At 66.0% G+C, this 230686-nt stretch carries 202 protein-coding genes, 7 tRNA genes and 5 pseudogenes (2 of these 214 only partly in view); 129 read left to right on the top strand and 85 right to left on the bottom strand.

The genetic code is table 11. The annotated features are described in order from the left end of the window. Positions 1-2497, top strand: partial view of a DUF3320 domain-containing protein gene (locus tag ICJ04_RS08055; protein ID WP_188326985.1) — the 3' portion only. The gene continues 3104 nt to the left of window position 1, outside the view; the window shows 2497 of its 5601 coding nt (coding positions 3105-5601); its start codon lies beyond the left edge, outside the window; its stop codon occupies positions 2495-2497. 344 nt (positions 2498-2841) lie between these two features. Here ICJ04_RS08055 and ICJ04_RS08060 read toward each other — a convergent pair whose 3' ends face one another. Then, positions 2842-3204, bottom strand: a complete 363-nt coding sequence (locus ICJ04_RS08060) for a hypothetical protein (RefSeq protein ID WP_188326986.1) — start codon at positions 3202-3204, stop codon at positions 2842-2844. 135 nt (positions 3205-3339) lie between these two features. Then, complete coding sequence (locus ICJ04_RS08065; RefSeq protein WP_188326987.1) at positions 3340-4578, bottom strand: MFS transporter; 1239 nt, start codon at positions 4576-4578, stop codon at positions 3340-3342. A gap of 106 nt (positions 4579-4684) precedes the next feature. On the opposite strand from ICJ04_RS08065, the gene ICJ04_RS08070 reads away from it, so the two are divergent. Then, positions 4685-5641, top strand: coding sequence for an AraC family transcriptional regulator (locus ICJ04_RS08070; protein ID WP_188326988.1), 957 nt, complete (start codon positions 4685-4687; stop codon positions 5639-5641). A 78-nt stretch (positions 5642-5719) separates the two neighbouring features. Here ICJ04_RS08070 and ICJ04_RS08075 read toward each other — a convergent pair whose 3' ends face one another. After that, positions 5720-6628, bottom strand: coding sequence for a LysR family transcriptional regulator (locus ICJ04_RS08075; protein ID WP_188326989.1), 909 nt, complete (start codon positions 6626-6628; stop codon positions 5720-5722). Positions 6629-6738: 110 nt separating this feature from the next. Here ICJ04_RS08075 and ICJ04_RS08080 point away from each other — a divergent pair, with 110 nt between their 5' ends. The 5 genes from ICJ04_RS08080 (at position 6739) to ICJ04_RS08100 (ending at position 11050) form a co-directional block, all read left to right on the top strand. Further along, positions 6739-7842, top strand: coding sequence for an alkene reductase (locus ICJ04_RS08080; protein ID WP_188326990.1), 1104 nt, complete (start codon positions 6739-6741; stop codon positions 7840-7842). 103 nt (positions 7843-7945) lie between these two features. After that, positions 7946-8851: a LysR substrate-binding domain-containing protein gene (locus ICJ04_RS08085; RefSeq protein ID WP_188326991.1), complete on the top strand. Its 906-nt coding sequence runs from the start codon at positions 7946-7948 to the stop codon at positions 8849-8851. Positions 8852-8952: 101 nt separating this feature from the next. Beyond that, a complete protein-coding gene (locus ICJ04_RS08090; protein ID WP_188326992.1) occupies positions 8953-10155 on the top strand; it encodes an MFS transporter in 1203 nt (400 codons plus the stop codon). Between the two features lie 34 nt (positions 10156-10189). After that, entirely contained in the window at positions 10190-10549 is a 360-nt protein-coding gene (locus tag ICJ04_RS08095) for a hypothetical protein (RefSeq protein WP_188326993.1), read from the top strand. Positions 10550-10648: 99 nt separating this feature from the next. After that, a complete protein-coding gene (locus ICJ04_RS08100) occupies positions 10649-11050 on the top strand; it encodes a tautomerase family protein (RefSeq protein ID WP_188326994.1) in 402 nt (133 codons plus the stop codon). Positions 11051-11155: 105 nt separating this feature from the next. Here ICJ04_RS08100 and ICJ04_RS08105 read toward each other — a convergent pair whose 3' ends face one another. Continuing rightward, positions 11156-12079 carry a LysR family transcriptional regulator gene (locus ICJ04_RS08105; protein WP_223203015.1) on the bottom strand — a complete coding sequence of 308 codons (924 nt, stop codon included), beginning with the start codon at positions 12077-12079 and terminating at the stop codon, positions 11156-11158. Between the two features lie 102 nt (positions 12080-12181). Here ICJ04_RS08105 and ICJ04_RS08110 point away from each other — a divergent pair, with 102 nt between their 5' ends. The 7 genes from ICJ04_RS08110 to ICJ04_RS08140 all read left to right on the top strand — a co-directional run bounded on the left by ICJ04_RS08110 (position 12182) and on the right by ICJ04_RS08140 (position 21047). Further along, positions 12182-13510 carry an MFS transporter gene (locus tag ICJ04_RS08110; RefSeq protein ID WP_275138273.1) on the top strand — a complete coding sequence of 443 codons (1329 nt, stop codon included), beginning with the start codon at positions 12182-12184 and terminating at the stop codon, positions 13508-13510. 9 nt (positions 13511-13519) lie between these two features. Continuing rightward, on the top strand, positions 13520-14146 hold the full coding sequence (locus tag ICJ04_RS08115; protein ID WP_188326996.1) for a TetR/AcrR family transcriptional regulator: 627 nt from the start codon (positions 13520-13522) through the stop codon (positions 14144-14146). Between the two features lie 65 nt (positions 14147-14211). Beyond that, positions 14212-15324, top strand: a complete 1113-nt coding sequence (locus tag ICJ04_RS08120) for an efflux RND transporter periplasmic adaptor subunit (RefSeq protein WP_188326997.1) — start codon at positions 14212-14214, stop codon at positions 15322-15324. Then, positions 15321-18386 carry an efflux RND transporter permease subunit gene (locus ICJ04_RS08125; RefSeq protein ID WP_188326998.1) on the top strand — a complete coding sequence of 1022 codons (3066 nt, stop codon included), beginning with the start codon at positions 15321-15323 and terminating at the stop codon, positions 18384-18386. Before ICJ04_RS08120 ends, ICJ04_RS08125 begins: the two co-directional genes overlap by 4 nt. 36 nt (positions 18387-18422) lie before the next feature. Then, positions 18423-19700, top strand: coding sequence for a beta-ketoacyl-ACP synthase II (fabF, locus tag ICJ04_RS08130; RefSeq protein ID WP_188326999.1), 1278 nt, complete (start codon positions 18423-18425; stop codon positions 19698-19700). A 38-nt stretch (positions 19701-19738) separates the two neighbouring features. After that, complete coding sequence (locus tag ICJ04_RS08135) at positions 19739-20302, top strand: TetR/AcrR family transcriptional regulator (protein ID WP_188327000.1); 564 nt, start codon at positions 19739-19741, stop codon at positions 20300-20302. 364 nt (positions 20303-20666) lie between these two features. Further along, positions 20667-21047 (top strand): hypothetical protein, encoded by a 381-nt coding sequence (locus ICJ04_RS08140; protein WP_188327001.1) that lies wholly within the window; start codon positions 20667-20669, stop codon positions 21045-21047. Between the two features lie 43 nt (positions 21048-21090). Here the strand turns inward: ICJ04_RS08140 and ICJ04_RS08145 are convergent, their stop codons facing one another. Continuing rightward, complete coding sequence (locus tag ICJ04_RS08145; protein ID WP_188327248.1) at positions 21091-21642, bottom strand: CPBP family intramembrane glutamic endopeptidase; 552 nt, start codon at positions 21640-21642, stop codon at positions 21091-21093. Positions 21643-22018: 376 nt separating this feature from the next. Here ICJ04_RS08145 and ICJ04_RS08150 point away from each other — a divergent pair, with 376 nt between their 5' ends. Both ICJ04_RS08150 and ICJ04_RS08155 read left to right on the top strand, forming a co-directional pair. Next, the gene (locus ICJ04_RS08150) at positions 22019-23467 is read left to right on the top strand and encodes a DUF4832 domain-containing protein (RefSeq protein ID WP_188327002.1); all 1449 of its coding nucleotides are present in this window, start codon (positions 22019-22021) and stop codon (positions 23465-23467) included. Positions 23468-23722: 255 nt separating this feature from the next. Next, positions 23723-25900, top strand: a complete 2178-nt coding sequence (locus tag ICJ04_RS08155; protein ID WP_223203016.1) for a TonB-dependent siderophore receptor — start codon at positions 23723-23725, stop codon at positions 25898-25900. An 81-nt stretch (positions 25901-25981) separates the two neighbouring features. Here ICJ04_RS08155 and ICJ04_RS08160 read toward each other — a convergent pair whose 3' ends face one another. Continuing rightward, entirely contained in the window at positions 25982-26476 is a 495-nt protein-coding gene (locus ICJ04_RS08160) for a DUF892 family protein (RefSeq protein WP_188327003.1), read from the bottom strand. 216 nt (positions 26477-26692) lie between these two features. On the opposite strand from ICJ04_RS08160, the gene ICJ04_RS08165 reads away from it, so the two are divergent. After that, on the top strand, positions 26693-27451 hold the full coding sequence (locus tag ICJ04_RS08165) for an OBAP family protein (RefSeq protein ID WP_188327004.1): 759 nt from the start codon (positions 26693-26695) through the stop codon (positions 27449-27451). 49 nt (positions 27452-27500) lie between these two features. On the opposite strand, the gene ICJ04_RS08170 is transcribed toward ICJ04_RS08165, so the two are convergent. Then, positions 27501-28565, bottom strand: coding sequence for an SDR family oxidoreductase (locus ICJ04_RS08170; RefSeq protein WP_188327250.1), 1065 nt, complete (start codon positions 28563-28565; stop codon positions 27501-27503). Between the two features lie 85 nt (positions 28566-28650). On the opposite strand from ICJ04_RS08170, the gene ICJ04_RS08175 reads away from it, so the two are divergent. After that, complete coding sequence (locus ICJ04_RS08175; protein ID WP_188327005.1) at positions 28651-29031, top strand: helix-turn-helix domain-containing protein; 381 nt, start codon at positions 28651-28653, stop codon at positions 29029-29031. A gap of 11 nt (positions 29032-29042) precedes the next feature. Here ICJ04_RS08175 and ICJ04_RS08180 read toward each other — a convergent pair whose 3' ends face one another. Beyond that, positions 29043-29837: an NYN domain-containing protein gene (locus tag ICJ04_RS08180; RefSeq protein ID WP_188327006.1), complete on the bottom strand. Its 795-nt coding sequence runs from the start codon at positions 29835-29837 to the stop codon at positions 29043-29045. Between the two features lie 473 nt (positions 29838-30310). On the opposite strand from ICJ04_RS08180, the gene ICJ04_RS08185 reads away from it, so the two are divergent. Further along, the gene (locus tag ICJ04_RS08185) at positions 30311-30535 is read left to right on the top strand and encodes a hypothetical protein (protein WP_188327007.1); all 225 of its coding nucleotides are present in this window, start codon (positions 30311-30313) and stop codon (positions 30533-30535) included. Positions 30536-30586: 51 nt separating this feature from the next. Here ICJ04_RS08185 and ICJ04_RS08190 read toward each other — a convergent pair whose 3' ends face one another. Continuing rightward, positions 30587-30847 (bottom strand): DUF3253 domain-containing protein, encoded by a 261-nt coding sequence (locus tag ICJ04_RS08190; protein WP_188327008.1) that lies wholly within the window; start codon positions 30845-30847, stop codon positions 30587-30589. A 156-nt stretch (positions 30848-31003) separates the two neighbouring features. On the opposite strand from ICJ04_RS08190, the gene ICJ04_RS08195 reads away from it, so the two are divergent. Both ICJ04_RS08195 and ICJ04_RS08200 read left to right on the top strand, forming a co-directional pair. Beyond that, positions 31004-32218, top strand: a complete 1215-nt coding sequence (locus ICJ04_RS08195; RefSeq protein WP_188327009.1) for an OmpA family protein — start codon at positions 31004-31006, stop codon at positions 32216-32218. A gap of 38 nt (positions 32219-32256) precedes the next feature. After that, a complete protein-coding gene (locus tag ICJ04_RS08200; protein WP_188327010.1) occupies positions 32257-32640 on the top strand; it encodes a DUF6180 family protein in 384 nt (127 codons plus the stop codon). On the opposite strand, the gene ICJ04_RS08205 is transcribed toward ICJ04_RS08200, so the two are convergent. Then, positions 32629-33291: an NAD-dependent epimerase/dehydratase family protein gene (locus tag ICJ04_RS08205; protein WP_188327011.1), complete on the bottom strand. Its 663-nt coding sequence runs from the start codon at positions 33289-33291 to the stop codon at positions 32629-32631. The genes ICJ04_RS08200 and ICJ04_RS08205 overlap by 12 nt on opposite strands. Positions 33292-33484: 193 nt before the next feature. Between ICJ04_RS08205 and ICJ04_RS08210 the strand changes: the two genes are divergently transcribed. The 16 genes and pseudogenes from ICJ04_RS08210 (at position 33485) to ICJ04_RS08295 (ending at position 50565) form a co-directional block, all read left to right on the top strand. After that, positions 33485-35161 carry a type IV secretory system conjugative DNA transfer family protein gene (locus ICJ04_RS08210; RefSeq protein WP_223203017.1) on the top strand — a complete coding sequence of 559 codons (1677 nt, stop codon included), beginning with the start codon at positions 33485-33487 and terminating at the stop codon, positions 35159-35161. Positions 35162-35569: 408 nt separating this feature from the next. After that, complete coding sequence (locus tag ICJ04_RS08215) at positions 35570-36040, top strand: toxin co-regulated pilus biosynthesis Q family protein (protein ID WP_223203053.1); 471 nt, start codon at positions 35570-35572, stop codon at positions 36038-36040. A gap of 84 nt (positions 36041-36124) precedes the next feature. Further along, complete coding sequence (locus ICJ04_RS08220; protein ID WP_188327013.1) at positions 36125-37210, top strand: type IV secretion system protein; 1086 nt, start codon at positions 36125-36127, stop codon at positions 37208-37210. Continuing rightward, complete coding sequence (locus tag ICJ04_RS08225; protein WP_188327014.1) at positions 37207-37983, top strand: TrbG/VirB9 family P-type conjugative transfer protein; 777 nt, start codon at positions 37207-37209, stop codon at positions 37981-37983. Before ICJ04_RS08220 ends, ICJ04_RS08225 begins: the two co-directional genes overlap by 4 nt. Next, positions 37980-39218, top strand: coding sequence for a TrbI/VirB10 family protein (locus tag ICJ04_RS08230; protein WP_188327015.1), 1239 nt, complete (start codon positions 37980-37982; stop codon positions 39216-39218). The genes ICJ04_RS08225 and ICJ04_RS08230 overlap by 4 nt, the downstream gene beginning before the upstream one ends. Positions 39219-39233: 15 nt before the next feature. Next, entirely contained in the window at positions 39234-40277 is a 1044-nt protein-coding gene (virB11, locus tag ICJ04_RS08235; RefSeq protein WP_188327016.1) for a P-type DNA transfer ATPase VirB11, read from the top strand. A gap of 55 nt (positions 40278-40332) precedes the next feature. Then, on the top strand, positions 40333-41283 hold the full coding sequence (locus ICJ04_RS08240) for a lytic transglycosylase domain-containing protein (RefSeq protein WP_188327017.1): 951 nt from the start codon (positions 40333-40335) through the stop codon (positions 41281-41283). Positions 41284-41356: 73 nt separating this feature from the next. Then, positions 41357-41743: a TrbC/VirB2 family protein gene (locus ICJ04_RS08245; RefSeq protein WP_188327018.1), complete on the top strand. Its 387-nt coding sequence runs from the start codon at positions 41357-41359 to the stop codon at positions 41741-41743. Further along, entirely contained in the window at positions 41736-42068 is a 333-nt protein-coding gene (locus ICJ04_RS08250; protein WP_188327019.1) for a VirB3 family type IV secretion system protein, read from the top strand. Before ICJ04_RS08245 ends, ICJ04_RS08250 begins: the two co-directional genes overlap by 8 nt. Before the next feature lie 45 nt (positions 42069-42113). Beyond that, positions 42114-44561, top strand: a complete 2448-nt coding sequence (locus ICJ04_RS08255; RefSeq protein ID WP_188327020.1) for a VirB4 family type IV secretion/conjugal transfer ATPase — start codon at positions 42114-42116, stop codon at positions 44559-44561. Positions 44562-44593: 32 nt separating this feature from the next. Beyond that, positions 44594-45364: a hypothetical protein gene (locus ICJ04_RS08260; protein ID WP_188327021.1), complete on the top strand. Its 771-nt coding sequence runs from the start codon at positions 44594-44596 to the stop codon at positions 45362-45364. A 77-nt stretch (positions 45365-45441) separates the two neighbouring features. Then, on the top strand, positions 45442-46584 hold the full coding sequence (locus ICJ04_RS08265; protein ID WP_188327022.1) for a type IV secretion system protein: 1143 nt from the start codon (positions 45442-45444) through the stop codon (positions 46582-46584). Between the two features lie 1607 nt (positions 46585-48191). After that, complete coding sequence (locus tag ICJ04_RS08280) at positions 48192-48572, top strand: DUF4189 domain-containing protein (RefSeq protein ID WP_223203055.1); 381 nt, start codon at positions 48192-48194, stop codon at positions 48570-48572. A gap of 246 nt (positions 48573-48818) precedes the next feature. Further along, a pseudogene (locus tag ICJ04_RS18295) lies at positions 48819-49151 on the top strand (type VI secretion protein); the annotation flags it as partial. After that, entirely contained in the window at positions 49151-49732 is a 582-nt protein-coding gene (locus ICJ04_RS08290) for a DUF4189 domain-containing protein (protein WP_188327025.1), read from the top strand. The pseudogene ICJ04_RS18295 and the gene ICJ04_RS08290, both read left to right, overlap by 1 nt. A gap of 332 nt (positions 49733-50064) precedes the next feature. Further along, positions 50065-50565 carry a DUF4189 domain-containing protein gene (locus ICJ04_RS08295; RefSeq protein WP_188327026.1) on the top strand — a complete coding sequence of 167 codons (501 nt, stop codon included), beginning with the start codon at positions 50065-50067 and terminating at the stop codon, positions 50563-50565. 57 nt (positions 50566-50622) lie between these two features. Here ICJ04_RS08295 and ICJ04_RS08300 read toward each other — a convergent pair whose 3' ends face one another. The 7 genes from ICJ04_RS08300 to ICJ04_RS08330 form a co-directional block, all read right to left on the bottom strand. Further along, positions 50623-51951, bottom strand: coding sequence for an XVIPCD domain-containing protein (locus ICJ04_RS08300; RefSeq protein WP_188327027.1), 1329 nt, complete (start codon positions 51949-51951; stop codon positions 50623-50625). Further along, on the bottom strand, positions 51948-52598 hold the full coding sequence (locus tag ICJ04_RS08305) for a hypothetical protein (protein ID WP_188327028.1): 651 nt from the start codon (positions 52596-52598) through the stop codon (positions 51948-51950). Before ICJ04_RS08305 ends, ICJ04_RS08300 begins: the two co-directional genes overlap by 4 nt. 58 nt (positions 52599-52656) lie before the next feature. Then, positions 52657-53244: a hypothetical protein gene (locus ICJ04_RS08310; protein WP_188327252.1), complete on the bottom strand. Its 588-nt coding sequence runs from the start codon at positions 53242-53244 to the stop codon at positions 52657-52659. Positions 53245-53320: 76 nt separating this feature from the next. Further along, positions 53321-54646, bottom strand: a complete 1326-nt coding sequence (locus tag ICJ04_RS08315; RefSeq protein WP_188327029.1) for an XVIPCD domain-containing protein — start codon at positions 54644-54646, stop codon at positions 53321-53323. Further along, positions 54643-55290, bottom strand: coding sequence for a hypothetical protein (locus ICJ04_RS08320; protein WP_197974676.1), 648 nt, complete (start codon positions 55288-55290; stop codon positions 54643-54645). Before ICJ04_RS08320 ends, ICJ04_RS08315 begins: the two co-directional genes overlap by 4 nt. Before the next feature lie 49 nt (positions 55291-55339). Further along, positions 55340-56662, bottom strand: coding sequence for an XVIPCD domain-containing protein (locus tag ICJ04_RS08325; protein WP_188327030.1), 1323 nt, complete (start codon positions 56660-56662; stop codon positions 55340-55342). Next, positions 56662-57312: a hypothetical protein gene (locus ICJ04_RS08330; RefSeq protein WP_188327031.1), complete on the bottom strand. Its 651-nt coding sequence runs from the start codon at positions 57310-57312 to the stop codon at positions 56662-56664. Before ICJ04_RS08330 ends, ICJ04_RS08325 begins: the two co-directional genes overlap by 1 nt. Before the next feature lie 391 nt (positions 57313-57703). On the opposite strand from ICJ04_RS08330, the gene ICJ04_RS08335 reads away from it, so the two are divergent. The 6 genes from ICJ04_RS08335 (at position 57704) to ICJ04_RS08360 (ending at position 62796) form a co-directional block, all read left to right on the top strand. After that, on the top strand, positions 57704-58831 hold the full coding sequence (locus ICJ04_RS08335; protein ID WP_223203018.1) for a DNA adenine methylase: 1128 nt from the start codon (positions 57704-57706) through the stop codon (positions 58829-58831). 152 nt (positions 58832-58983) lie between these two features. After that, the gene (gene mntR / locus ICJ04_RS08340) at positions 58984-59436 is read left to right on the top strand and encodes a manganese-binding transcriptional regulator MntR (protein ID WP_223203019.1); all 453 of its coding nucleotides are present in this window, start codon (positions 58984-58986) and stop codon (positions 59434-59436) included. Continuing rightward, positions 59433-59954, top strand: coding sequence for a tRNA adenosine(34) deaminase TadA (gene tadA / locus ICJ04_RS08345; RefSeq protein ID WP_188327033.1), 522 nt, complete (start codon positions 59433-59435; stop codon positions 59952-59954). The genes mntR and tadA overlap by 4 nt, the downstream gene beginning before the upstream one ends. Positions 59955-60023: 69 nt before the next feature. Further along, positions 60024-60593, top strand: a complete 570-nt coding sequence (gene orn, locus ICJ04_RS08350; RefSeq protein ID WP_188327034.1) for an oligoribonuclease — start codon at positions 60024-60026, stop codon at positions 60591-60593. 123 nt (positions 60594-60716) lie between these two features. Continuing rightward, positions 60717-61565 (top strand): EcsC family protein, encoded by an 849-nt coding sequence (locus tag ICJ04_RS08355; RefSeq protein ID WP_188327035.1) that lies wholly within the window; start codon positions 60717-60719, stop codon positions 61563-61565. Positions 61566-61881: 316 nt separating this feature from the next. Further along, the gene (locus tag ICJ04_RS08360; RefSeq protein WP_188327036.1) at positions 61882-62796 is read left to right on the top strand and encodes a transposase; all 915 of its coding nucleotides are present in this window, start codon (positions 61882-61884) and stop codon (positions 62794-62796) included. 230 nt (positions 62797-63026) lie between these two features. Here ICJ04_RS08360 and ppsA read toward each other — a convergent pair whose 3' ends face one another. Next, positions 63027-65405, bottom strand: a complete 2379-nt coding sequence (gene ppsA, locus ICJ04_RS08365) for a phosphoenolpyruvate synthase (RefSeq protein WP_188327037.1) — start codon at positions 65403-65405, stop codon at positions 63027-63029. A 145-nt stretch (positions 65406-65550) separates the two neighbouring features. Here ppsA and ICJ04_RS08370 point away from each other — a divergent pair, with 145 nt between their 5' ends. The 12 genes from ICJ04_RS08370 (at position 65551) to ICJ04_RS08425 (ending at position 77456) form a co-directional block, all read left to right on the top strand. Continuing rightward, entirely contained in the window at positions 65551-66372 is an 822-nt protein-coding gene (locus ICJ04_RS08370; RefSeq protein ID WP_188327038.1) for a pyruvate, water dikinase regulatory protein, read from the top strand. A 217-nt stretch (positions 66373-66589) separates the two neighbouring features. Continuing rightward, entirely contained in the window at positions 66590-67102 is a 513-nt protein-coding gene (locus tag ICJ04_RS08375; RefSeq protein WP_188327039.1) for a DUF1249 domain-containing protein, read from the top strand. Between the two features lie 41 nt (positions 67103-67143). Continuing rightward, positions 67144-67632, top strand: a complete 489-nt coding sequence (locus ICJ04_RS08380) for an 8-oxo-dGTP diphosphatase (RefSeq protein WP_188327040.1) — start codon at positions 67144-67146, stop codon at positions 67630-67632. 573 nt (positions 67633-68205) lie between these two features. Then, a complete protein-coding gene (locus tag ICJ04_RS08385) occupies positions 68206-68820 on the top strand; it encodes a CDP-alcohol phosphatidyltransferase family protein (protein ID WP_188327041.1) in 615 nt (204 codons plus the stop codon). Between the two features lie 13 nt (positions 68821-68833). After that, on the top strand, positions 68834-69931 hold the full coding sequence (gene phaE / locus ICJ04_RS08390; RefSeq protein ID WP_188327042.1) for a class III poly(R)-hydroxyalkanoic acid synthase subunit PhaE: 1098 nt from the start codon (positions 68834-68836) through the stop codon (positions 69929-69931). Next, positions 69928-70995, top strand: a complete 1068-nt coding sequence (phaC, locus tag ICJ04_RS08395; RefSeq protein ID WP_188327043.1) for a class III poly(R)-hydroxyalkanoic acid synthase subunit PhaC — start codon at positions 69928-69930, stop codon at positions 70993-70995. Before phaE ends, phaC begins: the two co-directional genes overlap by 4 nt. 117 nt (positions 70996-71112) lie before the next feature. Then, entirely contained in the window at positions 71113-71319 is a 207-nt protein-coding gene (locus ICJ04_RS08400) for a PspC domain-containing protein (protein ID WP_188327044.1), read from the top strand. Continuing rightward, entirely contained in the window at positions 71316-71774 is a 459-nt protein-coding gene (locus ICJ04_RS08405; RefSeq protein ID WP_188327045.1) for a hypothetical protein, read from the top strand. The genes ICJ04_RS08400 and ICJ04_RS08405 overlap by 4 nt, the downstream gene beginning before the upstream one ends. 216 nt (positions 71775-71990) lie before the next feature. Continuing rightward, positions 71991-72206 carry a hypothetical protein gene (locus tag ICJ04_RS08410; protein ID WP_188327046.1) on the top strand — a complete coding sequence of 72 codons (216 nt, stop codon included), beginning with the start codon at positions 71991-71993 and terminating at the stop codon, positions 72204-72206. Positions 72207-72362: 156 nt separating this feature from the next. Then, a complete protein-coding gene (locus tag ICJ04_RS08415; protein ID WP_188327047.1) occupies positions 72363-74753 on the top strand; it encodes a Tex family protein in 2391 nt (796 codons plus the stop codon). Between the two features lie 230 nt (positions 74754-74983). Further along, entirely contained in the window at positions 74984-77161 is a 2178-nt protein-coding gene (locus tag ICJ04_RS08420; protein ID WP_188327048.1) for a PAS domain S-box protein, read from the top strand. Between the two features lie 79 nt (positions 77162-77240). After that, positions 77241-77456: a hypothetical protein gene (locus tag ICJ04_RS08425; protein WP_188327049.1), complete on the top strand. Its 216-nt coding sequence runs from the start codon at positions 77241-77243 to the stop codon at positions 77454-77456. Between the two features lie 48 nt (positions 77457-77504). Here the strand turns inward: ICJ04_RS08425 and ICJ04_RS08430 are convergent. The 10 genes from ICJ04_RS08430 to ICJ04_RS08475 form a co-directional block, all read right to left on the bottom strand. Further along, positions 77505-77590, bottom strand: a tRNA-Leu gene (locus ICJ04_RS08430). Positions 77591-77645: 55 nt separating this feature from the next. Beyond that, positions 77646-78593 (bottom strand): SOS response-associated peptidase family protein, encoded by a 948-nt coding sequence (locus tag ICJ04_RS08435; RefSeq protein WP_188327050.1) that lies wholly within the window; start codon positions 78591-78593, stop codon positions 77646-77648. 57 nt (positions 78594-78650) lie between these two features. Further along, positions 78651-78726: transfer RNA gene (locus ICJ04_RS08440), tRNA-Glu, on the bottom strand. A gap of 49 nt (positions 78727-78775) precedes the next feature. Beyond that, a tRNA-Ala gene (locus ICJ04_RS08445) sits at positions 78776-78851 on the bottom strand. Between the two features lie 43 nt (positions 78852-78894). Further along, a tRNA-Glu gene (locus ICJ04_RS08450) sits at positions 78895-78970 on the bottom strand. A 49-nt stretch (positions 78971-79019) separates the two neighbouring features. After that, positions 79020-79095, bottom strand: a tRNA-Ala gene (locus tag ICJ04_RS08455). Positions 79096-79277: 182 nt separating this feature from the next. Continuing rightward, a tRNA-Glu gene (locus ICJ04_RS08460) sits at positions 79278-79353 on the bottom strand. Between the two features lie 52 nt (positions 79354-79405). Then, a tRNA-Ala gene (locus ICJ04_RS08465) sits at positions 79406-79481 on the bottom strand. 76 nt (positions 79482-79557) lie between these two features. After that, positions 79558-81888 carry a heavy metal translocating P-type ATPase gene (locus ICJ04_RS08470; RefSeq protein ID WP_188327051.1) on the bottom strand — a complete coding sequence of 777 codons (2331 nt, stop codon included), beginning with the start codon at positions 81886-81888 and terminating at the stop codon, positions 79558-79560. Continuing rightward, on the bottom strand, positions 81885-82283 hold the full coding sequence (locus ICJ04_RS08475) for a heavy metal-responsive transcriptional regulator (protein ID WP_188327052.1): 399 nt from the start codon (positions 82281-82283) through the stop codon (positions 81885-81887). Before ICJ04_RS08475 ends, ICJ04_RS08470 begins: the two co-directional genes overlap by 4 nt. Before the next feature lie 196 nt (positions 82284-82479). Between ICJ04_RS08475 and ICJ04_RS08480 the strand changes: the two genes are divergently transcribed. The 4 genes from ICJ04_RS08480 to ICJ04_RS08495 all read left to right on the top strand — a co-directional run bounded on the left by ICJ04_RS08480 (position 82480) and on the right by ICJ04_RS08495 (position 88474). Next, positions 82480-83535, top strand: a complete 1056-nt coding sequence (locus tag ICJ04_RS08480; protein ID WP_188327053.1) for a helix-turn-helix domain-containing protein — start codon at positions 82480-82482, stop codon at positions 83533-83535. Positions 83536-83632: 97 nt separating this feature from the next. Continuing rightward, complete coding sequence (locus ICJ04_RS08485) at positions 83633-84433, top strand: TlpA disulfide reductase family protein (protein ID WP_188327054.1); 801 nt, start codon at positions 83633-83635, stop codon at positions 84431-84433. A gap of 31 nt (positions 84434-84464) precedes the next feature. Further along, positions 84465-85298 carry a thiol:disulfide interchange protein DsbG gene (gene dsbG / locus ICJ04_RS08490; protein ID WP_188327055.1) on the top strand — a complete coding sequence of 278 codons (834 nt, stop codon included), beginning with the start codon at positions 84465-84467 and terminating at the stop codon, positions 85296-85298. Positions 85299-85690: 392 nt separating this feature from the next. Then, positions 85691-88474 carry a glycoside hydrolase family 3 C-terminal domain-containing protein gene (locus ICJ04_RS08495; RefSeq protein ID WP_188327056.1) on the top strand — a complete coding sequence of 928 codons (2784 nt, stop codon included), beginning with the start codon at positions 85691-85693 and terminating at the stop codon, positions 88472-88474. Between the two features lie 72 nt (positions 88475-88546). Here the strand turns inward: ICJ04_RS08495 and ICJ04_RS08500 are convergent, their stop codons facing one another. Next, a complete protein-coding gene (locus tag ICJ04_RS08500; protein ID WP_188327057.1) occupies positions 88547-89638 on the bottom strand; it encodes an alkene reductase in 1092 nt (363 codons plus the stop codon). A 186-nt stretch (positions 89639-89824) separates the two neighbouring features. Between ICJ04_RS08500 and ICJ04_RS08505 the strand changes: the two genes are divergently transcribed. The 3 genes from ICJ04_RS08505 (at position 89825) to lldD (ending at position 92461) form a co-directional block, all read left to right on the top strand. Beyond that, on the top strand, positions 89825-90583 hold the full coding sequence (locus tag ICJ04_RS08505) for an SDR family NAD(P)-dependent oxidoreductase (protein WP_188327058.1): 759 nt from the start codon (positions 89825-89827) through the stop codon (positions 90581-90583). 128 nt (positions 90584-90711) lie between these two features. Further along, the gene (locus ICJ04_RS08510) at positions 90712-91173 is read left to right on the top strand and encodes an MgtC/SapB family protein (RefSeq protein WP_188327059.1); all 462 of its coding nucleotides are present in this window, start codon (positions 90712-90714) and stop codon (positions 91171-91173) included. Between the two features lie 127 nt (positions 91174-91300). Then, a complete protein-coding gene (gene lldD / locus ICJ04_RS08515; RefSeq protein WP_188327060.1) occupies positions 91301-92461 on the top strand; it encodes an FMN-dependent L-lactate dehydrogenase LldD in 1161 nt (386 codons plus the stop codon). Here lldD and ICJ04_RS08520 read toward each other — a convergent pair. Next, positions 92458-93123, bottom strand: a complete 666-nt coding sequence (locus tag ICJ04_RS08520; protein WP_188327061.1) for a hypothetical protein — start codon at positions 93121-93123, stop codon at positions 92458-92460. The genes lldD and ICJ04_RS08520 overlap by 4 nt on opposite strands. A gap of 173 nt (positions 93124-93296) precedes the next feature. Here ICJ04_RS08520 and ICJ04_RS08525 point away from each other — a divergent pair, with 173 nt between their 5' ends. Further along, positions 93297-94472: an amidohydrolase family protein gene (locus ICJ04_RS08525; protein ID WP_188327062.1), complete on the top strand. Its 1176-nt coding sequence runs from the start codon at positions 93297-93299 to the stop codon at positions 94470-94472. A gap of 10 nt (positions 94473-94482) precedes the next feature. On the opposite strand, the gene ICJ04_RS08530 is transcribed toward ICJ04_RS08525, so the two are convergent. Next, a complete protein-coding gene (locus ICJ04_RS08530) occupies positions 94483-95355 on the bottom strand; it encodes a LysR substrate-binding domain-containing protein (RefSeq protein ID WP_223203020.1) in 873 nt (290 codons plus the stop codon). Positions 95356-95479: 124 nt separating this feature from the next. On the opposite strand from ICJ04_RS08530, the gene ICJ04_RS08535 reads away from it, so the two are divergent. Next, a complete protein-coding gene (locus ICJ04_RS08535; protein WP_188327064.1) occupies positions 95480-96934 on the top strand; it encodes an amidohydrolase family protein in 1455 nt (484 codons plus the stop codon). Between the two features lie 3 nt (positions 96935-96937). Here ICJ04_RS08535 and ICJ04_RS08540 read toward each other — a convergent pair whose 3' ends face one another. After that, on the bottom strand, positions 96938-97729 hold the full coding sequence (locus tag ICJ04_RS08540; protein WP_188327065.1) for a potassium channel family protein: 792 nt from the start codon (positions 97727-97729) through the stop codon (positions 96938-96940). A 172-nt stretch (positions 97730-97901) separates the two neighbouring features. Here ICJ04_RS08540 and ICJ04_RS08545 point away from each other — a divergent pair, with 172 nt between their 5' ends. The 3 genes from ICJ04_RS08545 (at position 97902) to ICJ04_RS08555 (ending at position 104672) form a co-directional block, all read left to right on the top strand. After that, positions 97902-98327: a hypothetical protein gene (locus ICJ04_RS08545; RefSeq protein WP_188327066.1), complete on the top strand. Its 426-nt coding sequence runs from the start codon at positions 97902-97904 to the stop codon at positions 98325-98327. Between the two features lie 167 nt (positions 98328-98494). After that, positions 98495-101200 carry an ATP-binding protein gene (locus ICJ04_RS08550; protein ID WP_188327067.1) on the top strand — a complete coding sequence of 902 codons (2706 nt, stop codon included), beginning with the start codon at positions 98495-98497 and terminating at the stop codon, positions 101198-101200. A gap of 34 nt (positions 101201-101234) precedes the next feature. Then, positions 101235-104672 (top strand): hybrid sensor histidine kinase/response regulator, encoded by a 3438-nt coding sequence (locus tag ICJ04_RS08555; protein ID WP_223203021.1) that lies wholly within the window; start codon positions 101235-101237, stop codon positions 104670-104672. 26 nt (positions 104673-104698) lie between these two features. Here ICJ04_RS08555 and ICJ04_RS08560 read toward each other — a convergent pair whose 3' ends face one another. After that, on the bottom strand, positions 104699-105352 hold the full coding sequence (locus ICJ04_RS08560) for a response regulator transcription factor (RefSeq protein ID WP_188327068.1): 654 nt from the start codon (positions 105350-105352) through the stop codon (positions 104699-104701). A 122-nt stretch (positions 105353-105474) separates the two neighbouring features. Between ICJ04_RS08560 and ICJ04_RS08565 the strand changes: the two genes are divergently transcribed. After that, on the top strand, positions 105475-106149 hold the full coding sequence (locus ICJ04_RS08565; RefSeq protein WP_188327069.1) for a response regulator transcription factor: 675 nt from the start codon (positions 105475-105477) through the stop codon (positions 106147-106149). A gap of 89 nt (positions 106150-106238) precedes the next feature. After that, entirely contained in the window at positions 106239-106439 is a 201-nt protein-coding gene (locus ICJ04_RS08570; RefSeq protein ID WP_188327070.1) for a hypothetical protein, read from the top strand. An 82-nt stretch (positions 106440-106521) separates the two neighbouring features. On the opposite strand, the gene ICJ04_RS08575 is transcribed toward ICJ04_RS08570, so the two are convergent. The 13 genes from ICJ04_RS08575 to ICJ04_RS08635 form a co-directional block, all read right to left on the bottom strand. Then, positions 106522-107217: a DUF2968 domain-containing protein gene (locus ICJ04_RS08575; RefSeq protein WP_188327071.1), complete on the bottom strand. Its 696-nt coding sequence runs from the start codon at positions 107215-107217 to the stop codon at positions 106522-106524. Between the two features lie 95 nt (positions 107218-107312). Further along, positions 107313-109454, bottom strand: a complete 2142-nt coding sequence (locus ICJ04_RS08580) for a TadG family pilus assembly protein (RefSeq protein WP_188327072.1) — start codon at positions 109452-109454, stop codon at positions 107313-107315. Between the two features lie 2 nt (positions 109455-109456). Continuing rightward, complete coding sequence (locus ICJ04_RS08585) at positions 109457-109876, bottom strand: DUF3613 domain-containing protein (protein ID WP_188327073.1); 420 nt, start codon at positions 109874-109876, stop codon at positions 109457-109459. Beyond that, on the bottom strand, positions 109873-110751 hold the full coding sequence (locus ICJ04_RS08590) for a tetratricopeptide repeat protein (protein WP_188327074.1): 879 nt from the start codon (positions 110749-110751) through the stop codon (positions 109873-109875). Before ICJ04_RS08590 ends, ICJ04_RS08585 begins: the two co-directional genes overlap by 4 nt. A gap of 5 nt (positions 110752-110756) precedes the next feature. Next, positions 110757-111683: a type II secretion system F family protein gene (locus tag ICJ04_RS08595; protein WP_188327075.1), complete on the bottom strand. Its 927-nt coding sequence runs from the start codon at positions 111681-111683 to the stop codon at positions 110757-110759. Positions 111684-111714: 31 nt separating this feature from the next. Continuing rightward, positions 111715-112686: a type II secretion system F family protein gene (locus ICJ04_RS08600; protein WP_188327076.1), complete on the bottom strand. Its 972-nt coding sequence runs from the start codon at positions 112684-112686 to the stop codon at positions 111715-111717. 2 nt (positions 112687-112688) lie between these two features. After that, complete coding sequence (locus ICJ04_RS08605) at positions 112689-114035, bottom strand: CpaF family protein (protein ID WP_188327077.1); 1347 nt, start codon at positions 114033-114035, stop codon at positions 112689-112691. Further along, positions 114020-115264, bottom strand: a complete 1245-nt coding sequence (locus ICJ04_RS08610) for a fimbrial protein (protein WP_188327078.1) — start codon at positions 115262-115264, stop codon at positions 114020-114022. The genes ICJ04_RS08605 and ICJ04_RS08610 overlap by 16 nt, the downstream gene beginning before the upstream one ends. Positions 115265-115287: 23 nt before the next feature. Further along, positions 115288-116622, bottom strand: coding sequence for a type II and III secretion system protein family protein (locus tag ICJ04_RS08615; RefSeq protein WP_188327079.1), 1335 nt, complete (start codon positions 116620-116622; stop codon positions 115288-115290). Positions 116623-116639: 17 nt separating this feature from the next. After that, entirely contained in the window at positions 116640-117674 is a 1035-nt protein-coding gene (gene cpaB / locus ICJ04_RS08620) for a Flp pilus assembly protein CpaB (protein ID WP_188327080.1), read from the bottom strand. 20 nt (positions 117675-117694) lie between these two features. Continuing rightward, a complete protein-coding gene (locus ICJ04_RS08625; protein WP_188327081.1) occupies positions 117695-118186 on the bottom strand; it encodes a TadE family protein in 492 nt (163 codons plus the stop codon). Next, on the bottom strand, positions 118183-118728 hold the full coding sequence (locus ICJ04_RS08630; RefSeq protein ID WP_188327082.1) for an A24 family peptidase: 546 nt from the start codon (positions 118726-118728) through the stop codon (positions 118183-118185). Before ICJ04_RS08630 ends, ICJ04_RS08625 begins: the two co-directional genes overlap by 4 nt. A gap of 79 nt (positions 118729-118807) precedes the next feature. Further along, a complete protein-coding gene (locus ICJ04_RS08635; RefSeq protein ID WP_188327083.1) occupies positions 118808-119011 on the bottom strand; it encodes a Flp family type IVb pilin in 204 nt (67 codons plus the stop codon). Between the two features lie 590 nt (positions 119012-119601). Between ICJ04_RS08635 and ICJ04_RS08640 the strand changes: the two genes are divergently transcribed. The 7 genes from ICJ04_RS08640 to ICJ04_RS18500 all read left to right on the top strand — a co-directional run bounded on the left by ICJ04_RS08640 (position 119602) and on the right by ICJ04_RS18500 (position 132787). Next, positions 119602-120582, top strand: a complete 981-nt coding sequence (locus ICJ04_RS08640) for a helix-turn-helix domain-containing protein (protein ID WP_188327084.1) — start codon at positions 119602-119604, stop codon at positions 120580-120582. Between the two features lie 185 nt (positions 120583-120767). Next, positions 120768-125384, top strand: coding sequence for a YadA-like family protein (locus tag ICJ04_RS08645; protein ID WP_188327085.1), 4617 nt, complete (start codon positions 120768-120770; stop codon positions 125382-125384). A gap of 64 nt (positions 125385-125448) precedes the next feature. Further along, on the top strand, positions 125449-126273 hold the full coding sequence (locus tag ICJ04_RS08650; RefSeq protein WP_188327086.1) for an OmpA family protein: 825 nt from the start codon (positions 125449-125451) through the stop codon (positions 126271-126273). Between the two features lie 135 nt (positions 126274-126408). Beyond that, positions 126409-126693, top strand: a complete 285-nt coding sequence (locus ICJ04_RS08655) for a hypothetical protein (protein ID WP_188327087.1) — start codon at positions 126409-126411, stop codon at positions 126691-126693. A 92-nt stretch (positions 126694-126785) separates the two neighbouring features. Continuing rightward, the gene (locus ICJ04_RS08660; protein ID WP_188327088.1) at positions 126786-127715 is read left to right on the top strand and encodes a M14 family metallocarboxypeptidase; all 930 of its coding nucleotides are present in this window, start codon (positions 126786-126788) and stop codon (positions 127713-127715) included. A gap of 143 nt (positions 127716-127858) precedes the next feature. Beyond that, positions 127859-129838, top strand: a complete 1980-nt coding sequence (gene betT, locus ICJ04_RS08665) for a choline BCCT transporter BetT (RefSeq protein WP_188327089.1) — start codon at positions 127859-127861, stop codon at positions 129836-129838. Between the two features lie 402 nt (positions 129839-130240). Then, positions 130241-132787, top strand: coding sequence for a methyl-accepting chemotaxis protein (locus tag ICJ04_RS18500; protein ID WP_275138277.1), 2547 nt, complete (start codon positions 130241-130243; stop codon positions 132785-132787). Between the two features lie 130 nt (positions 132788-132917). Here ICJ04_RS18500 and ICJ04_RS08675 read toward each other — a convergent pair whose 3' ends face one another. Beyond that, complete coding sequence (locus ICJ04_RS08675; RefSeq protein WP_188327090.1) at positions 132918-133895, bottom strand: zinc-binding dehydrogenase; 978 nt, start codon at positions 133893-133895, stop codon at positions 132918-132920. A gap of 413 nt (positions 133896-134308) precedes the next feature. Here ICJ04_RS08675 and ICJ04_RS08680 point away from each other — a divergent pair, with 413 nt between their 5' ends. The 4 genes and pseudogenes from ICJ04_RS08680 to ICJ04_RS08695 all read left to right on the top strand — a co-directional run bounded on the left by ICJ04_RS08680 (position 134309) and on the right by ICJ04_RS08695 (position 138618). Next, positions 134309-136687, top strand: coding sequence for a ribonucleoside-diphosphate reductase subunit alpha (locus ICJ04_RS08680; RefSeq protein ID WP_188327091.1), 2379 nt, complete (start codon positions 134309-134311; stop codon positions 136685-136687). A gap of 97 nt (positions 136688-136784) precedes the next feature. Continuing rightward, the gene (locus tag ICJ04_RS08685) at positions 136785-137825 is read left to right on the top strand and encodes a ribonucleotide-diphosphate reductase subunit beta (RefSeq protein ID WP_188327092.1); all 1041 of its coding nucleotides are present in this window, start codon (positions 136785-136787) and stop codon (positions 137823-137825) included. Further along, positions 137806-138302: pseudogene (locus ICJ04_RS08690) on the top strand (flavodoxin). Before ICJ04_RS08685 ends, ICJ04_RS08690 begins: the two are co-directional and overlap by 20 nt. Further along, on the top strand, positions 138289-138618 hold the full coding sequence (locus ICJ04_RS08695) for a thioredoxin family protein (protein WP_188327093.1): 330 nt from the start codon (positions 138289-138291) through the stop codon (positions 138616-138618). The pseudogene ICJ04_RS08690 and the gene ICJ04_RS08695 overlap by 14 nt, the downstream one beginning before the upstream one ends. 56 nt (positions 138619-138674) lie before the next feature. Here the strand turns inward: ICJ04_RS08695 and fabR are convergent, their stop codons facing one another. After that, positions 138675-139328, bottom strand: coding sequence for an HTH-type transcriptional repressor FabR (gene fabR, locus ICJ04_RS08700; RefSeq protein WP_188327094.1), 654 nt, complete (start codon positions 139326-139328; stop codon positions 138675-138677). 94 nt (positions 139329-139422) lie between these two features. On the opposite strand from fabR, the gene ICJ04_RS08705 reads away from it, so the two are divergent. The 14 genes from ICJ04_RS08705 (at position 139423) to ICJ04_RS08770 (ending at position 152614) form a co-directional block, all read left to right on the top strand. Then, positions 139423-140502, top strand: coding sequence for a ferredoxin reductase (locus ICJ04_RS08705; RefSeq protein WP_188327095.1), 1080 nt, complete (start codon positions 139423-139425; stop codon positions 140500-140502). Between the two features lie 12 nt (positions 140503-140514). Then, entirely contained in the window at positions 140515-141645 is a 1131-nt protein-coding gene (locus tag ICJ04_RS08710; RefSeq protein WP_188327096.1) for an acyl-CoA desaturase, read from the top strand. Positions 141646-141776: 131 nt separating this feature from the next. Continuing rightward, the gene (locus ICJ04_RS08715; protein WP_188327097.1) at positions 141777-142754 is read left to right on the top strand and encodes a glucokinase; all 978 of its coding nucleotides are present in this window, start codon (positions 141777-141779) and stop codon (positions 142752-142754) included. Positions 142755-142806: 52 nt separating this feature from the next. Then, entirely contained in the window at positions 142807-143811 is a 1005-nt protein-coding gene (locus ICJ04_RS08720) for a N(4)-(beta-N-acetylglucosaminyl)-L-asparaginase (protein ID WP_188327098.1), read from the top strand. Beyond that, positions 143808-144542: a copper homeostasis protein CutC gene (locus ICJ04_RS08725; protein ID WP_188327099.1), complete on the top strand. Its 735-nt coding sequence runs from the start codon at positions 143808-143810 to the stop codon at positions 144540-144542. Before ICJ04_RS08720 ends, ICJ04_RS08725 begins: the two co-directional genes overlap by 4 nt. A 212-nt stretch (positions 144543-144754) precedes the next feature. Next, positions 144755-145225, top strand: a complete 471-nt coding sequence (locus ICJ04_RS08730) for a DUF2975 domain-containing protein (RefSeq protein ID WP_188327257.1) — start codon at positions 144755-144757, stop codon at positions 145223-145225. Continuing rightward, positions 145225-145452 (top strand): helix-turn-helix transcriptional regulator, encoded by a 228-nt coding sequence (locus ICJ04_RS08735; RefSeq protein WP_188327100.1) that lies wholly within the window; start codon positions 145225-145227, stop codon positions 145450-145452. The genes ICJ04_RS08730 and ICJ04_RS08735 overlap by 1 nt, the downstream gene beginning before the upstream one ends. A gap of 44 nt (positions 145453-145496) precedes the next feature. After that, the gene (locus ICJ04_RS08740) at positions 145497-147041 is read left to right on the top strand and encodes a TerC family protein (RefSeq protein ID WP_188327101.1); all 1545 of its coding nucleotides are present in this window, start codon (positions 145497-145499) and stop codon (positions 147039-147041) included. Positions 147042-147209: 168 nt separating this feature from the next. Continuing rightward, the gene (locus ICJ04_RS08745; protein ID WP_188327102.1) at positions 147210-148070 is read left to right on the top strand and encodes an STAS domain-containing protein; all 861 of its coding nucleotides are present in this window, start codon (positions 147210-147212) and stop codon (positions 148068-148070) included. Between the two features lies 1 nt (position 148071). Further along, entirely contained in the window at positions 148072-148434 is a 363-nt protein-coding gene (locus tag ICJ04_RS08750) for an STAS domain-containing protein (protein ID WP_188327103.1), read from the top strand. Further along, a complete protein-coding gene (locus ICJ04_RS08755; protein WP_188327104.1) occupies positions 148431-148832 on the top strand; it encodes an ATP-binding protein in 402 nt (133 codons plus the stop codon). Before ICJ04_RS08750 ends, ICJ04_RS08755 begins: the two co-directional genes overlap by 4 nt. Then, positions 148823-149842 carry an ATP-binding protein gene (locus ICJ04_RS08760; RefSeq protein ID WP_188327105.1) on the top strand — a complete coding sequence of 340 codons (1020 nt, stop codon included), beginning with the start codon at positions 148823-148825 and terminating at the stop codon, positions 149840-149842. Before ICJ04_RS08755 ends, ICJ04_RS08760 begins: the two co-directional genes overlap by 10 nt. Continuing rightward, entirely contained in the window at positions 149839-150711 is an 873-nt protein-coding gene (locus tag ICJ04_RS08765) for a HAMP domain-containing sensor histidine kinase (RefSeq protein ID WP_188327106.1), read from the top strand. The genes ICJ04_RS08760 and ICJ04_RS08765 overlap by 4 nt, the downstream gene beginning before the upstream one ends. Further along, positions 150698-152614 (top strand): response regulator, encoded by a 1917-nt coding sequence (locus tag ICJ04_RS08770; RefSeq protein WP_223203022.1) that lies wholly within the window; start codon positions 150698-150700, stop codon positions 152612-152614. Before ICJ04_RS08765 ends, ICJ04_RS08770 begins: the two co-directional genes overlap by 14 nt. Positions 152615-152675: 61 nt before the next feature. Here ICJ04_RS08770 and ICJ04_RS08775 read toward each other — a convergent pair whose 3' ends face one another. The 9 genes from ICJ04_RS08775 to mdcA form a co-directional block, all read right to left on the bottom strand. Continuing rightward, the gene (locus ICJ04_RS08775) at positions 152676-153395 is read right to left on the bottom strand and encodes a GntR family transcriptional regulator (protein ID WP_188327107.1); all 720 of its coding nucleotides are present in this window, start codon (positions 153393-153395) and stop codon (positions 152676-152678) included. Positions 153396-153483: 88 nt separating this feature from the next. Then, entirely contained in the window at positions 153484-154830 is a 1347-nt protein-coding gene (locus tag ICJ04_RS08780) for an SLC13 family permease (RefSeq protein WP_188327108.1), read from the bottom strand. Positions 154831-154918: 88 nt separating this feature from the next. Then, complete coding sequence (gene mdcH, locus ICJ04_RS08785; RefSeq protein ID WP_188327109.1) at positions 154919-155836, bottom strand: malonate decarboxylase subunit epsilon; 918 nt, start codon at positions 155834-155836, stop codon at positions 154919-154921. Continuing rightward, positions 155833-156693 carry a triphosphoribosyl-dephospho-CoA synthase MdcB gene (gene mdcB / locus ICJ04_RS08790; protein ID WP_188327110.1) on the bottom strand — a complete coding sequence of 287 codons (861 nt, stop codon included), beginning with the start codon at positions 156691-156693 and terminating at the stop codon, positions 155833-155835. Before mdcB ends, mdcH begins: the two co-directional genes overlap by 4 nt. After that, the gene (gene mdcG, locus ICJ04_RS08795; protein WP_188327111.1) at positions 156690-157343 is read right to left on the bottom strand and encodes a malonate decarboxylase holo-[acyl-carrier-protein] synthase; all 654 of its coding nucleotides are present in this window, start codon (positions 157341-157343) and stop codon (positions 156690-156692) included. The genes mdcB and mdcG overlap by 4 nt, the downstream gene beginning before the upstream one ends. 3 nt (positions 157344-157346) lie before the next feature. Continuing rightward, positions 157347-158051 (bottom strand): biotin-independent malonate decarboxylase subunit gamma, encoded by a 705-nt coding sequence (gene mdcE, locus ICJ04_RS08800; protein WP_188327112.1) that lies wholly within the window; start codon positions 158049-158051, stop codon positions 157347-157349. Continuing rightward, positions 158048-158944 (bottom strand): biotin-independent malonate decarboxylase subunit beta, encoded by an 897-nt coding sequence (locus ICJ04_RS08805; protein WP_188327113.1) that lies wholly within the window; start codon positions 158942-158944, stop codon positions 158048-158050. Before ICJ04_RS08805 ends, mdcE begins: the two co-directional genes overlap by 4 nt. Then, positions 158941-159264: a malonate decarboxylase acyl carrier protein gene (gene mdcC, locus ICJ04_RS08810; protein ID WP_188327114.1), complete on the bottom strand. Its 324-nt coding sequence runs from the start codon at positions 159262-159264 to the stop codon at positions 158941-158943. The genes ICJ04_RS08805 and mdcC overlap by 4 nt, the downstream gene beginning before the upstream one ends. Positions 159265-159276: 12 nt before the next feature. Beyond that, entirely contained in the window at positions 159277-160920 is a 1644-nt protein-coding gene (gene mdcA / locus ICJ04_RS08815; RefSeq protein WP_188327115.1) for a malonate decarboxylase subunit alpha, read from the bottom strand. A gap of 162 nt (positions 160921-161082) precedes the next feature. On the opposite strand from mdcA, the gene ICJ04_RS08820 reads away from it, so the two are divergent. Next, positions 161083-161370, top strand: a complete 288-nt coding sequence (locus tag ICJ04_RS08820; RefSeq protein ID WP_192096201.1) for a DUF3817 domain-containing protein — start codon at positions 161083-161085, stop codon at positions 161368-161370. Positions 161371-161523: 153 nt separating this feature from the next. Here ICJ04_RS08820 and ICJ04_RS08825 read toward each other — a convergent pair whose 3' ends face one another. After that, positions 161524-162684, bottom strand: coding sequence for an MFS transporter (locus ICJ04_RS08825; RefSeq protein ID WP_188327117.1), 1161 nt, complete (start codon positions 162682-162684; stop codon positions 161524-161526). Positions 162685-162706: 22 nt separating this feature from the next. Continuing rightward, positions 162707-163492 carry a DeoR/GlpR family DNA-binding transcription regulator gene (locus ICJ04_RS08830; protein WP_188327118.1) on the bottom strand — a complete coding sequence of 262 codons (786 nt, stop codon included), beginning with the start codon at positions 163490-163492 and terminating at the stop codon, positions 162707-162709. Between the two features lie 321 nt (positions 163493-163813). Here ICJ04_RS08830 and moaA point away from each other — a divergent pair, with 321 nt between their 5' ends. The 16 genes from moaA (at position 163814) to glgX (ICJ04_RS08910) (ending at position 183144) form a co-directional block, all read left to right on the top strand. Further along, positions 163814-164833, top strand: coding sequence for a GTP 3',8-cyclase MoaA (gene moaA / locus ICJ04_RS08835; RefSeq protein WP_188327119.1), 1020 nt, complete (start codon positions 163814-163816; stop codon positions 164831-164833). An 8-nt stretch (positions 164834-164841) separates the two neighbouring features. Then, positions 164842-165840 carry a bifunctional molybdenum cofactor biosynthesis protein MoaC/MoaB gene (moaCB, locus tag ICJ04_RS08840; RefSeq protein ID WP_188327120.1) on the top strand — a complete coding sequence of 333 codons (999 nt, stop codon included), beginning with the start codon at positions 164842-164844 and terminating at the stop codon, positions 165838-165840. Beyond that, positions 165837-167108, top strand: a complete 1272-nt coding sequence (gene glp, locus ICJ04_RS08845) for a gephyrin-like molybdotransferase Glp (protein WP_188327121.1) — start codon at positions 165837-165839, stop codon at positions 167106-167108. The genes moaCB and glp overlap by 4 nt, the downstream gene beginning before the upstream one ends. Then, positions 167105-167365, top strand: a complete 261-nt coding sequence (locus ICJ04_RS08850; RefSeq protein WP_188327122.1) for a MoaD/ThiS family protein — start codon at positions 167105-167107, stop codon at positions 167363-167365. Before glp ends, ICJ04_RS08850 begins: the two co-directional genes overlap by 4 nt. Before the next feature lie 2 nt (positions 167366-167367). After that, positions 167368-167889, top strand: coding sequence for a molybdenum cofactor biosynthesis protein MoaE (locus tag ICJ04_RS08855; RefSeq protein WP_188327123.1), 522 nt, complete (start codon positions 167368-167370; stop codon positions 167887-167889). A 25-nt stretch (positions 167890-167914) separates the two neighbouring features. Next, complete coding sequence (gene modA / locus ICJ04_RS08860; protein ID WP_188327124.1) at positions 167915-168655, top strand: molybdate ABC transporter substrate-binding protein; 741 nt, start codon at positions 167915-167917, stop codon at positions 168653-168655. 3 nt (positions 168656-168658) lie between these two features. Then, positions 168659-169342, top strand: coding sequence for a molybdate ABC transporter permease subunit (modB, locus tag ICJ04_RS08865; RefSeq protein ID WP_188327259.1), 684 nt, complete (start codon positions 168659-168661; stop codon positions 169340-169342). Next, positions 169332-170000, top strand: coding sequence for an ATP-binding cassette domain-containing protein (locus tag ICJ04_RS08870; RefSeq protein WP_188327125.1), 669 nt, complete (start codon positions 169332-169334; stop codon positions 169998-170000). The genes modB and ICJ04_RS08870 overlap by 11 nt, the downstream gene beginning before the upstream one ends. A gap of 75 nt (positions 170001-170075) precedes the next feature. Beyond that, complete coding sequence (locus ICJ04_RS08875) at positions 170076-170558, top strand: YetF domain-containing protein (protein ID WP_188327126.1); 483 nt, start codon at positions 170076-170078, stop codon at positions 170556-170558. A 324-nt stretch (positions 170559-170882) separates the two neighbouring features. Further along, positions 170883-172424, top strand: coding sequence for a glycogen synthase GlgA (glgA, locus tag ICJ04_RS08880; RefSeq protein ID WP_188327127.1), 1542 nt, complete (start codon positions 170883-170885; stop codon positions 172422-172424). Continuing rightward, entirely contained in the window at positions 172421-174655 is a 2235-nt protein-coding gene (gene glgB, locus ICJ04_RS08885; RefSeq protein ID WP_188327128.1) for a 1,4-alpha-glucan branching protein GlgB, read from the top strand. Before glgA ends, glgB begins: the two co-directional genes overlap by 4 nt. Continuing rightward, positions 174652-176394: a malto-oligosyltrehalose trehalohydrolase gene (gene treZ, locus ICJ04_RS08890; protein ID WP_188327129.1), complete on the top strand. Its 1743-nt coding sequence runs from the start codon at positions 174652-174654 to the stop codon at positions 176392-176394. Before glgB ends, treZ begins: the two co-directional genes overlap by 4 nt. Then, positions 176391-178280 carry a 4-alpha-glucanotransferase gene (gene malQ, locus ICJ04_RS08895; RefSeq protein ID WP_188327130.1) on the top strand — a complete coding sequence of 630 codons (1890 nt, stop codon included), beginning with the start codon at positions 176391-176393 and terminating at the stop codon, positions 178278-178280. Before treZ ends, malQ begins: the two co-directional genes overlap by 4 nt. Then, the gene (treY, locus tag ICJ04_RS08900) at positions 178277-180844 is read left to right on the top strand and encodes a malto-oligosyltrehalose synthase (protein WP_188327131.1); all 2568 of its coding nucleotides are present in this window, start codon (positions 178277-178279) and stop codon (positions 180842-180844) included. The genes malQ and treY overlap by 4 nt, the downstream gene beginning before the upstream one ends. Further along, positions 180834-181052, top strand: a complete 219-nt coding sequence (locus ICJ04_RS08905) for a DUF2934 domain-containing protein (RefSeq protein WP_188327132.1) — start codon at positions 180834-180836, stop codon at positions 181050-181052. The genes treY and ICJ04_RS08905 overlap by 11 nt, the downstream gene beginning before the upstream one ends. Then, positions 181039-183144, top strand: coding sequence for a glycogen debranching protein GlgX (gene glgX, locus ICJ04_RS08910; protein WP_188327133.1), 2106 nt, complete (start codon positions 181039-181041; stop codon positions 183142-183144). Before ICJ04_RS08905 ends, glgX (ICJ04_RS08910) begins: the two co-directional genes overlap by 14 nt. 68 nt (positions 183145-183212) lie before the next feature. Here glgX (ICJ04_RS08910) and atpC read toward each other — a convergent pair whose 3' ends face one another. Next, positions 183213-183668 (bottom strand): ATP synthase F1 subunit epsilon, encoded by a 456-nt coding sequence (gene atpC, locus ICJ04_RS08915; protein ID WP_188327134.1) that lies wholly within the window; start codon positions 183666-183668, stop codon positions 183213-183215. Positions 183669-183817: 149 nt separating this feature from the next. On the opposite strand from atpC, the gene ICJ04_RS08920 reads away from it, so the two are divergent. Continuing rightward, a complete protein-coding gene (locus tag ICJ04_RS08920; RefSeq protein ID WP_223203023.1) occupies positions 183818-184273 on the top strand; it encodes a response regulator in 456 nt (151 codons plus the stop codon). Positions 184274-184280: 7 nt separating this feature from the next. Then, on the top strand, positions 184281-186275 hold the full coding sequence (locus ICJ04_RS08925; RefSeq protein ID WP_188327135.1) for an HWE histidine kinase domain-containing protein: 1995 nt from the start codon (positions 184281-184283) through the stop codon (positions 186273-186275). 414 nt (positions 186276-186689) lie between these two features. On the opposite strand, the gene proP is transcribed toward ICJ04_RS08925, so the two are convergent. Further along, positions 186690-188177: a glycine betaine/L-proline transporter ProP gene (gene proP / locus ICJ04_RS08930; protein ID WP_188327136.1), complete on the bottom strand. Its 1488-nt coding sequence runs from the start codon at positions 188175-188177 to the stop codon at positions 186690-186692. A 231-nt stretch (positions 188178-188408) separates the two neighbouring features. Between proP and ICJ04_RS08935 the strand changes: the two genes are divergently transcribed. The 4 genes from ICJ04_RS08935 (at position 188409) to ICJ04_RS08950 (ending at position 192401) form a co-directional block, all read left to right on the top strand. Beyond that, positions 188409-189101: a YjjG family noncanonical pyrimidine nucleotidase gene (locus ICJ04_RS08935; RefSeq protein ID WP_188327137.1), complete on the top strand. Its 693-nt coding sequence runs from the start codon at positions 188409-188411 to the stop codon at positions 189099-189101. Between the two features lie 105 nt (positions 189102-189206). Further along, positions 189207-189626 (top strand): host attachment family protein, encoded by a 420-nt coding sequence (locus ICJ04_RS08940; RefSeq protein WP_188327138.1) that lies wholly within the window; start codon positions 189207-189209, stop codon positions 189624-189626. A 4-nt stretch (positions 189627-189630) separates the two neighbouring features. Beyond that, complete coding sequence (locus ICJ04_RS08945; protein WP_188327139.1) at positions 189631-189957, top strand: thioredoxin family protein; 327 nt, start codon at positions 189631-189633, stop codon at positions 189955-189957. 86 nt (positions 189958-190043) lie between these two features. Next, the gene (locus ICJ04_RS08950; protein WP_188327140.1) at positions 190044-192401 is read left to right on the top strand and encodes a GH92 family glycosyl hydrolase; all 2358 of its coding nucleotides are present in this window, start codon (positions 190044-190046) and stop codon (positions 192399-192401) included. Between the two features lie 870 nt (positions 192402-193271). Here ICJ04_RS08950 and ICJ04_RS08955 read toward each other — a convergent pair. The 12 genes and pseudogenes from ICJ04_RS08955 to ICJ04_RS09005 form a co-directional block, all read right to left on the bottom strand. Further along, the gene (locus ICJ04_RS08955) at positions 193272-193886 is read right to left on the bottom strand and encodes a nucleotidyltransferase family protein (RefSeq protein ID WP_188323957.1); all 615 of its coding nucleotides are present in this window, start codon (positions 193884-193886) and stop codon (positions 193272-193274) included. After that, a complete protein-coding gene (locus ICJ04_RS08960; protein WP_223202828.1) occupies positions 193883-194884 on the bottom strand; it encodes an XdhC/CoxI family protein in 1002 nt (333 codons plus the stop codon). Before ICJ04_RS08960 ends, ICJ04_RS08955 begins: the two co-directional genes overlap by 4 nt. Next, a complete protein-coding gene (gene paoC / locus ICJ04_RS08965) occupies positions 194881-197079 on the bottom strand; it encodes an aldehyde oxidoreductase molybdenum-binding subunit PaoC (protein WP_188323958.1) in 2199 nt (732 codons plus the stop codon). The genes ICJ04_RS08960 and paoC overlap by 4 nt, the downstream gene beginning before the upstream one ends. A gap of 3 nt (positions 197080-197082) precedes the next feature. Beyond that, positions 197083-198033 carry a xanthine dehydrogenase family protein subunit M gene (locus tag ICJ04_RS08970; protein WP_188323959.1) on the bottom strand — a complete coding sequence of 317 codons (951 nt, stop codon included), beginning with the start codon at positions 198031-198033 and terminating at the stop codon, positions 197083-197085. After that, positions 198030-198674 carry an aldehyde dehydrogenase iron-sulfur subunit PaoA gene (paoA, locus tag ICJ04_RS08975; protein ID WP_188323960.1) on the bottom strand — a complete coding sequence of 215 codons (645 nt, stop codon included), beginning with the start codon at positions 198672-198674 and terminating at the stop codon, positions 198030-198032. The genes ICJ04_RS08970 and paoA overlap by 4 nt, the downstream gene beginning before the upstream one ends. A 117-nt stretch (positions 198675-198791) precedes the next feature. Next, on the bottom strand, positions 198792-199550 hold the full coding sequence (locus tag ICJ04_RS08980) for a hypothetical protein (RefSeq protein ID WP_223202829.1): 759 nt from the start codon (positions 199548-199550) through the stop codon (positions 198792-198794). Continuing rightward, positions 199547-199873 carry a hypothetical protein gene (locus tag ICJ04_RS18310; RefSeq protein ID WP_223202830.1) on the bottom strand — a complete coding sequence of 109 codons (327 nt, stop codon included), beginning with the start codon at positions 199871-199873 and terminating at the stop codon, positions 199547-199549. Before ICJ04_RS18310 ends, ICJ04_RS08980 begins: the two co-directional genes overlap by 4 nt. 155 nt (positions 199874-200028) lie before the next feature. Continuing rightward, positions 200029-200535: a M23 family metallopeptidase gene (locus tag ICJ04_RS08985; protein ID WP_188327262.1), complete on the bottom strand. Its 507-nt coding sequence runs from the start codon at positions 200533-200535 to the stop codon at positions 200029-200031. A gap of 352 nt (positions 200536-200887) precedes the next feature. Next, positions 200888-203286 (bottom strand): annotated as a pseudogene (locus ICJ04_RS08990) (PAS domain-containing protein). Beyond that, positions 203279-203752 carry a response regulator gene (locus tag ICJ04_RS08995; protein WP_188323961.1) on the bottom strand — a complete coding sequence of 158 codons (474 nt, stop codon included), beginning with the start codon at positions 203750-203752 and terminating at the stop codon, positions 203279-203281. Before ICJ04_RS08995 ends, ICJ04_RS08990 begins: the two are co-directional and overlap by 8 nt. Continuing rightward, a complete protein-coding gene (locus tag ICJ04_RS09000; protein ID WP_188323962.1) occupies positions 203749-205980 on the bottom strand; it encodes an ATP-binding protein in 2232 nt (743 codons plus the stop codon). The genes ICJ04_RS08995 and ICJ04_RS09000 overlap by 4 nt, the downstream gene beginning before the upstream one ends. Further along, positions 205977-206582, bottom strand: coding sequence for a biliverdin-producing heme oxygenase (locus ICJ04_RS09005; RefSeq protein ID WP_188323963.1), 606 nt, complete (start codon positions 206580-206582; stop codon positions 205977-205979). The genes ICJ04_RS09000 and ICJ04_RS09005 overlap by 4 nt, the downstream gene beginning before the upstream one ends. 243 nt (positions 206583-206825) lie before the next feature. Here ICJ04_RS09005 and ICJ04_RS09010 point away from each other — a divergent pair, with 243 nt between their 5' ends. Next, positions 206826-207917 carry an alpha/beta hydrolase gene (locus ICJ04_RS09010; protein ID WP_188323964.1) on the top strand — a complete coding sequence of 364 codons (1092 nt, stop codon included), beginning with the start codon at positions 206826-206828 and terminating at the stop codon, positions 207915-207917. Positions 207918-207941: 24 nt separating this feature from the next. On the opposite strand, the gene ICJ04_RS09015 is transcribed toward ICJ04_RS09010, so the two are convergent. Next, complete coding sequence (locus ICJ04_RS09015) at positions 207942-208370, bottom strand: YqaA family protein (RefSeq protein ID WP_188323965.1); 429 nt, start codon at positions 208368-208370, stop codon at positions 207942-207944. Between the two features lie 86 nt (positions 208371-208456). On the opposite strand from ICJ04_RS09015, the gene xth reads away from it, so the two are divergent. Beyond that, positions 208457-209260 carry an exodeoxyribonuclease III gene (xth, locus tag ICJ04_RS09020; protein ID WP_188323966.1) on the top strand — a complete coding sequence of 268 codons (804 nt, stop codon included), beginning with the start codon at positions 208457-208459 and terminating at the stop codon, positions 209258-209260. Here xth and ICJ04_RS09025 read toward each other — a convergent pair. Both ICJ04_RS09025 and ICJ04_RS09030 read right to left on the bottom strand, forming a co-directional pair. After that, entirely contained in the window at positions 209238-210683 is a 1446-nt protein-coding gene (locus tag ICJ04_RS09025; protein WP_223203058.1) for a UdgX family uracil-DNA binding protein, read from the bottom strand. The genes xth and ICJ04_RS09025 overlap by 23 nt on opposite strands. 2 nt (positions 210684-210685) lie before the next feature. After that, positions 210686-211963 carry a putative DNA modification/repair radical SAM protein gene (locus ICJ04_RS09030; protein WP_188323967.1) on the bottom strand — a complete coding sequence of 426 codons (1278 nt, stop codon included), beginning with the start codon at positions 211961-211963 and terminating at the stop codon, positions 210686-210688. Positions 211964-212123: 160 nt separating this feature from the next. Here ICJ04_RS09030 and cho point away from each other — a divergent pair. Further along, positions 212124-212983, top strand: a pseudogene (cho, locus tag ICJ04_RS09035) (excinuclease Cho). A gap of 60 nt (positions 212984-213043) precedes the next feature. Here the strand turns inward: cho and ICJ04_RS09040 are convergent. Further along, entirely contained in the window at positions 213044-213454 is a 411-nt protein-coding gene (locus ICJ04_RS09040) for a DUF350 domain-containing protein (protein ID WP_188323968.1), read from the bottom strand. 162 nt (positions 213455-213616) lie between these two features. Between ICJ04_RS09040 and glgX (ICJ04_RS09045) the strand changes: the two genes are divergently transcribed. Further along, complete coding sequence (glgX, locus tag ICJ04_RS09045) at positions 213617-215746, top strand: glycogen debranching protein GlgX (RefSeq protein ID WP_188323969.1); 2130 nt, start codon at positions 213617-213619, stop codon at positions 215744-215746. 99 nt (positions 215747-215845) lie between these two features. Here the strand turns inward: glgX (ICJ04_RS09045) and ICJ04_RS09050 are convergent, their stop codons facing one another. Next, positions 215846-216055 (bottom strand): DUF378 domain-containing protein, encoded by a 210-nt coding sequence (locus tag ICJ04_RS09050; protein WP_223202831.1) that lies wholly within the window; start codon positions 216053-216055, stop codon positions 215846-215848. Positions 216056-216279: 224 nt separating this feature from the next. Continuing rightward, the gene (locus ICJ04_RS09055; protein ID WP_188323970.1) at positions 216280-216774 is read right to left on the bottom strand and encodes a TspO/MBR family protein; all 495 of its coding nucleotides are present in this window, start codon (positions 216772-216774) and stop codon (positions 216280-216282) included. Between the two features lie 149 nt (positions 216775-216923). Between ICJ04_RS09055 and ICJ04_RS09060 the strand changes: the two genes are divergently transcribed. Both ICJ04_RS09060 and ICJ04_RS09065 read left to right on the top strand, forming a co-directional pair. Beyond that, positions 216924-217271, top strand: a complete 348-nt coding sequence (locus ICJ04_RS09060) for a hypothetical protein (protein ID WP_188323971.1) — start codon at positions 216924-216926, stop codon at positions 217269-217271. Between the two features lie 79 nt (positions 217272-217350). Then, entirely contained in the window at positions 217351-218403 is a 1053-nt protein-coding gene (locus ICJ04_RS09065; protein ID WP_188323972.1) for a nitronate monooxygenase, read from the top strand. A 1-nt stretch (position 218404) separates the two neighbouring features. Here the strand turns inward: ICJ04_RS09065 and ICJ04_RS09070 are convergent, their stop codons facing one another. Then, positions 218405-219091 (bottom strand): hypothetical protein, encoded by a 687-nt coding sequence (locus ICJ04_RS09070; RefSeq protein ID WP_188323973.1) that lies wholly within the window; start codon positions 219089-219091, stop codon positions 218405-218407. A gap of 415 nt (positions 219092-219506) precedes the next feature. On the opposite strand from ICJ04_RS09070, the gene ICJ04_RS09075 reads away from it, so the two are divergent. From ICJ04_RS09075 to ICJ04_RS09090, 4 genes are all read left to right on the top strand, one after another. Beyond that, positions 219507-219893, top strand: a complete 387-nt coding sequence (locus ICJ04_RS09075) for a response regulator (protein ID WP_188323974.1) — start codon at positions 219507-219509, stop codon at positions 219891-219893. 67 nt (positions 219894-219960) lie between these two features. Further along, positions 219961-220773, top strand: a complete 813-nt coding sequence (locus tag ICJ04_RS09080; protein WP_188323975.1) for a glucose 1-dehydrogenase — start codon at positions 219961-219963, stop codon at positions 220771-220773. A gap of 119 nt (positions 220774-220892) precedes the next feature. After that, complete coding sequence (locus ICJ04_RS09085) at positions 220893-221309, top strand: DUF2231 domain-containing protein (RefSeq protein WP_188323976.1); 417 nt, start codon at positions 220893-220895, stop codon at positions 221307-221309. Beyond that, entirely contained in the window at positions 221306-222604 is a 1299-nt protein-coding gene (locus ICJ04_RS09090) for a sorbosone dehydrogenase family protein (protein ID WP_188323977.1), read from the top strand. The genes ICJ04_RS09085 and ICJ04_RS09090 overlap by 4 nt, the downstream gene beginning before the upstream one ends. Before the next feature lie 86 nt (positions 222605-222690). Here ICJ04_RS09090 and ICJ04_RS09095 read toward each other — a convergent pair whose 3' ends face one another. The 3 genes and pseudogenes from ICJ04_RS09095 to ICJ04_RS09105 form a co-directional block, all read right to left on the bottom strand. Further along, the gene (locus ICJ04_RS09095; protein ID WP_223202832.1) at positions 222691-225489 is read right to left on the bottom strand and encodes a PAS domain-containing protein; all 2799 of its coding nucleotides are present in this window, start codon (positions 225487-225489) and stop codon (positions 222691-222693) included. 199 nt (positions 225490-225688) lie between these two features. Beyond that, positions 225689-226368 (bottom strand): annotated as a pseudogene (locus ICJ04_RS09100) (type 1 glutamine amidotransferase domain-containing protein). 102 nt (positions 226369-226470) lie between these two features. Beyond that, positions 226471-227079: a TetR/AcrR family transcriptional regulator gene (locus tag ICJ04_RS09105; protein WP_188323978.1), complete on the bottom strand. Its 609-nt coding sequence runs from the start codon at positions 227077-227079 to the stop codon at positions 226471-226473. Positions 227080-227288: 209 nt separating this feature from the next. Between ICJ04_RS09105 and ICJ04_RS09110 the strand changes: the two genes are divergently transcribed. Continuing rightward, entirely contained in the window at positions 227289-227783 is a 495-nt protein-coding gene (locus tag ICJ04_RS09110) for a hypothetical protein (protein ID WP_188323979.1), read from the top strand. Here ICJ04_RS09110 and ICJ04_RS09115 read toward each other — a convergent pair. Next, complete coding sequence (locus ICJ04_RS09115; protein ID WP_188323980.1) at positions 227762-229075, bottom strand: VCBS repeat-containing protein; 1314 nt, start codon at positions 229073-229075, stop codon at positions 227762-227764. The genes ICJ04_RS09110 and ICJ04_RS09115 overlap by 22 nt on opposite strands. A gap of 230 nt (positions 229076-229305) precedes the next feature. Between ICJ04_RS09115 and ICJ04_RS18505 the strand changes: the two genes are divergently transcribed. Beyond that, complete coding sequence (locus tag ICJ04_RS18505) at positions 229306-229440, top strand: hypothetical protein (protein WP_275137509.1); 135 nt, start codon at positions 229306-229308, stop codon at positions 229438-229440. 6 nt (positions 229441-229446) lie between these two features. Here the strand turns inward: ICJ04_RS18505 and ICJ04_RS09120 are convergent, their stop codons facing one another. Beyond that, positions 229447-230686, bottom strand: the 3' portion of a protein-coding gene (locus ICJ04_RS09120) for a carboxylesterase family protein (RefSeq protein WP_188323981.1). It continues 335 nt past the right edge of the window; the window shows 1240 of its 1575 coding nt (coding positions 336-1575); the start codon falls outside the window, past its right edge; it ends in the stop codon at positions 229447-229449.

Raw genomic sequence — 230686 nt, forward strand, 5'->3', positions numbered from 1 at the left:
GGAAGTCACAGATCTTCTGGTTGGCCTGCAGTTTGAAGGTAGCGACGAGATCACGCGCAATCCGAGCCACGCTCCTTTGGTAACGCTCAAAGCACAGCTGGCAAGCTGGCAAGCTGACCCCGAGGGCCTTAGGACTTGGGTGGCGTATCTGGCCATCGCCAACGAAGCCAAGCGCAAAGGACTCGGCGCGGTGGTGGATGCGCTTGCTGAGGGCAACCTCGCCGTTGCTGATGCTTTGGGCGTGTTTGAGCTGTCTTACTACGAGGCGGTGCTTCAAGCACTGGTGCAGCGCGATCGGGCCCTTGCAAGCTTTGACGGGCAGCGGCAATCGCAAGTGGTGGCAAGCTTCGCAAGCCTCGACCAAGAGCGCATGCAGCTCGCTCGCTACGAGGTCGTCAAAGCGCATCACAGCAAGATCCCGCGTCAAGGTGGCGCGACTGGGCCGACCGCCGTCTTGATTGGCGAGATGGCGAGAAAGAAGGGGCATCTGCCGATCCGCCAACTGATGCAACGGTGTGCCCCCGCGATCCAGGCGCTCAAACCCGTCTTCATGATGAGCCCGCTTTCGGTGGCGCAATTCTTGCCGGCAGGGGCGTTGGACTTTGACATGCTGGTCATCGACGAAGCGAGTCAGGTGCAGCCCATTGATGCGCTCGGTGCTATTGCACGCGCCAAGCAGTTGGTGATCGTCGGTGACGAGCGACAACTGCCGCCAACGCGCTTCTTTTCTAAGGCTCTTGGCGATGGCGGTGACCGGGATGACGACGAAGGTGGGGCGCAGGCGTCGGATGTTGAGAGCATCTTGGGACTTTGCCGTGCGCGAGGCTTGCCCGAGCGCATGCTTCGTTGGCACTACCGGAGCCGTCATCAGTCCCTGATCGCCGTTTCCAATCAGCAGTTCTATGAAGGCAAGCTCTTCATTGTTCCCAGTCCGTACACCAGCGAGGCGGGTGTTGGTTTGCGACTGAATCATCTGCCAGAGGCCATCTACGACCGGGGCAACACGCGCACCAATCCGAGAGAGGCCAAGGCCGTAGCGCTCGCGGTGCTGGCGCATGCCCAGAACACACCGCAGCTCACGCTTGGTGTGGCGACCTTCTCCACGGCACAGCGCCGTGCCATTCTCGACGAGCTGGAATTGCTCCGCCGCCAGCATCCGGAAACAGAAGGATTCTTCGCGGACCATCCGGCAGAGCCCTTCTTCGTGAAGAGCTTGGAGAACATCCAAGGTGACGAGCGCGATGTCATCTATATCTCGATCGGCTATGGCCGTGACGCTCAGCGTCACATGACGATGAATTTTGGCCCTGTGAGCAGCGACGGCGGCGAGCGCCGCTTGAACGTGCTCATCAGCCGCGCCAAGTCGCGCTGCGAAATATTTACCTCTATCACCGATGAGGATATCGACACCGATCGAGCCAAGGGCAAGGGTACCTTTGCCTTGAAGCTCTTTCTGAACTACGCCAGGACTGGTCGTCTTACGCTCACCGCGGAGGAGCGCGACGCCAAGCAAAGCGTGTTCGAGCAAGAGGTCGCCCAAGCTCTTCGCGCGCGGGGCTACGATCTTCACACCGATGTGGGCCTGGCTGGCTTCTTCATCGATATCGCGGTTGCCAATCCGGACGAGCCTGGGCGCTACATTTTAGCGATCGAGTGCGACGGACAATCGTATCGAGACGCAAGAAGTGCGCGTGATCGTGATCGCTTGCGTGAGAGTGTGCTCCGTGACAAGGGCTGGCAGGTTTACCGCGTTTGGAGTTCGGACTGGTTCCATCGTCCGGAGGCCGAGCTTGAAAGGCTTGTTGCGGCCATTGAACGCGTGAAGTCCGAGGCAGGCGCCCTCGAGTCCAAGACTAAGGGTTCGCACCGTGCGGTGCCTGTTGAGATCCTGACCGTTGATCGCGGTGAAGTAGCCGAGATGGGGCTCATCGAGGCGCAAAGTCCGCTTGACACTGAGCATTACATCGAGGCTTCCTTTGCCGTGCCAAGCAATCAGTTCGAATTGCATCTGGTTCCAACAGGGCAACTCGCGACCATTGTGCGGCAGATTGTTGAGGTGGAAAGCCCCATTCATCGCAGCGAGGTAGTCACGCGCGTCCGAATGCTTTGGGGCTTACAGCGTGCTGGCTCGCGCATTCAACAGGCGGTTGAAGAGGCAATTAGGTCGGTAGTGTCGCTGGGTTGGGTGCAGATAATCGACAAGGACTTCTTGGCCGTTCCGGGGAAAGAGGTCCGCGTCCGGGACCGCTCGATGGTCGAGTCATTAACGCTGCGCCGCCCGGAATTCCTGCCCCCTTCCGAAATCGACTCTGCTCTGATCAAGGTCGTGCGGGATAATTTGGGCGCGAAGGCTGAGGAGTTGGTAACGATGGTCTCGCGGCAGCTGGGCTACAAGAGCACAAGTCCACAACTTCGGCGGGTAATTCTTGATCGCTGTGAGGCCCTCGTCGGTGCGGGGCGACTGGTTTCGAAGGGTGATCTTTTAGTGGTGCCCTGATCGGCCGCTGGGGCATTTACCCTTAACGTTGATCCTGGGCGACTCTAAGGATGGTCTGAGCAGATCAACCGCATTCGTGAACTCGCGCGCCGAGCGGGTTCTGCGCGCTATCTGAGCAGCAGATCTTGTTGTAAGCGGGGTTCGGAGGGTGCTGATCGGCACTTCCAAAGCCCCACTTCCATCGAAATCCACCGCAGCAGTCGGTTGCTGGATGCGCTTGCTTCACAAATCCAGCATTGCGGGTGATCTCCTCATACTTTGCCTAGCCTGCCGGCCAGCGGCCGGCACTACGGTCGGATTTCGTGCAGATTTATTCATGCCTTCCCTAGCGAGAGCCACGAAGCTCAATCCCTACGATGCAGGCGGCGACGCAGCGCGCCCGCTGCCGCCGCGATAGCCAGAGCAGGCACGGCCAGCACCAGCGTGTATACCAGTCCGGCCAGCAACAGTGGGCCAAAGCCCGAGGCCACGACTACCACCGGCACCTGCAGCACCATTAACAACAATCCCCATAGCCACGCGCGCCGTGGAAAACAGGCGCCTAGAACCGCCGCAATGACGAGTGCAATGGGATAGACGACAGTCCAGTACGTGGGCGCGTCCCAAGGCTCGCCCGCCGGAGTGCGCCAGGCCACCAGCACCCAGAAAACCACCCCGACTGTCAGTGTTACGACGCTCGCTGCAAGCAAATTATTTTCTTTCCGCATTGTTGGTCTCCCGCACGAACACTCAGCATCTCACCTTCGCTATTGATGGTGTATGACCAGCACCCGCATCAGGCACGCAGCAGCCCGGCACGTTAACTTGCTATCGCATTTCGCGCAGCTCCACTCAGACCTTCCCTAGAGAAAGTGGCCACCAGGCGCCCCAGTGCCCTGGGCCTCAACCTTGACGCGTAGCGCGATAACAAAGCTTGCGACCAGCATGGTGATCGCCGCGACCACGAAGACCGTCGTAATGCCGCCCATGCCGAAGACGAGGCCGCCGAGTGCCGCCCCTGCCGCAATGGATGACTGCACAGCAGCGACCACCATCCCGCCGGCACTCTCTGCCTGGTCCGGAAGAGCGCGAGCGACCCAGCTCGACCAGGCTACCGGGACGCCGCCGAACGCCAAGCCCCACAGCAAGACAAGGAGGGTCAGCCCCGTGACGTTCACGGGGAGCAAGACCATGCCAAGCGCTGCAATGGCGACCAGCGCGGGCATCACGACGAGCGTGGCGCGCAGAGTTCGCTCCATCAACCAGCCCGCAAATAAAGTGCCGACAAAGTTGGCCACGCCGAACCCGAGCAGCATCAGTGCAATGCCATCAACATCGATCGCCGCCAAGGTTTCCAAGGCGGGACGGATGTAGGTGAACAGCGAATACTGACCTGTGTGTGCCAGCACGCAACCAGCCATGCCGATGGCAACCCCCGGCCGACGCAGCAGTGCCACCACTGACACCGCATGCGTGGTCGAGCGTGGGGCCATGCGTGGCAACGTGAACCACTGGAACAGCAGCGTCAGGCTGCCGACCCCAGCAGCCGCCCAGAAGGCGCTCCGCCAGCCAAACAAGCCGCCCAGGTAGCTGCCGAGCGGAACGGATACGACCGTGCCCACGGCAATGCCGCTGAAAATGATCGAGAGGGCGCGCGGCACCCGATCTGCTGGTACCAGGCGCATCGCCACGGCCGCTGCCATGCTCCAGAAGCCGCCCAGTGCGATGCCCAGAAGAACGCGCATCACCAGCAGGGTGACAAGGCTGTTCGACACCGCGACCAGCAAATTGGACAGGATCATCAGTACCGTGAAAGAGAGGAGGACACTCCGTCGGTCAAGCCGCTGGGTCAATCCAGGCACCAGCAGTCCGGCAAACAGAGCGACAACCGCCGTCACCGTTACCGCCTGTCCTGCGAGTGCTTCTGACACGCCCAGGTCCGTTGCCATGGGCGTGAGCAGGCTTGCGGGCAAGTATTCGGCCGTGAGAAGCCCAAAGACGCCCATGGCAAGCGAGAACACAGCGACCCATGCCGGCGGCGGCAGCTCTCCCGCTGGCTCTGCGGGCACCTCGCGTGCCGGTTCAACGACGACATTACTCATTGCATGGTTCTCGACGAAGCGTGGAATGCCGAGAGTCTAGGGATGAGATGCCGGATGATCTATGATCATATGACCTGAAGTTTTGATCGAAACACCGAGCCCCTCTATGAGCGAGCATGCTCCCGCGCCTGCGGACCTGATCAACCAGCTGCTGGGCGATATGCACCTGCACGGCGTTGAATATCGCCGTATCCAGACCGGCCCAGACTTTGGTTTGGGATTCGAGTTCAAGCCGGGTCACGCCTACTTTCACTACATTGCGGTGGGCAGCGCTGTGTTGCGTTGCGACGACGGGAGCGAGCATGTGTTGACTGCTGGGGACGCGGTGTTCATGCCGCGCGGCGAGGGTCATTCGCTGGTGTCCAGTCAAAAGCAGCGGGTAAGCCCCATCGACAGCTTTTCAGCAGCGCCCCTCAGCGATTCAGTGGCGGGGGTCGACACGTGTCCGAGCACGCATGCGGTGCCCAGTGCGGTGCTTTTCTACGGACGCATGGCGTTCGATCTTGGTGGCATGCAGGGGCTGAGCAAGTTGATGCCGAGCGTGATGCTTGCACGTTACAACGACGCTCAATTCGCTGGTCTTTTGCCGTTGATCGATTCGATGAAGCGCGAGGTGTGCTCAGGTCGGATCGGCTTTGCCGGCATGTTGGCGCGGCTGGCGGATGTGATTGCGGCCATGATCGTGCGGGGCTGGGTGGAGCGGGGGTGCGACGATGCGTCGGGGTTGGTTGCAGCATTGCGCGATCCCCGCTTGGCTCGGTCATTACTGGCGCTACATGAAAACCCGGGCCGGGACTGGACCGTAGACACCTTGGCGGCGGAGTCGCACGTGTCACGATCCGTCTTCGCCGAGCGCTTCCAGAGCACCATCGGCGTGCCGCCACTCCGATATGTCACGCAGATCCGGATGCATCTGGCGACACGATGGCTCTCGGTCAACAAGCTTCCGATCGAAGAGGTGGCACTTCGCTTGGGCTACACCTCGCAAGCGGCGTTCAGTCGAGCCTTCAAACGAGTGAACGGTCAATCGCCTGGCGCGAGCAAACGGAATCGGGTCGCCTGACGGCACGTTGCCATGTCCCAGCTGCGCCTACGCGACCACCGTTGCGGGCCCACGACAAATCGGCAAGACGCGCGGAGCTCAGTCAAACACCCCCGCAGCCGAAAGCCTGAGCAACTCATCCACGACGTACCGCACCTTGGGACGCAGGTTGCGTGTGCGAGGCCACAGCGCGTGAATCTCGATGTAGTGCTGCGCACAGTCCTCCAAGACCAGCTGCAGTGAGCCTGCCTCCAAATAGGGGCGGACCAGGGAAATGGGCATCTGACAGACGCCAAGACCGCCGACCGCAGCTGCGATGACCCCGTCGCCATCGCTCAGGTGGTGCGTCCCCCTCGGAACAAACCCAGGCTTCATATTCTCTGGGCCGACGCGCCACGGGACGGTTTGTCCATAGCGGAGTCCGACGATGCTGCGATGGGTGCGGAGGTCATCTATCGTTCGGGGCACCCCGAAGGTCTGGAGATAGGAAGGTGATGCGCAAAGCACCAACCGTTGGTGGCCAAGCTTGCGCGCAACCAGACTGGCTGAATGTTCGAGCGCTCCGAATCGAATCGTCAGATCGATGCCTTCTTCAACGGGATCGACCAGATGATCCGTGAACGTCAGCGTGTAGTGGAGGTCGGGATGCGCAGCACCGATGCGCAGCAATATCGGCAGGAGTACGTGGCGCCCGAACGAGGTCGGCATGTCGATGCGTAGCCGTCCTACAGGCAGGGATGACCTGGACGCCAAAGATGCCTCGGCGCTGGCGATTTCCTCCAACGCGGCAGAGCATGTGGCGAAATAGGATTCGCCGTCCGCCGTGAGGGCGATTCGCCGCGTCGTGCGATGGAAGAGGCGCACCCCCAGTCTGCTCTCCAGTCGCGCGATGGCCTTGCCCACGGCCGACCGCGATATCCCGAGCGTCTCGGCTGCCTCTGTGAACGTAGTCGACCGGGCGGCGGTCACGAAGGTCGTCAAACCTGTCAGGGATTCGACAGCAAGCATGCGGATCCTATTGGGGAATTGTGTTCCCTAATGAGGGGATAGTTGGCTCCTTTATGCCGCATCCTGTCAACCTTATCTTGGTAGTCACTACATCGTTCGAGACGTCCGTTATGACACCTAAGCTGTTTGCACCCTTCGACCTCGCTGGAACACCGCTGAGAAACCGCGTCGTGATGGCGCCGATGACTCGCGCCCGGAACCCTGGCTGCGTTGCCAACGCCTTGACCGCTGAATACTACGCACAGCGATCCAGTGCGGGCTTGATCATCAGCGAGGGAACGCCCGTGTCACCGGAAGGTCAGGGTTACATTGATGTCCCGGGGATGTGGTCCTCGGAACAGGTTGCCGGTTGGAAACGTGTGACCGACGCAGTGCATGCGGACCGGGGCAAAATCTTCGCCCAGCTGTGGCACGTAGGGCGCATGTCGCACTCCTCTCTGCAGCCCGGCGGTGCGGCTCCGGTCAGCGCAAGCAGCCGGCCGGTTGCTTCCAGCTCGAAGAGTTTTGCCTTCATCTACCGCGAAGACGGGTCGCGTGGGACGGCGGAGCCAAGTCAGGCGCGCCCACTCGAAACCGCAGAGGTGCAACGGGTTGTGAGCGACTTTGTCGAGGCGGCCCAGCGGGCGCGCGAGGCCGGCTTCGATGGGGTCGAGATCCACGCTGCCAACGGCTACCTGTTCGAGCAGTTCCTCAACCCGGTGACGAATGACCGGACGGATGCTTACGGTGGTTCGCTGCAGAATCGGGCGCGCCTGATCCTGGACACGGTCGATGCGATCGCCAGCCGGATCGGGTCGAGCAGGGTGGGTATCCGCCTGGCTCCGAATAATCGTCAGTTCGACATGCCGGAGTACGCGGAGAACGAGGCCAGTTATCTGTACCTCGCCAATGAGTTGGGCACCCGGGATCTCGCGTACGTCCACCTCAACAACAATTTCTCCCATGGCGAGTCAGCTCTCGACGAAGCGTTCCTGCGCACATTCAAGCGTGCTTATGGAGACGTCGTTATCTTGGCCGGTGGCATGACCCGCGAATCCTCGTTGAGGCTGGTCGAGGAGGGAGTAATCGATCTGGCAGCCTTCGGCCAGCCCTTCATTGCCAACCCCGACCTGGTCGAGCGCCTGGAGAGCGACCTTCCGCTCGCGCTGCCTGATCGCGCGACGTACTACGGCGGCGGCGCAGAGGGATACACCGACTACGCGCGGGCTACCTGACCTTTAGAGATGGATGATCGGCCCCGGAAGGGGCGATCATCCGCTCACTGATTTGCTATGTTGAACACGCCCGATCCAGGGAAACCAGAGGTGTGGCGCTTCAGTGATAGAGACCCGCCTGCTCCAACAGTTCGTTGCCGTCGCCGAAGAGCTCCATTTCAATCGGGCTGCCGAGCGGCTGCACATGGCGCAGCCCCCGCTGAGCCAGGCGATCCGCAAGCTTGAGAGCGCTGTCGGTGCACCTCTCTTCGTGCGCACCCATCGCAGTGTGGCGCTGACCCCGGCCGGTGCGGCATTTCTTGTCACGGCGCGCACCGCCCTGAGCGCTTTGGAGGAGGGGGTAGCGCAGACGCGACGGGTTGCGCAGGGGATTGAGGGCCACCTCACGCTGACTTTCATCAACATTGCGCCCTATACCCCTCTGTTACGAGCACTGCGCGGTTTTCGAAACGCCTGCCCGGGCGTTGCGTTCACCATGGTGGAGGCCACGACCCAGGAGCAGGTCATCGCGCTGGAACAGGGCAGGGCGGATATCGGATTCATGCGGACGCCAGGAACGTCTGTCCCGCACCTGCGCATGGCCACCGTGTCCAGCGAACCGATTTACGTGGCGCTACCCGCCGGCCATCGGCTGGAATCGGCCCCGACCATTGAGCTGGCGTCGCTCAAGGATGACGCGTTCGTCGCCTCACCGCGGACGCTCGGCAAGGGGTTCCATGACCAGCTCATCAGCCTTTGCCAGGCAGCAGGGTTCGTTCCCAACATCGTGCAGCACGGCCGACAGATGCAGACCCTGATCGCCTTGGTGGCCGCCGGGTTTGGTGTGGCACTGCTCCCCGCGTCCTTGGCGACGACTGCGCGGGAAGACGTAGTGTTCCGCCCACTCCAGGCGGACCCATCCGATGAAATGGCCCGCCTGGACCTGTTCATGGCGTGGAACGAAACCCGGGCATCCACACTCCGCGACCGACTGATACAGACGATCCTGCAGAGTCTGTCAGCGTCCTGACCTGACAAGACGCGCCGCGTCTTGCTGCGGTATGTAGAGCGTCCTTCACCAGCGCCACGCCAGCCACTACGCTTCGGCGGCATCGCTGTCGAGGAACTTCAATGCCTGCCGCCATCTATGTGTTTTCGCTGTGCGCATTCGCGTTCGGCCTTTCCGAGTTCGTTGTCGCTGGCCTGTTGACCACGCTTGCCGACGACCTTGACGCGCCGATCTCTCTGGTCGGCACGGCCATCGCCGCCTATGCACTGGGCGCCGCCATCGGTGCGCCTTTCCTCACTGCGCTGGTCGCCCACTGGCGGGACAGGAACATCCTGCTTCTGGCAACGGCGTTGCTTGGGGTGGGCAGCTTGATGATGAGCGCGTCACCCAATCTGGTGTTCCTGCTGGTTGTTCGCTTCGTGGTCGGCTTGGGCCACGGCGTCTTCATGGCGGTGGCCTCCGACGCAGCGACAAGGCTGGTGGATCCACGGCGGTCAGGCCGGGCGCTGTCGGTGGTGTGGATCGGATTGACGCTTGCATTGGCAATCGGTGTTCCCCTGGGCACCTACCTGGGAAGCCTGTGGAGTTGGCGACTGGTTTTCCTGGCTATCGGCGTGCTCAGTGTGGGGGGGATGCTTGGATTGGCACTGTCCATGCCACGCGGCGAGGTCGCGGTGGGCTCAACCGGCGGTGGCGCGTGGAAGGGCATTCAGGCTGTCGCCCATCCCCAGCTGCTGGTGACGGCCAGTATCGGCGCACTCGTCAGCATCGCCACCTTCGCGTTCTTTACGTTCGTTTCGCCCTACTTGCAGCAGGTAACCGCGGTGAATATGCAGTGGCTGAGCCTGGGGATGTTGTTGTTCGGCGTCTGTGCGATCGCAGGCAATCTGCTGGGCGGATTCCTTGCCGACGCGATGGACGTGGATCGCAGTATCCGATTTGCGTTGATCGCATTGGCGCTGAATCTGCTGGGGTTGTACGGCTTCGCACGCATGCCGGTCCCGATGATGATGCTGATCGGCACGCTGGGCATCTGTTTCTTTTCTATTGTGACCCTGCTGACCCTTCGACTGCTCCGGCTGGCGCAGCGCTTCATTCCTGCCTACAGTTCGGTGGCAGCGGGATTGAATATCGCTTCCTTCAATCTGGGGACCGCGCTGGGTGGTGCGCTGGGAGGCCTCACGATAAGCTTTGCGACCTTGGCTTACGTCCCGCTGACGGGCGCGTCGGCCGCGGTGCTGGCCCTCGTGGTGCTGTACCTGCAGAGGCGGTGGATGAGCGAGCCTTCAGAGGGCATGCCGCAACAAGCCGGGCAGGGTACTTGACTCAAACACTGGCACTGGAAAATAAGGGAATGGCATGAAGGTGCACTGGAATGACTGTGGCGAAGGGCCAACGTCTGATGCCCCCGTGGAGCTTGATCTCGCGCAGACGCAGTTGGTCTGGTCCGATGAAGTCCGAGGGGTGGAGGGTAACTTTCTCGGTATCACGGATGGTTCCGGAAACACAGTCCAGTTCTATTTTACCGAGGGCATTCCAGACGACGTTGAAGATGCGAGTCATCTCACTATCGTTCTTGTCGACTTTCCCGTCATCGAAGAGCGCGGCTCGTATTCAAAACAGGTCGCCATAGGTGAGGTCGCCGGCCTTATAGCAAAAGTGTTTGAGATGGGCGCGAGCTATCGGTCTTTCAGTGGCTTGCGCTTTGTCGAGTGGTAGATATCGAGGAAATGCGGGCCCCGCGGACGCGCGCATGACTGAACATCCCGGTCCGGTACACTTCAGTGAGCGCGTTCACCACCTTCGGAGAGTTCCGGTATGCCGTATCTCAGTTTTCATGTCTCTGCGGACGCATCGCAAGCCCAGTCAGACGACGTCGCTCGTGTCCTCACGGAGCTTACGGCGACCGTGCTCGGCAAGAAGCGCGAGCTCACTTCAGTCGAGATAAAGGCAACGTCGCCTGAAAGCTGGTACATCGGTGGCAAGCGTGTTGCGGGGCAGGACGTGGTGACGTTCTACCTGGACATCAAAGTAACCGAGGGGACCAACACCAAGAATGAAAAGTCCCAGTACGTCCGTCAGGTCTTTGATGCGGTGGCTGAAATCTTCGGCCCACTGGCACCTGCGAGTTACATCGTGATCCACGAAGTGCATGCAGACGCGTGGGGCTATGAGGGGAAGACGCAAGAGTACCGTTACATCTCTGGTGTCTCGCTCTAAGGCGCTTATCGGTGCATTTCAGGATTGCGTTGCGGCTGGCCTGACGGTGATGCCCTGGGATTAGGGCCGCATCCGAAAAAGTGAGCGATACAGCCGACTGACCACTCAAATTCCCCTGCTCTCCACATCCGGAAACACCCGCTCACAGAGAAAATCAACGAGTGCCCGGATCTTCGGCGAGGGATGCTTGCTCGCCGGCCACAGCACATGGAACACGCCGCTGCGCTGCACGTAGTCACTCAGGATCGGCGTGAGCCGGCCATCAGCCAACGGCTCGCGCACCGCGAAGTCCGGAAGGTAGGCAATCCCAAGCCCGCGCAGTGCAAAACAGACGCGCGTCTCGATGTTGTTGCAGATCATCGACGTGGGCAGCTGTAACTCTGGGTCACCTGATGCCTGCCCCAGTGCCCAGGTCTCCAGCTTGCCGCTGTTGGGAAAGCGGTAGTGCAGGCAGGTGTGTTGCCGTAGATCGTCTGGCGCCATCGGTGTCCCTCGACGCGTCAGATACGCCGGCGAGGCCACCAGTCGCATCTGGAAGGCGCCCAGCCGACGGGCCGACAGGCGTGAATCGGCCGGCTCGCCCGTGCGAACCACCGCGTCAAAGCCTTCTTCGATCACGTCGACCATCCGGTCGGTGAAGTCCAGATCGAGCTCGATCTCCGGGTATGCACGCATGAACTCGCCGAGCACCGGCAGCACCAGCGAGCTGACCAGCGGCAGGCTGATCCGCAGCCGTCCGCGCGGGGCGGCGCTGGCCTGCGACAGTTCCATTTCGGCTGCCTCGATCTCAGCCAGGATGCGGCGGCTGCGCTCCAGGAAGAGCGTGCCCTCGGCCGTCAACGTGACGCTGCGCGTGCTGCGGTGGAACAAGCGCACCCCCAGCTTCTCTTCCAGCCGCGCTACGCTCTTCCCCACCGCCGACGCCGATACGCCCAACAGCCGTCCCGCCGCGACGAAGCTCCGCGTTTCGGCGACCTGCACGAACACCACGAAGCCACTCAGGCTGTCCATGATTTCTTCACTGTCCATTGCGGACAAGGTGTTCCGCACATCGAGGAACTGTAGCCCAGTTTTTCTTTAATCGCCCGGTATCTATCGTCATGACCTGACCCACGAAACGAGTTCAATGCCATGGCGCGTCATCCAATTTCTCTGCGCGAACATCTCCGGCCTTCATCGCTGGCCCAGCGTGTCGAGCAGGCTGAGTTCCGTCCCATGTTGGCTGACGGCCGCCCCGCAACCCTGACGACGCAGAGGGGCTCTGCCGCCCAAGGGCGCCTGCCGCTGGCGTCGCTGCTGGCGCTGGCGATGGCGGCGTTCATTACCATCCTGACCGAAGCGCTGCCTGCTGGTCTGTTGCCGCAGATGGCGCACAGTCTGGCGGTGTCTGAAGCCTGGGTCGGGCAGACCGTCACCCTCTACGCCGTGGGTTCCCTGTTGGCGGCGATTCCACTGACGGCCTCGACGCAGGGCCTACGTCGCCGACCCCTGTTGTTGGCGGCCCTTGCGGGCTTTGTAGTGGCCAATACCGTGACGACATTTTCTGCCAGCTATGTCCTGACCATGGCGGCGCGTTTTGTGGCGGGCGTGTCGGCCGGACTGGTGTGGGCGCTGCTGGCCGGTTACGCCGCGCGCATGGTTCCGGCCCATCAGAAGGGCCGTGCGATTGCGGTTGCGATGGTCGGCACACCGTTGGCGCTGTCGCTGGGCGTGCCCGCCGGCACCTACATTGGCAATCTGGTCGGCTGGCGGATGTGCTTTGGCATCATGAGCGCGCTGGCGCTGGTGCTCATGGTGTGGGCGCGCATCAAACTGCCAGATTTTGCAGGCCAGCCCGCCGGCAGGGCGTCGTCGCTGCGACAGGTCTTCACGTTGCCCGGCGTGCGCCCGGTCCTGTTCGTCGTCCTGGCTTTCGTGTTGGCGCATAACGTTCTCTATACCTACATCGCGCCGTTTCTGGCGGCGGCGGGCATGGTGGAGCGGACAGACGTGGTGCTGCTGGTGTTCGGCCTCTCGTCGCTGCTGGGGATATGGATCATTGGCGTACTGATCGACCGTCGGCTGCGTGCACTGACGCTCGCCAGCATGGCGTTGTTCGGAATGGCCGCGTTGGCGCTCGGCGTGGCCGGTGATGCGCCCAAGGTCGTGTATGTGGCTGTGGCAGCCTGGGGCCTGGCGTTCGGTGGGTCGGCGACGCTGTTCCAGACAGCATTGGCCAACGTGGCAGGGGACGCTGCAGATGTCGCGCAGGCGATGCTGGTCACGGCGTGGAACCTGGCGATTGCCGGAGGCGCCCTGGTGGGAGGCGTGCTGCTTGAGCGGGTGGGCGTCCACGGTTTCCCGCCGGTCTTGCTGGGGCTGTTGGTAGCGGCGCTGGGGGTGGTGTGGGCAGCCAGGCGGCACGGGTTTTCTGCTCCGGTGCCCCTGCCACCATTTGCCCACAAAACCGAGCAGCGCTAACCTCCCGCAATGACAATTCCACTCTCCGCAGCGCCCGAGACCGTCCGCGGCCCCGCTGAGCATGATGTGCGCACCCAGATCATCGAGGCGGCCACGGCGCACTTCAGCCACTACGGTTATGACAAGACCACGGTGTCCGACCTGGCCAAGGCCATCGGCTTTTCGAAGGCGTACATCTACAAGTTCTTCCCGTCCAAGCAGGCCATTGGCGAACTGATCTGTGCGAACTGCTTGAGTCAGATCGAAGCGGACGTGCATCAGGCGCTCAGTGCGACGGCTGCGCCGCCAGAGAAGCTGCTGGTGCTGTTCACGGTGATTGTCGAGTCCAGTCTTCGGCTGTTTCTACAGGACCGGCGCCTCTACGAAATCGCGGTCGCGGCCGCGACCGATCAGTGGCCCTCGGCGCAGGCCTACCAGGCCCGCATCCGGAAACAGGTCGAGGACATCCTCAAAGAGGGGCGTACATCGGGCGAGTTCGAGACCGTGTCAGACCTGCAGATGACGAGCCACGCGGTCTATCAGGTGCTGGCCCCGTACCTGAACCCCGTAACGCTTCCCCATCTGAAGGCGTTGCACGCTGAACACCCTCAAGCGCTGCAGCAGCTGGTCCTGCGGAGCCTTGCGCCACAGCGATAGTGACGGTTGACGAAAATGGTCACTAGGAACAGAATGCATCCGGATATCCCATTCCGGAAGACCGTATGCGGCGCCGTCTTGTAGTTTCAGCCCTCTCCTGTGTTGTTCCGTTGTTCCTTGTGGCGTGCGGAAAGTCGGAAGACGTCGACCCCCGGACCGCTCCGCCCATCGTCCGGGTTGCTCAGGTGCAACCGGCCGCAGGAAACGCGCGCACGTTTACCGGTACCATCGCCGCCCGCGTGCAGAGCGATCTCGCCTTTCGCGTGGGGGGCAAAGTCACCGAGCGCCTCGTAGAGACCGGTCAGACCGTCAGGCGCGGCGATGTGCTCTACCGGATTGATCCGCTTGATCTGAACCTGGCAGCGGCCTCGCAACAGCAAGCCGTTATCGCGGCCCGGGCGCAAAGCGTGCAGGCCACCGCGGACGAAGCGCGGTATCGCGATCTGGCGACCAAGGGCGTCGTATCCCGGTCGGCCTACGATCAGATCAAAGCCGCGGCGGATGCAGCATCGGCGCAGCTCAAGGCGGCCGAGGCGCAATCCGGGGTTGCACGCAATGCCAGCCAGTACACCGTGCTCGTCGCCGATGCCGATGGGGTGGTGATGTCCATCGCTGCGGAGCCCGGCCAGGTCGTCGCGGCGGGACAGATCGTCGCCCGGCTTGCCCGTGCAGGTAGTCGAGAGGCGCTGGTCCAACTGCCCGAGACGCTGCGTCCCTCGATCGGCTCGGTAGCCTCGGCGTCCGCGTTCGGGGGGAGCGTCAAGATTCCCGCCCGGTTGCGCGTGCTCTCCGAATCGGCCGACCCCGCAACCCGCACGTTTGAAGCGCGCTACACCCTGGAAGAGGGCGGCACGGCGCTGCCCTTGGGTTCAACAGTGGCCGTAGAGATGGCCGGTGCTGTACCTGCCGGCGCGTCCGCAGGCGTTGAAGTACCGTTGGGTGCGCTGTTCGATCCTGGCACCGGCCCCGGCGTGTGGGTGATCGACGGTAAGCCGCTCAAAGCCCGTTGGATGCCGGTAGCGGTCAAGCAATTCAGCGATGACCACGCCCTGGTTGCGGGTGCCCTGAACGCATCGGATCGCGTGGCGGCCCTTGGCGCCCATCTGCTGCGCGAAGGCCAGCTGGTTCGATTGGCTGACACGGCCAGCAGCGCCGCGGCAGACGGAGTGCGTCCGTGAGTGGCTTCAACCTGTCAGCGCTTGCGGTACGCGAGCGCGCCATTACGGTCTTTTTGATCTTTCTGATCTCTGTTGCCGGCATCGTCTCGTTCTTCCAGCTCGGCCGCGCCGAGGACCCCGCGTTCACCGTCAAAGTCATGACCATCGTGACGGCGTGGCCGGGCGCCACGCCGACGGAAATGCAGGATCAGGTCGCCGAGAAGCTGGAAAAGCGCCTGCAGGAGCTGCGGTGGTACGACCGCAGCGAAACCTACACCCGACCGGGATTGTCCTTCACCACGCTGACGTTGCAGGACGGCACGCCCCCTTCGGCCGTGCAGGAAGAGTTCTATCAAGCGCGCAAGAAAATGGCAGACGAAGCCGCCAATCTGCCGGCGGGCGTCATCGGTCCGATGGTCAACGACGAATATGCGGATGTCACCTTCGCGCTGTTCGCCTTGAAAGCGAAGGGGGAGCCCTTCCGTTTACTCGCGCGCGATGCGGAGACCCTGCGCCAGCGATTGCTGCACGTGCCCGGTGTAAAGAAGGTCAACATCATCGGCGAGCAGTCCGAGCGCATCTATGTGGAGCTGTCCCATGAGCGGCTGGCGAACCTCGGCATCACACCGCAGGACGTGTTCGGGGCGCTGAACGGCCAGAACGCCCTTACGCCAGCCGGCTCTGTGGAGGCCAAAGGGCCGCAGATATTCATTCGCCTGGATGGTGCGCTGGATCAGCTGGAAAAGATCCGGGATACGCCCATCGTGGCACAGGGCAGGACGCTCAAGCTGCGGGACATTGCCACCGTCAAGCGGGGTTATGAGGATCCGTCGACCTTCATGATCCGCAACGGTGGCGAGCCGGCCATGCTGCTGGGCATCGTCATGCGTGACGGCTGGAATGGCCTGGATCTTGGTGAATCCCTCGATGCAGAGGTCAAGAAGATCAACGACGGGCTGCCGGTGGGGATGGCCTTGGACAAGGTCACCGATCAGGCGGTGAACATCAGCTCGTCGGTAGACGAGTTCATGATGAAATTCTTCGCCGCGCTGCTGGTGGTGATGCTGGTCTGCTTCGTCAGCATGGGCTGGCGGGTGGGTGTGGTAGTGGCAGCGGCCGTGCCGCTGACGCTGGCTGCGGTGTTCATGGTGATGGCCGCCACCGGCAAGAACTTTGACCGCATCACGCTGGGTTCGTTGATCCTGGCACTCGGCCTGCTGGTCGACGACGCGATCATTGCCATCGAAATGATGGTGGTCAAAATGGAAGAGGGCTACAGCCGGGTCAAGGCATCGGCCTACGCGTGGAGTCACACGGCAGCGCCCATGTTGGCGGGCACGCTGGTGACCGCCGTGGGCTTCATGCCCAATGGCTTTGCCCGGTCCACCGCGGGCGAATACACCAGCAACATGTTCTGGATCGTGGGCATCGCGCTGATCGTGTCGTGGGTGGTCGCGGTGTTTTTCACGCCCTACCTGGGCGTGAAGCTGCTGCCCGAACTCAAGACCGTCGAAGGCGGGCACAGCAGTCTCTACGACACGCCGCGCTACCACCGTTTCCGATCGATCCTGGCGCGTGTGATTGCGCGCAAGTGGCTTGCCGCTGGCTCGGTGATTGCGCTGTTCGTGCTTTCGGTGGTGGGGATGGGGTTGGTCAAGAAGCAGTTCTTCCCTATCTCTGATCGCCCGGAGGTGTTGGTCGAAGTGCAGATGCCCTACGGCACGGCCATCGAACAGACCAGCCTGGCGACGCGGAAGGTCGAGAAATGGCTTTCTGCGCAGGAAGAATCGAAGATCGTCACGGCCTACATCGGCCAAGGGGCGCCACGGTTCTATCTGGCCATCTCGCCGGAACTACCGGATCCCGCGTTTGCCAAGATCGTGGTGCGTACCGACAGCCAGGAACAGCGCGATTCCCTGAAAGCAAAGCTGCGTCAGGCGGTGTCCGAGGGGCTGGCACCGGAAGCAAGCGTGCGTGTGACGCAGCTGGTGTTTGGTCCTTATTCGCCTTATCCCGTGGCCTATCGGGTCAGCGGACCAGATGTCGACGTGATCCGTGGCATCGCGGCCAAGGTCGAGCAGACCCTGCACGCCAGCCCGATGATGCGCACCGTCAACAGCGACTGGGGCGTGCGCACGCCGACGCTGCACTTCACCTTGGATCAGGACCGCCTGCAGGCGATGGGGATGACCTCGGCCTCTGTTTCGCAGCAGCTGCAGTTCTTCCTGAGTGGCGTGCCGGTGACGGCGGTTCGCGAGGACATCCGCACCGTTGAAGTGGTGGCGCGGTCCGGCGGGGAAACACGGCTGGATCCTGCTCGGATTGCGGACTTCACCCTGGTCGGGGCGGCTGGCCAGCGCGTGCCCCTGTCCCAGATCGGCGCGGTGGAGGTCCGGATGGAAGAGCCGGTGCTGCGCCGTCGTGATCGCGTTCCCACCATCACCGTGCGCGGTGACATTGACGATGCGCTGCAGCCACCGGACGTATCCACCGCGATCAGCATGCAGCTTGAGCCGCTCATTGCCTCGCTGCCCGAGGGCTACGCCATTACCCAGGCGGGGTCCATCGAGGAATCCGGCAAGGCCATGAGCGCGATGCTGCCGCTGTTCCCGATCATGCTGGCGGTGACCCTGCTGATCATCATCCTGCAGGTGCGCTCCATCTCGGCGATGATCATGGTCTTCATGACCAGTCCGTTGGGGCTGATCGGCGTGGTGCCGACCCTGCTGCTGTTCCAGCAGCCGTTCGGCATCAATGCGCTGGTGGGCTTGATTGCCCTGTCGGGCATCCTGATGCGCAACACGCTCATCCTCATCGGGCAGATCCACGAGAACGAAGCAGCCGGGATGGAGACCTTCCACGCCATCATCGAGGCGACGGTGCATCGCGCGCGCCCGGTGATCCTGACCTCCCTGGCGGCGGTGCTTGCGTTCATTCCGCTGACCCACTCGGTGTTCTGGGGAACGCTCGCCTACACGTTGATCGGCGGCACCATCGCCGGCACGGTGATGACGCTGGTGTTCCTCCCGGCGATGTATGCCATCTGGTTCAAGGTCCGGGCGGGAAAAGCCCCCGCTGTCTGACAGCGACCCGGACCTCTTTTATATGGGAAGTGACTCATGAGCATTGCTGACAAAGATCGCATCGTGGTGACCGGAATGGGCGCGGTCAGCCCACTCGGCTGCGGCGTTGAAACGGTTTGGTCGCGCCTGTTGGCCGGATGCTCTGGCATCGGGTCGCTGGGTGCCGAGCTTGCGGAGGGAACCGGCTGTGCAGTCGGTGGTCGCGTACCTGATCGTCTTCAAGACCCGGAAGCGGGCTTTGATTCCACCGGCATCATCGCGCCGAAGGACCTCAAGAAGATGGATCGGTTTGTCGAGTTCGCGCTGGTCGCCGCCCACGAAGCGCTCGAACAGGCGGGCTGGCGCGAAGCGGATGAGCGCGGGCTGCTGCGAACCGCGACGGTGATTGCCACCGGCATCGGTGGGTTCGGATCGATCGTCAATGCCGTCCACACCAACGAAAGCCGGGGGCCTGGCCGGCTGTCGCCGTTCACTGCGCCCACGTTCCTGGCCAACATGGCGGCGGGGCAGGCGTCGATCCGTTATGGCTTCAAGGGTCCGCAGGGCGCCCCTGTCACGGCCTGCGCGGCAGGCGTCCAAGCGATCGGTGATGCGGCGCGCCTCATTCGTTCCGGCGAGGCGGACATCGCGCTGTGCGGCGGCGCCGAGGCCGCGATGCACCGGGTCAGTCTGGGCGGCTTCGCTGCTGCCAAGGCGTTGAGCACGTCGTTCAATGACACGCCCCACGCCGCGTCTCGCCCGTTTGATGAGCAGCGGGACGGGTTTGTCATGTCTGAAGGGGCAGGGCTGTTGGTGATCGAGCGGCTGGATCATGCGCTGGCGCGCGGTGCTACGCCACTGGCAGAACTGGTCGGCTATGGCACGACGTCGGACGCGTATCACCTTACTGCCGGGCCCGACGACGGCAGCGGCGCGCGGCGGGCGATGGAGATTGCGCTGACCCAGGCCGGCATTTCTCCGGACCAGGTCCACCACATCAACGCGCACGCAACCTCGACCCAGGTGGGCGATCGGGCAGAGCTTGCCGCCATGCGTGCGTTGTTTGGTTCGCGTGCCGATCTGCTGATCGCCGCCACCAAGTCGAGCACGGGACATCTTCTGGGTGCTGCGGGTGGCATTGAGGCGATCTTTACGGTGCTTGCGTTGCGCGATCAGATCGTGCCTGCCACGCTCAACCTGGAGCATCCCGATGCGCTCGCCGCTGGGCTGTCGATTGTCTGCGGGCACCCCCAGAAGGCCGACATCCAGTTCGCGCTGACCAACGGGTTTGGCTTCGGCGGAGTAAATGCCAGCGCGTTGTTCAAACGCCTGTGAGCATCTGCGGGCCCGCGCGCAGTGCCAGCAGAACGGCGATGCGCTGGGAAGATGCGAGGTCGAGAAGTCGGCAACGCATTCTGGAGGCCGCCAGTACGGTGTTTGCGCACTGCGGCTTCGAGAACGCGACGATGAATCGCATTGCAGAAGGGTGCGGAATCACCAAGGCGACGATCTACGCATATTTCCGTGACAAGGAATCCCTTTACCGGGTGGTGATGGACGGCCACCTTGATGGACTCCCTGCCGCGGACGTGGACCTGCCGAACAGCGCCCCTACCGCCAAGGCGTTGCAGCGGATCCTGGAGGGCATGGCGCGCCTTGCCGCGCATCCGGGCTGCCGGGCGTTTTGTCAGGCGCTGGCACGTTCTGAGCACGATCGCAGCATTTACTTCGCCCGCTGGGAGACGGTGCTGCACCCGTTTCTGGCCTTGGCAGCGCGGACGTTTGCAAACGCGCCGCCACAGCTGAAGATGTGGGATGACGGTGAGACCTTCGTCCGACTGGTAGCGGAAGAACATGGCTTGCCGCGTGGCCCATCACCGATGTTCAGACGTGGGATGACCGAAGCGCTCGTTGTCCAGGCTTGCCCGCTCACATAGGTAGCGCTCGACGCCCTGCGGGCGAGGCCGCCCGTCGCGACCACTGTCAGCAACGCCTTGGTTCTGATGCGATGCCATGACGAGAAACGCAGCAATCCTCATGGACGCTCAAGGCCGTCCCGCCCACGATGTCGGTGCTGACCCGCAGGGCCAGCCGGGACTGCCATCCCGAACGTCGTTAGCAAAGCATCTCTGTTGTCGCCTTCGGGCACGGCGGAGCATGCGCCCTCGTGCCATCCTTTTGGCGGACGGTGCGGGGGATCGCATGATCCGCCGGTTAACTGCTTTGTACGACACCGGTATGGCAACCCGCACCGTCCGCCGCCCAGCGCCTGTGCGCTGGCGGCCGCATGCGAGGCCTTTCATGTCTGTAGAACTCACTGCCGGCGCACGCCTGTACGCTGTGATCGGCGAAGCCGTACACGACCTTCCGCCGCGTTTCGTCAGCCGTCTTGAAGGCATCCTGAAGGCCCAGGAAGACGCGCAGTACGCCGGGCATCCCGCCGTGCCATCAGCCTCCCCGCAGCCCGGTCACATCAATGGCGGCAAACGCGCTCACTTGATGATGATCGAGCGCAAGCTCTCCGGTCTGGACGCCATTCTGGAGATCCTCCATGCCGCGCATATCGACGCCGCCGACGGAGCCGACGAGCCGGTGATCGGCGAGCATCTGGTAGAGGGTCTGCTGGTGGCAGGGCGCGATCTGCTGAAGACCTCGCGCGATGCACTGAGCGGCACGTTGTGAGCGCGTCGTCGGGACGTTGCGAGGCGCACTGCACGCTGCCGTATCAATACCACCCCAGATACAGCGTAGCGACGCCCCATGTATCGGTCAGGCCATGCGCCACGATCATCGCCCACAGATTGCGCCCGGAGCGCAGATACACATAGCCGAAGAGCACGCCGACCACGCCGGTAAGCAGGACGCCGGACAGGCCCTGCGACGCGTGCATCAGGCCGAAGGCCGCGCCACCCAGCAGCGCGGCGAGCAGTATCCCGCCGCGCAGGCGGCCCACCAAGCGCTCCAGCTGATGCATCAAGAAGGCACGGAACACCAGTTCCTCCCCCACGGCGGCACTCAGCCACGCACCGCCGACGAGCTGGGCGGCGGCGGCGATGTTTCCACGCAGCGCCCCGTAGCCGCTGTAGTCGGCCTTGGTTCCGGTCAGCTGATCCATCAGCGGCTGCACGAAGGGATTGACCAGCCCGATCACGGTCACCAGCAACAGGACGATCCAGCCCAGTGTCGCGCGCAGGGAGCGCGGCTTCAGCCCGCAGGCGTCCCATGAGCGCGTCTCCAGCCAGACCAGACCGACCGCAAGAGCACCCACCACTGGCATCCGCCACGGGAAGGACAGCCAGTGGAAGTGGGCGAGAGCCCCGATGAGCATGATGGCAGCGACGCGCGCAAGCGGATGGCGAAGCGCCGACATCAAGGCGGGTGGTGGTGGGGCAGGGTGGCCAAGCGGAGGCATGCGAGTGCGCGATCAGGACAGGGATCCCAAGCGTAGCCAGCCGTATTGGCGGTTCCCCGTGCCAGAGGACATGCGTCGACCTTGTTATCGAAACTGTGATGCGCTCGTTATATTTCGCTATTGATGCATAACGAAACATAAGCTACCGTCAATCCCGCCATAGATGCGGCCTGACGACTGACAGCCCGCATGCACCGCCCCTCGTTGCCGTCTTTCCCCGCGCACCTGAAGAGGTAAGTCCATGTCGTCACGTCCCGTCCGCGCAGCCTTGGCTGCCGCTGTTCTGGCGAGCGCGCTCAGCGCCGCCTGTGCCCACGCCGGCACCCTGACCCCGGCCGTATCCACCCAGGAGTTCGACAACCCGCACCGCGGCTTCATGCTGTGGGGCAGTTCCTATGCCGTGGATGGCGGCGTGGACAACTTCCACGGTGCGCACATCTATCACGTGTACCTGCCGTGGCGGATCATCGAAACCGCAGACCAGGTATTCGACTGGAATGCCGTGGAAACCCATTACCTGCAGCCGATCCTCGCCGACGATCCGTTGGCTACCTTCGTTCTGCGCCCGGTGGCCGATTATCCGGAAAGTGCCGCCAGCCAGATCGACGCGCATTACACCGGCGGTGAGAACGAGCGCGACTATCCCAAGTTCCTGGAACAGGCGCCGCTCAATATTCCGTACACGGTACGCGCCAAGTGCGATTCCGATGGCCCCATCCGCAGCCTGGATTACAACAACCCGGCGGCGCGACAGCAGATGCAGCAGTTCGTGCAGGCGCTGGCCGCACGCTTCGACGGCGATCCGCGCATCACCGCGATCCAGGTCGGCTTGCTGGGGTTCTGGGGCGAGTGGCACACCAGCGGGTGCGACGACCTGCAGCCGAACGCGCAGACACGCTCGCTGATCCGTGACGCGTATACGGCAGCCTTCATCAAGACCCCGCTGCAGACGCGCTATGCGCGGGCATCGGACGTGGGCTCGGCTATGTTCGGCTTCCACGAAGATTACTTCCCGTCCTTCACTGGCAAGTGCAATGCCTTCAGCCCGCAGATGCCGGACTGCAGCGACGATGGCTGGTGGAACCTGGAGTACGGCCTGACCAACGAGGTGCCGGCGGCGCGCCAGAACTGGATGGTCAATCCGATCAGCGGCGAGAGCCCCAACACCGACCAGAAGAGCACCTGGATCAACCGCACCGCCAACGTGCGCAAGCTGCTGCGCGATTATCACTTCAGCTTCCTCGGCCCGGCGGGTGCCCACGAAACCAGCGGCAATGCGAGCAAGCTGAAGGACATCAAGCGCGACCTCGGCTATCGCTTGGGCATTACCAAGGTGACCTGGCCCACTACCCAGGTGCGAGGCCAGCAGGCCGCGCTGCAGTTGGACATCACCAACCATGGCTCAGCCCCGCTGTACAACGCATATCACGTGGAACTGCACTGGGTGGCGGCCGACGGCAGCACCAAGGCCCGCACCTCCATCCCGGCCGTGGCCCTGAGCGAGATCATGCCCGGCACGGTGCAGGCACGCAGCACAACGTTTACCGTGCCCGGCACGCTGGCGGCAGGCAGCTACTCGCTGCGCCTGGCGCTGGCCGACGACGCACCGGGCCGCCGCAACATCGCCCCCCAGAACGACGGCCAGGACACACAGCGTCGCCTGCCGCTGGGACAAGTGCAGGTCAACTGAGCCCGCAGGGGCAGCCACGGGGCTTCCGAGGGTAGAGCCGACTTCAGTCGGCTGCGGTGCCCGATTCGGCCACAGCGCCCGAAACAGGGCGCCGTGATGGTGCCAGCTCCACTTCGCTGCGCGAAATGGAGCTGGCTACCTGCGTGTTCAAACCCAAGCCATCTACCGCCGTCGTCACATTTGCGTCATCATGCCGCCCATTCCTTTACCTCAAGCCGCCGCCAGAGGGATTCATTCCTGCCTGGAGGCCTTGCCGTGTCCGTTGTCCCGTTCCGCGCCATCCCCGCTGTTTCCCCCTTGACCCAGGCCATCTTGGCCGGTCTTGCCCTGGGGCTGCTGACCTCTGCCGCCCATGCACAGCAGACCACGGCGCAGGCCGACGACGAGGCGTCCCGCACGCTGCAGACCGTGCAGGTCACCGCGAACCAGCTGGGCACCGTAACCGAGGGCAGTGATTCCTATACGCCCGGCACCATCGCCACCGCCACCCGCCTGGTGCTGACGCCGCGGCAGACTCCGCAGTCGATCAGCGTGATCACCCGGCAGGAAATGAATGACTTCGGCCTCAACGGCATCGACGATGTCATGAAGGTCACCCCGGGCATCAGCATCGTGACCTACGACAGCGAGCGCACCGAGTACTACGCACGCGGGTTTGCGGTGCAGAACTTCCAGTACGACGGCATTCCGATGGCGCGCGATTCGGCGTACTCGGCGGGCAATACGCTCAGCGACATGGCCATCTACGACCGTGTGGAAGTACTGAAGGGCGCCACCGGCCTGCTGACCGGCATGGGCGACCCGGGCGCCACGATCAACCTGATCCGCAAGAAGCCCACCCGCGAGCTGGCCGGTAGCGTAGGTCTGGGGGTCAGCTCGTGGGACAGCTACCGTGCCGATGTGGATGTGAGCGGCCCGCTGACCGAAAGCGGACGAGTGCGCGGCCGCGCGGTGGCGGCGCAGCAGGACAAGCATTCCAACGTCGACCATTACCAGCGCACAAACCAGGTGTTCTACGGCATCCTCGAAGCGGACATCGATGACAGCACCCTGCTGACCGTCGGCGCTGATTATCAGGACAGTGATCCGCAGGGTTCAAGCTGGGGCGGCATTCCGCTGCTGGACACGACCGGCAACTTCAACAAGATGCCGCGCTCGTTCAACAACGGCGCGCGCTGGAGCATCTGGGCGCAATACAGCCGCACCGCCTTCGCGACGCTGGAACATACCTTCAGCAACGACTGGGTGGCCAAGCTGCAGCTCAACCACCAGGTCAACGGCTACGACGCGCCGCTGGGCGCGGCGGCTGGCGGCAACCCGGACCCGGTCACCGGTGAAGGCGTGAGCATGTGGCTGGGCAAGTACGTGGGCAAGACCACCAGCAATGCCGCCGACCTGTATGTCAGCGGCAAGTTCGACTGGTTCGGTCGCCAGCACGAGCTGGTGGTCGGTGGCAGCGTGTCGCGCAAGCGCTGGATCAACAACGGGTACTCGCCGCAGCCGGGATACGTGAGCAGCGTCGACGATTATTACGGCTGGACCGGCGATGTGCCCGAGCCGGACTGGCAGTGGGGCTACGGCGATAACCAGGTCACCCGCGAGAGCGGTGCGTACCTGGTCGGCCGCTTCGACCTGGCCGATCCGCTGAAGCTGATCCTGGGCACCCGCATCGCCAATTACACCTCACCGGACACCGACGAAAGTGGCGTAGTGGTGCCGTATGCCGGCGTGGTCTATGACCTCAACAAGAATTACTCGGTGTTTGCCAGCTACAGCAGTATCTTCAAGCCGCAGGGCAACCAGGACGAGCAGGGCAGGGTGCTGGATCCGCTGGAAGGGCGCAGCGTCGAGGCCGGCCTGAAGGCGGAGTTCCTGGAAGGGCGTTTCAACGCCAGTGCAGCGGTATTCCAGCTGGAGCAGGACAACTATGCCGAGCCAAGCGGCGGCCTGACCCCCGGCGGTGGTATCGCCTACCGTGGCTTGATGGGCGTGCGTACCAAGGGCTACGAGCTGGAGATGTCCGGCCAGGTCGCGCCGGGCTGGCAGGTGCAGGGCGGCTATGCGCACAAGATCGCACGCCAGCAGTCGACCAAGGTCTCCACGCTGGAGCCGGAAGACCAGTTCAGCGTGCACACCACCTACCGCCTGCAGCGGGGCGTGCCAGGCCTGAGCATCGGCGGCGGCGCGCGCTGGCAGGGCACCACCTTCGGCACCATCACCAACCCGGTTGATGGGGGCAGCCTGGTGCATCGCACCGAGCCGTATTGGCTGCTGGATGCAATGGCGCGGTATGAGTTCAACGACCAGCTGTCGGCCACGCTCAACGTCAACAACCTGCTGGACAAGCACTACTACACGATCTTCAACTGGTACAGCACGTACACGTGGGGCGAGCCGCGCAATGTCCGGCTGACGGTGAACTACACGTTCTAGGAAGCCGCCTGCGTGGCCGCTTCGAGGATGAGAGCCGCTGGGGTCGGACAACCCCAGCGGCCATCGTCACTGCGTCGGGTATCAGCCCGCCGCAGCCGCCTCCTTGGCGCCTGCCTTGGCAATCATCGTCAGCTTCTCGTCGGTGACCTTTTCTTCTTCCAGGGTCTCCAGCAGCAGCGGCAGGGCGTCCTTGTAGCCCAGCTGCTTGGCCAGCGCGGCGATGGTGCCGTACGAGGCAATTTCGTAGTGCTCCACTTTCTGCGCGCCACCAATCAGTGCCGCATCGCGGACCGGGCCCTTCTCTACGCTGTCGATCACTTCCTTGCCTTCTTCCACCAGGCCTTCCATCGCTGCGCACTTGATGCGCTTCAGGCGGATGCCCAGCGTCTCGACCACCTGGTCGATGCGCTCGATCTGGCCATTGGTTTCTTCCAGATGGGTCTCAAAGGCCGCCACCAGATCCGGGTTGGTCGCAGCACGGGCCAGGCGGGGCAGGGCCTTGGTCAGCTGCTTTTCGGCGCTGTAGATATCGGACAGCTCGTAGATGAAGAGGTCTTCGAGGGTCTTGATGGCCATGCGGATTCTCCGGCTGGGGTGGGTGGGAGCGCAACGTTAGGCGCGGGTCCGTTAGCGTCCGCTGGAGGAAGGGTGAAGGGGGCATGCAGGTGGGGCGGGGAGGGAGGGCAGCCGACTGAAGTCGGCTCTACCACGTCGGCTCTACCAAACCGGGTTCACGGTGTGGGGACACGGGTGAGCTTAGAAGAAGTGCGTTGGTCTTACGGGAGGTGCGTGATGAAAACCACATGGACGACTGGCGCGCTGGCGCTGATGCTTACTGCGTGTGGCGGCGCGGACACGCCCTCCAAGGTGCAGGCGCCCGGTGCGGAGGAAAGCGCGAAGACCAAGGCGCTCGATGCCGGTGCGGCAGTGCTGCAGAACCGGCCGCCGGTCGAGGCCCTGAATGCCTATCTGGACGGCTTCCATTTCTACAACGGTCGGCCGGATGTGCAGATGGAGGCGCATCACTACTGCGCCATCCTCAACGAAGAAGTCATCCAGTGCGCGATCTACGACGGTAACGTCGCCGATGCGAAGCTGATGGGCGTGGAATACATCATCAGCGGGGCACTGTTCGCGGGGCTGCCGGAGGCCGAGAAGGCGCTCTGGCACAGCCACGTGCATGAGGTGCGGTCGGGTCAGTTGGTGGCTCCTGGCATCCCGGAAGTGGCAGAGCACGCCTTGATGGAGAAGCTGGTAGGCACCTATGGAAAGACCTGGCACACCTGGCACACCGATCAGGACAAGCGACTGCCGCTGGGCGTGCCGCAGTTGATGATGGGCTTCACTGCGGACGGCCAGGCGGATCCGGCCATGGTCAGGGCGCGCGACGAGCGGCTGGGGGTGGACAGCGATGCCAGGAAAGCCAAGCGCGTGGACATTGCCGCGCCTGCCGTCGATGCAGGTGCAGATGCGTGGCAGCGGGGAAACGTCATTCAGATTCCAGACCCCACGGGCGCAGATCATCAGCATCCGGTTAAGCCGACGCCGTAACCCGGATCAGCGCGGCGGAGCGGGTGAGCTGCCCGCTCCGCACGGTGCTTCAGGGAATCAGGTGCTGGTCGCGCAGTTTCTGGAACAGCGCAAAGAAAGCGTCGTCGCTGGGCTGGTAATCCAGGAACCCCATGCGCCGGCTCTTGGACATGTCGGTGACGACTTCCAGTGGACGCCCCAGGTCGGCATCGGTATGCCACGGTGATACCAGCCGGTTGATGTCCGCCTCGGCCAGGCCATGCTCCGCTGCCAGCTGTGCCCACGTTGCGGCGTCGTCGGCCATCTGCTGCTCCAGTGGGCGGACCTCACCGTTGAAGGGGGCAGCGTCCAGGCCGAACCAGTGCGCGATGCGGCCCCACATCCAGCTCCAGCGGAAGATGTCGCCGTTGACGATGTTGAACGCCTCGTTGGCCGCTGCGGGCGTCTGCGCCGCCCACAGCAGCTGCCGTGCCAGCTGGCCTGCATCGGTCATGTCGGTCAGGCCATCCCATTGCGCCTGCGAGCCGGGGAAATAGAACGGCCGCCCGGTTGTCTTGCACAGGGTGGCATACACCGCCAGGGTGGTTCCCATGTTCATCGCGTTGCCAACGGCCGCGCCGATCACGGTGTGCGGGCGGTGCACGCTCCAGGTGAACCCATCGCGCGCCGCTGCAGCAAAGACTTCGTCTTCCTGCGCGTAATAGAAGTTCTCCACCGGCAGGCGCGGCTGTTCTTCGCGGAACGGCGTCTGCGGAAGCACGCCCTGGGCGTAGGCTTCAAACGGGCCGAGATAATGTTTGAGTCCAGTCACCAGTGCGACGTGCTGCACGCTACCCGCCGGCTGCAGGGCGTCGAGCAGGTTGCGTACCATCGCCGCATTGACGCGGATGTTCTCGGCCTCGCTGGCCTGGCGGGACCAGGTGGTGATGAATACATGGGTGGGGGACAGCCCTGCCAGTGCGCTGCGGGTGGCCTGTGCGTCCTGCAGGTCGGCCGATACGCCGGTGACCCCGGCCGGCAGATTGGCCAGGCTGCGTGCCATGCCATGTACCTGCCAACCGGCCTGCAGCAGTTCCCGTACGAGGGCGCTGCCGGTAATGCCGGTCGCGCCGACCACCAATGCGTTCTGGTTCATCATGTCGCCTTCTCATCAAATGCAGGGTCACACCTTAAAATAGCGGCCTCGGCTTCGAAAGAAGGCACCAAACGGTAACCAGGGCATGAAGTCAGGTAGCGCGGAAGAAGAATGGCGGGAGGATTGCGCCCCGCGGCGGGTGCTGGAGCTGTTCAGCACGAAGTGGACATCGATGGTGCTGCACACCTTGGCGGTACGGCATGAAGGCACCGCCCGCAGCAACGCGCTCCATCGAAGCCTGCCCGCCATTTCCAAGAAGATGCTGATCCAGACCCTGCGCGAGATGGAGACGGCCGGCATCGTGCTCCGCACAGAACACCCGACCGTGCCACCATCCGTGGAATACGGGCTGACCGCGCTGGGCCGGCAGTTGGTGGAGCCGATCGAGCTGATCTACGACTGGGCGCGGCGGAACGCCAGCACACTGGATGCACTGCAGCCCCGGGCGACGTCGCGGCGGCGCTGAACGAGCGGCGCCTAGGCGCCACTGACCACGTGCACGGCCCATGCCCCGGCTTTGTCCTGCGCGTGGCGAAGCACGTCGTAGGTTTTGATCATCTTCAGCAGCGTGGAATGGCCGTACTTCTTCGATGTAAATCCAGGGTGCGCCTTGCGCAGGTGCTCTCCCAGCGCGGACAAGCCCACCTTGCTGCTGGGGTCGATCCCGCCCAGCGCGCGTACAGCTTTCACCAGCAACTCCGGCTTCTGTTTGGCGGCGGCCGGGGTTGCTGGTTTCTTCGCAGCCGGTACAACGGGTTTCTTCACCGCCTTTGCAGCAGGCGCAACGGGTATCTTCACCGCCTTTGCGGCTGGTGTGACCACCGCCGGTGCGGGACAGGCCCACTCATGGAAGACGTCGCAGGCCTTGCGCAGCGTGATCGGTGATTTCGTTTCCCCCACGACGGCGACAACCGCCCCGCGCTCCCGCAGCTTTCGGCACAGGTAAGCAAAATCGGAGTCGCTGGTCACCAGCACGAAGTGATCCGCCCGATCATCAAGCAGGGCTTCCAAGGCATCCACGGCGAGCGCTATATCGGTGGTGTTCTTGCCCGCTACGCAGGCGTACTGAAGGCAGGGCGTGAAGGCTTCCCGTACCAGCTGTTCCTTCCACTTCTTTGCCAGCGTGTCATGGTTGCCGTAGCCACGCCGCATCATGACCCGACCGGCCTGCGCAGCGACCCGCAGTGCGACGCTCAGTATTTCCGGTCTGACATTATCGCAATCGACGAACAGCGCGACGCGCGGTTCGTGGGATAGGGCTGAGCTGCTCATCCGTGGCTGCCAGTGGTGGTGGGTGACAGGGCGACTATGGGGGGAACGGTCGTCCGTCGGCAATGCCCTGCTGGATCAGGGCGCTGAGGGACAGGGGCCTTCGGTTCCGTGGCGGATCGCACCCCGATGGCGCTCGGAGGATGCCGTCGATCCCAAGGCCGGCGTGGGCTGAGGCTGGACCTGCCACGTCCGCTGCCGCCGGGTGTCGCGATTGAGCAAGGACCCGTGCGCCTGGTCGTGCCACCCTCCCGGCGGTGTCTACGGGGCGCGCACGGTGTCCGCTCCAGCACGCCGAATCGCAGAAGGTAGAGGTCCATGATGTCCGTCCACCTGCATGTCAGCACACCCCTGTATGTCCGGAGGAACGCGTAATGACCGTCCGTGCCCGGTGCGCCCGATGCCGGTGCGCCATCCCCCTGAGTTTCAGCGACTGCTGCCGCCAGCAGGGGCTTCCGGATGGTCGCAGCGCAAAGGTGTGGAAGGTCGATTGTCCGGTGTGCGGACGGGAGCTGAAGCTGCCCTTCCTGGTGGATTTCACCGCAGTGATGGTCGCGGTGGTCGTCACCGGCATGGTGGGCTATGGACTGATACGGGTTGCCGGCCTGGATTGGTTCGCTGCAGCGCTTGCCCTGCCACTCCTTTGGCTGGTCGCGGGTCTGTGGCGATACTGCTTCGTGGAAAAAATGTTCACGCGCTGACGCGCAACGGTAAGGTCGGCCATACCCCGCTCGTTACGAACCACACCGCCGTCAGCGCTGCGGAAAGCCCGGCCCACGCCGCAGTCGGATCGGCCCGACGTCGACCATGTCCGGATCGCATTGCGTATCGCCCTGGGTAATGATGATCATGCCGGCGCGCGCCAGATCGGCTGCCGCATCGCGGACCGGCTGCATCAGGGCGCGCCACGCTGTTTCGCTCTCGGCCAGTGCCCGTGCCACCTCGGAGGGGCAGAGCGAAGAGGCCGGAGCGCGTTGCTGCAGCAGTGCGATGATCGTGTGGGCGATATCCATCCTGGCACCCTAATCGGGTCCGGGTGACCACGGTGTCTGGCGCGGTTCGGCGCGAGGGCGACGACGCCCATCCACCTGCTTACGAATGTTTCACGCGACGCAAATGGCCGCTGGATAGGATGCTGGCCTCGCTGTCATCACGGAATGATCCAGTACATGAGCTCATCCACGCGCGTCTTCGCGTTGTCTGCTTTCCCGTTGCTGCTGGCTGCGTTGGCCGGCTGTTCGAAATCGCCGGATGGCGAGCCCGCCGCGACTGCGGAGTCACGTATTGCCCGTGATGCGCCGGACCCGCAAGGCGAAGAGGCCCAGGCCGATGCGCAGAATCAGGGGCCTGAGTTTCCCATCATTCCCAGTATCGTCGTCCCGGAGATAATCGGTGTCACCCCGGCGCAGCGGGCGCTGGAGTCGTCCCTGCAGTCGATCCTCAATCCCGTTGAAGGCATCACCGTATCGCCTGCGCGCTGCAGTACCGATGGCAGCCTGATCAACGAGGGCGGCATCACCGAGGTGGACGAGCAGGGCAAGCTGACCCGCAACGGCGATGAAGGCATCTTCATGATCAACCCCGACGGCAGTGGCACGGCCAACTTTGAAGGCGGGCTGGTGCGGGTGAATGCCGACGGCAGCGGCACCATCAACGGCATTCCGTCCGGCGGCGGCGACGATGCGATCATCACCGTGCAGGCCGACGGCTCGGGCACGTACAACGGCGTCGCTGGCCTGATCCAACTGGACGGCAAGGGCGCGGGCACCTGGAATGGCGATAGTGGCTTGATCACCAACAACGGCGACGGCAGCGGTACCTGGAATGGCCCGAAGGGGCTGGTGCGGGTGAATGCCGATGGCTCGGGGACATGGAACGGCGAAGAAGGCCTGGTCTACAACAACGGCGATGGCACCGGTACCGTGGGCCCGCCTGCGCGCCCGGTGAAGATGGCGCCACTGCCGCCGCTGCCCAAGGCCGGTCGCTTCCCGCCGCTGAAGAAGTTCGCACCGCCCGGTGCGCCGTGCGGTTACGTGATCACGCTCAACGACCGCGTGCTGTTCGACTTCGACAAGTCCGACATCCGCCCGGACGCGGCCAGCCTGCTGGATACGCTGGCCGGTGCGCTGAAGGACGTGAAGTCGACCGGTATGCAGGTGCGCGGTCACACCGATTCCAAGGGCGCTGATGCCTACAACCAGCAACTGTCGGAACGTCGCGCGGCATCGGTGGTCGCGGCGCTGCGTGAGCGCGGGACCGCCCAGCAGGCCGATGCGAAGGGGTACGGCGAAACCGAGCCGGTTGCCCCCAATGAAATCGAAGGCAAAGACAATCCGGGCGGGCGACAGTTGAATCGCCGCGTCGAGATTTTCGTCCGTTCGTAATAGATCGTCCGCCAATGCGGACTGCCATGGAGATGTGGATGAAAGCTACCGTTCTTGCCGCGTTGACCGCTGCTGCCGCGCTGCTGCCGGCACTGCCCGCGGCGGCTGATGATTTCAGCCTGGGCTACGACGTGGACCGTTTCCCGGCCAGCAAGCTCAGCATGCAGGCCTGTCGCGCCGCCGTATCGCGCGGTGCCGCCGCACTGGGTTACACCACCCGCGTCGACCAGGACCAGAAGACCCTGGCGCTGCATGTGTCCGCGCCGCGCACCGATGGCCGGTCGTTGATCGCTTACTGCATCAGCGCAGGCGACCAGACCGTTTTCGTGATCCAGGCGTTCGACTACTCCGGACCTGGTAACCCCGACGTGGACCGGGTCAAGGCCCGCGTCGGCGCGGAAGTGCGCAAGTCAGTGCGGTGAGCCGAGCGCGTTGACCTCGCGGTTTTCCACTACGCGGGGCGGATTGGGCGTACGCACAAGCGAGATCATCGCGCGCCCGATCGCCCCGTTGGTGGTGGCCGCGGCCGGTACGTTCTTCACGATCAAGCTCTGCAGGGGAGCAGCCAGGGTGTGCATGGCGCGCAGCAGTCCATGCGGGCTGTGCGTGCCTTCCTCCGGCAGGATGCCACCCGGGCGCACCATGACGGTGGTGATGGGAAGTGCCTGCAGGGCTGCTTCGGTTTCGCCCTTGATGCGCAGTGGCATCAATCGGCTGTCCGGGTCCGAATTGGCACCTGAGATGTAGAAGAACCGCCCCTGTGGATTGGCCGAGGCGTAGGCGCGGGCCACCGCCAAGGTGAGGTCCAGCGTGACGTGCCGGTAGGTCGCTTCGGCGGTACCGATGGGGGGCGCGCCGGCGCAGTAGAAACAGGCGTCGATGTCGGCCAGCTGCGGCGCGACAGTCGCGGCCTGCGCGAAATCTTCCAGCCGTACTTCGTGCAGCTTCGGATGAGGGCGGTCGATCGCACTGCGTGTCAGCACCGTAACCCGGGTGACGTCTGCCGCGTCAAGGCAGGCATTGAGCACGCCCTGGCCCAGCAGGCCGGTCGCTCCGGTCAGAAGGATATGCATGGTGGGAGTTCCTGCGCGGTGGGGCCATCGACTCTACAAGCGAAGGCAGGGAAGGGTAGTGATGGCCGCTGGCCGCCAGCCCCGCGCGTCAGCTTACGTCCTCTCCCGCCGCATCGGTCGGCGCCGCCACCTACCCGCATCACGGCCAGTTGTGTACAGTCCGCGCAATCATGCGCTCAGGGAGGAATCGGGTTTGGCCACGCAGAAATGGGTTCGTCTTACCGTCGGCATCGTATCGACGCTCGTCGTGGGTTACCTGCTTTCAGGCTACCTGACCCTGGTCTTCCTCGGTCTGGATACCGCGCACTGGTCCTGGGATACGTATCACCAGTACTTCAGCGCGCTGGACCAGCCGCAGGTCGCCCCGTTCGTAGGCAAGATCAAGGCCGCCGGCTACGTGGGCTTCGGCCTGCCGCTGCTCATTTTCTTCGTCGTGTGCGCCTTCCTGCTGCTGCGTCGCAAGAAAAAGGGGCTGCATGGCGATGCACGGTTCGCCAACGGGTCCGATCTGTCCTCACATGGGCTGTTCAAGAAGACCGGTGACAGCATCGTGGTGGGCAGTTACAAGGGCAAGCTGGTGCGCCTGTCGGGCCAGCAGTTCGTGATCCTTGCCGCGCCGACGCGCTCGGGCAAGGGTGTGGGCGTGGTAATCCCGAACCTGCTGGAATACGAAGAGTCCGTCGTGGTGCTGGACATCAAACAGGAGAACTTCGAGCTGACCAGCGGCTGGCGCGCCCAGCAGGGTCACGAGGTGTTCCTGTTCAACCCCTTCGCGGAAGACCGCCGCAGCCATCGCTGGAATCCGCTCAGCTATGTGTCCAACGACCCCGCGTTCCGGGTGTCGGACCTGATGAGCATTGCGGCAATGCTGTACCCGGACGGCTCGGACGATCAGAAATTCTGGGTCAGCCAGGCGCGCAACGCCTTCATGGCGTTCACCCTGTACCTGTTCGACAACCATGACGATGAGCTGCGCAGCGGCTTCCCGGGCGGGCAGGGCGTGCCGACGCTGGGCGCGATCTACCGCATCTCCTCTGGCGACGGCAGCGACCTGCGCAAGTACCTGCAGACCCTGGCGGGGCGTCCGTTCCTGACCAGCAACGCGAAGTCCGCCTTTGCCAATCTGTTGTCGCAGGCGGACGAGACCTTCGCCTCCATCATGGGCACCTTCAAAGAGCCACTCAACGCCTGGATCAACCCGGTACTGGATGCGGCCACCAGCACCAACGACTTCCTGCTGACCGACCTGCGCAAGAAGAAGATGACCATCTACATCGGCATCCAGCCCAACAAGCTGGCCGAAAGCCGGATGATCATCAACCTGTTCTTCAGCCAGATCATCAACCTCAACACCAAGGAACTGCCCAAGTCCAATCCGGACCTCAAGCACCAGGTGCTGCTGCTGATGGACGAATTCACCTCGATCGGCAAAGTCGACATCATTGCCTCGGCGGTGTCCTACATGGCCGGCTACAACGTGCGCCTGCTGCCGATCATCCAGAGCATGGCGCAGCTGGATGCCACCTACGGCCGGGATGTATCGCGCACCATCATCACCAACCATGCCCTGCAGATCCTGTATGCACCGCGCGAGCAGCAGGATGCCAACGACTACTCGGACATGCTGGGCTACACGACGCTGCGCAAGAAGAACATCACCAAGGGCCGCGAAAAGACCCACAGCTTCAGTGAAGAGCGCCGCGCGTTGATGCTGCCGCAGGAGCTGAAGGCGATGGGCACGGACAAGGAGGTGTTCCTCTATGAGGGCATCCCGCATCCGGTGATGTGCGACAAGATCCGCTATTACAAGGATCGGCACTTCACCTCGCGCCTGCTACCAAAGGTCGACGTGCCGAGCTTGCAGATATGACGCATGGCGCCACGTCGCGTGTCGCATAAACGCGTTCATGACGCTGAAGAAGTGAAGTGGGTCATCTTTTTGGCGTGATCTTGTACAACTTTCATGCTTTCTTGACGCACTTTTGACCTCTATGTATGAGACCCTTCCGCATCGGTTCAGTGCATCGAACTGTTGGAATTGTTCAGGTGGCTGTATCGGCCACCGCAACAGGGATGGCTTCGAACGAGGTGAAGGTCGGTGCTGCAGGCCCACAGGGCAGGTACACCGACCGGTGGGCAGGCGGCCACGGCCGCAGGGGAGACGGTTTCACGCAGCGGCATAGGCCGGCGTGCAACCGGTTCCAGCGTGCAGATGCAACGCTGGACTGCCGAACCACCCGATTCGCAGCTGCTTTTTCGTACGTCAAAGGATGTTCGTATGCGGCAAGCGTTGGTAAAGACTTTTATCGCCGTGGCGGCGGTAGCAATGGCAGGCTGTGCAACCAAACCCGCACCGGACTTCGGTGGGCGCTGGAAGCCAGTCAATCGCTTCGACGCCGCGCCCACGGAAATCCCCCTGTACACCAGCTATGCCTTCCAGGCATCGCCGATGGATGGCACCTTGAAGGCCATGCTCGAGCGCTGGGCAGCGGATTCGGGCATGACCCTGGATTACCGCCTCGGATCGGATTACACGCTGCATGGCGGCGTATCCCGCATATCGACGACGAGTGCGCAGCAGGCGGTGGCCGATGTGACCACAGCCTATGCCGCACAGGGTGTTTACGTGAGCATCGTGGGCAACAAGATCGTCGCGGGCAGCAGTGCGGCGGTGCCGACGGCGGCCACTACGCCTGCGCCTGTCGTGACCGCGCCCGCACCGGTAAGCGCTGCGCCCAGCGGTAGCTGACAGCTGTTGTATTTCTCCACGTAGTGTCCTGCACGCGGTGCGGGACATGGCGCTCATTGACGTCCACGTAGTCCGGAAGAATCCATGTTCCGTAAGAAAGACCCAGGCAACAGTCCCAAGGTCGAGCAGGCTGTGGCGAAGGCCGTCAGCTACGAGATCACCGTGGCCGACATGGCGCGCAAGAGTGAGCGTCGTGCGTGGTGGGTGGCGAGCGCCTCCTTGCTGATGTCCTTGGCGCTCGCGGGTGGGTACTACTACGTGCTGCCGTTGAAGGAAAAGGTGCCCTTCCTGGTGATGGCGGATGCGTACACCGGCACGGCGTCGGTAGCGCGCTTGTCCGGGAATCTGGGCGAGAACTCAATCACCAGCAATGAGGCGATCAACCGCAGCAACGTGGCGCAGTACGTGCTGGCGCGCGAATCCTACGACTACGCGATCATGGGCCTGCGGGACTGGGAACAGGTCTTCGTGATGTCCGATCAGGCGGTGGGTGCAGCGCTGCAGGCGCAGTACAACCGCAGCAATCCGCAGAGCCCGCTGGTGCTGTATGGCACCGAGCGCGCGCTGCGGGTGAAGATCCTCAGCATCACCCCGCTGGGCACGTTGCCCAACGGCGGCTTCCGCGGGGCCTCGGTACGCATCCAGCGCACGCTGCTGGACAAGCGCACCGGCGCATCGACCTACCTGGACAACCAGCTGGTCACGCTGCGCTTCGAATACAAGGCGGCCCTGGCACTGAGCGAGCAGGAACGCGTGCTCAATCCGCTGTCGTTCCAGGTGACCGAATACCGCGTGGACCGTGATTACGCCGCTGCAGGCGTACCGGTGCCGGATGCATCGACCGCCGCCCCGGCTGCCACGCCGGCCGCGCCCAGCGACGTCGCAGCCCAGCCGGCAGCAGAGGTCCCGGTCGCCCGTTTCGATCCGATCACCGGCCAGCCGCTGGCCGCGCCTGTGCAGACCGCTCCGGGCCAGATGGTGCCTGCGCAGCCACTGCCGCCGGGCACGAATCCGAACCAGGCCGCGCCTGGCACTTACACGCCGCAGCCGGTCCCCGCGCAGGGCACCCCGGTTCCCGGCGCGCCGGCGCAGGCTGCGCCGGGCCAAGGCACGCCGCTGCCGGCGCGCAATCTTTCCAGCGGAACTGCTGATGGAGCAAGCAACCGATGAGTAGTCGCAAGATCAGGACATGTGCATGGTTGGTCGCCGGGGCGTTGGCCCTGTCGGCTGCCAGTGCGTCGGCGCAGGGCGTCGACCAGTACGAGTATGAAAAGGACCGGATCTATCAGGTGCGCACCGGCCTGGGTCTTACCACCCAGATCGAGCTCAGCCCGAACGAAAAGATCCTCGACTACAGCACCGGATTCAGCGCGGGCTGGGAACTAACCCGTCGCGGCAACGTGTTCTATCTGAAGCCGAAGAACGTGGACGTGGACACCAACATGATGGTGCGCACGGAAACCCACCACTACATCTTCGAACTGAAGGTCGTGGCCACCGACTGGCGCCAGCTGGACCAGGCACGTCGGGCAGGTGTGCAGTACCGCATCGCCTTTACCTACCCCAGCGACAGCGAGTTCGGTGTCGCCCAGGAAGCGGTGGAAGAAGAGGCCAAGCCGCTGCTCAGCACGGTGCTGGCCAAGGACCGTCGTTACAATTTCGACTATTCCTATTCCACCCGCCGCGCCAAGAAGATGGGCTGGTTGATCCCGGTCAACACCTATGACGATGGTCGCTTCACCTACGTGCGGCTGCCCGCGTCGCCGGAATACAAGACCGGCATCTTCCCGGCGGTGTTCGGCCGCGAGACGGAAAACGGCGAAGACTTCGTGGTCAATACGACCGTGGAAGGCAACACGCTGGTGGTGCACGGCACCCATCCGTACCTGGTGATCCGCCATGGCGATAACGTTGTTGGCCTGCGAAGGAACGTCAAGAAATGAGCCAGACCACTCCCCCGGGTAATGGACCCGACGACAGGCGCGATGGCACGCAGCCGGAAAACAACCCGTATTTCAACCGGGTAGATCCGGAGCCCACGCCTGACCTGGACGCTGCGGCCCCGCGTCTGCGGACGGTGGAAGAGCGCCGCCTGGATCGCAAGGCGCTGCTGTTCCTGGGTGGCATCCTGCTGCTGCTGCTGGCCATGGGCTACCTGCTGTTCCGCAAGGGCAACGAGCCGGAGCCGGCACCGGTGCCGCGTGCAGAAGCACGTACCACCACGCCCGTGCTGCCGACCATCCCGAGCGCGACGCCGATCGAAGCGCCTGCCGAGCCGATTCCGATGTTGCCGCCGCCGCCAGTCGATGACACGGCGCCGTCGTACGCCGGTGGTGATCGCGGTGATCGTGGCCCGCGTGGCCCGACCCTGCTGGAGCGCCGCATCGCTGCTGCCGAAGCACTGGGTGAAGGCCAGGGCCAGACCCTGGGGCAGTATCCGCAGCCGCAAGGTCAGGCCAATCCGTATCTGCCGGGCGGTCCGCTGGATCCGGCCGCGCAGGGTGCCGGCGGTGCTGGTGCCCAGGGTGCGCAGGGCGGGATGCTGGGTCGGGAAGGCGAAGCACTGCCGACCTCCGCTGCCTTCATCCGCAGTCCGGATGCACTGCTGGTGCGCGGCACCTATCTGCGTTGCGTACTGGAAACACGGATCATCACCGACATCCCCGGCTACACCTCGTGCCTGGTGACCGAGCCGGTGTATTCGATCAACGGTCGGACGCTGCTGCTGCCGAAGGGTTCGAAGATCTACGGCAGCTACAACGGTGGCCCGGTGGCCAAGCGCGTGGACGTCATATGGGACCGCATCACGACGCCGAACGGCATCGACGTGGCCATGTCCAGCCCCGGCACCGACGGACTGGGTGGCGCCGGCGTGCCTGGGCAGTACACCGCCCATTGGGGCAAGCGTCTGACCAGCGCGCTGATGATCAGCCTGCTGGCCGATGCCTTCAAATACGCCGCGGCGGAAAACGGTCCGGAAACCACCACGATCGGCAGCAATGGTTTCGCGGTGCAGAGCCCGTATGAAAGCGCGACCGCGCGGACGATGGAGCGCCTGGCCGGTGAAGCGTTGTCGGATCGGCCGCAGCCGACCGTCACCGTCAACCAGGGCACCGTGATGAACGTCTACGTCGCCAAAGACGTTGATTTCAGCGCCGTGCTCGGCCGCCGGATGTAAGGAGCGAGAAGGACCGTGGACGCAGAAACTTCCCCCATCGCACTGGTTTCCAGTGAATTCCTGCAGTACCAGTACGAAGTGCTGGGCATTGCCGGGTTCATGGAATCGCAGGACGTGACGGAAATCTGCATCAACCGTCCGGGCGAGCTGTACCTGGAAACCCGCAATGGCTGGGAACGGGTCGCTGTTCCCACGCTGACCTTCGAGCGTGCACGCCAGTTCTGTACGGCGGTGGTCAACGAGAGCAACACCGGGCAGCGCATCACCGATGCCGACCCGATGGTCTCGTTGACCTTCCCCAGCGGCCCGCGTGCGCAGTTCGTGATTCCCCCGGCGTGTGACGGCGGCAAGGTCTCCATCACGATCCGCCTGCCGTCCAAGCACACGCGCACGTTGTCGCAGTACCAGGACGATGGGTTCTTCGACCAGATCCTGGAGCAGGAAGCTGGCCTGAACACCCAGGACCAGGAGCTGCTGGCACTGCGCCAGTCGCGCGAGTACGCCGAGTTCTTCAAGCGCGCCGTGCACTACCGCAAGAACATCGTGGTATCCGGCGCGACCGGCAGCGGCAAGACGACATTCATGAAATCGCTGGTCAACCATATCCCCGCGGAAGAGCGGTTGGTGACCATCGAAGACGCGCGCGAGTTGTTCATCACCCAGCCCAACGTGGTGCACCTGTTGTACTCCAAGGGCGGGCAGAGCAGCAGCAACGTCAGCGCCAAGACCTGCATGGAAGCCTGCCTGCGCATGAAGCCGGACCGGATCATCCTGGCCGAGCTGCGCGGCGATGAGGCGTTCTACTTCATCCGCAACTGCGCGTCCGGCCATCCTGGTTCCATCACCAGCTGCCATGCCGGCAGCCCGGAACAGACCTGGGACCAGTTGGCGTTGATGGTGAAGGCGTCGTCGGAAGGCTCGGGGCTGGAGTTTGCCGTGATCAAGCGCCTGCTGCAGATGACCATCGATATCGTTGTGCATGTAAAGGCGCACGCAGGTTCGCGCTACATCACCGGCATCGATTTCAATCCCGGCCGCACCCAAGGGCAGGAGCAGTAACCATGGCCATGCAGAACCATCGACCGTACCGCGCAGGCAAGGGGAGGGCACGCTGATGCTGCCTGGACTCGAAGTACTGGCCTGTCCGGAAATGGCCGTCTCCATGGACGTGATGAAGCACGTGGTGCAGGTGGAATCCTCGCGCAACCCGTACGCGATTGGCGTAGTGGGCGGCGCATTGGCGCGCCAGCCGCAGCGTTTGGACGAAGCAGTGGCGACGGCCAAGATGCTGGAACAGAATGGCTACAACTTCTCGCTGGGGTTGGGTCAGGTGAACCGCTACAACCTGGCCAAGTACGGCCTGAACAGTTACGAGAAAGCGTTCGAGACCTGCCCGAACCTGCAGGCGGCCTCGCGCATTCTCGCTGAGTGCCACTCGCGTTCTGGCGGCGACTGGGGCAAGTCGTTCAGTTGCTACTACTCGGGCAACTTCACCACCGGTTTCCGCCACGGCTATGTCGACAAGGTGTTCAACTCGATGCGGCGTGGCCAGATGGTGGCCGCCGTTGGCGGGGTGCAGCCGATCCGGGTGATCGACCGACAGGGCCCGCGTCCAGCCTCTGCCACGCGGCAGCCGCTACCGGAGCACGTCACGCGTTTGAACAACCGGATCGCCGGTTCGGCGTCGGCACCGGTAGTTGTTGCGCAGCCGGATGATCCGGCGCGCGCCTACGTGGTGTATCCCAATACGAATGACATGGTCCGTGGCAGCTTGCTGCGCACGGCCGACGGCGCCTTGTCGCGCGCGGTCATGGGCCTGGTGGATCGCGCGGTGCAGCCGCAGCAGTCCGCTCAGCCGGTGGCCGGCGGCATGTACGCCGAGCCGCCGCAGCAGCAGATGGCCGCGCCTGCGCCCGGATATGCGCAGCCGATGCAGGAGCAACCGGTACTGGTGCAGCCGTGGGGACAGCGCAACGCGCCGGCCCAAGGCGCCGCACCCGTCCAACAGGCGCCGCAGCAGCGGGCACCGCAGGGTCCGCCTGTCGATGATGCCTTCGTTTTCTGAACCTTTTTACCGGGGCGCCCCCGCACCCCTTCACCCGCAACATCCCTCCAGCACAGCAGAAGGAACGAAATCCATGAACAAGTCCCACATCGATCTGGCGCATGCCAAGCGCACCGCCAAGACCCTTGCACTGGCCACCGCCTTCGTTGGCGCTCTGTTCGTGCCGGAAGTGTTCGCGACCCCGGGTGGCTTTGCTGACACCGACAAGAAGGTCTGCGGCTTCTTCGACAGCATCAGCGGCCTGCTCAACATGGCCTCCATCGCCGTGGTCACCATCGCAGTGATCTTCGCCGGTTACCAGATCGCGTTCGCCCACAAGCGCATTTCCGACGTGTCGCCGATCCTGATCGGTGGCCTGCTGATCGGTGCAGCCAGCCAGATCGCCAAGATGCTGCTGGGTGACGGCGCTACCGAATGCACCGCCGCGCTGATCCAGGCGTCCAGCTCCTACTATGCATAAGAACGTCGTCTTCCGCGGATGCACACGGCCGGCGATGTTCCTCGGCGTGCCGTATGTCCCGTTCTTCATGGTCGCCGGCGGTCTGCTGCTGCTGTCCATGTACTGGAATCTGTGGGTACTGCTCGCGATTCCAGTAGCGGTTTTCATCATGCGGCAGATGGCAAAGCGCGACGAAATGATCTTCCGCTTGATGGGTCTGCGCCTGCAGTTCAAGTTCCGCGCGCGGAACCTGCAGGACCATGACGGCATGTGGGTGTTCAGTCCGAACGCGTATCGCAAGACCCCGGCACCGGACGACCATCGTCGTCCCGCGCGTCGGCGCTGACCGTTTTTCCAGCAGTACGTTTGTCCAGCGATCCAGGAGAGTTGCATGTTCAGTCCCGATACGTCGATCAGCGAGTTCATTCCCTTGTCCTCGCACGTTGCACCGTCTGTGGTGAAGACCACCGGCGGCGACTATCTGCTGACCTGGCACCTGGAAGGCCTGCCCTTCGTGGGCCGCGAAGAGTGGGAGCTGGAGCACAAGCACAACACGTTCAACCGGTTGCTGCAGTCCCTGCGTGCGCCTGACTTCGTCAATGTCGCCTTCTGGGTGCATGACGTACGTCGCCGCCGCAAGCTGAAGTCGCGCAGCACGTTCCGTGAGCGCTTCAACCAGGACGTGTCGGATGTGTACATGGACATGCTGTCCAGCCAGCGCATCATGCAGAACGAGCTGTACATGACGATGATCTACCGGCCCGTCGTGGCCGGTAAGCGCTTCGTGGAAAAATCGGGGAACGTCGAACGCCTGCAGGCCGAACAGGAGCAGGCGGTCGACAAGTTGATGGAGCTGGCGGGCAACGTGGAAGCGGTGATCCGTGACTACGCCCCGTACCGGTTGGGGATGTACGAAGCAGCCAACGGCGTGGTGTTTTCCGAAACGCTGGAGTTCTTCGGTTACCTGATCAACCGGATCGACGAACCGGTGCCGGTGCTGGCCGCGCCGGTCGCCGATTACCTGCCGGTCAGCCGGCACATGTTCTCGCCGAAGACAGGCGATTTCGTGATCAACACGCCAAACGGCGAGAACCACTTCGGCGCGATCCTCAACATCAAGGAGTTCGCCGAGGGGACCTGGCCGGGCGTGCTCAATGGGTTGAAGTACCTGGATTTCGAGTACGTCATCACCCATTCTTTCAGCCCGATGGGTCGCCAGGATGCACTGAAGATCCTCGACCGCACCAAGGGCATGATGATCTCCTCCGGTGACAAGGCCGTCAGCCAGATCACCGAGCTGGATTACGCCATGGACCAGCTGTCCTCCGGCAATTTCGTGCTCGGCGAGTACCACTACATCATTGCCGTGTATGCCGAGAGCCAGGTCAAGCTGGCCAACAACGTGTCGGCTACCCGCGCGGAACTGTCCAACGCCGGCTTCGTGTCGGCCAAGGAAGACCTGGCTGTTACTTCGTCGTTCTACTCGCAGATTCCGGCCAACTGGCGCTATCGCACCCGTCTGGCCAACCTGAGCTCGTTGAACTTCCTCGGCCTGTCGCCGCTGCACAACTTCGCCACCGGCAAGCAGCAGAACAATCCGTGGGGCGAGTGCGTGACCACGCTGCAGACCACCAACGGTCAGCCGTACTACTTCAATTTCCATGCCACCCACCCGGCGGAGAACTCGCTGGGCGAAAAGGCGATCGCCAACACCATGGTGATCGGCAAATCCGGTACGGGTAAGACCGCGCTGATCAACTTCCTGCTCAGCCAGGTGCAGAAGTACGATCCGGCGCCGACCATCTTCTTCTTCGATAAAGACCGCGGCGCGGAGATCTTCGTCCGTGCCTGCGGCGGCAACTACCTTGCGCTGGAGAATGGACGCCCGACCGGCTTCAATCCGTTCCAGTGTGAGCGCAACGAATCCAACGTGCAGTTCCTGGCCGATCTGGTCAAGGTGCTGGCCGGCAAGACGCAGTACAGCGCCCGCGAAGAAGAGGATATCTTCCGCGCCGTGGAGAGCATGCTCGATACGCCGATGCACCTGCGCAGCATGACCAACTTCCAGAAGAGCCTGCCCAACATGGGCGATGACGGCCTGTATGCGCGCATGCGCCGCTGGACGTCGGGCAACTCGTTGGGCTGGGTGTTCGACAATCCGGTGGACACCATCGACCTGACGCGCGCGAACATCATTGGCTTCGACTACACCGAAATAATCGACAATCCGGAAGTGCGCGTGCCGGTCATCCAGTACCTGCTGCACAAGCTGGAATCCCTGATCGACGGCCGTCGACTGATCTACGTGATGGACGAGTTCTGGAAGATCCTTGACGGCAGCGGCGGCCTGAAGGAGTTCGCCAAGAACAAGCAGAAGACCATCCGTAAGCAGAACGGCCTGGGCATTTTCGCCACGCAGAGCCCGGAGGACGCGCTCAACAGCGATATCGCCGCGGCGCTGATCGAACAGACCGCGACGCTGATCCTGTTGCCGAACCCCAACGCCAGCCGCGAAGACTATATCGAAGGCCTGAAACTGACCGAAGCCGAGTTCAAGGTCGTCACCGCCCTGGATGAACGCTCGCGGTGTTTCCTGGTCAAGCAGGGGCATGCGTCCAACGTCTGCCAGCTTAATCTTCGCGGTATGGACGACATTCTGTCGGTCATTTCAGCCTCGACGGACAATATCGATGTCATGCACCATGTACTCCATGACGCTGCATTGCGCGAAAAAGTGAGCGAGGCCGATCTCACACCGGAACAGTGGTTGGAAGATTTCTACAAGCAGCGGAAGGGATCGGGTAAGCCGGCCTCTTCCAGCAGGGAGCAGGCCGCATGAACACGAAACAGACTCACCGCATGGAGGTTCTCATGACTCGTCCGAATTCCAAGCGCCCGCGCACGGCGCGTCGCATGACCAAACTCTGCTCCAGCTTGGTGCTGGGCGCCTCGATGCTGTTCGCGACCAACGTCGGCGCCTCGGGTGTGCCGGTGTTCGACGGCGCGAACTGGTTCGAAAACATGTGGTCAAAGATCCAGTCCGGCGCAGAGTTCGCCAAGGATGAACTGCGCTGGGCCGAGCAGCTGAAGCGCTACACCGATGCGTTGGTGACGATCAGCGGGACGATCAACAACTTCGGCCTGCCGGCGGGTGCACCACTCACCACCGTGCCGGACAACTACATGGTGGCCGAGACCTGCGGCGGCGCCGATCTCAGCCTGACCGGTCTGTTCAAGCGTTTCGTATACCAGCCCGAGGGTGACTGGAAGGCCCAGCAGCAGACGATCTGCTCGCGCATCCGTGTCATCCGCAACCGCAAGTACAACGAGTCGATCGAGTTCGCCGGCGGCACCATGGCGCAGATGCAGGCCGCGCTGGATCGCATCAACAACCTGCGTACGGCGAGCAAACTGCTAGGCAATGTCACCGCAGTTGACAGCGAGTCGCTGCGCACGGCCAACGATATCGCGGTCAAGACGCGCGAGTGGGAGACGCGCATGAAGGCCTACGACGCGTTCATCTCCGTCGAGGAAGAGAACCTGAAAGTAATCGCGATGGGTGCGCTGAAAGGCAAGTCCAACCGGCTTGCGCGTGATCTGGTGAAGACGGCAGCCCTCAAGACTGCCCTCAGCATAAAGTAAGACCGCTGCATCACCGTTTGATGCGCAACGACAGGCTGTCGCTGGGCAAACAGGAATAATTTCCAAGGATCGCAGGAATGATGTTCAGGGCACTCGACAATTTCCACTTCTCCGACGGGTTGCTGCACCTGCTGCAGAACGTCGCACGCGTGCAGTCCTCCATCGGTGACTTCGTTTTCTTCCGCCTGATCCTGGATTACCTGGAAAAGCGGATCAGCGATTTCGGCGTGGCGTTGCTCGGCAACATGATGACTTGGGTAGGCGGTATCGCCCTCACCCTGATGACGCTTTGGGTGCTGGTGCAGGGTTTCCGCATCGTCACCGGCCGCAGCCGCGAATCCATGATGGCGCTGGTGACCGACATGGCGCGTGCCGCGCTGATTGTCAGTATCGCCACGAGCATGGCCATGTTCGGCACCAAGGTGCATGACTTCCTCGCCAACGACGTCAAGAACGAGATTTCGCAGGTCGTCACGGATTCGGACAAGAAGCCGGAGGACCAGATCGATGACGCGCTGGCGTGGATGCAGGTTGCCATGTCCAGCATCGACGCGATCAACGTGGCGGGTGATCCCGTACTGGCAGGCGACAAGAACCGCGCCATGATGCTGATTGCCCTCGGAACGGGTGGGCCAGCGGTCACTGCGGGCTCCATGCTGCTGCTGTATCAGATCGCTTTGGCGTTGTTCATCGGCCTTGGGCCACTCTTCATCCTCTGTCTGTTGTTCGACCAGACCAAGGCACTGTTCCAGAAATGGCTCTTCTACGGCATAGGCACGATGTTTTCACTGGCCGTCCTCGCAGCGATGGTGTCCATTGCGCTGGACATGGTGATCCGTGTCGCCGGTGCATTCTGGGCTACGGCTTTGGTTGATACCTTCCTGATGAATGGCAGCATGAGTGATGGCATGACCAGCCAGGCGATGCAGCAGGGTGGCATGGGCTTGATCCTGACGACGTTGATCTTGACCGCGCCGCCGATGGCAGCGTTCTTCTTCCAAGGGACTTTGGGTAGCTTTATGGCGTATTCGCAGATTGGTGGTAGTGCGGGACAGGCAGCGCCAGGGCCCCAGGGCCAGCCGCCTGGGTCGTATACGCCGGCTGCGCCGGTTACCAATCAATTCAACACGGAGCAGGGGGGCGGTGGTGTTCGCTCGATGTCTGGCGCGCCTCAGACCCCGGCGCCCTCCCAGTCCGGCAGTCGCGGTCTCGCAAATTAGAGGGTAGATAATGATTGCTCGTATGATGTCGTCGCGAACCTCTAAGAGGCTGCGTCGAGTCCGGAGTTTGCAAAAGCTCGCCCTTCTTAGTCTAGGTTTGGCGTGTGTCCAGCTTGCTTTTGCCGAAGGACGTTGCCCGCCTGGACAATTTCCGGTCGGAGGCGAGGGAATGCTGGGTTGCGCGCCGATCCCGCAGGCTGCTGCAGAGCCTGCTGCACCGCGTCCTACGGGCAGGTGGATTGAGACGTGGGGGGCCTTTGCAGTTTCAGGCACCACCGGCGGAGCCGCGACGGGCTTGCGAAGCAAGGCTGAAGCATCCAGAGCCGCTATCGCCGACTGTGCGAAGGATGGTGCCAGGAATTGCGAAGTGAAAATGACCTATAAGAATCAATGCATGGCGGCGATGTATTTTGGCCCCGGATACGAGAGCAGGCTTCGGTCCGCCGCAACGGCCGACATAGCTAGCCAAGGCTTGGAACGTGACTGTAGGGCGCAGGTTCCGAACGGCGTATGTGAAATCATCTACACCGGCTGTAGTGAGCCGATCTTCGAGAAGTACTAGCGCTCAATCAGTACTGCAATCGAATTTCAGCCCGTGAGGATGGATGTCTAAGCCAGCACGCTACTTCCAACTATTGGTCGCGCTTTCGGTGTTGGTCCTGCCTTGTTTCGCGGCCAGTGCCGAGGGCAACTGCCCTCCCGGTCATTACCCTGTTGGCGGACAAGGCGTCATGGGGTGTGCGCCGATATCCAATTATGGCGGAGCGCAGCCGGGTCAGCCTCAGCAGCCTGCGGTGGATCCTGGGCGGTATGAAGCGCGTTGGGGAGCGTTCGCACTCTCTGACACCACCACTGACGCGGGTGTTGCAGCAGACGAAGTGAGTCGCAGTGCGGCCGTTGCGACTGCGCTTGGAAAGTGCTCGCGCAATGGCGTGAAGGATTGCCGCGTCATCCTCGATTACAGCAGCCAGTGTGCCGCGTGGGTTGTGCCACCGGCTGATGTGCCTGGTGCGAAGGTGGGCTTGGGCGTTGGCAAGACGACCGAAGCGGCCATCGGGGATGGATTGATGAAGTGCAAGCCTGCTGCAGGCGGGACGTGCACGGTCGCTTACAGCGGTTGCAGTCTGCCAAAGTACATTCGCTGAGTGTTTGTTCCGTTCGAGGAGGGGGCGCAGATAAATGGGCTCCCGTCAGATGGACGGTTGACGGTGCAATCTGGCAACCTTGCCTTGCGCGTGGACGGACTACACCCTCAGCAAGCCTGAGGTAACGTTTTCAAGTAAGTTGCAATGCCTCGTAATTCCTCTTTAAGTCAGCCTAGGTAGGCGCGCCGGCGTGGTGGACAATGGAAGGGGTAAGGGCTTGCTTCTCGGGACAGTTGCGGTAGGGCGGGAACTGATGCAGCGCCGCAGCTGCATCGGGCTAGCGGATTGCCTTCTTTTTTTATGGAATGAGCAGTGTCCATGATCCTTAGAAATCCGGTGATGTCCTTTCTGGTCTCGATGTCCATAATGTTGACCGGGCATGTAGACAGAGCGGGCGCAGAAGGGCGGTGTCCGCCTGGCTCTTACCCTGTTGGTGGGCAGGGTGTTGGCGGTTGCGCGCCCATGGCCGCAGGCGGCGGTGCAGCATCATCGCAGCCGCGCGCGACGGGCCGATGGCACAAGACATGGGGCGCCATCTCCACTTCAACAACAGGTATGGTTGGCTTGTCGGTAGGTCGAATGAGCCGAGCCGATGCATTGGGTGAGGCGCAAGGCTACTGTGCCAGCAAGGGTGCCACTGATTGCCAAGGCTTCGCGTACAAGAACCAGTGTGTCGCGCTTGCCGACCCTCCCGCCAGAAGCGGTTACCCCAGCGGCGTCTCGACGGGAGCGACGGAAGAGGTGGCCAGGGCTGAAGCCATAAAACGTTGCGAGGGAAAGGGGGCGCCAAGCTGTACGGCGGTTTATAGTGCTTGCACCAAGCCAGTGTTTGAATATTACTGAGGGCCCAGCCCCTACGATGATCCCTCTCTCTCTTCAGGACAGAGCGGCGTAGCCCGCGAATAGTCGGCTCAAGTTTAACTTTTAGAAACTATGAGTAGAATGTGGGCGGTGTTCCTGGCGCCTGTAGCCATAATTTCTAATACGTTTAAGCTCGCCTACTCTGAGGGCAACTAACCGCCAGACCAGGCTACTGCTTTGCGGACGGTGTCGGCAATGGACCAGTTCTTCATGCGTGGCGCAATGATCGACGGCATGAGCAGCCAGACGCTGCAGCAGGGCGGTATGGGGCTGATCCTGACGACGCTCATTCTGACCGCTCCCCCAATGGCGGCGTTCTTCTTCCAGGGCACATTGGGTAGCTTCATGGCATATTCGCAGATAGGCGGTTCTCCCGCCGCAGCCCAGCCTGGGCCGCAGGGCCAACCGCCTGGCGCTTATACGCCGCCGGCGCCGTCGTCCGCACCCTCCAGTGCTGGCACGGGTGACCAGTACGCCGGCAGAGTTTTCTCTCCAAGCAACGTTGCGACACCGCCTCCGGAGATGGGCGGGCGTATGGGTGCGGCGAATCGAGGGCAGTGATGAACGTTTGCGAGGTGAAAACAGTGTCAACCGAACCGTTGCTGCAACCGGCATTGAGCGTCCTTTCACTTATCGGCGGCACCGTGCTGTTGTGGCTGGCACTGGGATCAGCGGCACCTGCTTTTGCGGAAGGGCGTTGTCCGCCAGGCAGCTACCCGGTCGGCGGTCAGGGCGTGGGCGGGTGCGCACCCACTGGCGCCGGCGCTGGCGGAAGCAGTGGGTCCAGCGTGCCGCGCGCTACGGGGCGGTGGCACAAGACATGGGGCTCTGTGGCCTCGTCTGGAAGCACTGGCGATGTCGGCACTTCGACGGGACGAGCGACCAAGAGTGACGCCGAACAGCAGGCAGTTTTGCAATGTCAGCGTGGTGGCTCGCCTGACTGTCATACCTCCATCACCTACAAGAATCAGTGCGTCGCAGTCGCCGGCCCACCGCCAGGTATGCGGGGCGGCGGGGCCGGCAGGGCGGGCACCGTCGAGGATGCCTCCCGACGGGCGCTGGCGGAGTGCGCGAAAAACGCAGCAGCAGCATGTTCGATAAAGTACTCAGACTGCAGTAAGCCGGTTTACGAGTATTACTGATCTATCTCGGATGATTGGATAGCAATGTCCGTAAGGCCGCACACGCCGCTGCCCATGTTCTGTCTGGCAGCGGCAATATTCGCGCTCGGGCTGTCTCGGGTTTCCTGATGGCAGACAGGCAGCCCGGTTGGGACTCAGGCATTCATGCTGCGCGCAGCTACTTGGCTCTGCTCGATCTGCATGTCACGCTCCTGCGAGGCCACCTGCTGCGTGGGCTGCTGTGATGCCACTCGCTCGCTGGACTGCGCTGGCCAATTGCCGGCGTGGATTACCGGACTGTGATATCCCGAATTGAATGGCATCTCCGCTGTCGGGGAGCTGAGGAGAGAAAGATGATCGAAAAGTTTGCTCTTTTAGTCCTGCTGGCTGTGTCCGCGATGCTTCCCTTCGCAGCCAGCGCGGAAGGCCGCTGTCCGCCGGGGCAGTTTCCCGTAGGCGGGCCTGGCATGCTGGGTTGCGCACCTACCGGGGGCGGCGCACCGTCACCCCTCGCTGAGGCGTGGACCGCGCCATGGGGCGCCATCGCGACCTCACCAACACAGTTGGCCATGGGCGTTTCCAACACCCAGAACCGTAAGCGGCGCGCGGAGCGGGAAGCGCTGGATCAGTGCAAGCGCAGTGGTGCGAAGGACTGCGTGATACGCGTGAGCTATCAGAATTCCTGCGTGGCGGTCGCGTCGCCGCCGGAGCCGACACCACAGCATCTTGTGGTCGGCAGAGCATTCACCCTCGAGAATGCGATCACAACGGCGACGGCCGAATGCTTCCTCCAAGGTGTGGGGGAATGCAAAGTAGGGTACTCGGATTGCTCGGTCGCGGTGCGTATACGCTGATTGCGATGCGCCGCGTGGGCCGGGTGTTGCCCGGCCCAACGCATCTGTAAGACGACTTCAGGCATTCATGCTGCGTGCTGCCGCTTGGCTCTGCTCGATCTGCATATCGCGGTCCTGCGACGCCACCTGTTGGGCAGCCTGCTGCGACGCGACGCGTTCGCTGGACTGATCCAGCGGGATGTTCATCGCTTCAGTCGTCGCCACCGACACACGCAGGTGCGCTGGATCGTTCACTTCACCCTGCACCCCGAAGGTGCGCGAGGCATCGTTGCTCATCAGCACGTTGTCGATACGGGTACCGCCATTGGCATGCATTTCCGCCGCCAGGCTGCCAGCCAATTGGCCCGTGTGCTGATCCGGCGTACGCCCCGCGCGCAGGTCCTGCGCTTCCACGCCGCGCAGGGCGTCCTGGAACAGCAGGTTGCCGGGGTGGCCGGGGCTGTCCATGCGCATGGCGCCGTCGCGCTTGTGCGATTCTTCTTCGGCCGCCTTGCGTGCGGGTTCGCCGGGGTCAAGCGGGCCGCGGATACGGTCGTAGATGTCCACTGCGTTGCCGATACCGCCGCGCGTGGCCGTAGTGAGGCCGCCACGCAGAAACTCCAGCTTGTCGCGGTACTCGTCGATCATGCCCGCGTTCTGCTTCGCCAACGCTTGCGAGGCTGGATTGTCCAGCACGGACCCTTCGTTGAGGAAGTTGCCCATTTTGTGCGAATCCAACGAGCGGCCGGCGGCCAGCAGGGCAGAGTCGGGCATCAGGAAGCCGGCAACGGCGCCGTTCCGGAAGCCGGATCCGTACAGGTTCTTGATCTCGGTCTCATTGGCGTAGACCTTGACCTGGCCATAGTGGCCGGAAGCCGCGCTGACCGGGTCGGCGGACATCACGTGGTTGACCATCGCATTGCCGCCTTCCGGAATGCGGTAACCCAGGCTGGCTGCGCCATAGGCGTTGAAGGTTTCGCCCTTCAGGCCGTGGTGGTGCGCAGAGATCTGTGCGAGCGAGCCACCGAGCGAATGGCCGGTGACCGTGACATCCAGGTGCTGTCCGCTACGGGTTTCTTCGCGCTGTGCGAACTGATTGGCCCGTGCGGTCAATGCAATCGCATCGTCGGCCTGCAGGTTGGTGCGGGCGACCACCATGCCGAGGTCGGTGACCACATCGTGCAGCGGCTGCTCGGTGCCGCGATGGGCGACGACGATTTCGTTGGTATCCACCCGCTGGTAGATGAAACCCTGGTAGCCGTTCTTGTTGTTGACGTGCTCCAGGATGCGGTAGGTATGGTCACCGATCGGGACCACCTCCGCTTCATCGGGCGCCCAGCGGCCGACAGCGCGATCCTTGTAGGCATCATCGGCGAGTGCGGCGTAATCCTGGCTGCGCAGGCTCATGAGCGCGCCTCTTTACCGGTCAGCGTCACCGAGAACAGTGCGTCACGCAGCTCGGGTTTGAAGCCCTCCGGAGCGTCTTTTCCGTAATCGGCGTAGTTGTCCATCTCGTCGCGCGGGTAGCCGAGGTCGGCGTAGTGCTGGGTTTCCCGCTCACCCTTCACGAAACGGTCCGCATCGATGAAGGACACGAAGCGGGTCTCACCCTCCGCACCCGTAGCCTTCAGCGTGGCGCCGGCTCCACTGAACTTCCACTGGCAGACGCCGCGATCGTAGTAGTCCTCATCCAGCATGCGATCGAGGTAGACCGTCCCTTGGTACTCCGTGTCGGAGATTTTCTTCAGCTCTACCGGTTCCTGGCTGGTGATGCGGCCCGCGCGGCCGGTCGCCTGCACGATGCGCCCGCATTCCTGCTCGTTGACGACGTCGTACTGGGCGGTGCCGTTGACCACGGTGAACGGGCCAGGCGCATCGTCGATTTTCAGTACGAACTCGTAGGCTTGGCGTGGGGCGGGGTTGAGCTTGGCCAGCCCGCGGCCGCCCTGTTCAACGTCCTGTTCTGCGGTAGCGATTTCCTGATTCATGGCGGTCTCCGAATGGCAGGCAGTAAGAAGCAGCAACACAGCGCACGGCAGAAGTGATCGGCGCACTGGGGGCCTCCTGGATGGTGGGGGGAAAAGTGAAGCAGGTAGGGTCATGGGGCAGCACTCACGGGCGCGCCTCTTTACCCATCAGGGTGGCTGAAAACAAAGACCCGCGCAGTTCCGGCTTGAAGCCCTCCGGCGCTTCCTCACCGTAGTCGGCGTAGTCGTTCAGCGATTCGCGTGGATAGCCCATGTCAGCGTAATGACGGGTTTCGGTCTCACCCTTGATGAAGCGGTCAGCTGGGATGAAGGACAGGAAGCGGGTCTCGCCGTCGGCACCGGTTGCCTTCAGCATGGCGCCCGCTCCGCTGAACTTCCACCGGCAGACGCCGCGATCGTAATAGTCTGCGTCGAGCATGCGATCCAGATGGACTGTGCCGTGGTACTCGGTGTCGGAGATCTTCTCCAGCGCGACCGGTTCCTGGCTGGTGATGCGCCCGGCGCGTCCCGTCGACGCCAGGATGCGTCCGCATTCCTGTTCGTTGATGACGTCGTACTGGGCACTTCCTTCAACCACCGCGAACGGGCCGGGCGCATCGTTGATCGTCACGACGAATGCGTACGCCTGGCGGGGGGCAGGATTCAGCGCGGCGAGCCCGCGGTCGCCCGTGTCCTGCTGCTCCACCCCGGAGTGACAGGCGGCAAGCAGCATGAGGACGAAGCAGGGCAGGACGGTGTTTCGCATGGAAAGCGTCTTCGCGGACCCGGTAAATGGCAATGAGGAGCGATCAGGCATGCATCTGCCGCGTTGCGTTCTGCTGCTGGGCCAGCTGAAGCTCCTGTTCCTGGCCCATGCGCTGTGTGGCTGCGTGCTGCACGCGCTCGCTGCTCTGTTCCAAGGGAACCTGCATCGCCTCGGTGGTGGCCACGGAAACCCGCAGGTGCGCCGGGTCGTTGGCCTGGCCCTGCACGCCGAAGGTGCGCGAGGCATCGCTGCTCATCAGCACGTTGTCGATGCGGGTGCCGCCGTTGGCGTGCATTTCCGCCGCCAGGCTGCCGGCCAGCTGGCCGCTGTGCTGGTCCGGCGTACGGCCGGCGCGCAGGTCCTGTGCTTCCACGCCGCGCAGCGCGTCCTGGAACAGCAGGTTGCCGGGGTGGCCGGGGCTGTCCATGCGCATGGCGCCATCGCGCTTGTGCGCATCTTCTGCTGCCTTGCGGGCCGGTTCACCCGCATCCAGCGGGCCGCGGATGCGGTCGTAGAGGTCCACGGCGTTGCCGATACCGCCGCGGGTGACGCTTGTCAGGCCGCCACGCAGCGACTCGAGTTTCTCGCGGTAGCCGCCGATGAGGCTTTCGTTCTGCTTGGCCAATGCCTGCGAGGCGGGGTTGTCCAGCACCGAGCCTTCGTTCAGGAAGTTGCCCATCTTGTGCGAATCCAGCGAGCGCCCGGCCGCCAGCAATGCCGAATCGGGAATCAGGAAACTGGCGATCGCGCCATTGCGGAAGCCGGATGCCCGCAGCGTATTGATCTCTCCTTCGGTTGCGTAAGTACGCACCTGGCCATAGTGGCCCGACGCCGCGCTGACCGGATCAGCTGCCATCACATGATTGACCATGGCGTTGCCGCCTTCCGGGATGCGCAGGCCGAGGCTGGCCGCGCCATACGCATTGAAGGTCTCGCCCTTGAGGTCGAAATGGTGTGCGGTGACCTGGGCCAGCGCGCCGCCCAGCGAATGCCCGGTGACGCTGACCTCGGCGGCCCGTCCGTTCAAGGAGGCATTGACCTCCGCCTGGGCTACCGCTCGCTGGGTCAGGGCAATGGCGTCCGGCGCCTGTTGGTTGGTTCGCGAGAGCACCATGCCGGCGTCGGTCACCACGGCATCCAGCAGGATTTGCTCGGTGCCACGGTGCGCTACGACAACTTCGCCGGTGTCGGCGCGCTCGTAGACGGTGCCTTGGTAACCCGTGTTCCTGTTGTTTACATGCTCGATGATCTTGTAGGCATGGCCATTGAGCGTGACCAGCTCGTCCTTTGCCGTGTCTCGGCGGCCAACGGCGTAATCCTTGTACGCATCATCGGACAGCGCAGCATAGTCCTGGCTGGTCAAGCTCATGGCGTGACCTGACGCGCGGAAAGCTGGACAGAGAACAGTGCCTGTCGCAGCTCGGGTTTGTAATCGCCAGGAGCGGCCTCACCGCCTGCGCGGTAGTCGGGCAATGAAGCAGCGCGTGGGTACACGGCATTGGCGTAATAGCGCGTCAGTGGCTCTCCCTTGGTGAAAGCCGGGGATTCGAGGAACGCAGTAAAACGGGTTTCGCCCTCCGCACCGGTGGCCTTCAGCACCGCGCTGGCGCCGCTGAATTCCCAGTGGCAGACACCGCGGCCGTAATAGTCTTCGTCCTGCATGCGGTCCAGGTAGACCGTGCCTCGGTACTCGCCCTCGGAAATCCTGCGCAGCTCCACGGGCTCCTGGCTGGTGATGCGTCCGGCGGTTTCGGTCTCGGGTTGTATACGCCCACACTGCGCTTCGTTGGTTACATCGTATTGCGCGACCGCTTCGACAAGGTTGATGGGCCCCGGCGCGTCCTGGATCTTCAGTACGAGCTCATACGCCTGTCGCGGAGCGGGATTGAGCTTGGCCAGCCCGCGGCCGCCCTGTGCGACGTCCTGTTCTGCGGTGGCGATTTCCTGGTTCATGGCGGTCTCGGAGTGGCAGGCAGTAAGCAACAGCAAGGCGAAGCAGGACAGGATCCGCATGTGAATGGAAAACCTCTTCGCGGATCCGGTAAATGGCAGTGAGGGGCGATCAGGCATGCATCTGCCGCGTTGCGTTCTGCTGCTGGGCCAGCTGAAGCTCCTGTTCCTGGCCCATGCGCTGTGTGGCTGCCTGCTGCACGCGCTCGCTGCTCTGTTCCAGAGGAACCTGCATCGCCTCGGTGGTCGCTACGGAAACGCGCAAGTGCGCCGGGTCGTTGGCCTGGCCCTGTACGCCGAAGGTGCGCGAGGCATCGCTGCTCATCAGCACGTTGTCGATGCGGGTGCCGCCGTTGGCGTGCATTTCTGCCGCCAGGCTGCCGGCCAGCTGGCCGCTGTGCTGGTCCGGCGTACGGCCGGCGCGCAGGTCCTGTGCTTCCACGCCGCGCAGCGCGTCCTGGAACAGCAGGTTGCCGGGGTGGCCGGGGCTGTCCATGCGCATGGCGCCATCGCGCGTGTGCGCATCTTCTGCTGCCTTGCGGGCCGGTTCACCCGGATCCAGCGGGCCGCGGATGCGGTCGTAGACGTCCACGGCCACGCCCGGCACGCCGCGCGCGCCGGTGGTGACCGCACCGCGCAGCAGTTCCACCTTGTCGCGGTACTCATCGATCATCCGCGCGTTCTGCTTGGCCAGCGCCTGCGTGGCAGGGTCGTCCAGCACCGAGCCGCTGTCAGCGAAATTGCCGAGCTTGTGCGCGCCCAGCGAGCCGCCGGCGGCGACCAGCGCCGAATCCGGAATCACGCCGTTGTACCACTTGTTGCTGAAACCGGCGTTGCCCAGCGTGCGGATCTCATCGGGCCTGGCGTACAGTCGCACCTCGCCGTAATGGCCGGACGCGGCGCTGACCGGATCCGATGCCATGGCGTGGTTGATCACGCTGTTGCCGCCTTCGGGAATGCGCAGGCCCAAACTGGCGGCGCCGTAGGCGTTGAAGGTTTCGCCCTTCAGGTCGAAGTGGTGGGCGGTGACCTGGGCCAGCGCTCCGCCCAGCGAGTGCCCGGTGACGCTGACTTCCGGGGCCCGGCCTTCGTTCTCGCCGATGTGCTTGGACAGCGCGACCGCACGCTGGGTCAGCGCGATGGCATCGTTGGCCTGCAGGTTGTAGCGCGCCAGCACCATGCCGCCATCGGCAAGCACGGCGTCCTGCAGGATCTCCTCGGTGCCGCGATGGGAGACGATGATCTCCCCGGTGTCTTCGCGCTGGTAGATCGTGCCCTGGTAGCCGTTCTGCCGGTTGTTTACGTGCTCCAGCACCTTGTAGTTGTGCCCATTGAGCGGCACCACTTCTTCCTGGCCAGGCGCGCGGCGGCCGACCTTGTGGTCTTCATAGGCATCGGCGGAAAGCGCGGCGTAGTCGCGGTGGGTGAGCGGCATCAGCGCACCTCATGGGCGGTCAGGGTGGCGGTGAACAGCGCATCCTGCAGTTCCGGGCGGAACCGCGACGGGTCTTCGTGGCCGGCTTGGCCGAAGTCCGGCACCGACTCCACGCGCGGGTAATCGCGGTCCGGGTAATGGCGGGTCAGTGCCTTGCCGGCGATGAACGTGTCCGCTTCGATGAACGAGGTGAAGCGGGTTTCGCCCTCGGCGCCGGTGGCCTTCAACATCGCGCCGGCACCACTGAACGTCCATTTGCAGACACCGCGGCCGTAGTAATCCTCATCCAGCATGCGGTCCAGGTACACCGTGCCGCGGTACTCGGTATCGGACACCTTCTTCAGCTGCACCGGTTCCTGGCTGGTGATGCGCGCGGGCATGCCGGTGGCCGGGACGATGCGGCCGCATTCCTGCTCGTTGGTGACGTCGTACTGGGCCACGCCTTCCACCACGGCGAACGTACCGGGGGCATCGGCGAGGCTCAGCACCAGCTCGAACGCCTGGCGTGGGCTGGGATTGAGCTTGGCCAGGCCGCGGCCGCCGTTTTCGACGTCCTGTTCGGCGGTGGTGATTTCCTGGTTCATGGCGTTCTCCGGGTGGCAGGCGGTGAGGAGGAGCAGGGCAGCGCACGGCAGAAACGTTCGGCGCACGGGGGGCCTCCTGGCTGCGGATGGGAAGGGGGGAGTCGATGCGGTCATGCTGTGGCCACGGAAGCCGAGCGCGCCGGTGGCAGGCGCAGAGCAGGGCGCATGCGCGGGAACGCGGGGTTCGAACCGGCGTGCGGGGCTGCGATGTTGTCTCCATTCCTTGGCGACATGTGCTCGATTCGTGATGGTGAGACGTACGTTTTACCAAATTGGCGTTCCGATTGCGTCAAAGTGTTGGCGCGCGGGTAGCGGGATTGCATCGGCATCGCCGAGCCACGCTCGGCGGAATGCCCGATCCCAGCCGGATCAGCCGCACTGCAGACCCCCGCCGAGCGTGGCTCGGCGCTACCATGGCCTGGAGTTTCGAAGGCCATCACGTGATCAGGGGAACCGTTTGAATCCGCAGGAAGATGCCATTGACCGCGTGCCTGTCGAGCACGAGGCGTTCCTGCGTAGCCAGCTGATCACCTACATCGGCAACAAGCGGGCGCTGCTGCCCTTCGTGGAAGCTGGCATCGTGCATGCGATGGCGTGTCTGCAGAAGCCGACCATCCATTTCCTGGATATGTTTTCCGGTTCCGGCGTAGTGGCACGGCTGGCCCGGCGCTATGCCGCGACCCTGCACTGCAACGATCTGGAGCGGTACAGCGAGGTAGGCAACCGCTGTTATCAAGCCAATGCGCAGGAGGTGGACACTGCTGCGTTGAGGGACGAGCTTGACCGAGTGGCCCGCCGCGTTGCGCAGGATAGCGCGCCGGGCTTTCTCTGCGAGCTGTACGCTCCGCGCGACGATGACAACATCGAGCCCGGTGAGCGGGTGTTCTATACGCGGCGCAACGCGATGTTCCTGGATACCTTCTGCCAGGTTGTAGCCGATACGCCGGAGGCGTTGAAGCCATTCCTGCTGGGGCCGGTGCTCGCCCAGGCGTCGATGTACACCAATACGTCCGGCGTGTTCAAAGGCTTCCACAAAAACCGCGAGGGCATTGGACAGTTTGGCGGCAGTGCGCGCAATGCGTTGTCGCGGATCCTGCGGCCGATCGAGGTGCAGCCGCCGGTGTTCAGTCGCTTTGCGTGCGAGGTGCAGTTGCATCGCCGCGATGCCAATGCGCTGGTGCGCGAGCTGGGCGTGGTGGACGTGGCCTACTTCGATCCGCCCTACAATGAGCATCCGTATGGTTCGAACTACTTCATGTTGAACCTGTTGTGTGACTACCAGCGGCCGTCGCAGGTGAGTCGGGTGTCGGGCATTCCCACCGACTGGAATCGGTCGGACTACAACAAGGCCCGTCTGGCCGAGTCCGCGCTGTTCGACGCGGTGGCGCAGGTGCGGGCGCATTTCGTGTTGATTTCGTACAACTCCGAAGGGTTCATCAGTCACGAGCGGTTTGTGGCGGGGCTGGAGGGCATGGGGGCGTTGAGCGTGATGGATACCCGCTACAACGCGTTCCGCGGAAGCCGGAACCTGGCAGCGCGGGATACGCATGTGACGGAGTTTCTCTATCTGTTGGACAAACGGTGAACCACATCCGGTAGTGACGGCCGCTGGCCGTCATGGTTGTGCCTTCCGCTGCGCTCGCCGAGCGTGGCTCGGCGCTACCAAGGGGCAGGGTAGTGATGGCCGCTGGGTGCCATGCTCGGCGGCCCTGCAGCCGCCCGCGTACAATGGCCGCCATGCCTGATACTGCCCGCCCCAAATCCGTCCTGCCCGCTTCCCAGGTCCATATGGAGGGCTTCGCGCAGGTGCGCGAGGCGCGGCGGTCCGAGCTGGTGGAAGATTATGTGGAACTGATCGCCGACCTGATTGCCGATGGCCGCGAGGCCCGCCAGGTGGATATTGCCAGCCGCCTGGGGGTGGCCCAGCCGACGGTGGCCAAGGCGCTGAAGCGGCTGGTCAAGGAGGGCTGGGCGATCCAGCGGCCGTATCGCGGGGTGTTCCTGACGCCGGCCGGCGAGCAGCTGGCACGCGATGTCCGCACCCGTCACCAGACCGTGGAGCGCTTTCTGCTGGCACTCGGCGTGGATGCCGATTCGGCGCGACGCGACGCCGAGGGGATCGAGCACCATGTGAGCGAAGCGACGCTGGCTGCGTTCGAGGCGTTCCTGCAGAAGGCGGGCCGCCCATGAGCAACGCATTGCCGGTGCACGACGCCGACGAGCACTGGATGCGCCATGCGCTAGCCCTGGCCGAGCGCGCGGAGCGCGAGTTCAACGAGATCCCGGTTGGGGCGGTGCTGGTCAGTGCACAGGGTGAGGTGCTGGGCGAGGGCTGGAATCTCAACATTGCCGAGCACGATCCCAGTGCGCATGCAGAGATCGTGGCGATGCGGCGGGCGGGGAGGGCGCTGCAGAACCATCGGCTGATGGGCAGCACGCTGTACGTCACCCTGGAGCCGTGCGCCATGTGTGCCATGGCGATCGTGCATGCGCGCGTGGGGCGCCTGGTCTACGCGGCCACTGATCCGAAGACCGGCGCCTGCGGCAGTGTGTTCAACCTGCTCGGCGATGCGCGGCACAACCATCGGGTCGAGATCCACGGCGGCGTGCTGGCGCGCGAAGCCAGCAACCGGCTGACCAATTATTTTCGTGCCAAGCGCGGGCGCCCGCTGCTTGCGTTGGACGCGCCGCCTGCCGACGCAGGCTGAAGGGCGCGGTATCATGGCCGCATCCATTCATGGCGCGGTCGTCCGGCCCGCCCTCAGCGAGGAAGCACGATGGCCGACACCGGCGCAGGCAATGACCGATTGATCTGGATCGACCTGGAAATGACCGGGTTGGATACCGACAACGATTCGATCATCGAGATTGCCACGGTGGTCACCGATGCCCAGCTCAACGTGCTTGCCGAAGGCCCGGAGTTCGCGATCCACCATCCGGTGGAGCGGCTGGAGGCGATGGACGAGTGGAACCGCAACCAGCATCGCCGTTCGGGCCTGTGGCAGCGCGTGGTCGACAGCCAGGTCACCCTGGGCCAGGCCGAAGCGGCGACGGTGAACTTTCTCAGCGAGTGGATCAGTGCCGGCGCATCGCCGATGTGCGGAAACTCGATCTGTCAGGACCGCCGCTTCCTGCACCGCGAGATGCCGCGGCTGGAGAAGTACTTCCATTACCGCAACCTGGATGTGTCCACCATCAAGGAGCTGGCCAAGCGCTGGGCCCCGACGGTGGCTGCGGGCGTCGGCAAGAACAGCAACCACACGGCGCTGAGTGATGTGCAGGATTCGATCAACGAGCTGAAGCATTACCGACAGTTCATGGGTGCGTTGGCGGGGCTGCCCCACTGAAGGTTAGTGACGGCCGCTGGCCGTCAAGGGGCTTCGGACGATGACAGATCTGACGGCCAGCGGCCGTCACTACCAGGTCGTCGTCACCCGGCCGTTCAACCCTGCAGCGCTACCATCGGCAGCATGAACGAACCGATCCTGCTCCCCCGCGATATTGCCCAGCAGCCTGACGATTGGGCATCCCTGCAACGTGCTGTTTCCCTGTTGGAGGCACCGACCATCACCGCGCGCATGGCCAATCTGGTCGGCACGCCGCTGGAGTTCGCCGTCAGCCGCCTGCCCAATGCGGTGTCCAGTCGCATCCACGGCGCAGTGCAGGCGGCGTTGTACAAGGCCGTGCAGGGTGCGTTGATGAGCATGGACAATACGCCGGGCAAGGCGGCATCCACGCGCTGGCACAAGTTCGCGGCGGCGACCTCCGGCGCAGTGGGCGGCGCGTTTGGCTTCACCGCGCTGCTGATCGAGCTGCCGCTGTCCACGACCATCATGATGCGCGCCGTGGCTGACGTGGCCCGCAGTGAGGGGTTTGACCTGGCTGATCTGTCCACGCGCCAGGCCTGTCTGGAAGTGTTCGCGCTGGGCGGCAACGCGAAGAGCGATGACGCCAGTGAGACTGGCTATTACCTGGCTCGGGGTTTTACGGCGGACGTCGTGCGGCACCTGTCGGCCGAACTGGTCGGGCGGGTGGCGACGGGGCGCAACCTGACCTTGGGCGTGGCGCCGAAGGAGGCCGGTAAGTTGCTGGCCAAGCTGGCGGAGAAGGTGGCGGCGCGCTTTGGCGTGGTGATCACCGAAAAGTTCGCCGCGCAGGCCGTACCGATCGTAGGTGCAGCGACGGGTGCGGCGTTGAACACGATGTTCACCGATTACTACCAAGACGTCGCGCGCGGGCATTTCATCGTGCGCCGGCTGGAGCGAAAGTACGGCGAAGAGGTGGTGCAGGCGTGTTACCAGCGGATCGCCAACGGCTGAAACGCGCGACGTGGCTTTGGACACGGCTTTGGACACGGCTTTGGTGGAGCCGACTTCAGTCGGCCGCTCCTTGCGCGCCGCTAACGGCAGCCGACTGAAGTCGGCTCTTATCTCTTCGAGATCTGGCACTTTAGGTGCCGAGAGCCCGGCGCGGGCGACCGTTCGGCTCTAGGTCTTCGCGATCGCTTGGTAGCAAGGATCCCCGCGCCGGTCTTCTCCCTGATCCGCCCGAACAGTTGATCGAGTTGGCGCTCGTAATGATAAGACTGGGCAAGCGGGGGGAGCTCTCGACCCTGTCAGCGTACCGGAGATTGCCATGTTTGGGATCGGGATCGACGTAAGTAAGGACCGTCTGGACGTTGCCGTGCACGAGCAGCAGTTCCGCCACTTCAGCAACAGCAAGCGCGGCTTTGAAGCATTGGTTCGCTGGCTGCAGAAGTGGCCGGCCAAGCAGGTCGTGCTTGAAGCGAGCGGAGGTTACGAGCAGGCAGCCCTGGATGCGCTTCATGAGGCCGGCCTGCCAATGGTGCGGATCAATCCAGGCAGGGCGCGTAGCTTCGCCAAAGCCACTGGGCAGCTGGCTAAAACGGACCGGATCGATGCGATGGTGCTGGCCCAGATGGCACACCTGTTGAAGCACACTCGATATACACCAGTAGCGCCGTGGCAGCGAAAACTAGCTGAATTTTCACTGCGCCGGCGTCATCTGGTGCAGATGCGTAGCAGTGAAAAGCAGCGCATGCGTGCATTCAGCGAGCCAGTTCTCCAGGTGATGATGAACAGCCAACTGGAGTACTTGGACGAGCAGATCCGCGTGCTGGACAAGGCAATCGCCGAACAGCTCAGGAATCAGCCCAGTTGGAACAGCTTGGTGGAGATGAAAGGCGTGAGCACCGTTGTGATGACCACGCTTGCTTGTGAACTGCCAGAGCTGGGAAAGCTGAGTGGCAAGGCGATATCCGCCTTGGTCGGCGTAGCCCCCATGAACCGCGAGAGCGGCTCCTGGCAGGGGCATCGACGCATCACCGGCGGCCGCGCGGTCGTACGGCAAGCGCTCTACATGGCCGCCTTGTCAGCCTGCCGGTATGAACCGCAATTGCGTGACTTCTTTAAATCCCTGAAAGCAAAAGGCAAGCCGGGGAAAGTTGCCCTGGTTGCCGTCATGCGCAAAATGCTGGTCATCCTGAATGCCCGCAAACGCGACGCGGAGGCCATGATGGCCTCCGCCTGACAACACAGTTGCTACCCGGTACTCGCGCGCGGGGAATGGTGGACGCGCGGCAGCGTTGGTAGCGCCGAGCCATGCTCGGCGAGCGCAGCGGCAAAGCGTGGACGGCCAGCGGGCGTGGATACTAGGTGCATCACGCGAAAGGCAGCCGACTGAAGTCGGCTCTACCGGTCGGCTCTACCAGTTCATCGTGCGGGAAAGGCGTGACGGCCAGGGGCCGTCACGCTGCTTCGTCAGCTGGCCGACTTCAGCTTGGCCAGGCGCAGCCAGGTGTCGACCACGGTATCCGGGTTCAGCGATACCGATTCGATGCCTTCCTGCATCAGCCATTCCGCCAGGTCCGGATGATCCGACGGGCCCTGGCCGCAGATGCCGACATACTTGCCCTTGGCGCGGGCCGACTTGATCGCCATCGACAGCAGCTTCTTCACCGCCGGGTTCCGTTCGTCGAACAGGTGCGCGACGATCGACGAATCGCGGTCCAGGCCCAGGGTGAGCTGGGTCAGGTCGTTGGAGCCGATGGAGAAGCCGTCGAAGATCTCAAGGAACTCATCGGCGAGCAGTGCGTTCGACGGCACCTCGCACATCATGATGATCTTGAGGTCGTTCTCGCCCTGCTTCAGGCCATTCTGTTCCAGCACCTCGATGACCTTGCGGCCTTCTTCCAGCGTGCGCACGAACGGAATCATGACCCACAGGTTGTCCAGGCCCATCTCGTTGCGGACGCGCAGTACGGCCTTGCATTCCAACGCGAAGGCTGCGGAGAAGCTCGGGTCGACGTAACGGCTGGCACCGCGGAAGCCGATCATCGGGTTCTCTTCGTGCGGCTCGTAGTTGGTGCCGCCGATCAGGTTGGCGTACTCATTGGACTTGAAGTCCGACAGGCGCACGATCACCGGGTTCGGGGCCACCGACGCGGTCAGCGTGGCGATGCCTTCGGCCAGGCGATCCACGTAGAAGCTCACCGGATCTTTGTAGCCGGCGATCTTCTCGTCGATCTTCTTCTTCGTCTGCGCGTCCTGGCGGTCGTACTCCAGCAACGCGTTCGGATGGATGCCGATGTGGCTGGCGATGATCATTTCCAGGCGCGCCAGGCCGATGCCTGCGTTCGGCAGCTGGCCGAAGTCGAAGGCACGTTCCGGGTTGGCCACGTTCATCATGATCTTCAGCGGTGCCGGCGGCATGTTGCCCAGATCGGTGGTGGTGCGCTCGAACGCGAGGATGCCTTCGTAGATCATGCCGGTATCACCTTCGGCACAGCTGACGGTGACTTCCTGGCCATCCTGGATGAGCTGGGTGGCGTTGCCCGAACCGACCACGGCCGGCACGCCGAGCTCGCGCGCGATGATCGCGGCATGGCAGGTGCGTCCACCGCGATTGGTCACGATGGCCGATGCACGCTTCATCACCGGCTCCCAATCGGGATCGGTCATGTCGGCGATCAGCACGTCGCCGGGCTGCACGCGCGCCATGTCGTCGAGGGTCTTCACCACGCGGGCGACACCGGCGCCGATCTTGGCACCCACGGCGCGGCCTTCGGCCAGCACCTTGCCGTCTTTCTCGGTCAGCGCGAAGCGTTCGATCTGGGTGGCGTGGCTGCGCGACTTCACCGTCTCCGGACGCGCCTGGACGATGAACAGCTTGCCGCTGACGCCGTCCTTGGCCCACTCGATATCCATCGGGCGGCCGTAATGCTGCTCGATGACCAGCGCCTGCTTGGACAGTTCCTGCACGTCTTCGTCGCTGATGGAGAAGGTGCTGCGCAGTTCGGCCGGGGTGTCTTCGATGCGCACGCGCTCACCGGGCACATCCGAATACACCATGCGGATCGCCTTGCTGCCCAGCGACCGACGCAAGATCGCCGGCTTGCCCGCGGACAGGGTGGGCTTGTAGACGTAGAACTCATCGGGGTTCACCGCACCCTGTACGACCATCTCGCCCAGACCGAACGACGAGGTCACGAAGACCACATCGCGGAAGCCGGATTCGGTGTCGAGGGTGAACAGCACACCGGACGAGCCGACGCCCGAACGCACCATCAGCTGCACGCCGGCGGACAGGAACACGTCTTCGTGCTTGAAGCCGTGGTGGACGCGGTAGGCGATGGCGCGATCGTTGTACAGCGACGCAAACACTTCCTTGACCTTGACCACGACGTCGTCGGCGCCGGTCACGTTGAGGAAGGTTTCCTGCTGGCCAGCGAACGAGGCGTCGGGCAGGTCTTCGGCGGTGGCCGACGAACGCACGGCCACGGCGATGTCGCCGCCGCCGTTTTCAGCGCTCAGCTGCGCGTAGGCGGCGCGGATGTCCTGGTCCAGCTGCGGCTGCAGCGGTGCATCGATGACCCAGCCGCGGATTTCCTTGCCGGCAACCGTCAGCGCGGCAACGTCTTCGACATCCAGCGTGGCCAGCTTGTCGAAGATGCGCGTGGACAGGTCGTTGTGGGCAATGAAGTCCTTGAAAGCTTCAGAGGTCGTGGCATAGCCTCCGGGCACGGACACCCCGAGACCGGCGAGGTTGCCGATCATTTCGCCAAGCGACGAATTTTTTCCGCCGACGCGGGCCAGGTCGGCCAAGCGCAGTTCGTGCAACCACAGGATATTGTCGTTCAAGCGCGATGCTCCGTTAGGCCATCGCCCGAGGCGGGCTGGGATGGCCGCGTCCGTAGGAAGAAGCCGCTATGATGCCGGTCGGACCGCCGTCGGCACAAGCGTGTCACGGCAGGCGTTTTAAGCTTCGGACTGGGAAAACACGCCTATGACGACCATCAGACCGGTGTTCTACGTTTCCGATGGAACCGGTATCACCGCTGAAACCATTGGGCATAGCCTGCTCACCCAGTTCTCCGGATTCAGTTTCATCACGGACCGGATGTCGTTCATAGATGACCCCGAAAAAGCCGCCGAAGCCTGCGCTCGGATCCGCGCAGCGGGCGAGCGTTACCAGGTAAGGCCGATCGTGGTGAACTCCTGCGTGGATCAGGGGCTCAGCGTCATCCTCGCCGGCAGCGGGGCGCTGATGCTGGACGTGTTCGCCCCGTTCATCGAAACGCTGGAGGCTGAACTGTCCTCGCCGCGGCTGTCGCGGGTGGGCCAGGCGCACGGAATGGTCGACTTCGAGACCTATCACCGGCGGATCAACGCGATGAACTTCGCGCTGAGCCACGACGACGGCATCGCGGTCAATTACGACGATGCCGACGTGATCCTGGTGGCGGTGTCGCGTGCGGGCAAGACGCCGACGTGCATCTACCTGGCCCTGCATTACGGCGTGAGTGCGGCCAATTACCCGCTGACCGATGAAGACCTGGAAAGCGATCGCCTGCCGCCGCGCCTGCGCAATTACCGCCGCAAGCTGTTCGGCCTGACCATCGACCCGGAACGGCTGCAGCAGATCCGCCAGGAACGTCGGCCGAATTCGCGCTACGCCGCGGCGGACACCTGCAAGAAGGAAGTGATCGCGGCCGAGCGGATGTTCCAGATGGAGCGCGTGCCGACCCTGAGCACCACGCACACCTCGATCGAGGAGATCTCGAGCAAGGTGCTGGCCACCCTGGGGCTGCGCCGGGAGCTGTATTGACGGGGCGGGGTGCCCGGGTGTTGCGTTATTGATGGGGCGCGTTGCCCGGGTGGCGCGTTCCCCGGTAGAGCCGGCTTCAGCCGGCTTTCGTTGACGGCTGAAGCCGTCACTACCAGGGCGTTGGTTGACGGCCAGCGGCCGTCACTACCGGGCGCGCCTGAATCGCGGTGCTGACCGGCGCTACCGGGCGCGGGCCGGCAGCGTGTAGGATCAAGCCATGGCCCAAGCACGTCCTCTTACCGAACGCATCCCGCGCCTCAGCCGCCTGAGCTGGCTGATGGGCCTGTACGCGGAAAACCACCGCCACCTCGTGCGCCTGTTCGCACCCGGTGATCTGGCGGTCGGCAGTTACGTATCGTCCGTCGGTGATGGGCTCGATGTCCGTCTGGATATCATTGCCTGCCACGCCTATACGGTGGAAATGCGGCTGACCTACGACCTGTGTGACCCGGTCACCGGCCAGCCCGACCCCTCGGCGTACGTGCGTCTGTACCGTGACGCCCGCCAAGCTGAGACCACCCACTGCTACGTCGGCCGCCGCTGGCAGGACGTGATGGGGCTGTACCCGCCGCCGGCCGAGCTCATCAATCACCGCATGCGCATGAACACGTTCCTCGGCAAGTGGCTGGAGTATCTGGCCGAGCGCGGGCATGGGGTGGCCACGCTGGCGCGCGACCCCGATGCGCCTGCCGCGGTGACGGCCGAGCGCCGCCTGACAGTCGTGCCCTGATCCGGCCATAATCGGCGGCTTCGCCTCTGCCGGAACCTCGCATGCCGTATACCCCCATCATCGCCACGCTCGGCTACGTGCTTTCGCCGGACCGCCGCCAGGTGCTGATGATCCATCGCAACACGCGGCCCGGCGACCATCACCTGGGCAAGTACAACGGGCTGGGCGGCAAGGTCGAGCCGGACGAAGACGTGGCAGAAGGCATGCGCCGCGAGATCCAGGAAGAAGCCGGTATCGACTGCACATCCATGCAACTGCGCGGCACGATCAGCTGGCCGGGGTTCGGCAAGCAGGGCGAGGACTGGTTCGGCTTCGTGTTCGTGGTGGATACCTATGACGGTACGCCGCACGGCGGCAACCACGAAGGCACGCTGGAGTGGGTGGACGTGGACAAGCTGGACACGCTGCCGATGTGGGAAGGCGATCGCCATTTCCTGCCGCTGGTGTTCGATACGGACCCGCGCGCCTTCCACGGCGTGATGCCTTACCGCGACGGCCGCATGCAGTCCTGGAAGTACACCCGGGTCTGACGGGCGCGTGCAGCGACGCCGCCATACCGCAGGCCCTGGGACGGAGAGCCCCTTGAGTCATGCCACGGTCCGTGAGATGGAAAGCCCCTTGAGTCACACCGCGGTCCGTCAGAGGGAAAGCCCCCTTAAAAGGGGGCGCGCCGAAGGCGGGGGGATGTAGTGCATGCGCGGACAACCTGCGCCATATCAGGGGCGCCGGCCGTCGGACAGAGAGCCCCTTGAGTCACACCACGATCCGTCACACGGAGAGCCCCTTGAGTCACACCGCGGTCCGTCAGAGGGAAAGCCCCCTTAAAAGGGGGCGCGCCGAAGGCGGGGGGATGTACTGCATGCGCGGACAACCTGCGCCACATCAGTGGCGCAGGTTGTCCACAGGGGGTGTGGATTGTTGGTGAGCAACTTTGTGGATAACCGCCTTTCGCCCCCGCCCTCCAACGCTGTCAAGATGGGTGGCCAAAAATTCACCGCAGGTGATGAAGCGTGAGGCCTGGGTGAAGCGTGCCGGAAGGATCCGTCTGTCGTCCGCACGCGGCCTCGCGTACCCTGTAGACCACCGTAGTCCCGTGAGCCTTCATGAAACGACACTTCTCGATGCTGCGCGAGTTCCATCTGGCTGACTGGTTCACCTTGGCCAACGCGTTCTGCGGCACTGGTGCGGTGTTTGCCGCGATGCGCTTCCTGCAGGACGGCGCACAGGGCTATCTCCTGTTCGGCATGGCGTTGATCCCGCTGGCCTTCATCTTCGACGCGCTCGACGGGCGCATCGCCCGCTGGCGCAAATCCAGTTCCACGCTGGGTCGCGAGCTCGACTCGCTGTCCGATGTGATTTCCTTCGGTGTGGCGCCGGCGGCCCTGGCCTATGCCTGCGGCATGCAGGGGGGCTGGGATTGGCTGGTGCTGAGCTATTTCGTGTGCTGCGGCGTCAGCCGCCTGGCGCGCTACAACGTGACCGCCGAGGCGTTGTCCGACGGCGGCGACAAGGTGCCGTATTTCGAAGGCACGCCGATTCCGAGCAGCCTGCTGCTGGTGATCGTGCTAGCGGTCGCTGCGGGCACGGGCGCGATCGGTGCGGACCTGTGGCTGGGCCAGTGGCAGATCGGCCCGTGGCAGCTGCATCCGCTGGTGCTCCTGTTTGCACTGTCGGGGTCGCTGATGATCAGCAAGACCCTGCACATTCCCAAGCCATGACGCAGGCACCGGCATGAAGGGTTCCCCCAACGGCCCGGGCAGCCCGCCGTTCGACGACGCCGCGCGGCAGTATTTCAGCGCCTGGGGCGATGCGTTGAAGCAGGGCGGCGTGGGTGCACCGGGCGCGGGCAGCGACCCTGCAGACTGGAAGCAGGTGCTGGACTGGTGGGCGCAACTGCTGCCCGAGCGCGGTCCGGGTCCGGCGGATGACGCCGTTAACCGGTTCCGGTCGCAGGCGGGCGGCTGGTACGGCACGATGCAGCAGGTCGCCTCGCAGTTCGCCGGTCGTGACGCGACCAGTGCCGAGGTCGCGAATGCGTGGCGAGAGGCCGTGATGGGGCAGGGCCAGGGCGCGGGCATGCTGCAGTGGATGCTGCAGGGAGCACGCGGCAGCACGGGCGTCGATGGCGGCATGGACGACGTGGTTGCGGTACTGCAGCAGTGGCAGGAGCGTTTGGCGCCGTGGTTGCAGGGGCCGGCGTTCGGGCCGGCCCGTGAACACCAGGCCCGCTGGCAGAAGCTGGTGCTGGCCCAACAGGAATTCCAAGATCAGTCCAAGGCGTATGTCGACCAGATCCAGCAGGCGCTGGATGCGGCATTCGCTCTGTTCGAACAGCGTCTGGGTGAGCATGAAACGCCGGGCAGCCAGCTGACCAGCGCCCGGGCGATGTTCGATCTGTGGATCGAAGTGGCCGAAGAAGCGTATTCCAAGGTGGCGTTGTCCGAACCGTTCCAGCAGGTCTATGCCGCGCTGGGTAATGCACAGATGCGCCTGCGCGCGGCGGTACAGCGCGAAGTGGAGCAGGTGAGTGAGCGGGTCGGGCTGCCCACGCGCAGCGAGATGGATGCCGCGCACAAGCGCATTGCCGAGCTGGAACGGCAGCTGCGCCGCTTGCAGGTGGCCGTCGAGCAGCTGGGCCGCGCCGCGCCGGACGATGGCTGGGCGCAGGCGGTGCAGCCTGCCGTGGCCAAGGTCGCGCCCCGCGTGAGAAAGCGCGCCTCGGCGCCGACGGCGGACGCGCCAAAGAAAACCGCCGCGAAGAAAACCGACGCGAAAAAAGTGCCCGCGAAGAAGGCCGCACCCACCCCCTCACGGAAACCGCGTACATGAAAGGGCCCCTCGGGTTCAATGCCGATGACCTGATGCAGGAGACGTTGGCCATGCAGCGCAAGCTGATGGAAGGCCTGCAGCTGCTGCCGTCGGTGGACGACGTGGACTACGGGGTGACTGCGCGCGAAGCGGTGTGGTCCGACGGCAAGGTGGTGCTGTACCGCTTCGTCGGCGATACGCTGCCCGTGCACAAGCGCCCGTTGTTGATTGTCTACGCGCTGGTCAACCGCCCTTACATGGTCGACCTGCAGACCGATCGCTCGCTGGTGCAGAAGCTGCTGGCGCTGGGCCACGATGTCTATGTGCTGGACTGGGGCTATCCGGATCGGTCCGAGCGGTACCTGACGCTGGAAGACTACCTGCTGCGCTATATCGACGGCGCGGTGGACGCGTTGCTGGCACGCGCGGGCATGACCGTGGACATGCTCGGCATCTGCCAGGGCGGGGTGTTCGCGTTGTGCTATGCCGCCCTGCGCCAACGGAAGCTGGCCAATCTGGTGACCATGGTCACCCCGGTGGATTTCCATACGCCGGACAACATGCTGTCGCACTGGGCGCGGCAGGTGGATGTAGACCTGCTGGTGGATACGCTGGGCAACATCCCGGCCGATCTGATGAACACCAGTTACCTGATGCTGAAGCCCTTCCGACTGAACGTGCAGAAGTACGTCGGCCTGCTCGACATCCTGGATGACAAGGCGGCGCTGGAAGACTTCCTGCGGATGGAAAAATGGATCTTCGATTCGCCGGATCTGGCAGGCGAGGCGTTCCGTGACTTCATCAAGCAGTTCTACCAGGGCAACGGCCTGATGCACGACGGCGTGCGGATCGGAACCGAGCCCGTCGCGCTGTCGCAGGTCACGCTGCCGGTACTGAACATTTACGCCGAGCAGGACCATCTCGTGCCGCCGGATGCGTCACGCGCCATGCGCGGACGACTGGGCAGTACCGATTACACCGAATCCAGCTTCCGGGGCGGGCACATCGGCATTTACGTGTCCGGCCGCGCGCAGCGCGAGGTGCCGACCACCATCCATGAGTGGCTGCAGGCCCGCAGCGGCTGATCGCGACGGCGGACGGGCAAGGCGCGATGATCGGGTGTCGTCCCGGCTCCTCTGACTGCTGACCCGTCGTAGACGGCCTTGCCGCTAGGGTAGTACCCAGATCCTCGGAGCCCTGCCATGAATGCCACCACGCCCCGCACCCTTTCGCGCTCTCTGAACAACCGCATGATTGCCGGCGTCATCGGCGGCATCGCCCTGCGGTTTGGCTGGAGTGCAACGCTGCTGCGCATCCTGTTCGTGGTGGTGTCCATCGCCTCGGCTGCGTTCCCCGGCATCCTGGTGTACCTGATCCTGTGGCTGCTGATCCCGAACGAGGCCGATTGAACCGGTCGCCGGCACGACCCGCGTGGCTGCGCCCGTTGCAGGTGCTCGGCGCGCTGTGGACGTCGCCCAACACCCTGATCGGCCTGGTCGGCGGTGGCGTGGGCATGCTGGGCGGATCGCGCCCCCACTGGAGCGCGCGGGACTGCGCGCTGGTGTTCCATCACTGGCCGTGGGGGCCGGGTGGGGCGATCACGTTGGGCAACGTCATCCTGCACACCGGCGGTGACCTGGGCATCAGCTGCCGCACGTATGCCCATCGGGCGGGACATGCCGTGGAGCCGTGGATCCGGCTGGACGACCATGAGCGCGCCCATGTGTATCAGTACTTCGTACTGGGTCCGCTGTACTTGCCCGTCTATCTGCTCTGTGGCGGTGTCAGCGCGCGCAATCCCTTTGAAATCGCCGCGGATCACTACGCCCACCACGGGCGTGGCTGGTGGCCCGGCTTTCGCTGAGCGCGGGATCGGCACGGCGCCGCGTCAGCGCGGTGTTAAATATTTGTAAGCATGTAGCGGCGAACGGGCGTCATGTCCGTGCAACCGGTCGACATTACCCTTCGTGACAAGCGAGTCAGCTTCGAGGCGTTAAGCTGTAGCGAGGCCATGGTGAAGGCAGTACTGCAACCATGGCCTGCGATACCGAGCAGTACGTAACCTGGAGGAACACATCACATGGCAATCGTTCTTTATGTCGGTGGTAGCAAGGATGGCGACAAGGGCGTGGTGCCCTATGGCTTCAGCAAATCCCGCGCCGATACGGCGCTGGGGCCGGAGATCTACACGGAGCGGTTCATGGAACTGCAGGGCGTGGGCAAGGTCCGGTTGATGGCGCTGGAAGGGCTGCGCGACGACATCGTCATGCAGCATGCGGCGCGCTACTACCGCTGATCCCTTGTTGAACAGGCCGGACACGCAGGGTCGCGTGTCCTGGCCGGTGCGATGGACCATCCCGCACTGTTATCCGATGCGCTGTCAACGCCTTCCGCTGCCTGCCCTCGCGGGCCAGAATGGGGTCTTTCCGCACTATGGCCCCGGCCGGACGCAATGTCAGACACTCCGCTTGCCCAGCAGATCGCCCAGACCATCGCCGATGAGATCGGTGCCCAGGCCGCCCAGGCGCGCGCCGCCATCGCCCTGCTCGACGAGGGTGCCAGCGTTCCCTTCATCGCGCGCTACCGCAAGGAAGTCACTGGCGGGCTGGATGACACCCAGTTGCGCAATCTGGAAAGCCGGCTGACCTACCTGCGCGAACTCGAAGATCGCCGCGCCTCGGTGCTGGCCAGCATCGACGAGCAGGGAAAGCTCACCGATGACCTGCGCAACGACATCCTGGCCGCCGACACCAAGAGCCGCCTGGAAGACCTGTACCTGCCGTACAAGACCAAGCGCCGCACGCGTGCGCAGATCGCCCGCGAAGCCGGCCTGCAGCCGCTGGCCGATGGCCTGTTGGACGATCCGACGCAGGACCCCAAGGTGTTCGCCGAAACCTTCGTCGATACCGAAAAGGGCGTGGCCGATGCAAAGGCGGCCCTTGAGGGCGCGCGCGCGATCCTGATGGAACGTTGGGGCGAAGACGCGGCACTGGTCGGCGAGCTGCGCAGCTGGTTGTCGGATACCGGGGTGATCCGCGCCCGCGTGGCCGAAGGCAAAGAGAACGAAGGCGCCAAGTACCGCGACTATTTCGAACACGCCGAAGCGCTGGCGAAGATTCCGTCGCATCGACTGCTGGCGCTGTTCCGCGCGCGACGGGAGGAGATCCTGTTCCTGGAGCTGGACCCGGGCACCGATGCCGAGGCGGGCAATGCGTATGCCGAGGGACGCGTGGCCTTCCGTGCCGGCATCAGTGACAAGGGGCGTGCGGCGGACCGCTGGCTGCTGGATGCCTGCCGCCTGACCTGGCGGGCCAAGCTGCACATGCACCTGCTGCTGGACCTGTTCAACCAGGCACGCGAGAAGGCCGAAGCCGAGGCCATCACGGTATTCGGTGACAACCTGAAGGACCTGCTGCTGGCCGCGCCGGCCGGGCCGAAAACCGTGCTTGGCCTTGATCCGGGCATCCGCACCGGCTGCAAGGTGGCGGTGGTGGATGCCACCGGCAAGCTGGTGGCGACCGATACCATCTATCCGCACGAACCGCGCCGGCAGTGGGAGCAGTCACTGCAGACCCTCAAGCACCTGTGCATCAAGCACAACGTGGAGCTGATCGCGATCGGCAACGGCACCGCCAGTCGCGAAACGGACAAGCTGGCCGGTGAGGTGATCGCTGCGTGCGCGGATCCGAAACTGCAGAAGGTGGTGGTGAGCGAAGCGGGTGCGTCGGTGTATTCCGCATCGGAGTTCGCGGCCAAGGAATTCCCGGACCTGGATGTGTCCATCCGGGGCGCCGTCTCCATCGCCCGTCGCCTGCAGGATCCGCTGGCCGAGCTGGTGAAGATCGAGCCGAAGGCGATCGGCGTAGGCCAGTACCAGCATGACGTGGATCAGTACCGGCTGGCGCGCGCACTGGAAGCGCGGGTGGAAGATTGTGTCAACGCGGTCGGGGTGCACGTCAACACGGCATCGGCGGCGTTGCTGTCGCGGGTATCGGGGCTGTCGTCGACCGTCGCCGAGAACATCGTGCGCCATCGCGACGACAACGGGCCGTTCAAGCGCCGCAAGGACCTGCTGAAGGTGCCGCGGCTGGGCGACAAGACGTTCGAGCAGTGCGCCGGCTTCCTGCGCATCGCCGATGGCGACCAGCCGCTGGACGCGTCGTCGGTGCACCCGGAGGCCTATCCGGTCGTGGAGCGCATCGTGGCGGCGACGGCCCGCCCGATCCGCGCCCTGATCGGGGATGGCAGTTTCCTGCGCGGCTTGAAGGCGGAGCAGTTCACCGACGAAACCTTCGGCGTGCCGACCGTGCGCGACATCCTGAAGGAGCTGGAGAAGCCCGGCCGCGATCCGCGCCCGGAGTTCAAGGCCGCTCGTTTTGCCGAGGGCGTGGAGGACATCAAGGACCTTCGCGAAGGGATGATCCTGGAGGGCGTGGTCAGCAACGTGGCCGCGTTTGGTGCCTTCGTCGATATCGGCGTGCACCAGGACGGTCTGGTGCATATCTCCGCGCTGTCCGACACGTTCGTGAAAGATCCGCGGGACGTGGTCAAGGCCGGCGATATCGTCAAGGTGAAGGTGCTGGAGGTCGATGTGGCGCGCAAGCGCATCGCGCTGACCCGGCGGCTGGATGATGTGCCGGGACAGTCCACCAGCCGGCCGGGTGCGCGTGATGAGCGCGGTGCCGGTGCCGCCGGTACTGGCCGTCCGGCACGGCGCGAGGAAGGCAGCCGAGGTCCCGCGCGGGCGCGCACGGACGGTGGCGGCGGCCGGGGCGCGTCCGCCTCCAGTGCGCCGGCCAACAGTGCGCTGGCCGACGCTTTTGCCCGCGCCAAGCGCAGCTGACCGCACGGCGTGCTGCCGGCCCTCGTGGTGCGGCAGCGGCCTTTCTGTCGAACCGTGACCGAGGGGCTTACGCATTGACGCCGTATTGAGCACACTGCGCGTTGAATGGGCCCGCGGGTTCAGCAGCAGATGCCGGGAGGCGGTTTGGAGCTCAGTTCTGCAGGCAGGGTGATCCGGGTCGGGCGCGAAGGCGCGAGGGGGCTCGGCAACGCCCTGCGCGGCGCCTTCCCATGAGCCTGCCGGTAACCCCTCCCGCGCCACCGCTGCAGACGCAGCTGGATGCTGCACTTGCCGAGATCCGGCGATTGCGAGGGGTGATCGATGGTAGTGCCGCCGGGACCTGGGAGTGGAATCCGCAGACCGACGAGATGCGGGTCAACGCGCGATGGGCGGAGATCGTCGGCTACTCATTGGCCGAGCTGGAGCCAGTGTCGTCCGACACGTTCGTGCAGCTGGTGCACCCGGATGACCTGCAGCGCTCCGACGCGGTACTGTCCGCGCACCTGAGGGGCGAGACCCCGTTCTACGAGTGCCTGGTGCGCATGCGCCACCGCCAGGGCCACTGGGTCTGGGTGCAGGACCGTGGGCGGGTGCTGGAGTGGGATGCCCAAGGCGGTGGCTTGTGGATGGCGGGTGCGCATGCCGATGTGACCGATCTGCAGCAGGCGCGGCACGACGTATCGGCGGCTCGCCAGCGGTTGCAGTCGATCGTGGATGCGTCCGACGAAGTGGCGATCATCGTCACCGACCTCGCCGGGACGATCACGCTGTTCAATTCCGGTGCCGAGCGTCTGCTGGGTTATCAGGCGGACGAAGTGGTCGGAAAGGCTCGCCCGACGCTGTTCCACGACGTGCAGGACATGCAGCACTTCCTGCAGACCCTGCCGGCGGAGCAGAGACGGGACGGCACGGATCTGTTCGGGATTCTCAGCGAGCGGGCGCGCGCGCATACGTTTTCGCGCCAATGGACCTTCGTACGCAAAGACGGGCGCCAGCGGCAGGTCCGTTTGTCGGTCAGCGCGCTGGCTGATGCGCAGGGCGACATCACCGGATTTGTCGGCATGGCGACGGACGTGACCGAGGTCCTGCAGGCGCGGGCCGAAGCCCGCTTGGCCGAGGAAAAGTTTGCCGGCGCCTTCACCAGTGCCGCGCTGGGCATGGGGCTGGTGTCGCTGGAAGGTCGCTGGCTGGACGTCAACGACGCGCTGTGCCGGATCCTCGGCTACTCCCGCGATGAGCTGCTGCAGGTTGATTTCCAACGTCTGACCCATCCTGACGACCTGGACGCCGACCTGCAGCTGGTGGATGACCTGCTGCGCGGCAAGCGTGCCCACTATCATCTGGACAAGCGCTACATCAGCCGCGACGGCCACTTGATATGGGCGCGCCTGTCGGTGTCGCTGGTCCGCAGCGAGCAGGGCGATCCGCTGCATTTCGTATCGCAGATCCAGGACGTCACCAGCGAGCGCGCCAGCGAACTGCGCGTATTGGAAGCCGAGGCGCGCAGCCGGATCACCCTGGATGCCGTGACCGACCTGGTGCTCAGCGTGGACCTGCAGGGGCGCATCGAACATGCCAACGCCGCTGCGGTCCGCTCGTTGCGCGGGGAGGGGGCGCTGCACGGGCGCCACGTGTCCGAGGTGATGCAGCTGACCACCGAGTACGCGCCCCAGTCGGTGCTGGACATGTCGGTGCTGCTGGATCCGGACAGCAATGCGGTGGATCTGCACTCGGATCTGCTGCTGGTGCAGGAGGGCGTCAACGTGCCGGTGGATGTATCGCAGGCATGGCTGCACGATGATGCCTGCACGCTGCGGGGGGCGGTGTGGGTGATCCGTGACGTGACCCAACTGCGCGCCCGTCAGCGCGAGGCGCGGCAGCTGGCCGAGCTGGACCCCCTGACCGAGCTGATCAACCGGCGGGGTTTCGATGCCCATCTGCAGCAGGCGATCGCCCATCTGGAGCGGACGGGTCAGGCCGCCTCGCTGATGTTCATCGACCTGGATCAGTTCAAGCCGGTCAACGATACGTACGGCCATCTTGCCGGTGATGCGGTGTTGTGGGCGGTGGCCAACGTGCTGCGCCACGGCGTCCGCGATTCGGACGTGGTCGCGCGGCTGGGCGGTGACGAGTTCGCGGTGATCCTGGCGGGCTGCTCATTGCGGCGCGCGCAGCGCATCGCAGGCGAATTGCTGCACGGGATCGGCGGGCTGAGCATCCCGTGGGAGCAGCACACGATACGCGTCGGGGTGAGCATCGGCATCGCGTCGATACGGGCCGGCATGAGCGTGGATGAAGCCGTGGCGGCTGCCGACGTGCAGTGCTATCGGGCCAAGGCGTCGGGTCGCAATACCGTGCAGTCCGAAACGGATGGCGAGGCGGATGTCCTGCCGCCCACTGTGGCGTGACGTGGTTTGCTGAAGATCTCAGCTGGTGAGAGCCGGGCAGGGAACACTGGCCGCACCTTCAGACACACCGGTGGCAGAGATGACAGGTTGGGATCAGAACGTACTTCGTGCCTATCGGCCCGCAATGGGCGCATGGGTGGCTGCGGTCATCGGTTGGCTGCTGCTGGAGCAGCTGCAGGGCCAGGCGGTGCAGCTGGAGGTGGCAGCGGTGCTGCGCTGGGCCGTAGTGGGACTGTTGATGGCCACGCTCGGCCACGGCGGCTGGGTCAGCTGGGGATTGTGGCGGAGGGCGTGATCACAGGCACAAAAAAGCCAGGCGCGGGCCTGGCTGTTCTGATGTCACTGGTGCCGGTGAAAGGACTCGAACCTTCATGGGGTCACCCCCGGCTGATTTTGAGTCAGCTGCGTATACCATTCCGCCACACCGGCAGCGTGGCCGCGTAGTGTAAACAAAACTGCGGCAGACGGGTAGGGGCAGCGACGATCAGGCGGCCTCGCTCCACACGTACTGAATATCCTCGCGATCATCGAGAATGCGGTACTGGGCGGCGAGGTCAGTGGGGTCCGGATTCAGCCATGCATCCAGATGGACGTCGCGGATGGGCACGATACCCCGGTCGTGACCGGTTACTGCCACATCGCGTGGCGGCTCATCGGTCACGGCGGCGAAGGAAAGCAGGCGACCTTCGGGACCCTCCCACTCGGCCCACAGGCAGGCAATCAACAGATCGCGCAGGGGACGTGGCTGGAATTCCAGCACGACATCGCGCTCGTCATCGGCGGCTGCCAGCGGGAGCCCGTTGCGCGGCACGTGCTCATAGAACGACTGCACCACCACCACGCCATGGCGATGGCCGAAGGCGCCGCGCCAATAGCCCTCGAGGCTGTCCCTGCGCGCGTTGTAGGTACCCGGATACAGGGCGTCGTTGCGCGCGGGTTTGTCAGGCAGCCTGCATTGGTAGCGCATCGGCTTGATCACCCGCCGGCCCTGTTCGGACACGATCACCGGCGCATACGTGCCGGGAAAAATGCGGTTGTCGCGCGGCAGGTGCTGGCTGCGCTGCAGGTCGTCCAGGCGTGACTGCGCGCGCTCGATCCGGTTGCCGGCGATGCGCAGTTCATTGCGGGCTTTCTGTGTGGGGGTGCTGGCCAGGGCGGCCTGCGCGGTACGGAGACGTTCGTGCTGGCGGCGCAGTTCGGTCTCCAGTTCGGCGTGCTCGGTGGCATGCCATTGCTGGATCATCGCCACGATCCCGCGACCCTGGTCGGTGCGCGCACCCCGGAATCCGTCGTCCATCGCCTTCGGTGTCTTCGGCCGTTTCTTGGCCGGGTCGAAGGTGTAAAGACGGGAGAATTCTTCCAGCGACATCGTCGCGCCGTAATGGCGGACCAGCTTGGCGTAGTCGGCGCGGATCTGGGCGGAGTAGCACATGGAGGCAGCTTAGCGCAGGAAAAGAAAAACCCGGCCGAAGCCGGGTTTTTGCAGAATTGGCGTCCCCACGGGGATTCGAACCCCGGTCGCCACCGTGAAAGGGTGATGTCCTAGGCCTCTAGACGATGGGGACGCACGAAAACTTGAGTTGTACTGCTATCCAGACGGCCTAATGCCTGGAGTGGTGGAGCCAAGCGGGATCGAACCGCTGACCTCCTGCATGCCATGCAGGCGCTCTCCCAGCTGAGCTATGGCCCCGATGAAACCCGGTTGCCTGATGGGTCAGGTTTCCGTTTGAAACTGGCGTCCCCACGGGGATTCGAACCCCGGTCGCCACCGTGAAAGGGTGATGTCCTAGGCCTCTAGACGATGGGGACGCACGAAAAACTTCAAGTTGTAGAACCTTCGACGGCCTATTGTCGAAAGTGGTGGAGCCAAGCGGGATCGAACCGCTGACCTCCTGCATGCCATGCAGGCGCTCTCCCAGCTGAGCTATGGCCCCGTGTAACCGAGCCGCCTATCATACCGGCTTATTCACGTTTGTGGAAGCACTTTTTCTGCTTCCTGTCGCCTGTATCGTCCCGCACCGGCAGTGAAGGAAATGCAATGCGCGCCGCCCGTGAAGGCCGAAGGCGATGAACAAAAAAGACCCGGTTTCGGCCAGGTCCTGCTTGTCCAGATGAGTGGCGTCCCCACGGGGATTCGAACCCCGGTCGCCACCGTGAAAGGGTGATGTCCTAGGCCTCTAGACGATGGGGACGCGTATCTCATCAATTTTTTCGCGACCTTCCGACGGCCTATTGCCGGAAGTGTGGTGGAGCCAAGCGGGATCGAACCGCTGACCTCCTGCATGCCATGCAGGCGCTCTCCCAGCTGAGCTATGGCCCCACGTCGCCGAGGTGCGAAATCATAGCGATGGGGTCTGGGGATGGCAAGCATTTATTGCAGTTTTCTGCAGGCCGCTTCAGCCATCTGGAAGACGTTGTGTACGCAGTCGAAGCGCGTTACCGATCACCGATACCGAACTCACACTCATCGCCACGGCGGCAAGCATCGGGGACAGGCTGATTCCCCATGGCATCAACACGCCGGCGGCTACCGGAATGCCGACCCCGTTGTAGACGAACGCGAACGCCAGGTTCTGCCGCATGTTGCGTACGGTAATGCGTGACAGATGCCGTGCACGCAGGATGCCGCGCAGGTCGCCCTTTACCAGCGTCACCTGTGCGCTGGACATGGCGACATCGGTGCCGGTGCCCATGGCGATGCCGACGTCGGCGCTGGCCATCGCTGGGGCGTCATTGATGCCGTCGCCGGCCATCGCCACCTTGCGCCCCTCTGACTGCAGGCGCGTCACCAGCATGGCTTTGTCCTGCGGGCTCATGGTGCCGTGCACCTCATCCAGATCCAGTGCCGCGGCCACGGCCCGCGCGGTGCGTGCGTCGTCGCCGCTGGCCATGACGATGCGCAGGCCGTCGGCGCGCAGCGCGGTGAGTGCCTCTGCGGTCGTGGATTTGATCGGATCGATCACCCACAGCATGCCCGCAAGTACCGTGTCGGCGGCCAGGAACATCACGCTGGCACCGCGGCTGCGCTGGGCGTCCGCATCGTCGCGCGTTGCGCCTTGCAGCGTGACCGCGTTGTCGGCCATCAGGCTGCTGCTGCCAATCAGCAGCGCACGGCCACCGACCACGCCGCGCACGCCCCTGCCGGTAATCGAATCGACGTCTTCCACGGGCAACAGCGTGATCTGCCGACGGCGTGCTTCGGCCACGATGGCCGTGGCCAGGGGATGTTCGCTGCCCTGGTCCAGGCTGGCCGCCAACTGCAGCACCTGGTCGGGCATGAAGCCGGGCGCCGCGATGACGCCACCGAATGCAGGGCGGCCCTCGGTCAGGGTGCCGGTCTTGTCCACTACCAACGTATCGATGTCGCCCAGCTTTTCGATCGCTTCGGCATCACGGAACAGCACCCCATGCCGCGCAGCGCGCCCGCTGGCGACCATGATCGACATCGGGGTGGCCAGGCCCAGCGCGCACGGGCAGGCAATGATCAACACCGCGACCGCGTTGAGCAGTCCATGCGTCCATGACGGCGGAGGGCCGAACAGCCCCCATCCCAGCAACGTCAGCACGGCGACCAGCAGCACCGCCAACACGAACCAGTACGCCACCTTGTCCGCCATCTTCTGCATCGGCGCGCGCGAACGCTGGGCCTGTGCCACCCACTGCACGATCTGCGACAGCAGGCTGGCCTCGCCTACGCGTACGGCCTGGATCACCAGCGCGCCGGTTCCATTCAACGAGGCGCCGATCACGCTGTCCCCCGCGCGCTTGGTGACCGGCACCGGCTCGCCGGTGAGCATCGATTCGTCCAGATGGGACTGGCCGTCGAGGATCAGGCCATCCGCGGGTACCTTCTCGCCGGGGCGTACGCGCAGGCGGTCACCCACCGCAATCGAAGACAGTGGCACGTCGTGTTCGCTGCCATCGGCATCGATCCGCCTCGCCGTCTTCGGTGCCAGACCCAGCAAGGCCCTGATCGCGTCGGACGTGCGCGCGCGTCCGCGCAGTTCCAGCAACTGGCCGAGCAGGGTCAGCGATACGATCATCGCGGCGGCTTCGAAATACACCGCGACATGGCCGTGCGTGCGGAACGAGGCCGGGAACAGGTCTGGAACCAGGGTGGCGACCAGCGAATAGCCATAGGCGGCGATGACGCCGGTGCCGATCAGTGTCCACATGTTCGGACTGCGGTTGACGATGGACTGCGCCCACCGGTGCAGGAAGGGCCAGCCGGCCCACAGCACCACCGGCGTAGCGAGTGCGGCCTCCATCCAGACGCGCGCGTCCGCAGGCAGGGCATGCAGCAGGGGCGTCATTGCCAGCATGGCCAGCGCCATGGTGGCTGCGCTGAGCGGCAGCGACCACCAGAAGCGACGGCGGAAGTCGATCAGCTCGGGACTCTCCTGCGTATCCAGCGTCGGCATCATCGGCTCCAGCGCCATGCCGCAGATCGGGCAGCTGCCCGGTCCGTCCTGGATGATCTCCGGGTCCATCGGACAGGTATACGGTGTTCCGGCGGCCACGATGGGGCGCGTCTGCGGATCAAGGAACCGGCGCGGATCGGCGATGAACCGTTCGCGGCAACGTGCACTGCAGAAGTGCCACTCCGTGCCATCGTGCTGGGTGCGGTGGGGCGTGGTGGCGGGGTCCACGGTCATGCCGCAGACCGGATCCTTCGCTTGCACGCTGTCGGCAGGGGCGGAGCTGCCGCAGCAGGCAGTCGGGCTCATGCGGGGTCCTCCTGCAGGGCGGCCATGATCGGGCAGGCGGCCAGCGCGCCATGGCCAGGGCAAGCGTCGACCAGGTGCGCCAACCCCTCGCGCATCCGCTGCAGTTCGCGCACCCGCTGGTCGATATCGGCAAGCCGGGCGGTAGCGGCCAGCCGCACCGCAGCCATGTCCTGCGGTGCGCGCGCCGACAACGAAAGCAGTTCAGCGATTTCCTGCAGGGTGAATCCCAACGTTTTGGCGCGGCGGATGAAGCGCAGCCGCTGCACCGCGTTCTCGTCGAAGACCCGATAACCGGCCGCTGACCTGTGCACCGGCGGCAATAGCTGCTGGCGCTCGTAATAACGGACCGTATCGATAGGCACGCCCACATGGCGCGCGAGTTGACCAATGTTCATCTGCACCTCCGAATGTGACCATCATCAACCCTTGAGTGTGGTCTAGAGTCAATACCGAGCTAAATGCAAGGCTTTTGACGCAGATTGCAGCTTTCTTCATAGCCTCGGCCTGTCCGCCGTTCCTAACCTGCAGCCACCGAAGAGTCACGCTGTCAATGGCGCCGACTCTGTTCGCGGGAGGCAAGAGGAGGAGCTGATGGACGCACACAAGAACGATCTGACAGAAATCGCAGTAGTTGAATACCCGGGCGCCGACCCGTCTGCGGCATCGATGCTGGCCGAAATGGCCCACGTCGGAAACCGGCTCGCGCAACAGCAGGGGCGCCATACCGCGCGCATCCTGGTGTCGCGCTGGGTCATGGCCAATGACGGCGGTGGGCCACAGCGCGTAGCCGGCGCGGACGTACTGGATGCGACGGTGCCGGCGATCATCGCCCTGCCGGGACAGGTAAGCCAGAACGGCCAGATCCGTGACGAGGCGATCCTGCTGGAATGGCTGAGTGCGCACTACGATGGCGGCAGCCTGCTGGCGGCGGTAAATGACGGAATCGGCGTGCTTTCACGTGCCGGGCTGTTGGCCGGGCGTGCCGTGGCCAGTCTGGACAGCACCCGCTTTCCCGGCCTGAATGCGCAGAGCGGCAGCTGGGTGCCCAGCGAGCGGTTGCTGGTGGATGATGGTGATCTGCTGACCGTCAGCGGCTCCCAGGCGTGGCGTTTCCTGGCCCTGCGCCTGCTGTACCGCGTGCACGGTCAAGGCGTCATGGCGGCCGTGGCCCAGCAGCAGGGCATCGTGGTGCCCGCAGCAATCCAGCAGGACCTGGAGCGGTTCAGTGCCAATTTCGCCCACGGTGACCGTGACGTGCTGAAGGCGCAGCGCTGGCTGCACACCACCGCGGCACGCGGTGCGACGCTGGGCGCGATCTGCCAGGCGTCGGGACTGGAGCCGCGTACGCTGCAGCGGCGGTTCCTGAAAGCGACGGGCCTGCGCCCCATCGAGTACTGTCAGCGGCTGCGCATCGCCAAGGCCCAGTTGCTGCTGCAGCAGGGCGGCGCGATCGATGAAGTGGCGTGGGGGGTCGGTTACGCGGACCAGAGTGCGTTTCGGCGCCTGTTCCTGCGCATCGTCGGCATGACACCGGCAACGTATCGCCGCATGGTCTCCGGCAAGCTGCGTGATCGCTCGCTGGCGCCCGCGCCGGTGCCTTCGGTGATGGGTACGCCGGTGCGCCCGGTTGATCGCCACGCCGCCTGAATGGCGGCGCTTTCTCTGTCTTGTGCTGGATGCAGGGGTCGTGGAGCATCAGCGGTCGCGACAGTGCAGGGCAGGGTGTGGTGATGAGGGACAAGCGATGTTGAGTGTCGGGCCAGTACCGCTGCCGGTGGTGCTGGCCCTCGTGTTCCTGTTGCTGGCGATGGCGGTCGCGCGGTTCTGGCCGCGACCTCCGTCGCTGTCGTGGCGGCCTGCGAACGCGCTGCTGCTGGACATGTTCCTGCTCGGGCTGGTCGGTGCACGCGGAGTGTTCGTGCTGCGCAACGCGGCCACTTACCTGGAGTCGCCCTGGTCGGTGGTGCGCATCGGCGATGGCGGATTCGACCCGTTGGGTTTCTTCGTCGCCGCTGCAGCCTGGGCCATCTGGCGCCTGCGCAAGGCACCCGCCGTGCGGGGGCCGGTGCTGGCGGCTGCGCTGCTGGGCAGCAGTGGCTGGCTGTTGGCGTCGTTCGGCCTGCAGCACCTGCAGGCACAGCGCGTGCAGGTGCCTGCGGTGGTGCTGCAGGACCTGACAGGCGCGCCGGTCCGGCTCGCCGATACCCAGGGCCAGCCGCTGGTGCTGAATCTGTGGGCCAGCTGGTGCGGCCCCTGCGTGCGCGAAATGCCGGTGCTTTCCGCCGCGCAACGCCGGCATGGGCAGGTACGCTTCGTGTTCGTCAACCAGGGCGAAGACGCTGAAACCGTCCAGCGCTTCCTACGGCAGCACGCGCCGGCGCTGCAGGGCGTGTTGCTGGATGCGCCGTCCGCCACCGGCGATGCGCTGGGGGTACAGGCCTATCCCAGCACCCTGTTTTTCGACCGTGATGGTCGCCTTCGAGAGCTGCACCTCGGTGAACTTACCGCCGCCGGGCTGGAGCACAAACTGCGCGGGCTGAGGTAGCCTTGCGCACGCAATCAACCAGGAGTTTTCCATGTTGCCCACGTATCTGCGCGCTGCCCCGGTAGCGCTGGTGTTGCCGATCCTGCTGGCGGTGTCCGGCTGCGGCCAGGCGCAGGCCCCCACGCCTGCAGCCGCTGGCGGCGGCAAGCCGGCGGCGGCCAAGGACGGCGCGGCCGTGCCTGCACCGATCAAGGGCCTGCAGAAGCTGGGCTTCGAGGTGGTATCCGAATTCGACGCACCCGGTGGCCTGCGCGGCTTCGCCGGTGTGGTAGGTGGACAGCAGCCTGCGGCCGCCTACCTCACCCCGGATGGCAAGCACGTGGTGGTCGGCAGCCTGTTCGATGCGCAGGGCAATGACGTGGGGCGTGACCTGCTGACGGCAAAGGTCGCCGGGCCCATGACCACGAAGATCTGGAGCCAGCTGGAGAACAGCGCCTGGGTTGCCGATGGCAAGGCGGACGCGCCACGCGTGGTCTACACCTTCGGCGATGCCAATTGCCCGTACTGCCACCGATTCTGGGATGCGGCGCGTCCCTGGGTGGATGCCGGCAAGGTGCAGCTGCGCCACATCATGGTCGGTGTCATCCGCGAAGACAGCCCCGGCAAGGCGGCGGCCATCATCGGTGCGAAGGACCCCAGCGCAGCGTTGCTGGAAAACGAGCGCGGCTTCGAACGCGGCGGCATCAAGCCGGTCGCCATCAGTGCCGACGTCGGCCGCAAGCTGGAAGCCAACCAGGCGTTGATGGTGGAACTTGGTTTCCAGGGCACGCCGGGAATCCTGTTCAAGGATGCCGAAGGCAACGTGCAGCGTCGCTCGGGCATGCCGCAGGGCAATGACCTTGAACTGATGTTCGGTCCGCGCTGAGTACGGCAAGGGTAAGGGCGATGCGCCGGGCAAAGCCCGGCGTCACGGCGTAACGCCGGGCTTGAAGGTGCGCGAGAGCTGCAGACGCAATGCAGGGATCCGCCAGCGACGCCAGTGCAGCTGGCCAGGGTGCCCCAGCCGCGCCTGCGACCTTTGGCGTATGCGTCAGAGGTTGACAGCAAATAACCCGGTAAACGACTCTTCACCTGTTGGGTTGCTCTGCGACCCGCAGCAGGTTGTCACGCCGGACGGAGGGGTCCGTGCGCAGGCCTGCTGCACCCCGGCCCGCGCAGCATCGCTTTGGTGATGCCTGCGCATGGCTAGCGCTGCTCCCTTCGGCGGCACCCTTTCCAGGACCGACTGCGCAGGCATCGGTATTCAAACGTCCGTCGATGAAAACGTTTACACAGCAGCTTTCCCTCTCCGCGGCCATTGCCGTCGCGCTCTCCGCACCGGCCTTCGCGGCCGACACCGCGCCCGGCTTCAGCGTGCTTGCGCTGGAAAAAGCCCCGGCCAGTGCCGATGTCGCGGCGCTTGCCAGCCAGTTGCCTGGCCTGCAGGCCGATATCGTGGCCGTGCACGAGGTCCAGCGCGCAGCGGGGGCGATCGACCCGCTGCAGACCCTGGCTGACCAGCTGGGTTACGCCTATCGCTTCGTGCAGGCCGATGTCGATGCGCAGGGCAATGCGCGCGGCCAGGTGGTGCTGAGCCGCCTGCCGGTGCAGGCCGAATCCGGCCCGGACCATCCGGGCCGCAGCTACCTGCGCGTGGCCGACGGCCGCAACGTGGTAGCGCTGTATACCGATGCGGACCAGGATGCCAACGGCATGGCCTCGCTGTTGAGTGCCTCGCGTCTTGGCGCACCGGCGGTGGTGCTGGGTGGCAAGGCACGCATTGATGGATTCACCGCGACCGGGCTGGACAGCGCCGCAAGCGCGGGCTTCGCCGACGCGGATGTGCAGAAGGTGGCGCTGCGTGATGCGGCCGGCAAGTCGCTGGCCGCGCGCCTGCTGGTGCTGGACTACGCCGAAGCGGCGGGCGGTGCGAAGCCGTGGATGGATGCGGCCCTGAGTGCGGATGAGCGCACGCGGCTGCTGCTGGGTGAAATGACCCAGGACGAAAAATTCCAGATGCTGCGCAGCTATTTCGGCCTGGGCAAGGATGGCGGTCCGCTGCCGGAAGGCGCGGTCGGTTCGGCCGGTTTCGTACCGGGCGTGGAGCGACTGGGCATCCCGGCGCAGCAGTCTGCCGATGCGGGCGTGGGCGTCACCAATCCGGGCGGCATCCGCCCGGGTGATTTCGCCACCGCCATGCCGTCGGGCCCGTCCACTGCCTCCAGCTGGAACCCGGAAGTGGCCTATACCGGCGGTGCCACGATGGGCCGCGAGGCCTGGCAGCAGCGCTTCAACATCCTGCTGGGTGGCAGCGTCAACCTGCAGCGCGACCCGCGCAACGGGCGCAACTTCGAGTACGCCGGTGAGGATCCGTTGCTGGCCGGCGTGATCGTCGGTGAGTCGATCCGTGGCATCCAGAGCCAGCACGTCATCTCCACGATGAAGCATTACGCGCTGAACGACATGGAGACACGGCGCAATTTCCACAGCGTGCAGATCGGCGACCAGGCCATGCACGAGTCGGACCTGCTGGCGTTCGAGATCGCCATCGAGCTGGGCAAGCCCGGGTCGGCCATGTGTTCGTACAACAAGATCAACGGCATCTACGGTTGCGAACATCCCTACCTGATGAACCAGGTGCTGAAGCAGGAGTGGAAGTTCCCCGGTTTCGTGATGTCGGATTGGGGCGGCGTGCACAGCGGTTCAAAGGCCGCCCTGGCCGGGCTGGACCAGCAGTCGGCCGGCGAAGTCTTCGATGCCACCACGTTCTTCGATGCACCGCTGCGCATGGCCGTGGCCGGTGGCGTGGTGCCGCAGGCCCGCCTGGATGACATGGTGTCGCGCATCCTGCGCACGATGTTCCTGCACGGCAACTTCGACAATCCGCCGCAGCACCTGAAGATCGACGTCGAAGCCGGCTTCGCCGCGGCCCAGCGCACGGTCGAAGAGGGCAGCGTGCTGCTGCGCAACGAGGGCAACCTGTTGCCGCTGGCCGACAGTGTCAAGCGCATCGTGATCATCGGCGGGCACGCGGACAAGGGTGTGATCGGCGGCGGCGGTTCGTCGATGGTCGGCATCACCGCCAAGGGCACCAACGCGGTACCGGGCGTGCTGCCGACGACGTGGCCGGGCCCGGTGATGTTCCACCCGTCCTCGCCACTGGAAGCGCTGCGTGCCGAACGTCCCGACGCCGACATCCAGTACGTGGACGGCCGCAACACCGCCGCTGCGGCACGCGCTGCGGCCCAGGCCGACGTGGCCATCGTGTTTGCCACCCAGTGGGCGGCAGAGTCGGTGGATCTGCCGGACATGCAGTTGCCGGACAAGCAGGACGGCTTGATCGCCGCCGTGGCCAAGGCCAATCCGAAGACCGTGGTCGTGCTGGAAACCAACGGCCCGGTGCGCACCCCGTGGCTGCAGCAGGTGCCGGCGCTGATGCAGGCGTGGTACCCGGGCATCCGCGGCGGTGAAGGCATTGCGGCGTTGCTGACCGGCAAGGCCAACCCGTCCGGCCGCCTGCCGGTGACCTGGGTGGTTGACGAATCGCAGCTGCCGCGACCGCAGATCCCGGGCCTGGGCTTCAACCCGAAGCAGCCGCCGGTCGATATCTTCGACTTCGATATCGAAGGCGCCAACGTGGGCTACAAGTGGGCAGCGGCGAAGGGCCTGGTACCGACGTTCGCGTTTGGCCACGGCCTGTCGTACACGCAGTTCGCGTACGAGAACCTGAGCGTCAGCGTGGAGGGCCAGCGTCTGGTGGCCAGCGTGGATGTACGCAACACCGGTGCACGCGCCGGTGCGGACGTGGCCCAGCTGTACCTCAAGCTGCCGCAGGGGCACACCACGCCGATCCGCCTGGTGGGCTTCGACAAGGTGACGCTGCAGCCGGGCGAACAGCGCCGCATCCGCATCGATGCCGAGCCGAAAACGCTGGCCGATTTTGATCCGGCGACGCGCCAGTGGACGATCGCGGCGGGCACCTACCAGGTGCAGCTGGGTCGTACGGCCGCTGAGCCCCTGCAGGTCGTGGATATCACGCTGCAGGAAACACCGGTCCGCTGATCCAGGCGACGAACAGAGCCCGCCCGCGCAAGCAGGCGGGCTCTTTTACGTTGTGTCGTCGTGTCCGTTGGCTCAACTGCCCAGTGCGGGGTAGTCGGTGTATCCGTGTTCGCCGCCGCCGTACAGCGTGTCCTGGTCCGGCTGTGCAAGCGGTGCATTCCGGCGCAGGCGTTCCACCAGGTCCGGATTGGCAATGAAGGGCCGCCCAAACGCGACCGCGTCGGCCTGCCCGGCCGTGAGCACGTCGACTGCGTGCTGCTTGTCGTACCCGTTGTTGACGATCCACGGCCCGGTGAAGCGTGAGCGCAACGCAGCGTAATCAAAGTCGATGTTGTCACGGTCGCCACCGGTGGCGCCTTCGATGACGTGGACATAGGCCAGTCCGCCGATACCTTCCAGACGCTCCACCGCGCGCTCGAACAACGGCTGCGGGTTGCTGTCGTGGGCATCGTTGGCCGGCGTGGTCGGCGACAGGCGCACACCGGTGCGTGCGGCACCGATGGTGTCGGCGACGGCACTGACGACTTCAAACAACAGACGGGTACGGTTTTCGATGCTGCCGCCGTACGCATCGTCGCGATGGTTGCTGCCATCGCGCAGGAACTGGTCGATCAGGTAGCCGTTGGCGGCGTGGACCTCCACGCCGTCGAAGCCTGCGGTGATCGCGTTGCGTGCGGCGATACGGTAGTCCTCGACGAGGCCCGGCAGCTCATCCAGTGCCAATGCGCGCGGCGTGGAGACTTCCTCGAATCCGTTCGCCGTGAACGTCTTCGTATCCGCACACAGGGCGCTGGGCGCCACCGGGACCTCACCGTCCGGCAGCAGGCTGGTATGCGAGATCCGGCCGACATGCCACAGCTGCAGGACGATACGTCCGCCGCGAGCGTGCACTTCGTCGGTGATCGCTTTCCACCCGGTGATCTGCGCGTCGCTGTAGATGCCGGGTGTATCCAGGTAGCCCTGGCCGAGCGGGCTGATCTGGGTGGCTTCGGCAATGATCAGGCCGGCACTTGCGCGCTGTCCGTAGTACGTCGCCGCTAGTGGCGTGGGCACGCGATCTGCCTGCGCGCGGTTGCGCGTCAGCGGGGCCATCACGATCCGGTTGGCGATGTCGATGTCGCCCAGGCGGGTGGGGGAGAACAACACGGTGTCATCGTTTGACATGGAAACCTCGTGGTGGGGAAGGGGGATCTGCAGCATCGCAGCGAACATAGGCGATGCGGTGTTGCAATCATGGGAAGGCCTGTTGCACGAGGCGTGGACAGAGAAGGCAGGGGCATAACGCGCTGCGGCGTAGGGTCGGACGCAGGTGGTGCCTGCACCACGCCTGTCCAAACAAGGAGTACGCACATGATTGATTACCAGCTGCAGGGCAAGACCGCGATCGTCACTGGCGGCGTGTCCGGCATCGGCCTGGCCGTTGCTGAAATGCTCGCCGCGTCCGGTGCCCGGATTGCCGTATGGGACCTCAAGCAGGAGGCAGTGGATGCCACGGTCAGCGATCTGAAGGCCAAGGGTGCCGAGGCCATCGGGATTGCGTTGGACGTTACCGATGAGGCTGCCGTCGAGGCTGCTGTGAAGCGCACCGTGGAAACATTCGGCGGGGTGGATATCGCAGTCAACAATGCCGGCATCTCCGGCCCGGCCGCGAGCAGCGGTGACTACCCCATCGACGGCTGGCGCCGGGTGATCGATGTGAACCTGACCAGTGTCTTCCTGTGCCAGCGTGCGCAGATCCAGGCCATGCGTGCAGCGGGCAAAGGCGGAAGCATCATCAACATGGCCTCGATCCTCGGCCAGGTGGGTTACGCCGGATCGTCCGCCTACGCGGCGGCCAAGCACGGGGTGGTGGGCCTGACCCAGACCGCCGCGTGGGAGCACGCCGCCGACCAGATCCGCATCAATGCCGTGGGTCCGGGATTCATCAGCACGCCGTTGCTGGAGACGATGGAACCCAAGGTGCGCGCGACCCTGGAAGGGCGTCATGCGATGAAGCGGCTGGGTACGCCGGAGGAGGTGGCCGCGTTGGTCGCGTGGTTGTCCAGCGATGCGGCATCGTTCGCGACCGGCACGTATTACGCCATCGATGGCGGGTACTTGGCCGTGTGAGCTGCGGCGCCGGTGCGGTGTGCGCGGGGCATGGCGCGGCGGTGCCGGTTGCCGCCGCCGCGCGCGGCTTCACGTCATCCGCACATGAGCCTCGCCAACGTGCCGGATCATTCGACCGGAGTTGTGCCATGGATCTCAGCCAGGATGTCTCGATCCTGCTACGTGTGGCGGCGGCCATTGTCTTCGGCGGCGTCATCGGCTTCGAGCGGGAGCTCGGCAAGCATGCCGCCGGCCTGCGTACCCACATGCTCATCGCCGGTGCGGCCGCCCTGATCGTCGGCCTGGGGGATTCGGTCGCCGAGCATTTCCGCCAGGAGCAGTACCGGGACCTGCTGCAGGTCGACCCCATCCGATTGATCGAAGCGGTGATTGCCTGCGTGGGCTTCGTGGCGGCCGGCACGATCCTGCGGGGATCGCGCGACGGTGAGGTCAGCGGATTGACCACGGCCAGCTCACTGATCATGTCGGCTGCCGTGGGGATTGCCGTGGGCATCGGGGCGTATGTCATCGCCACCGGGGTCACGTTGATGTGCGTGATCGTGCTGGCCGTGATGCAGCGCGTTGAAAAACGCATCGAGAAGCGCGACTGATCGGTATCGGAGGAGGGGCCCAGCGGCCAGGGTAGCCCATGGTCTAATGGGCTCGATGGCGGCAGGGCGGTTCACTGCATCCCTGTACCCGGCGGGCGTTCCGCTGCTCCTCGACCCTGGCTGACCGATGATCATCTCCGCTTCCTCCGATTACCGTGCCGCCGCGAAGCGCAGGCTGCCGCCGTTCCTGTTCCACTATCTCGATGGCGGTGCGTACGCCGAGCAGACGTTGCAGCGCAACGTGTCCGACCTTGCCGACATTGCGCTGCGCCAACGCGTCCTGCGTGACATGGCCGAACTCAGCCTGGACACCGAGCTGTTCGGCGAAGCGATGTCGATGCCCGTGGCGCTGGCGCCGGTGGGACTGACCGGCATGTTCGCCCGACGCGGCGAAGTGCAGGCAGCGCGTGCGGCGGACCGTCACGGCATCCCCTTCACGCTGTCCACGGTGTCGGTCTGTGCGCTTGAAGAAGTCGCCCCGGCGATACAGCGGCCGATGTGGTTCCAGCTTTATGTACTGCGTGACCGCGGCTTCATGCGCAATGCACTGGAGCGCGCGCAGGCAGCAGGCGTCTCGACGCTGGTGTTCACCGTGGACATGCCGGTACCCGGTGCGCGCTACCGCGATGCGCATTCCGGCATGAGTGGCCCGCATGCGGCGTTGCGACGCGCACTGCAGGTGCTTACGCACCCCCGGTGGGCGTGGGACGTCGGCGTGAACGGGCGGCCGCATGATCTCGGCAACATTTCCGCATATCGCGGTGAATCCACCGGCCTGGCCGACTACATCGGCTGGCTGGGCAGCAACTTCGACCCGTCCATCAGCTGGAAGGACCTGCAGTGGATCCGCGAGTTCTGGAAGGGGCCGATGGTGATCAAGGGGATCCTGGATCCGGACGATGCGCGCGAGGCGGTGCGCTTCGGTGCGGATGGCATCGTGGTGTCCAACCATGGCGGCCGCCAGCTGGACGGCGTGCTGTCCACGGCGCGGGCCTTGCCGCCGATCGCCGATGCGGTGCAGGGCGACCTGAAGATCCTCGTCGACTCGGGCATCCGCACCGGCCTGGACGTGGTGCGCATGCTCGCCCTGGGTGCGGATACCGTACTGCTTGGGCGTGCGTTCGTGTATGCACTCGCGACGCACGGCGAGGCCGGCGTGGGCAACCTGCTGGATCTGATCGCCAGGGAAATGCGCGTGGCGATGACGCTCACCGGTGCACGGTGTATTGCGGATATCGGATCGGATGCGCTGGTGCGGATCGATCCGCTGGCTGTGCCACCCCGCTAGCGGTGGGGTGCCGTCCCACCTGCCGCTGGCGTCTGCCGCGGCAGGATATCCTGTTGATAATTCTCCACCACGTAGCTGAAGGGACGACGCTGGCCATCGCGCAGCAGGGCGCGCACTTCCAGCACCGTGGCACGTGCACCGTCCACGCGTGGCGGCCAGAATTCCCGGTCGTGCAGTGTCTGCCGTTTGAAGTCGAGCGGCGCCACGACACGGCCGAACGGTTCATCGCTGCTGTCCAGCGCGTGGTTCATCGCAGCCGTCAGCAGGGACGGGACATACCAGTTGTCGGCTTCGGACAGCACGCGCTGGCCGCAGGTCAGCTGGACCCGACGGTAGCGTAGCGGCGTGGCGTCATCGATCGCGAGGGCGCTGCGCACCTCCACCGGGGCGTCACGCTGCACGCCGCGCACGCGCACGGCACGCACGCGCGGGGTGTCGGCAAGCCCATGCTCGGCACACCAGGCTTCAAGGGTGGCCGTCGCGCTCTGGCCTGCGAGCAGGCGGCGATGCAGATCCGCCACCAGGGCGGCAGGGCTGGCGTGCACGGGTGCGCCCAGGGGCGGCGCGGGCACGTCGCCTGCCGCAAGCGCGGCAATCGGCGCGGCAGCCAGCACGGAAGCGGCCTGCCAGCGAAGTCGGTCGGGGCGGTTGAACGGGCCCATGGGAGTCCACGCGTGATTCTGGTGCCTAGTTTACCCGCTGCCGTGCACGCACGGCGGGCGGCCCAGCGCGGGCCATCGCCGACGTGCATGCCTGCGATGCAGGGATTTCATTTGCAGGGCCAGACGCGCGGCGCGTAAGGTCCGCAGCATTCATCCCCCTGAAGGAGGCGCAGATGCGCGCCCAGCATTTCCACGGTGCCGTGGATTCCGCCGGCCAGCCGCTGGCGTTCACCGTCGATAACGGCCGTTTCAGCCATTTCGGCGCGCCGCCGCCGGGATCGCCGCCGATGGACGCGACCGATCTCACCGGCTATACCGTGCTGCCCGCCCTGGTGGACGGCCACATCCATCTGGACAAGAGCTTTGTCGGCGACCGCTGGCATCCGCATCAGCCGGTCGCCAGCCTGCGTGAACGCCTGGCGCAGGAGAAAGACGCCTTGGCCACTGCGGCGCCGATGGCCGACCGGGCCGAAGCACTGATCCGGCAGATCGTCGGCTGGGGAACCAGTGCGGTGCGCTGCCATATCGACATGGACGCGACCACCGGGCTGCGCAACCTGCATGCCGTGCAGGACGCCCACGCGCGATGCGCGGACCTGCTCGACATCCAGTACGTCGCCTTCCCGCAGGCCGGAGTGATGTCTTGTGCGGGTACCGCGCAGGTGTTGCAGCAGGCGCTGGAATCGGGTGTGCAGGTGATCGGCGGCATCGATCCGGATCTGCTGGACGGCGATGCCCAAGGTCAGCTGGACCTGTTGTTCGATCTGGCGCAACGCCATGGCGCGCGCATCGACATCCATCTGCACGAACCCGGCGAGCAGGGGCTGCGGCAGTTGCAGCGCATCTGCGAGCGCACGGCTGCCGGCGGACTGCAGGGGAGGGTGGCGGTGAGCCATGCCTATGCCCTGGGCGAAGTGCCATTGGCACGGGCACTGCAGGTAGGGGAGCAGTTGGCACGTGCCGATGTTGCGATCATGACCAACGCACCGGGCGACCATCCGTTCCCGCCGGTAGCGGCCCTGCACGCTTTGGGAGTCCGCCTGTTCGCCGGCAACGACAACATCCGTGACAGCTGGTGGCCGTACGGTAACGGCGACCTGTTGCAGCGGGCGATGCTGATCGGCTATCGCTCGGGCTTCAATACCGATGCCGAGCTGCAACTGGCGCTGGACATGGTGACCACGCACGCGGCCGCGGTGCTCGGCCTGCAGGATCACGGGCTGGGAGAGGGCAAGCCGGCCACGTTCTTCGCGGTGCGCGCGGACAATGCGGCGGCGGCCGTGGCGGGCACGCCGGCGGCACGGCTGTCGATGCGCCAAGGCCGCTGGGTGGTGCCGCCCCCGGCGTGACGCGCATCGATCAGGTCGACTCCTCGTCGACCTGGCGCTTGAGCTCGCGTGCCAGTGCATGCACACCCTCGTCGGCCGTGTCGCGGAACAGGATGCCGATCTCGTAATTGTCGATGAGGGGCAGCCCGTGCTCACCGTCGATGATGCGGTGATCGGCTCGGACCGCGCGGCGCGGCAGCAGACTGATGCCGATCCCATCGGCGACCGCGCCCTGGATACCGCTGAGCGAGGAACTGGTGAATGCGATGCGCCACCGCCTGCCCAGCGTTTCCACGAGGTGCAGCATCTCATCCCGGTACAGGCCGCGCGGCGGGAACGTCACCAATGGCAGCACGTCTGCGGCGGAGCAGGGCGCACGGGCGCTGTCGATCCAGTGCAGGGGCTCGGGCCAGCAGTACACGCTGGGGCGACTGTTGCGTCGTTGTTTCACCAGCACCAGGTCGAGTTCGCCATGGTCGAAGCCGTGGGCGAGGTCACGGCTCAGGCCGCTGCTGATCTCGAGCCTGACCTGGGGATGGCGGCGGCTGAACGTGGCCAGCATGCCGGTCGTGCGGGCGTTGACGAAGTCTTCCGGCACGCCCAGGCGCAGCGTGGTGGCCACCGTCTCGCCGGCCAATGCCTGCAGCAGTTCATCGTTCACCCCCAACATCCGCCGCGCATGGCCCAGCACGGTATGGCCGGCGTCGGTGGGCTGCACGTCACGATGGCCGCGCTCGAGCAGGCGATGGCCGGCCAGTGTTTCCAGCCGACGGATCTTCTGGCTGATGGTGGACTGCGTTGAGTGCAAGCGACTGGCGGCGGCGGTGAAACTACCGCAGTCCGCGACGGCGACGAGCGCGCGCAGCAGGTCGAGCTCGAACAGCGATCTATTCGACTGCGTCATGACTGCCATTCACTTATTTTGTTTCCGCATGCGGTTTGCGACTTTTACCATGCGCTGACGGGACAGGCCAGCGCGCGGTTCCGCCTCACCCGCGGCCGACGCGCCGCTTCGCCGGATGCCTGCCATGTTTTCCCGAACCTTGTTGAGTCTCGCCCTCGCCCTGCCTGCGATCGCGCAGGCGGCACCGCAGACAGCGGACGTCCTGATCCGGCATGCGGTGGTCATCGACGTCGAACACGCGCGCGCCATTCCCGGGCAAAGCGTGGCGATCCGGGGCGAAGCGATTGTCGCGGTGGGGCCCGATGCCGCCATGCAGGCGCAGTGGACCGCAGCGCGGCAGGTGGAAGCTGCCGGCCGCTACCTGATCCCCGGGCTGTGGGACATGCACGTGCATTTCGGTGGCGGGCCGGCGCTGGTGGAAGAGAACAAGGCCCTGCTGCCGCTGTACATCGCGCACGGCATTACCACGGTGCGCGATGCGTCGGGCGACCTGCCGCAGCAGGTGCTTGAATGGCGAGGCGATATCGCAGCGGGCACCTTGTTCGGCCCGCGCCTGTTGACCTCCGGCGCCAAGATCGAGGGCATCAAGCCGGTCTGGAAAGGCACCCTGGAGGTGGGCAGCGAGGCCGACGTGGATGCTGCCATCGCGCAGTTGCAGCGTGACCGGGTGGATTTCGTCAAGATCACCGACAGTACGCTGAAGCCGCCGTTGTTCCTGTATGCCGCCCGTGCGGCGCGCAAGGCGGGACTGAAGGCCTCCGGGCACATACCGATGGCCTTGACGGTGGAGCAGGCCGTCGATGCGGGCTTGGCGTCCATCGAGCACCTGGACTACGCCTTCAAGGCGGGCAGTCGCGACGAAGCCGCCATCGCCGCGGACTTCGCAGCCGGCAGGATCGACCGGGCACAGGCGAACCAGCGTATCGATGCCAGCTTCGACCGGCCGACGGCGATGACCGCCTACCGTGATTTCGCCCGTCGCGGCGTATTCGTGACACCGACGCTCAATGGCGGGCGGATCCTCGACTTCCTCGACCAGGACGACCATCACGCCGACCCCTACCTGGCGTATATCGGGCCCGGCCTGCGCGCGACCTATGCCTGGCGTGTGGAGCGCGCGGCGAAGGCAACGCCGGCGCAGATTGCCGCCCGCCACCAGCATTACCACGACGTGGCCGCGGTGCTGCCGATGCTGCAGCAAGCGGGGGTGACGATCATTGCCGGTACCGATGCGGGCTTCCTCAATTCATTCAACTTTCCCGGCATCGGCCTGCACCAGGAAATGCAGTTGTTCGTCCGCGAAGGCCTGACCGCGCCGCAGGCGCTCGCCGCCGCCACCCGTGCGGGACCTGCCTGGTTCGGCACCCTGGATCGCTATGGCGCGGTCGAAGCGGGTAAGGCCGCTGACCTGGTGCTGCTCGACGCGAACCCGTTGCAGGACATCCGGGCGACCGAACGGATCAATACGGTGATCGTGCGCGGCACCGTACTGGACCGCGCTGCCTTGGATGCGTTGTTGCAGCAGGTCCGTGGCCAGGTGCAACAGTGGAACGCAGAGGCGGCGAAGGCCGCGCCCTGAGGCTTACGGATCGGGCGGTGCAGTGGGCGGGCGCCGGTGGCAGCTGCAACGGCAGCCCGTGGCCGTCGCGTCGCGATCCTGCAGCACACCGGCGAATATCTCCGCGCCCAGCAGGCCGGTCGGAAAGGCGATGATGCCGTAGCCGAGCAGGATCGCGCAGCCGGTGATGAACCGTCCCAGCGCGGTCTGTGGGGTCAGGTCGCCGTAGCCGGTCGTACTCATGGTGACGGCCGCCCAGTACACGCCCGTGGGGATGCTGTTGAACCCGTTGCGCGGTCCTTCGACCAGGAACATCACCGTGCCCAGCAGCACCAGCAGCAGGCCCATGACGCCGATGAACACCAGGATGCTGCGCCGTGCACGCACCAGTGCCTGGCGCAGGTGGCGGGTTTCTTCCAGATAGAACGGCAGCTGCAGGATCCGGAACAGCCGCAGCAGCCGCAGCAGGCGGACGTCGGCCAGCACGTGCAGGCCGGGCATCAGCAAGGCCAGGAACACCGGCAGGATCGACAGCAGGTCGACCACGCCGAAGAAACTGCGCGCATAGCGCCACGGACGTCGGAGCAGCCAGAGGCGCAGCAGGTATTCCATCGTGAAAAGCGCAGTGAAGGTCCATTCCAGAACGCTGAGCAGCGGACCATGACGGCGATGCACCTCGGGCACGCTGTCGGCCATCAGCACCAGCACGCTGAGTACGATGAGCACCAGCACGCCCGCTTCGATGCGGCGGACCCGTGCGCGGCGTTCGGCATGGCGTCGCACCGTGCCGCGCAGGCGGGCAAGCAGGGCGATCATTCGTCTTCGCCGGTGGAAAGGGAGTGGCGGCGCAGGTCATCCACGCCAAGCAGCTTCGTCGCTGGCCGCAGACAGCGGAATACAACAATCACGAAAGGTGAGCCCTGCCGCGTACCGCGCTTGGCAGGCCGCGACCCGATGAACGACGGTGGGCCTTCCATGGAGGCTTTTCATGCGCACGCTGATCCTGAGGACGCTGGTCTGGGTGCTGACGCTTCTCTCGCCGGTGGCAACGAGCGTGCAGGCACGGGACGGGGGGGACATCCATCGCTGCGTCGCCGCGGGTGCCGTGCGCTATCAGGACCGGCCCTGCGCGGTTGATGAGGCCGGCGGGCAATGGCGGCCGCACGATGGCGGCGCTGCGGCCCGTCAGGCGGGAGCAACGCCCAACGCGGCGCGGCGCGCCGCCGTTACCCGCAAGCGCGGTGCACGTGTGCAATCGCGCGGCCAGGCGGCGCTGATCACCCTCCAGCGCGATCCCGATGCCTGCAGGCGGATGCAGCGCCTGCGCGAGCAGGCCTTGCGTCGTGCACTGCGGCGACCGGACTACCTCATGCAGCGCGGCTGGGACGATCGCGTGCGCGAGGCCTGTCGCTGAGGATGCCGCGGCCTCCACGATTCAGGCGGGTCCTATAGGGGCCTACGTCAGGTCTGAATATCGTGGATGGTCCTTTCCCAACGCCCGCAGCGCTGCGTCGGCCGCGCTGCTCCCGCGCGCGACCGCGGCCCCGCCCCCTTGTTATGAGCCCCTTGCTGCGATCCATCATGGCGCGCCTTCAGCCCCTGCAGGACACGTGCGCCGACGACGAGGACCTGCGCGCGCTGCGCAGCCATCCGCGCCGGCTGCTGCTGATCGCCGGCGCGTTGCTGAGCGTCCTGCTGCTGGCGGCGCTGGCGACGGCGGTGTGGCTGCATGCGCGCAGCTACGAGGAAAATCGGCTGCAGGCGTTCATCCGTGCCCGGACCGCGTTGGAAGCGCAGCTGACCCGGCATGACGCGAGCTACGCGCGTCTGGTCAACATGACCGAGTACGCGTGGCGGCATCGGACGGACCGCGACCCGGCGGTACTGGAAGCAGAGACCCGGCGTTACGTGGCCGACGGCCAGACGCTGCGGTTGCAGCAGGGTGCGCAGGACACCCCGCAGCTCGTGCTGGGGCTGGGGACCGATCACTGGCCCGCAGAGCGGCTGCATCGCTACCTGGCGCTGGCACGCACCATGTCGGTCATCACGCGGATGGCGTTCAACGGACCCGGTGCGGAAGCCGCGGGCGCTGCCTACTTTCTGGACCCCACCGGGCATCTGGTCGTGATCAACGAAGGGCTGGACGACAGCGGCACCGGCATCGCGAGCGCCGAGCGTGATCGCCAAAGCACGTTCAGCCAGCTACGGGCCTATGCCCACCTGCTACCGCCGGCCTCGGCGGCTGATACGGTCCCCGCGCTGCGTGCCAGCCACGGCCGGGGGGAGGCGCGCATCGGCTCTGCCGCACACCCGGTGACCGGGCGGGCGTCGCTGGTCACCGTGTTTCCCGCGCACGACGGCCGACGCGGACTGGGTGTCTTCGTGGCGTTCGAGCCGACCGCGGGGCTGGCGCAGGTTCTGCGTGAGGCCAGTGACAGCAACCTGCAGGTGATGGCGCCCAACGGAGAAGTCATCCTGGGATCGCGCAGCGCAGCGTCCGATGGCGTGGTCGGCACCCTGCACGATGCCGGGATCTGGTCACATCCGGACGACGGCATCGTCAAGTGCCGTCGGAACGGCCGCAGGGTGATCGCTTCATTGGTCACGGGCACGGACTGGGCCCTGGTGACCACCGTTGGCTGGCGCGACATGCTGGCTGACGGAACGCCCATGCTGTGCCTGGCGCTAGCCCTGTGGGCGGGCTTGATGGCAGGCCTGTGGGGGCTGCTGGCGTGGGTGGACCGGCAAGTGCTGGCCCCCGCTGCTGCGCGCGCCATGCAGGTGTACGCGAACGAAGCCCTGTTCCGTTCGTTGATCCAGATGACGCCGGCAGGACTCTGCCTGGTGGACATCGAGCAGCGCGTGCCGCAGGTGCAGAACGAGCTGGCGCGCCGCTATGCCGGTGCCGCCGAACGGTCCGGGGTCGCGCTGTACGATGCGCTGGTCGACGGATACGCGGAGGCGGTTTCGCGTCGTGACGAGAACCTGGACATCCGCGAGTTCCAGATCTTCTACCCAGGCGGCCGGGGCGCGGTGGCGACGCACCTGCTCGTCAACGCCACGCCGCTCTTCGACAGTGCAGGCAGGGTGCTGCTGTGTACCCTGCAGGACCTGACCGCGAGGGTGGAGCTGCAGGTGCAGAAAGACCAGTTGCGCGATGAAGCCGAGGCGGCGCACCGCGCCCGGTCCCGGTTCCTGGCGGCCATGAGCCATGAGATACGCACACCGCTGCACGGCATCCTGGGCCATCTGGAACTCTTCGCACGCTCGCAGCTGGATATCGAACAGCGTGCGCGCCTGGGCCGCATCACCCAGTCCGCCGATTCGCTCCTGCTGATCATCAACGACGTACTGGACCTGGAGCGTGCTGCATCCGGCCGACTGGAGCTGGACAGCGCCGTGTTCGAGCCGGCCCTGCTGCTGGAGCGGGTGGCGCTGCTGTACGCGCCGTTGTCGCAGGGCAAGGGCGTGGACCTGGACCTGCTGGTCGATGGGTCGTTGGCGCCACGGTACATCGGTGCCGCGGACCGGGTCGAGCAGGTGCTGCGCAACCTCGTCAGCAACGCCGTCAAGTTCACCGCGTCGGGTCGGATCGAGATCCGGGCCGTTTCCTCTCGGCATCCCCATTGCCTGCGGCTGGAAGTCGCCGACTCCGGGGTCGGCCTCAGCGGGGTGCAACAGCGCAGGCTGTTCGAGCCGTTCGCGCAGGCAGATGCCTCCATTGCCGGCCGTTTCGGAGGCTCCGGCCTGGGGCTGACGCTGTCCCGGCAGCTCTGTCATCTGATGGGCGGTGAGATCGATGTACACAGCACGCCGGGGGTGGGCAGCGTGTTCGGTTTCGATATCCAGGCACAGGCCGTGGAAACAACCGCTGACGCTGCGCCTCCGCTGCAGGGGCGCGATGTGCTGCTGTATTCCACCACCGTGACGTGGCGCGATGAGCTTGCCCGTCGTCTGCGTGCCTGGGGCGCCAAGGTGGTGGTGCTGGAATCGCTGCAGCAGATCGAGGCCGTGGCGTCATGCCGCGCACTGCCGTTGGTGATCTTCGAGCGGAACCAGCGTGCGGCACGAGGAACGGTGGATGGATTCCGTGGATTCCGTGGACGGATCGTGCGGGTGCGCGGCGATGGGCCGCTGCGCGCCGCTGGGCCCCCCGGCGACCTGCGGGTGTCGGCGTACTCGGCCGCCGCGCTGCTGGAGGCGCTGCAGGCTGACACTGCGGATGAAGGCATCGACGGCACAGCGGATCCGGGCGGCGACATGGAAACCCCTGCGACGATGAGCTAGATTCGACGCGCGCAGACGCGCACGAGGAACTGCCTTGGACCCGCTGTCATCCACCCTGGGAACGACCGTGCAGGCACGCCCGTCGCTCGCTTCACTGCGCCGCCACCAGCGTCGCCTGCTGTTCGGCGGTGGGGGGCTGGTCAGCCTGCTGATCGTGGCGACGCTACTGATGGCGGTGTTTTCGGACGTCGATACGTTCCACGCCGAAGAACGCCAGCGCTTCGTCGACGCGCGCTCGGCGGTCGACTACTTCCTGTTCCAGCGCGATCGCGCCTACGCCAGCAACATCAATGGCAGCGAGATGATGTGGAATACCCAGCAGCCGAGGCTGAAAACGCTGGGCGCGCCATTGGCTGACCGTTTTCTGGCCAACGGCGGGCAGCTGCTGGTGCGCGCCGAAGGGCGCACGGCGGTGCCGTGGCTGGTGCTGGGGGCGAAGGACAATCCGGTGCCGCGGCCGCTGCTGGATGCCTACATGGGCATCATGCATGAGTACTCGGTGTACACGGCAGCATCGGTGGCCGCGCTGCGGTCGGTGGGACCGGTCACGATGTATTTCTACGAACCGAAGCGCCGGCTGCTGGCCGTGTCCGGTGTCACCGACGAGGCACAGCTGCTGCGTGCCCTGCGGGTCAGCGGCCGCGAAGAAGCCTTTACCCGCTTGCTGGCGACCGAAGCACGGGCGCTGCGCATGCGTCCCGCCGTCGGCCCGGTGCAGAGCGCAGCGGGCGGAGGCCGCATGCTGTCGACCTTCGACGCCAATCCCATCACCGGCCAGCCTTCTCTGGTTGCGCTGCAGTTGCTGCAGCAGGGCCGCGAACCGATCCTGCGTCGGGTGGCGTTCGAGCCGGTGGACACCATCAAGGCACGGCTGGACGCGCGGGAGTCGGGCGCCTATACGGTCATTACCGACGACGGCCGCACGGTGCTGCGCAGTGCCGGTGCGGCTACTGCCATCGCGCCCGCGTTGGCCAGGCGCGTGAAAGACGAGGCGGGAAAGGCCGATGTCCGGTTCTACCAGGATGGCCAGTTCGTGGTGGCCGGTCCGGTGGCGGCAGTGGACTGGCGCATCCTGCATACCTATGGCTGGGGCGACCTGTGGCACGACAAAGGCCACCGGCTGTTGGCCCAGCTGCTGGCGGCGACGCTGATCCTCGCCGCGTTGTGGTGGGTGTTGCTGCGGCTGGATCGGCGCGTCTTCATGCCTGCGCTGGCAGATGCGTGGCGGGTGTACGAAAGTGAAGCACTGAGTCGCGTCATCATCGATACCTCGCCGGTCGGCCTGGTGCTGATCGATCCGGAAAGTGGTGAGCCGCTGGTGCAGAACGAGCTAGCCCGGCAGATGGCGGATGCGGCAGCGACGGTGGACGGGCAGACCTTGCATGCGGCGCTGGCGGATAAAGTGCAGGCCGATGCGGCTAGCGGTCAGCCGGTGCGGGAGTTTCTCTGGAGCGCGCCGGTCGCCACGCCGGACCAGCCTGCGCTCAGACTCCAGGTGGCCATGGCATTGGCTGCGTACCGCGACCGTGCCGTGTGGGTGTGCGCGTTGCGCGATGTGACCGCTCAAGCGGAGCTGGAGCAGACGCTGCGGAGTGCGCGACACGATGCGGAACGTGCGCGCGCTGCCGCCGAATCGGCATCGCGGGCCAAGTCGGCGTTCGTCGCCACGATGAGCCACGAAATCCGCACCCCGCTCAATGGCGTGCTGGGGCACCTGGAGCTGCTGGCGCGTTCGCCGATGCAGCCGGCGCAGCGCGAACGGGTGGAGCGTATCCGTCTTTCGGCCGATGCGCTGCTCGGCATCATCAGCGACGTGCTGGACTTTTCCAAGATCGAGGCCGGGCAGCTGGACATCGATCCGGTCGCCTTCACGCCGCGGCCGCTGATCGAGCAGGCGGCGCTGCTGTTTGCCCCGGAAGCCCAGCGCAAGGGCGTCAAAATGTTCTACGCCATCGCCCCAGAGCTCGAGCGCACGTTCCAGGCGGACATGCACCGCATCCGCCAGGTGCTGAACAACCTGCTTGGCAATGCGGTCAAGTTCACCGAGTCGGGCCGCATCGTGGTACGCGCGCAGTTGCTGGAGCGTCCGCCCGGTGCCGCGCCGATGCTGCGCCTGCAGGTGGTCGACTCCGGGATCGGCCTGGGCGAGGAGGCATTGGCGCAGTTGTTCCAGCCCTTCCAGCAGGCGGATGCGAGCATCTCGCGGCGCTATGGCGGCAGTGGCCTAGGGCTGGCGCTGTGCCAGCAGCTGGCCCGGCTGCTGGGCGGCAGCATCCGCGCAGAAAGCACCCTGGGCGTCGGCAGCGTCTTCACCTTCGAGGTGCCCGTGCAGCCGGAGGGGGCCCCGGTCAGCAGCGCACAGCCGCTGCGCGGCCGTCGCATCACGCTGCTGTCGGCGGCAGCGGAGTGGCGCCATGAAATCGCGGGACTTCTGCAGCGCTGGGGTGCGGAGGTCACGGTGCTGGAGCAGCCCCCCTTGCAGCCGTTGCCGCACGCCGATACCACGCTTCTGCTGTTCGGCGAGCGGCGCGCCTGGACGGCAGACGAGGAGAATGCGCTGGCGGCGCTGCATCGTGATGTTGTCCGCGCGTCTCCGAATGGGCCCTTGTCGCCGCAGCGGATGGACGATGGCGTGCATGTCAGCAGCTACGCGGCCGACGCGCTGCTGCGGGCATTGAATGATACTGTCGAGGGGGAGCCCGCCGTCGTCGCCGCAGCACCTGTTGGCGCGATGCAGGCGGCGCAGGGACGCGTGCTGCTGGTCGAAGACAATGCGGTGAACCGTGAGCTGATCCAGCAGCAGCTGGAGACACTGGGCCTGAGCGTGGACACCGCAGAGAACGGCAGTGACGGCCTGCTTGCCTGGCGCCCCGATGTACACCTGGCTGTCCTCACCGACATCAACATGCCGGTGATGGACGGTTACGCGCTGGCGCGCGCGCTGCGCGCGCGCGACAGTGCCGTGCCGATCCTGGCAATCACCGCGACTGCGCTTGCCAGCGAGCGCGAGCGCTGTCGCGCGGCGGGCATCAGTGACCTGCTGCTGAAGCCGATGAACCTGGACACACTGGCGCGCGCGCTGGAACCCTACCTTGTGGCAAGTGCGCCTGCGGGCCCGCGTGAGGGTGGGCGGGTCGCGCCGCAGGCGAGCGATGCGGACCCGCCGCCGATGGTCCTGCCGGATGCATTGCGCCGCACCTTCGTGACCAGCACGTTTGATGACCTGCAGCGGATCGCGCAAGCGCGTCTCGCAGAGGACCACGACGGCCTGCTCGATCGCCTGCATGCCGTGAAAGGTGTGCTGATGATGCTGGGGCATCGCGCGCTGGGGACCCGCTTCGGCGTCATGGAGGGGCAGTTGCGTGACGGCGTAGCCGTCGATGGCGTCGCACTCGATGCAGCGCTGTCCGATCTGCGTGCACTGGTGGACCAGCACGCCGCGCAGCTTCCGCCGACCGCGCAGGACAGCTGATGGAGCGGACCGGGCCGGCGGTCCGCTCAGCCTGCAGCGGGAGCGTCCAGGCCAAGTTCAACCGCATATTTGAACAGGTCGGCATCACGCTCCACGCCCAGCTTGGCCATGCCATTGACCTTCTGCGTGCTGATGGTCTGCTTGCGCCTGTCCAGTTGCTCGGCAATGGCGTTGATGCTCATGCCCCCCACGAACAGGCGCAGCACTTCGCGCTCCCGTGGTGAAAGTGGCACGGTACTGCGCTGGCTGCTGCGCGCCGGCAACAGCGGGGCCACGCTGGGAGACAGATAGCGTCTGCCTACATGCGCGGCCATGATGGCGGCCGCCACGTGCGAGACATCGTCCCCCTTGCTCAGGATGTGGTTGACGCCGGCGTCATACAGCGCCTGGACGACAGCGGTCTGGTCCAGTCCGGTGAACACGGCGATCTGCAGCTCGGGATAGCGCGAACGCAGCAGCTGCAGCAGCTGCAGACCATCGCCGTGCTCGCCCTGGGGCATCGCGAAATCGGTGACCACGACATCGCACGGGTGCGCATCGAGCAGGGCGATGAGCTCGGTGGAGTTGGCGGCAGAACCAACGTGGACGATCGCCGGTACGGTATCAAGTGCCGCTTCGATGGCCATCCGGATCAGGGGGTGGTCGTCGGCTATGGCTACACGGATCGAGTTATCGACCATTCTGGACTCCAGCTCTCATCGGGGGGGCAGCCTGCAGACGGGCAGCGGCGCAACTATATGCCAGCTTCGTGCCGAGGTGGCATATAGTGGCCGCCGTACCCCATCCTGGACGGGCTGCAGACGTGAAACTCCGAATCGTGATTGCCGATGATCATCCCGTGCTGCTGGCGGGCATCGCCCACCTGTTGCAGGGCCAGCCCGGGCTGGACCTGGTGGGCATGGTCAAGGATTCCACGGCGCTGGTCGATCTGGTCAGCAGCAGCAGCGTGGACGTTGTGGTGTCAGATTTTTCGATGCCGCATGGTCGCTACGGTGACGGCATTGCCATGCTGCGTTTTCTGCAGCGACGTTTCCCGAAGACCCGGCTGGTCGTCCTGACCGGCATGGAAAGTCCCCTGGTGCTGAGGAACATTCTGGCGGCGGGCGTCCGCTGCATCGTCAGCAAGAGCGATCCGCTGGACCACCTGTTGCCGGCCGTGCGCATGGCAGCGGCGAACGGCGCGTATCAATCGCCCGAGGTAGAGTCCCGGTTGGCCGTCGAACCTGACATGGCCGATCACGGCGCGGTGTTGTCCAAGCGCGAGAACGAAGTGCTGCGCATGTATGCCGAAGGGCTCTCGGTGATCGAGATCGCCGAGCGCATCGGTCGCAGCCGCAAGACCGTCAGTACGCAGAAGGTTGCCGCCATGCGCAAGCTCAACCTCGCCACCGACGCAGAAGTCTTCCACTACGCCATCGCACATGGGCTGGTCAACGCGTCGCAACAAGCGCGGGCCAAAGCAGTCGAGTCGGAGTAGGCCCTGCATGGGATTCAGCTGGGTCCGATGCGTCCACGCTGCGGCGATGGGTATCGTGATGGGCTCCGCTTTGATCTTCCGGTGTCAATGTGTTTCCCCTGCCTCCTGTCAGCGTTGTGCTGTTGTTGGAACAGTTCGCTGATCTGGCGATGGTGGAGCAGTCCACGTTCCTCGACACGCTGAACATCTATCTCTACACCTCGCCGCAGCAGCGCAGGCGTATGCGCGAAGCCTGGCGCGAAACGGCGGAGGTGCTGCCGGTCACGGAGGACCCCGACGCCGTCCGTTGAGCCTGCACCGTAGACGATGACGGCGCCCCTGGGGCGCCGTCGGCATGCATCATGTCGGTGGAACGGAAACCCGCGCCGGGTCTCAGTCGCCGACCACCGGTGCCGCCGGCGTCGTCGTCGGCGCGGGCAGCGTGGTCTCCGGGTTGCCCTGCTGCAACTGCAGTTGCTGGATCCGCTGCTGCAGGGTATCGAGCTGGCTGTTGCTGCTCTGCAGGTCGGTGCTCAGACTGACGGCCTGCTGCTGTGCCTGCTGCAGCGCGGTGCTGACCTGCAGCGACTGTGCGCGTTCCTGCTCGACCTGCGCCTGCAGGGTGCGCAGGCGTTCCTCGTTGAAGCTGACCAGGCGCTCGGTGTAGCGCTTGCCGGCATCCAGGCGGATGGTGTCGAGGCTCACCTGTGCCAGCTGCTCGGTCTGCTGCACGAACGTGCGGTACGCATGCTCGGCGTTCTCCACTGAATCGGTCTTGATGACGCGCCAGAAGTTCTTTTCCTGGAACAGCGCGACGTAGTAATTCAGCGTGCTCGGATTGAACAGCAGGCTGGCGCCGTACGCGCCGTTGTAGGTCGTGCGCAGTTCCGTCAGCTGTTGGGAATCCATCAACTGGCGGAGCTCGTCCACCGACGTGCGGGCGACGGGCGCGGTCGGTGCGAGATCCGGTCGCGGCGTGCGTTCGGTGCGTGCGGCGAACGCCGACGGTGCGGAAAGGATCATCAACAGCGCCATCGACGCGACGGTGATCCGTCGGTTGGTCGCTGCATCCCCAGAGTCATGTCGCATGTGTAGACCACCCACGAGTGGATTGTTGTTGAAGTGGAGTTCCCCGCGCGCAGTCTAGCATGCGTGAAACTGTCGCCGATGCCGCGTGCATGGCGTCAATAAACCAGTTGTGCGCCGCTGCAGCTGATCGACTGCACGTGCACGTCGGTACGTCCGAGTTCCAGGCCAAGCACGTTCGCCAGCGTGATCGAGAGCAGCCTGCCGACCTCGTTCAACAGCCCTTTCAACGGCTCCAGTGCCACTTTCAATACGGCACAGAGCACCCCGGAGCAGTTCAACGTGGCACCCGGCGTGGCCACGACGCTGCCGGCGTTCGGGTCGCCGATGCCGCCGGGCCGGGTCTGCAGGAACGAGGCCAGATTGCGCTTGACGCAGCCGTTGTAGTCGACGAGCTGGGTCAGCAGGCCGCTGCAGCTTTTTGCGGTCAGGTCACCCAGCAGCAGCGACAGCAGTCCGCCAAGCAGTCCGCCATTGCGCCCCTGGGTGACATCGGCGAAGACATTCAAGGCCGATGGCTGGTCTTTCAGTGACCAGTCACCAATTGGATTCAAGTTGGCGACGCGGACATCACCGCGCAGCACCTTGACGGCCTGATCGACATCGTAACGGCCGCTGGCCTGCCGCGTCGCATCCAGGAACTGACCGGCGAACTGCAGCGCAGTATCGTCGGTCCTGGCGCCGGCGATGCCGGGATTGATCATGTTGGCGAGCAGCTTCATGAGCTCATTGGTGAGGGTCATCAACGAGGTGCCGATCGGCAACGCGTTGGGGTCGGTGGAGCGGGTTTCGTTCTCGGGCACGGTCACGCGCTGGGTTCCCGACAGCGCGGCCAACTGCAGCTTGTCGTTGATCAGCGGTGCGCCCAACAGGGTGAGCAGCTGTTCCTTGCCCAGGCTGGCGTCACAGACATCGCGCCGGGTGAAACGATCCGCATCGGCCACCTTGCCGATGCACGTGCGCAGCACCGACGAGGTGACATCGAAGGTGGCGGTGCGCGGACGGGCACCACACTGCAGCGATTTCAGGTCGGCATACGCGTTGGACACGTCGACATGCAGCGGCACCTTCAGCCGGGTGCCCAGCAACGACAGCAGGCCGCCCGCCAGCGGCAGGTTGTTGGTGTCGATATCGACGAAGACACGGACCTGGGCGTTGTAGGCGCGCGCGCCGTTGTGGGTGATGCCGACCCCTCCTTGATGCGCGCCGCCGATGCCGATCGACGGCGGTTCGATCACGGCGGCCTGCGCCTGGACGAGGCCCAGCAGGGTCAGGTTGTTGACCGCGACGCCGCGTCCGCCGTTGGCGATGCTGATGCTGGTGGTTATCAGGTCCAGGGCGTTCAGTTGCGTCTCCAATGCGCTGGCTGCCGTGCCCTCCGGTGCCACTACCTGCGCGAACAGGCCGCCCCCTGCGGTATCGCTGCCCAGCTTGATGGCCAGCTGGTCGAGGTCGAGTCGGGTGGCCAGCGCGCTGCGCAGTGCGCTCAGATCGACAGCCGCCACGCCGGACTGCGCCAGCACGGTTGCCGTTGCATCCAGCAGTCGGCCCAGTGACACGCGGTGTGCGGCAAGCAGGGCGTTGAAGTCACCGACGCTGATGTTCGCATCCACGGGGATGCCGAGCGCCTGCAGCAGGCCCCCCGGCGTGATGCGTGCCTGCGCCAGTCCGTCGTAGCCGAGCAGGGTGGTCTGGTCCAGGTCGACGCCGACCAGCTTCAGGGTGTTGCCGAGAGGCGTTCTGCCATTCACCCGCAGCAGTTGGGCACCCACGCTGAAGGCGGCGCTGGGTGCGCTCCGTTTGGCGACGGCCTGTGCGCTGACGGTCGGCATCGCGCTGTTGTGGCCGAAGAAGGGCACCACGCTGCGTCGTGCCGTGACCTTGACCGCGTTCATCGCGTGCTGCGTGCTGGCACCGGACAGGAAGTGGTCGGCCGCCGGATGGCTAGGTTTCCAGCTGCCACACTGGATATCGACCTGGCCGCCGAACCGGTTTTCCACCAGCGCGTTGCGCCGTGCCGCCGTATTGTCGCCCAGGCCGGCACTGCACAGATCCAGCCGCTGGGCGCCGGCGATGGCCGACAGGTCAGCCGTCTTCTGCGCGTCACGCTTTGCCCAGTACAGATAGCCGACCTCCACCAGGCCCAGCATGGTCACCAGGCCGACCATCAGCAGCAGCATGGTGACCGACATGGCACCGCGTTGCCGTGCGCGGCAGGGTATCGCGCAGCGGCGGGCCATGGTCAGTTGCTCCCTGCTTTGGTTGAGGTCCCGACGGTGTTTTCAAAGTACTCGGGCAGTTCGTGCTCGAAGCTCTTCAGGTAGCGCGCGTAGCTGGCGCGCGCCTGGTCGCCCAGTACGGGCAGGCCGGGTCCGGCCTGCGTGCCCGATGCCTGCAGGCGGATCAGGTCGCGGGTGGCCTGGCCCGGTTCGCCGGACAGCGTGGCGACGGACGCGGCGCGGTAGGCAGGGGGCGGGACGGGGCCTGGTGTAGACGCTCGTGCAGCGTCGGCGGCAGGCGGTGCAGGCGCCTGCGCCTCGGTGCGCGACGGCACCACCGGGTCACCGAGCATGCGCCCGGTGACCGGTGCCTGCTGCGCGGCGGCGGCCGCTGACAGCAGGGCGAGTGCAAGGCTGCAGCCGAGCAGGGTAGGTGAGGTCATGGGGTGCTCTCCGTGGCAGTGGCGATGTGGCCAAAGCGCTCCAGCATGGTGGCGGGAAGCGCGCTGTCGGGACGTACGGGGGTGGCGCGGACAGGGACGGTCCGGCGGTCTGCAGTGCCAGGCTGCAGCGCGCCGCGGCGCCGGTCATCTGCGGACGCGATGCCGGGTGATGAAGTGGCGGACGCCGCCTGCGTGCTGCTGGCCCGCTGGCGCAGTGCGACGGCCTGTCGCTGCACCTCGCTGCGCGTGAGAGCGGAGGCGTTGCCTCGTTGCAGCAGGCGCTCGGCCGTGTCCGGGTCGTTGCGCAGCAGCGCCCACACCGCCAGGTTCGCGACGGCACGCGGATCGCCCGGTACGAGCTCCAGTGCCTGCGCGAGCGGAGCCTGCGCCTGTTCGAGTTTGCCTGCACGCAGGCGTGCGTAGCCGAGGTCACCCAGCACGGCGGTATCCAGCGGCACCAGGTGAGCCGCGCGTGCAAGGGCAGCTTCCGCCTTGTCATCCTGGTCGCGCTGCGCCGCGATCAGGCCGATGCCGTGCCAGGCCGCCGCCGCTTGGTCACCGCGCGTCAGGCTGACGTACAGGGCATCGGCCGCGTCCAGTTGGCCGGTCTGGCGCAGGGCGTCGGCCTGCAGCAGTCGCACGGCGGGTGTATCGCCATGGCGCTGCCTGAACGCATCGATGTGGGCCAGCGACGCGTAGTAGGCGCCTTGCTTCTGCATGCGCTGGATCAGGTCAAGGTAGGTTCCGCGCGTGTTGACCGCGTCCGCGCCGGGCTCGACCAGGCTGGGGGCGACCTGGCGATAGCCGCCGACGGTCTGCGAACACGCGGTGGCCAGCAGGCAGCAGCTCAAGGTCAGTATCAGGGGTCGCCCCATCGTCGTCATATCCGGGTGAGGGTAGAAGCCAGCGCGAGCAGCGCAGGGCCTGAAAGCACCAGCATCAACGCCGGCAGCAGGGTCAGCATCATCACCACGGTCATCTTCACCGACAGCTTTCCCACCTTTTCCTTCAGGGTGTGCCGCCGTTGTTCGCGCAGCCGCAGGCTGAACTGCTTGAGCGGCTCCTGCACCGCACCGCCGTGGGCATGCACCTGCAGGATCAGCTGCACCAGGCTGCGCAGGTCGTCATCGTCGTACGCCTCGCCCAGCCGGCGTAGTGACTGCGATCGACTGCGGCCATGCGCATAGGCGATGTTGGCGTCGTGGATCTCACGACCCAGCACGGGCAGCGCGGGACGCAGCTTTTCGCCCAGTGTCTGCAGGCTCTGGTCCATGCTGTAACCCACGCCTTGCAGCAGCCGCAGCAGGTCGATCAGCATCGGCAGTTCGTCGTTGACGCGCTTGCGCCGACGACCGGCCCAGATGCCGAGCACGATCTTCGGCAGCAGCAGGCCGGCGGCCAGCGCGGCGATCACGGTGAACACCCGTCCGGCGCCCTCGGCGTCCACCAGGGCCAGTGCCGGCAGGACGATCGCCACGGCGAGCAGCAGGCGCAGGGCGACATAGATGGCCGTGCCCCGGCGCGTGTTCCAGCCGCCAAGGTCGAGCAGCATGCGATCCTCGCTGGCCAGCAACGCACGTTCGATGCGCCCCCCGCTGAAGCGCTGGCCGATGGCTTCCAGCCAGCCCAATGCGCTGCGCGGTGCTGCCGGGGTCGGCACGGTCGACGCGCGGGGCTGCAGTGCGGACTGCAGCGTCGCATCACTGCGTTGCTGTCGAACCGCCTGGACCCAGTACAGCGCACCGAACAGCGCCACGCTGGCGGCGAACAGCAGCAGCGACAGGGTCCACCAACCGGTCGGGCTCATGGGTCTGCTCCCGGTGCGGCGTGCGGGTGCTTCATAGCGATTTCGCCAGCCGGTACAACAGGAAGCCGCCCACCAGTTCCAACCCCAGCGCTGCCAGCAGCAGGGTGTGTCCCTGTGGCTGGCGCAGCATCGGCTCGAAGAAGCCGGGGCTCATCAGGGCCATCAGCAGGGCGCTGATGGGAGGCAGCAGGCCGAGTACCCACGCCGACATCCGGGTTTCCGAGGTGGTGGCCTTCAATTCCTGCTGCGCCTGGTCCAGGTCGCGCATGAAGTCGCTGAGCCGCTGCAGCACCTGATCGGAGCGGCCGCCGATGCGGACGCAGACACCCATCACCACCGCGAGCACCTCCAGTGCCTCCACCCGCCATGGCGCCGACGCCTGCGACAACGCCCGGTCGAGATCCATGCCGGTACGCGCATTGCGCAACGTGACATCCAGCAGGTCGCGCAAGGGCGCGACGGTCTGGATCGCTGCGGTCTGGAAGGACATCTGCAGACTGTTGCCCAACCCGGTCAGGCGGACCAGGTTGTCGAGGAAGTCAGGCAGTTGGCGGACCAGCTTCTGCTGCAGCTTGCCGATGCGTCGCTGCAGGACGAGCCCACAGACGAGTGCGTACAGGCCGAACGTGACCGGAAATGCCCAGCCTGTGCCCAGGCGCACCACTGCAAACGAAGAAAATGCGATTCCTGCCAGCAGGGCCAGCACGGGCGCACGCCAGCCCGGACGCATGCCGGCGCGCAGCAGGGTGGCATCCCACGGCAGCGCGCTGGCGTTGCCTGCGGTGGCCCCCGATGTAGCGGGCACGGGCGCGATCGCGGCGGCACCGGATACAGCGGAGTCGAGCTGGGTGGCCGACGCGGGCGTTGCGCTGCGCTGCAGACGCTGCTCTGTGTGTCCCATCGACGCCTGTGCGCGTGCCCGGCGCTGTGCACTGCCGAGCAGCAGCAGGGCGCAGGCACCCAGCACGGCGGCGATGCACAGCAACAGCAGCACCGTGGCCATGCTTACCAGGCCCCCGCGTTGAAGGATTCGCGCAGTGCCTGGCGGAACGGCTCCAGTTTGTGCGAATGCGGGTGGAAGCCCAGCCCGATCCAGCGGTCACGCTCGCGACCCTCCGCGTCCAGCTCGACTTCGTGACGGAACATCTCCTGGGTCGAGATCATGTTGTCGCTGACGCCGGTGATTTCCGTGATCGACACCAGCACGCGACGGCCGCTGCCCAGCCGGGAGATCTGCACGATGAAATCGATCGCGCTGGCGATCTGCCTGCGCAGGCTGTCCTCGCTGCCCTGGAAACCGGCGAACCCGGCCAGCATCTCGATGCGGTAGAGGCAGTCGCGCGGGGAATTCGCATGGATGGTGGCCATTGACCCGTCATGGCCGGTGTTCATCGCCTGCAACATTTCCAGGACTTCCGCCCCGCGGACCTCGCCGACCACGATACGGTCCGGACGCATGCGCAGGCTGTTGCGCACCAGGTCGCGGATGCTCACCGCGCCGTGTCCATCGGTGCCGCCGATGCGGCTTTCCAGGCGCACCACGTGGGGATGGTTGAGTGACAGCTCGGCGGTGTCCTCCACCGTCAGCACGCGCTCGTTCTCCGGGATGTAGTTGGCCAGCGCGTTCAACAGGGATGTCTTGCCGGAGCTGGTGCCGCCCGACACCAGGATGTTGCAGCGACCGAGCACCATCGCCTGCAGCAACGTCTGCATCGGCTTGTCGAAGGTGCCCATCGCCAGCAGTTCGTCCGGGGTGAACGGGTCCTTGCGGAACTTGCGGATGGAGACCATCGGCCCGTCTACGGCCAGCGGCGAGATGATGGCGTTCAGGCGTCCGCCATTGGGCAGCCGGGCATCGACCATCGGGTTGGAGTCATCCAGCCTCCGCCCCAGCGGCGCGATGATCCGGCGCAGGATGCGCAGCAGGTGGGTGTCGTCGGTGAAACGCTGTGGGGCGCGCTGCAGCCGTCCGCCCTGCGAGACGTGCACGTCCTTGTAGCCATTGATCAGGATGTCTTCGATGTCCGGGTCACGCAGCAGGTCATCGAGTGGACCAAATCCGGTGAGCTCCTTGACCAGCCCCTCGGCAACGATCTGCATTTCCTGTTCGTTGATCGGGATGCGCCATTCCTGCACGAACCCGGCCGTCTCACCCTCCACCCAGCGCCGCACGGTGTCCGGTGCCCACGCATCGATGTCGATGCGCTCGTCTTCCACCCGGTTGAGCAGGTGTTCGTGCGCGGCGGACAGCACCTTCTGGTACTGCTCTGTCTGCGCGAACGGCAGCGGCGCGGGATCAGGCGGCACCTCGCGGAAGGGTGCGTTCGGGAACGGCATCACTTTGTCTTCCATGGCAGGCTACTCAAGGCGTGGGCGAACCTGTCGCGCAGGCCCTGCGCTTCGGGTGGGCTGGTGGTCGGGTCGAAGCGGGCCAGCAGCGGGGCGAGGGCACGCACGTAGGGATCACGCGGCGCATCGTCAAGCAACAGGTGGCCTTGGCTGGCACTGGCGCGCAGCCGCGGGCGGTCGGGCAGGGTGGCCAGCAACGGCAGCGCGAAACGCGTGGCGATCTGTGCGGCGGTCAGGCCGTTGTGTTCTCCATCGCGGTTGACGATCAGTTTCAGCCGATCGCTGCCGCGCAGGCCGGCAGGCAACTGGTGCAGCAGCTGGTCGAGCGATACCAGGCTGGCGATCGCGCTGTCGGTGACCAGCCAGATCTCGTCGGCGTTGTCGAGCAGCGTGCCCGGTACCTGCCGCAGCGGCGTGCCGCCAAGATCGCACAGCACGCCGCAGAACAGGCTGCGCAGGCGCTGCAGCAGCAGGCCGGGGTCACTTGGCGGCAGCGCTTCGCTGCCGGCGGCGCGATCCAGCAGTACCAGGCCGCCGGGATGCCGGGCCATGGCGGTGCGGGCGAGGGTGGCATCGATGCGTGCGGCACTGCGCAGGGCTTCGTCGTAATGGAACCGGCTGTCGATGTTGAGGTAGAGCGCGAGGTCGCCGGCGGGCTGGCTCATGTCCAGCAGCAGCACATCCTGGTGGTTCCCCGCGGCACGCATCTGCTGCGCGAGCACGCTGAGATGGGCGGCCAGGGTGCTGCTGCCCATCCCGGCGCGCACGCCCAGCAACAGGGTCAGCGGCGCCTTCCGTGCAACCTCCGGTGTGGGGGGAGCCGGCGCGATGGCCGCGCGCGTGAGGACGGCAAGAATCTCTTCGGCATCGGCATCCAGGTCAACGAAGTCGCGCAGTCCCGCGCGCAACGCGCTGACCACCCCCTCGATCTGCCCCAGGCTGGTCGCCCCCACGGCGACCATCGACAGGTCGGGGCGGATCTGCCGCAGCTGGCGCACCAGTTCTGCCGACGCGGCAGCCCGTGCTGCGTGGAAGTCGAGCAGCACCAGCGTCTGCGCCCCCACGCGCAGCTGCTGGACCGCGCCCGGGAAGCCGGCATCGTGGTGGCCCAGCGTCCAGTTCGGCGGCAGCTTCGCCGCCAGCCTGGGCAGCAGGTCGCGGTCACTGGCAAGCACGACGAGGTTCATCGGCGGTCCCAGGGTCGGCAGGCTGAAGGCGGTGGCGAGTGGCATGGGCTGTGGGCTCCGGCCATGGATCAGCGAGAGAAACCGGGCACGGCGTCGGGGCCGGCCGGCCCGATCAGCCAGGACCCCCACACCGGCAGGTTGGCGCGTGACTCGCGCTCGCCGGGGAGTGGCAGCTCGGTGTTGCGCGCCAGCGGCTTGACCAGTCGCGGCGTGACGATGATGACCAGCTCCTTGTCCTGGCGCTTGTAATCCAGGTTGCGGAAGAACGAACCGATGATGGGCAGGTCACCCAGCAGCGGCAGCTTGTTCACGGTGGAGGCCACCGTGCTGCTGACCAGCCCACCAATGACGAAGCTTTCGCCATCACCGAGTTCAACGGTGGTGTCGGCGCGGCGGGTGCTGATCGATGGCACCTGCACGCCGTTGAGGGTCAGCGCATTGCTGTAGTCCAGGTCGCTGGCTTCGGGCGCTACCTTCAGCGCGATCCGGTCCGCCGACAACACCGTGGGCGACACCGTCAGGCCGATGCCGAACGGTTTGAAGGTGATGGTGGTGGTGCCCAACCCCTGGGGTTCCAGCAGCGGCAGCTCGCCACCGGCAAGGAAGCTTGCACTCTGTCCTGACAGGGCAACCAGCGTGGGTTCGGCCAGCACACGGGCCATGCCATTGCTCTGCAGCAGGTCCAGGTCCGCGGTCCACAGATCCTTGCTGGAGCCGAACACCAGCTTGAATGCAGATTGCAGCGGGGTACTGCCGCCATCGCCATCGCCGCCCCCCGGGACGCCACCGGGCCGTGCGATGCCGTACGAGAAGCCACCGTTCTGGTTCTGGAAGTTGATGCCGATCTGCTTCAGCACCGTGCGGTTGAACTCGACCACCTTGACCTCGACCTGCACCACTCCGCCGATGCCGACCGTGGAGATGTCGCTGACCTGACCGTCCTTGCCGACCGCGGCATCGGCCGCCTTGCGTGCCTGGGCATGCTCGAGCAGGGACGCACTGGTGCCGCTGACAAGCGCGTCGCTGCCCTGGACGGTGACCGCGGCGCCGCCTCCCTCTGCAAGCGAGAGCCCGCCCTGTACCGCGCTGCGCACATCGATCTGCAGGCGTTGCGGATCGCGCTGACCTTTCTGCCACAGCAGCAGGGTGGTGGTGCCGGGGGCCTTGCCGACCAGCAGGGCGTCGCGGTTGCCGCGCAGCATCACCACATCGGCGACCGAAGGATCCGCGATGGCCACCCGCTCCAGATCGGCAGGCAGTGCCCAGGGACGCTGTTCGCGCGTCTGCAGGACGATGTCCGCCGACACGTTGGCCAGCAGCGCGGGCGAGGACACGAGCGCGACGAACAGGATCACCACCCGCAGCGGGCAGCGCAACAGACGAGGCGTGCAGCGAGGAATCATGGAGGGTCTCGTCGAGTTCAAGGGGTGCTGCTGCCGCGGATGATTTCGATGCCGGCCGGTGCCTGTCGTGGCACTGGACGCCGGGTTGTGGCGACCGCGCTGGCGGCTGCCGCTGCGGCGGGACGCGGCCCGCTGCGCCCTGCCAGCGCGTCGAAATCCAGACCGGCGAACGCGTCGTTCTCCGGGTTCGAGACCGCGGCAGCGCGTTCGTCCTGCAGTCCGCGCGCAGCGGCCAGCACCGTGCGCGGCACCGGGAACAGGCTGGGGTCGGCGACGGCCGTGTCGGCGGGATTGCGCAGGGCAAGGAACAACTTGCCCTGCTGTGCGCCGAGCAGCAGGCGATTGGCCTCGGCCACCGGCACCGCCAGCACCGCACTGCGCGCCGGTTGCTCAGGCGGACGGCTGCTATTGTCCGCGCTGGCGGACCCGCGGATGTCCGCCGCGCGCGGGTCGCTGTCAGCTTCCTGCAGCGGCTCGTCCGTGCCCGTAGGTTGCGTCCGTGGCACGTGCAGATCGTGTGCGCCGTAACTCAGCACGCGCAGCCGGGACAGCAGCAGGCGGGTCTGCGCCTGCTCCGGCTCGCCGTAGGCCTGGCTGCCTTTGAGGTTGAGGAACACGTCGACGAAATCGCCCGGCAGGATCCGGTTGCCCGCAGCCACCAGCTCATCGACCGGCACGGCAAGCGCGCGCTCACCCGGGCGGACCTGCAGGGAGAACCCCTGCGCGAGGAATTCCTGTTGCAGCACGGTGCCTTCGGCGATGTCCTGGGTAGGCACCAGGCCGACCACGTTCGCCGTGTCGCGGTACGCGCCGGCAGGGGAGTGCGGACGCACGCTGATGCGGACCTGCGACAGTTCGATGGGGCTGCCGGCGATCAGCCGCCCACTGGCCTCGACAACCCGTTCCTGCGGTACCTCGGCGGCGCTGTGGATCGGCGGACTGGCCGGCGCGCGGGCCTCCGCAGCGCGGCGGCCGACGACGAGCGCGATGAGGGCGAGCAGCACCGCAAGGGCGAGCAGGACAATGGCGGCGATGCGGGTGAACTTGAGCATGAAGCGTCTCCTGACACCTTTCAGTTACTGCCCAGGTCGAGTTGGGCGACGGCGATGCTGCGGATCGGACGGTCCATGGCCCAGCCGTACAGGCGCCCGGTTCCCGGAAGGAAGGGGTGCGCACCGTAGTCGTAGCTCACCGACACCTGGATGCAGTGGGCGTCGGCCATGCCGACGCAGGGCGTGGGCTGGGAAACGAGGATGGGGGCGCTGCCGCCGTTGCTGCAGTCCGGGGTCTGCCCGGCATAGGCGAGCAGCCACTGCATGGAACGCTGTGCGGCCTGGCAGGCGCCGACGCGGCGCTGCTGTGCGGTGCCGAAACGAAGCGATGCACGCGCCCCTTCTGCCGAGGCCGTGGCCAAGGTCTGCTGCACGGCCATCATCATCACGCCGGTGTAGGTCAGGAACAGCAACGGCAACACGCCGAGCATCAGCATGAAGGCGAATTCGAGGGTGACCACGCCGCGCTGGCGGGAAGGGCGGGCAGAGCGGGCAGGGAAGCGGACGTTCATCGGACGCCCCCGGCAACAGTCCAGAGCACCCAGGCCATGGCAGCCGCACCCAGGTAGGCGGCATACGGAATCCCGGCACGCCCTTGCCGGGCACTGTGCATGCGCTGTATCGCCGGACGTTCGTGCAGCTGGCTTTCCCACTGCTGTCGCGCGAGCACCATCCGGACCGGCAGCAGGCCCTGCAGCGCACGCCAGGCGGACACAGCGACGGCATGCACGCCCGCCAGCAGGCTGGCTACGATCCAGACGGGTAGCAGCGCCTGCCAGCCGAGCAGCAGCCCCACCACGGCGAAGAACTTGACGTCGCCCGCGCCCATCCAGCGGATGGCGTAGAACGGAATCAAGGCGGCAAAGCCGATCAACAGGCCGAGGACGTGGCGCATCGGATCGCTGTCGGACGATGTCAGCGCCGAGGTCGTGATGATCACGACCCCGGTGCCCGCCGCCACCAGCAGCCAGAGATTGGGAACACGACGTGCGTAGAGATCGCTGATCACGATCCGCAGGCACAGCACCATGGCCAACAAGCTCAAGGCGGTCATCGTTGGGCTCCTCCGGTGAGCGCACGTCCTGGAGACGCGGACTTCAATTGCCAGGCGCGTCCGTGCGCCACCTGCCGGCTCAGTTCTGGGCGCTGCCGCCGCCAGCAGGAACGGTGACGTTGGCTGCCGTTGCGAGTTTGTCGAACAGTGCTTCGAAGAAAGGCTGGATCTTCTCTCCGGCGACGGTGACGAGTACGCCGGCGATGAGCGCGGCCAGCAGGCCGTATTCCAGCGCGGTAACGCCGTCTTCTTCTTTCAGGAACTTGCGGATGGATGCATTCATGACGGTTGACTCCCTTTACCTGTCAGTTATTCCAAGGATATTGCCCGGATGGTCGATGCGGCTCCGCCACGACCATTTAGTTTCCCGCACGATTCCCTGTGCAGGCAGCGGTTCCCGCGCGGGAACCTGCATATTGTGGCGACCGGCACAGGGCACGGACTTAATAGGCGGCCGGCACGACGTCCAACGCCGACCCCGCCTTGCAAAGGCCGTGTGCTGGCCTGTATTCCGCCAGTCAACGGTTCCCCGAACTGCCACCGCGTGCTTACTGTGCCTCAATTTCACCTGATGACAACATCAATCGCTATGCAAATTCGGCACAAACGTGATGAATGCGATTGAGGCGTGGCGGAGTGCGGACTACATCACATTTGGATCGAGTTAAAGCAGAGGCGCTCCGCGGGTGCGTCGGGAAATTGACGCGCTCACTTAATAATCGGCGTGTCCACGGCGCGTCCAGGATTTCAAGTTTACGCGCACAGATAATCAGGCATACTCCGTTCATCAACACGAACGAACCAGGGTGCGCGCGCGCACGCCGGATGGTTGGTGAAAGTCGAAGTGTGGTGCCGAAGGGGGATGTCACTGTCATGGCAGATGGTGTTGGAAGCGTTGGCGAAGACGGATTGCGGCCGATGGACCTGGCGACGCTCGGCAATGTGCTGCGCGTGTGCGATGTGGAGCTGGTGCTGCTTGATGGCAACGGCCCGCGCGCGGGCATCGACGCACGCGTGCACGACGAGGCGCTGTTCTGCCATGTGGCGACCGGGTTCCAGGTGCGTGGTCGCTTCATGCTGCCGCCCGACTGGGCGATGGTGGGGTATGTCCATGCCGCTGATCCCGATCGCAGCTGGTGCCACGGTGTACCGCTGGCGGCCGGCACGGTGCTGACCGTGCTGCCCGAGGGCATCAGCGAATTCGCATTGGGCGCCGGAACACGCATCACGCTGATGCTTGTCGCTGCCGCGCGGTTGCAGCGCAAATTGACCGAGCTCAGCCTGCGATCCACGCCGCCGTCAGGGCAGGCGCTGAATCTGTTCGGCATCGCCGACGATGCCGGCCTAGCGGATCACTACCGGGAACTGCAGGCAGCGTTGACCGCTGGCAACAGTGCGGGCCTGGCTGCGCAGGCAAGCGACGGCCTGTTGCACGAACATGTGCAGGCACTGCTTGCCGCGGGACCGGGCGAGCAGGCGATGAACACCCGGGCGCGACGGACGCACTACCTCATCGTGCAGCGCGCCGAGAACTTCATGCGCTTGAACCTGCGCCACAACATCTACATGAACGAGATCTGCGATGCGGCGGGCGTGAGCGAGCGCGGCCTGCGTTACGCGTTCGAAGATCTGTTCGGCCTCTCGCCGAACCGCTACCTGTCGATGCTGCGCCTGTCTGCTGCCTGCCGCGGGCTGTCGATGGCGGACGGCGGACGTCGCTCGGTGAAGGCCATCGCATTGAGTTGCGGCCTGTGGGATCTGTCCCGGTTTGCCGACAACTACCGCAAGGTGTTCGGTGAGCTGCCACGCGATACGTTGATGCGTGCGCCGGGCGCGACGGGCCAGTCCACCTGAGGCAGCAAATGCGATTGCCGGAATCGTGCATCGCGCTGCCGAATCTCTTCGACACCTTGCCGGAATGCGTCGTTTGCCTGCCGGAATGAAGTGCCCCGCATGACGTGCACGCGCTGAAATAGCAGTCACCTGCCAACAGGCAGACCGAATGACTCACGACGCGTCGTCCACGGGGGACTGAACTCATGAATCGTATTTTCCGACTGGTGTGGAGCAAGCAGCTGCGCGCCATGGTCGTGGCCTCTGAACTGGCCACCGGCGCCCACGGCGGCACCTCTTCACTCATCGATCAGCGCCCTGGGCTGCCCGCCCCGGCCACGCTCGCCATTGCCATGGTATTGGCGCTGTGCGCCGGCTCGGCTGCCGCTGCGGAGAACAGCCAGACGATGCGTGATCTGCACGCCCTGGCCGCGAAGTACACACAGCAGGCACCGGTGAAGATCGATGCCGATGCCGCCTTGGCCGTCCTTGCCGGCCAACAGGCGGCACGACCGCTTGTCGACGTCGATGCGAGTGTCAACCTGCGACTTGCGGCCGACCTGCCGATTGTCCGCCACGCGCTGCCCGCGAAGGTGCAGGTCGCAGCGGCGGTGCGGGCAGAGGCATCGGCGGCGAAGCCGGTCATCGCGGCGGGTGCCGTCGCTTCCGTCACCGATCCGCGCCGCGCCGTACCTGCGATGGCAGTGAACGCAGCCGTGCAGGCCGGTGGTGCAGCCGATCAGCCGGCGAGTGGCGTGCAGGCCGTCGTCGCTGCCGCGCTGTCGGATGGCAGAACCGCTACCGGTAGCAGCAACGCCCACGTCGCGGCAGAAGCGGCCGTGCGCCTCGCCGCGAAGGAGGAAGATCCGATTGCGACCGACGTGGTGGTCAATGCCGCCCTGGATGCGGGTCCTGCCGGCGGTGTATCCGTTGCCGCCGACGCCCATGTGCTCGGTGCCGCCGATCGCAACCCGAAGCGGGTCCTCCAGGCATCTGCCAGCGCGCAGGCCAGTGGCTTGAACCTGGGCAACGTGGTGGGCGGTGTCGGCTCGCTGCTGGGCGGCGTCGGCAGTGCAGTGGGCGGACTGGTGCAGGGTGACTTGGGAACGGTGGTGGGCGGCATTGGCGCCGGCGTGGGCGGACTGGTCGGCGGGGTCACCGACGGGCTTGGCCTGAGCGCACCTTCGGCCATTCCGCCGGATAGCCCGAAGGCACCGCGACCGGCCGCGCCGAACACGGGCCTGGTCATCGGCAGCGGTGGCGTGGTCGGTACGCTGTCCACGCTGGTCGGGCCGACGTTGCAGAGTGTGCTGGGCGGCGATGGCTTCGTCCGTAATGGCGGGTTGTCGGTAAGCAGCGCCAACGTGCAGCAGACCTACTCGGTCACCAATGTGCTGGGCCTGCCGGTGGTCAACCTGACCCCGGTCGGCACGTTGCTTGACGGACTGGGTGGCGCCACCACCGGTGGCAGCTCGCACCTGACGCTGATCGGCGGCGTCACCTCTGACAGCTATATCTACAACATCAACAACGGTGACCCGAACGGGCTGCTGGGCCTGCTGCTTCCGGGCCAGGCGCCGGAGTGGGCGGCATCATGCCTGAACGTGCTGGGCGCCGTCTCGGTGGACTGCTGGGCCGTCAATCCGGCGCAGGACTTCCAGGTGCTGATGGGCGATGGCGCCTATGCCAACGGGTCGCGCGAAGTGGTGATCGGCGCCAATGCCAGCCACCGACTGCCGCAGCAGGATGCCAACATTGCCTTCCCCGGCAACGGCATCAATGATCCAGGCAATCCCACCGGCGTGCCGACGGCGGATTACGCCGCACGGATGGGCCACTCGGTGATCGTCGGTGACAGCGCCAGCGGCACCGCCAACGGCCAGGTGTTGCTGGGCGCGGAGGCGACGTCCAGCGAAGCCAACAGTGTCGCGCTGGGTTACCGCTCCAGTGCGTTGCGCGGTGCGCAGGCCAGCTACAACGCCTATGGGCTGGATACCGCACAGGTGTCCAGTGGCGAAGTGTCGGTCGGTTTCGCCGGCGGCGAGCGGCAGATCACCCATGTCGCGGCGGGCAGCCTCGCCAGCGATGCGGTCAACGTGGCACAGCTGCAGGGCGCGGTCGAACTGATCAACGCAGCAGGCGTCATGGCCGTCACGTACGACGATGATGGCACCGGCCTGCCCAACTTCCGCCGTGCCACGCTGGGCGGGGGGACGGGCACGACCACCTTGGCCAACATCGCCGACGGCATGGACGCCAACGATGCGGTGAATGTCAGCCAGCTGGAGGCCATGGAGCAGGGCGCGGTGCGCTATGACGTAGCCGCCGATGACAGCGTGGACTACCGCAGTGCCACGCTGGGGAACGGCAGCGGCACGACCCGGCTGAGCAACCTGGCCGACGGCATGGTTGCCGCGGCCAGCACCGAAGCGGTCACCGGCGCGCAGCTCTCCACTACCAATGATGCGCTGTCGGCGTTCTTCGGCGGCACCACGTCCTATGACCCCGCTACCGCGCTGTTCACTGCGCCGCAGTTCGCCATCACCTCGGTGGCAGCGGACGGCGGGCAGGCAGCAGGCGTGTACGACAATGCCAACGACGCGTTCGACGCGGTCGGCGGATCGCTGGTCAACCTCAACACGCAGATCAGCGACATCCGCAATGGGGAGGCGTCGCGCTTCTTCAAAGTCAATTCGATCGGGGTGGATGCGGCGGCGCCGGGCACGGAGTCGGTCGCCATCGGGGGCGGCGCCAGCGCAATGGCGGGCAATGCCGTGGCCCTCGGTGCGGGCAGCGTGGCGGATCGCGCCGACAGCGTGTCCATCGGCGCGCTGGGTGCCGCGCGCCAGCTGACCAACGTGGCCGATGCCACCGAAAGCAACGATGCGGTCAATCTGGGGCAGCTGCAGGCTTCTGAACAGGGCGCGCTGCGCTACGACATCGCGGCCGATGGCAGCATCGACTACCGCACGGCCACCCTGGGCAACGGCACCGCGACCACGCTGAGCAACCTCGCGGCGGGCGAGGTGGCGGCCACCAGCAGCGAGGCGATCAACGGGGCCCAGTTGTTCGCGGCCAGCCAGTCCGCCGCAACGCATCTGGGCGGGGGCGCCGGCGTGGATGCGACGGGTGGCATCACGGCCCCGACCTATACGCTCAACAGCGTGGCGGTTGACGGTTCCGTCAGCAGCGGCGACTACAACGATGTGGGTAGCGCCTTCGACGCGGTGAGTACCTCACTCGCCAATGTCGCCGACAAGACCGACACCGTGGACCGGCTGGCCGTGAAGTACGACGCCGATGCCTCCGGCAACGCGAGCAACGCCATCACCCTGGCCGGTGACGGCAGCGGTGGCGCGGTGCAGCTGGGCAACCTGGCCGACGGCAGCATCGGCGCGGGCAGCCGGCAGGCGGTGACCGGCAACCAGTTGTTCGCCACCCACCAGACCGTCGCCAACTACTTCGGAGGTACGACCGTGTATGACGGCGCAACCAATACCTGGACCGCACCGACGTTCCGCATCTCGTCCATCGCCACCGATGGGTCGGTGGTTGGCAGCGACTACGGCAATGTCACCGTCGCGTTCTCTGCCGTGGACTCGTCGCTGCAGAACATCAACCAGCGCATCGACACCATCGGCGGCGGCGGAAGCGCGTTCCTCGCGGTCAACTCGAGCAAGTCCGGCGCCACCGCCGCAGGCACCGACGCGGTAGCCGTGGGGCCGCAGGCCAGTGCGGCCGGGACGGCCAGCGTGGCGATCGGCGATGGCGCCAGCGCGGCGGCCGACAACAGCGTGGCCCTCGGTGCCGGATCGGTCGCCGCGACGGGAGCGCAAGCCGGCTACACCGGGGCGTTCGGTGCCGCAGGCAGCAGCAGCTCGGCGGGTGAAGTGTCGCTCGGCAGCACCGGCAGCGAGCGGCAGCTCACCCATGTGGCCGATGGATCGGCGCGCTACGACGCGGTGAACGTCGGCCAGCTGCAGAACGGTGTGCAGTACGCTATCGACGAGTCCAGGAGCTACACCGACCAGCAGATCACCAACATCAACAACGGCAGCGCCGGGATGTTCCAGGTGAACAACTCGCAGGCGCTGGCCAATCCGTCGGCGAGCGGCAGCAACGCTGCCGCCGGTGGCGCAGGCGCCAACGCCGCCGGGGCGAATGCCACGGCATTGGGCAACGGCGCGCAGGCACAGGCAGACAACACGGTTGCGCTGGGTGCGGGGTCGGTCGCGAACCGCGCCAACACGGTGTCGGTGGGCAGCGCGGGGGCGGAGCGGCAGATCGCCAACGTGGCCGACGGCAGCCAGGCCACCGATGCGGTGAACGTCCGCCAACTGCAGGCCTCGCAACAGGGCACGATCCGCTACGACAGCACCACCAGCGGCGCCACCGATTTCAGCAGCGTCACCTTGGGCCAGGCGGGCAGTGGCCCGACCCAGGTCCGCAACGTGGCGGCCGGCTCGGCGGGCACGGATGCGGTCAACGTCGATCAGCTCCGCAGCGGCATGTCGCAGACGCTGGACTGGTCGAAGGCATACACAGACGAACGCATCGACAGCTTCGACCGCAACCTGAAGCGCACCGACGACCGTGCGTCGGCCGGCGTCGCATCGGCCATGGCGGTGGCTGCATTGCCGCAGCCCAGTGAGGCCGGCCGCAGCATGGCCTCCTTCGCGGCGGGCAGCTTCAACGGCGAGTCGGGCATGGCACTGGGCATTTCCGGCGTCTCCGATGGCGGGCGCTGGATCTACAAGTTCAGCGGGTCGACCAACACCCGCGGCGACGGCGGTGTCGCCATGGGTGCCGGCATCCAGTGGTAACTGCACCGGCTCGGCCGACCCTGCGTCGGCCGGCACCGGTATCGCTTCATACAGGGGGAACCAGATGAACAGATCACTCCATCACGCTCACGCCGTGCGCTGCATGCTCGCGGCAGTGGCCCTGGGCCTTGCTGCCCTCACCGGCTGCCGCAGCCATGCGACGGCGGGTGCCGACAGCATGGCCTTTCCGCCGCCCGCCAAGGCGTCGTTGAAAGAGGGCGTCTTCGCCGATCCGGCCGACCTGCGGCGCTTCTCGCCCGGCATGAGCAAGCGGCAGCTGTACGCCCTTCTGGGCACGCCGCATTTCAACGAAGGCATGTGGGGCGTACGCGAGTGGAACTACCTGTTCAATTTCCGCATGCCACAGGGTGGCGAATACTTCACGTGCCAGTTCCAGGTGCGCTTCGATGACAAGGGCGTCGCCCAGGGCGGCTACTGGAAGCCACAGTCGTGCGCGGCGCTGGTCGAGCCGCCGACGGTGCCGGCTGCAGCAGCCCAGCCCGCCGCGTTGCCGCGTGAACCCCTGCGCCTTTCGGCCGACGCGCTGTTCGCGTTTGACAGTGCAGCGCTCAGCGCGGCAGGTCGGCAGGCGGTGGACGGGGTGGTGGGCCAGGTGCAACGCGCCAGCCGGGTCCAGCACATCGACGTGGTGGGCTATTCCGATCGTATCGGAACGACTGCCTACAACCTGGACCTGTCGCGGCGCCGCGCCGATGCGGTGCGCAGTGCCTTGGTGGAAGGCGGTGTGGACCCCACGGCCATCCGGGCCGACGGGCGCGGCGATGCCGAGCCCCTGGTCCAGTGCGCGCAGCGAAGCCACGCGCAGCTGATCGCGTGCCTGGCGCCCAACCGACGGGTGCAGATATCCGGCCGTGCGCGGATGGACTGACCGATCTCTTTCCGTGACGTGCTGTCGGCACGCTCACTTCCCGTGTCCCCCTGGTTCTCCGGCACGCGCGGCAGCGTCTCCCCCGTCCAGCCCGCGCGTGCCGGTGAGCCAGTTCTTTCTTCCAGCAGGAAATCCATGAACGCACAACTGGCCATGAAGACCCAGACCACGATCAGCCTGTACGGGCAGCTCGGCAATCATGCGGTCGTGCGTCTGCCCGGTCGCCGCCACCCCGGGTTGATCGTGCAGTCCGATACCGTGGCGGGGTTCATCGCGCAGTTGCAGGAGGCACAGGTGTCACTGCGCAGCGGACGCACCCAGCGGGCCGAGGCCGAGATGGCCCTGCTGATCGAGGTATTGCAGGACTGGTATGCGCAGATTGAAGGCCGCCTGGCCGATGCCGGCGAGGCCATGGGGTAGGGCGGGCGACACACGGGCCCAGCACGGTGGCCGACAGGGGCACAGCGTGCGGTGTTAAAATCACGCCTGATTCCTGCTGCCGCGAGACCATCATGTCGCCTGAAGCGTTCTATCCCGTGGGTACACCGGGTCAGCCCTGGGGCGAAGCCGAACGTGCGCAGTGGCGTGCACGCCAGCAGCGGCTGCGGCGATTCGACGACGACGTGCTGCCGCGGATCGATGCCCTGTCGTCGCGCTTCGAACGCGTGCAGTACGGTGCGTTGGACTACGCCGGGGACCGCTATCCGCTGCTCGCGCTGCGCAGCCAGCCATGGGATCCGGCCCTGCCGGCGGCGCTGGTGACTGGTGGCGTGCACGGCTATGAAACCAGTGGCGTGATGGGGGCACTTGAGTTTCTTGAGCAGCGCGCCGCCGACTACGCCGGCCGCATCAATCTGCTGGTGATTCCCTGCGTCAATCCGTGGGGCTATGAGCGCATCAACCGGTGGAACTTCGATGCGATCGACCCGAACCGCAATTTCCGCGCGGATGGCCCTGCACGTGAATCCACGGCGGTGGTCGAGCTGGTGGCACCGCTGAAGTCACAGTTCGTGCTGCACATCGACCTGCATGAGACCACGGACAGCGACGAGAGCGAGTTCCGCCCCGCGGTCGCTGCACGCGATGGCAAGCCCTTCGAGCCGGGCCTGATCCCCGATGGCTTCTATCTGGTGGATGACACCGAAAACCCGCAGCCGGCGTTCCAGCAGGCGGTGATCCGCGCGGTGGAGCAGGTCACCCACATCGCGCCGGCCGACGCCCAGGGCGAGATCATCGGCTCAAAGGTGGTGTCACACGGGGTGATCGAGTACCCGCTGGTGGCGCTGGGCCTGTGTGCGGGCATCACCGGGGCGCGTTTCACCACCACCACCGAGGTGTATCCGGACAGTCCGCGGGCGACCGCACAACAGTGCAACGACGCCCAGGTAACGGCGGTCACGGCGGCGTTGGACCACGCGCTCGGCCAGGTCGCCGGTGGGTGACGTACGGCAATGTGACGCAATTAACTGACGTAACCAGCCGAAACCGCGCCTAAAGCGCGGTTTTTGCCATTCTTCATGCAGAATCCATGGCAGCTCCGCCATCATGGTACGGATATCCCACTGATTCGGAGCAGGTCGCTTTCATGGAAGCACTGGAGCCACAACATACCCCGGTGCGGACCCTGCGGCCCGTCTTCGCCATCGCGTCGATCATCGTCGTGGCGTTCGCCGTCTTCGTCAGCGTGTACCCGCTCGGCGCGGGGCGCATGCTGCTGCAGGCGCAGGACTGGGCCTCGTCGAACGTAGGCTGGTACTACCTGCTGGCGATGACGCTGTACCTGGTCTTCGTCGTCGTCGCTGCGCTGTCGCCGTACGGCAACATCAAGCTGGGCGCTGACCATGACGAGCCGGAGTTCAGCTATCTGTCGTGGGCCGGCATGCTGTTCGCCGCCGGCATCAGCATCACCCTGTTCTTCTTCTGCGTGTCCGAGCCGCTGACCCACTTCATGCAGCCACCGCAGGGCGGCGGGCCGGCCGGAGAGGCCGGTGCACGCCAGGCCATGTCGGTGCTGTTCCTGCACTGGGGCCTGCACGGCTGGGGCGTGTTCGCCCTGGCGGCGATGGCGATGGCCTACTTCGCCTACCGGCACAACCTTCCGCTGGCCCTGCGCTCGGCGCTGTATCCGCTGATCGGCAACCGCATCAACGGGCCGATCGGCTATACCGTGGATGCCCTGGGGATCGTGGCCACGGTGTTCGGCTTGGGCGCGGACATGGGGTTCGGCGTGCTGCACCTCAATGCCGGCCTGTCGCACCTGTTCGATGTCCCGCATGCGCATTGGGTGCAGATCACCCTGGTCGTGGTGATGATGGGTGCCGCGGTCGCGGTGGCCGTGACCGGCGTGGAGAAGGGCGTCCGCCTGATGTCCAACGTCAACATGCTGCTGGCGATCGCGCTGGTGCTGTTCATGCTGTTTGCCGGGCCGACCCAGTACCTGCTCGGCACGTTGATGCAGAACGTCGGTGACTATCTGGGCAGCGTGGTCGGCAAGAGTTTCGATGTCTACGCCTACGGCGGACGACCCGGCTGGATGGGCAACTGGACGGTGTTCTACTGGGCGTGGTGGATCGGCTGGTCGCCGTTCGTGGGCCTGTTCATCGCGCGTATCTCGCGTGGCCGCACCATCCGCCAGTTCGTGTTCGGGGTGCTGCTGATTCCGCTGGGCTTCACGCTGGCGTGGCTGTCCATCTTCGGCAACAGCGCACTGGACCAGGTCCTGCATCACGGACAATCGCAGTTGGCGCAGTTGGCCATCGATGACCCGCCGACCGTACTGTACGCCCTGCTGGACACGTATCCGTGGAGCCGGGTGGTGATCGCGGTGACGGTGTTCGTGAGCTTCATCTTCTTCGTCACCTCGGCCGACTCCGGTGCGGTGGTGCTGTCGACCCTGTCCTCGCACGGGGGTGCGCCGGAAGACGATGGCCCACGCTGGCTGCGCGTGTTCTGGGGCGCAGTGACCGCCGTGGTCACCGCGGGCCTGCTGCTGGCCGGCAACATGGACGCCCTGAAGTCAGCGGTGGTGCTGGCTTCGCTGCCGTTCTCCGCCGTGCTGCTGCTGATGATGTGGGGGCTGATGCGGTCATTCGCCGATGAGGGCCATCGCAAGCGGGCGCTGCAGTACCGTGCCTCGCCGCTGGTCGGAGCCAGCAGGCACCATCAGGGTTGGCGCCAGCGGCTGGGGCAGGCGGTCAACTTCCCGGTGCGCGACCAGGTCTACCGCTTCATGGATGACGATGTGAAGCCGGCGATGGAGGATGTAGCCGAGCAGCTGCGCGGGCAGGGCTGGGACGTCTCGACCCGCTTCGACTCGGGTGACATGGAGCTGGCGGTGGACCACGGTGAGCAGCAGGATTTCCAGTACCGGGTCATCCTGACCGGCTACCGGGTACCGTCCTTCGCCTCGCACCAGGCACGCAACAGTCGCTACTACCGCGCCGAGGTGCACCTGTACGAAGGCAGCCAGGACTACGACCTGGTGGACTACAGCCGCGAGCAGATCATCAACGACATCATCAGCCAGTACGAGCGGCACGTGCAGTTCCTGCACCTGAGCCGCTGACGCGCCACGGGGTGCGGGGTGCGGGCAGGGCAGCGTGCCGCCGGGAGCGCCGCGCGGCGCGCTCGCCGAGCATGGCTCGGCGCTACCGCCCCCGGCGCGCGGTTCGCGCCACGATTCTGCGAGAGGCCGTTGTAGCGCCGAGCCATGCTCGGCGGGATGCCGGCAGCGCCGAAGCGGGAGGCCGTTGTAGCGCCGAGCCACGCTCGGCGAGATGCCGCCAGCGCCGAAGCGGGATGCCGTTGTAGCGCCGAGCCACGCTCGGCGGGATGCCGGCAGCGCCGAAGCGGGAGGCCGTTGTAGCGCCGAGCCACGCTCGGCGGGATGCCGGCAGCGCCGAAGATGGTCAAGAAAGTGCCACGCAGGTCGATAGAGAGGCTGTCCGCCCCCCTTCCGAGCCTCACGATGCGCGCCGTCTCCCCCTCACCCCGCTCCCCCCGCCGACCCAGCGTGGCCCGCCGCCTGATGCTGGGCACCGGCCTGCTGGCCCTGGCCTGCTTCGGCTTCACCGCCGTCATCAGCTACTGGCGCAGCAGTGATGCGCTGCTGGAAAGCGCCCAGGCACGGCTGAAGGACCTGTCCGGCCAGGAAGCGCAGCGCATCGCCGCCGAGATCGCAGTGGCTGCCGACACCGGCACGTCACTGGCCAACAGCTTCCGCGTGCAGCGCACCTTGGGCAGCCTGGACCGGACGGCCGCCGACGCGGTGATCCGGGCCCAGCTCGAGGCGCATCCGCAATGGCTCGGCATGGGCACGCTGTGGGAGCCGGACGCGTTCGATGGCAAGGATGCGGACTTCGTCGGCAGCGAGGGCCACGATGACAGCGGTCGCTTCATGACGTGGTGGGCCTGGCAGAGCGGTACCCTGGTGCGCGAACCGTTGAGGGACTACGAGAAGCCCGGTGACGGCGACTGGAACCTCAAGCCGCGCGAGACCCGCGCCCAGGCCGTGGTGGAGCCGTATTACTACCCCGTGGCCGGCAAAGACACCTTGATGACCACGGTGGCGACGCCGATCCTCGAAGGCGATCGCTATCTGGGTGTGGTGACCGTCGACTTCACCCTGGCCGCGCTGCAGGCGCGCATCGCCGCGATGCGCCCGATGGACGTGGGGCATGCCACGCTGCTGTCGCCGGCCGGTTCGGTGATGGCCAGCCGCAACGCAGCGGACGTCGGCAAGGTCCGCGACGATGCCGCCACCCGCGCGATGCTGGCCGCCGTGGCCAAGGGGGAAACGGTGAGCGGTGAGGTCGACTTCAATGGTGAAAAAGAGCTGCAGGTGTTCGTGCCGCTGCGCGTGGGCTCTGCGCCGCAGGTCTTCGCGCTGGGTATTTCGGTGCCTGCCTCGCACGTGATGGCGCAGGCCCGGGAACTGCTGTGGGTGATCGTGGCCGTGGGCCTGTTGTCGGCGTTGCTGCTGAGCGCCGCGCTGTATCTGTTGCTGCAGCGGCTGGTCTTGAAGCCGCTGGCGGAGGCGGAGCATGTCTCGGCGGCCGTTGCCGAAGGCAAGCTGGACAGCCGCATCAGCGTGGTGCGTGATGATGAAGTGGGGCGCCTGCTGGGCGCGATGGGCAGCATGCAGGACCAGCTGCGCGCCGTCATCACTGCCCAGTCGGAACTGGCCGAGCGGCATGATGAGGGACAGATCAGCTACCGGCTGGACGCGGCGGCATTCCCCGGTGAGTACGGTCGCATGATCGCCGGTACCAACGCGTTGGTGGCCGGCCACGTGGCGGTGCAGCAGCGCCTGGTGCAGGTGATGGCCTGCTACGCCGTGGGCGACATGAGTGCGGACATGGAAGACCTGCCGGGCGAGAAAGCACTGATCAGCGCTGCCATGCGCGATACCAAGGCCAACCTGCAGGCCATCAACACACAGATCCTGCAGTTGGCGCACGCCGCGGCGGCGGGTGACTTCACCCAGCGTGGCGATGCTTCGCGCTTCTCGCATGACTTCCGCGGCATGGTGGAAGGGCTCAACACCCTCATGCAGACCACTGACGCCAACCTGGCGGAGCTTTCGCGGCTGCTGCAGGCGATCGCCCGCGGTGACCTGACGGCGCGGATGGAGGGCGATTTCCACGGCGTCTTCGCGCAGATGCGCCGTGATGCAGATACCACGGTGGAACAGCTGACACGCATCGTCGGCGGCATCCAGCAGGCCAGTGCGATGATCAACACGGCGGCCGGCGAGATCGCGGCGGGCAACGATGACCTGTCGCAGCGCACCGAACAGCAAGCTGCCAGTCTGGAAGAAACGGCGGCGTCGATGGAAGAGCTGACCTCCACCGTGCGCCAGAACGCCGACCATGCGCGCCAGGCCAACCAGCTGGTGCAGGGCACGGCCGGGGTAGCGTCACAGGGCGGCGAGGTGGTGGCGCAGGTGGTGCAGACGATGAGTGGCATCGAAGTGTCGTCGCGGCGCATCGCCGAGATCATTTCGGTGATCGATGGCATCGCCTTCCAGACCAACATCCTGGCGCTCAACGCGGCCGTGGAAGCGGCACGGGCGGGCGAGCAGGGGCGGGGATTTGCCGTCGTCGCAACCGAGGTGCGTGCGTTGGCGCAGCGTTCGGCCACGGCCGCGCGCGAGATCAAGGGCCTGATCGATGACTCCGTGGAGCAGGTGGAGCAGGGCGCGACGCTGGTACGGCAGGCGGGCAGCACGATGCAGGAAATCGTCAGCTCGGTGCACCGGGTGACCGACATCATGGCCGAGATCTCCGCCGCCTCGCAGGAACAGAGCGCGGGCATCGAACAGGTCAGCCAGACCGTGGTGCAGATGGACGAAGCTACCCAGCAGAATGCGGCCCTGGTGGAAGAGGCGAACGCGGCCGCGCGTTCGCTGGAAGAGCAGTCGCACGAACTGCAACAGGCGGTGGCGATCTTCCGCCTGCGCGGTACCGCTGGCACGGCGAACGTGCCCAGGCGTGTAGTCGCCGAACCGGCGTGAGGTTTCCGGGCTGACGGCCAGCGGGCGTAGCGCAGGATGCGCCGCGCGGTGCGCTCGCCGAGCATGGCTCGGCGCTATCACAGCTCCCGGAGACGGTAGCGCCGCGCCATGCTCGGCGAGACAGACGCGATTACGGGCGCAGCAGCACCTTGCCGGTGCGCCCGGACGCCAGACTGGCCGCTGCCGCGTCGGCAATGTCATCCAACGAGAACACCGCCTGCACCGGCAACTGCAGCTCGCCCGCCGCCGCGCGCTTCAGCAGTTCGCCCACCAGCCGCTTCTTGTCGTCCACGGCCATCGCCTGGCTGACCTTGCTGCCCCAGAAGCCTTTGACGGTGGCCTGCTTGAAGATCACATCGCCCGACGGGATCTGCATCGGTTCGCCGGTCATCGAACCAAACGACACCAATGTGCCGCCCTCGCCGAGCAGGCCCAGCAGCTCGCCGCTGGCCGTGCCACCAATCGAATCCACGGCCGCCGCGGCCAATGCCTCGCCGAGCAGGCCACGCACCGCGTCCTGCCAACCGTCCGACGTCGTGGACACGACATGCGGGATGCCCATGGCCTCCAGCTCCGCTACGCCATCGTCGCGGCGGACCAAGTTGACGACGTTCACGCCGCGCGCCTTGGCCAGCATGGCCAGGCTCTTGCCCACTGCACCGTTGGCGGTGTTCTGCACGATCCACTGGCCGCGCTCCACCTTGAGGAATTCCAGCAGCATCAGCGCGCTCAGCGGCATCGCGATCAGCTGTGCGGCGACTTCGTCGCTGATGCTGTCCGGCATCGGGATGACCATCCGTTCGGGCGCGATGAACGCCTCGGCCCAGGTGCCGTGCACCGATGCAGCGGCGACGCGCTGGCCGATCTTCAAACCTTCGACGCCCTGGCCCAGCGCATCGATGGTGCCCAGGCCCTCGCTGCCGCCAATGGCCGGCAGGGTGGGCTTGTAGCCGTACTTGCCGCGGACCGTCCACAGATCGTGGTTGTGGATGGGCGCGAGCACGGTGCGGATGCGGACTTCGCCCGGGCCGGGCTCGGGCAGGTCATGATCTGCGGCGGACAGGACGGATGTCGGGTCGCCGAAACTGGCGTGGAGGGCAGCGCGCATGGTGAGTCCTTGGTACGTAGAAACAGAGGGACAGCGTGCCACCCATCCCTGCAACAGCAGGTCAACGCAGGCTGCGACCTATCGTCGCAACGCCGGAAAATCGCTCATCTTGTGTTGACGGCATTGGCCAAGCCCACTATGTTGTGGCTGTCACTCCCGGTCAGCCGCCGCCGCCGGACGCAACCTCTACGTCCCGCGGCCAGCCTCCCCTGAAGCTTTCCGTGTCGACGCGGCCGCCACCATGCGGACGCAGGTCGCCCCCACGGTCCGGATACCGGCCGCAGGCGCAGGCAACAGCCGACGATCTCCGTTCCCGCGCGATGGCATCACACCCGACTTCCTCGTGCGCCGGTATCGCGTGCGGGGTTCCATGGCCACACCCGGGTCCCGCGGTGTGCCAGGAGAGCTGGACCATGACAGACACCCCCTACCGCGCGGCCGCCCCGGCCAGCGCCAGCGACGCCGTGCACGCCACTGGCGAGTCCATCACCACGTGGATCACCAAGGAAGCAGGAAATCGCAAGCTGCCCTTCGATCCGCTGCGCCTGGACCGCAGCATCGACCGGATCCAGCATGATCTGCCGATGCTGGACGTTGCCGGCTTCCGCCGCAGCGTGCATTCCATCGTCGAGCGCAAGCCCCGCATCAGTGCGGATGACCTGGTCGACCTGATGATCCGGGAAGCGGAATCGCGGGTCGACGTGGTGGCCCCTGAGTGGGAGCAGTTCGCCGCGCGCCTCTATCTGGCGCGGTTGTACAAACGCGCCGCACGCAACCGCTTCTACGATGCCGGCCTCAAATACGGCTCGTACGTCGGGTTGCAGGAAAGCCTGGCTGATCGCGGGGTGTACAGCAACGACATCCTGCGCTGCTATTCGAAGGAGGAGCTGCAGCAGGCGGGCGCGATGATCGACCCGCAGCGCGACGCCTTGTTCGCCTACAACGGGCTGTACCTGCTGGCGACACGCTACCTCGCCACCGACACCTCGCGCGAGGTGTATGAACTGCCGCAGGAGCGCTGGCTGACCATCGCGCTGTACCTGATGCAGAACGAGGGCGGAACGGGGCAGGGCGGACGCAGCCGCCGCATGCAGCTGGTGGGCGAGGCGTACTGGGCCCTGTCCCATCTGTACATGACCGTCGCCACGCCTACCTTGGCCAACGCCGGCAAGACCGGTGGCCAGCTCTCGAGCTGCTTCATCGATACCGTCGACGACAGCCTGCAGGGCATCTATGACTCCAACACCGACATCGCGCGCGTCTCCAAGCATGGCGGCGGCGTAGGCGCCTACATGGGCTATGTGCGCAGCAGCGGTGCACCGATCCGCGGGGTGGCGAACTCCTCCGGTGGCGTTGTGCCCTGGATCAAGCAGCTCAACAACACGGCGGTGTCGGTCGATCAGCTGGGGCAACGCAAGGGCGCCGTGGCGGTGTACCTGGATATCTGGCACCGCGATATCGAGGCGTTCCTCGACCTGCGACTGAACAACGGCGACCAGCGCCTGCGCGCGCACGATGTGTTCACTGCGGTGTGCGTCCCGGACCTGTTCATGGAGGCAGTGGAGCGCCGTGCGGACTGGTATCTGTTCGATCCGCATGAAGTAAAGCAGGCCAAAGGCTGGTACCTGCAGGACTTCTTCGACGAAACGCGCGGGCAAGGCAGTTTCCGTGACCGCTACGCGGAACTGGTCGCCGACGAGCGCATCAGTCGCCGCACCGTGCGTGCGATCGATCTGTTCAAGCGGATCATGCTCAGCCAGCTGGAAACCGGCAACCCGTTCCTGTTCTACCGCGACGAGGTCAACCGGCGGAACCCCAACAAGCACTGCGGCATGGTGTATTCCAGCAATTTGTGCACCGAGATCCTGCAGAACATGAGCCCGACGCGGATGATCCAGGAGATCGTCAGCGGCGACCAGATCGTGACCACCCGGCGTGCCGGTGACTTCGTTGTCTGCAACCTCTCCTCGATCAACCTCGGCCGCGCCATCAGGGCGGCGGACGACCTGCTGGCAAGCGACGTATTGGAGCGGCTGATCCCCATCCAGGTCCGCATGCTGGACAACGTGATCGATCTGAACGTGCTGCCGGTGCCGCAGGCCACCATCACCAACCGACGCTATCGCGCGATCGGCCTGGGCACCTTCGGTTGGCATCATCTGCTGGCGCAGCAGGCCATCCAGTGGGACAGCCCGGATGCCGAGACGTTGGCAGACACCCTCTACGAACGCATCAATTTCCTCACCATCCAGGCCAGCACACAACTGGCGGCAGAGAAGGGCAGCTACCCGATGTTCCGTGGCAGCGACTGGGACACCGGCGCCTACTTCCGTGACCGCGGCTATGACAGTAATGCGTGGCAGACGCTCGCCGCCGACGTGTCCCGGCAGGGGCTGCGCAACGGCTGGTTGCTGGCGGTAGCGCCGAACATGAGCACCGCTCAGATCGCCGGGTCGACCGCGTCCATCGATCCCATCTACAGCGCGTTCTATTACGAAGAAAAGAAGGACTTCCGGCGACCCGTCGCGGCACCCGGCCTGTCCCTCGACACCTGGCCTTACTACGAAAAGGGCGCCTACAAGGTGAACCAGTTCGCCAGTGTGCGGCAGAACGCGCGGCGCCAGCGCCACGTGGACCAGGGCATCAGCTTCAACCTGTACGTGCCCAGCAGCATCCGCGCCAGCACGTTGCTGGAGCTGCACCTGGCTGCGTGGCGGCAGGGCCTCAAAACCACGTACTACGTGCGCTCCAATGACATCGACATCAGCGAATGTGAGTGGTGTTCCAGCTGATCGTCGTGACAGGCGTTGGCCGCCCAGCGAACGGCCGATGCAACCGATCAACCGCCGCCGGGCAGGGCCCGGCGCTACCGGAACAACAGGAATCCCCATGGCAACCCCGCTGGACCGCATCCGCATCCTCGAACCGCGCCACCCCAACCGCAGCACCGGCATCATCAACGGTCGCACGAGCGGCATCCTCAATTGGAACGATATCCCGTACCCCTCGTTCTACCGGGCCTACAAGGAGCTTTCGACCAACTTCTGGATTCCCGACGAAGTGGACATGAAGCAGGACGCGCGCCAGTACGCTGAGCTGTCCGGTCGCGAAAAGAATGCGTATGACAGCATCATCGGCCTGCTGGCCACGCTGGACTCACCGCAGACGCGCTTCATCTACAACGTGGCCGAGTACATCACTGATCCTGCCGCGCATGCCAACGCCGCGATCATCGGCCAGCAGGAAGTGATCCATAACGAGAGCTACAGCTACGTGCTCGCATCGATCACCGACCTGTCCAACCAGAACCGGGTGTTCGAGATCGCGCGTACGCATCCCACCATCATCAAGCGCAACGCGCCGATCATGGAATCGTATGATGACTTCCTGCGCGAGAAGTCCGCAGAGACGCTGTTGAAGGCGCTGATCCAGTCCTCGATCCTGGAAGGCATCAACTTCTATTCGGGGTTCGCGTTCTTCTACAACATGGTCCGCCAGAACCGCATGAACGGTACCGGCAAGATCATCAGCTTCATCAACCGCGATGAGCTGGCGCATACCAAGTTCATCAGCGAACTGATCCGCGCGATCGTCGGCGAGAACCCGAGTCTGCAGGGGGATGCGCTGACCGCCTACGTACACGACGCCTTCGCCCACGCCATCGAGCTGGAAACGCAGTGGAGCGGCGAAGTCCTGGACGGCATCGACGGCATCGACGTGGATGAGATGGTGCGCTACGTGAAGTACCGCGCCAACAAGATGGCCGGGATGCTCGGCATCGAGCGCTTGTACAGCGATGCCAGCGACAACGTGATGCCGTGGATCAAGGCGTATGCGGACAACTTCACCGAGACCAAGACCGACTTCTTCGAGATGCGCAATGCCAGTTACAAGAAGACCAACCTCGACAATGGATTCGACGACCTGTGAGCAGACGCGCCCCTTGCGGTTGCTTCTGGTGGTCGCCTCGCTCAGCGGCAACACCCGCGAGTTGGCCCGCATGATCGCCTGCCGCGGCCAGCAGGTAGGCCATGCGGTGCACTGGCAGGAGGCGGAGCAGGGGGCCGCCTCGCCGCCGCTGCAGGTCGACGAAGCGGATCTGCTGGTGCTGGGCTGCTGGACGGACAACGCGGGCAGGACGCCGGCCGAGATGAAGGCATGGATCGCGCGCATGGTGGAGAGCGGAAAGCGACCTCGCCAGGTCGCTGTGTTCGGCACCGGCGAGACGCAGTGGGGGGGGACTATTACTGCGGGGCGGTCCATCGGCTCATCCGTTACTTCGACAGCCCGCACCCGGCGCTGACCGTGGAACAGATGCCACAGCGCACGCACGATGCCACGCGGGTGGCGCAGTGGATGGACACCGTCCTGGGCGGCCTGGAGAGCGCGCGCCATGCAGATCATTGAGGCCGGCACGACAGACCACTTCCATCAGGTGGTGGCCACGCACCCCCGGCTGCTGGTGGACTTCCATAAAGACCAGTGCCCCGGTTGCCGCATGTTGGCGCTTTCCCTGCAACGGGTGGCAGGCACGGCCGTCGGGCAGGGGGTGGTGCTGCTGCGCGCACAGCTGGAGGTGCTGGGCGAGCCCTTCTTCAAGGCGCTGGCGCTGCGGCAGACACCTACCCTGATCCTCTTCCGTGACGGTGGCGAAGTGGCGCGGTTGGCGGGCTACCAGACCCCGGTCCAGATCGAGGCGGCGATCGCCCGATTTCTCGGGTAGTGACGGCCGCTGGCCGTCAATGCAGGCGGACGGCCAGCGGCCGTCACTACCGCGGTTCAGCGCTTGCGGCGGAAGGCGGCCGGTGTGCGTGCGCCGACGATGATCATGCGGACCATCGTGGAGATCTCTTCGATCAGCTCGGCGTCTTTCTCCGGTGGCATGTCCATCGCGCTTGCGCCCATGGCGAATACCAGCCGGGTGATCGCCTTGGACGCCAGTTGCGGTGCGTGCAGGCGCACTCCGTCCATGGCCGCCAGCCGGACCAGATCGACCTGCAGTTCGTCTTCGAAATACTGCAGCTCGCGTTCGACGGCGTGCTTGAAGTCATCGGAGCCGACCGCGCCTTCGCGCAACAGCACGTGCAGCAGCTTGTCGTCCGCGCGGAGCTGCTCCATGAAGGTTTCCACCGACACCCCGACCACGCTGCTCGCCGACGTCGTGGCGCGGCGGCGGGCCTGGCCGATGATGGTGCGCAGCGAGCGGCCCGCCAGGTCGATCAACGCAATGGACAACTCGTCCATGTCGCGAAACTGACGGTAGAAGCTGTTCGGGGCGATGCCGGCCTCACGCGCGACCTCGCGCAGGCTGAGGGTGGACAGGCTGCGGTGCGGTCCGATCAACGCCAGCGCCGCGATGATCAGATCCTCGCGGGTCACCGTACGGCGGACCGGCGTGGTGTCTTCAGGCGGAGGCGTGACGATGGGGGGCATGGGGCAACCGGGTGGACGTAGCGTGAATCATACCTGATCCGGGTTGGTATACACCTGTATACACAGCTGTGTGCGCGGACGTATAGTTCACTCCATGAACGCTGCCATCCGTCCTGTCCCGGTTACCCGCCCGTCGCGGATGTCCCCGCAACGCTGGATGCCGCCTGCCTTGTTCGATTTCTGGGCAGGCAAGCTCAACCCCTTGTGGACCCTGCGCCAGCCGCTGGCCCGCCTGGTCCGGCGCGAGCCGGCGGGCGAGGGCGCGTGCACGCTGGTGCTGCAGACCAACCGCCACTGGCGCGGCATGCAGCCGGGCCAGCACGTCGCGTTGAGCGTGGAGATGGACGGTCGGCTGCTGCAGCGCAGCTACAGCCCGACCCGGCTGGGCCCGCGCGAGCTGTCGATCACCGTGAAGGCCGTCGACGGCGGGCGGGTGAGCCAGTATCTGGTGCACCAGGCCACGCCCGGCACGGTGTTCCCGATCGGCACTGCGTTCGGTGAGTTCGTCGCGCCAACCGCCGCTCCGCTGCTGCTTCTTGCCGCAGGCAGTGGCATCACGCCGATGCGCAGCCTGCTGCGCGGGTTGTCGGCGCGCCCGCTGGCTGCTCCGGTGGACCTGTATTACTGGGAGCGCAGCCACGCCGCTATCAATTTCCGCGAAGAGCTGCAGGCGCTGGCCGCAGCAGATCCGCAGCTGCACGTGCACCTGCTGGCGACCCGCGAGGGCACCACGCCCGCCGCACGCATCGACACCATCGCGTTCGACGCGCTGGGTGATGTGCCGCTGGCGCAGCGCCAGGTGCTGGCGTGTGGCCCGGACGGCTTCGTCAGTGCGGCACGGGCGCGGCTGCTGCACCACGTTGCGGGCTTCCAGTCCGAAGCGTTCACGCCGCCCGCGACCGATACCACCGCCGTCGGCGAGGTGCAGCTGACCCTGGCGCGCAGTGGCCGCACGCTGACGGTGCCGCGCGGCAAGGCGTTGCTGGACAGCCTGGAAGCGCACGGCCTCAAGCCCAAGCACGGTTGCCGCATGGGCATCTGCAACAGCTGTACCTGCGTCCGCGCCAGCGGCGCCACGCGACATCTGCGCACCGGCGAGGCACAGGACGAACCGGCGATGCCGGTGCGTATCTGCGTCAGCGCGCCGACCACCGACCTGGTCCTGGATCTCTGAGGAACACATGCAATGAGCCGCCCTGATCGTGCCCTTACCCCTGCCGAACTGAATGCCTTCGGTGCCGAACTCGATGCGATCCGCGACCGCGTGATCGGCGAGCTGGGTGCCCGTGATACCCGCTACATCCGCCGCGTTGCCGCAGCGGTGCGCTGGTCCGGCCTGTTGGGCCGCGCCCTGTTGTTCGTGGGCGCGTTCTCGCCGCTGTTCATGGCCGGTCTGCTGTGGCCGGCCTGCATTGCCGGCACGTTGTTGCTGGCGTTGTCGAAGATCCTGGAAAACATGGAGCTCGGGCACAACGTGATGCACGGCCAGTACGACTGGACCGGCGATCCGAAGCTGGATGGCAACAGCTACGAATGGGACATCGTCGCCACCAGTGACAACTGGCGGAAGACCCATAATTTCAAGCACCACACGTATACCAACGTACGCGGCATGGACGATGACATCGGCTACGGCCTGCTGCGCATCTTCCCCGAGCAGCGCTGGCGTCCGTTCTATCTGCTGCAGCCGATCATCGCGCCGATCTTCGCGCTGATGTTCCAGTGGGGTGTGGCCATCCAGGACCTGCGCATCGGTCGCTGGCTGAAGGGCCGCATGACCGCCCACCAGCTGTGGAAAGAGACGCGTCCGGTCGCCGCGAAGATGGGGCGCCAGCTGGGCAAGGATTACGTCCTGTTCCCGCTGATGGCAGGCCCGTTCTTCCTGCCGGTGATGCTGGGCAACCTGGTCGCGAACGGCATGCGCAACATCTGGACCTACGTGATCATCTTCTGCGGCCACTTCACCGCCGATGCGGAAACGTTCTCGAAGGACTGCCTGCGCAACGAATCCCGTGGCCACTGGTACCTGCGCCAGCTGCGTGGTTCGTCCAACCTGAAAGGCGGGTGGGTGATCAACGTCCTGTCGGGCAACCTCAGCCACCAGATCGAGCACCACTTCTACCCGGACCTGCCCGCGAACCGCTATTCGCGCATCGCCGTGGAAGTGAAGGATATCTGCCGTCGCTACGGCCAGCACTACAACACCGGGTCACTGCCGAGCCAGTTCGGACAGGTGGTGTGGCGCATCCTGCGCCACGCATTCCCCAGCCGCCCGACGCGCATGGTGGCGCCACACGCCGCAGCCGGCACCGCCTGAACCCGACCGCTGCCTGCGCTATGCAAAGCGCGGGCAATGGCTGAGAATCCTCAGGATTGAGTTGAACCAGCAAAGGCGTGCGAGTGAACGTTGCGGCATCTTCCCGGGCCCCACAGTCGGGCCCATCCCCCGTGACGCCTCCCGTTGCCGGATCTTCCGCGCCCCTGATCGTGGCCGATGTCGGCGGTACGTATGCCCGCCTGGCGTGGGCCAACGATGACGGCACCGCGCCGCACATAGACGGGTTCCGCCGTTACCAGTGCGCGCACCATCCCAGCCTGGCCGCGATCCTGTCCGAGTTTGCCGGAAGCGCGCCGCCTGCCGGCCTGCGTGCGGTGGTCGCCATCGCCGGCCTGCTGCAGGGTGACACGCTGGTCAACGCCAACCTGCCGTGGCCGGTGGCGCGCGAGGCCACGCGGCGTGACGCAGGGTTGCACCACCTGCAGTTGATCAACGACTTCGAAGCGGTGGCGCTGGCCATCCCGCACGTGCATGCCGACGCGCTTGTGCCGCTGCATGACGGTGACGGCGCTGCACCTGCATGGCCTGCGCTGGTCCTTGGCCCGGGCACCGGACTGGGTGCGGCACTGCGGTTCGCCGACGGTGAGCGACCGGTGCTTGCCAGCGAGGTCGGGCATTCGGCGCTGGCCGCCGGTACGCCGCTGGAGCTGGACGTACTGCGCCTGCTGCTGCAGCGCTGGCCGCATGTCGACAACGAGCGCGTGCTGTCGGGCACCGGCATGATCAATCTCTATGAGTGCCTGTGCGTGCTGCGCACGGTGTCGCCGCGCTGGCGGGACACCGCCTCGCTGCTCGCGGCGGCGAAGGCCGGCGATGATCCGCTTGCGAGCGAGACCGTGCAGGTGTTCTGCGGCTGGCTGGGCAGCTTCGTCGGTGATCTGGCGATTGCCTTCGGCGCGCGCTCGGTCTACCTGGCCGGCGGCGTGTCCGCGCATATCGCCCCGTTCATCGCTGACAGCACGTTCGTGGCGCGCTTCCTCAACAAGGGCGTGCTGGGCAGCGTCCTTCAGCAGGTGCCGGTATGGCGCGTCGAGCACGGCGAGCTGGGCGTACTCGGTGCCGCAGCCTGGAAGGGCGATACGATGTGATGCTGCCCGGCCGGTGGCCGGGCATGGCATGGGCGATCTGGAGCGACACCGCATGAGCGACCGTAGAACTTTCCTGCAGGCCGGCGCGCTGGCCATCGGTGCACTGGGGTTGCCCCGTGGCGCACGCGGATCCGCACCCGCTGCCGGCGCCAGGGTGGTGTCCACCTGGGACTTTGGCGTCGGTGCCAACCAGGTGGCGTGGAAGACGCTCGCCGCCGGCGGCAGCGCACTCGACGCGGTGGAGCAGGGGGCGCGCTGGGCGGAAAGCGAGCTGTGCAACCCCACCGTGGGACGCTGCGGCAATCCGGATCGCGATGGCAACCTCAGCCTGGATGCAAGCATCATGGACGGCGATGGCCGCTGCGGTTCGGTGGCCGCGCTGGTGGACATCCTGCATCCGGTGTCGGTGGCCCGGCGGGTGATGGAGCATACGCCGCACGTGATGCTGGTCGGGCAGGGCGCCCGGCAGTTCGCGATCGAGCAGGGCTTCCCGCGCGAAAAGCTGCTGACGCCGACGGCGGAGAAGGCCTGGAAGGCGTGGCAGAAGACCGCAGAGTACGCGCCGCAGATCAATGCCGAACGACGCAGCATTCCGGGCGACAGCAGCAACCACGATACCCTCGGGATCCTTGCCCTCGACGCACAGGGCCTACTGGCCGGGGCCTGTACCACCAGTGGCATGGCGTGGAAGATGCAGGGCCGCGTGGGCGACAGTCCGATCATCGGGGCGGGGCTGTACGTCGACAACGAGGTCGGCGCGGCCACCGCCTCAGGGGTGGGCGAAGAGATGATCCGCAACGCGGCCTCGTTCCTGGTGGTCGAACTGATGCGCCAAGGCCGCAGTCCGGCCGAGGCCTGTCGCGAAGCGATCGCGCGGGTCGTGCGCAAGCGCCCCGAAGCCAGCCGCACGCTGCAGGTCTGTTTCCTGGCGATGAACCGGGATGGCGACGTTGGCGCCTACGCGCTGCACCGTGGGTTCGTGTACGCGGTGTGCGATACGCAGCGCCAGGATGCCTTGCACGATGCGGCGTCGGTCTACCGCAGCGAACAGGCATGAGCGCCGCGCACGTACTTGAAATCGCCTGCGATGGGGTGGGCTCGGCACTGGCCGCGCAGGCCGGGGGAGCGGACCGTGTGGAACTGTTCGCCGACCTTGCGTCCGGCGGTCTCACGCCGTCGCATGGCACGCTTGCGGTCGCCCGCGAGCGCGTGCAGTTGCCGCTGTTCGTGCTGATCCGGCCGCGGGCCGGCGACTTCCGCTACGGCGACTGGGAAGCGCAGGTGATGCGGGAAGACATCCTGCACTGCCGGACGCTGGGCGTGGATGGCGTGGTGCTGGGCGCGTTGACCGCCGATGGCGATGTCGATGTGCCCTTGTGCCAGCGCCTGGTCGAAGCGGCAGGCGGCATGCAGGTGACCTTCCACCGCGCCTTCGACGCCGCCCGCGATCTGTCGCGGGCGCTGGAGGACGTGATCGCGCTCGGCTGCAGCCGGGTCCTCAGCTCGGGCGGACAGGCGTCGGCGGAGCAGGGCGCCGATGCGCTGGCCGCGACCGTGCACCAGGCGGACGGACGCATCGCGGTGATGGCCGGTGCGGGCATCACCGCTGATCGCATCGCGGCCATTGCCCTGCGCACCGGATGCCGGGAGCTGCACGCTTCGGCCAAGGTGCGGGTCAGCTCTACGATGCACCACTACAATCCTGCGCTGGCCGGGCTGGAGGCGGACCACCTGCAGTCCGGCACAGAGCAGGTGGCGGCACTGCGCGCGGCGCTGGACCGGATGTAGCGCCCCGCAGCCGCCCCTCCTCGCGGCAGTCCCCGTCATGGGATGGTCGTGCGGGGACGCTGGACACGATCGCGTTTATCGTTTATCAATAAGGCGGGTCGCTCTTCCGGTGACCATCTGCCGGAGGCTTCGTGCCAAGCCGTACCCACCGTGCGCCGAGATCGCGCGGTATCTTCAACCTGACCCATGCCGCCATCCACGCCGTCATGGCAATGTGCTGGCTGGGCATCCTGGGCGCCCTGTGTGCTGTTCCGCTGGTGTTCCATCGCCCCGCGCGCCTGCTGGATGCAGTCGATGCCCGCGTCGTTGCCGAACACGGCGACGTCCCCCATCTGCTGCTGCACTTCAGCGCCGGCCTGCTGGCGATCGTGGTGCTGTTGGCCTTGGGGCTGGTCTTCCTGCGCCACCTGCAGCGGCTGGTGCGCTCGGTGCGTGAGCAGCAGCCGTTCACCCGCGGCAACGTGACACGGCTGCAGCGCATGGCCTGGCTGATGCTGGCGATGGAGCTGCTGTCGATCCTCATCGGCCTTTACGCCAGCTGGATGGGCCCGCAGTTCGCGTGGATGGAAGTGGGGGGCGGCATGTCCATCACCGGGCTTATCGCGGTCCTGATGCTGTTCGTGATCGCGCATGTGTTCGCGGTTGGCACGGCCATGCGCGAGGACCTGGACGGCGTGGTCTGATGGCGATCGTCATCACCCTCGACCGCATGCTGCTGGAACGCGGCATGACCCTGTCCGAGCTGGCCGGGCGCATCGACATCACCCTGGCCAATCTGTCGATCCTGAAGACCGGCAAGGCGCGCGCGATTCGGTTTTCCACCCTGGATGCGATCTGCCGCGAGCTGCGCTGCACGCCAGGGGACCTGCTGGGCCACGATCCGGCGCGCGCGCAGGACGAAGGCCCCTGAGCTTCGAACGCTTCACCCCCCTCAACGACTGAAAAGAACGAATCATGGAATGGCTGGCTGACCCCTCGATATGGATGGGGCTTGCAACCCTGGTGGTGCTGGAGATCGTGCTCGGCATCGACAACCTGGTCTTCATCGCGATCCTGGCCGACAAGCTGCCGCCGCACCAGCGTGACCGCGCGCGGGTGATCGGGCTGACGCTGGCGCTGCTGATGCGGCTTGTCCTGCTGGCCGCGCTGTCGTGGATCATGAAACTCACCGAGCCCCTGATCGCGGTGCTCGGCCATGATTTTTCCGGCCGCGACCTGATCCTGCTGGCCGGCGGCCTGTTCCTGCTGTTCAAAGGCACCATGGAGCTGCATGAACGGCTGGAAGGACGTACGCATGAGGACGGTGGCAACCGGGTCTATGCGAGCTTCGGCACCGTCGTCGCCCAGATCGTGGTGCTCGATGCGGTGTTCTCGCTGGACTCGGTGATCACCGCCGTCGGCATGGTCGACAACCTGGGCGTGATGTATGCGGCAGTGACCATCGCGATGGCGTTGATGTTGCTGGCCAGCAAACCGCTCACCCGCTTCGTCAACAAGCATCCCACGGTGGTGGTGCTGTGCCTGGGCTTCCTGCTGATGATCGGCTTCAGCCTGGTGGCCGAGGGGCTGGGCTTCAAGATTCCGAAGGGCTATCTGTATGCCGCGATCGCGTTCTCCATCCTGGTCGAGTCCTTCAACCAATGGGTGGGCTTCAACCGCGAGCGGGACGCCCAGCTGGTCCCGTTCCGCCAGCGCACGGCCGACGCGGTGATGCGCATGTTCGGCGCACGCGATGCCGGCTCGCCGCGTGACGATGATCCGGACCGCGATGGCGATGCCAGCGAGCGTCTGCAGCCGGCCGAGCAGGACATGATCCGCAGCGTGCTGACACTGGCCGAGCGACCGGTGTCCAGCGTGATGACCGTGCGCACCGACGTGCAGTGGCTGGACATCAGCCGCGGCCAGGAGGACGTGATCGCCCGGCTGATCGCCAGCCCGCACACCCGGCTGCTGGTCGCAGACGGCGACCTGGATCGCCTGCGTGGCGTGGTGCAGAGCCGCGACCTGCTGGCCAATCTGCTGCAGGGCAGGCCGCTGCAGCTGGAGGCCAGCCTGCGCGACGCGCAGTTCGTATCGTCCACGGCCAGCGCGCTGCAGGTGCTGGAGCTGATACGCCAGCACCCGGTGCCGCTGGCGGTGGCGGTGGACGAATACGGTGGCGTGGAGGGCCTGGTGACCGCCAACGACCTGCTGGCCGCCATTGCCGGTGACCTCGCCGATACGCAGGGCGAGGAATACGGCATCCAGGAAATCGGCGCGGGCCACTGGGAGGCCGACGGCAGGCTGACGCTGGATGACCTACAACGTCATGCAGGCATCCGTTTTACCCGTGAGGGCGATTACCAGACGCTGTCCGGGCTGGTGCTGCACGCGCTTGACCGGATGCCGGTGCCGGGTGACGTGGTCGAGCACGCGGACGTCCGCCTGCGCGTGCTGTCCGTGGAAAAGCGCCGGGTCGGACGCATCTCTTTGCAGCGCAACGATCCCGTCGACGGCTGAGCATCTTCACGCCGCGAACACATTGCTGATTGCGTAATGTCGGGGCTGTGTTGGACAGGCAATGCCGCGTATGACCTTGATGCAGGCATGCAGCGCCTTGTCTGGCACGGACGATTGACTTGACCGCATGTCGGTACAGGCGCCCCCCGAACATTCCAGGATACTTTCATGGCGGCATTGCAGCAGCGCACCCTCGACCTCATCCGCCGCAACGAGGAGCAGATCCTCGCGCAGTGGCAGCAGACGCTTGCCGCCGGTGGGCAGGGGCTGGACAACCGGATTTCACCGCTGGAGCTGGATGGTCAGCTGCGCGAGTACTGGCGCTTGTTCCAGCAGGCGATCTCCGCCGCCGATGCGGGCTCTCTGCAGGGAGCGGAGTGGCTGTCGCTGCGGCGTTTCCTTGAAGAGCTGAGTGCGGACCGCGCGCGTCGCGGCTTCAACTCGTCGGAGACCGCGCAGTTCGTGTTCTCGCTCAAGCGCCCGTTGTTCGAGCAGGTGCAGGCGGGCTTCGCGGATAACCCGCAGCAGCTGGGCGACCAGATGTGGGCGCTGTCCGAACTGCTGGATCTGCTGGGCCTGCACACGGTCAAGGCGTTCCAGAAGTCGCGCGAGGAAGTGATCCAGCGCCAGCAGGAAGAGATGCTGGAACTGTCGACGCCGGTGGTCAAGCTGTGGGAAGGCGTATTGGCACTGCCGATGATCGGCACGCTGGATTCGCAGCGCACCCAGGTGGTGATGGAATCGCTGCTGCAGCGCATCGTTGATACCGGTTCGGAAATCGCCATCATCGACATCACCGGCGTGCCCACCGTGGACACCCTGGTGGCCCAGCACCTGTTGAAGACCGTCACCGCCATCCGCCTGATGGGCGCCGACGCGATCATCAGCGGCGTGCGTCCGCAGATCGCGCAGACCATCGTGCACCTGGGGCTGGACCTGCAGGGCATCGTCACCAAGGCCAACCTGGCCGATGCGTTGGCGCTGGCGCTGAAGCGTACCGGCCAGACCGTGACCAAGGTGGCCGGCTGAGATGGATCGCATCCCGATCCTGCAGATGGGCGATCTGCTGCTGGTGACCATCCAGGTGGACATGCACGACCAGTTGGCGCTGACCCTGCAGGATGACCTCACCGAGAAGATCCAGCGCACCTCCGCACGTGGCGTGCTGATCGACATTTCGGCGCTGGATATCGTCGACTCGTTCATCGGCCGCATGATTTCGACGATCTCCGCGCTGGCCCGCATCATGGATGCGACCACCGTGGTGGTGGGCATGCAGCCGGCGGTGGCCATCACCCTGGTGGAGCTGGGCCTGGACCTGCGCGGTGTGCGTACCGCGCTGAACGTCGAGCGCGGGATGAAGCTGCTCCAGCAACGCGACGCCGACTCATGATCGCCGACAGCGGTTCCATTCCCGTGCGCATCGAACAGGACGTGGTCGTGGCCCGGCAGACGGTCCGCCAGCTGGCCGTGGCGTTCGGTCTGCGGCTGGTCGACCAGACCAAGCTGGTCACCGCCGCCAGCGAGCTGGCACGCAATGCGGTGATCTACGGCGGCGGCGGCGACATGCACTGGACCACCGTCGAGCGCGGCGTCCGCAAAGGCATCCAGCTGGTATTCTCCGACCAGGGCCCGGGCATCCCGGACCAGGTGAAGGCACTCACCGACGGCTGGTCGTCGGGTTCCGGAATGGGCCTCGGCCTGTCCGGGTCGCGGCGGCTGGTGGATGATTTCGCGCTGGACAGCGCGCCCGGCGAAGGCACACGGGTCACGATCACCAAATGGACCTGAACTTTTCCGGCCCTGTCACCCGCGTTGTCACCATCGAAGAAACCACCCAGGTCGGCCAGGCACGACGCGAAGCACTGTCGCTGGCGAGCCAGGCCGGATTCAACGAGGGGGATGCCGGACGCGTTGCGCTGGCCGCTACCGAGCTGGCCACGAATCTGTGGCGCCATGGCGGCGGTGGCCGCATGTATCTTTCCGTGATCGCCGGCCACGACGGCCCTGGCGTGGAGCTGTGCACGATCGATCGCGGCCCGGGGTTCGTGCTCGCGCAGGCCCTGCAGGACGGCTACTCGACCGGTGGCAGCCAAGGCTTGGGCATGGGCGTGATCGCCCGTCAGTCACGGGTCATGGACGTGTGGAGCGATGACCGCGGCACGGTCGTGCTAGCACGCATCCATGCCGAGCGCGCCCCACGCAATGCGGACCTTGCCTACGGTGCCGTTCGCCTGCCGATCAAGCACGAAGACGCCTGCGGCGATGCATGGCACCTGCAGGTGCAGGCCCGCCAGCTGACCTTGACCATGATCGACGGGCTGGGCCACGGCGTACTGGCCGCCGCGGCGTCTGAAGCCGGGGTGCGCGCATCAGCACTGGCGCCAGCGGGCGAGGGTGCCGTGGACCGCATCGCACGCCTGCATGCCGGGCTTTCCGGCTCGCGCGGGGGAGCGGCGGCGGTGGCCTGCCTGTCGCTGGACAACGGCGCGATCGACTTCGCCGGCGTGGGCAACATCGCCGGCAGCCTGCTGATCGCCGACACGTCGCGCGGCATGGCGTCCATGCCCGGCATCGTCGGCGTGCAGTACCGCAAGGCCCAGGCATTTGCCCTTCACGCACCGGCTGGCACGCTGATGGTGATGCACAGCGACGGGCTCCAGGCGCGTTGGAGCATGCGTGATTACCCGGGGCTGCAGCATCGCCACCCCGCGTTGGTGGTGGCCGTGCTGCACCGTGATTTTGATCGTGGTCGCGACGATGTCTGCGTCGTCGCGCTGCGTGCAGGAGCGTTTGAATGACCGTCAACGACGTGCCGGACCCGCAGGAGCTCGAGCGGCTGCGGCAGGAAAACGAAGCGCTGCGCGCAGAGCTGGACGAAACCAACCAGGGCGTGGTGGCGCTGTATGGCGAGCTGGACCAGCAGGCCGAACAACTGCGCCAGGTGTCCGAGCTGAAAAGCCGTTTCCTGTCCTACATGAGCCATGAATTCCGCACCCCGCTGGGGTCGATCCTGAGCATGACCCGGCTTTTGACCGATGGCATGGACGGCGAGCTGAGCAGCGGCCAGCGGCAGCAGGTGACCTTCATCAGCAACGCGGCCAGCGAGCTGCGCGAGATGGTCGATGACCTGCTGGACCTGGCCAAGATCGAGGCGGGGCGGATCACCATCTCGCCGGGCTGGTTCGATCTGATGGACCTGTTCACCGCGCTGCGCGGCATGTTCCGGCCGCTGCTGGAGGGCAACCAGATCGACCTGGAGTTCGTTGCCCCGCCGCGGCTGCCGATGCTGTACACCGATGACAAGAAGCTGGCGCAGATCCTGCGCAACTACATCTCCAATGCCTTGAAGTTCACCCCGCGTGGCCGGGTGGTGGTTTCCGCGCAGATGGAGGGAACCGATGCGGTGCGCTTCAGCGTGCATGACACCGGCATCGGCATCCCCCTCGACATGCAGGCGGCGTTGTTCGAAGACTTCATGCAGGTGGATTCGCCGTTGCAGAAGCGCCTGCGTGGCACCGGCCTGGGGCTGTCGCTGTGCAAGCGTTTCGCCACCCTGCTCGGTGGCCATGTCGGCATGAACAGCGTGCCGGGAGAGGGCTCGGAGTTCTTCGTGGTGCTGCCGGTGAAGCTGGTGGCCAGCGCGGAGGTGCCCCGTGCAGCAGAGTGACCGGCTGCTGGTGGTGGACGACAACATCGCCACGCGCTATTCGGTGCGACGCGTGCTGGAACACCACGGCTACCAGGTAGACGAAGCAGGCACCGGCCAGGAGGGACTGGATGCCGTGGCCGCCAGCGACTACGCGGCGTTGGTGCTGGATGTGAACCTGCCGGACATGAGCGGTTTCGACGTGGTGCGCGAACTGCGTGCGCAGCCGCGTACGGCGCTGCTGCCGATCGTGCATGTGTCCGCGGCTTCGATCAGCACCGGTGACATGATCACCGGCCTGGACGCCGGCGCGGACGGCTATCTGGTGCACCCGGTGGACCCGGACGTGCTGCTCGCCACACTGCGCAGCCTGCTGCGGGCACGGCGTGCCGAAGATGCCCTGCGCGAGGCCGAGGCGCGTTTCGGCGAGATATTCCGCCAGATCAATGCACCGATCGCCGTGCTGGATGCGGAACTGAAGGTACACGACGCCAACGAGGCGTTCGTCCGGCTGCTGGGAAGCCAGGCGGCGACGGGCATGCCGCTGGAACGGCTGGGCAATGCAGGCGAGTTCATCGATGGCCTGCGGGATGCGCTGCATCGGCGCGAACGTTGGCAAGGCACCGTGGCGCTGCCCAATCCGGCGGGCAACCCGCGCATGACCCAGTGGCGGCTGACCCCGTATCAACAGCCGGACCTGGGCCTGGTGGTGGTGGAAGACATCACCGCCCACCACGAGCGCGACCGCGAACAGCGCCGCGAGCTGGCCTACCAGATCGCCGAGCGCGAACGGACCGAAGCCGAGCTGCTGCAAGCGCAGAAAATGGATGCGCTGGGCCAGCTGACCGGCGGCATCGCGCATGATTTCAACAACCTGTTGACCACGATCATTTCCGGCCTGGACATGATCGAGCTGGCGGCCAGCACCGGCAAGCTGGAGCGCCTGGGGCGCTATACCGAAGCAGCGTCCAGTTCCGCCACGCGCGCGGCGGCGCTGACCCAGCGCATGCTGGCGTTTGCCCGCAAACAGCCGCTGGATCCGCGTCCATTCAATGTCAGTGCCTGCATTCACTCGCTGGAGGACCTGCTGCGGCGGACCATCGGTGAGAACATCGAGCTCGAGTTCGAGCTGGGTGACGAGCCGTTGGTCGCGCTGGCCGATCCGAACCAGTTCGAAAGCGTGGTGCTGAACCTGGTGATCAATGCGCGCGATGCGCTGGGCGGAAACGGGCTGATCCGCATCCGCGGCGAGCGCGCACGGGTGGACGGCGATTACGCATTGGCGGCCGGTGACTACATCAGCGTCAAGGTGATGGACAACGGCAGTGGCATCGAGGCGCATCTGCTGAAGAAGGTGTTCGAGCCCTTCTTCACCACCAAGCCGCAGGGCGAGGGCACCGGGCTGGGCCTGTCGATGACGTATGGTTTCGCACGTCAGAGTGGCGGCGTGGCGCGCATCAGCAGCGAGCCCGGCGTGGGTACCGAAGTGGAGCTGCTGCTGCCGTTGGGCGATGCCGCGCGGATACTGCCGGTGGACGCGCACCGCGATACACCCAGCGGACGGCTGGAGCGCGTGCTGGTGGTGGACGATACCGACTCGGTGCGTCAGATGGTGCAGGACATGCTGCGCGAGGCCGGCTATGACGTGGTGGCCGTAGGTGATGCACGCCAGGCGCTGCGCGAACTGCGCGATGACGACAGCATCGCACTGCTGTTGTCCGATGTCGGCCTGCCGGGCATGAATGGACGCGAGCTGGCCGATGCCGCGCGGGAGCTCAGGCCACGCCTGCCGGTGCTGTTCATCACCGGCTATACCGAGCGCGCGACAGTCCGCAATGAGTTCCTGGGGCCGGGTATGGCGTTGCTGCCGAAGCCGTTCAACCTGTCCGAGCTGCTGCGTGCGGTGAGTGTCGCGTTGCGCTGACGGCCAGGTTGGACGCTTGACGGCCAGCTGGAGCTTGACGGCCAGCGGCCGTCACTACCCTTTAGATGCCGCCTTCGCGTGGCAGCGGGGCGGGCACATTGAGTTGCCCCCCGGCGGCCACATAGGCGGCCAGTGCTTCACCCTGGCTGAGCAGGTGACGGTTCATCGTCGCTTCCGCCGCCTGCGCGTCGCGGCGGCTGATGCAGGCCATCAGTTCGCGATGCTCGGCCAAGGACTGGGCCATGCGCCCGGGCGTCAGCAACTGCCGGCCCCGGTGCATTTTCAGGATGCGGTGCAGATCATGGGTCACCCGGATAAGCCAGGGGTTGCCGGCATGGGTCTGCAATGATTCGTGGATCAGGTAGTTGTTGCGGTAGTAGTCCGCCAGGTCGCCGCTTGCCGCAGCACTTTCCATGGCGTCGTGCAGTGCCTGCAGATGCGCGATGCCGTCATCGTCGATGCGCCGCACGGCGTCGTGCGCGCAGCGGCCTTCCAGCATCGCCATCACCGGGAACAGTTGATTCAGATCTTCCAGCGTGAGCCGCGTCACCCGGCTGCCACGGCCCGCGTCGATCTGCACCAGGCCCTCGGCAGCGAGCAGCTTCAGGCTTTCGCGCAGCGGCGTACGGCTGATGCCCAGCTCTTCCGCCAAGGCCGGTTCGTCGATCCACTCACCCGGTGGCAGCAGATAGTCGTAGATCTTCTGCCGCAGCTGTTCGGCGACCTCTTCGTAGAGCGGCACGCGACGGTTGCTTCTGCGGGGGCCGGGGGCCAAGGGCATGGTCAGGTGATCGAATGCAGGAAGGGATAGTTTAATCGCTGCCACCGAGGGTGACGCGGCTGCGCCACCCCCGAGGCATCGGTGGGCCTTACATCCAGCCCGGCACCACGAACAACAGCCATGCCAGCAGCGGACCGAAGGCCACGACCAGCCCGCTGTACACCAGGAAGCGGCGGAACAGGGCTTCGCGTTCTTCCTTCGCGGCCGATGCCACCACCAGCGCACCATTGGTCGAGAACGGGCTGACATCCACCACCGTGGAAGACACCGCCAGCGCACAGATCACACCCGCCGCGCTGAGATGGCCCTGCATCAGGAACGGCACCGCCAACGGGATGGTGGCGCCCAACACGGCAGCCGACGAGGCGAATGCCGAGACGATGCCACCCACGTAGCAGACCAGCAGCGCGCCGAGCAGCGGGATGCCGATGGCGCCCACGCCATGGCCCACGAAATCGACCGCACCGGCCTTCTGCAGCACCGCAACGTAGGTGACCACACCGCTGATCAACAGCACCGTGGACCAGCTGATGCCATCCACCGCGCCCTTCTGTGCACTCGGCGAAGCCAACGCGATGGCCACCGCTACGGTGATCGCGACGAGGCCCACGTTGAGGTCGTAGACCAGTGCGGCAACACCCAGGCCGAGCAGGCCGATCAAGGTGATCAGGCGGTCGCGGTTGAGCCGCACTTCTTCCAGTGCCAGGGGATCGTTGGACAGCGTGCCACCGCCGGCACTGACCACCGCGCCATGGCCTTCAATGGCGAACTGCCGCGACGACGCCTGCACGCCGGCGACCATCGGCTCGGCTGCAACCTCGGGTCCGCGGCGCATCAGCGCGATGCCGCCGAACGCAAAGAAGCAGATGAAGGCCATCAAGGTGTTGAAGCCCAGGCTGGTCAGGAACACGGCCATTTCCGTGACTTCCAGCCCGGCCTTCTGCACGACCTGGTTGGTGATGCCACCGTACACGCTGATCGGCGAGAAACCGCCGGCCTGCGCGCCATGGATCACCAGCAGGCCCATCATCAGCGGATTGATCCGGTACTGCTTGGCAAAGCGCAGCGCGACCGGCCCGATGATCGCGACCGCAGCGGGGCCCAGGGCGCCGAAGGCCGTCAGCACCGCAGTGACCACGAACATCACCCAGGGAATGGCCACGATGTGGCCGCGCACGGCTTTCACCGCCCAATGCACCAGCAGGTCGATGGTGCCGTTCTTCTGCGCGATCGCGAACAGATACGTGATGCCGACCAGGGTCAGGAACAGGTCACCCGGGAAGCCGGCCAGCACTTCCTTTCCGTCCATCCCGACCCATATGCCGCCGACGATGAACGCCAATGCAAAGCCGACGGCGCCCATGTTGATGGGCAGGGCCGTGGCCACGATGAACATGATCACCAGTCCGATGATCGTTGCGATTTCTGGACTCATGCGCCCTCCCGAGACACCTAGTCAACCAGCTCGGATGGCGGCCCGCCATCCAGGGGTACTGCGTGTACGTTCTGACCGATGCGTGCGCTCATGCGCGCGCACAGGCCGCCTCCACCCACTCCAGCACGCCCTCCAGCGTGTGGAACTCTTCCACCGCGCGTGCCTGCAGCTGCGGATGCAGCTCACGGACGCGCCGGCTCAATGCACTGCCCGGGCCGAGCTCCAGGAACACGCGGGCACCGTGTTCGACGGCCTGCTGCATGACGGTCTGCCACTGCACGGTCTGTTCGATCTGCTCCGCCAGTGATCGACGGACCTGTTCCACGGTGACCACGCTGCGACCGTCGATGCCGGCCAACAACCGGGTGCGCGGCGCATGCAGCTCGGTCACCGCAAGACGCTGGGCGAACGCCGCCGCCGCGCTGGCCAGTAGGGGGGTGTGCGCCGGCACCGACACCGGCAGCGGCACGCTGCGCGCGCCACGGGACTCGGCTACGGCCTGCAGCGCATCCAGCGCAGGGCGTTGTCCCCCCAGCACGACGTGGTCGTCGCCGTTGACGATGGCGACGAAGACACCGTGATCGCGGCACAGCACGTCGATGACGGCGCGCTCCAGCCCGATCACCGCCAGCAGTCCGCCGTCGGCGGGCGCTGCGGCGTCCATGATCGCCGCGCGGTCGATGGCCAGTTGCAGGCACTGCGCCGGCTCCAGGCTGCCAGCCACCGCGTGGGCGGCGAGTTCGCCCGCGCTGTAGCCGGCCACCACCCGTGGGGGAGGGAGGTGATCGCGAAGGGCGAGCCAGTGGCCCAGCGCCGCCGCACAGACAAGGGGTTGAGCGATGGCATTGCGGAACCGGTCCGGGTCCGCCGCCAGCGTGGCCGGTGCCGCACCGAGCAGCTGCGCAAGCACCTGCAGCATGGGCGCGGCGGCCGCCGACGCGGCAAGGCGATCGAACATGCCGGGCTGCTGTCCGCCCTGGCCGGGGCACAGGAGCGCGAGCGTCATGGCATGCGCTCCTGCATCAGCAGGAACACGCTGCAGGCAAGCAGGTCTGCGCTGCCGCCCGGGCTCAACCGGCGCTGCTCGAATGCCTGACCGAGGCGCCGCAGGCGTGCCGACCAGCCCGCCGCATGGACGCCACCGCTGGCCAGGAACTCCCGTGCGCTCGCCTGCGCGAACGCCAGTCCCTCACGCCCACCGCGATGCAGCAGGTTGAGGTCGTCCGCCACTGCGATCAGTTGCATCAGGGTCTGCACGTGCGCGGTTGCGGGATCCAGCCCGTGGGCCAAGGCCGCGCGGAGCGCTGGCACACCAACCTCCTGCAGCAGGGGAAATCCAGCGGCGGCTTGTTCGCGGACACCGGCGACGCCATGCAGGGCACGCGCACGCTGCCCCGGACTGCGCGGGTCCACGGGGGCGTCCAGCAGGTCATCGCGCCACCGTGCAACATCGGCGCACACCGCCTCGGCCGGCGCCGGGCGGCCCTGTTGGACGTACAGCCGCGATGCGTGTGCGACCAGCAGGCCCAGGCTGAAGATGGCGCCGCGGTGAGTGTTGATGCCGCCGGTCGCTGCGCCCATCGCCTGTTCCGCGCTGAGGCCGAGCTGTCGCAGCGACGCGAATCGCTGCGCGGTGGGCCCCTGTGCGGCAATCGCCACGAAATATCCGCGCAGCGCGAACAGGCTGCGCATGAAGGTGCCGGCATCCATGTCGTGGTGGCTGCCACGACTGAAGGGGGTCACCAGGCCGGGTTTCGGACTGCACGCCAGCTCGGCGTGCAGCGCGGCGATGGCCATGCGGCCCAGCCGGTGCGCGGGTGCGCGCGAAAGGGGGGAAGGGCAGGAGATCGCGAGCGCGTTCATGCAGGCTGCCGCCTGTCGGCGCACGCATCTGCGCCCAGCGCGTCGCGCGTCGCCAGCCAGCAGGCCGCATCGGCCTTCACCAGCACCCGCGGTGCATCGCTGGCGTATTCGCGCCAGTTCACCGCCTGTCCACCGGCGAATCGCAGTTCGCCGTCGGCACGCAGCCGATGCACGGATTCCCAGTGCTGCAACAGCGTGCAGATCGCTGTCGCAGCGTGCTGATCGTCGACCTCCCACAGCAGGTCGAGGTCCGAGCCAGGATGTACGTACTCACGTCCGGTGACCGCCTGCCAGCCGTGGCTGCCGAACACGCGCGGTGCCAGCCCCCGCCCGCTGCAGTGCTGATGCAGCGCGTGCAGGGCGGCCCGCCAGCTGCCGCTGCAGGTTTCCAGCACCGCCTGCAGCGACGGCGGCGGCGCGTGGCGCAGGACCGCACCGCGCGGCGCGCGCAAGGCCAGGCGCTGGCGCTGTTCGGCCAGTGGCAATGGCACGCCCAGCCGCAGCTGGTCGCCATCGGTTGCCGGATCACGTCGCGCAATGACCACCGGCAGCCGTGCCTGCAACCAGGCGCGCAGACGGGCTTCGGCCTGCGGGGTCAGCGCGGTGAAGCCCGCCTGCGGGTCGATCCAGGCCAGATCGTGGCGCTGCATGGCTCAGGCCTCGCCGGCCGCTACGGCGCGGGCGACGTCGTGTGCCAGCAGGCGTCCGCCGCGTTGCAGGCCGCGTTCGCGGCGCAGGTCGCGGGTCGGTGGCGCGGCGAGCGCTGCTTCCAGCGCGACCGCAAGATCGCCCTCCCACACCGCTTCCACCGCGCCCATCCGCACATAGTTGTCGACGCCGGGCGCGAACACCGGGGAGCTGGTGCTCAACGCCTGCAGCTTCTCCAGCGGCTGCTTGGTGACCCGCGCCATCGCACGCAGATCCATCACCCGGACCTGGGCCTCGGGAAGCGCGAAGATGCGGTCCGCCATCAGGCCGAAGGACAGGAATCCTCCACTCACGGATTCGCCATACACCAGGCTGATCAATGGCGCACCGCGGCGACGCGCGAGCTCCAGGCTGCGCGCGAGGTGCGCGAAACACCCGTTGATGCCCAGCAGTTCATCGCGGCGCGCCAGCCGCTGGCCCGCCGTATCGACCAGCATCACGATGGGGCGCTGCGGATGCGCACGGGTGCTGGCCAGGACGCAGGCCGACAGCGCCAGCGCGTGATCAACGCCCACCTCGAGCTTGTTGGCGGTGCCGATGACCGTGATCTCGCCCACGCCGGTGGTGGCGGTTCCGGTCAGTACGTCATCGTTGCGGGCAATGGCGTGGCCGGCCGGGAACAGGGCAGGCAGCAGCTGATCGAGCTTCATGGCAGGCTCCGCGCGGCAACCGCATCGAGGAAGGCGGGGGTATCGAGCAGGGGCAGTCGCTCGGGATGGGCGATGCCCTGCAGGGTCCAGATCTCCAGGCCATCGCGGCACGCGCCATAGGCGGCGATGCGGGCCTCCAACATGCGCTGGGCCTGTTCCAGGGACGCAAGCGGGTCGTCGGTTCCTGCCGTATCGCCGGCATCGAGGGCCGCCACGGCGGCGTCGACGAACGCGTCCATCCGGTCGGCGACCAGCTGGTCTGCCTCGCCGATAAGGTAACGGTGCTTGCCGCCGGTGACGCGCCACACCAGGGCGCGGTCACGCGAGTCGAACTCTTCCACGCCCCGCACCGTTTCAATGACTTCAGGGCCGGACAATGACAAGCGGCCTTCTTCAGACATCAGCACCGCGGTGCAGCAGCGGGCAACGATGCCCATGCCACCGAAGGCCCCGTTCCCGCTGCCGACCAGCGCCAGCACCGGGATGCCTTCCGCCCGTGCCGCCAGCACGGCGCGCATGATCTCGGAAATCGCAATCAGGCCCGCGTTGGCCTCGTGCAGGCGCACACCACCGCTGTCCAGCAGCAGCAGCACCGCGTCCGGGCGTTCGCTGCGGGCGCGTTCCAGCAGGCCGGTCAGTTTGGCGCCATGCACTTCGCCCACGCCGCCGCCCATGAAGGCGCCCTGCTGCGCGGCCACCAGCACCGCGCGACCCCGCAATGTGCCTGCGCCGACGACGATGCCATCGTCGAACGCCCCGGGCACGTCCAGCTGGGCCAGGTGCGGGCTGATGGTGCGCCGGCGCGGGCCGTAGTATTCGGTGAAGCTGCCGGCATCGAGCAGGCCAGCGATGCGCTCGCGGGCATCGGCTTCGTAGTAGCTGCGCTGGCTCATGGCTGCTGTCCCCGCTCGTCGAGCGCTTCCAGTGCCTGCTGCAGGCGCAGGCTCACCACGGCCGGCGTCGCCCCCGCATCATTGATGGACAGTCGGACATCGCGCAGCGGATGGCGTGCGGCGAAGTCGGCCAGCACCGCCTGCCAGATCTCACCGAAGCCGCGGGCCGACGTGATCACGTCGATCTCCATGGCGCCATCAAGCGGCACCGCTTCGACCAGTACTTCCAGATTGCCCGAGGCGACCACGCCGACCAGGGCGTGCAGATCGGCGGCGCCCAGCAGGCGCTCACCGGGAAAACGATAACGGAGGGTTTCCATGAATGCTGTCCCTTACCAGTTGCGGAAGCGTTTGGGCGGGTCGTACAGGCCGCCGGACCAGTGCACGAGATCCTTGATCGAGCGGGCGGCGAGCAGGTCGCGCGTGGCGTCGCGGCTGCGTACGCCCAGGTCCTCGGCGCGGCGGATCACACCGCGGTCGCGCAGGTTCTCCACCATCGCTTTGTCGCGGCCCATACCCACGGCGGTGTAGCCGGCGACACCGCGTATCGCCTGTTCGCGTTCTTCCGGGGTGCGGCACAGCAGCAGGTTGGCGATGCCTTCCTCGGTCAGGATGTGGGTCACGTCGTCGCCGTAGATCATCACCGGCGGCAGGGGCATGTTCGCGCGCTCGGCCAGCTCCCAGGCATCCAGCCGGTCGACGAAGGCTGGCGCCATGTGTTCGCGGAAGGTTTCCACCATCTGCACCACCAGTTTGCGACCGCGCGGCATCTGGCCGGGCAGTGCCGCTTCCGCGCCCGCCTTCAGCCAGGCTGGACTGGCGTGGCGACGGCCGCGTGCATCCGATCCCATGTTGGGCGCGCCTCCGAAGCCGGCGATGCGGTCGCGGGTGGCGGTGGAGCTGTTGCCCTGCAGGTCGATCTGCAGGGTGGATCCGATGAACATGTCGCAGGCATACAGGCCGGCGGTCTGCGAGAACGCGCGGTTGGAGCGCATGCTGCCGTCGGCACCGGTGAAGAACACATCGGGACGCGCCTGGATGTACTTCTCCATGCCCAGTTCCGAGCCGAACGAATGCACGGATTTGACGAAGCCGGATTCGATGGCCGGGATCAGCGCCGGATGCGGATTGAGTGCCCAGTGGCTGCCGATCTTGCCTTTCAGCCCCAGCGATTCGCCGTACGTGGGCAGCAGCAGTTCGATCGCCGCGGTATCGAAGCCGATGCCATGGTTGAGGCGCTGCACCCCGTACTCCGCGTAGATGCCTTTGATCGCCATCATCGCCATCAACACCTGGATCTCGGAGATCTGTGCCGGATCGCGGGTGAACAACGGTTCGATGTAGTTGGGGCGCGGCGCGAGGGTCACGAAATCGACCCAGTCCGCCGGGATGTCGACGCGGGGGAGGGTGTCGACGATCTCGTTGACCTGGGCGATGACGATGCCGCCGCGGAAGGCAGTGGCTTCGACGATGACCGGGGTATCTTCGGTGTTTGGACCCGTATAGAGATTTCCCTGGCGGTCCGCTGCCTGGGCAGCGATCAGGGCGACTTTCGGGGTGAGGTCGATGAAGTAGCGGCCGAACAGTTCCAGATAGGTGTGGATCGCGCCGATGTCGATGCGTCCTTCCGCCACCAGGCCCGCCAATCTGCCCCCCTGCGGACCAGAGAATGAAAAGTCCAGGCGCTTGGCGATGCCGCGCTCGAACACGTCCAGATGCGAGGGCAGGGAGAGCACGGACTGCACCATGTGCAGGTCGCGCACCCGTTCCGGATTGACCTGGGCCAGCGATTCGGCCAGAAAGTCGGCCTGCTTCTGGTTGTTGCCTTCCAGACAGACGCGGTCCCCGGGCTCGATGACGGCTTCGAACAGGTCGATCACGCGGGCGTGCGGCACCTCGCGCGCCAAGCCGGCTTGGGCGGCGCGTTGCAGGCGCACTTGGCGCTGCTGCTCAAGGGTATTCCAGACACGGGTCATGCCGATGACCTTTGTAATTACGGAGTAATTACGACGCTATCACCGGATTCCAGAGCCTGCAAGCGTCGGTGCAGCATGAGCCTCGGCTGCGGATGCGTATCATCCGTATTCCTGCAAGCGGCCCTGGAGTTCCTGTTGAAGCCTTTACCCCCGATCAGTCCGATGGGCCGCGTGTTCGCCTGGACGGCGTTTTTCGAGGCCCTCACGTGGGCCGGCCTGTTGCTGGGCATGTGGTTGAAATACGGCCCGCAGGCCACCGAGTCGGTGGTGTGGTGGTTCGGCCGGTTGCACGGCGTGGCGTTCATGGCCTATCTGGCCGTGACCGTGGTCGCCGCGCTGCGACTGCGCTGGCCGTGGTGGGCCACGCTGCTCGCCATCGTCGCGGCCGTGCCACCGCTGGCCACGTTGCCGTTGGAATGGTGGTTCCGCCGCCGCGGCCTGCTCCGGTAACGCCGGCGCACGCCCCGCACGGGTAGCGCCGAGCCACGCTCGGCGGGCATAGGCACAGGCACCGACGCGAGACACGCCCCCGGTAGCGCCGAGCCACGCTCGGCGGAGTGTTTCCGGGGCATGGAACGAACAGCCGCCGAGCATGGCTCGGCGCTACAGGAAGAGCCGCCTTGAGCCCGCACCAATCGCGCGCGCGCCGACGCCGACCAGCAGCAAGGCGATGGCCACCAGTACGAAGGCGACCACCAGGCTGCTCAGGTGCGCGACAAACCCGACCAGCGCCGGTCCGGCCAGGACGCCCGCATAGCCCAGCGTGGTCACCGCCGGAATCGCCAGGCTTTCCGGCATGGCCTTCTGGTTGCCGGCAAGGGTGAACAGCACAGGCGCGATGTTCGCGCACCCCAGGCCCACCAACGCGTAGCCCGACAACGCCAGCGGCAGCGTGTCGGCGAACGTGGCCATCAACAGTCCCCCCGCGCCGAGTGCCGCCCCCGCCAGTACCGCGCGCAGGGCGCCCAGCCGGGCAACCACCCGGTCACCGAACAGGCGGGTGACGGTCATCGCCACCGAAAACACCAGGAAGCCGAGCCCCGCGCGACCTGCCGGCACCGCCTGCACTTCATGCAGGAACACCGCGCTCCAGTCCAGCATGACCCCTTCGCACAGGAAGGCGACGAAGCACAGGGCGCCGATCAGCAGCACCACCCCACGCGGGATGGCGAACATCGGCGCATCACCGGGGGCGCGCTCACGGCGCCAGTGCGGCGCGGCCAGCAGGATGACCACCCCCATCACCGCAACCAGCAGGCAGGCGCCGACCCACGGCGCCGCACCCAGCGCAAGCAGCGCCGTCATCGCCGCTGCACCCACCGCGCCGCCGATGCTGTAGAACGCGTGGAAGCCGGACATCATCGGCCGCTGCGCATCGCGCTCCACCATGACCGCCTGCATGTTCATGACGCAGTCGCAGGCCCCCACGCCCGCACCAAACACAAACAACGCGCCAGCCAGCGCAAAGGCATTCGGTGCCACGGCGAGAAAGGGCAGCGCCAGGCAAGCCAATGCCAGCGTGGCCAACATCAGGGCGCGGCAGCCGAAACGCGCGGCCAACGCACCGGCGACCGGCATCGCCAGCAGCGAGCCTGCACCGAGGCAGAGCAGGGCGAGCCCCAGCGTGCCCTCGTCCAACCCCGTACGCATCTTGGCGAACGGCACCAGCGGTGCCCACGCCGCGATGGCGAAGCCGGGCAGGAAGAACACCGCGCGTGTAGCGTGCTGCTGGCGCAAGGCGGCAGGGCGGGACAGGTCGTTCATCGTGACGTTTTCCAGGTAGGGGTCAGGCAGCGGTGTCAGGGCAGGGCAGGACCGCCACGCCACGCTGGCGCAGGCCGTCGATGAAGGCGGCAGGCGCATCGGCTTCGACCAGCACGGTGTCGACCTGATCACGCCGGCCGATACGGTGCGCGCCCACGGCACCCAGTTTTTCCGTCATGGCCACCACCACGAAACGATCGCAGCAGCGCAGCAACGCGCGCTTGAAAGCGGCTTCCTCGCCGTCGATGGCCCACGTCTCCCCTTCGCTGTCCAGGGCGCAGGTACCGATGAAGCCCACATCGACCCGCAGCGTGGCCAACTGCTCCAGCGCCTGCGCTCCCAGCACTGCGCCGGAGCGCGCATCCAGGCGTCCTCCGATCAGGGTGACCTCGATGTCGCCGCGCCCCATCAGCGCCAGGGCGATGTCCGGCGCGTTGGTCACCACGCGCAAGGCGCGGTCACCGGGCAGGGCAGCCGCAATTGCGCTGTTGGTCGAGCCCGCATCCAGTGCGACGACGTTGCCGGGCTGCAGCAGGCTGACGGCGCTCAGCGCCAGCGCGTGTTTGCGTGACGACTGATGCTGCTGTCGCTCGGCCAGGGGCGGAAACGCCGGCGTCAGCGGCAATGCGCCGCCATGGACGCGACGGCACAGACCGCGTTGGTCCAGCTCACGCAGGTCGCGGCGGATGGAGTCTTCCGACACGCCGAAATGCGCGGCCAGTGGCGCGGCGAGCACGCGACCTTCGTCGCGCAACACGCGCAGGATGTAGTGCTGGCGTTCGCCCGGCAGCGCGTCGGCGCCGCTCATCGGGCGGCGGCCGTCGTCGTCGACACCGTCCCGCCTCCGCCAGTGGGCAGGGAAACAATCAGCATAGGGAGAGGGTGCATGTGGCATCCAGGACATGGCAGGCACGTCATCCTATCCCATAAGCCGTAATTGCGTGCATGTTCGTGCAGCTTCGTGCAGTCGCCGCGCGCGCTCCTGCAGACGATGAACCCGGCGGCGACACGCGGCGCCGGCCGCACAGGCCTCTGCGCGGCGGGGATCAAGCGGCTCAGTCATGCCGTGTCGACGCGGCGGCGGTTAGCCTTGATCGCTATGCATGAAGAACGCAGGCAAGGTCAGGACATGGCGCAGCGCGCAGACACAGCAGCAGGATCAGCGGCGGCGCCGCCGCTCAGCGATGGCTTTGGCCGGCGCTTCCCGTACCTGCGTCTTTCGCTGACCGAAGCCTGCAATTTCAGCTGCAGCTATTGCCTGCCGGACGGCTACCAGGCCGATGGGCGTCCGCGCTTTCTCGCGCTGGACGAAATCGGCCGGTTGGTGCGCGCGTTCGCGGCGCTGGGCATGCACAAGATCCGGCTTACCGGCGGCGAGCCCAGCCTGCGCAAGGATCTCGATGCGATCATAGAAACCGTGGCGGCCGTGCCGGGTATCCGCAAGGTGGCGATCACCACCAACGGCACCCAGCTGCCGAGACGGCTGCCGGGATGGCACCGGGCGGGATTGACCGCGCTCAACGTCAGCATGGACAGCCTGCAGCGCGATCGCTTCAAGGCCATCACCGGTCACGACCGGCTGCCCGAGATCCTGCAGGGGCTGCAGATGGCGCAGGCGCTGGAGCTGCCGTCGGTGAAACTCAACGCGGTGCTGCTGCGCGGCCTCAACGATGACGAGCTGCCGCAGTGGATGGACTTCCTGCGCGAGCGCCCGGTCAGCATCCGCTTCATCGAGCTGATGCGCACCGGCGACAACGAAGCCTATTTCGAACGCCATCACCTGCGCGCCGATGTGATCATCGCGCAACTGCTGGCGGCAGGCTGGAGCGAACGGCCGCGTGGAGCCGATGCCGGCCCGGCGCGCGAGTTCGGCCATCCGGGACATCGCGGAACGGTCGGCATCATCGCCCCGTACGCGCGTGATTTCTGCGCCGGCTGCAATCGCCTGCGGGTGACCGCGCGTGGCGACCTGCGGCTGTGCCTGTTCGGCGAATTCGGCGTGCCGCTGCGCCCGCTGCTGCAGTCCGACGACGATTTCGATGCCCTGCTGGCCCGCATCACCACCCAGCTCGGGTTGAAGGCGGCCGGACACGGATTGCACCAGGGCCAGACGGGGTTGATCCCGCACCTGGCCTCCATTGGAGGATGAGAAAGACAATGAGTGAGGACATGAGCGCGGCCTTCCACATGGCGGACGTGCGCGACAAGCGCGTCACCCGTCGTCGCGCGGTTGCCGTGGGTGAACTGCTTGCCGGGCCGGTGGCGTATCCGCTGATCGTCGAGCGCCGCCTGCCCAAGGGCGACGCGCTGGTGATGGCCGAGATAGCCGGTCTGCAGGGCGCGAAGATGGCCTCGGCCTTGATGCCGCTGTGCCACCCGCTGCCGCTGGAACTGGTACGTGTGCACTGCGCCGCCGTGCCCGAGCGCAACGCGATCCGGGTCTGGTGCGAATGTGCCAGCGAGGCGCGTACCGGCGTCGAGATGGAAGCGCTGGCGGGCGTCAACGCGGCGCTGCTGACCCTGTATGACCTGAGCAAGCCGGTCGAGCCTGCGCTGGAGATCAGCGGCATCCGCCTGTTGTTCAAGGAAGGCGGCAAACGCGGCCTGTGGGTCCACCCGCAGGGCATGGATGAGCGGGAAACCCAGCGCTATGCGCCGCGTGCGGCGTACCGGCTGGACGGTGCGCGCAGTGCGGTGTTGACCCTGAGCGATCGCGCCAGCGAGGGTCAGTACGAAGACCGGTCCGGCCCGATCCTGGTGGCGGGCCTGCAGGCGCTGGGCGCCGACGTGGTGGCCAGTGAGGTGCTTCCGGATGGAATCGAACCGCTTGCCGCGCAGGTGAGGGCGCTGGCCGACGCCGGTGTGCAGTTGTGTCTGTGCACGGGCGGTACCGGGCTGGGTCCGCGCGATCTTTCGCCGGAAGCGCTGCAGTCGCTGGGTGGACGGCCGGTTACCGGCTTGGCGCAGATGCTGCGCGCACTCAGTGCGCAGCACACGCCGACCGCGTGGCTGAGCCGTGCCGAGGTGGTGCAGGTGGGCGGCATGCTGGTCTTCGCCTTGCCCGGAAGCCCGCGCGCCGCGGCGCAATGCCTGGACATGCTGGCGCCGTTGCTCGGCCACGCGCTGGCGATGGTGCAGGGCGGGCCGCACCGATGATCCCTTATGACCACGCCGTGCGGCTGGTACGCGATGCCGCCGGGCTGCAGCGCGCCGAAACGGTGTCGGTGGCAGCGTCCACCGGCCGGGTGCTGGCAGACGCCGTCCGCAGTGGGCAATGCCTTCCACCGTTCGACAACTCGGCCATGGATGGGTTCGCGCTTCGATTGGCCGGCGATGCCGCCGATCAGGGCGCCGAGTTCGATATCCGTGGCTGGCAGGCGGCGGGCGATGACGGCGCGGTCGCCGACGCGGGGGCCTGGGAGATCATGACCGGTGCCCGGCTGCCGGAGGGGCTGGACAGCGTGGTGCCGATCGAAGACGTAGAGGTACTGCAGACAGCGGACGGTCGCCCCACGCGGATCCGCCTGCGCGCGGTCGTGACGCCCGGCCAGTTCGTGCGCCGCCGTGGCCAGGACGTGGCGACCGGCGAGCAGATTCTGGCGGGCGGCACACTGCTCGATACCAACGCGGTGACGCTGCTGCACGCGATCGGCATCGGTACGGTGAGCGTGCGGGCACGGCCCCGTGTGGCCATCATCGCCACCGGTAAAGAGCTGGTCAGCGATGCGGCACAGGCACTCCAGTCCGGCCAGATCCGCGACAGCAACCGGCCGTATCTGGTTGCCAGGCTCGCTGCGGCGGGTGCCGAGGTGGTTGCCGACGTCGTAGTGGGCGATGAGGTGGAACGCTTCAACCGGGCCCTGGACGAGGCGCTGGCCGCGGGGGCACAGATCGTGTTGAGCACCGGCGCGGTATCGGCCGGTCGCTACGATTTCATCCCCGATGCCCTGCGTGCGCACGGCGCCCAGATCGTGTTCCACAAGGTGGCGGTCAGGCCCGGCAAACCGTTGCTGTTCGCCGTGCTGGCGGACGGCACGGCGTACTTCGGCCTGCCCGGCAATCCGGCGTCGACCGCCGTCGGTCAGCGGTTCTTCGTCGAGCCGATGCTGCGCCGCATGCTGGGCCTGGTGGATGAGCAGGGCGTGCAGGTGGCACTGGCCACCGACACGGCCACGCCGCCCGGGCTGCGCTTCCACACGCGTGCTGTCATCCAGGCAGATGCCAGCGGGCGGCTGACGGCACGGCCGTTGGCGGGCCAGGAATCGTTCCGGCTGCAGGCGACGGTACAGGCAACGGGCTGGGCAGTGCTGGACGGGGCGGGCGAGCAGGCCGCGGCGGGCAGCGCGGTGCAGGTATTCAGTTGGGGGCATGCCGACGCGCTGCGGTTTGCAGCGTACGTGCCTGCCCCGCAGGAGATCACATGAGAGAAATGACCGTGCAGTTGTTTGGCGCATTTTCGGAACTGGATGCGGCGCGGGAGATCCGGCTGCAGGTCAGCGGCGACCGGGTGGCTGACCTGCGCAGCGCGCTGCGCGATCTGTTGCCGACGCGCTGGCCGGCGTTCCGTGCGGGGCTGCTGGAGTATTCGGCCTTCGCCGATCAGCAGCGCGTGCTGCGTGACCAGGATGCGCTGCCTGAGGATGGCCGGGTGGCGATCCTGCCACCGGTCAGTGGAGGCTGAGCATGCAGCGACAGGACACCTGGAAGATCGTCGAGCGCGAACGCGGTGCGATTGATCCGGCGGAGGGTATCGGCTTCGTCTCCGATCCCGGTTTTGGTGGCATCGATGTCTTCATCGGCAAGGTGCGCGATCTGAATCATGGACGCGCGGTGCTGGGCATCAGCTATGACCTGTTCGATCCGCTGGTGCTGGCCGAGTTCGAGCGCCTGGTGGCCGAGGTGCGCGCTGCCCACGGGCCGCTGCTGAAGCTGTATGTCGCCCATGCCAAGGGCCGCCTCGCGGTGGGCGACGTCGCGGTGGTGGTGGCCGCAGGAAGCCCGCATCGCGACGAGGCCTTCAAGGCATGCCGTGCGCTGATCGAAGCGGTGAAGCACCGCAGCCCGATCTGGAAACAGGAACACTACGAGGGAGGCGACAGTGTCTGGAGCGAAGGCTGCTCGCTGTGCGAACTTGGTCATGAACCGGCGACGACCGGTGCCCTCACCGCAGACGCCGCCGCAGCAACCGCTGCGCGCGGGCCTTGATACCCGCATGCTGCAGGAGCCCCGCATGAAAACCCTGATCGCGACGTTGCTGCTGCTGGCCAGTGCGCCGTTGGCGGCGGCCGACCTCACTGTATCGGCTGCCTCCAGCCTGACCGAAAGCTTCCGCGAGATCGCCGGCGCGTACGAGAAGGCGCATACCGGCAGCAAGGTGGACCTGAACTTCGCCGCGTCCGGCGTGCTGCTGCAGCAGATTGTGCGCGGCGCGCCGGTGGATGTATTCGCCTCCGCCGATGAAGCCACGATGGACAAGGCCTTGCAGGGGGGCGAGGTGGACGCCGGTACGCGCCAAGTGTTCGCGCGCAACGCCCTGTGGGTGATCGTGCCGACCCGCAGCACGGCGCGCCTGACCGGCCTGCCATCGCTGGCGAAGCCCGCGGTGAAGCGTATCGCGGTCGGCAATCCGGACAGCGTGCCGGTCGGCAGCTATGCGCGGAGCGCGCTGCAGGCAGCGGGGCTGTGGCCCGCGGTGCAGGCCAAGGCGATCACCACGCAGAACGTGCGGCAGTCTCTGGATTACGTGTCGCGCGGCGAAGTGGATGCCGGGTTCGTCTATGCCACCGATGCGCAGGCCATGCCGGACCGGGTGAAGCGCGCCTTCGAGGTGCCGGTCAAGGGCGGGATCACCTATCCGCTGGCAGTGGTGAAGGCCAGTGGCAAGCGTGACGAGGCACTCCGGTTCATCGCCTTCGTGCGTTCGCCCCAGGGCGTGGATATCCTGCGCCGGCACGGCTTCAGCACGCCCTGAATGATCGACCTGGACTGGAGTGCGCTGGGCCTGTCGCTGAAGGTTGCAGGCTGGGCGACCGCGATCAACCTCTTCCTCGGCGTGGGCCTGGGGTGGCTGCTGGCGCGCCGCCGTTTCTTCGGCCGCGAACTGCTGGACACCGTGTTGACCCTGCCCATGGTGCTGCCACCGACCGTGCTCGGCTATTACCTGCTGGTGCTGATCGGCCGCAACGGGCCGCTGGGTGGCTGGCTGCAATCGACCTTCGGCATCAACCTCGTGTTCACCTGGCAGGCGGCGGTGATCGCCGCGGCCGTTGCCGCGCTGCCGCTGGTGTTCAAGCCAGCGCGGGCGGCCTTTGAGGGAGTCGACGGGCAGCTGGAGCAGGCCGCACGCACGCTCGGCGCAAGCGAGGCAGCCGTGTTCTTCCGGATCACCCTGCCACTGGCGTGGCGCGGCATCCTCGCCGGGCTGCTGCTGGCGTTCGCCCGTGCAATGGGGGAATTCGGCGCCACCATCATGATCGCCGGCAGCATTCCGGGTCGCACCCAGACCCTGTCCATTTCAATCTACGAAGCCGTGCAGGCCGGACAGGATGGCCGTGCGAACGCACTGGTGCTGTTGACGTCGGTGGTGTGCATTGTCGTGCTGCTGCTGGCAGCGCGGCTGGTGGGCAGCCGTCGGCAGGAGATGCGTGATGTGGCTTGAGGCGGACATCCAGCGCCACCTGCAGTCGGCCGGGCAGCATTTCCACCTGCAGGTGAAGGTGCAGGCCAGCGAGCGGCAGCTGGTGCTGTTCGGACCGTCCGGTGCGGGCAAGAGCCTGACGCTGAAGGCGATCGCCGGCCTGCTGCGGCCCGACGCCGGACGCATCGTGCTCGATGGGCAGGTGGTGTTCGATGCGGCCGCATCGATCTGCCTGCCGGCCCGCGAGCGCCGCCTGGGCTACGTGTTCCAGGACTATGCGCTGTTTCCCCATCTCACCGTGCGCCAGAACGTCGCCTTCGGGCTCCAGCGTGGCTGGTTGAACCCGCGCCGCAGTACCCGCGATGCCGACGTTGCGCATTGGTTGCGCCTGCTGCGGATAGAGCGGCTGGGCGATCTGTATCCGGCGCAGGTGTCCGGCGGGCAGCGGCAGCGGATCGCGCTGGCGCGTGCACTGGTCACCCGGCCACGCGCCTTGTTGCTGGACGAACCGTTCGCGGCCCTGGACCACGACCTGCGCGACCACCTGCGCAGTGAACTGAAGAGCGTGCTGGCGCAGACCGGCATTCCGCTCCTGCTGATCAGCCACGATCCCCAGGATGTTGCGATGTTCGGGCAGCAGGTCGTGCACCTGGCAGACGGCTCGGTCACCGCTGACTGAGCCCGGCGCGTGCACGGCGCGCGCACATCCGTTGCTCTAGAACACCTGCATCACCAAGGTGCGGGAGCGATACACGTGGACGATCTGTGGCACCTGACGATGCCGTGGTGGGAGTTCATTCTGCGTGCCGTGGCGGTCTACGTGGTGGTGCTGCTGATGACCCGGTTGAGCGGCAAACGCTCGCTCGGCCAGTCGACCGCGTTCGATGTACTGGTGATCGTGCTGCTCGGCAACGCCGTGCAGAACTCGCTGATCGGCGAAGACAGCTCACTGCTGGGGGGATTGATCCTCGCGGCCACGTTGTTGTCACTGAACTGGCTGGTCGGCTTCGCGACCGCACGCAGCCGCGGGCTGGACCGGCTGGTCGAGGGCGCCCCCGTGGTGCTGGTACGCAACGGCCAGGTGTTCTGGAATCAGCTCAAGCACAGCAACCTGTCACCGGCCGACCTGGATGTGGCGATGCGCGCGCAGGGGTGTCGCGCGCATGCGGACATCGAACTGGCGATGTTGGAAACGTCGGGCAAGATCAGCATCACCACCTATCGTGACGACGCGTGACCGGCGCCTCCGCATGAACGGTTAAGTGATCCGCGCCACGGCACGGTGGAGGGTCGTGATCGCACGGAATCCACTTGAAAAGCGCGTTGTGACAGCGCGCCATTCAGGGCGGTGTGGCGTGCTCATGCGTCCCGCTTCGGCGCACATCACACAATGTCACAAAGACAACTCTTTGTTTTCACGGAGGGTTGATTGATAGGGGGTATAGATTCAACCCACGAGCTTCGCCAGCGTCCCCCACGCCCGCGCCGATTCCGATAACCACCACGCAGCTCCCCCGGGCTGCAGGGTGCACCCACCTGCACGCCCCATCGAGCACGCCCCATGAGCAGCATTCCCCCGTTCAAACGCCCGCAATCCCTCTCCAGCGCGCGCAAGGCGAGCCAGCGCTCGCGCCAGCGCGACCTGCGTGGACGCTTCACCCCGGCCATGACGGTCGTGGAATGCGGTGAGCCGGTCCTGTTCGTTGTCTCGGAGATGGCCGATTTCATCAAGGCCGGCGGCTTGGGCGACGTCGCCGCTTCGCTGCCGCGCGCGTTGCGGGGCGCGTGTGATGTGCGCGTCCTGATTCCGGGCTACCCGGAGGTCCTGGCACGGCTGCCGACGATCGAGGTGGTCGGCAGCGTGGCACCGCGTGGCCATCTGCCGGCCAGTCGTATTGGTCGGGCCCTGCAGTCCGATGGCCTGCCGATCTACGTGCTGCTGAACGGGCCGCTGTTCGATCGCAAAGGCTCGCCTTACGTGGATGAAGCCGGCAAGGAGTGGAAAGACAATGCGATCCGGTTCGCTACCCTGTCGCACGCTGCCGCGGAGATCGCGGCCGGCCGCACCGGCATGGACTGGACGCCGGGCCTGCTGCATCTCAACGATTGGCCGACGGCGCTTGCAGCGGCGTATGTGCGCTGGGACGCCACGCCGGTGGCAACCCTGCTGACCATCCACAACCTCGCTTACCAGGGACTGTTCCCGTATGCGCTGGCCGAGGCCATCGGCGTGCCCGCGGAACATCTGGAAGAAATGCATTTCTTCGGCCACATGTCCTACCTGCAGGCGGGCATCGTCAATGCCACGCGCCTGAACACCGTCAGCCTGCGCTACGCCGAGCAGATCACCGCGCCGGCCGATGGCTGCGGGCTGGACGAACTGCTGGCACGCCGCGCGGCAGGCGGGCACCTCAGTGGCATCGTCAACGGCATTGACGCCAGCTGGGATCCGCGCTCGGATCGGCACTTGTCCGCGCATTTCAGCGTGCAGGCCTGCGACGGCCGGGCGGAGAACGCGGCCAGCGTGCGTCGGGCCTTCGGCCTGCGTGACAGTGACGGTCCGCTGTTCGCGGTGGTCAGTCGCCTCGTGCACCAGAAGGGCCTGGACATCACCTGCGACGTCGCACCGCAGATCGTCGCGGCCGGTGGTCAGTTGGTCGTCATCGGCGGCGGCGAGCCGCAGGTCGAAGACGAAGTGCGCGCACTGGCCCAGCGTTTTCCCGGCCAGGTCGGCGCCTGGATCGGCTTCGATGAACAACTGGCGCGGCAGATGTTCGCGGGCGCGGACTTCCTGTTGATGCCTTCCCGCTTTGAACCCTGCGGCCTCAGCCAGATGTATGCCCAGCGCTTCGGCTGCCTGCCCATCGCCCACGCTACCGGCGGTCTGGTGGATACCGTCGATGACGGGGTGACCGGCTTCCTGTTCCACGAGCCGACGGCCAACGTGATGCGCCGCTGCGTCGAGCGCGCACTGCGTACGTTCCGCATGCCCGCCTTGCTGCAGTCCATGCAGCGCGCCGCGATGCTGCGGCCCAGCGGCTGGGACATTGCCGGGCGCCAGTACCTGGATCTGTACCGCCAGGCCCGGCAGGTGGCTGCATGATGGCGCTGGACGCGACCCTGCATCCTGCCAACCCGCAGCCCGATGAACCGAACGAGCCCGCGGCGCACCTGCCGGCCGAGCTGACCGCGCTGCTGCGGGGCGAGCCGGCGGACCCGTTTGCCTGGCTCGGCGTGCATGGTGACGGGCGCGGCGGCCATGTACTGCGCGTGTTGCTGCCGGGCGCACGCGCGGTGCATGCGCGCATCGCCGGCCAGGCGAACGAGGTCCGCCTGTCCGCGGTGCAGGGCGACGGTTTGTTCCAGGCAGAGGTGCCCAACGCGGGATTGGCCCTGCTGCGCATCCAGTGGCCCGATGGCGAGCAGATCGTGCATGATCCGTATGGCTTCTGGCCGCTGCTCAGTGATGCCGCGCTGCGCGGTGTCGCGGCCGGTGACGGTGAGGCGATGCGCGCGCTCGGTGCGCTGCCGCAGCAGGTCGATGCCATCGATGGCGTGCGGTTCGCGGTGTGGGCCCCGAATGCGCGGCGTGTCGCCGTAGTGGGGGAATTCAACAGCTGGGACGGACGTCGCCATCCCATGCGCCTGCGCCATGAGGCCGGCGTCTGGGAGATATTCATCCCGGGGGTGCAGGTTGGCGCGCGCTACAAATTCCGCATCACCGGCGCGGACGGCCATGTGCTGGCGGACAAGGCGGACCCGATGGCGCGCTGGGCCGAGCTGCCACCCGCAACGGCTTCACGCGTCGCCCCGATGGAGCCGCACGGCTGGAACGACGATGCCTGGATGCAGCAGCGCAGCCGCAACGAACATCGCCCGTTGTCCATCTATGAAGTGCATGCAGCCTCCTGGCAGCACGACACCGACGGCGGTTCGTACGACTGGAACGCGCTGGGCGATCGCCTGATTCCGCACGTACACGATCTCGGCTTCACCCATATCGAGCTGTTGCCGGTCAGCGAGCATCCCTTCGGCGGTTCGTGGGGTTACCAGCCATTGGGCATCTATGCGCCGACCGCGCGCCATGGCAGCCCTGCCGACTTCGCCCGCTTCGTCGACCGCTGCCACCAGGCCGGGATCGGCGTGATCGTGGACTGGGTGAGTGCCCACTTCCCGACCGATGCGCACGGACTGGAACGCTTCGACGGCACGGCGCTGTACGAGCACGCTGACCCGCGCGAAGGCTTCCATCAGGACTGGCACACGCTGATCTACAACTACGGCCGCAATGAAGTAGCCGGCTACCTGCTGGGCAGTGCCTTGGAGTGGATCGAACGTTTCCACATCGATGGCCTGCGCGTGGATGCAGTGGCCTCGATGCTGTACCGCGATTACAGCCGCAACGAGGGCGAGTGGGTCGCCAACGAGTACGGCGGGCGCGAGAACCTGCAGGCGAAGGCCTTCCTGCAGCGGATGAATGCCACGCTGCTGGAGCGCCATCCGCAGGTGATGGTGATCGCCGAAGAATCCACTGCGTGGCCGGGCGTGACCGCGCCGGTAGCGCAGGACGGATTGGGCTTCAGCCACAAGTGGAACATGGGCTGGATGCACGATTCGCTGAACTACATGCAGCACGATCCGATCCACCGGTGCCATCACCACAGTGAAATGACCTTCGGCCTGGTCTATGCGTTTTCCGAGCGCTACGTGCTGCCGTTGTCGCATGATGAAGTGGTGCACGGCAAAGGCTCGTTGCTGCTGCGGATGCCAGGTGACGAATGGCAGCGCTTCGCCAACCTGCGTGCGTATTACGCGCTCATGTGGGCGCACCCGGGCAGCAAACTGCTGTTCATGGGCGGCGAGTTCGGCCAGAGCCACGAGTGGAACCACGACGCATCGCTGGACTGGGAACAGGCGGGCAGGCCGCTTAACCAGGGCGTCGCCCGTCTGGTCGGCGATCTCAACCGGGTACTGCAGGCGCAGGCCGCGCTGCACCGCGACGAGCAGGACGAGCGCGGCTTCGCGTGGAGTGTGGGGGATGATCACCGCAACAGCGTGCTGGCCTTCATCCGTCATGATCCACACGGTCTGGCGCCGCCTCTGCTGGTGGTCAGCAACATGACCCCGGTACCGCGCCACGGGTATCGGGTCGGCGTGCCGCAGGGCGGTCGCTGGCGCGAGATCCTCAACAGCGACAGCATGTTCTACGGCGGCAGCAATCTCGGCAACAGCGGGGTGCTGCAGTCGCAGGCCCGGCCGATGCACGGCCAACCCCACTCGCTGCAGTTGACACTGCCGCCCCTGTCAACGCTGTACCTGCAGGTCGACGCATGAGCGTAGCGGTCGCGGGGCGCCTCGGCGCATGGCCGATCGGCGACGGGTGTTATCAGTTCCGCGTGTGGGCACCGGATGCACGCGAGGTCGCGCTCGTGCTCGACGGCGAGCTGCTGCAGATGCACGGGGAGGGGGACGGATGCTTCAGCGTGGACGCCGCCGGCAGCGCCGGTGCGCCATATCGGTACCGGATCGATGGCGACGAGCAGGTGCCCGATCCGGCGTCGCGCTGGCAGCCGCACGGAGTAGAGGGCGCCAGTGCGCTGCTGCCCGTCGACGGGCATGCGTGGAAAAGCGAGTGGACAGGTCGCGCGTGGCACGAACTGGTGATCTACGAAGTGCATCTCGGCTGCAGTGGGGGCATCGACGGACTGCGCGCCCAACTGCCTGCGCTGGCCGCGATGGGCATCACGGCGCTGGAGCTGATGCCCGTCGCGCAGTTCCCTGGACGCCGGAACTGGGGCTACGACGGGGTGTTCCCGTACGCTCCGGCCGAAGTCTACGGCCATCCCGATGCGCTCAAGGCGCTGGTCGATGACGCACACGCGCAGGGAATGGCCGTGCTGCTGGATGTGGTCTACAACCACTTCGGTCCGCAGGGCAATCTGCTGTCGCGCTACGCGTCCGCGTTTTTCCGCACCGATGCGCCCACGCCCTGGGGCGAAGCCATCGACTTCCGGCAACCGCAGGTGCGCCGTTTCTTCATCGACAATGCGTTGATGTGGCTGCAGGAGTATCGCTTCGATGGCCTGCGTCTGGATGCGGTGCACACCATCGTACCCAACGATTTCCTTGCCGATCTGCAGCACCGTGTGCGCACGCACTGCGGCGCGGACCGGCCGATCCACCTGGTGCTGGAGAACGAGCGCAACCAGGCGCACTGGCTGCGCGCGGGCTTCCAGGCGCAGTGGAACGACGATTACCACAACGCCCTGCATGTGATGGTGACCGGGGAATGCGAGGGGTATTACGCGGACTATGCGGATCGCGCGGCCGAGCTGCTTGCACGCTCGCTCGCCGAAGGGTTTGGCTGGCAGGGTGAGCGCAACCACAAAGGCGAGATGCGTGGCGAGCCGAGTGCGGATGTGTCGGCCGATCATTTCGTGATCTTCGCGCAGAACCACGACCAGATCGGCAACCGTGCGTTCGGTGATCGCCTGTGCACGCAGGTGACGCCGGCGATCGCCTCCGCTGTCCAGGCGCTGACCCTGCTGACCCCGATGGTGCCGCTGGTCTTCATGGGGGAGCCGTGGCACGCGCGGCAGCCGTTCCAGTTCTTCACCGACTTCGCGCCGCCGCTGGACGAGGCCGTGCGCGAGGGCAGGCGTCGAGAGTTCGCCGGGTTTGCGGCATTTTCTTCGCAGTCCGAGCGGGACCGCATACCGGATCCCAACGCGATCGCCACGTTTGAACGCTCGCGGGTCGCGCTGCCACCGGCGGACGATGCTCTGGCCGCTGCGCATATCGACGATTTCGCGGCGCTGCTGGCCCTGCGCAGGCGCTACCTGCAACCCGCGCTGGCGCGTGCGCGCTCGCTGGGCGCCAGGGTACTGGGCCCGCAGGCCGTCCAGGCCGGCTGGCAGCTGCCCGAAGGACAGTGGTGGGTGGCATTCAATGCTGGCCCAGCCGACGTTGCGCACCGCCTGCCCGACGGCCAGGTGCTGCATGCGCAGGGTGATGCGCAGGCAGCGCAGCTCGCGGCCGGCGGCGGCATCCGCGTGCACTGGGTGGCGTCATGAGCCGCCCGGCACCCGGCGACGCTGACCTCCAGCGCCGCGCGGTGGACGCCGGCCTGCATCCGCACTGGACCGACGTCAGTGGCATCGAACGGACCGTCTCGCCGGAGGTGCTGGGCGCCGTCCTGGCCACCTTGCGAGGGGGAGCAGAGCAGGGCACAGCGGACGCACCGCTGCTGACCACGGTATGCGGTCAGCCGCTCATCATCCCCGGTGCAGGCGACGCTGCGGCCGCCTGGCGCGCCGAGAGCGGTGAAGAGCAGCCGGCGCTGCGTGAGCGCAGTGGCCGCTGGGGTGCGCCGCTGCAGCCCGGCTACTACATGTGGCTGCAGGGCGGACGGCAGCAACGCGTTGCCGTATCGCCAGCACAGGCGTGGTTCCCGCACGCCGGTGCGTCCATGCGGCCGTGGGGCGCCGCGCTGCAGGTGCAGGGCCTGCGTGGTCAGGACGATGGCGGGATCGGCGACAGCACCGGCGCGCTTGCGTGGGGCAGGGCGCTGCGCCTGCACGGCGCTACGTCCATGGCTCTGTCGCCGATCCACGCCAGCATGCCGATCACCGATGCCTACAGCCCGTATTCGCCCAGCGACCGCCGCTGGCTCGAGCCCGTGCACGCGTCGCCGCTCCAGGTGCTTGCCGAGGCCGCCGCCGCCGTCCGGCATGCCGACCCCGTTCTCGACCAGACGCTGGCACGACATGAAGCGGCGACGCTGATCGACTGGCCAGCCGCCGCTGCAGCCAAATGGCAGTGGATCGGCCGGTTGCCTGCGTGGCTGCAGACGCAGCAGCCCGCGCAATGGCAGTCCATCGAAGCCGGAATGCAGGCGCTCGGTGACGATCTGCTGCAATGGAGCCAGCACACGGCCGCGTTGTCGCGCACGCCGGCTTCGCTGCTCGCTTTCGGGCAGTGGCTGGCACAGGAAAGCTGGCGGCAGGCGCAGCAGCAGGTGCGCAGCGAGGGCATGCATATCGGCCTGATCGCAGACCTCGCCGTGGGTTTCGACCCGTCCGGCATCGAGGCACTGGCCAATGCCGATGCAGTGCTGCGGGGCCTGGAACTGGGGGCACCACCGGACGCCTTCAATCCGCACGGACAGGCGTGGGGCATCACCGGCTATTCGCCGCTGGCCCTGCGCGCGCAGGGCTACGCGCCGTTCATCAGCCTGCTGCGCGCCGTCATGGCCGAGCGGGGCGGGGTCCGCATCGACCACATCCTGGGACTGCGGCGCTTGTGGGTCGTGCCGCGGGGGGCGGGCGCCGGCCAAGGCGTCTACCTCGATCAGCCGTTCGACGACCTGCTCAACCTGCTGGTGCTTGAATCCTGGCGTCACCGTTGCCTGGTGATCGGCGAAGACCTGGGCGTGGTGCCGCCCGGCATCCGCGACGCACTCGCGTCGCGGGGCGTGCTGGGTCTGGACGTGCTGGCCTTCAGCCGTGACGAGAAGGGCGTGTGGCCGCCAGCACGCTGGCGCGAAACCGCCGTGGCGATGACCTCGACCCATGATCTTCCACCGCTCGCCGGCTGGTTGCGCGGTACCGACCTGGCGTGGCGACAGCGGCTTGGCTGGAACGACGGATCCGCCACCCGCACGGCACGGCAGCAACGCCAATGCGAAGTGCAGCAGCTGGCCGAGCGGGTCGCCGACGAAGGCCTGGACAGCGGCGACCTGCAACGCGACGCCCTTGCGCTGACGGCGCGCTCGCCGGCGCGCCTCGCCCTGTTGCCGCTGGAAGATGCGCTGGGGCTGGAAGAACAACCGAACCTGCCGGGCACCACCAGCGAACACCCGAACTGGCGCCGACGGGTTCCCTTGCAACTTGATGAAAGCGCGGTCAGCGCGCGCCTCGCCGCCTTTGCGGGCCAGCGGGGCAAAGAGAGCACCCCATGAACACCTTACGCGCTACGGTCCGCCTGCAACTGCATGCGGGTTTCGATTTCGACGCGGCAGCGGCACAGGTCGACTACTACGCCCGTCTTGGCATCAGTCATCTGTATCTGTCGCCGGTGGCGCAGGCTGCCGCCGGCTCGACCCACGGCTATGACAACACGGACCCGACCCGCATCAGCGCAGAGCTGGGCGGGGAAGCGGGGTTCGCCCGTTTGTCCCAGGCCGCGCAGGCGCACGACGTGGGCATCGTGCTCGACATCGTGCCCAACCACATGGCGGCCAGCCCGGCGAATCCGTGGTGGCACGACGTGCTTCGCCACGGTCGTCGCAGCGCGTACGCCGACTGGTTCGACATCGAGTGGGAAGCGCCCGGCTGCGAGGGCAAGGTGTGGTTGCCGGTGCTGGACCGTCCGCTGGAGGCCGCCCTGGCAGAAGGCGCGGTGACCCTGGAGGTGGGCAGCGAAGGCCCCGAACTGCGGCACCATGACCTGCGCTTGCCGCTGTCGCCGCTCAGCCATCCCGCACCGGCGGACAGCTGGGAGACGTGGACCGAACGCTGCAGGCGATCGCCTGCGCGGCTGCATGACCTGCTGCAGCGACAGGCGTATCGGCTGGCGTGGTGGCGCACGGGCGCGGACGTAGTGAACTATCGCCGCTTCTTCGATATCAGCGGGCTGGTAGCGCTGCGCGTGGAGCGCGATGAGGTCTTCGATGCAGTGCATGCGTTGCCGCTCCGGCTGGTGCGCGAGGGCCGCGTGCAGGGCCTGCGCATCGACCATGTCGATGGCTTGTCCGATCCCGCCGGCTACCTGCGCCGGCTGCGCTTCGCACTGGACGCTGCAGGCGCGGCCGCAGGCCAGGCGCCAGGCACGTTGACCCTGCACGTGGAAAAGATCCTCGCCGATGGCGAGGCCCTGCCGGAGGACTGGTGCTGTGACGGCAGCACCGGTTATGACTTCATGGACCAGGTGGGTGCGGTGCTGCATGCCGAGGGCAGTGAACCCGCCCTGCAGGCGCTGTGGCAGTCCGCCAGCCAGGATGCGCGCCACTTCGATGCGGTGCAGCGGCAGGCACGGCAGCAGGTCCTGGACGGCTCGTTGCGGCCCGACCTGGATCGGTTCCTGCGCCAACTGCAGGCCCTGACAGGAAACGATGCAGCCACTGCCGACCTCACCCCGGGCATGTTCGCCCGTGCAGCATCCGCGCTGCTCGTGCACTTCCCGGTTTACCGCACACACGGCTTGCGCTCGCAGGCCGACCACGGGTGGATGCAACGCGCCCGCGAGGCAGCAGCGGGCAGCCTGGATGAAGCCGAGCGCAGTGCGCTGCAGCGCATCGTCGGCCTGCTCGCGGCGGACACGCTGGAAAGTGCCGCGCTGCGGACCCGATTCGAACAGGTGGCAGCACCGCTCAACGCGAAGGCCGTGGAGGACACGGCCTTCTATCGACATGCGCGCATGCTGTCACGCAATGAGGTGGGCAGCGATCCCGCGCGCATCGCGCTGCCTTCCGCCGCCTTCGTGGCCCTGGCGCAGGAGCGCGGCACGCATTGGCCGCAGGCTTTGCTGGCGGTCGCCACGCACGATCACAAACGGGGCCCGGATGCGCGCTGTCGGCTTGCTGCGCTCAGCTGGAATGTGGCGGTGTGGCAGGAACAGGTGACGCACTGGAACACGCTGGCCGAACAGGCGGGACACCCGTGTCCCTTGCCAGGCGCCGAGACGCTGATGCTGTGGCAGACGCTGCTGGGCAGCTGGCCGCTGCGGGCCGAGGCCGTGCAGTCTGCGTACTTCGAGCGGGTCGGTGACTGGCTGCGCAAGGCTTTGCGGGAGGGCAAACGGGTCAGTCGATGGTCTGCGCCGGATGAAGTGGCCGAACAGGCCGCGCTGCAGTGGATCGAGTGGCTGGGCAGCCACCCTGCGGCGGGCGAACTGCGTTCAGCGATGGACGCCTTCGTGCGCAGTATCGCGCCGATGGGCGCGCGGCTGGGTCTGGCGCAGCTCGCCCTGCAGCTGGGCTGCCCCGGCGTGCCCGATCTGTATCAGGGCAACGAAGGATGGGATTTCAGTCTGGTCGATCCGGACAACCGACGCGCCGTGGACCACGCGCAGCGCAGGGAGTGGCTGACCGACACCACCTCGTGGGCCGCTGGCCTGCAGGAATGGACTGACGGGGCGCCCAAGGCGCTGATGCTGGCGGCGATGCTGCAGCATCGCGCGCGCCATCCCGCCCTTTACCGCCATGCACCGCTTCGGCAGCTGGCGGTGAAGGGTGATGACGCGGTCATGGCGCTGCTCCGGGAGCACGACGGCGAGGCGGTTCTGCTGCTGGTGGACCGATGCGGTGTGCTGGAGCGCGCGGAGGGAATGGACGGCCTGCGCTGCGCCCGACCGTCCCACGCGGTACTGCAGGACATGGACGACCGGTTGCGCGCACGGCCGTGGCGCAATCTGCTGGATGGGCGACGCCTGGCGTCGACGGACATTGACCGACCGGGTGCACTGCTGGATGGCGGCCCGGTCGCGGTATGGGTAACTGAAACGGGAGAAGAACGTGGACGATAAGGAACGGGACGAACGCACGGCGGCCCTGGCCCACCAGATATGGGAAGCCGAAGGGCGTCCTGATGGACAGCAGCTGCGCCACTGGCACATGGCCCAGCGCCTGGTCCAGGCTGACATGACCGTCATGAAGGGTGTCCGCGACAGCGAGTCCGATTCGGCTGCGTCGCCCGCCGATGTCACGGCGGAGGCGGGAGATGGCCACGCGTAAGTGGACGCAGACATCGCGTGTACGCGAAGGCCGGCCCTATCCGCTGGGCGCGACGTGGGACGGACTCGGTGTCAATTTCGCCCTGTATTCGCGGCATGCCACCCGGGTCGAGCTGTGCCTGTTCGATGCGCGCGGCCGTGAGCGCGAACGCATCGCGCTGCCCGAGTACACCGACGAGATCTGGCACGGCTACCTGCCCGATGCGCGGCCGGGGCAACGCTACGGGTATCGGGTGCATGGTCCGTATGCGCCGGAAGCGGGGCACCGCTTCAACCCCAACAAGTTGCTGCTGGACCCCTATGCCAAGCAGATCGTCGGCGAGCTGAAGTGGGCGCCCCATCTGTTCGGCTACACGATCGGCCACCGCGACCGTGACCTCAGCTTCGACCGGCGCGACAGCGCCGCCTACATGCCGCGTTGCGCGGTGGTCGATCCGGCCTTCAGCTGGGGCAATGAACGCGCGCCTGCCACCGCGTGGGACCACACGGTGATCTACGAGGCCCACGTGCGCGGGCTGACCATGCGTCATCCTGCGATCCCCGTTGAAGACCGCGGCACGTTCTCCGCCCTGCGCCACGACGCGATGGTCGATCACCTGAAGCATCTGGGTGTCACCGCCATCGAGCTGCTGCCGGTCCATGCGTTCATCGATGACCAGCATCTGCTTGAACAGGGGCTGCGCAATTACTGGGGCTATAACTCCATCGGCTTCTTTGCCCCGCACCCGCGCTATCTGTCGCAGGGTACGGTGGCCGAGTTCAAGCAGATGGTTGCCCGCATGCACCACGCCGGCCTGGAAGTCATCCTGGACGTGGTCTACAACCACACCGCCGAAGGCAACGAGCTGGGGCCCACGCTGTCGTTCAAGGGCATCGACAACGCCAGCTACTACCGGCTGGCCGACGACCGACGGTTCTACATCAACGATACCGGTACCGGCAACACGTTCGATCTGACCAATGCCGGCGCCTTGCGGATGGTGATGGATTCCCTGCGCTACTGGGTCACCGAGATGCGGGTGGACGGATTCCGCTTCGACCTGGCGACCATCCTCGGCCGGGAAAAGCACGGCTTCGATCCGTCATGCAGCTTTCTCGACGCCGTGCGACAGGACCCGTTGCTCAGCCAGGTGAAACTCATCGCCGAACCCTGGGACATCGGCCCGGGGGGTTACCAGCTGGGGGCGTTCGCGCCCGGCTGGGCAGAGTGGAACGACCGCTTCCGTGATACGGCGCGTGCCCTGTGGCGTGGCGACGGCGGACAGCTGCCCGGCTTCGCTGCGCGCTTCACCGGCTCGGCCGATCTGTTCGACCACCACGGCCGAAGACCGTCGGCCAGCATCAACTTCATCACCGCGCATGACGGGTTCACGCTGCATGACCTGGTCAGCTACGCACACAAGCACAACGATGCCAACGGCGAGCAGGGCCGTGATGGCCACGGCCACAACCTGTCCAGCAACCACGGCGTTGAAGGCGAAACCGACGACCCGGTGATCCGGGGCGTGCGTGCACGGCAGATGCGCAACCTGCTGGCCACCCTGCTGCTTTCGCAGGGCACGCCGATGCTGTTGGCAGGCGATGAGTTCGGTCACTCCCAACGCGGCAACAACAATGTCTATTGCCAGGACAACGAACTGGCGTGGATAGACTGGGAACGCGCAGGCCAGCCACCGGCGCAGGCACAGGCAGCGTTCGTGCGTCGCCTGCTGGCCCTGCGTCGTCGCTACGGCCTGCTGCGCAGGAACCGCTTCCTGCGCGAAGGCGACCTTGCGGGTGATATCCACTGGCTGCGTCCCGACGGCGCGCCCATGCAGCCGGCCGACTGGCACGACAGCGAGGGCAGGGGACTGGTGATCGTGCTCGACGGGCGCAGCGTGGACAACGGTGCGAGCGATACCGGTCGCCATCTCAGCCTGGCCCTGCTGATCAATGCGGAGGCCGAGCCGCAGCCGTTCCGCGCAACCCTGCACGACGCCGAATTCCGCAAGGTACTGCTGCAGACGCCGGAGGTGGCGTTGCAGCCGGACGAATCCGGTGTGTGGTTGATGCCCGCATACAGCCTCTGCCTGCTCGCAGCCAGCAGCAGCTGAACCACCGGCATCGGCACGCCAGCCGGTCACCGCCCTTGCCCGCGGGTCGTGATCGGCTTGGCGGCCGCTCAGCGATGGCAGAGCGGGCGGCGCAGGTGGGCGAGGTGGGCGACCAGTTCAGCGTGCACAGCACTGTAGCGGTCGTCGGTGAGGGCCGCCGCCAGGGGGGAGGTCGCCAGCTGGCGGGCTTCGTCGGCACGTGCTGCGTCCACTGCGCTGCTGCGTGAGGCGAGGTCGGCCAGCACGATGACCTGGTCAGGCTGGACCTCCAGGTAGCCGCCGGTCACATGGATGTCCACGGGCGTTTCGCCTTGCTCCGGAAACAGGCGGACCAGACCTTCGCGCAATGGCGCCAACAGGGGCAGGTGGCCTGCCATGATCCCCAACCGCCCCTCTGCACCGGGGACGCTGGCCTCGCGCACCCGCCCTTCCCAGCATGCGCCCGTCAGGCTGATGACCTGCAAGGGAAAGCTTGTCGTTGACTGCGCGACGGCGGCGGGCACGAGCGGAGCGGCGGCAGTCATGGATATCGCCTTTCGACAGAGGTGACGTACAGCGTCCTCGTTTCGAGCCCACGGCGCTGTGATCTGACGCAAATCGCGCAATCACCGCTGCCGAACCCATCCCTCACGTTGCGTTGCCCTGCATCTGCAGCATCATCCACCCCATACCCATGGCAGCACCGCGCAGCGCATTCAACGAGCGCGCGCACAAGCAGGAGGAACGCGTGACGGGAACGATGAAGGACACAGGCGGGCTGGACGGCAAGCGGGTGCTGGTTGCCGAGGACGAGTACAACATCGCCATGTTCCTCGTGGAATACCTGCAGATGCAGGGTGTGGATGTAGTAGGCCCGGCTGGAAACCTTAAAAAACTGGGCGAGCTGGTGGACGAGCAGGAGATCGACGGTGCCCTGCTGGACATCAACCTGGGCGGTGAGTTGGTGTACCCGCTCGCGGACCGGCTTGCTGAACGCAATATTCCTTTCGTGCTCACGTCCGGCTACGACGACAACGTGCCGGAGCGCTTCGCTGACACCCCGCGCTGCGGCAAGCCCTATCGGCTGGAAGCGCTGACGCGCATCCTGCAGACCGCGATGGGTCCGCCGACTGCGATCCGGGGTGGGTGACACCCCCATGGCGAGCCAGACGGACCCCTCCCTGTACCGCACCGACGGCCAGCGACCAGCGCCCGGCGCGCGGGTGAAGGACCTCAGCGGTATCGGCATGGCCGACCGCATCAGACAGCATGACTGGACCGCATGCCCATTGGGTCCGCAGGCCGCATGGCCACCCCACCTGCAGGCCACGGTGGATCTCATGGCGGCCCATGGCTTCCCGATGATCGTGCTGTGGGGCACTGATCTGCTGCAGATCTACAACGACGGGTACGCCGAGATCATGGCGGAAAAACACCCGGCCGGCCTGGGGCAGCCTACCGCCGAGTGCTGGCCCGAGGTGTGGCACATCAACGGCCCGATCTACGACCGGGTGTGGCAGGGCGAAACCGTCGTATTCTCCGACAAATGCTATCCGTTGCACCGGCGTGGCGCGCTGCAGGATGTCTGGTTCACCATCACCTACAGCCCGCTGCGCGACGGCCACGGTGACATCGAGGGCGTGCTGGTCACCATGTTCGACACCACCGCCGAGCATGTCGCACGCGTGGAGCGCGAACGGTCAGAGGCCGAGCTGCGTCTGAGCAACGAGCGCCTGCGTCTCAATGAAGAGCGCTTCCGGCAGTTTGCTGCGGCCTCGTCCGATGTGCTGTGGATACGCGACGCCGATACGCTGGCTGCCGAGCTGCAGAGCACCGCCTTCGATGCGGTGTACGGCATCGCCGCTGACGAGGCGGCCTGCGAACTGCGGGAGTGGGCGGCACGCGTGGTGCCCGACGACCGGGACGCCGCGATCGGCACGCTGCGCGACGTACGCGACGGTACCCGGCGCGTACATGAGTTCCGCGTGTTACGGCCGTCCGATGGCCAGTTCCGTTGGATCCGCGACACCGTTTTTCCACTCTTCGATGCGCAGGGGCGGGTGACCCGCATCGCGGGAATATCCAGTGATGTGACCGACGAACGCCGCTGGACCGAGCACCAGAGCGTGCTGGTGGCCGAACTGCAGCACCGCGTCCGCAACATCATGGCCACCATCGGATCGATCACGCTGCGGACACGCGAGTCGGCGACCAGCGTGGAGGACTATGCACAGCGGTTGTCGGGCCGGGTGATGTCCCTTGCGCGCACGCAGGCACTGCTGACGCGTGCAGCGAATGTGGGCATCGATCTGCGCACCTTGCTGACCGACGAACTGGGCTCGCACGCGGCGACCGAGTCGCGGGTGGTGCTGCGTGGGCCATCGACCGTGGTGCCACCGAAGGCCGCCGAAGTGCTGTCGCTGGCGATCCATGAGTTGGCCAGCAATGCGGTACGCCACGGTGCATTGCGCGAGCCGAGCGGGCGGGTCGACGTCACCTGGTCGCTGCGCGAAGGGGTGCTGGAACGCTGGCTGGACGTACGCTGGCGGGAGACCCATGCGCCGCGCGACGACTGGCAGCAGCCATGTCGCCGTGGTTTCGGGATGGCGTTGGTGGAGGAGCGCATTCCGTACGAGCTGGACGGAGAGGGCCACATGCGCATGAGTCCGGACGGCACCGAGGCGCAGATTTCGTTCCCCCTGCGCCAGCGTGACAGTATCCTGCAGACCGACGCGCCGAGCAGTGCCGGCGTGGGCGGTGGGTCGGTCGACCTGGGCGATGCAGCCCTGCTGGCCGGCTGCCGGGTGTTGGTGGTCGAGGACGATTTCTATCTGGCGCACGACACCGCAGCGGCCTTGCGCAGCGCCGGTGCCGAGGTCGATGGCCCCCATTCGGCGGCCGCCACCGCGCTGCATGCATTGTCCACGGGCCGCGTGGATGCTGCGGTGGTCGATCTCAACCTCGGACGGGGGGCAGAGGCGTCCCTGGTGAAGGCGCTGCAGGCGGCGGGCCTGCCCTATGTGGTGGTCACCGGCTATGACGACACCGTCGAAAGCGGGATGCATGCCGCCTGCGTGCGCCTGCAGAAGCCGGCCGCTGCGGCGAGCACCGCCCGCGCCCTGGCCGGGCTGGTCCGGCAGCGGCGCCACTGAGCCGCATGCGCGATTCCTGAAAGCTGCGTGTGTCCGCGCCTGTTTCAATAGCCCTGCGTCGCCGGTATCGGGACGCACCCTCACGCAGTCGTTGGCAACGGGGTTATGGCTGTATGAAGCAAAGAGGAGGCGTTGCGGACGCGGGTTCGAGTCCCGCCAGCTCCACCACGTGAGTATTGGGGGGCCAATGCTCAGCTGAAGGGGCTGTATTGGTTTCGACGTGGCGAGGAATCAGCGTGGACGGCTCGGGAGGCGACCGACGTTACCGGCGCAAAAACCATAATCGCCAATCACGACGATTATCGTCAGGTCCTTAAAGCGGCCTGATCCACGCAAGCGCACGTGGTCATCGAACGCGCAGGCACCCCGTCGGCAACGACGGGGTGTTTTTTCGTCCAATCAGACGCAGCTGCGTCAGCCCCCGCGGAGCGGTGCAGCGGGAGCTTCCGGCTGCAAGGATGGCAACTGGTCGTCCACGGTCACGTTGGCATCGCTGCGTAGCAGTGCACTGGCCTCCTGGCTGCTGGCCACGGCAGGCGGCGAGCCACGCAGGGGCAGGCCGGCGGTTTCGCGCACGAAGAGCATGGTGACCAGTCCAATCACGGCTGCCCCCATCAGGTAGTACGCGGGGATCATCGGATCACCGGTGTGGTGCACCAGCCAGGCGGTAACCAGCGGCGTGGTACCACCGAACAGCGACACCGACACATTGAACGCGATCGACAAGGCGCTGTAGCGCACGGGCGTATAGAACAAGGCGGGCAGGGTGGACGGCATCGAGCTGGTGAAGCACACCAATGCCACGCCGAGCAGCAGCAGACCGAGGAAGATCAGCCCATCGTGACCGCTGCGTACCAGCAGCAGGCAGGGGATGGCCAGCAGCAGCAACGCGATGCAGGCCCCGATGATCATGGGGCGCCGGCCGAGCCGGTCGCTGAAGATGCCGCCGACGATGTTCAACGGCATCATCACCAGCATCACGATGATGATCAGCAGCAGCCCCTTGCTCTCGGCGTACCCGAGGGTGACGCTGAGATAGCTGGGCATGTAGGTCAACAGCATGTAGTCGGTGACGTTGAACACCAGCACCAGCCCCATGCAGACCAGCAGTTGCCGACCGTGCACGCGCAGCAGCTCGCCCAGGCCTGGTCGCTCATTGTCACGTTTTTCGGCTTCTTCGGTATAGGCCTTGAACGCCGGCGTCTCTTCCAGCCGCATCCGCATGTAAAGCCCCAGCATTCCCAGCGGGCCGGCGACGATGAACGGGATGCGCCACCCCCAGTCGAGCATCTGTGGCGTGCTCAGCAGCAGGTGCAGGGTGGTCACGGTCCCTGCACCGGCGATATAGCCTCCCAGCGTGCCGAACTCGAGCCAGCTTCCCATCAGTCCGCGGTTGCGGTCGGTGGAATACTCGGCGATGAAGGTGGCCGCACCACCGTATTCGCCACCGGTGGAGAACCCTTGCAGCAAGCGCGCCAGCAGCAGCAGCGCGGGCGCCCACAGACCGATTTTGTCGTAGGTCGGGATCAGGCCGATGCTGAACGTACCAAGCGACATCAGCACCATCGTGCAGGCCAGCACTTTCTGTCGCCCATAGCGGTCCCCGAGGGGTCCGAACACCAGCCCGCCGAGTGGCCGCACCAGGAAGGCGACCGTGAACGTGGCGAACGTCGCGATCAGCTGTGCCGCTGGATTGCTGGCCGGGAAGAAAACCTGTCCCAGCGTGACGGCGAGATAGCCATATACGCCAAAATCGAACCATTCCATGGCGTTGCCCAGCGCCGCAGCACCCACCGCGCGGCGCAGCATCGGCGCGTCGACGACGGTGATTTCGCCAACGCGCATGTGGCGTCGCCGCTTGAACCAGCCGAAATGGGCATGAGCGTTAGCGTGCTCCTGCATGGAGGTCTCCTGGGGAAGGGGGGAGGGAGCAGCCCGCCGACCGGGTCACTGGACGGGAGCGACAGGACCGCAGCGTCGGCTGTGATCCAGCGCACAGCAGATACGAGCGCGTCCTCGTCCAGCAAGGGGCAAATCTGACAGCGTCGGCGGCATCCCGGTGGTAGGTGGTGCCCTGTGCACCCCGCGCATCGGGGTGCTAGCCTGCAGCTCCCACGAACCACGCTGCACCGCATGAAATACCGCCTGTTCCTGCTCGATCTGGATGACACGCTGCTGGATTTCAGGGCCTCGGAGCGGCTTTCTTTCAAGCGCATGCTCGCCAGCCTGGGTGTGCCCGATACGGCAGACGCGGTGTTCGCGGACTACCAGGGGATAAACCGGGGTCTGTGGACCGCGCTGGAACAAGGTGAGATCAGCAAGGATGTGCTGAAGGTCGAGCGCTTCCGCAGGCTGTTCGCGCTGCATGGCATCGATGCCGATCCGCGCAGGGCAAGTGATTCCTATCTGGACTGGCTGCCGCAGACGGTGGTCCTGATCGAAGGCGCACGTGCGCTGTGCGATGCCTTGGCCGCGCAGGGCGAGATCGGCATCATCACCAACGGCATCGAGCAGGTGCAGTCGCGGCGCATCGCCGTATCCGGCCTCGCAGATCGCATTAGTTTCGTTGCCACGTCCGAGGCCTGTGGTCATGCCAAGCCGGATGAACGCTTCTTCGCCTTCAGCACCGCGATGGCGCGCCGGTTCGTGAAGTCGCAGACGGTCATCATCGGTGACCGCCTGGAGGCGGATGTGCTGGGCGCGAACCGTTACGGCATCGACAGCTGCTGGTTCAATCCCGCACGCCTGCCGAACGACGGCAGTGCGACGCCCACGCTTGAAGTGCACGCGCTGCGCGACATCCCGTCACGTTTCGCTGCCTGCTGAGGGTGGGAAATGCACGGTACGCACACACCGGGCACGCAGGATGCTTACATCCGTGTCTCTACGGTGGTGACTACTTTCCTGATCACCTCAAGCGGAGCACACGCCATGACCGAGCACACCCCCATTCCCGAAGGTACCCTGATCGTCGTGGCCGACGGCGGTTCTGCGCGCGTGTTCACCAACGTCGGCAGCAAGACGGAGTTGAAGCTCAAGCAGCAGGATGAGCTGGTGCTGCGTGATGTCAGTGATGCCGGCGTATCCGGGCAGGGCCCGTCGGGCGCGGTGCCGAAAGACATGACCATCTCGCAGCTCAACGAAGCAACCTTTGCCAAGCAGTTGGCCGAGCAGCTCAACGATGATGCGTTGAACAACCGCTATGCGCACCTGGTACTGATCGCCGACCCGCAGACGCTGGGACGTATCCGTCCGCAGCTGCACAAAGAAGTGCAGTCGCGACTCGTACTCGACCTGGCGAAGGACTTCACCAACGCACCGCTGGAAGACATCCAGCGCGCACTGAGCTGACAGCATGCAGACCGCGCCTGACCCCGCGATGGCCAGCGAACCGTCCCGCGAGCAGATTGATGCGGGCAGCGGCTGGCTGCTGCTGGAGTTCGGCGCGACCTGGTGCGGGCATTGCCAGCTGGCCAAGCCGCTGGTCGCAGCGCTTGTGCAGCAGCACGGCGTGCCGCACCAGTGGGTGGAAGATGGGAAGGGGCGGCCACTGGGTCGCTCCTTCAGCGTAAAGCTGTGGCCGACGTTGATCCTGCTGCGCGATGGGCAGGAAGTAGGCCGGGTAGTGCGTCCCGCTGTCGCGGATGATCTCGACGCCTTGGCGGCAACGCTGGCGCGTTGAGGTTGGCATGTCGCGCTCAGGCGCGGCACTGCAACATGCTGGCGTGCTTTCGTGATGCTAGGATCGACTCTCCTGAATCGATCTAAATGCCGACCATGGGAATCAGCGTGACGCGTCACTGGGTGGCCTGGGCTGCGGGCATCTGCCTGGCCACCGGCTCAAGCCTCACCAGCGCAGCCATGATCGGGGAGCGCGCGTTCGCCGCGGTGGACCCGTTCATCGGCACGGCGGGTGAGGGTCACACCTACCCCGGCGCCACGGTGCCGTTCGGCATGGTGCAATTGAGTCCGGATACCCGCATCCAGCCCCGCGAGAAGGCCTATGACTGGGCTGCTGGCTACCGCCATGACGACACCAGCATCGTCGGCTTCTCGCACACGCATTTCTCGGGCTCCGGGCATTCCGATCTGGGCGACGTGCTGTTGATGCCGTACACCGGTGATCCGGGCCTGGAGCGGGGCGATCCGGAGAAACCGCGTAGTGGCTATGCCTCCCGCTTCACGCACGACGACGAAAAAGCCGAGCCCGGCTACTACGCCGTCACCTTGGACGACTATCGCGTACGCGCCGAACTGACCACCAGCGAGCGCGTCGGTGTGCACCGGTACGCATTCGCCAAGGGCGATGAAGCGAAGGTGCTGTTGGACCTTCGCACCAGCCTGTACGACTACCCCGGCAAGATCCTGTGGTCGCGTCTGCGGGTGCGCGACGACGGCACCGTGACCGGCTTCCGCGAAACGCGGGGCTGGGCGCCGGGTCGGCAGCTGTACTTCGCCCTGCGTTTCTCGCGGCCCCTGCAGGCGCATGCGCTGCACAATACGGAAACGGACATCGCCTACAAGGGGTTTCCGCCGCCGGGCCACGGGTCGCCGTTGCAGCGGGCGCAGATCGAAGGACGGCAGCTGGTGGCCAGCTTCGACTTCGGCACGCTTCAGGGCCCGCTGGTGGTGAAGGTCGCGATTTCTTCGGTCAGTGAGGCCGGCGCGATCGCCAACCTGGATGCGGAGGTACCGGATTACGATTTCGACCGCGTGCGCGCCGAGGCCAAAAAGAAGTGGACCGACGCGCTGGGCGTCCTGGACATCGACGCACCGCGCGCCGACCAGCGCAGTGCCTACACGGCGCTGTACCACTCGCTGCTGGGCCCGACATTGTCGATGGATGTGGATGGGCAGTACCGCGGCCCCGACAATGCCGTGCATCGCGCTGAAGGCTTCCGCCACCATTCGACGTTCTCGTTGTGGGATACCTACCGCGCCCTGCATCCGCTGCTGACCCTGGTGCAGCCGGAGCAGCGCAACAGCGACTTCATCAATTCGTTGCTGGCCCACCAGCAGCACAGCCCCTACAGCATGCTGCCGGTGTGGTCGTTCCATGGCCAGGAGACCTGGTGCATGATCGGCTACCACGCGGTCCCGGTGATCGCCGACGCGTACCTGAAGGGCATCCGTGGCTTCGATGCGGACAAGGCGCTGGATGCGATGGTCGCGACCGCCAACCACGGCCCCTACGATGGCATCGCGCAGTATCGTGAGCTGGGGTGGGTGCCGATCGACGAAGAAGGCGAGGCGGCCAGCAAGACGCTGGAATATGCCTACGACGACTGGACCATCGCCCGCATGGCGGAGGCGATGGGCCGCAGCGACGTGGCCGCGACCTTCAACAAGCGCGCCGGCAACTGGAAACATGCGTTCGATGCGGAGACGGGCTTCATGCGTGCGCGCAAGCGCGACGGCAGCTTCCGTATGCCGTTTGATCCATCGGCCAGCGGTTACGGCACCGACTACACCGAGGGCAATGCATGGCAGTACTCCTGGTATGTGCCGCAGGACGTGCGGGGTCTGGCCGACGCTCACGGCGGGGCCGATGCCCTGCTGGCCCGGCTGGACCAGGTGTTCGAGGCGAAGGTGGATCCGTCGGTGTTCGAGCACATGGAGGACATCACCGGTCTCATCGGCTGGTATGCACACGGCAACGAACCCAGCCATCACGTGGCTTACCTGTACGCCCACGCGGGGCAGCCCTGGCGCACGCAGGCACGCCTGAAGCAGATCATGGACACGCAGTACGCCGATCGTCCCGACGGGCTGGCCGGCAACGATGACCTGGGACAGATGTCGGCGTGGTACCTGTTCACGGCGTTGGGCTTCTATCCGGTGGCACCGGGCAGTGGCGAGTACATCATCGGCCGGCCGTTCCTGCCGAAGGCGGCGTTGCATCTGCCGAACGGCAAGACGTTCCGCATCGTCGCCGATGGGCTGAAGGCCGGACACGCCTACGTCGGTTCCGTCACGCTCAACGGGAAGCCGCTGCAGCGAGCATTCCTGCGCCACGATGAGATCCTGGCAGGCGGCGAGCTGCGTTTCGTGATGCAGGCCGAGCCTAACACCGCATGGCCAGGGCAGGACGCCGACGCCCCGTATTCGATGACCCGGGCAGAGTAAGGTCCCGGACGAAGGCGCCGCTGCGCTTGCCGAGCGTGGCTCGGCGATACCGTTCTCATAACGCCCCGCGGCCCCGGCAACGCCGGCCACCGGCGGAATCCGTCACCGTGCGACACCGGTAGCGCCGAGCCGTGCTCGGCGGAATCCCGGCCATGTGCGGGAGGACGAAAGGCGCCGCTGCGCTCGCCGAGCGTGGCTCGGCGCTACCGGATCCACACCGCCCCGCGGCCCCCGCTACGCCGGCCACCGGCGGAAGCCATCACCGTGCGACACCGGGTAGCGCCGAGCCGTGCTCGGCGGAATCCCGGCCATGTGCGGGGTGACGAAAGGCGCCGCTGCGCTCGCCGAGCGTGGCTCGGCGCTACCGTTCCGACAACGCCCCGCGGCCCCGGCAACGCCGGCCACCGGCGGAATCCGTCACCGTGCGACACCGGGTAGCGCCGAGCCGTGCTCGGCGGAATGCCGGCCACGTGCGGGAGGACGAAAGGCGCCGCTGCGCTCGCCGAGCGTGGCTCGGCGCTACCGTTTCCACAACGCCCCGCGGCCCCGGCAACGCGGGCCATCGGCGGAATCCATCACCGTGCGACACCGGGTAGCGCCGAGCCGTGCTCGGCGGAATGCCGGCCACGTGCGGGAGGACGAAAGGCGCCGCTGCGCTCGCCGAGCGTGGCTCGGCGCTACCGTCCCATAACGCCCCGCGGCCCCGGCAACGCCGGCCACCGGCGGAATCCATCACCGTGCGACACCGGGTAGCGCCGAGCCGTGCTCGGCGGAATGCCGGCCACGTGCGGGGTGACGAAGGCGCCGCTGCGCTCGCCGAGCGTGGCTCGGCGCTACCGGATCGGTGTCGTGCGTGATGCCGGGTACGCCTCAACCCTTGGCGTCGATCAGCCCCTGCTGGCGCGCGGCGCGCAGGTCGTCCGGTGTGTCGATATCCAACTCCAGTTCCGTGCTGGGCAGCAGAAACACCGTCTCGCGCGGAAGCGCGCGCAGCCGCTGACGGAATCCACCGCGGCCCGTGCCAGAGGGCACCGCGTCGAACCAGTGTCCCGGCACCACGGCCGGGACGGCGGCCAGCCCGTGCAGCAACGTTGCAGCGCAGCCAGAGGCGGACCCGCGTGCACCGTCCAGCAATGCCCGCAGGTGCCCCCGCGTCAGCGCCGGCTGATCGCAGAGCATCACCAGCACCTGCGGAACTGCCCGCACCGCATCGGCTGCCGTACGCAGGCTGTCAGCCATGTCCGCAGTGGGACTCGTGTTGACCAGCTGCGTGCAGCGGAGGTCCGCCAGCGCCTGCGATGTGGCCTCGCTCGCCTCAGCGACCACGACCCACACCGCGTCCGGCGCCGTCTCAGTCGCCAGGCGCACAGCGCGGTGCAACAGGGTTTCTCCATCGCGGCACAGCCACTGCTTGGGCTGGCCGAGACGCGTGCTGCCGCCGGCGGCCAACACCACGACCGCGTGGGCAGGTGCACGCGTCGTCATGAAACGGGCAACGCGGACGCGTGGCGCCATGCTTGGAGTTGGGCGGCAATACTCAACGCGATCGCATGGGGTCCGCGACCGCCCAGATCCAGACCAATCGGCGAACGCAGGCGGCCCGCCAAGGCCTCGACGGCAGCTGGCGGAAGCAGCGTGAACAGGTCATCGCGACGCCGTGCAGGACCCAGCAGGCCCACGAAGGATACCTGCGTTGCAGCAAGGGCGTGCAAGGCCTGCAGGTCCAGTTCGAAGTTATGGTGCATGACCAGCACCGCATCGAACGGACCGCCTTCGGCCAGCGCCGCCTCGACTCCGTCCGAGGCCACCGCCAGCGCGCAGCGCTCACGCCATGCGACACGCGGGTCGTTGACGGTTACCCGCCATCCGAGACCGCGCAGCGCAGGAACCAAAGGCGTTGCCTCGGGCCCTGCACCCAGCAGCAGAACCCGTGGCGGGGGCGCCCACTGCAGATTCCAACGGGTCTGCTCGGCAGACCACGGCACCGCCTGCACTGGCAGACGTGCCTCGCTGCACTGCGTGTCGCAGGCCAGTCTGACACCCCCAGACGCATCGAGTGCCAGCCGCAGCGCGCCGGCCCCATCCAACCAGGCCTGGAGCACGGGCGTGCACCCCGGCAACGCACCCAGCGGAATCAGCGCGATGCGCTGGCAGCCCCGGCAACCGACGGCGTTGCCGCTGAACAGCGCGGCGTCATCGCGGGTGTCGATCTCCATCCAGTCGATGCGCCCCTCGGACGCGGCCTGCAGCGCGCAGCGTTCAATCTCCGGCTCCAGGCAGCCACCGCTCAACCAACCCACGTGCTGATCCTGGGCGAACAACACGACCGTGCCGGCACGCGCGTAGGTCGAGCCCAGCGTTTCCAGCACCACCGCGATGGCCGCCGGTTCGCCGGTGCCGAGCGCGCCGATGCACGCCTCCAGCACCTGCGGCAGCCCGGCGTCGTGCACCTCCATCACCGTTTCATTGAAGGGCAGGGTCACGCGATATCCGGCAGGCCCGGCAGCAGCTTGTCCAAGGTGACCGGGTAGTCGCGGACGCGCACCCCTGTCGCGTTGTAGATCGCATTGGCGACCGCCGCGCTCACCCCGCACAGGCCCAGCTCGCCCACGCCCTTTGCCTTCATCGGCGACGACACGGCGTCTGCCTCGTCCAGGAACACGACCTCCTGGTGTGGCACGTCGGCGTGCACCGGCACTTCGTAGCCGGCCAGGTCGTGGTTGACGAAGAAGCCCAGGCGCGTATCCACGGCAAGCTCCTCTGAAAGCGCCGCGCCGATGCCCATCGTCATCGCACCGATGACCTGGCTGCGCGCCGTTTTCGGGTTGAGGATGCGGCCGGCCGCGCACACGGCCAGCATGCGACGGATGCGACTTTCACCGGTGGCCATGTCAACGCCCACCTCGACGAAGTGCGCGGCGAACGTCGACTGCTGGTATTGCTCCTGCAGTTTGTCGAACTCGATGAAGTCCTCCACCACCAGTTCACCGTCGGCTGCGGCCTTGCCCAGCGGTGCCGAACGCGTGCCATCGCGTACCGTGCCATCGTCGAAGGTGGCGGTATCGGCGGAGAAGCCCAATCGCGCCGCCACGGTTTCGCGCAGCTTGGTGCAGGCCGCGAATACGCCTGCCGTCGCACTGTTCGCGCCCCACTGGCCACCCGACCCGGCCGATGCAGGGAAACTCGAGTCGCCGAGTTTCACCGTCACCTGATCGAGCGACACGCCGAGCATTTCAGCGGCCGTCTGGCCCAGGATCGTATAGCTGCCCGTACCGATATCCGTCATGTCCGTTTCGACGGTGACGTGGCCTTTGTCATCCAGGCGGATGCGGGCACCGGATTTCATCACCAGATTGTTGCGGAAGCCTGCAGCGACCCCCATGCCGACCAGCCAGCGCCCATCGCGCTGCTGCGCGGGAACGGCGGACCGCTTGTCCCAGCCGAAGCGCTGAGCACCATCACGCAGGCACTGCACCAGTTGACGCTGGGAGAACGGACGCTTCGGATCGGAGGGATCCACCTGCGTGTCGTTGCGGATGCGGAACTCCACCGGGTCCAGCTTGAGCTTCTCCGCCATCTCATCCATGGCGATTTCCAGCGCCATCAGGCCGGGCGTTTCGCCGGGCGCGCGCATCGCGTTGCCTTCCGGCAAGTCCATCGTATGCAATCGCAGGCCGGCCAAGCGGTTCGCACCGGCGTACAGGAACTTGGTCTGCTGGATCGCCTCTTCCGGCGAGCCGCCCGGCAGGTTGCCCGACCAGGACTCATGCCCGATCGCGGTGAGCGTGCCCTCTGCGGTGGCCCCCAGGCGGATGCGCTGGATGGTGGCGGGGCGATGGGTCGTGTTGTTGGCGATCAACGGCCGCGACAGCGCCAGTTTCACCGGGCGCTTGGCCGCCCGTGCACCCAGTGCGGCGAGCACCACGTCGGAGCGGATGAACAGCTTGCCGCCGAAGCCGCCGCCGATGTACGGCGAGATCAACCGGACCTTGTCCTCGGGCACGCCGAGCGTCTTGGCCAAGTCCTTCTTGCCCCACTCGATCATCTGGTTGGACGTCCACACCGTCAGCTGGTCACCCTCCCACGCGGCCAGCGATGCATGCGGCTCCATCATGGCGTGGGACTGATCCGGCGTGTGGTACGTGGCATCCAGCGTCACCGGCGCTTCGCCGAACGCTTTTTCGAAACTGCCCACGCGCGCGTCTGGATCGGTGTCCTGCAGTGGCCCACCGGCCGCCTTCGCGGCATCGAGGTCGAACACGCCCTTCGCGGGTGCGTAGCGGATACGCACCAGGTCAGCGGCCGCGCGTGCCTGCTCGAAGGTTTCCGCCACGACCAGCGCCAGCGCCTGATGGTAGTGCGCCACCTCAGGGCCGCCGAGCAGCGCAGCCGCATTGCGTCCCGCCTTGTGCAGGGTGCCCGCATTGTCGGCGGTGACGATGGCCAGCACGCCCGGTGAGCGACGCGCCGCGTCAAGCTCCATCGAGGTCACGCGGCCCTTGGCGATGCCAGCACCGACCACGTAGCCATAAGCGGGCGAGGGCACGGCCTCATGCCACTCGTAGGCATATTTCGCGTGACCGGTGGTCTTCAGCGGACCGTCGATACGGTCCAGCGGCTTGCCGACCACCTTCATCTGGTCGATGGGATTGCGTCCCGCAGGGGTGTCGAATTTCATGGATCAGCTCCTCGCCTGCATCAATACCGACGCCAGCGTGCGCTGCGCCAACTGGACCTTGAACTGGTTCTCCGGTGTCGGCGCCGCACCCTGGAGCAGCGCACCGATCACGGCCTGCGCGCCATGCGGCAGCAGGGCGTCGGCTGCGTCACTGCGCCACGGCTTGTAGGCGACACCGCCCAGCGCAACACGGCCACTGCCGTCGGCCTGGATCACCGCCGCGACAGACACCAATGCGAAGGCATAGGACGCGCGGTCGCGCACCTTGCGATACAGATGCGTGCCACCCAGCGGCGCAGGCAACCTGACGGCGGCAATCAGTTCGCCCTTCTCGAGCAGGGTTTCGATATGCGGGGTACTGCCCGGTGCGCGATAGAACGTGTCCAGCGCAATCTGCCGCGTGCTGCCGTCGGGCCGCACGGTCTCCACCACGGCCGCCAGCAGCATCATCGCCACCGCCATGTCACTGGGATGGGTCGCGATGCAGGCCGTGCTGGTGCCGATGACCGCCAACTGCCGACTGACACCGCCGATGGCCGCACAGCCGCTGCCGGGAAGGCGCTTGTTGCAGGGCTGGGCGGTGTCATAGAAATACGGGCAGCGGGTCCGTTGCAGCAGGTTGCCTGCGGTCGTTGCCTTGTTGCGCAGCTGGCCGGAGGCACCGGCAACGAGTGCGCGTGTCAACAGCGCATAGTCACGACGGATGCGCGCATCAGCCGCCAGGTCGGTATTGCGGACAAGGGCGCCGATGCGTACGCCGCCGTCGTCGGTTGCCTCGATGGTGTCCAGCTTCAGGCCATTCACATCGATCAGATGGGTCGGGATCTCGATTTCGAGCTTCATGAGATCCAGCAGGTTGGTGCCACCAGCGATGAAGCGCGCGCCGTGGGTACGTGCAGCAGCAGCCGCCGCTTCGGCCGGCGTGCGGGCGCGTTCGTAGGTAAAGGCTCTCATGCGCGCTTGCCTCCCACGTCTTCGATCGCGTCCACGATGTTGGAATAGGCGCCACAGCGGCAGATGTTGCCGCTCATGCGTTCGCGGATTTCTTCGGCACTGAGCGTTGCGCCTGCCTGCAGGTCGCCCGTCACATGGCTGGGAATGCCGTCCTTGATTTCCTGCAGCACCGACACGGCCGAACAGATCTGGCCGGGGGTGCAATAACCACACTGGTAGCCATCATGCTTAACGAAGGCCGCCTGCATGGGGTGCAGGTCATCCGGTGATCCCAGCCCTTCGATGGTGGTGATCTCGGCCCCTTCGTGCATCACGGCCAGCGTCAGGCAGGCGTTGATCCGCCGCCCATCCACGATGACGGTGCAGGCACCGCATTGTCCGTGGTCGCAGCCCTTCTTGGTGCCCGTCAGCTGAAGGTGCTCGCGTAGCGCATCAAGCAGGGTCACGCGCGTGTCCAGCTGCAGCGACTGCTTCTTGCCATTGACGCGGAAGTTCACTTTTTCGACGACCGGTGCGCGGGCCGGCTCACGTGCGCCGGGGACGTCAGCCATGGCCGTGGGTATCGCGATCACGGACGCCGAGCCCGCGCCCAGTTTCAGCAGGTCGCGCCGGCTGAGCGCGAATTCGGAAGGGGTATTCATGCAGGACAGTTCCTCTTTGGCTGATGCAGACATGGCTCAGGGGAGCAGGGTCGGACACCGCCGACGCCCCCAGCATGGCGCGCACGGGGTGGTCATCGGGTGAACCGGCGGCGCGATTCACGAGCGCGGCTCGTGAATGGGGCAGCGGTTGAAGTCACTGCGGAAGCGCCGTGAGCCGGCCATCACCACGCGCCGGGCACGGTTGATGCTGCCCAGTGGCTGGTGCGCGGCGAGGGCATGCCACGGCGCGAAGGCGAGCGCATCCTCTGCGGCCTGTGATTCGCCCTCCTGCCAGGCGGCCTGGCGCGGCATGATGAGATGCGCGACCTCCTGCCAGGGACTTTCTTCTTCCGGCCACGCCACTGACGCGTCCTCTACCGGCATGCGTTCCAGATCGCGGCACAGCTGGACCCGTAGTGCCCACACCGCGGGCTCCTCCAGGGTGGCGAAGAACGCCACGACGGCGTCGCGCTGGGCATCTTCATTGCCCGTGAGCGACTGATCCTTCAGCGCAAGCAGCGAGCCAGACAGCGGCGCCAAGGAAAACTTGGCGATGCAGGCGCCGTAGCGATATGGCACCTGACTGAAGAAGGTTTCGCCCAACGGATGATGCTGGGGTTCGCCGCCCATCGACTTGAGGGTGGCACTCTCCGTGCCGACGGCTTCCAACGCCGCCTCCGCCGCGCGCAGCGTCGCCGAGATCACCCGTTTGGTGCGCGGCATGCGCTCCGTGGTCGACGCCAGCAGACGCGCCGCACGCAGGAAACCAGCTACGCCCGGCGTGCTGAATGCAGGCCCGTTGACCATCAGGAAATCCTGGGTGTGCTGCTCTTCGTCGCCCGGTAGACGCTCGCCTGCGACCTCCAGCACCTTCACCGCGACGGCACGCGGGGTGGAGACGGTGTCCGGAAGCTGTTCGGCGGGAGGGACGAGAGGCGCATCAGCGCGGGATGCCGCGCAGGGATGGCAAACAGGCCCTGCGCGAGCTCGGGAGGCAAGCCCTCGAAGACCTGAAATTCACCTTTCAACAAGCCCTGACCCTTGGCATGCACGGCGCGATGGGCGTGGCCCTCTTCATCGGCGACGGTGCGCGCCATGCCGGTGAACACCTCGGACAGCGCGGCGATATGCTCGGCTTCGTCCTTCTCAGGCTGTTCAACGGACGGATCGAAGGCAACAGGGGGCGCAAAGGGGTTCATGGGGTGTCCTGCATCAGCATGGAAGGAGCTGTCGGTGGATGGCGTTCCAGCCGACACCTTCCCGCACCGCCGGTGGAGGCCGCGTGCCCGGACCCCGACCTCCGCTTCACATCACCCTGTCGGTCGCATCGTAAACCCGCCTGGTAGAGCCGACTTCAGTCGGCTGCCGCTGAACCCGCCGCGGTCCCCTCCGCACCGGCGCGCAGCAACGGCAACGGATCGTAAGCGCCGTCGGCACCGTAGATACCCCAGTGCAGATGAGGGGGCGTCCCCTTGGCGTTGCCGGTATCGCCCACGTAGCCCAGGACCGTACCCGGCTCGACCACCTCACCCCGCGCCAGCCCGTCGCGCCAGCCCTCCAGATGGGCGTAGTAATAACGTTCGCGCGCCGGCCCCTGCACCCAGACCTGGCGTCCGCCCAAGCCGCTTTCGCGCACATCGGTAACGATACCGCGCGTGGCACTGCGCACGGCCGTGCCGCGCGACGCAAAAATATCGATGCCTGCATGGGTGCGGTCCGCGCCGCGCGGCGCACCGAACGTGTCGGCGATCCGCCGCGCGGCGACACCTTCCACGGGTACCGGAAGTGCCGTGGGTGGCGGCATCCGTGATATCTCCCACATCGCACGCGGCACCTCGGCCCAGCGGCTGTTCCAGAACATCCCACCCAGCACGACCAGCGCGATGAGCCAGAACAGGCGCAGCAGCCAGCGGCGGAGTGTGCGGGCAGTCGTGCGCTGCACGGGAGGAGCGGTGTCGGGAGCCAAGCGGTGTGCCTGTCAGGAGGAAAGGGAGGTCAGCATGGCAGGCGTTGCATCAACGGCACGTTGTCGTTGTGCCCCGTGCAGGGGGCGAAGAGGGTGGCAACGTTGGGGGTAAACGCGGAGTATCGGCAGGTTTGATCGTCGACGCGTCTGCAGCCGACTGAAGTCGGCTCTACCGGGGGCAGGTACCATCCGAGGGGCAGGTACCGTCGAGGTCAGGTGCCGTCCGCCCGGCAGCGGCACGGACCCGTCAGCGGGGCGCGTGCTCGTCCAGGTTGCCGCGGACCGCGCGGGCCAGATCGATGCGGGTGAACGGCTTGGGCAGGATGGCGATGGGCCGCCCGAGCTGGTTGTTGGCTTGATGGTCGCGCGGGTAGCCCGAGGTGAACAGGATGCGCAGCTCCGGCTTCCGCTCGCGCGACTGCCTGGCCAGCTCCCAACCGGTCATGCCGGGCATCACGATGTCTGAAAACAGCAGGTCGATTTCCACGTCCGGCCGCTCCAACAGTCGAATCGCGGACGGCCCATCGTGTGCTTCCAGCACACGGTAGCCAAGTTGGCGCAGTGCATCCACGGTATAGGCACGCACATCATCGTTGTCTTCGGCGACCAGGATCGTCTCATCCTGCGATTCGTATTCCGCGTAGCCACTGTCTTCCGCTGGACGCGGGCCCGGGAGCGGCAGGCTGGAACGCGGGAACAGCAGGGTGATCACCGTCCCCTCGCCAGGCACCGACTCCAACTGCACATGACCGCCGGACTGCTTGACGAAGCCGTACACCATCGACAGCCCCAAGCCCGTGCCGCGACCGACCTCCTTGGTGGTGAAGAACGGCTCGAACACGCGCGCCATGGTGTCCGGCCCCATGCCGTGTCCACTGTCACGCACCCGCAGCACCGCATATTGCCCGGGCGGCACGTCCGGGTTCTGTTCGACGAAATCGTCGTCCAGCACGCCGGTACCGGTCTCCAGCACCAGCGTTCCCCGTCGGGCATCGCATCGCGCGCATTGACCGCCAGATTGAGGATCGATGCTTCCAACTGGCTCGGATCCACTTCGACGCACCACATGTCCGGGGCGACATCGATCTGCAGGCGGACCAGTTCCCCCAGGGCGCGCTGCAGCATGTCCTGCATGCCGAGCACCTGCTCGTTGAGGTTGACTGCCTGGTTCATCAGCGGCTGCCGACGTGCAAACGCGAGCAGGCGCTGGGTCAGGCTGGCCGCACGCATCACGCCCTTCAGCGCATTGTCGAGTGGACGAGCTACCGGGTTGCTGGCCTCGGACTGACGATCCACCAGCAGCTTGGCGTGTTCCACGTTGCCGGCGATCACCGTCAGGATGTTGTTGAAGTCGTGCGCGATGCCACCGGTCAGCTGGCCTACCGCTTCGATCTTCTGGCTCTGGCGCAGGGCTTCTTCGGCCTGGCGGCGTGCCGTGGTTTCCACCGCTTCGGACACCACGGCGGTGATCCGCCCGTGATGGTCCAGCAGCGGCCGGAACGAAAAATCAAACGACCGCTTGCCGGTCGGCAACTGCAGCTCAAGCTCATGCCGCGATTCATTGCCGCTCGCCGCTGCAACCACCGCAGCGCAGACCACGTCGCCGGCTCCCGGGGATGCCGCGAACCACGCCGAATCGCAGAACAGCTCACCGCTCACCGCGTCCTTGCTGGACAGGATGGCGGCCAGCGAGGCGCGGTTCGCGTCCACCACACGTCCGTCGGTGTCGAGCAGGTTCTGCAGCTGGAAACTTGATTCGAACAAGGCCTGCAGCCTGCTTTCGCTCTGCTGCAGGTCGGCGGTACGCTGCTGCACCTGCTGCTCCAGCGATTCGTTCGCGTCGCGCAGCAGCAGCTCGGCCTGCTTCAGGTCGCTGATGTCGCGACCCAGCGTGTAGTACCCCGCAACGTGGCCATCCGCGCTGATCTCCGGCACGCCGTCCAGCAACACGTGCCGTGGTGTCCCGTCGGCGCGCGGCACTTCCAGTTCAAACCGGACCCGCTGGCCTTCCAGCACCTGTTGCAGGTGGGGCAGGGCGGCATCGAACAGCGCCGAGCCGACGACTTCCTTCACTTGCAGGCCAATCAATTCGGCTGGCGGACGTCCGTGCCAGGCTTCGTACGCGGTATTGGCGAACTGGTAGCGATGGTCCGGATCCAGGTGCGCGATCAGCGCCGGCATCGAGTCCGTGATCAGCTGCAGCCGGTCGCGGCTCTGCTTGAGCTCATGCTCTGCGCTGAGCAGCTTGAAGCGCGCATGGCCCTCTTCGATGGCGCGGATGATGGCGTCGGGCAGCCGCTGCAGGCGCTGCTTGACCACGTAGTCGCGGGCACCGCGGGTCAATGCCTGCACCGCCAGCTCTTCGGTCAACGTACCCGAGACGAAGATGAAGGGAATGCGCGGCATCAGCTCCTGGGTAAGCTGCAGTGCGCTGTCCCCGTCGAAGCCGGGCAGCACATGATCGGCAAGGATGATGTCGTAGCGCTGGTCATCCAGCTCCGCCAGGAACGCGGCGCGGGTCCAGACACGCTGCACCGTAAAGTTCAGGCGCGCGCGCGAAAGCTGCGCCGTGATCAGTTCGGCATCGAGCGCGCTGTCTTCCAGCATGAGGATGCGGGTCGGCGCATCCCGGCGGGGTTCAGTCATTCGTTCGGCCTTGCCCGGATGCGGTCAGCGGATGCGGCGGGGGATTGTTGGTGATGCCCCAGAACATGCCCAGTCCCTGGATGGCATCGAAGAACTCCTTGAAGTCGACCGGCTTGACCACGAAGGCATTGACGCCCAGCTCGTAGCTCCGCACCAGGTCCTGCTCCTCGCGTGACGAGGTCAGCATGACGATCGGCGTGCGGCTCAGGTGCGGGTCACCGCGGACGGCGGCCAGTACTTCCAGTCCGTCCACCTTCGGCAGCTTCAGGTCCAGCAGTACCACCACCGGGCCGCCATGGTTGGCATCTTGGTAATTCCCTTCGCGGCGCAGGTAATCCAGCGCCTCCGCCCCGTCACGCACATGCGTGACCTGGTTCAGCAGCTGGCAGCGCTCCAGCGCGTTCAAGGTCAGCTCGGCGTCCTTCGCGTTGTCTTCCACGAGCAGGATCGGTCGCAGGTCCCTCATGCTTGGCCTCTTTGGGAATGGGGAATGGAGAAATAGAACGTTGCGCCCTTGTCGAGCTCACCTTCGGCCCAGACACGCCCGCCATGGCGAGTGATGATGCGGTTCACGTTGGCCAGCCCGATGCCCGTGCCTTCGTATTCATCGGCGTGGTGCAGGCGCTGGAACACACCGAACAGTTTGTCCACGTAGCGCATGTCGAAACCGCAGCCATTGTCACGCACGAAGAAGACATCTTCCCCACTACCGCGCTGACTGCCGACCTGGATGACGGCGGTCTCGCGGTCGCGGGTGAATTTGATCGCATTGCCCAGCAGGTTCTGCCACACCAGGCGCAGCATGCTTGAATCGGCCTTGACTCGCGGCAGCGTGCCGATCTCCCAGTCCAGGCTGCGGCCGTCGTGTTCCATGGCCAGGCTGCGGCGCACGTCGTTCACCAGCGAGGCCACGTCCACGTCGATCAGGCCCATGCTGGAGCGGCCCATCTGCGAGAAGCTGAGCAGGTCATCCACCAGGGTGCCGGCGGATTTGGCCGACTCGATGATGGTGTCCAGATAGCGCCGTTCGGTGTCGTCCAGCTTGTCCGCCGCCGAACTGCCGAGCAGCTCGGAATACCCCACGATATGCCGGAACGGCGCGCGCAGGTCGTGGCTGACCGAATAGGAAAAGGCTTCGAGTTCCTTGTTGCTGCGTACCAGCTGCTCGTTGAGCTCGGCCATTTCTTCCGCTTTGCGGAGCACGATGTCGACGATGGCGGTGCGCAGCTCCAGCGCCGCATCGCGATCGACATCCTGCCAAGGCAACGACTGCTCGCGCACGGTTTCCTTCCACGCCTCGAAGGACAGGCGGGGCGTCAACGAGTCACCGACCTGCTGCTTCTTCGGCTCACCGCCCCAGCGCACGGTGCGCATGACTTCCGGGCGGAACCACAGCACGAAGCTGTCATGCAACTGCGAGATGGAGATGGCCATGACCCCGCTGGCGACGGCAGCGAACCCGCGCGCTGGCTCCCACAGGGCCGGCAGCATATCCGTCTGGAAGACATCGTCGCCCGCGTGTTCGGCGGTCAGCCACGCCACCAGTGCGGTGACCTGCTCCTCTGCCGGGCAGTCGCCCAGCCGCACGCACTGCCCCCGGTGGATGATGGCCGCACCCTGGGCGTTGGTCAGGGCCAGCAGGCTGTGTTCGTCGCGGCCAAGCGCCGCCATGAAGTCTTCATCGCCGGCCATGCGGCCCAGCAGACGCATCTGGATCGCCCGACGCGCGATGCGCGCTTCCACCACCGCACCGCGGTCCTTCAGCGCGATCTGCATCGACAGGATCTGACCAATGAACTCGCACGCCGTACGCACGTGGTACGGCACGCGCTTGGCGACGTGGTTGTGGCACGACACCAGGCCCCACAGGGTGCCCTCGGTCAACAGCGACACCGACATCGACGCGCCCGTGCCCATGTTGCGCATGTACTGCAGGTGCACCGGTGACACACTGCGCAGCATCGCCAGGCTGAGGTCGGTCGGTGCCGCATCGGCATGCGCGGGGCTGCGCAGCAGCGGCACCGGCTGATAGTCACTGTCGGCGATCAGTCGCACGCGGTTGCGACGGTACAGCTCGCGGGCCTGCGCGGGGATATCCGATTCGGGGAAGCGCAGGTCCAGGTAGGACGGCAGCTGTTCGTTGCGGTCCTCGGCCACTACCGCACCGTTCCAGTCCGTGTCGAACTGGTAGATCAAGGTGCGATCGAAGCGGGTGAGTTCCCGCACGTGTCGCGCGCCGATCCCGCACAGCTCGACGATACTGACCGCAGTCTCGATCTCGCTCATGAAGCGGCTGATCTGCGGGTAGAGGTCTTCCAGCGACCCCGGCTCGCCGGCCACCGGCTCTTCAAGTTCGATGATGAAATGCGTATCACTGCGGTGCGCCAGTGCATGGTGGCGACCAAAGCGGCCCAGCTGGATGGAGCCCAGGAACACCGACCCACCCGGCGCCATATGTTCAAGATGGCGTCGATACGGCGCCAGCGCGCCGCCCAGCACGGCATCGACCGGCTGGTCCAGGGGATCGCCAAAAAATTCCAGCACCGCCGGCTGGGTCATCGCGCGCTCGACCACGTGCATCGACACCGGGTCAACGATCAGCAGCAGACCGTATGGCTGGATGGCACCGGGGGTATGGATCGGCTCGCGGGCGCAGCTCGACAGGTCCAGTGCAGCAGGGGGTACGTCGTTCATGCAAATTCCTCTGCAACGGCGAACTCGTGGAGGACAAATCCCGTGACCGCGGCGAACGCGGCGATGGCACCGTCTTCCACGCACTGCTCTTCTTCGGCGGTGAGGCGGATGGCGTTCAAGGCCAGCGTGAAGTGACGCCAATGCGCGGCGACGCCCTCTGCGGCAGGTGCCAGATGGCGGGCGCCGAAGCCGGAATCCAGGCCCAGGCGTGCGGCCATCTTGTACAGCACCGCGCCGCCCAGGGCAGAGCCCTCCACCACGTACAGCCAACCCAGTGCTGCAGCGAACGGCACATCGCGCAACGGCGGATGCAGCGGGGCGGGGGCGGGCACGCCAAGATCGGCCAGATCCTGCTCGATGGCAGCCAGGCGTTGGCGCGCAGGCAGGTCAGGCAGCACCGCGTGCAGGGACGCGTGCGCATAGACCCCGGCGACGTGCCGGTGCAGGCGATGCTGGACCCGCAGGAACGCAGCAAACCGCTCGCGGCTGTCGAAGATCCGTTCCGCCATGATGCGCTGGTCCAGCCGCTCGTGCGTTTGATGAGTAGCGCGTTTGAGGCGCTCGGCACGGGAGGGCGGCAGGGCCGGGTCAGGTACTGGCATCGACGACGACGGGCAGGGGCGTTTGGGCGGGACGGAGCAGAATACCAGAGAGGTTGAACGCGTCATGTCAACGGAATTTCATGCAGAAACAGCCCAGTGGATCGGCTGGATCTGCTTGGTAGAGCCGGCTTCAGCCGGCTGCTTCGGCCCTTTGCGGTACGTCAGCCTGCCCGTTGCGTTACGTCCAGCCGACTGAAGTCGGCTCTACAATGGCGTGCTCAGCCTCATCCGGAAAGGACACCGATGCACGACTCTGCCGCCCGATTCGCCGCTGCCTCACTGCTCCTGCTTGGCCTGCTGGCATCGCCCCTGCATGCCGATGAAGGGACGCGCAGGGTGCAATCCTTCGACCTGCCCGTGTCGCCGTATCTCAGCGAACCCGCGCAAGCGGCCGTCCGCGGCTCGGTCACGCATCCGGACCCCACGGCGAAAATGGACAATGCGGCGGTCCTTGCCGGTCTGGCCAGCCTGCGCAAGGGCGCCGACGAGTGGGCGCGCGGTGAGATCATCGGCCTGCGCCAGCGCTATCCGGTGGATCTCTTCGAGGAGACCTGGAACGGCGTGCCGGTGGTGCGGGTACAGCCGCGCAACGCGCCGAGGGATCCGGCACGGCAGCGTCTGCTGATCGAACTGCACGGCGGCGCCTTCGTGTTCGGCCGGGCGGACACCCTGGGGTTGCTGGAAACGATCCCGCTTGCGGCGATGACCGGGGCTACCGTCGTCGCCGTCGAGTACCGCAAAGGGCCGGAGCATCGCTTCCCCTCCGCCAGCGAAGATGTCGCCGCGGTCTACCGGGCCGCACTGGAACGTTATTCACCCGCGCACATCGGTGTGTTCGGCTGTTCGGCCGGCGGCGTGTTGACCGGCGAGTCGCTGGCCTGGTTCGCGAAGGAAGGCCTGCCGATGCCGGGCGCGGCGGGGCTGTTCTGTGCGGCCGGTGATGCGCGCTACGGCGGCGACTCCCGGTATGTCGCCGCCGCACTGAACGATGCGCTGTTACCCGACACCGACGGCCGCCTGCCGATCATGGAAGACCTCTACTACGGCGACGTCGATTTCCGTGATCCGCTGGTGTCACCGGTCTTCTCCGATGCGGTGCTGGCGCAGTTTCCGCCGACCCTGTTCATCACCGCGACCCGCGCAGCCGAGCTGAGCGCGGCTTCCTATACCCACTCGCGCCTGATCGACCTGGGTCGCGAGTCGGACCTGCACGTGTGGGACGGACTGGGTCATGCCTTCCATCTGGATGCGCGCCTGCCGGAGAGCCAGCAGGCTTACCGCGTGATGGCGCGATTTTTCGCCCGCCACCTGGACATGACCGCGCCAACGCCGTGACCGTTCGCCAGGTGCGATGCGGCGCTACATCAGTCCCAGGGTCACCAGCGCGAGCACCGTGTAGCGGCCGCCCTTGGCCAGGATCACCAGCGGCAGGAACACCCGCAGGGGCTCGCGCATCACCCCGGCCACCAGGGTGATGGGATCACCGATCACCGGCGCCCACGCGAGCAGCAGCGACCAGCGTCCGTAACGGCGATACCACGCCTGCGCACGTTCGCGCTTTGCCCCCGAAAGCGGGTACCACCGACGGTTCTCCAGACGCTGTGCCTGCCGGCCAAGCCACCAGTTGACCAGCGCGCCCAGCACATTGCCGACGGTCGCCACGAGCACCAGCAGCAGCGCCGGGTGGCTGCGATCCAGCAGCAACGCCACCAGCACGGCTTCGGATTGGGCGGGGATCAGGGTGGCGGCGACCAGCGCCGCAAGGAACAGGCCAAGGAGAGCAAGCATCCGCACATTCTAAGCGCGTGGGTCATCGCGTGACCTTCAGGCGGAGTGGGTCAGGCTGCCATCGCCGCTTACCGCACAGGCCCGCCATGCCACGCTCGCGCACACTCAGGATCGCCACCTTCAACGTCAACGGCATCACGACACGGCTGCCGCATCTGCTGGCATGGCTGGAGAAGGAACAGCCCGATATCGTCGCGTTGCAGGAACTGAAGGCGACCGATGCCGCCTTTCCGCGCGCCGCCATCGAAAGCGTGGGATATGGGGCGATCTGGCAGGGCCAGGCCGCATGGAATGGCGTCGCCCTGCTGGGCCGCGACACGCAGCCCATCGAAAGCCGGCGCGGCCTGCCGGGAGATCCATCCGACACCCAGAGCCGCTACATCGAAGCGGCGATCCACGGGGTGATCGTCGCAGGAATCTATCTGCCGAACGGCAACCCACAGCCGGGCCCGAAGTTCGATTACAAGCTGGCATGGATGCAGCGGCTGGCCCGCCATGCCCGCACGCTGGTGGCGCTCGATCATCCGGTGGCCATCATCGGCGACTTCAACGTGATCCCCACGGACGACGATGTGTACGACGCAACGTCATGGAAAAAAGATGCCCTGATCCAACCGGCCGTGCGCGATGCCTACGCGGATCTGCTGGCGCAGGGCTGGACCGATGCGCTGCGACAGATCGTCGGCGAGGAGCGGATCTACACGTTCTGGGATTATTTTCGCCAGCATGCCGAACGTGATCGCGGCCTGCGCATCGACCACCTGCTGCTCAACCCGGTGCTGGCCAGCCGACTGAAAGCGGCCGGCGTGGACCGCTGGGTGCGGCTGCAGGAGAAAGCCAGCGACCACGCGCCTACGTGGATCACCGTCAAGGCGCCGGCGCGTCCTTGACCTTGCGCAGATCCTCCAGCAGCACCTGATAGGCGGCCTCACGCGCCGGCCCGTCACCCTGGCGCAGTATCCAGGAGGGATGCACCGTCACCAGCGCCCGTGTGCCATCGTGCAGGGCATGCCACTGCCCGCGCCCCTGGCTGAAGCGGAAGGCCGAGCCCAGCAGCGCCGATGCCGCCGTCGCACCCAGGCAGACGATGACATCCGGACGCACGTGTTCGATCTCGGCGGCTACCCATGAACGGCACGCTTGGACGTGCTCGCGGTCCGGCCGCTGGTGCACGCGCACCTTGCCACGCCGCTGGAAACGGAAATGCTTTACCGCATTGGTCAGGTACAGCGCCGAGCGCTCAATGCCGGCCTCGGCCAGCAGCTGGTCCAGCAATTGTCCGGCCGGTCCGACGAAAGGGCGGCCGCTCAGGTCCTCGCGGTCGCCGGGCTGTTCACCGACGAGCATGATCCGCGCACCGGCAGGACCCTCGCCGAATACCGTCTGCGTGGCCGGCTCCCACAGCGGGCACTGGCGGCAGGCCGCGGCGCGTGCGCGCAGCGTCTCCAGCGACCCGGCTTCGGCAGGCGTTGGCGGCAGGGGAACCGGTGCCTGGGGGATCCGCCGCTGCGGTTCCTGCGCCTGGCGCGCATGCATCTCTTCCACACGCGTGCTGGCGTCGCGCACCAACGTGGGCAGCAGCGAGACCTCCGGCAGGTGCTTCCAGTACTTGACCGGCATTTCCTGCCGCATCATTCGTTCGTTCAAGCGCGCGGGGTTGAAGATGCTGGCGTAATACGTCCGCCAGAGGTCTTCCCGCGAGTCATCCGCCGGTGCGTCGCTGCGCTTCGCGCCGCCACCGAAGTGCAGGGCGGTGCCGTCCCAGTGCACGCTGCGCGACGGGGTCAGGATCGCCCAGCGCATGCCGGCAAAGCGCCGCGCGAAGAACGGAGCGACCCGATCCACGATGTGGTGATCGGGCTCGAACCAGGCGATGAAGGCATCGTCCTCGCCCGGGACCTCGCGGAAACGCACGAAGGCTTTCATCTTGTGCGAGTCGCGGCGCACGGCCTGGGTCAGGGCGTTGGCCCGCAGCACGTCGGCGTCGGTCGGATTGGACAGCACATCGCGCTGGCCGCGGCCGATGCGCCACAGGATGCGGTACAGCAGAGGCTGCCGTTGCGCATCCCGGTGACACAGCACCGTGGCGGCGAGCTCCAGAAACGCTTTCGAGACGCGCAGCACCGGGGCGGCGGCCGGGTCATGCGACGGCAGCGCCCCGGCAAGATCAGGGGCATCCAGCAACGAGGCATCGCGGCCTTCCAGCCAGTCGATCTGCTCCGGTGCCACCCCCGCCGCCAGCCCGATGCGGGCCGCCGCACGCCATGCATCCAGCGACCACGGCGGATCGATGCGCGCGGTCCAGCGTTGCACGTTCAACTGGCCGGATGCTCGCCGAACAGCGAACCCTGCCGAGGCGGCGGTGCCAGGCTTGCGCGCAGGCTGGCCGGATCGTCCAGCCGCCGGTGCGGGTGGTGGTCCAGCAGCTGCACGAACGGCAGCAGCTTGCGCATCGGTGCGCGCAGCCGGGCCACGTCGGCCACGCGGAGGCGGCCATGGCGGCGGGCCATCAGCACCCGCTTCACATTGCGCACGCCCAGGCCGGGCACGCGCAGCAGCAGTTCTTTCGGGGCGATGTTCAGATCCACTGGAAACCGATCCGGATGCCGCAGCGCCCAGGCCATCTTCGGGTCGATGTCCAGGTCGAGCATCCCGTCCTGCGTGGTATCGGTGATCTCTTCGATCCCATACCCGTAGAACCGCAGCAGCCAGTCGGCCTGGTACAGCCGGTGCTCGCGCTGCATCGGCGGCGGCTGCAGCGGCAGCGCCTTGCTGGCATCGGGGATGGGGCTGAAGGCGGAGTAGTAGACCCGGCGCATACGGTAGTTGCCGTACAGCTGGTCGGACGTGGTCAGGATGTCGCGATCACTGGCACCATCCGCGCCGACGATCATCTGCGTGCTTTGCCCGGCCGGCGCAAACCGCGGCGCGCTCTTCTGCACGCTGCGCGTTGCCGCCGCAAGGGCAGGGCGGGCGCGCTCTTCCTTGGATTCCTCGATCCGCCAGCGCAGTTCGCCCATCGCACCGCGGATGGACGGCATGGTTTTCTCCGGCGCGAAAGCGGCCAGCCCGGTTTCGGTGGGCAATTCGATGTTGATCGACAGGCGGTCGGCATATTTCCCTGCTGCCGCCAGCAGCTCCGGTGATGCTTCGGGAATGGTCTTCAGGTGGATATAGCCGGCGAAACGGTGCTCTTCGCGCAGCTGCCGCGCCACCTCCACCATATGTTCCATCGTGTAGTCCGCGCTGCGGATGATGCCGCTGGAAAGGAACAGCCCCTCGATGTAATTGCGTTTGTAGAAATCCAGGGTCAGCGCCACCACTTCGGTCACCCGGAAACGCGCACGCGGCACGTTGCTGGACACGCGGTTGACGCAGTACGCGCAGTCGTAGATGCAGAAGTTGGTCAGCAGGATCTTCAGCAGCGACACACAGCGGCCATCAGGGGTATAGCTGTGGCAGATACCGGACCCTTCCGTGCTGCCGATGCCGCCGGACTTGCGCGAATCCCGCTTGCCCGCGCCACTGGAGGCGCAGGACGCATCGTATTTCGCGGCGTCGGCGAGAATCTCGAGTTTGCGGAGGGTTTCCATGACACCACGCTAGTAATGGCCGGTCTCATCAGATGAGACGGATGAACCAATGAATCTGAATATTTCAGCTGACCAGCCGCCATGCCGGCGTCACGCGTTTTGATCGGAACACGAATACCCGGCAGGTGTTAGTATTCCTACTAAATCACCGCAATACAATATGCCGACCTCCGCTTCCACCGCTCGCCGCGCCTCCCGCGCCGCCACCTATCTCTACCCCGAGCACCTGCGCGACGTCGTGCAGCAGCTGCCGCGGACGCCGGGGGTATACGTTTTCCACGGACAGGACGGCGGCCTGCCGCTGTACATCGGCAAGAGCATCAATATCCGTGGGCGGGTGATGGACCATCTGCGCACGACCGAAGAGGCCGATCTGCTGCGGCAGACCCGGCACGTCACCGCGCTCCCCACGGCCGGCGACTTCGGCGCGCGGTTGCTGGAGGCCCATCTGATCAAGCGCGACCTTCCGCTGTACAACCGGCTGCTGCGTCGGCTGCGTCGGCAGTTCAGCCTGCGCTTGTACCGCGGAACGGTGAGCGTGGTGCACTCCGGTGATCACGATCTGGCCACGGCACCGATGCTGCATGGCCTGTATTCCAGCGAACGGGCCGCCAAGGAATCCCTGCGCCGGCTCGCCGACGATCACCGGCTCTGCTATGCGCTGCTGGGCCTGGAACGGTTGCCGGCCGGCCGCGCCTGTTTCCGGTCAATGCTGGGGCAGTGCCTGGGCGCGTGCAGTGGACGCGAGCCGCTGGACGCGCACGAACAGCGGCTGCGGGGCGCACTGGAGCGTCTGGAGGTATCGGCGTGGCCGTATGGCGGGAAGGTGGCCATGGAAGAAAGGGGGAGACCATGACCCAGTTCCACGTCGTCGAGGGGTGGCGCTACCACGGCAGTGCACCCAGCCTGGCCAAGGCCAAGCGACTTCGCGCGGAGCCCGGCGAGTTCGACCGGGACACCTACCGCATCATCAAGCAGGGGTTGGAAGGTGCCACGATGGCGGTCCATCCGCTGGCGTGACACCGGATGCCGCACGCTGCGCCCGCTGGACAAGCAGGCGCTCGCACGGATCCGCGGTGCTCAGGGCACCATCGCAGCGGAATTGACCAGCCCCACCGCGATGGCAACACCAGCGGAGAACCAGCCGGCACTCTCGTTGCCGGCATCGATCTGATCCGGGCCACGGCGGGTGATGATCGCGCGGGAGATGCCGAAGGCCAACATCTGCATCACGACGGCGATCGCACACCAGATGGCGGCATCCACCAACGACACCGAATTGCTGATCACCGAGTTGATCGGCAGCGCCAGCCCGATCAGCGCGCCGGCCAGGCCGATGCCTGCCGCCTTGTTGCCTTGGCGGATCAAGGTGATTTCCTTGTGCGGGGTGATCAGCGCAACCAGCGCGATGGCCAGCAGCAGGATCAACAGCCCCATGCCCATGAAGGCGGCGAACGCGAGGAAAGACTGGCCGGTGATGACGTAGGGCATGGATATCCTTGGGAGGTGATGAAAAGGCAGGCAACCAACCTACCGTATTTCAACGCAGCACGTGATCGGCGCGCCATCGACCGATGACGCAGCCTGCACGCGCGACAGCAGAATCTTGCGCCTCCCAGGCCGCACTTCCGCCGCCTGCCCAGCGAGCAGCCCATGCGCGATACCGTCCACGCCCGTTACGCCACCCCATCACGTGTCCGTGAGGGCCGGCCCTTTCCACAGGGCGCCACCTTCGATGGCAAGGGCACCAATTTCGCGCTGTTCAGTGCCCATGCAACCCGTGTCGAGCTCTGCCTGTTCGATGAATCCGGCAACGAAGAACGCATCGAGCTTCCCGAGTTCACCAACGAAACCTGGCACGGCTACCTGCCCGACGTGAAGCCGGGGCAGCGCTACGGCTACCGTGTGCACGGACCCTATGCGCCTGCCGAAGGACATCGTTTCAACCACCACAAGCTGTTGTTGGATCCGTACGCACGCGAGATCGACGGCGACCTGACGTGGGCCGATGAACTGTACGGTTACACCATTGGACACCCCGACAAGGACCTGAGCTTCGACGAGCGTGACAGCGCGCCGTTCATGCCCAAGGCGGTCGTGGTGCACGACGACTACGACTGGGAAGACGACCAGCGGCTGCTGACGGCGTGGAACCGGACGCTGGTGTACGAGACCCACGTGCGCGGTTTCACCAAACGCCATCCCGCCGTGTCTGCCGAGCTGCAGGGCACCTGCGCCGGGCTCGCATCGGAGGCGGTGCTCGATTACATCAAGGGCCTGGGCGTCACCGCGGTGGAGCTGCTGCCGGTGCAGGCTTACCTCGATGACCAGCATCTGCTGGACAAAGGGCTGCGCAATTACTGGGGCTACAACACACTGGCATTCTTCGCCCTGAAGAGCCGCTACCTCGCCAGCGGTCATCGCGATGAGTTCCGTGACATGGTCAAGGCGATGCACCGGAAGGGCCTGGAAGTGGTGCTGGACGTGGTCTACAACCACACCGCAGAAGGCAACGAACTGGGCCCCACGCTGTCGTTCAAGGGCATCGACAACGCAACGTACTACCGCCTTGCCGATGACAAGCGTTTCTACATCAACGACACCGGCACCGGCAACACGTTCAACCTGAGCAACATGCAGGCCATGCGCTTCGTCAACGACTCGCTGCGGTACTGGGCAGAAGACATGCACGTGGACGGCTTCCGTTTCGACCTCGCCACCATCCTGGGGCGGGAACCCAGTGGATTCGACCAGCGCGGCGGCTTCCTCGATGCCTGCGGTCAGGATCCGGTGCTGTCGCAGGTCAAGCTGATCGCCGAGCCGTGGGATTGCGGGCCGGGCGGTTACCAGGTTGGCCGCTTCCCACCGGGCTGGGCGGAGTGGAACGACATGTTCCGCGACAATGCACGTAGCTTCTGGAAGGGCGACGAGGGCATGCTGGCGGAGTTCGCCACGCGCTTCACCGGCTCGGCGGATCTGTTCGACCGACGCGGCCGCCGACCGTGGTCCTCGGTCAACTTCATCACCGCCCACGATGGCTTCACCCTGCGCGACCTGGTCAGTTACAACGAAAAACACAACGTCGCCAACGGCGAAGACAACAACGATGGCTCGAATAACGATGCGTCCTGCAACTACGGCGCGGAAGGCGAGACCGACGATGCGGGCATCAATGCGGTGCGCGAGCGGCAGATGAAGAATCTGCTCGCCACCCTGCTGCTGGCGCAGGGCACGCCGATGCTGCTCGCCGGCGACGAGCGCGCGCAGACGCAGGGCGGCAACAACAACACGTACTGCCAGGATAACGAGACGGCGTGGATCGACTGGGAGCGGGACGCGAGCGACGGACGCCTGGCTGACTTCGTACGCGAAATGACCGCTCTGCGCAGGCGGTACCCGATTCTGACCCGTGGTCGATTCCTCAACGGTCAGTACAGCGAGCAGGCAGGGGTCAAGGACCTGACGTGGCTCAATCCGAGCGGCGAAGAAATGCAGCCGGGCAACTGGGAAGACGCGGGTGCGCGTTCGGTCGGGCTTGTTCTCGAAGGCAAGGCGCAGCATTCCGGCGTACGGGAGCATGCCCACGATGCCACTCTGCTGATCCTGATCAACGCCTGGCACGAAGGGGTCACCTTCAAGCTGCCGGACGACGAAGCCACGCCACTGCATTGGAAACTCGAGCTGTCCACCGACGATGCGCTGGACCGGTCATCAGTGCCGAAGGGTTCGACCGAATTCCTCGCCCCGCCGCGCAGCGTCACCGTGTTCGAGTGCCGCAGCTGAAAAAACCATCGCGGAACCCGGTAGCGCCGAGCCACGCTCGGCGAGCGCAGCGGAACCGGCAACCCCATCACCGCCGAGCCCACGCTCGGCGGATCTGTCTCAGACCAGCTGCGCCTTCGGTTTGTGCGTGGCCAGCCACACCGTCTGCCACAGCCCGGACAGGCCGATCAGCGCATACACCGCGCGCGGCCAGGCACTTTCCGCACCGCACACCATCCCGACCAGATCCACCTGGAACTGGCCCTGCAGGCCGAGGCAGATGGCGCCGAACAGCACCATGATCAAGGTCGCGATGTTGAACGCTCGCACGGCAGGGTCCCCGGTTATGTCAGTGTGATGGGGCCATCGTGGTGGGCAGGATGTCTCAGCGTCGTGAGCCGGGCTTCACGTACCGCCAACGCAGGGGGTCAGGGCAGCGCCGCTGCACCGGTAGCGCCGAGCCACGCTCGGCGGCCTTTCGATCCAACCAACGCGCACACCTCATTCCGACCGCGCAGCGCACTCGCCGAGCGTGGCTCGCCGCTACCCTCTGCTCAGCCCAGCAGACCCGGATTGGCGCGCCAGACCGCCCAGTTCAAGGCCGAGGCAAACGAAATCCACGCCAGGTAAGGCACCAGCAGCAGGGCAGCAAACCGGCTTGCCCGCCAGAAGCCCGCCATGGTCGCCAGCAGCACGAGGATCAGCAGCACGATGTCGGCGAAGGCAGGACCGCCCATCCGCCAGCCAAAGAACAACCAGCTCCACAACCCATTCAGTGCCAACTGCACGACGAACAACTGCAGGGCGCCACGCTGTGCACGCCAGCCCCCTCGGCGCCACACCAGCCACGCCGAGAGGCCCATCAGCAGGTAGAGCACCGACCACACCGGTCCGAACACACCGGCGGGCGGCGCCCACGACGGCTTTGCCAGCGCCGCATAGAATTCACTGGCCGACACCGAGGCGGCCGCGCCCACGGCGGCGACAAGGAAGCACAGCAGGAGCCAGCCGAGCAGGGCCAGCAATGGACGTTTCGGCGGTCGACGCATGGTGCACCGAATATCAGGAGGGCAGGGCAGCGCAGCATCGCACGTGCGCCAGCGCGGCGCCTCCACCCCGCCTGCACGCCTGTGTCCACCTGCACTACACAGCACGCTGCCTATGCTCTGTCCACACCCACCGCAGCGGCCGACCGACCATGATCCCCACCTCCTACTGGCGCAAGAGCTGGGGCACGTTCGTCAGGCCCAATTCCGGAACCTTCGATATCCTCGACATCTCCTGCCTGCAGGAACCGGCATCGCAGCGCATCGTGCATCTGTACGCGCTGCATGTGCAGTGCATGGAGTGCCAGCACGGCTTCGATGCCCGTGATGGCCACGGCATCAGCACGGTCACCGGGGCGCGCGTCCTTCGTTGCCCGCAGTGTGCCGCCAGCCAGGCCGTTGCGAACACCGAGCTGGTGCGCTTCGCGAGCAGCTCGACCTCGTCAGCGCGCCCACGCAGCGCCGCGTCGACGCAGCCCGCTCTGGCCATGGCAGGCTGAGGGGACTACGTCGCGGCGGCGACGCATCTGCGAAATAATAGGACCTTCGTAACGCAACGCAGCGAAGGACCCGACGCCCATGCTTGATCTGATCGCGCAGCTCGGCCTCACCCATCCCATCATCCAGTCCCCCATGGCGGGCGTGTCGACGCCGCACCTTGCCGCCGCAGTCAGCAACGCGGGCGGCCTGGGCTCACTGGGGATCGGCGCAAGCACCGTGGCGCAGGCCCGCGAAGCCATCGAGGCTACCCGGCAACTGACCTCGCGCCCCTTCAACGTCAATGTGTTCTGTCATGCGCCGGCCACGCCGGGCTCGGCGCGCGATGCGGCGTGGATTGCCGCGCTGACGCCCTTGTTCAAGCAGCAGTCGAGCGAGCCGCCCACGCAGTTGCGCGAGATCTATCGATCTTTCCTGGGCGACGAGGAGAGCTTCCAGCTGCTGCTGGACCTCAAGCCGGCCGTGGTGAGCTTCCATTTCAATGTACCCCCGCCCGCACAGGTCGGCGCGCTGCGCGCTGCAGGCATCATTACCTTTGCGTCGGTGACATGTGTCGAGGAAGCAGCGCAGGCGACAGCCGCGGGTGTGGATGTGCTGGTGGCCCAGGGCCACGAAGCCGGCGGTCATCGCGGCATGTTCGATCCTGACGCCTTGGATGAAGCGCTCAGCATGCCGGTGCTGGTCCGCCGGCTGGTGCGCGACGCGACACGGCCGGTCATCGCGGCCGGGGGCATCATGGACGGGCAGGGCATCCGCGCGGCGCTCGACCTCGGCGCGGTGGCGGCGCAGCTCGGCACCGCGTTCGTACTGTGCCCGGAGAGTGCGGCTGCGGAAGGCTATCGGACGGCGATGAAGGGTCCGCGCAACGCGCACACGCGGATGACGCGGGCGTTGTCAGGGCGCCCGGCGCGCGGCATCGTCAACCCGCTCATCGACTACGCCGACAGCCTCACCGACGCCGACCCGGCGGACTACCCGCTGGCCTACGACATCGCAAAACAGCTGTTTGCTGCTTACGCCGCCCAAGGACGGACGGACGTCGGCGCGTTCTGGGCCGGGCAGGGGGCTCCATTGGCGCGCGAACTGCCTGCGCAGGCCCTGGTCAGCCTGCTGGCCGAGGAAATGACACGCTGACTCAGCGCTGCCAGTACACCGCAGGCAACAGCGCCTGCAGTTTCTGCTGCGCCTCCTCGATCGTGAACGGTGGCGTGCGGGGCGGATCGTACACCTCCGGACGGGTCCCCTTGACCAGCAGGTCGATGGCAACACACTGTCCGCCGTGCACGGCACGGTAGCTGTCAGCGGACACGTAGTGGCTCATCGCCGCATCACCGGCGCGGAAGTGGGTGAAAGGGACGCCGCCGATCTCGACCTGCCCAGCGGCAGGGCCGGTGGATTCGGCGGGCAGCTGCAGGCAGGCCGCCATCGATGATGGATCGGCACTGACGCCGATGCGCATGGCAGCGGTAGTGACCTCGTTGGACCCATCCAGTACGACCGCGACCACGCGGCGACCTTCGCTTCCCGGTTCGGCGAACAGCTTCCAGCTGCCAGGTGTGAGCGCGCCGGACTCCACGTCGGCCCCGACGCGGGCGCCAGGCACCGGGCGCAGCGCGAGCCCGGACGCCTCATCGACGAACGCAGGCTGCACGACAGCCGGACGTACTGCCGGAACCGGCGCAGCGGGGGCTGAGGCGTTTGCCGCTGCACCCTGATCGCCCGATTCCTCGTCGACGCGGTCCGGCGCTGGGTTGCAGCCGGTAAGCGCCGCTGCCGTGGCGATCAACAGGCCGGCCGCCACCGTGTGCGAATTTCCCATCATCAGAAGCGTCCACCTTGATGTCGATGCAGAGCCGTATCCTACCCAGAGCAGGCGTGCTCGCAGGGAGAAAGCGCCGAAGGCGGCGTTCGCGCGTGGGTTGAACCGAGGGTAGAGCCGACGGTAGAGCCGACTTCAGTCGGCTGCGTGCAAAAACAGCCGACTGAAGTCGGCTCTACCGGAGCGCAAAAGCAGCCGACTGAAGTCGGCTCTACCAGAGAGCAAAAGCAGCGACTGAAGTCGGCTCTACCAGAGCGCGCCAGACCGCGAACGAGCGCGGAAACAGGGCGCGAAAGCAGCAGAGCGAACGCAAACGCAGCCGACGCGCGTCGGTTCAACCGCCGAACCCGGCGACAACGAGGCGTGAAGATACTCCCGTACGCCATCACGCCATGAACTACCGCAATGCGGGACACTCATGCGCATGGACACACATGTTTCGCTAAGCCCCGATGCGCCGCGCATCCTGGTGGTCGAGGACGAAATCGAGCTCTCGATCTTGATGCAGACCATCCTCACCGGTGAGGGTTACGGTGTAGAACAGGCCTACTCGCTCTCAGACGCGCTGCATTCCATCGATGACGAAGCCTTCGATGCGGCGATCCTTGACGTTGAACTGCGCGATGGCGTCGTGTTTTCAGTTGCGGATGCGTTGAAAGCGCGCGGAATCCCCTACTTCTTCCTGTCGGCTGTCTACAAAGGCCTTGTGCCGCGGGCGCATCGCGATGCGCGGTTTCTCAGCAAGCCGTATGAGATCGAAGAGCTGAAGCGTTACGTCGCCGAAAGCCTCAGCGGCGTCAACTGAAAGCACCCGCACACGCAGCAGACATGGGCTCGGGCACGATCAGTCCATCTCCCTGGAACGTGCCCCCATGCCTGCAACCCACACTACGCTTGCCCAGCACGTGGCGATCGTCACCGGCGCCAGTTCCGGCATCGGACTCGCCGTGGCCGAGGCCATGGCAGCGGCCGGTGCCGCCGTGGTGATCAACTATCACTCGCAGGAAGCGCCGGCAGACGACCTGGCCGAGCGCATCATCGCCGCGGGTGGACGAGCCACGGTGATCCAGGCCGACGTCGCCGATGAGGCCGATGTGGCACGCCTGTTCAATGAGACCGTGGACGTGTACGGACGCGTGGATATCGTGGTGTGCAACTCGGGTGTGCAGAAAGATGCGGCGATCGCGGACATGACGCTCGAGGACTGGAACACGGTCATCGACGTCAACCTGACGGGGCAGTTCCTCTGTGCGCGCGAAGCAGTCCGGCACTTCCGTCGGCAGCCCCGCAGCGGCAGACCGGCGCGCAGTGCGGGCACGGTCATCGCCATGAGTTCGGTGCATGAAATCATCCCGTGGGCGGGTCATATCAACTACGCCTCCGCCAAGGGCGGCAGCCGGATGCTCACCCGTTCGCTGGCACAGGAGGTGGCCGCGGATGGCATCCGCATCAATGCCATCGCGCCGGGCGCGATACGCACCCCGATCAACAAAGAGGCATGGGAAACCGAAGCCGCGCTGGAAAAACTGCTGCGGCTGGTGCCTTACGGTCGCATCGGCGAGCCGGAAGACGTCGCCCGTGCGGCGGTCTGGCTCGCGTCGGACGACGCCGACTATGTCACCGGCACCACGCTGTTCGTCGACGGCGGCATGTCGCTGTATCCGGAGTTCCGCGACAACGGCTGAGACCGACGGGGCAGGGCACGGCGCTGGCGATGGGCGTCGGCGCGGAAGAGGGCATTGCCGTCACAACTGCAGTGGCAGCATGGGACACCTTCCCAGACCCTCTCCCCAAGGAGCCTGCCATGGAATCAACCGTCGTCGTGACCCGAACCCGGGTCATCCATCCTGTCCACGCTGCCGTGCTCGGCGGGGTCTTTCCGCTGTTCCTCGGCGCCTTGCTGGCCGACTACGCCTATTGGAGCACCTACGAGATCCAGTGGAGCAACTTCGCGGCGTGGCTGCTGGTGGGCGCGATGGTGATGACCACCCTGGCCCTGCTGGCCGGCATCGTCGGCCTGGTTCGCGGCAGCCGCCAGCTGCCTTATGTGATCGTGCTGGTGGTGACGTGGCTGGTGGGCTTCTTCGATTCGCTGCACCATGCGCGCGATGCGTGGGCGATCATGCCCGGCGCTCTGGTGATGACCGTCATCGCCACCCTGCTGGCCTTCGTGGCCACCTGGATCGGCTTTTCCACCCTGCGCGCAGGAGGTGTCCGATGAGCCGCCAGATCGTGAAGATTCTCAGCGTGTCCGTGCTTGCCGCTTCAGTGGCCGCCTGCAGTGGCAAAGCCCCGCAGATGGACCAGTACGGCCAGAACCCTGAGCTGCCCAAGCCCAACCGTACGTTGATGCCGGACATGACCATTGCCAAGCCGGCGCAGTGGGGAGATCGCGTGCCGACCGTGCCGGCGGGGTATCGCATCGCCGCCATCGCCACCGATCTGAACATTCCGCGGCAGACGCTGGTGCTGCCCAACGGTGACATCCTGGTGGCCGAAGGGCGCGGCGGCAGTGCGCCCAACCTGAAACCGAAGGACGTTATCGCCGGCAAGATCAAGGCGAAGGGCAACACGCAGGTCAAGAGCGGAAACCGCCTGACGCTGCTGCGCGATGCCGATGGCGATGGCGTCTACGAAACGAAGACCGTTTACGCCGACAAGCTCAATGCGCCGTATGGCTTGGCGCTGATCGGCAACGCGTTGTACGTGGCCAACCAGGATGCCCTGGTGCGGTTCGATTACAGTGAAGGCCAGACCCAGGCCAGCGGAGCGCCGACCAAGGTCACCGACCTGCCGTCAGCGATCAACCACCATTGGACCAAATCACTCACCGCCAGCGCGGATGGCCGGTATCTGTACGTGGGCATCGGCTCCAACAGCAACATCACCGAACGCGGCATGGCCGCCGAAGTGGACCGGGCGGTGGTGTGGCAGATCGATGCGCAGAGCGGCGCGCACAAGACCTACGCGACCGGCATTCGCAACCCCACGGCGCTGGCCGTGCAGCCCGGCACTGGCACGGTGTGGGCGGTGGTCAACGAGCGCGATGAGATCGGACCGAACCTGGTGCCTGATTACCTGACGTCCGTGCGCGAAGGTGGTTTCTACGGCTGGCCTTACAGCTACTGGGGCAAGAACGTGGACACCCGGGTGATGCCGCAGAATCCAGAGAAGGTCGCGTCTGCGCTTACACCGGATTACGCACTGGGCTCGCATGTCGCGGCGCTGGGCGTCTCGTTCTCCACTGCCACGATGGGCGCGAAGTTTGCGGACGGTGTGTTCGTGGGTGAGCATGGCAGCTGGAACCGCAACCCGCCGGTTGGCTACAAGGTGGTGTTCGTTCCGTTCCGTGATGGTCGCCCGGCCGGTGAGCCGATCGACTTTGTGTCCGGGTTCCTCGGCGAAGACGGCAAGACCCGCGGTCGCCCTGTAGGCGTGACGGTGGATCCGCGCGGCGCACTGATCGTCGCCGATGATCTGGCCAACACCATCTGGCGCATCACCCCGACCCAGTAAGCGGTAGCGCCGAGCCATGCTCGGCGACGCGGAAACCGGAAACGGCCGAGCACGCCTCGGCACCACTCCCTGGCCAGCCCGCCCGCTCAGTGCGGGCTGTCCAGCACGGTCTGCAGCCGGGTGGCCAGCTCGTCCAGCGTGAACGGCTTGCCGATCAGGTGCACCCCTGAATCCAACACGCCGTCATGCACCAGTGCGTTGCGGCTGTAGCCGGTGGTGAACAGGACTTTCAACGCCGGCCGCCGCCGGCGTGCTTCATCGGCCAACTGCCGTCCGTTGATTTCCGGCATCAGCACATCGGTGAACAGCAACGCGATGTCCGGGTGTGCGTCCAGATGCTTCAACGCCGCGCTTGCGCCATCAGCGGCCAGCACCTGATAACCGAGCTCGGTCAGCGCGTCGATGGAAAACTGGCGCACGCCGGGCTCGTCATCGACCACCAGCACCCGCTGCTGCTGCCCAGCGGGCAGCGGCGGCTTCACCAGCGCAGGCGAAGCTGGCGCCGCATCGACGACCGCCGAAAGCCGGGGCAGGTACACCCGCACCGTCGTACCTTCACCCAGCGCCGAGACGATGCGCACGTGTCCAGCCGATTGCTTGACGAAGCCGTACACCTGGGACAGCCCGAGCCCTGTGCCCTGGCCGACCTTCTTGGTGGTGAAGAACGGATCGAATGCCTTGCCGATGACCTCCGGCGACATGCCGCTGCCGTTGTCCGCCACGCTGATCAGTACGTAGTCGCCTGCAGGTATGCCGGCATGCACCTGCGACGAATCGTCCGGCAATGTGCAGTTGGACGTCTCCACGGTCAGTCGGCCACCGCCTGGCATCGCATCGCGCGCATTGACGGCCAGGTTCAGGACGACGTTCTCCAACTGGTTGACGTCGGCGAAGGTGCTCCACAGCTCGGCGGCAAGCACGGTCTGCAGGCGGATGCTGCTGCCCAGCGAATGCACCAGCAGGTCCGACATGCCCGCCACCAGTCGATTGGCGTCCACCGGCACCGGCTGCAGCGGCTGCTGGCGTGAGAAGGCCAGCAACCGTTGGGTCAGCAGCGCCGCGCGGCGCGCCCCTTCGATCGCCATGTCGATGTAGCGCTTGGAGCGCTCATCCTCATCGCCCACCCGCATCGCCAGCAGGTCCAAGGGGCCGATCACGGTGGCCAGCATGTTGTTGAAATCGTGCGCGATGCCGCCGGTCAACTGGCCCACGGCTTCCATCTTCTGGCTCTGCCGCAGCGCATCCTCCACCCGCGTGCGCTCGGCCACTTCCGCCAGCACACGACTTTCCAGTTCTTCGTTCAGTTCTTTCAGCTGTGCATCGGCACGCTTGCGCGCGGTGACGTCGATGGCCACGCCTAGCACCCGCACGCAGCGGTTGTCTTCAAACATCCCGCGGCCCTTGGCGGCCACCCAGCGAACGACGCCGTCCTCCTTGCCAACCGTCCGGTACTCCACGTCGTACAGGGCGCGTCTGTCGGGATCAGCGGCAGCGAGGAACGCCGCGGTTGTCGCTTCACGGTCCTGCGGGTGGATGCCCTCGTAGAAATCACGCAGGGTGACCTCGACGTGGGCGGAAATCCCGAACATCGCCTTGGTACGTCGTGGCCAGATCAGTTGATCGTGCACCAGGTCCACGTCCCAGAAGCCCATGTCGCCGGCTTCGGTGGCGAAGCGCAGACGTTCCTCGCTCTCGGCCAGCGCGGCCTCCGCCGCCTTGCGGCTGGTCAGGTCGAGCATCGCACCGATCATGCGCTGGGGCGTGCCGGCGGCATCACGCAGCACCGTACCCCGGTCCAGCACGGAGGCATACGTGCCATCGGCTCGCTGGAAACGGTACTCGCCGGACCATCCGGAGCGATCGCTGTCGATCACCGCATGGATGTCCGCATCGACGCGCGCCCGGTCATCCGGGTGGATGTGGTCGATCCACCACTGCGCCGTCGTCTCGCTCAGCACATGGCCAAACAGCGTCACCAGCGCCTCGTTCCAGATCACCTGGCCATCGCGCATGCGCCAGTCCCAGATCGCATCGTTGGTCGCCTGGGCAGCCAAGCGGTAACGCTCCTCGACTTCAAGGTGGCGTTCCTCTGCCGCCTTGCGGTCGGTGATATCCAGGGAGGTGCCGATGAGCCCCACCACCGCGCCGTCCGCATCGCGCAGGGGCGCCTTGGTCGACAGCCAGAACGCACGCCGACCGTCGGGGAAACTGACCGCCTCTTCCAGTTGCTCGGAGTGGCCACTGCGCATGACGCGCTCGTCGGTCGCCATCAGCGCGGCCGCCTGCGCCGGGTCGCTCAACAGCTCGGCGTCGGTTCGGCCGATGTACTGCTCCGGGGGCAGGCCGATCAACTCGGTCGTGCCTCGGTTGCCGATCAGGATCCGCCCTTGGCGGTCCTTTGCGTACACCACACCGGGCGCTGCTTCGACGAACGAACGCAACAGGGTCTGTGCCTGGTCACGCTCAATTTCCATCCGGCGGCGGTCCTCGATGTCGATCAGCACGCCGGGGAATCCCACGGGCCGGCCGTCGGCGTCCGTCTCCACACGGCCCGCCGCTTCGATCCAGCGGTACGTGCCGTCCACGCCGCGCGTGCGGTACTGGTGGATGTAACGTCCGCCGCGCTCGAGCGCATCGGCGACTGCAGCTTCCAGACCGGCCTGGTCGTCCGGATGCACGCGCTCCACCATCTGCTGCAGCGGGAGCTCGGTGCCGGCCAACGAAGCATCCAGGCCAAAGGCCTGCGCAAGCGCGGCGTCGACGGTCAACCGATCTCGCTGCACATCCCAGAACCAGGTGCCGATGATGGCGCCGGCGGCCAGTGCCAACCTCACATGCTCGGCGTCGCGCTCGCTTCGGCGCTGGGGGGAGTCAGAAGGATTCAAGAAGGTCTCGCGATGGCAGCTGTCGTCAGGGACCCGCGCACCCACCTGCGGCCAGACCGGCCGGGGTGTCGCAATCAGGCTGCCTAGATTAGCGCCGCCGCCCCCTGCGATGGAACTGTTTTCGGCGGCCACGCGGGGCGACAGGCGTGGCGACCTTGCTGGCTGTCCAGCCAGGTCGCCGCGCCTTGCCGGGAGGGCGTTATCTGCCGAGCTGCTTGATCAGCACCGCTGCGGTTTCTGCGGACGATGCCGGATTCTGGCCGGTGATCAGCAGCCCATCACGCACCACGTAGGAGCCCCAGTCCGGACCCTTGGAGTAGTCCCCACCGGCTTGTTTGAGCATGTCTTCGACCAGGAACGGCACCACATCGGTCAGACCGACGCCGTCCTCTTCGGTGTTGGTAAAGCCGGTGACGCGCTTGCTGTTAACCAATGGCTGGCCGTCGGCTGCTTTGACGTGGCGCAGCACGCCCGGCGCATGGCAGACCAGGGCAACCGGCTTGTTCGCTGCGATGAAGGATTCGATCAAAGCGATGGAGTGGGTATCTTCGGCCAGATCCCACAGCGGGCCATGGCCACCCGGGTAGAACACCGCATCGAACTCGGCCGCAGACACGCTGTCCAGCCGCACCGTCGCGGCCAGCTGCGCCTTGGCCTCTGCGTCGGCGTGGAAGCGGCGGGTGTCATCGGTCTGGGAATCCGGCTCGTCGCTCTTCGGATCCAGGGGCGGCTGCCCCCCTTCGGGGAGGCGAGCACGATCGTTGCCCCGGCGTCCTTGAAGGTGTAATAGGGCGCGGCCAGCTCTTCCAGCCAGAAGCCGGTCTTCTTGCCGGTATCGCCGAGCTGGTCATGTGAGGTGAGAACCATCAGAACGTTCATGCGTATCTCCTGCTGTAGATGTGCAAAGTAGACCAGTCGTCTTGTACGCTGGCGTGAAAAAAACGCTGCACCGTGCAGCGTCAAAGAAGTCCATCGCCGGACTCAGGAAGCGGGGCGATGTATCAGCTGATCCGTCAGGGCCTGTGCCTCGTCGAATGGGCGGTCCGTACGCACGATCTTCACCATGATGCTGGCGCCGAGCCATAGCTGATAGAGGCCCTGCGCGACCGCGTGCGGACTGCCATCGATGGTGAGTGAGCCGTCCGCAACACCCGCCTCAAGCGCTGCAGCAAGCCGCTCGATGATGCCCGCAGTGCCACGCAAAAGAGCGGACCGCATGCTTTCGGACAGATCCGCGACTTCGGCGCCAAGCTTCACCGCCAGGCATCGGCCCTGGCAGTCATCGGACGCTTGGCTGGCCCGCCACGCCTGGAAATAGGACGTCAGTTGCTGCGCCTTGCTCTGGCCCGGCTGACGAAAGATCAGATCCATGTCGCCCAGATAGGCGCTGAAATAATCCTCCAGCATCGCTTCGCCGAAGGCTTCCTTGGACCCGAAGTAATGATAGAACGAGCCCTTGGGCACGCCGGCAGCGACCAGTACCTCATTCAGTCCGACTGCGGAGAAGCCTTTCCCGCCCATGATCCGCCTGCCTGTCGCCAGGATTTTTTCACGGACATCGACACTGGCAGGGGAGGGCACGGAGTTCATGGGACCTACCTTACGCCACATTAGACCGGTCGTCTAGTCGCACTCTGTGCGCCACGGTGCGCCGAGCCACGCTCGGCGGACACCGTCAGCACCCTCGATGCCGACGACATTGCACAAAGACAAAGTGGCAGGCTACGCTCCGGGCACTCCGCATTCATGCCTGCCTGCGGCAGCGAAACGCGTGCAGGCGCCAGAGTGGGGGCTTCACGATGTATCAAACGCTGCTCGCGCTGGTGCTGCTTGAAGGCGTGCTGCTGGTACTTTGGTGCCGACCGTGGTGGCCGTGGGGCGTGACCCTGTTCAGTCGACGCATACCGGTGCCGGCCTCGCTGCTGCTCGATTTCCCCGACACGCGGCTGCAGGCCGACCTGCAGTCTGACCAATGGCCAGACCTGCTGGTGCGCCGACTGGATCGACGGTCCTTTGCGTTCCGCGAAAGCTTCGGATTCCATTTCGGCTGGCGCTATCCGCCGATGATGCGCGGACTGATTCTCGTCGACGTGCAGCGGCGTGAACTGCGGATCGTGGGGCGCTCCAGCTGGACGGTCCTGTTCGTGGTCGCCAGCTTCCTTCCTGCGCTGGCGGTGGCCCCCGGCGGCGTCGTGGTGGTTGCGCTGATTTTCGCTGCAAGCTATCTGGTGCAACGGCACCGCTTCCTTGCGGTGGAGGCGACCATCCGCGGCTATCTGGATCCTCGCGCATAGCCCTGCGTGTCGGTCAGCAGCAGGCGGGCCTGCGTACCCCAGCCGCCGATCAGCACATCGGTGCGCCCATCGCCATCCAGATCGCCTTGTCCCATGCTCCAGCTGCGGCCCACGGTGATGCCTGGCACCACGTCCAGCGTGACATCCGTGAAGGTGCCTTTGCCGTCGTTCTGCCACGCACGCAACTGCAGCGGCACGAAGCCCGGAACCTGGATGGCGCCGACCAGCAGGTCCGGATGGCCATCACCGTTGAAATCCACGACCGTGCCGGCCCAGCTGGAGAACGTATGCGTGGGCAACCGCACAGCCGTTTCATCCACGAACCGCCCCTTGCCGTCGTTGATCAGCAAGCGGGTCTGCGGATCTTTCTCCCACGCCGCATTGTTGCTGGTGATGTTGAAGAACACGATGTCCGGGCGCCCGTCGCCGTTGACATCCGCCACGTGGACCTCGCGTGTTTCCATCGGGACCCGTAGCTCCAGGCGGTGCGACTGATCGCTGAAACGCCCCTTGCCATCGTTGATCAGCAGACGGTTCGGGTGGGCGGGGCTTGCGAGCACGATGTCGAGGTCGCCGTCGCCATCCATGTCGGCGAACGCCACGCCTTCTGTCTGGTCTTCGCGCTGCGGCAGGTGGCTTTTACGGGCATCGATGAAATGTCCGGGACGCTCGGCATCGTTGAGCAGCAGCACGTTGCGCGAACGCGCAGCCTCGGCACGGGAGCCGCCTTCGGCGGTGCTGCCGATGAAGATGTCCGGCAGGCCATCCCCGTTGAGGTCCCCCACGGCCAGGCCGTTGCCCTGGCGGCCGGTGGGCAAGCGATCACTGACCTCGGTGAAGCCGCCTTTGCCATCGCCGAAGAACAGCTGATGCCGTGCTTCGTCTTCGGCAACGAACACCACATCGACCTGGCCATCGCCATTGAAATCAGCGGCGCGCACATGCTCGTTGTCCGCCCTGCGCGTGCCGAACACATCGGGCACGTAGCGCAGGCGGCCGCCTCCGTCATTGAGGTACAGGCGGTTGACGCCGTGCTCCACCGACACGACCGCATCCAGGTCGCCGTCGTTGTCGACGTCCACGAAGACCGAGTCGGTGGAATGCAGCGCGGGTGCCAGCGGTACGTGGGTCGCGGTGGCGTCGACGAAGACCGACGAGGGTGCTTCGTGGATCAGGCTGAAGGCGTGGGTGGCCGGCGCGTGATCGGGGCGATCCTGCGCCACACCGGTCGCGGTGAAGAGCAGGGTGGCGACGCACGGCGCGAGATGGAACGGGGATGCGATCCGGAGCAAGGCAGCTCTCCAGTAGCGGAATCAGGGTTCACCGTAACGTGTCACGGAAGCAGGCGAAAGGCAGCGCGTGTGGGCCGACGCGTACCCGTAGCGCCGAGCCGTGCTCGGCGGCTTCTTGCGGAACGTCCGCTGCGCTCGCCGAGCATGGCTCGGCGCTACCAAGCGGAGAATCCCGCTGCGCTCGCCGAGCGTGGCTCGGCGCTACCATGGGGCACGGACCGGGAGCACGCATGATGAGCAGCACGGGATGGTTGTGGGTGGTAGTGCTGGTGGTGATCCCGAAGGTGATCGTGGTGACCTGGGCCGTGCTGCGTGCGCGGCGGCAGGCCAGACGACCCGCCACCCGTGACGCATCACATAAATAACCTCAATCAGGGGCGACGCGCGATTTCGATTTCCTGCCCGCCCCAGGCTTCCCGACGCGCACGGTCAGGATCCTGCTCCACGCGATCGGTCCGGTCCATGATCAGGGTAGGGCGCTGAGGTAGCACGTAGGTTGGCCACTCGCTGCCAGGGTCCCCCTCGCGGACGAACGCAATCCAGCGCGAACGCATCCGCTCGGCGAGCGCCCGCCGTCGGCCTGTCAGCGGGCCACCCCGGAGCGCACCGAACACCACACCGTCCAACGGCCACAGGAACGTCAGGTCCACTGCATGCGCGGCCCCAAGGAAAAGCCCGCCATAGTCGAAGCGATACACCCATGCGCGGCATCCGCGAGCGACGTGCCGCTCGGCGAAATGCCGCGTGGGCATCTGGAAGTTGGCGTCGGTGCCCAGGTCACGGTTGCCGGCCCGCGTGTCCGGATAGGTGGCCGCGATGCGGCCAGCAGCGGTTTTTCCCAGCAGCCAGCCCACCTGGGCCAGCAGCTCACCGCGCTCGCGCAGCAACATGGTGCGTGCACCCGGAATCTCGAAGAAACGTATTTCATCCCGCATCGCACCCACCAGCAGCGGGATGTCGGGCGTCTCAGCCAGCAAGGCCGATTCAAACGAAGCGGGCAGCAGGTCGCCGTCATAGATCGGCGCGGCTGGGATCATGCCGGGGAACGCGTCGGCGACCTGCGCCTGCGCGTCGAGCAGGCGGGCGACCGGCACGGCCTCCAACGCCGCACGACTCTCGGCCGCAGTGCCCAGCAGTTCGCGGTAGCGCGCTGCCAGGCGTGCTGCTATCTGCTGGTCGTGAAGCAGGTTGAGCGATCCGCTCTGCATGATGGCAGCGCGGAACAACGGCTCGATCCCGCGGGCCACCATCAGCAAGGCAACCGACGTCGACCCCGCCGACTCACCGACCACGGTCACCTGCGCCGGGTCACCACCAAACAGCGCGATATGGGCCTGCACCCAGCGCAACGCGGCGATCTGATCGTGCAGCCCACGGTTGTTGGGGATGCCCAGTGCCGAGAAATCCGCGAATCCGATCGCACCCAGCCGGTAGTTGAGCGTAACCACCACGATATCGCCGCCAGCGGCCAACTCGTGGCCCGGATACACCGATCCTGCCCCCGTGCGGAACCCACCGCCGTGGATCCACACCATCACCGGCCGTTGCTTGCCGTCCGCTGCGGGTGACCAGACGTTGAGGAAGAACGGGTCATCGGATTCACTGCGCGCG

Origin of the sequence: Stenotrophomonas sp. 169 (genome assembly GCF_014621775.1) — a bacterium.
Taxonomy (GTDB): domain Bacteria; phylum Pseudomonadota; class Gammaproteobacteria; order Xanthomonadales; family Xanthomonadaceae; genus Stenotrophomonas.

Coding starts and splice junctions, on each gene's coding strand:
- ICJ04_RS08265 (WP_188327022.1), top strand. CDS start 45,442: ATGATGTTCAGGGCACTCGACAATTTCCACTTCTCCGACGGGTTGCTG.
- ICJ04_RS09090 (WP_188323977.1), top strand. CDS start 221,306: ATGAGCCGCCAGATCGTGAAGATTCTCAGCGTGTCCGTGCTTGCCGCT.
- ICJ04_RS08530 (WP_223203020.1), bottom strand. CDS start 95,355: ATGACGCAGTCGAATAGATCGCTGTTCGAGCTCGACCTGCTGCGCGCG.
- ICJ04_RS08360 (WP_188327036.1), top strand. CDS start 61,882: ATGTTTGGGATCGGGATCGACGTAAGTAAGGACCGTCTGGACGTTGCC.
- ICJ04_RS08805 (WP_188327113.1), bottom strand. CDS start 158,944: ATGAGCCAGCGCAGCTACTACGAAGCCGATGCCCGCGAGCGCATCGCT.
- ICJ04_RS08605 (WP_188327077.1), bottom strand. CDS start 114,035: ATGGAAGACAAAGTGATGCCGTTCCCGAACGCACCCTTCCGCGAGGTG.
- ICJ04_RS08825 (WP_188327117.1), bottom strand. CDS start 162,684: ATGAACGACCTGTCCCGCCCTGCCGCCTTGCGCCAGCAGCACGCTACA.
- ICJ04_RS09000 (WP_188323962.1), bottom strand. CDS start 205,980: ATGAACGACGTACCCCCTGCTGCACTGGACCTGTCGAGCTGCGCCCGC.
- ICJ04_RS08780 (WP_188327108.1), bottom strand. CDS start 154,830: ATGAGTCCAGAAATCGCAACGATCATCGGACTGGTGATCATGTTCATC.
- ICJ04_RS08415 (WP_188327047.1), top strand. CDS start 72,363: ATGTCAGACACTCCGCTTGCCCAGCAGATCGCCCAGACCATCGCCGAT.
- ICJ04_RS08435 (WP_188327050.1), bottom strand. CDS start 78,593: ATGTGCTACTCCGCCCAGATCCGCGCCGACTACGCCAAGCTGGTCCGC.
- ICJ04_RS18310 (WP_223202830.1), bottom strand. CDS start 199,873: ATGAACCCCTTTGCGCCCCCTGTTGCCTTCGATCCGTCCGTTGAACAG.
- ICJ04_RS08730 (WP_188327257.1), top strand. CDS start 144,755: ATGTGCTGGCTGGGCATCCTGGGCGCCCTGTGTGCTGTTCCGCTGGTG.
- ICJ04_RS09030 (WP_188323967.1), bottom strand. CDS start 211,963: ATGGAAACCCTCCGCAAACTCGAGATTCTCGCCGACGCCGCGAAATAC.
- ICJ04_RS08720 (WP_188327098.1), top strand. CDS start 142,807: ATGAGCGACCGTAGAACTTTCCTGCAGGCCGGCGCGCTGGCCATCGGT.
- lldD (WP_188327060.1), top strand. CDS start 91,301: ATGATCATCTCCGCTTCCTCCGATTACCGTGCCGCCGCGAAGCGCAGG.
- ICJ04_RS08595 (WP_188327075.1), bottom strand. CDS start 111,683: ATGAGCCCGACCGGTTGGTGGACCCTGTCGCTGCTGCTGTTCGCCGCC.
- ICJ04_RS08160 (WP_188327003.1), bottom strand. CDS start 26,476: ATGGCCATCAAGACCCTCGAAGACCTCTTCATCTACGAGCTGTCCGAT.
- ICJ04_RS08300 (WP_188327027.1), bottom strand. CDS start 51,951: ATGAGCCTGCGCAGCCAGGATTACGCCGCACTCGCCGATGATGCCTAC.
- ICJ04_RS08485 (WP_188327054.1), top strand. CDS start 83,633: ATGTTGAGTGTCGGGCCAGTACCGCTGCCGGTGGTGCTGGCCCTCGTG.
- ICJ04_RS08535 (WP_188327064.1), top strand. CDS start 95,480: ATGTTTTCCCGAACCTTGTTGAGTCTCGCCCTCGCCCTGCCTGCGATC.
- ICJ04_RS08215 (WP_223203053.1), top strand. CDS start 35,570: ATGCGGCAAGCGTTGGTAAAGACTTTTATCGCCGTGGCGGCGGTAGCA.
- ICJ04_RS08325 (WP_188327030.1), bottom strand. CDS start 56,662: ATGCCGCTCACCCACCGCGACTACGCCGCGCTTTCCGCCGATGCCTAT.
- ICJ04_RS08695 (WP_188327093.1), top strand. CDS start 138,289: ATGCAGATCATTGAGGCCGGCACGACAGACCACTTCCATCAGGTGGTG.
- ICJ04_RS09060 (WP_188323971.1), top strand. CDS start 216,924: ATGATCCCCACCTCCTACTGGCGCAAGAGCTGGGGCACGTTCGTCAGG.
- ICJ04_RS08190 (WP_188327008.1), bottom strand. CDS start 30,847: ATGGATATCGCCCACACGATCATCGCACTGCTGCAGCAACGCGCTCCG.
- ICJ04_RS08410 (WP_188327046.1), top strand. CDS start 71,991: ATGGCAATCGTTCTTTATGTCGGTGGTAGCAAGGATGGCGACAAGGGC.
- ICJ04_RS08775 (WP_188327107.1), bottom strand. CDS start 153,395: ATGCCCTTGGCCCCCGGCCCCCGCAGAAGCAACCGTCGCGTGCCGCTC.
- mntR (WP_223203019.1), top strand. CDS start 58,984: ATGCCTGATACTGCCCGCCCCAAATCCGTCCTGCCCGCTTCCCAGGTC.
- ICJ04_RS08615 (WP_188327079.1), bottom strand. CDS start 116,622: ATGATTCCTCGCTGCACGCCTCGTCTGTTGCGCTGCCCGCTGCGGGTG.
- ICJ04_RS08610 (WP_188327078.1), bottom strand. CDS start 115,264: ATGCCACTCGCCACCGCCTTCAGCCTGCCGACCCTGGGACCGCCGATG.
- ICJ04_RS08470 (WP_188327051.1), bottom strand. CDS start 81,888: ATGAGCCCGACTGCCTGCTGCGGCAGCTCCGCCCCTGCCGACAGCGTG.
- ICJ04_RS08855 (WP_188327123.1), top strand. CDS start 167,368: ATGCAGCGACAGGACACCTGGAAGATCGTCGAGCGCGAACGCGGTGCG.
- ICJ04_RS08950 (WP_188327140.1), top strand. CDS start 190,044: ATGCCGACCATGGGAATCAGCGTGACGCGTCACTGGGTGGCCTGGGCT.
- ICJ04_RS09105 (WP_188323978.1), bottom strand. CDS start 227,079: ATGAACTCCGTGCCCTCCCCTGCCAGTGTCGATGTCCGTGAAAAAATC.
- ICJ04_RS08540 (WP_188327065.1), bottom strand. CDS start 97,729: ATGATCGCCCTGCTTGCCCGCCTGCGCGGCACGGTGCGACGCCATGCC.
- mdcG (WP_188327111.1), bottom strand. CDS start 157,343: ATGCAGCGCCACGATCTGGCCTGGATCGACCCGCAGGCGGGCTTCACC.
- ICJ04_RS08080 (WP_188326990.1), top strand. CDS start 6,739: ATGACACCTAAGCTGTTTGCACCCTTCGACCTCGCTGGAACACCGCTG.
- ICJ04_RS09070 (WP_188323973.1), bottom strand. CDS start 219,091: ATGATGGGAAATTCGCACACGGTGGCGGCCGGCCTGTTGATCGCCACG.
- ICJ04_RS08745 (WP_188327102.1), top strand. CDS start 147,210: ATGGCGGCATTGCAGCAGCGCACCCTCGACCTCATCCGCCGCAACGAG.
- orn (WP_188327034.1), top strand. CDS start 60,024: ATGGCCGACACCGGCGCAGGCAATGACCGATTGATCTGGATCGACCTG.
- paoC (WP_188323958.1), bottom strand. CDS start 197,079: ATGAAATTCGACACCCCTGCGGGACGCAATCCCATCGACCAGATGAAG.
- ICJ04_RS08295 (WP_188327026.1), top strand. CDS start 50,065: ATGATCGAAAAGTTTGCTCTTTTAGTCCTGCTGGCTGTGTCCGCGATG.
- mdcH (WP_188327109.1), bottom strand. CDS start 155,836: ATGACGCTCGCGCTCCTGTGCCCCGGCCAGGGCGGACAGCAGCCCGGC.
- dsbG (WP_188327055.1), top strand. CDS start 84,465: ATGTTGCCCACGTATCTGCGCGCTGCCCCGGTAGCGCTGGTGTTGCCG.
- ICJ04_RS18500 (WP_275138277.1), top strand. CDS start 130,241: ATGCGCGCCGTCTCCCCCTCACCCCGCTCCCCCCGCCGACCCAGCGTG.
- ICJ04_RS08165 (WP_188327004.1), top strand. CDS start 26,693: ATGAAAACCACATGGACGACTGGCGCGCTGGCGCTGATGCTTACTGCG.
- ICJ04_RS08830 (WP_188327118.1), bottom strand. CDS start 163,492: ATGAGCGGCGCCGACGCGCTGCCGGGCGAACGCCAGCACTACATCCTG.
- glgX (WP_188323969.1), top strand. CDS start 213,617: ATGCGCGATACCGTCCACGCCCGTTACGCCACCCCATCACGTGTCCGT.
- ICJ04_RS09080 (WP_188323975.1), top strand. CDS start 219,961: ATGCCTGCAACCCACACTACGCTTGCCCAGCACGTGGCGATCGTCACC.
- ICJ04_RS08115 (WP_188326996.1), top strand. CDS start 13,520: ATGACAATTCCACTCTCCGCAGCGCCCGAGACCGTCCGCGGCCCCGCT.
- ICJ04_RS08725 (WP_188327099.1), top strand. CDS start 143,808: ATGAGCGCCGCGCACGTACTTGAAATCGCCTGCGATGGGGTGGGCTCG.
- ICJ04_RS08290 (WP_188327025.1), top strand. CDS start 49,151: ATGAACGTTTGCGAGGTGAAAACAGTGTCAACCGAACCGTTGCTGCAA.
- ICJ04_RS08625 (WP_188327081.1), bottom strand. CDS start 118,186: ATGAACGTCCGCTTCCCTGCCCGCTCTGCCCGCCCTTCCCGCCAGCGC.
- mdcE (WP_188327112.1), bottom strand. CDS start 158,051: ATGAAGCTCGATCAGCTGCTGCCTGCCCTGTTCCCGGCCGGCCACGCC.
- tadA (WP_188327033.1), top strand. CDS start 59,433: ATGAGCAACGCATTGCCGGTGCACGACGCCGACGAGCACTGGATGCGC.
- ICJ04_RS08375 (WP_188327039.1), top strand. CDS start 66,590: ATGGCCCAAGCACGTCCTCTTACCGAACGCATCCCGCGCCTCAGCCGC.
- ICJ04_RS08315 (WP_188327029.1), bottom strand. CDS start 54,646: ATGAGCTTGACCAGCCAGGACTATGCTGCGCTGTCCGATGATGCGTAC.
- ICJ04_RS18505 (WP_275137509.1), top strand. CDS start 229,306: ATGATGAGCAGCACGGGATGGTTGTGGGTGGTAGTGCTGGTGGTGATC.
- ICJ04_RS08145 (WP_188327248.1), bottom strand. CDS start 21,642: ATGCCAGTGGTGGGTGCTCTTGCGGTCGGTCTGGTCTGGCTGGAGACG.
- ICJ04_RS08120 (WP_188326997.1), top strand. CDS start 14,212: ATGCGGCGCCGTCTTGTAGTTTCAGCCCTCTCCTGTGTTGTTCCGTTG.
- glp (WP_188327121.1), top strand. CDS start 165,837: ATGATCCCTTATGACCACGCCGTGCGGCTGGTACGCGATGCCGCCGGG.
- ICJ04_RS08925 (WP_188327135.1), top strand. CDS start 184,281: ATGGCGAGCCAGACGGACCCCTCCCTGTACCGCACCGACGGCCAGCGA.
- ICJ04_RS08870 (WP_188327125.1), top strand. CDS start 169,332: ATGTGGCTTGAGGCGGACATCCAGCGCCACCTGCAGTCGGCCGGGCAG.
- ICJ04_RS08220 (WP_188327013.1), top strand. CDS start 36,125: ATGTTCCGTAAGAAAGACCCAGGCAACAGTCCCAAGGTCGAGCAGGCT.
- treY (WP_188327131.1), top strand. CDS start 178,277: ATGAACACCTTACGCGCTACGGTCCGCCTGCAACTGCATGCGGGTTTC.
- ICJ04_RS08735 (WP_188327100.1), top strand. CDS start 145,225: ATGGCGATCGTCATCACCCTCGACCGCATGCTGCTGGAACGCGGCATG.
- ICJ04_RS08765 (WP_188327106.1), top strand. CDS start 149,839: ATGACCGTCAACGACGTGCCGGACCCGCAGGAGCTCGAGCGGCTGCGG.
- ICJ04_RS09015 (WP_188323965.1), bottom strand. CDS start 208,370: ATGCTTGCTCTCCTTGGCCTGTTCCTTGCGGCGCTGGTCGCCGCCACC.
- xth (WP_188323966.1), top strand. CDS start 208,457: ATGCCACGCTCGCGCACACTCAGGATCGCCACCTTCAACGTCAACGGC.
- ICJ04_RS08650 (WP_188327086.1), top strand. CDS start 125,449: ATGAACAGATCACTCCATCACGCTCACGCCGTGCGCTGCATGCTCGCG.
- ICJ04_RS08560 (WP_188327068.1), bottom strand. CDS start 105,352: ATGGTCGATAACTCGATCCGTGTAGCCATAGCCGACGACCACCCCCTG.
- ICJ04_RS08510 (WP_188327059.1), top strand. CDS start 90,712: ATGGATCTCAGCCAGGATGTCTCGATCCTGCTACGTGTGGCGGCGGCC.
- ICJ04_RS08420 (WP_188327048.1), top strand. CDS start 74,984: ATGAGCCTGCCGGTAACCCCTCCCGCGCCACCGCTGCAGACGCAGCTG.
- mdcA (WP_188327115.1), bottom strand. CDS start 160,920: ATGACCCGTGTCTGGAATACCCTTGAGCAGCAGCGCCAAGTGCGCCTG.
- ICJ04_RS08920 (WP_223203023.1), top strand. CDS start 183,818: ATGGCAGCACCGCGCAGCGCATTCAACGAGCGCGCGCACAAGCAGGAG.
- ICJ04_RS08140 (WP_188327001.1), top strand. CDS start 20,667: ATGTCTGTAGAACTCACTGCCGGCGCACGCCTGTACGCTGTGATCGGC.
- moaCB (WP_188327120.1), top strand. CDS start 164,842: ATGAGTGAGGACATGAGCGCGGCCTTCCACATGGCGGACGTGCGCGAC.
- ICJ04_RS08985 (WP_188327262.1), bottom strand. CDS start 200,535: ATGTTCTGGAACAGCCGCTGGGCCGAGGTGCCGCGTGCGATGTGGGAG.
- ICJ04_RS08660 (WP_188327088.1), top strand. CDS start 126,786: ATGTCGCCTGAAGCGTTCTATCCCGTGGGTACACCGGGTCAGCCCTGG.
- ICJ04_RS08505 (WP_188327058.1), top strand. CDS start 89,825: ATGATTGATTACCAGCTGCAGGGCAAGACCGCGATCGTCACTGGCGGC.
- ICJ04_RS08065 (WP_188326987.1), bottom strand. CDS start 4,578: ATGAGTAATGTCGTCGTTGAACCGGCACGCGAGGTGCCCGCAGAGCCA.
- modA (WP_188327124.1), top strand. CDS start 167,915: ATGAAAACCCTGATCGCGACGTTGCTGCTGCTGGCCAGTGCGCCGTTG.
- ICJ04_RS08245 (WP_188327018.1), top strand. CDS start 41,357: ATGAACAAGTCCCACATCGATCTGGCGCATGCCAAGCGCACCGCCAAG.
- ICJ04_RS08640 (WP_188327084.1), top strand. CDS start 119,602: ATGGCAGATGGTGTTGGAAGCGTTGGCGAAGACGGATTGCGGCCGATG.
- ICJ04_RS08225 (WP_188327014.1), top strand. CDS start 37,207: ATGAGTAGTCGCAAGATCAGGACATGTGCATGGTTGGTCGCCGGGGCG.
- ICJ04_RS08955 (WP_188323957.1), bottom strand. CDS start 193,886: ATGACGACGCGTGCACCTGCCCACGCGGTCGTGGTGTTGGCCGCCGGC.
- ICJ04_RS08310 (WP_188327252.1), bottom strand. CDS start 53,244: ATGCTGCTTGCCGCCTGTCACTCCGGGGTGGAGCAGCAGGACACGGGC.
- ICJ04_RS09065 (WP_188323972.1), top strand. CDS start 217,351: ATGCTTGATCTGATCGCGCAGCTCGGCCTCACCCATCCCATCATCCAG.
- ICJ04_RS08480 (WP_188327053.1), top strand. CDS start 82,480: ATGGACGCACACAAGAACGATCTGACAGAAATCGCAGTAGTTGAATAC.
- glgB (WP_188327128.1), top strand. CDS start 172,421: ATGATGGCGCTGGACGCGACCCTGCATCCTGCCAACCCGCAGCCCGAT.
- ICJ04_RS08820 (WP_192096201.1), top strand. CDS start 161,083: ATGGGCCGCGTGTTCGCCTGGACGGCGTTTTTCGAGGCCCTCACGTGG.
- ICJ04_RS08070 (WP_188326988.1), top strand. CDS start 4,685: ATGAGCGAGCATGCTCCCGCGCCTGCGGACCTGATCAACCAGCTGCTG.
- ICJ04_RS08205 (WP_188327011.1), bottom strand. CDS start 33,291: ATGCATATCCTTCTGACCGGAGCGACCGGCCTGCTGGGCCAGGGCGTG.
- ICJ04_RS08240 (WP_188327017.1), top strand. CDS start 40,333: ATGCTGCCTGGACTCGAAGTACTGGCCTGTCCGGAAATGGCCGTCTCC.
- ICJ04_RS08945 (WP_188327139.1), top strand. CDS start 189,631: ATGCAGACCGCGCCTGACCCCGCGATGGCCAGCGAACCGTCCCGCGAG.
- ICJ04_RS08370 (WP_188327038.1), top strand. CDS start 65,551: ATGACGACCATCAGACCGGTGTTCTACGTTTCCGATGGAACCGGTATC.
- ICJ04_RS08380 (WP_188327040.1), top strand. CDS start 67,144: ATGCCGTATACCCCCATCATCGCCACGCTCGGCTACGTGCTTTCGCCG.
- malQ (WP_188327130.1), top strand. CDS start 176,391: ATGAGCCGCCCGGCACCCGGCGACGCTGACCTCCAGCGCCGCGCGGTG.
- ICJ04_RS08105 (WP_223203015.1), bottom strand. CDS start 12,079: ATGGACAGTGAAGAAATCATGGACAGCCTGAGTGGCTTCGTGGTGTTC.
- ICJ04_RS08280 (WP_223203055.1), top strand. CDS start 48,192: ATGGCCGCAGGCGGCGGTGCAGCATCATCGCAGCCGCGCGCGACGGGC.
- ICJ04_RS09055 (WP_188323970.1), bottom strand. CDS start 216,774: ATGCGTCGACCGCCGAAACGTCCATTGCTGGCCCTGCTCGGCTGGCTC.
- ICJ04_RS08590 (WP_188327074.1), bottom strand. CDS start 110,751: ATGGGGCGACCCCTGATACTGACCTTGAGCTGCTGCCTGCTGGCCACC.
- ICJ04_RS08760 (WP_188327105.1), top strand. CDS start 148,823: ATGGACCTGAACTTTTCCGGCCCTGTCACCCGCGTTGTCACCATCGAA.
- ICJ04_RS08425 (WP_188327049.1), top strand. CDS start 77,241: ATGACAGGTTGGGATCAGAACGTACTTCGTGCCTATCGGCCCGCAATG.
- ICJ04_RS08645 (WP_188327085.1), top strand. CDS start 120,768: ATGAATCGTATTTTCCGACTGGTGTGGAGCAAGCAGCTGCGCGCCATG.
- ICJ04_RS08180 (WP_188327006.1), bottom strand. CDS start 29,837: ATGAGCAGCTCAGCCCTATCCCACGAACCGCGCGTCGCGCTGTTCGTC.
- ICJ04_RS08060 (WP_188326986.1), bottom strand. CDS start 3,204: ATGCGGAAAGAAAATAATTTGCTTGCAGCGAGCGTCGTAACACTGACA.
- ICJ04_RS08095 (WP_188326993.1), top strand. CDS start 10,190: ATGAAGGTGCACTGGAATGACTGTGGCGAAGGGCCAACGTCTGATGCC.
- ICJ04_RS08750 (WP_188327103.1), top strand. CDS start 148,072: ATGGATCGCATCCCGATCCTGCAGATGGGCGATCTGCTGCTGGTGACC.
- ICJ04_RS09110 (WP_188323979.1), top strand. CDS start 227,289: ATGTATCAAACGCTGCTCGCGCTGGTGCTGCTTGAAGGCGTGCTGCTG.
- ICJ04_RS08995 (WP_188323961.1), bottom strand. CDS start 203,752: ATGAGGGACCTGCGACCGATCCTGCTCGTGGAAGACAACGCGAAGGAC.
- ICJ04_RS08630 (WP_188327082.1), bottom strand. CDS start 118,728: ATGACCGCCTTGAGCTTGTTGGCCATGGTGCTGTGCCTGCGGATCGTG.
- fabF (WP_188326999.1), top strand. CDS start 18,423: ATGAGCATTGCTGACAAAGATCGCATCGTGGTGACCGGAATGGGCGCG.
- phaC (WP_188327043.1), top strand. CDS start 69,928: ATGAAAGGGCCCCTCGGGTTCAATGCCGATGACCTGATGCAGGAGACG.
- fabR (WP_188327094.1), bottom strand. CDS start 139,328: ATGCCCCCCATCGTCACGCCTCCGCCTGAAGACACCACGCCGGTCCGC.
- phaE (WP_188327042.1), top strand. CDS start 68,834: ATGAAGGGTTCCCCCAACGGCCCGGGCAGCCCGCCGTTCGACGACGCC.
- ICJ04_RS08255 (WP_188327020.1), top strand. CDS start 42,114: ATGTTCAGTCCCGATACGTCGATCAGCGAGTTCATTCCCTTGTCCTCG.
- ICJ04_RS08090 (WP_188326992.1), top strand. CDS start 8,953: ATGCCTGCCGCCATCTATGTGTTTTCGCTGTGCGCATTCGCGTTCGGC.
- glgA (WP_188327127.1), top strand. CDS start 170,883: ATGAGCAGCATTCCCCCGTTCAAACGCCCGCAATCCCTCTCCAGCGCG.
- ICJ04_RS08320 (WP_197974676.1), bottom strand. CDS start 55,290: ATGCGGATCCTGTCCTGCTTCGCCTTGCTGTTGCTTACTGCCTGCCAC.
- ICJ04_RS09040 (WP_188323968.1), bottom strand. CDS start 213,454: ATGCCCTACGTCATCACCGGCCAGTCTTTCCTCGCGTTCGCCGCCTTC.
- ICJ04_RS08575 (WP_188327071.1), bottom strand. CDS start 107,217: ATGCGACATGACTCTGGGGATGCAGCGACCAACCGACGGATCACCGTC.
- ICJ04_RS08935 (WP_188327137.1), top strand. CDS start 188,409: ATGAAATACCGCCTGTTCCTGCTCGATCTGGATGACACGCTGCTGGAT.
- ICJ04_RS08200 (WP_188327010.1), top strand. CDS start 32,257: ATGAAAGCTACCGTTCTTGCCGCGTTGACCGCTGCTGCCGCGCTGCTG.
- ICJ04_RS08175 (WP_188327005.1), top strand. CDS start 28,651: ATGAAGTCAGGTAGCGCGGAAGAAGAATGGCGGGAGGATTGCGCCCCG.
- mdcB (WP_188327110.1), bottom strand. CDS start 156,693: ATGAACGCGCTCGCGATCTCCTGCCCTTCCCCCCTTTCGCGCGCACCC.
- ICJ04_RS08075 (WP_188326989.1), bottom strand. CDS start 6,628: ATGCTTGCTGTCGAATCCCTGACAGGTTTGACGACCTTCGTGACCGCC.
- ICJ04_RS08940 (WP_188327138.1), top strand. CDS start 189,207: ATGACCGAGCACACCCCCATTCCCGAAGGTACCCTGATCGTCGTGGCC.
- proP (WP_188327136.1), bottom strand. CDS start 188,177: ATGCAGGAGCACGCTAACGCTCATGCCCATTTCGGCTGGTTCAAGCGG.
- ICJ04_RS08580 (WP_188327072.1), bottom strand. CDS start 109,454: ATGGCCCGCCGCTGCGCGATACCCTGCCGCGCACGGCAACGCGGTGCC.
- ICJ04_RS08495 (WP_188327056.1), top strand. CDS start 85,691: ATGAAAACGTTTACACAGCAGCTTTCCCTCTCCGCGGCCATTGCCGTC.
- ICJ04_RS08230 (WP_188327015.1), top strand. CDS start 37,980: ATGAGCCAGACCACTCCCCCGGGTAATGGACCCGACGACAGGCGCGAT.
- atpC (WP_188327134.1), bottom strand. CDS start 183,668: ATGACTGCCGCCGCTCCGCTCGTGCCCGCCGCCGTCGCGCAGTCAACG.
- ICJ04_RS08475 (WP_188327052.1), bottom strand. CDS start 82,283: ATGAACATTGGTCAACTCGCGCGCCATGTGGGCGTGCCTATCGATACG.
- ICJ04_RS08525 (WP_188327062.1), top strand. CDS start 93,297: ATGCGCGCCCAGCATTTCCACGGTGCCGTGGATTCCGCCGGCCAGCCG.
- ICJ04_RS08400 (WP_188327044.1), top strand. CDS start 71,113: ATGAATGCCACCACGCCCCGCACCCTTTCGCGCTCTCTGAACAACCGC.
- ICJ04_RS08550 (WP_188327067.1), top strand. CDS start 98,495: ATGGCGCGCCTTCAGCCCCTGCAGGACACGTGCGCCGACGACGAGGAC.
- ICJ04_RS08680 (WP_188327091.1), top strand. CDS start 134,309: ATGACAGACACCCCCTACCGCGCGGCCGCCCCGGCCAGCGCCAGCGAC.
- ICJ04_RS08655 (WP_188327087.1), top strand. CDS start 126,409: ATGAACGCACAACTGGCCATGAAGACCCAGACCACGATCAGCCTGTAC.
- ICJ04_RS08385 (WP_188327041.1), top strand. CDS start 68,206: ATGAAACGACACTTCTCGATGCTGCGCGAGTTCCATCTGGCTGACTGG.
- ICJ04_RS08600 (WP_188327076.1), bottom strand. CDS start 112,686: ATGGCCACGGTGCTGCTGTTGCTGTGCATCGCCGCCGTGCTGGGTGCC.
- ICJ04_RS08260 (WP_188327021.1), top strand. CDS start 44,594: ATGACTCGTCCGAATTCCAAGCGCCCGCGCACGGCGCGTCGCATGACC.
- moaA (WP_188327119.1), top strand. CDS start 163,814: ATGGCGCAGCGCGCAGACACAGCAGCAGGATCAGCGGCGGCGCCGCCG.
- ICJ04_RS08970 (WP_188323959.1), bottom strand. CDS start 198,033: ATGAGAGCCTTTACCTACGAACGCGCCCGCACGCCGGCCGAAGCGGCG.
- ICJ04_RS08635 (WP_188327083.1), bottom strand. CDS start 119,011: ATGAATGCATCCATCCGCAAGTTCCTGAAAGAAGAAGACGGCGTTACC.
- betT (WP_188327089.1), top strand. CDS start 127,859: ATGGAAGCACTGGAGCCACAACATACCCCGGTGCGGACCCTGCGGCCC.
- ICJ04_RS08100 (WP_188326994.1), top strand. CDS start 10,649: ATGCCGTATCTCAGTTTTCATGTCTCTGCGGACGCATCGCAAGCCCAG.
- ICJ04_RS09005 (WP_188323963.1), bottom strand. CDS start 206,582: ATGCCAGTACCTGACCCGGCCCTGCCGCCCTCCCGTGCCGAGCGCCTC.
- ICJ04_RS08110 (WP_275138273.1), top strand. CDS start 12,182: ATGGCGCGTCATCCAATTTCTCTGCGCGAACATCTCCGGCCTTCATCG.
- ICJ04_RS08170 (WP_188327250.1), bottom strand. CDS start 28,565: ATGAACCAGAACGCATTGGTGGTCGGCGCGACCGGCATTACCGGCAGC.
- glgX (WP_188327133.1), top strand. CDS start 181,039: ATGGCCACGCGTAAGTGGACGCAGACATCGCGTGTACGCGAAGGCCGG.
- ICJ04_RS08710 (WP_188327096.1), top strand. CDS start 140,515: ATGAGCCGCCCTGATCGTGCCCTTACCCCTGCCGAACTGAATGCCTTC.
- ICJ04_RS08755 (WP_188327104.1), top strand. CDS start 148,431: ATGATCGCCGACAGCGGTTCCATTCCCGTGCGCATCGAACAGGACGTG.
- cpaB (WP_188327080.1), bottom strand. CDS start 117,674: ATGCTCAAGTTCACCCGCATCGCCGCCATTGTCCTGCTCGCCCTTGCG.
- ICJ04_RS08520 (WP_188327061.1), bottom strand. CDS start 93,123: ATGGGCCCGTTCAACCGCCCCGACCGACTTCGCTGGCAGGCCGCTTCC.
- ICJ04_RS08545 (WP_188327066.1), top strand. CDS start 97,902: ATGCGCACGCTGATCCTGAGGACGCTGGTCTGGGTGCTGACGCTTCTC.
- ICJ04_RS08135 (WP_188327000.1), top strand. CDS start 19,739: ATGCGCTGGGAAGATGCGAGGTCGAGAAGTCGGCAACGCATTCTGGAG.
- ICJ04_RS09085 (WP_188323976.1), top strand. CDS start 220,893: ATGGAATCAACCGTCGTCGTGACCCGAACCCGGGTCATCCATCCTGTC.
- mdcC (WP_188327114.1), bottom strand. CDS start 159,264: ATGGAAACCCTCCGTTATCGTTTTCCCGGTGAGCGCCTGCTGGGCGCC.
- ICJ04_RS08740 (WP_188327101.1), top strand. CDS start 145,497: ATGGAATGGCTGGCTGACCCCTCGATATGGATGGGGCTTGCAACCCTG.
- ICJ04_RS08850 (WP_188327122.1), top strand. CDS start 167,105: ATGAGAGAAATGACCGTGCAGTTGTTTGGCGCATTTTCGGAACTGGAT.
- treZ (WP_188327129.1), top strand. CDS start 174,652: ATGAGCGTAGCGGTCGCGGGGCGCCTCGGCGCATGGCCGATCGGCGAC.
- ICJ04_RS09010 (WP_188323964.1), top strand. CDS start 206,826: ATGCACGACTCTGCCGCCCGATTCGCCGCTGCCTCACTGCTCCTGCTT.
- ICJ04_RS08585 (WP_188327073.1), bottom strand. CDS start 109,876: ATGACCTCACCTACCCTGCTCGGCTGCAGCCTTGCACTCGCCCTGCTG.
- ICJ04_RS08675 (WP_188327090.1), bottom strand. CDS start 133,895: ATGCGCGCTGCCCTCCACGCCAGTTTCGGCGACCCGACATCCGTCCTG.
- ICJ04_RS08250 (WP_188327019.1), top strand. CDS start 41,736: ATGCATAAGAACGTCGTCTTCCGCGGATGCACACGGCCGGCGATGTTC.
- ICJ04_RS08500 (WP_188327057.1), bottom strand. CDS start 89,638: ATGTCAAACGATGACACCGTGTTGTTCTCCCCCACCCGCCTGGGCGAC.
- ICJ04_RS08685 (WP_188327092.1), top strand. CDS start 136,785: ATGGCAACCCCGCTGGACCGCATCCGCATCCTCGAACCGCGCCACCCC.
- ICJ04_RS08355 (WP_188327035.1), top strand. CDS start 60,717: ATGAACGAACCGATCCTGCTCCCCCGCGATATTGCCCAGCAGCCTGAC.
- ICJ04_RS08195 (WP_188327009.1), top strand. CDS start 31,004: ATGAGCTCATCCACGCGCGTCTTCGCGTTGTCTGCTTTCCCGTTGCTG.
- ICJ04_RS08705 (WP_188327095.1), top strand. CDS start 139,423: ATGAACGCTGCCATCCGTCCTGTCCCGGTTACCCGCCCGTCGCGGATG.
- ICJ04_RS08150 (WP_188327002.1), top strand. CDS start 22,019: ATGTCGTCACGTCCCGTCCGCGCAGCCTTGGCTGCCGCTGTTCTGGCG.
- ICJ04_RS09075 (WP_188323974.1), top strand. CDS start 219,507: ATGCGCATGGACACACATGTTTCGCTAAGCCCCGATGCGCCGCGCATC.
- paoA (WP_188323960.1), bottom strand. CDS start 198,674: ATGAATACCCCTTCCGAATTCGCGCTCAGCCGGCGCGACCTGCTGAAA.